The 226,579-nt window shown below is 70.8% G+C and carries 205 protein-coding genes, 6 tRNA genes, 1 other RNA gene and 1 riboswitch (1 of these 213 running past the window's edge); of the genes, 122 read left to right on the top strand and 90 right to left on the bottom strand.

Going from position 1 to position 226,579, the window contains the following annotated elements:
• The first annotated feature begins 91 nt into the window (after positions 1–91).
• From ftsE to ssrA, 5 genes are all read left to right on the top strand, one after another.
• The gene (gene ftsE, locus ACWCQK_RS10090) at positions 92–781 is read left to right on the top strand and encodes a cell division ATP-binding protein FtsE (RefSeq protein WP_451153833.1); all 690 of its coding nucleotides are present in this window, start codon (positions 92–94) and stop codon (positions 779–781) included.
• A gap of 34 nt (positions 782–815) precedes the next feature.
• Complete coding sequence (ftsX, locus tag ACWCQK_RS10085; RefSeq protein WP_451153831.1) at positions 816–1,736, top strand: permease-like cell division protein FtsX; 921 nt, start codon at positions 816–818, stop codon at positions 1,734–1,736.
• A 67-nt stretch (positions 1,737–1,803) separates the two neighbouring features.
• Entirely contained in the window at positions 1,804–2,982 is a 1,179-nt protein-coding gene (locus ACWCQK_RS10080) for a S41 family peptidase (protein ID WP_451153829.1), read from the top strand.
• Positions 2,983–3,050: 68 nt separating this feature from the next.
• A complete protein-coding gene (gene smpB / locus ACWCQK_RS10075) occupies positions 3,051–3,593 on the top strand; it encodes an SsrA-binding protein SmpB (RefSeq protein WP_451153827.1) in 543 nt (180 codons plus the stop codon).
• Between the two features lie 103 nt (positions 3,594–3,696).
• Positions 3,697–4,085, top strand: a transfer-messenger RNA (tmRNA) gene (ssrA, locus tag ACWCQK_RS10070).
• Between the two features lie 96 nt (positions 4,086–4,181).
• On the opposite strand, the gene ACWCQK_RS10065 is transcribed toward ssrA, so the two are convergent.
• Positions 4,182–4,643 carry an ATP-binding protein gene (locus ACWCQK_RS10065; RefSeq protein ID WP_451153825.1) on the bottom strand — a complete coding sequence of 154 codons (462 nt, stop codon included), beginning with the start codon at positions 4,641–4,643 and terminating at the stop codon, positions 4,182–4,184.
• A 145-nt stretch (positions 4,644–4,788) separates the two neighbouring features.
• Here ACWCQK_RS10065 and ACWCQK_RS10060 point away from each other — a divergent pair, with 145 nt between their 5' ends.
• The 5 genes from ACWCQK_RS10060 to ACWCQK_RS10040 all read left to right on the top strand — a co-directional run bounded on the left by ACWCQK_RS10060 (position 4,789) and on the right by ACWCQK_RS10040 (position 13,748).
• The gene (locus tag ACWCQK_RS10060; protein WP_451153823.1) at positions 4,789–5,520 is read left to right on the top strand and encodes a Scr1 family TA system antitoxin-like transcriptional regulator; all 732 of its coding nucleotides are present in this window, start codon (positions 4,789–4,791) and stop codon (positions 5,518–5,520) included.
• Positions 5,521–5,602: 82 nt separating this feature from the next.
• Positions 5,603–5,794 (top strand): DUF397 domain-containing protein, encoded by a 192-nt coding sequence (locus ACWCQK_RS10055; RefSeq protein ID WP_451153821.1) that lies wholly within the window; start codon positions 5,603–5,605, stop codon positions 5,792–5,794.
• 243 nt (positions 5,795–6,037) lie between these two features.
• A complete protein-coding gene (locus ACWCQK_RS10050) occupies positions 6,038–6,955 on the top strand; it encodes a hypothetical protein (protein WP_451153819.1) in 918 nt (305 codons plus the stop codon).
• A gap of 636 nt (positions 6,956–7,591) precedes the next feature.
• Positions 7,592–12,313, top strand: a complete 4,722-nt coding sequence (locus ACWCQK_RS10045; RefSeq protein WP_451153946.1) for a ricin-type beta-trefoil lectin domain protein — start codon at positions 7,592–7,594, stop codon at positions 12,311–12,313.
• A 202-nt stretch (positions 12,314–12,515) separates the two neighbouring features.
• The gene (locus ACWCQK_RS10040) at positions 12,516–13,748 is read left to right on the top strand and encodes a hypothetical protein (protein WP_451153817.1); all 1,233 of its coding nucleotides are present in this window, start codon (positions 12,516–12,518) and stop codon (positions 13,746–13,748) included.
• A gap of 323 nt (positions 13,749–14,071) precedes the next feature.
• On the opposite strand, the gene ACWCQK_RS10035 is transcribed toward ACWCQK_RS10040, so the two are convergent.
• From ACWCQK_RS10035 to ACWCQK_RS10010, 6 genes are all read right to left on the bottom strand, one after another.
• Complete coding sequence (locus ACWCQK_RS10035; protein ID WP_451153815.1) at positions 14,072–15,076, bottom strand: LacI family DNA-binding transcriptional regulator; 1,005 nt, start codon at positions 15,074–15,076, stop codon at positions 14,072–14,074.
• Positions 15,070–17,328 (bottom strand): alpha-xylosidase, encoded by a 2,259-nt coding sequence (gene yicI / locus ACWCQK_RS10030; RefSeq protein WP_451153813.1) that lies wholly within the window; start codon positions 17,326–17,328, stop codon positions 15,070–15,072. Before yicI ends, ACWCQK_RS10035 begins: the two co-directional genes overlap by 7 nt.
• Positions 17,329–17,339: 11 nt before the next feature.
• Positions 17,340–18,161 carry a carbohydrate ABC transporter permease gene (locus tag ACWCQK_RS10025; RefSeq protein WP_451153811.1) on the bottom strand — a complete coding sequence of 274 codons (822 nt, stop codon included), beginning with the start codon at positions 18,159–18,161 and terminating at the stop codon, positions 17,340–17,342.
• Positions 18,158–19,123, bottom strand: a complete 966-nt coding sequence (locus ACWCQK_RS10020; RefSeq protein WP_451153809.1) for a carbohydrate ABC transporter permease — start codon at positions 19,121–19,123, stop codon at positions 18,158–18,160. The genes ACWCQK_RS10025 and ACWCQK_RS10020 overlap by 4 nt, the downstream gene beginning before the upstream one ends.
• The gene (locus tag ACWCQK_RS10015; protein ID WP_451153807.1) at positions 19,120–20,412 is read right to left on the bottom strand and encodes an ABC transporter substrate-binding protein; all 1,293 of its coding nucleotides are present in this window, start codon (positions 20,410–20,412) and stop codon (positions 19,120–19,122) included. Before ACWCQK_RS10015 ends, ACWCQK_RS10020 begins: the two co-directional genes overlap by 4 nt.
• Before the next feature lie 120 nt (positions 20,413–20,532).
• Complete coding sequence (locus ACWCQK_RS10010; RefSeq protein ID WP_451153805.1) at positions 20,533–21,825, bottom strand: MFS transporter; 1,293 nt, start codon at positions 21,823–21,825, stop codon at positions 20,533–20,535.
• 83 nt (positions 21,826–21,908) lie between these two features.
• On the opposite strand from ACWCQK_RS10010, the gene ACWCQK_RS10005 reads away from it, so the two are divergent.
• From ACWCQK_RS10005 to ACWCQK_RS09945, 13 genes are all read left to right on the top strand, one after another.
• A complete protein-coding gene (locus tag ACWCQK_RS10005; protein ID WP_451153803.1) occupies positions 21,909–22,880 on the top strand; it encodes a LysR family transcriptional regulator in 972 nt (323 codons plus the stop codon).
• 289 nt (positions 22,881–23,169) lie between these two features.
• Positions 23,170–24,183, top strand: coding sequence for a hypothetical protein (locus tag ACWCQK_RS10000; RefSeq protein ID WP_451153801.1), 1,014 nt, complete (start codon positions 23,170–23,172; stop codon positions 24,181–24,183).
• Positions 24,183–26,369, top strand: coding sequence for a glycosyltransferase (locus tag ACWCQK_RS09995; protein WP_451153799.1), 2,187 nt, complete (start codon positions 24,183–24,185; stop codon positions 26,367–26,369). Before ACWCQK_RS10000 ends, ACWCQK_RS09995 begins: the two co-directional genes overlap by 1 nt.
• A complete protein-coding gene (locus ACWCQK_RS09990) occupies positions 26,366–27,616 on the top strand; it encodes an acyltransferase family protein (RefSeq protein ID WP_451153797.1) in 1,251 nt (416 codons plus the stop codon). Before ACWCQK_RS09995 ends, ACWCQK_RS09990 begins: the two co-directional genes overlap by 4 nt.
• Before the next feature lie 87 nt (positions 27,617–27,703).
• Positions 27,704–28,360: a hypothetical protein gene (locus ACWCQK_RS09985; protein WP_451153795.1), complete on the top strand. Its 657-nt coding sequence runs from the start codon at positions 27,704–27,706 to the stop codon at positions 28,358–28,360.
• Positions 28,348–29,394, top strand: a complete 1,047-nt coding sequence (locus tag ACWCQK_RS09980) for a hypothetical protein (RefSeq protein ID WP_451153793.1) — start codon at positions 28,348–28,350, stop codon at positions 29,392–29,394. Before ACWCQK_RS09985 ends, ACWCQK_RS09980 begins: the two co-directional genes overlap by 13 nt.
• Before the next feature lie 137 nt (positions 29,395–29,531).
• On the top strand, positions 29,532–30,683 hold the full coding sequence (locus ACWCQK_RS09975) for a uroporphyrinogen-III synthase (protein WP_451153791.1): 1,152 nt from the start codon (positions 29,532–29,534) through the stop codon (positions 30,681–30,683).
• A gap of 219 nt (positions 30,684–30,902) precedes the next feature.
• Positions 30,903–31,568 carry a CGNR zinc finger domain-containing protein gene (locus ACWCQK_RS09970; protein ID WP_451153789.1) on the top strand — a complete coding sequence of 222 codons (666 nt, stop codon included), beginning with the start codon at positions 30,903–30,905 and terminating at the stop codon, positions 31,566–31,568.
• 329 nt (positions 31,569–31,897) lie between these two features.
• Positions 31,898–32,419 carry a sigma-70 family RNA polymerase sigma factor gene (locus ACWCQK_RS09965; RefSeq protein WP_010039908.1) on the top strand — a complete coding sequence of 174 codons (522 nt, stop codon included), beginning with the start codon at positions 31,898–31,900 and terminating at the stop codon, positions 32,417–32,419.
• Positions 32,419–33,228 carry an anti-sigma factor family protein gene (locus tag ACWCQK_RS09960; protein WP_451153787.1) on the top strand — a complete coding sequence of 270 codons (810 nt, stop codon included), beginning with the start codon at positions 32,419–32,421 and terminating at the stop codon, positions 33,226–33,228. The genes ACWCQK_RS09965 and ACWCQK_RS09960 overlap by 1 nt, the downstream gene beginning before the upstream one ends.
• Positions 33,229–33,292: 64 nt before the next feature.
• Complete coding sequence (locus tag ACWCQK_RS09955; protein ID WP_451153785.1) at positions 33,293–35,611, top strand: HelD family protein; 2,319 nt, start codon at positions 33,293–33,295, stop codon at positions 35,609–35,611.
• A gap of 407 nt (positions 35,612–36,018) precedes the next feature.
• The gene (locus ACWCQK_RS09950) at positions 36,019–37,437 is read left to right on the top strand and encodes a malic enzyme-like NAD(P)-binding protein (RefSeq protein WP_451153783.1); all 1,419 of its coding nucleotides are present in this window, start codon (positions 36,019–36,021) and stop codon (positions 37,435–37,437) included.
• Positions 37,438–37,793: 356 nt separating this feature from the next.
• A complete protein-coding gene (locus ACWCQK_RS09945) occupies positions 37,794–38,075 on the top strand; it encodes an HU family DNA-binding protein (protein ID WP_004000874.1) in 282 nt (93 codons plus the stop codon).
• Between the two features lie 101 nt (positions 38,076–38,176).
• Here the strand turns inward: ACWCQK_RS09945 and murA are convergent, their stop codons facing one another.
• Positions 38,177–39,523, bottom strand: a complete 1,347-nt coding sequence (gene murA / locus ACWCQK_RS09940; RefSeq protein ID WP_451153781.1) for a UDP-N-acetylglucosamine 1-carboxyvinyltransferase — start codon at positions 39,521–39,523, stop codon at positions 38,177–38,179.
• A 251-nt stretch (positions 39,524–39,774) separates the two neighbouring features.
• On the opposite strand from murA, the gene ACWCQK_RS09935 reads away from it, so the two are divergent.
• The 15 genes from ACWCQK_RS09935 (at position 39,775) to ACWCQK_RS09865 (ending at position 57,889) form a co-directional block, all read left to right on the top strand.
• Entirely contained in the window at positions 39,775–40,347 is a 573-nt protein-coding gene (locus tag ACWCQK_RS09935) for a YqgE/AlgH family protein (protein WP_385785842.1), read from the top strand.
• A 29-nt stretch (positions 40,348–40,376) separates the two neighbouring features.
• Entirely contained in the window at positions 40,377–40,670 is a 294-nt protein-coding gene (locus ACWCQK_RS09930; protein WP_385785840.1) for a DUF3039 domain-containing protein, read from the top strand.
• Between the two features lie 214 nt (positions 40,671–40,884).
• Positions 40,885–42,192: an extracellular solute-binding protein gene (locus ACWCQK_RS09925; RefSeq protein WP_451153778.1), complete on the top strand. Its 1,308-nt coding sequence runs from the start codon at positions 40,885–40,887 to the stop codon at positions 42,190–42,192.
• Positions 42,189–43,079: a carbohydrate ABC transporter permease gene (locus ACWCQK_RS09920; protein WP_451153776.1), complete on the top strand. Its 891-nt coding sequence runs from the start codon at positions 42,189–42,191 to the stop codon at positions 43,077–43,079. Before ACWCQK_RS09925 ends, ACWCQK_RS09920 begins: the two co-directional genes overlap by 4 nt.
• Positions 43,076–43,924, top strand: coding sequence for a carbohydrate ABC transporter permease (locus ACWCQK_RS09915; protein ID WP_451153774.1), 849 nt, complete (start codon positions 43,076–43,078; stop codon positions 43,922–43,924). The genes ACWCQK_RS09920 and ACWCQK_RS09915 overlap by 4 nt, the downstream gene beginning before the upstream one ends.
• 1 nt (position 43,925) lies before the next feature.
• Entirely contained in the window at positions 43,926–45,557 is a 1,632-nt protein-coding gene (locus ACWCQK_RS09910; protein WP_451153772.1) for a beta-N-acetylhexosaminidase, read from the top strand.
• Between the two features lie 275 nt (positions 45,558–45,832).
• Positions 45,833–46,726 carry an FAD binding domain-containing protein gene (locus tag ACWCQK_RS09905; protein WP_451153770.1) on the top strand — a complete coding sequence of 298 codons (894 nt, stop codon included), beginning with the start codon at positions 45,833–45,835 and terminating at the stop codon, positions 46,724–46,726.
• A complete protein-coding gene (locus tag ACWCQK_RS09900; protein ID WP_451153768.1) occupies positions 46,723–48,228 on the top strand; it encodes a (2Fe-2S)-binding protein in 1,506 nt (501 codons plus the stop codon). Before ACWCQK_RS09905 ends, ACWCQK_RS09900 begins: the two co-directional genes overlap by 4 nt.
• Positions 48,225–50,534 (top strand): xanthine dehydrogenase family protein molybdopterin-binding subunit, encoded by a 2,310-nt coding sequence (locus ACWCQK_RS09895; RefSeq protein ID WP_451153766.1) that lies wholly within the window; start codon positions 48,225–48,227, stop codon positions 50,532–50,534. The genes ACWCQK_RS09900 and ACWCQK_RS09895 overlap by 4 nt, the downstream gene beginning before the upstream one ends.
• Positions 50,531–50,653 carry a hypothetical protein gene (locus ACWCQK_RS09890; protein WP_451153764.1) on the top strand — a complete coding sequence of 41 codons (123 nt, stop codon included), beginning with the start codon at positions 50,531–50,533 and terminating at the stop codon, positions 50,651–50,653. Before ACWCQK_RS09895 ends, ACWCQK_RS09890 begins: the two co-directional genes overlap by 4 nt.
• Positions 50,654–50,964: 311 nt before the next feature.
• A complete protein-coding gene (locus ACWCQK_RS09885; protein ID WP_451153762.1) occupies positions 50,965–52,164 on the top strand; it encodes an SUKH-4 family immunity protein in 1,200 nt (399 codons plus the stop codon).
• A gap of 1,033 nt (positions 52,165–53,197) precedes the next feature.
• Entirely contained in the window at positions 53,198–54,370 is a 1,173-nt protein-coding gene (locus tag ACWCQK_RS09880; RefSeq protein WP_451153760.1) for an HNH endonuclease, read from the top strand.
• Between the two features lie 339 nt (positions 54,371–54,709).
• On the top strand, positions 54,710–55,708 hold the full coding sequence (locus ACWCQK_RS09875) for a DUF4365 domain-containing protein (RefSeq protein ID WP_451153758.1): 999 nt from the start codon (positions 54,710–54,712) through the stop codon (positions 55,706–55,708).
• 829 nt (positions 55,709–56,537) lie between these two features.
• Positions 56,538–56,990 (top strand): GntR family transcriptional regulator, encoded by a 453-nt coding sequence (locus tag ACWCQK_RS09870; RefSeq protein ID WP_451153756.1) that lies wholly within the window; start codon positions 56,538–56,540, stop codon positions 56,988–56,990.
• Complete coding sequence (locus ACWCQK_RS09865; RefSeq protein ID WP_451153754.1) at positions 56,987–57,889, top strand: phosphotransferase enzyme family protein; 903 nt, start codon at positions 56,987–56,989, stop codon at positions 57,887–57,889. The genes ACWCQK_RS09870 and ACWCQK_RS09865 overlap by 4 nt, the downstream gene beginning before the upstream one ends.
• Here the strand turns inward: ACWCQK_RS09865 and ACWCQK_RS09860 are convergent, their stop codons facing one another.
• Both ACWCQK_RS09860 and ACWCQK_RS09855 read right to left on the bottom strand, forming a co-directional pair.
• Entirely contained in the window at positions 57,890–59,182 is a 1,293-nt protein-coding gene (locus tag ACWCQK_RS09860; protein WP_451153752.1) for a PaeR7I family type II restriction endonuclease, read from the bottom strand.
• 25 nt (positions 59,183–59,207) lie between these two features.
• On the bottom strand, positions 59,208–60,590 hold the full coding sequence (locus ACWCQK_RS09855) for a hypothetical protein (RefSeq protein WP_451153750.1): 1,383 nt from the start codon (positions 60,588–60,590) through the stop codon (positions 59,208–59,210).
• Positions 60,591–61,217: 627 nt separating this feature from the next.
• Here ACWCQK_RS09855 and ACWCQK_RS09850 point away from each other — a divergent pair.
• From ACWCQK_RS09850 to ACWCQK_RS09775, 16 genes are all read left to right on the top strand, one after another.
• A complete protein-coding gene (locus tag ACWCQK_RS09850) occupies positions 61,218–61,991 on the top strand; it encodes a DUF4097 family beta strand repeat-containing protein (RefSeq protein WP_451153748.1) in 774 nt (257 codons plus the stop codon).
• Between the two features lie 42 nt (positions 61,992–62,033).
• Positions 62,034–62,483 carry a DUF3307 domain-containing protein gene (locus ACWCQK_RS09845; RefSeq protein WP_451153746.1) on the top strand — a complete coding sequence of 150 codons (450 nt, stop codon included), beginning with the start codon at positions 62,034–62,036 and terminating at the stop codon, positions 62,481–62,483.
• A gap of 93 nt (positions 62,484–62,576) precedes the next feature.
• Entirely contained in the window at positions 62,577–62,867 is a 291-nt protein-coding gene (locus tag ACWCQK_RS09840) for a hypothetical protein (RefSeq protein ID WP_451153944.1), read from the top strand.
• On the top strand, positions 62,864–63,529 hold the full coding sequence (locus ACWCQK_RS09835; protein ID WP_451153744.1) for a GGDEF domain-containing protein: 666 nt from the start codon (positions 62,864–62,866) through the stop codon (positions 63,527–63,529). Before ACWCQK_RS09840 ends, ACWCQK_RS09835 begins: the two co-directional genes overlap by 4 nt.
• Positions 63,529–64,638, top strand: a complete 1,110-nt coding sequence (locus ACWCQK_RS09830) for a conjugal transfer protein (protein ID WP_451153742.1) — start codon at positions 63,529–63,531, stop codon at positions 64,636–64,638. Before ACWCQK_RS09835 ends, ACWCQK_RS09830 begins: the two co-directional genes overlap by 1 nt.
• 47 nt (positions 64,639–64,685) lie before the next feature.
• A complete protein-coding gene (locus ACWCQK_RS09825) occupies positions 64,686–65,711 on the top strand; it encodes a phosphoadenosine phosphosulfate reductase domain-containing protein (RefSeq protein ID WP_451153740.1) in 1,026 nt (341 codons plus the stop codon).
• A gap of 167 nt (positions 65,712–65,878) precedes the next feature.
• Complete coding sequence (locus ACWCQK_RS09820) at positions 65,879–68,068, top strand: cell division protein FtsK (RefSeq protein WP_451153738.1); 2,190 nt, start codon at positions 65,879–65,881, stop codon at positions 68,066–68,068.
• Between the two features lie 141 nt (positions 68,069–68,209).
• On the top strand, positions 68,210–68,467 hold the full coding sequence (locus ACWCQK_RS09815) for a hypothetical protein (protein ID WP_451153736.1): 258 nt from the start codon (positions 68,210–68,212) through the stop codon (positions 68,465–68,467).
• 23 nt (positions 68,468–68,490) lie between these two features.
• Positions 68,491–68,760 (top strand): hypothetical protein, encoded by a 270-nt coding sequence (locus ACWCQK_RS09810; RefSeq protein ID WP_451153734.1) that lies wholly within the window; start codon positions 68,491–68,493, stop codon positions 68,758–68,760.
• Entirely contained in the window at positions 68,757–68,951 is a 195-nt protein-coding gene (locus ACWCQK_RS09805) for a hypothetical protein (protein WP_020133974.1), read from the top strand. The genes ACWCQK_RS09810 and ACWCQK_RS09805 overlap by 4 nt, the downstream gene beginning before the upstream one ends.
• Positions 68,952–68,964: 13 nt before the next feature.
• Positions 68,965–69,468, top strand: coding sequence for a hypothetical protein (locus tag ACWCQK_RS09800; RefSeq protein ID WP_451153731.1), 504 nt, complete (start codon positions 68,965–68,967; stop codon positions 69,466–69,468).
• Positions 69,469–69,483: 15 nt separating this feature from the next.
• A complete protein-coding gene (locus tag ACWCQK_RS09795) occupies positions 69,484–69,804 on the top strand; it encodes a MazG-like family protein (RefSeq protein WP_451153729.1) in 321 nt (106 codons plus the stop codon).
• A gap of 88 nt (positions 69,805–69,892) precedes the next feature.
• On the top strand, positions 69,893–70,810 hold the full coding sequence (locus tag ACWCQK_RS09790) for a DNA primase (protein ID WP_451153727.1): 918 nt from the start codon (positions 69,893–69,895) through the stop codon (positions 70,808–70,810).
• 316 nt (positions 70,811–71,126) lie between these two features.
• Complete coding sequence (locus ACWCQK_RS09785) at positions 71,127–72,689, top strand: YfjI family protein (RefSeq protein ID WP_451153725.1); 1,563 nt, start codon at positions 71,127–71,129, stop codon at positions 72,687–72,689.
• Positions 72,690–72,989: 300 nt separating this feature from the next.
• On the top strand, positions 72,990–73,217 hold the full coding sequence (locus ACWCQK_RS09780; protein ID WP_451153723.1) for a helix-turn-helix domain-containing protein: 228 nt from the start codon (positions 72,990–72,992) through the stop codon (positions 73,215–73,217).
• Positions 73,218–73,301: 84 nt separating this feature from the next.
• Entirely contained in the window at positions 73,302–74,582 is a 1,281-nt protein-coding gene (locus ACWCQK_RS09775; RefSeq protein WP_451153721.1) for a tyrosine-type recombinase/integrase, read from the top strand.
• A 36-nt stretch (positions 74,583–74,618) separates the two neighbouring features.
• On the opposite strand, the gene ACWCQK_RS09770 is transcribed toward ACWCQK_RS09775, so the two are convergent.
• Entirely contained in the window at positions 74,619–75,365 is a 747-nt protein-coding gene (locus ACWCQK_RS09770) for a TIGR02391 family protein (protein ID WP_451153719.1), read from the bottom strand.
• Positions 75,366–75,513: 148 nt separating this feature from the next.
• A tRNA-Cys gene (locus ACWCQK_RS09765) sits at positions 75,514–75,585 on the bottom strand.
• Between the two features lie 215 nt (positions 75,586–75,800).
• Between ACWCQK_RS09765 and ACWCQK_RS09760 the strand changes: the two genes are divergently transcribed.
• The 4 genes from ACWCQK_RS09760 to ACWCQK_RS09745 all read left to right on the top strand — a co-directional run bounded on the left by ACWCQK_RS09760 (position 75,801) and on the right by ACWCQK_RS09745 (position 81,233).
• Positions 75,801–77,267, top strand: a complete 1,467-nt coding sequence (locus ACWCQK_RS09760; protein ID WP_451153715.1) for an MFS transporter — start codon at positions 75,801–75,803, stop codon at positions 77,265–77,267.
• 229 nt (positions 77,268–77,496) lie between these two features.
• Positions 77,497–79,299: a DEAD/DEAH box helicase gene (locus ACWCQK_RS09755; protein WP_451153713.1), complete on the top strand. Its 1,803-nt coding sequence runs from the start codon at positions 77,497–77,499 to the stop codon at positions 79,297–79,299.
• Positions 79,300–79,674: 375 nt separating this feature from the next.
• On the top strand, positions 79,675–80,316 hold the full coding sequence (locus tag ACWCQK_RS09750) for an IclR family transcriptional regulator (protein WP_451153711.1): 642 nt from the start codon (positions 79,675–79,677) through the stop codon (positions 80,314–80,316).
• Positions 80,317–80,441: 125 nt separating this feature from the next.
• Entirely contained in the window at positions 80,442–81,233 is a 792-nt protein-coding gene (locus tag ACWCQK_RS09745; protein WP_451153709.1) for a S16 family serine protease, read from the top strand.
• On the opposite strand, the gene ACWCQK_RS09740 is transcribed toward ACWCQK_RS09745, so the two are convergent.
• From ACWCQK_RS09740 to ACWCQK_RS09710, 7 genes are all read right to left on the bottom strand, one after another.
• Positions 81,230–81,421, bottom strand: coding sequence for a hypothetical protein (locus ACWCQK_RS09740; protein ID WP_451153707.1), 192 nt, complete (start codon positions 81,419–81,421; stop codon positions 81,230–81,232). The two genes, ACWCQK_RS09745 and ACWCQK_RS09740, sit on opposite strands and share 4 nt — an antisense overlap.
• Before the next feature lie 73 nt (positions 81,422–81,494).
• Positions 81,495–82,079 (bottom strand): ArsR/SmtB family transcription factor, encoded by a 585-nt coding sequence (locus ACWCQK_RS09735; RefSeq protein WP_451153705.1) that lies wholly within the window; start codon positions 82,077–82,079, stop codon positions 81,495–81,497.
• A gap of 108 nt (positions 82,080–82,187) precedes the next feature.
• Positions 82,188–83,069 carry a glycine betaine ABC transporter substrate-binding protein gene (locus tag ACWCQK_RS09730; RefSeq protein ID WP_451153942.1) on the bottom strand — a complete coding sequence of 294 codons (882 nt, stop codon included), beginning with the start codon at positions 83,067–83,069 and terminating at the stop codon, positions 82,188–82,190.
• Positions 83,070–83,140: 71 nt separating this feature from the next.
• The gene (locus ACWCQK_RS09725) at positions 83,141–84,016 is read right to left on the bottom strand and encodes an ABC transporter permease (protein ID WP_451153703.1); all 876 of its coding nucleotides are present in this window, start codon (positions 84,014–84,016) and stop codon (positions 83,141–83,143) included.
• Complete coding sequence (locus tag ACWCQK_RS09720) at positions 84,013–85,326, bottom strand: betaine/proline/choline family ABC transporter ATP-binding protein (protein WP_451153701.1); 1,314 nt, start codon at positions 85,324–85,326, stop codon at positions 84,013–84,015. Before ACWCQK_RS09720 ends, ACWCQK_RS09725 begins: the two co-directional genes overlap by 4 nt.
• Positions 85,319–85,966: an ABC transporter permease gene (locus tag ACWCQK_RS09715; RefSeq protein ID WP_451153699.1), complete on the bottom strand. Its 648-nt coding sequence runs from the start codon at positions 85,964–85,966 to the stop codon at positions 85,319–85,321. The genes ACWCQK_RS09720 and ACWCQK_RS09715 overlap by 8 nt, the downstream gene beginning before the upstream one ends.
• Positions 85,967–85,987: 21 nt before the next feature.
• Positions 85,988–86,467: an Lrp/AsnC family transcriptional regulator gene (locus tag ACWCQK_RS09710; protein ID WP_451153697.1), complete on the bottom strand. Its 480-nt coding sequence runs from the start codon at positions 86,465–86,467 to the stop codon at positions 85,988–85,990.
• Positions 86,468–86,592: 125 nt separating this feature from the next.
• Here ACWCQK_RS09710 and hppD point away from each other — a divergent pair, with 125 nt between their 5' ends.
• On the top strand, positions 86,593–87,741 hold the full coding sequence (hppD, locus tag ACWCQK_RS09705) for a 4-hydroxyphenylpyruvate dioxygenase (RefSeq protein WP_451153695.1): 1,149 nt from the start codon (positions 86,593–86,595) through the stop codon (positions 87,739–87,741).
• A 141-nt stretch (positions 87,742–87,882) separates the two neighbouring features.
• Here the strand turns inward: hppD and ACWCQK_RS09700 are convergent, their stop codons facing one another.
• Positions 87,883–89,361: a tetratricopeptide repeat protein gene (locus tag ACWCQK_RS09700; RefSeq protein WP_451153693.1), complete on the bottom strand. Its 1,479-nt coding sequence runs from the start codon at positions 89,359–89,361 to the stop codon at positions 87,883–87,885.
• A 92-nt stretch (positions 89,362–89,453) separates the two neighbouring features.
• Here ACWCQK_RS09700 and ACWCQK_RS09695 point away from each other — a divergent pair, with 92 nt between their 5' ends.
• Positions 89,454–90,860 carry an FAD-binding oxidoreductase gene (locus tag ACWCQK_RS09695; RefSeq protein ID WP_451153691.1) on the top strand — a complete coding sequence of 469 codons (1,407 nt, stop codon included), beginning with the start codon at positions 89,454–89,456 and terminating at the stop codon, positions 90,858–90,860.
• A gap of 14 nt (positions 90,861–90,874) precedes the next feature.
• Here the strand turns inward: ACWCQK_RS09695 and ACWCQK_RS09690 are convergent, their stop codons facing one another.
• Positions 90,875–91,360 (bottom strand): SsgA family sporulation/cell division regulator, encoded by a 486-nt coding sequence (locus tag ACWCQK_RS09690; protein ID WP_451153689.1) that lies wholly within the window; start codon positions 91,358–91,360, stop codon positions 90,875–90,877.
• Between the two features lie 253 nt (positions 91,361–91,613).
• On the opposite strand from ACWCQK_RS09690, the gene ACWCQK_RS09685 reads away from it, so the two are divergent.
• Together ACWCQK_RS09685 and ACWCQK_RS09680 are read left to right on the top strand one after the other, a co-directional pair.
• The gene (locus tag ACWCQK_RS09685) at positions 91,614–93,227 is read left to right on the top strand and encodes an RDD family protein (RefSeq protein WP_451153687.1); all 1,614 of its coding nucleotides are present in this window, start codon (positions 91,614–91,616) and stop codon (positions 93,225–93,227) included.
• Positions 93,228–93,315: 88 nt separating this feature from the next.
• The gene (locus ACWCQK_RS09680; protein WP_451153685.1) at positions 93,316–94,080 is read left to right on the top strand and encodes an RDD family protein; all 765 of its coding nucleotides are present in this window, start codon (positions 93,316–93,318) and stop codon (positions 94,078–94,080) included.
• A gap of 77 nt (positions 94,081–94,157) precedes the next feature.
• Here the strand turns inward: ACWCQK_RS09680 and ACWCQK_RS09675 are convergent, their stop codons facing one another.
• The gene (locus ACWCQK_RS09675) at positions 94,158–94,430 is read right to left on the bottom strand and encodes a hypothetical protein (protein ID WP_451153683.1); all 273 of its coding nucleotides are present in this window, start codon (positions 94,428–94,430) and stop codon (positions 94,158–94,160) included.
• A 403-nt stretch (positions 94,431–94,833) separates the two neighbouring features.
• On the opposite strand from ACWCQK_RS09675, the gene ACWCQK_RS09670 reads away from it, so the two are divergent.
• Positions 94,834–97,182: an immune inhibitor A domain-containing protein gene (locus ACWCQK_RS09670; protein WP_451153681.1), complete on the top strand. Its 2,349-nt coding sequence runs from the start codon at positions 94,834–94,836 to the stop codon at positions 97,180–97,182.
• 121 nt (positions 97,183–97,303) lie between these two features.
• Positions 97,304–97,636 carry a hypothetical protein gene (locus ACWCQK_RS09665; protein ID WP_451153679.1) on the top strand — a complete coding sequence of 111 codons (333 nt, stop codon included), beginning with the start codon at positions 97,304–97,306 and terminating at the stop codon, positions 97,634–97,636.
• 67 nt (positions 97,637–97,703) lie between these two features.
• On the opposite strand, the gene ACWCQK_RS09660 is transcribed toward ACWCQK_RS09665, so the two are convergent.
• Together ACWCQK_RS09660 and ACWCQK_RS09655 are read right to left on the bottom strand one after the other, a co-directional pair.
• Positions 97,704–98,288, bottom strand: coding sequence for a nicotinamidase (locus ACWCQK_RS09660; RefSeq protein ID WP_451153677.1), 585 nt, complete (start codon positions 98,286–98,288; stop codon positions 97,704–97,706).
• Between the two features lie 144 nt (positions 98,289–98,432).
• Positions 98,433–99,779, bottom strand: coding sequence for a nicotinate phosphoribosyltransferase (locus ACWCQK_RS09655; protein WP_451153675.1), 1,347 nt, complete (start codon positions 99,777–99,779; stop codon positions 98,433–98,435).
• A gap of 179 nt (positions 99,780–99,958) precedes the next feature.
• Between ACWCQK_RS09655 and clpS the strand changes: the two genes are divergently transcribed.
• The 7 genes from clpS (at position 99,959) to ACWCQK_RS09620 (ending at position 104,841) form a co-directional block, all read left to right on the top strand.
• The gene (gene clpS / locus ACWCQK_RS09650) at positions 99,959–100,276 is read left to right on the top strand and encodes an ATP-dependent Clp protease adapter ClpS (RefSeq protein ID WP_451153673.1); all 318 of its coding nucleotides are present in this window, start codon (positions 99,959–99,961) and stop codon (positions 100,274–100,276) included.
• 12 nt (positions 100,277–100,288) lie between these two features.
• Positions 100,289–100,894: a DUF2017 domain-containing protein gene (locus tag ACWCQK_RS09645; protein ID WP_451153671.1), complete on the top strand. Its 606-nt coding sequence runs from the start codon at positions 100,289–100,291 to the stop codon at positions 100,892–100,894.
• A gap of 318 nt (positions 100,895–101,212) precedes the next feature.
• Positions 101,213–102,637: an amino acid permease gene (locus ACWCQK_RS09640; RefSeq protein ID WP_451153669.1), complete on the top strand. Its 1,425-nt coding sequence runs from the start codon at positions 101,213–101,215 to the stop codon at positions 102,635–102,637.
• 136 nt (positions 102,638–102,773) lie between these two features.
• Positions 102,774–103,196 carry a Mov34/MPN/PAD-1 family protein gene (locus ACWCQK_RS09635; RefSeq protein WP_451153667.1) on the top strand — a complete coding sequence of 141 codons (423 nt, stop codon included), beginning with the start codon at positions 102,774–102,776 and terminating at the stop codon, positions 103,194–103,196.
• A gap of 179 nt (positions 103,197–103,375) precedes the next feature.
• Positions 103,376–103,471, top strand: coding sequence for a putative leader peptide (locus ACWCQK_RS09630; RefSeq protein WP_311315062.1), 96 nt, complete (start codon positions 103,376–103,378; stop codon positions 103,469–103,471).
• A gap of 123 nt (positions 103,472–103,594) precedes the next feature.
• Complete coding sequence (locus ACWCQK_RS09625) at positions 103,595–103,873, top strand: MoaD/ThiS family protein (RefSeq protein WP_451153665.1); 279 nt, start codon at positions 103,595–103,597, stop codon at positions 103,871–103,873.
• 17 nt (positions 103,874–103,890) lie between these two features.
• Complete coding sequence (locus ACWCQK_RS09620) at positions 103,891–104,841, top strand: PLP-dependent cysteine synthase family protein (RefSeq protein WP_451153663.1); 951 nt, start codon at positions 103,891–103,893, stop codon at positions 104,839–104,841.
• 42 nt (positions 104,842–104,883) lie between these two features.
• On the opposite strand, the gene ACWCQK_RS09615 is transcribed toward ACWCQK_RS09620, so the two are convergent.
• Positions 104,884–105,339, bottom strand: coding sequence for a type II toxin-antitoxin system PemK/MazF family toxin (locus ACWCQK_RS09615; RefSeq protein ID WP_451153661.1), 456 nt, complete (start codon positions 105,337–105,339; stop codon positions 104,884–104,886).
• 215 nt (positions 105,340–105,554) lie between these two features.
• Between ACWCQK_RS09615 and ACWCQK_RS09610 the strand changes: the two genes are divergently transcribed.
• Complete coding sequence (locus ACWCQK_RS09610; RefSeq protein WP_451153659.1) at positions 105,555–106,307, top strand: MBL fold metallo-hydrolase; 753 nt, start codon at positions 105,555–105,557, stop codon at positions 106,305–106,307.
• 76 nt (positions 106,308–106,383) lie between these two features.
• Here ACWCQK_RS09610 and ACWCQK_RS09605 read toward each other — a convergent pair whose 3' ends face one another.
• Both ACWCQK_RS09605 and ACWCQK_RS09600 read right to left on the bottom strand, forming a co-directional pair.
• Positions 106,384–107,634: a PTS transporter subunit EIIC gene (locus tag ACWCQK_RS09605; RefSeq protein WP_451153657.1), complete on the bottom strand. Its 1,251-nt coding sequence runs from the start codon at positions 107,632–107,634 to the stop codon at positions 106,384–106,386.
• 141 nt (positions 107,635–107,775) lie between these two features.
• Complete coding sequence (locus ACWCQK_RS09600) at positions 107,776–109,062, bottom strand: PTS transporter subunit EIIC (RefSeq protein WP_451153655.1); 1,287 nt, start codon at positions 109,060–109,062, stop codon at positions 107,776–107,778.
• 176 nt (positions 109,063–109,238) lie between these two features.
• Here ACWCQK_RS09600 and ACWCQK_RS09595 point away from each other — a divergent pair, with 176 nt between their 5' ends.
• From ACWCQK_RS09595 to rdgB, 4 genes are all read left to right on the top strand, one after another.
• Entirely contained in the window at positions 109,239–109,472 is a 234-nt protein-coding gene (locus tag ACWCQK_RS09595) for a glucose PTS transporter subunit EIIB (protein WP_043228148.1), read from the top strand.
• A 97-nt stretch (positions 109,473–109,569) separates the two neighbouring features.
• The gene (gene rph, locus ACWCQK_RS09590) at positions 109,570–110,307 is read left to right on the top strand and encodes a ribonuclease PH (RefSeq protein WP_451153653.1); all 738 of its coding nucleotides are present in this window, start codon (positions 109,570–109,572) and stop codon (positions 110,305–110,307) included.
• 140 nt (positions 110,308–110,447) lie between these two features.
• Positions 110,448–110,849, top strand: coding sequence for a hypothetical protein (locus ACWCQK_RS09585; protein WP_451153651.1), 402 nt, complete (start codon positions 110,448–110,450; stop codon positions 110,847–110,849).
• A 52-nt stretch (positions 110,850–110,901) separates the two neighbouring features.
• Entirely contained in the window at positions 110,902–111,504 is a 603-nt protein-coding gene (gene rdgB / locus ACWCQK_RS09580) for an RdgB/HAM1 family non-canonical purine NTP pyrophosphatase (protein ID WP_451153649.1), read from the top strand.
• A gap of 57 nt (positions 111,505–111,561) precedes the next feature.
• Here the strand turns inward: rdgB and ACWCQK_RS09575 are convergent.
• Positions 111,562–111,634, bottom strand: a tRNA-Leu gene (locus ACWCQK_RS09575).
• A gap of 189 nt (positions 111,635–111,823) precedes the next feature.
• A complete protein-coding gene (bcp, locus tag ACWCQK_RS09570; protein WP_451153647.1) occupies positions 111,824–112,291 on the bottom strand; it encodes a thioredoxin-dependent thiol peroxidase in 468 nt (155 codons plus the stop codon).
• Between the two features lie 95 nt (positions 112,292–112,386).
• On the opposite strand from bcp, the gene ACWCQK_RS09565 reads away from it, so the two are divergent.
• From ACWCQK_RS09565 to sugE, 3 genes are all read left to right on the top strand, one after another.
• Entirely contained in the window at positions 112,387–112,716 is a 330-nt protein-coding gene (locus ACWCQK_RS09565) for a DUF3618 domain-containing protein (RefSeq protein WP_451153645.1), read from the top strand.
• Between the two features lie 55 nt (positions 112,717–112,771).
• Positions 112,772–113,128: a GroES family chaperonin gene (locus ACWCQK_RS09560; RefSeq protein WP_451153643.1), complete on the top strand. Its 357-nt coding sequence runs from the start codon at positions 112,772–112,774 to the stop codon at positions 113,126–113,128.
• Between the two features lie 49 nt (positions 113,129–113,177).
• Positions 113,178–113,247, top strand: a riboswitch (guanidine-III (ykkC-III) riboswitch).
• Between the two features lie 34 nt (positions 113,248–113,281).
• Entirely contained in the window at positions 113,282–113,602 is a 321-nt protein-coding gene (gene sugE / locus ACWCQK_RS09555; protein WP_451153641.1) for a quaternary ammonium compound efflux SMR transporter SugE, read from the top strand.
• Between the two features lie 14 nt (positions 113,603–113,616).
• Here the strand turns inward: sugE and ACWCQK_RS09550 are convergent, their stop codons facing one another.
• Positions 113,617–116,061: a transglycosylase domain-containing protein gene (locus ACWCQK_RS09550; RefSeq protein WP_451153639.1), complete on the bottom strand. Its 2,445-nt coding sequence runs from the start codon at positions 116,059–116,061 to the stop codon at positions 113,617–113,619.
• Between the two features lie 203 nt (positions 116,062–116,264).
• Between ACWCQK_RS09550 and ACWCQK_RS09545 the strand changes: the two genes are divergently transcribed.
• The 4 genes from ACWCQK_RS09545 (at position 116,265) to ACWCQK_RS09530 (ending at position 119,976) form a co-directional block, all read left to right on the top strand.
• Positions 116,265–117,065: an ABC transporter permease gene (locus tag ACWCQK_RS09545; protein ID WP_451153637.1), complete on the top strand. Its 801-nt coding sequence runs from the start codon at positions 116,265–116,267 to the stop codon at positions 117,063–117,065.
• A 49-nt stretch (positions 117,066–117,114) separates the two neighbouring features.
• Positions 117,115–117,879 carry an ABC transporter permease gene (locus tag ACWCQK_RS09540; protein WP_451153940.1) on the top strand — a complete coding sequence of 255 codons (765 nt, stop codon included), beginning with the start codon at positions 117,115–117,117 and terminating at the stop codon, positions 117,877–117,879.
• A 149-nt stretch (positions 117,880–118,028) separates the two neighbouring features.
• Positions 118,029–119,102, top strand: a complete 1,074-nt coding sequence (locus tag ACWCQK_RS09535; protein WP_451153938.1) for an ABC transporter ATP-binding protein — start codon at positions 118,029–118,031, stop codon at positions 119,100–119,102.
• Positions 119,103–119,112: 10 nt separating this feature from the next.
• Positions 119,113–119,976: a DUF1707 SHOCT-like domain-containing protein gene (locus ACWCQK_RS09530; protein ID WP_451153635.1), complete on the top strand. Its 864-nt coding sequence runs from the start codon at positions 119,113–119,115 to the stop codon at positions 119,974–119,976.
• 177 nt (positions 119,977–120,153) lie between these two features.
• Here ACWCQK_RS09530 and ACWCQK_RS09525 read toward each other — a convergent pair whose 3' ends face one another.
• Positions 120,154–121,494, bottom strand: coding sequence for an SGNH/GDSL hydrolase family protein (locus ACWCQK_RS09525; protein WP_451153633.1), 1,341 nt, complete (start codon positions 121,492–121,494; stop codon positions 120,154–120,156).
• A gap of 194 nt (positions 121,495–121,688) precedes the next feature.
• Between ACWCQK_RS09525 and ACWCQK_RS09520 the strand changes: the two genes are divergently transcribed.
• Positions 121,689–123,014 carry a DUF445 domain-containing protein gene (locus tag ACWCQK_RS09520; protein WP_451153631.1) on the top strand — a complete coding sequence of 442 codons (1,326 nt, stop codon included), beginning with the start codon at positions 121,689–121,691 and terminating at the stop codon, positions 123,012–123,014.
• A gap of 167 nt (positions 123,015–123,181) precedes the next feature.
• Entirely contained in the window at positions 123,182–124,663 is a 1,482-nt protein-coding gene (locus ACWCQK_RS09515) for an MFS transporter (RefSeq protein WP_451153629.1), read from the top strand.
• A 49-nt stretch (positions 124,664–124,712) separates the two neighbouring features.
• Here ACWCQK_RS09515 and ACWCQK_RS09510 read toward each other — a convergent pair whose 3' ends face one another.
• Positions 124,713–125,162, bottom strand: a complete 450-nt coding sequence (locus ACWCQK_RS09510) for a hypothetical protein (RefSeq protein ID WP_451153627.1) — start codon at positions 125,160–125,162, stop codon at positions 124,713–124,715.
• 260 nt (positions 125,163–125,422) lie between these two features.
• Here ACWCQK_RS09510 and ACWCQK_RS09505 point away from each other — a divergent pair, with 260 nt between their 5' ends.
• Positions 125,423–126,406, top strand: coding sequence for a GlxA family transcriptional regulator (locus ACWCQK_RS09505; protein ID WP_451153625.1), 984 nt, complete (start codon positions 125,423–125,425; stop codon positions 126,404–126,406).
• A gap of 124 nt (positions 126,407–126,530) precedes the next feature.
• Here the strand turns inward: ACWCQK_RS09505 and ACWCQK_RS09500 are convergent, their stop codons facing one another.
• The 3 genes from ACWCQK_RS09500 to ACWCQK_RS09490 form a co-directional block, all read right to left on the bottom strand.
• Positions 126,531–126,833, bottom strand: coding sequence for a hypothetical protein (locus ACWCQK_RS09500; protein WP_451153623.1), 303 nt, complete (start codon positions 126,831–126,833; stop codon positions 126,531–126,533).
• 103 nt (positions 126,834–126,936) lie between these two features.
• Complete coding sequence (locus ACWCQK_RS09495) at positions 126,937–127,137, bottom strand: DUF397 domain-containing protein (RefSeq protein ID WP_451153621.1); 201 nt, start codon at positions 127,135–127,137, stop codon at positions 126,937–126,939.
• Entirely contained in the window at positions 127,137–127,982 is an 846-nt protein-coding gene (locus ACWCQK_RS09490; protein ID WP_451153619.1) for a helix-turn-helix domain-containing protein, read from the bottom strand. Before ACWCQK_RS09490 ends, ACWCQK_RS09495 begins: the two co-directional genes overlap by 1 nt.
• A 201-nt stretch (positions 127,983–128,183) precedes the next feature.
• Here ACWCQK_RS09490 and ACWCQK_RS09485 point away from each other — a divergent pair, with 201 nt between their 5' ends.
• The gene (locus ACWCQK_RS09485; protein WP_451153617.1) at positions 128,184–128,846 is read left to right on the top strand and encodes an ATP-binding protein; all 663 of its coding nucleotides are present in this window, start codon (positions 128,184–128,186) and stop codon (positions 128,844–128,846) included.
• A gap of 184 nt (positions 128,847–129,030) precedes the next feature.
• Here the strand turns inward: ACWCQK_RS09485 and ACWCQK_RS09480 are convergent, their stop codons facing one another.
• From ACWCQK_RS09480 to ACWCQK_RS09465, 4 genes are all read right to left on the bottom strand, one after another.
• Complete coding sequence (locus ACWCQK_RS09480; protein ID WP_451153615.1) at positions 129,031–132,198, bottom strand: DUF3427 domain-containing protein; 3,168 nt, start codon at positions 132,196–132,198, stop codon at positions 129,031–129,033.
• 263 nt (positions 132,199–132,461) lie between these two features.
• Positions 132,462–133,478, bottom strand: a complete 1,017-nt coding sequence (locus ACWCQK_RS09475) for an SEC-C domain-containing protein (RefSeq protein ID WP_451153613.1) — start codon at positions 133,476–133,478, stop codon at positions 132,462–132,464.
• 93 nt (positions 133,479–133,571) lie between these two features.
• Complete coding sequence (locus ACWCQK_RS09470) at positions 133,572–135,047, bottom strand: beta-1,6-galactanase (protein WP_451153611.1); 1,476 nt, start codon at positions 135,045–135,047, stop codon at positions 133,572–133,574.
• A gap of 170 nt (positions 135,048–135,217) precedes the next feature.
• A complete protein-coding gene (locus ACWCQK_RS09465; RefSeq protein WP_451153609.1) occupies positions 135,218–136,459 on the bottom strand; it encodes a cytochrome P450 in 1,242 nt (413 codons plus the stop codon).
• Positions 136,460–136,905: 446 nt separating this feature from the next.
• Between ACWCQK_RS09465 and ACWCQK_RS09460 the strand changes: the two genes are divergently transcribed.
• A complete protein-coding gene (locus tag ACWCQK_RS09460; protein ID WP_451153607.1) occupies positions 136,906–137,697 on the top strand; it encodes a class E sortase in 792 nt (263 codons plus the stop codon).
• Here the strand turns inward: ACWCQK_RS09460 and ACWCQK_RS09455 are convergent.
• Positions 137,675–139,057 carry an MFS transporter gene (locus tag ACWCQK_RS09455; protein WP_451153605.1) on the bottom strand — a complete coding sequence of 461 codons (1,383 nt, stop codon included), beginning with the start codon at positions 139,055–139,057 and terminating at the stop codon, positions 137,675–137,677. The two genes, ACWCQK_RS09460 and ACWCQK_RS09455, sit on opposite strands and share 23 nt — an antisense overlap.
• 159 nt (positions 139,058–139,216) lie before the next feature.
• Between ACWCQK_RS09455 and ACWCQK_RS09450 the strand changes: the two genes are divergently transcribed.
• The 4 genes from ACWCQK_RS09450 to ACWCQK_RS09435 all read left to right on the top strand — a co-directional run bounded on the left by ACWCQK_RS09450 (position 139,217) and on the right by ACWCQK_RS09435 (position 142,011).
• Positions 139,217–139,744 carry a winged helix-turn-helix transcriptional regulator gene (locus tag ACWCQK_RS09450; RefSeq protein WP_451153936.1) on the top strand — a complete coding sequence of 176 codons (528 nt, stop codon included), beginning with the start codon at positions 139,217–139,219 and terminating at the stop codon, positions 139,742–139,744.
• Positions 139,745–139,823: 79 nt separating this feature from the next.
• Entirely contained in the window at positions 139,824–140,135 is a 312-nt protein-coding gene (locus tag ACWCQK_RS09445; protein WP_451153603.1) for a DUF6412 domain-containing protein, read from the top strand.
• A 95-nt stretch (positions 140,136–140,230) separates the two neighbouring features.
• Positions 140,231–140,944, top strand: a complete 714-nt coding sequence (locus ACWCQK_RS09440; protein ID WP_451153601.1) for a YidC/Oxa1 family membrane protein insertase — start codon at positions 140,231–140,233, stop codon at positions 140,942–140,944.
• A gap of 164 nt (positions 140,945–141,108) precedes the next feature.
• Positions 141,109–142,011, top strand: a complete 903-nt coding sequence (locus tag ACWCQK_RS09435; RefSeq protein ID WP_451153599.1) for a fumarylacetoacetate hydrolase family protein — start codon at positions 141,109–141,111, stop codon at positions 142,009–142,011.
• Positions 142,012–142,129: 118 nt separating this feature from the next.
• Here the strand turns inward: ACWCQK_RS09435 and ACWCQK_RS09430 are convergent, their stop codons facing one another.
• From ACWCQK_RS09430 to ACWCQK_RS09420, 3 genes are all read right to left on the bottom strand, one after another.
• Positions 142,130–143,014 (bottom strand): LLM class F420-dependent oxidoreductase, encoded by an 885-nt coding sequence (locus ACWCQK_RS09430; RefSeq protein ID WP_451153597.1) that lies wholly within the window; start codon positions 143,012–143,014, stop codon positions 142,130–142,132.
• Between the two features lie 197 nt (positions 143,015–143,211).
• Positions 143,212–143,712 carry a heme-degrading domain-containing protein gene (locus tag ACWCQK_RS09425; protein WP_451153595.1) on the bottom strand — a complete coding sequence of 167 codons (501 nt, stop codon included), beginning with the start codon at positions 143,710–143,712 and terminating at the stop codon, positions 143,212–143,214.
• On the bottom strand, positions 143,712–144,788 hold the full coding sequence (locus ACWCQK_RS09420; protein ID WP_451153593.1) for a Gfo/Idh/MocA family protein: 1,077 nt from the start codon (positions 144,786–144,788) through the stop codon (positions 143,712–143,714). The genes ACWCQK_RS09425 and ACWCQK_RS09420 overlap by 1 nt, the downstream gene beginning before the upstream one ends.
• Positions 144,789–144,844: 56 nt before the next feature.
• On the opposite strand from ACWCQK_RS09420, the gene ACWCQK_RS09415 reads away from it, so the two are divergent.
• The 4 genes from ACWCQK_RS09415 (at position 144,845) to ACWCQK_RS09400 (ending at position 148,852) form a co-directional block, all read left to right on the top strand.
• Positions 144,845–146,008, top strand: a complete 1,164-nt coding sequence (locus ACWCQK_RS09415; RefSeq protein ID WP_451153591.1) for an ROK family transcriptional regulator — start codon at positions 144,845–144,847, stop codon at positions 146,006–146,008.
• Positions 146,009–146,312: 304 nt separating this feature from the next.
• Positions 146,313–147,353, top strand: a complete 1,041-nt coding sequence (locus ACWCQK_RS09410) for a hypothetical protein (RefSeq protein WP_451153589.1) — start codon at positions 146,313–146,315, stop codon at positions 147,351–147,353.
• Between the two features lie 87 nt (positions 147,354–147,440).
• Positions 147,441–148,220: an HAD-IIA family hydrolase gene (locus ACWCQK_RS09405; protein ID WP_451153587.1), complete on the top strand. Its 780-nt coding sequence runs from the start codon at positions 147,441–147,443 to the stop codon at positions 148,218–148,220.
• A 104-nt stretch (positions 148,221–148,324) separates the two neighbouring features.
• On the top strand, positions 148,325–148,852 hold the full coding sequence (locus ACWCQK_RS09400) for a hypothetical protein (RefSeq protein ID WP_451153585.1): 528 nt from the start codon (positions 148,325–148,327) through the stop codon (positions 148,850–148,852).
• 299 nt (positions 148,853–149,151) lie between these two features.
• Here ACWCQK_RS09400 and ACWCQK_RS09395 read toward each other — a convergent pair whose 3' ends face one another.
• Positions 149,152–149,889, bottom strand: coding sequence for an ANTAR domain-containing protein (locus ACWCQK_RS09395; RefSeq protein WP_451153583.1), 738 nt, complete (start codon positions 149,887–149,889; stop codon positions 149,152–149,154).
• Between the two features lie 188 nt (positions 149,890–150,077).
• On the opposite strand from ACWCQK_RS09395, the gene ACWCQK_RS09390 reads away from it, so the two are divergent.
• The gene (locus ACWCQK_RS09390) at positions 150,078–151,109 is read left to right on the top strand and encodes a glycoside hydrolase family 6 protein (protein ID WP_451153581.1); all 1,032 of its coding nucleotides are present in this window, start codon (positions 150,078–150,080) and stop codon (positions 151,107–151,109) included.
• Positions 151,110–151,271: 162 nt separating this feature from the next.
• Here the strand turns inward: ACWCQK_RS09390 and ACWCQK_RS09385 are convergent, their stop codons facing one another.
• From ACWCQK_RS09385 to ACWCQK_RS09370, 4 genes are all read right to left on the bottom strand, one after another.
• The gene (locus ACWCQK_RS09385) at positions 151,272–153,209 is read right to left on the bottom strand and encodes a galactose oxidase-like domain-containing protein (protein ID WP_451153579.1); all 1,938 of its coding nucleotides are present in this window, start codon (positions 153,207–153,209) and stop codon (positions 151,272–151,274) included.
• Positions 153,206–155,182, bottom strand: a complete 1,977-nt coding sequence (locus tag ACWCQK_RS09380; protein ID WP_451153577.1) for a glycosyltransferase family 2 protein — start codon at positions 155,180–155,182, stop codon at positions 153,206–153,208. The genes ACWCQK_RS09385 and ACWCQK_RS09380 overlap by 4 nt, the downstream gene beginning before the upstream one ends.
• A 306-nt stretch (positions 155,183–155,488) precedes the next feature.
• Entirely contained in the window at positions 155,489–156,202 is a 714-nt protein-coding gene (locus ACWCQK_RS09375) for a FadR/GntR family transcriptional regulator (RefSeq protein ID WP_451153575.1), read from the bottom strand.
• A gap of 66 nt (positions 156,203–156,268) precedes the next feature.
• A tRNA-Lys gene (locus tag ACWCQK_RS09370) sits at positions 156,269–156,342 on the bottom strand.
• Between the two features lie 218 nt (positions 156,343–156,560).
• Between ACWCQK_RS09370 and ACWCQK_RS09365 the strand changes: the two genes are divergently transcribed.
• The 5 genes from ACWCQK_RS09365 to ACWCQK_RS09345 all read left to right on the top strand — a co-directional run bounded on the left by ACWCQK_RS09365 (position 156,561) and on the right by ACWCQK_RS09345 (position 162,271).
• Positions 156,561–157,874 carry a peptidoglycan-binding protein gene (locus tag ACWCQK_RS09365; RefSeq protein WP_451153573.1) on the top strand — a complete coding sequence of 438 codons (1,314 nt, stop codon included), beginning with the start codon at positions 156,561–156,563 and terminating at the stop codon, positions 157,872–157,874.
• 146 nt (positions 157,875–158,020) lie between these two features.
• Positions 158,021–159,151, top strand: coding sequence for an SPFH domain-containing protein (locus tag ACWCQK_RS09360; RefSeq protein WP_451153571.1), 1,131 nt, complete (start codon positions 158,021–158,023; stop codon positions 159,149–159,151).
• Between the two features lie 97 nt (positions 159,152–159,248).
• Complete coding sequence (locus ACWCQK_RS09355; RefSeq protein ID WP_451153569.1) at positions 159,249–159,854, top strand: lytic polysaccharide monooxygenase auxiliary activity family 9 protein; 606 nt, start codon at positions 159,249–159,251, stop codon at positions 159,852–159,854.
• Between the two features lie 163 nt (positions 159,855–160,017).
• Positions 160,018–160,485, top strand: a complete 468-nt coding sequence (locus ACWCQK_RS09350) for a hypothetical protein (protein WP_451153567.1) — start codon at positions 160,018–160,020, stop codon at positions 160,483–160,485.
• A 70-nt stretch (positions 160,486–160,555) separates the two neighbouring features.
• Positions 160,556–162,271 (top strand): AMP-binding protein, encoded by a 1,716-nt coding sequence (locus ACWCQK_RS09345; protein WP_451153565.1) that lies wholly within the window; start codon positions 160,556–160,558, stop codon positions 162,269–162,271.
• Here the strand turns inward: ACWCQK_RS09345 and ACWCQK_RS09340 are convergent.
• From ACWCQK_RS09340 to ehuB, 6 genes are all read right to left on the bottom strand, one after another.
• Positions 162,237–162,310, bottom strand: a tRNA-Lys gene (locus ACWCQK_RS09340). The two genes, ACWCQK_RS09345 and ACWCQK_RS09340, sit on opposite strands and share 35 nt — an antisense overlap.
• Before the next feature lie 103 nt (positions 162,311–162,413).
• On the bottom strand, positions 162,414–163,172 hold the full coding sequence (locus ACWCQK_RS09335; protein ID WP_451153563.1) for an IclR family transcriptional regulator: 759 nt from the start codon (positions 163,170–163,172) through the stop codon (positions 162,414–162,416).
• A gap of 413 nt (positions 163,173–163,585) precedes the next feature.
• Positions 163,586–164,383 (bottom strand): amino acid ABC transporter ATP-binding protein, encoded by a 798-nt coding sequence (locus ACWCQK_RS09330; RefSeq protein WP_451153561.1) that lies wholly within the window; start codon positions 164,381–164,383, stop codon positions 163,586–163,588.
• Positions 164,373–165,023, bottom strand: a complete 651-nt coding sequence (gene ehuD / locus ACWCQK_RS09325; protein WP_451153559.1) for an ectoine/hydroxyectoine ABC transporter permease subunit EhuD — start codon at positions 165,021–165,023, stop codon at positions 164,373–164,375. Before ehuD ends, ACWCQK_RS09330 begins: the two co-directional genes overlap by 11 nt.
• Positions 165,020–165,739, bottom strand: coding sequence for an ectoine/hydroxyectoine ABC transporter permease subunit EhuC (gene ehuC, locus ACWCQK_RS09320; RefSeq protein WP_451153557.1), 720 nt, complete (start codon positions 165,737–165,739; stop codon positions 165,020–165,022). The genes ehuD and ehuC overlap by 4 nt, the downstream gene beginning before the upstream one ends.
• A complete protein-coding gene (gene ehuB / locus ACWCQK_RS09315; RefSeq protein WP_451153555.1) occupies positions 165,736–166,641 on the bottom strand; it encodes an ectoine/hydroxyectoine ABC transporter substrate-binding protein EhuB in 906 nt (301 codons plus the stop codon). The genes ehuC and ehuB overlap by 4 nt, the downstream gene beginning before the upstream one ends.
• Positions 166,642–166,738: 97 nt before the next feature.
• Here ehuB and ACWCQK_RS09310 point away from each other — a divergent pair, with 97 nt between their 5' ends.
• Positions 166,739–167,245, top strand: a complete 507-nt coding sequence (locus ACWCQK_RS09310; RefSeq protein WP_451153553.1) for a DUF3830 family protein — start codon at positions 166,739–166,741, stop codon at positions 167,243–167,245.
• Here ACWCQK_RS09310 and ACWCQK_RS09305 read toward each other — a convergent pair.
• Together ACWCQK_RS09305 and ACWCQK_RS09300 are read right to left on the bottom strand one after the other, a co-directional pair.
• Complete coding sequence (locus tag ACWCQK_RS09305) at positions 167,214–168,626, bottom strand: amidase (protein WP_451153551.1); 1,413 nt, start codon at positions 168,624–168,626, stop codon at positions 167,214–167,216. The two genes, ACWCQK_RS09310 and ACWCQK_RS09305, sit on opposite strands and share 32 nt — an antisense overlap.
• Positions 168,627–168,643: 17 nt before the next feature.
• A complete protein-coding gene (locus ACWCQK_RS09300) occupies positions 168,644–169,591 on the bottom strand; it encodes a D-2-hydroxyacid dehydrogenase (RefSeq protein ID WP_451153934.1) in 948 nt (315 codons plus the stop codon).
• Between the two features lie 137 nt (positions 169,592–169,728).
• Here ACWCQK_RS09300 and ACWCQK_RS09295 point away from each other — a divergent pair, with 137 nt between their 5' ends.
• The 3 genes from ACWCQK_RS09295 to ACWCQK_RS09285 all read left to right on the top strand — a co-directional run bounded on the left by ACWCQK_RS09295 (position 169,729) and on the right by ACWCQK_RS09285 (position 172,565).
• Positions 169,729–170,523: a maleate cis-trans isomerase family protein gene (locus ACWCQK_RS09295; RefSeq protein ID WP_451153549.1), complete on the top strand. Its 795-nt coding sequence runs from the start codon at positions 169,729–169,731 to the stop codon at positions 170,521–170,523.
• Complete coding sequence (locus ACWCQK_RS09290; protein ID WP_451153547.1) at positions 170,520–171,251, top strand: maleate cis-trans isomerase family protein; 732 nt, start codon at positions 170,520–170,522, stop codon at positions 171,249–171,251. The genes ACWCQK_RS09295 and ACWCQK_RS09290 overlap by 4 nt, the downstream gene beginning before the upstream one ends.
• Positions 171,252–171,455: 204 nt before the next feature.
• Positions 171,456–172,565 (top strand): LLM class flavin-dependent oxidoreductase, encoded by a 1,110-nt coding sequence (locus ACWCQK_RS09285; protein WP_451153545.1) that lies wholly within the window; start codon positions 171,456–171,458, stop codon positions 172,563–172,565.
• Here the strand turns inward: ACWCQK_RS09285 and ACWCQK_RS09280 are convergent.
• Positions 172,544–174,499, bottom strand: a complete 1,956-nt coding sequence (locus ACWCQK_RS09280) for a putative bifunctional diguanylate cyclase/phosphodiesterase (RefSeq protein WP_451153543.1) — start codon at positions 174,497–174,499, stop codon at positions 172,544–172,546. The two genes, ACWCQK_RS09285 and ACWCQK_RS09280, sit on opposite strands and share 22 nt — an antisense overlap.
• A gap of 317 nt (positions 174,500–174,816) precedes the next feature.
• On the opposite strand from ACWCQK_RS09280, the gene ACWCQK_RS09275 reads away from it, so the two are divergent.
• Positions 174,817–176,145: a M6 family metalloprotease domain-containing protein gene (locus tag ACWCQK_RS09275; protein WP_451153932.1), complete on the top strand. Its 1,329-nt coding sequence runs from the start codon at positions 174,817–174,819 to the stop codon at positions 176,143–176,145.
• Positions 176,146–176,247: 102 nt separating this feature from the next.
• On the opposite strand, the gene ACWCQK_RS09270 is transcribed toward ACWCQK_RS09275, so the two are convergent.
• The 7 genes from ACWCQK_RS09270 to ACWCQK_RS09240 all read right to left on the bottom strand — a co-directional run bounded on the left by ACWCQK_RS09270 (position 176,248) and on the right by ACWCQK_RS09240 (position 182,778).
• Positions 176,248–176,324: transfer RNA gene (locus ACWCQK_RS09270), tRNA-Lys, on the bottom strand.
• Positions 176,315–176,938, bottom strand: coding sequence for a bifunctional DNA primase/polymerase (locus tag ACWCQK_RS09265; protein WP_451153541.1), 624 nt, complete (start codon positions 176,936–176,938; stop codon positions 176,315–176,317). Before ACWCQK_RS09265 ends, ACWCQK_RS09270 begins: the two co-directional genes overlap by 10 nt.
• A 126-nt stretch (positions 176,939–177,064) precedes the next feature.
• A complete protein-coding gene (locus tag ACWCQK_RS09260) occupies positions 177,065–177,433 on the bottom strand; it encodes a hypothetical protein (RefSeq protein WP_451153539.1) in 369 nt (122 codons plus the stop codon).
• Positions 177,434–177,808: 375 nt separating this feature from the next.
• Positions 177,809–179,149 carry an AAA domain-containing protein gene (locus tag ACWCQK_RS09255; RefSeq protein WP_451153537.1) on the bottom strand — a complete coding sequence of 447 codons (1,341 nt, stop codon included), beginning with the start codon at positions 179,147–179,149 and terminating at the stop codon, positions 177,809–177,811.
• Positions 179,146–180,741, bottom strand: a complete 1,596-nt coding sequence (locus ACWCQK_RS09250; protein WP_451153535.1) for a hypothetical protein — start codon at positions 180,739–180,741, stop codon at positions 179,146–179,148. The genes ACWCQK_RS09255 and ACWCQK_RS09250 overlap by 4 nt, the downstream gene beginning before the upstream one ends.
• Positions 180,732–181,862: a hypothetical protein gene (locus ACWCQK_RS09245; RefSeq protein WP_451153930.1), complete on the bottom strand. Its 1,131-nt coding sequence runs from the start codon at positions 181,860–181,862 to the stop codon at positions 180,732–180,734. The genes ACWCQK_RS09250 and ACWCQK_RS09245 overlap by 10 nt, the downstream gene beginning before the upstream one ends.
• Entirely contained in the window at positions 181,813–182,778 is a 966-nt protein-coding gene (locus ACWCQK_RS09240) for a phosphatase PAP2 family protein (RefSeq protein ID WP_451153533.1), read from the bottom strand. Before ACWCQK_RS09240 ends, ACWCQK_RS09245 begins: the two co-directional genes overlap by 50 nt.
• Positions 182,779–182,971: 193 nt before the next feature.
• On the opposite strand from ACWCQK_RS09240, the gene ACWCQK_RS09235 reads away from it, so the two are divergent.
• A complete protein-coding gene (locus ACWCQK_RS09235) occupies positions 182,972–183,568 on the top strand; it encodes a histidine phosphatase family protein (protein ID WP_451153531.1) in 597 nt (198 codons plus the stop codon).
• A 166-nt stretch (positions 183,569–183,734) separates the two neighbouring features.
• Here the strand turns inward: ACWCQK_RS09235 and ACWCQK_RS09230 are convergent, their stop codons facing one another.
• Positions 183,735–185,213, bottom strand: a complete 1,479-nt coding sequence (locus ACWCQK_RS09230; RefSeq protein ID WP_451153529.1) for a hypothetical protein — start codon at positions 185,211–185,213, stop codon at positions 183,735–183,737.
• Between the two features lie 256 nt (positions 185,214–185,469).
• Here ACWCQK_RS09230 and ACWCQK_RS09225 point away from each other — a divergent pair, with 256 nt between their 5' ends.
• Together ACWCQK_RS09225 and ACWCQK_RS09220 are read left to right on the top strand one after the other, a co-directional pair.
• Positions 185,470–185,916 carry a hypothetical protein gene (locus ACWCQK_RS09225; RefSeq protein ID WP_451153527.1) on the top strand — a complete coding sequence of 149 codons (447 nt, stop codon included), beginning with the start codon at positions 185,470–185,472 and terminating at the stop codon, positions 185,914–185,916.
• Positions 185,917–185,952: 36 nt separating this feature from the next.
• Positions 185,953–186,822, top strand: coding sequence for a spermidine synthase (locus ACWCQK_RS09220; RefSeq protein ID WP_451153525.1), 870 nt, complete (start codon positions 185,953–185,955; stop codon positions 186,820–186,822).
• Positions 186,823–186,886: 64 nt separating this feature from the next.
• Here ACWCQK_RS09220 and ACWCQK_RS09215 read toward each other — a convergent pair whose 3' ends face one another.
• Positions 186,887–187,414, bottom strand: coding sequence for a hypothetical protein (locus tag ACWCQK_RS09215; RefSeq protein WP_451153523.1), 528 nt, complete (start codon positions 187,412–187,414; stop codon positions 186,887–186,889).
• 97 nt (positions 187,415–187,511) lie between these two features.
• On the opposite strand from ACWCQK_RS09215, the gene ACWCQK_RS09210 reads away from it, so the two are divergent.
• From ACWCQK_RS09210 to ACWCQK_RS09200, 3 genes are all read left to right on the top strand, one after another.
• Positions 187,512–188,222, top strand: a complete 711-nt coding sequence (locus ACWCQK_RS09210) for a response regulator transcription factor (RefSeq protein ID WP_451153521.1) — start codon at positions 187,512–187,514, stop codon at positions 188,220–188,222.
• A complete protein-coding gene (locus ACWCQK_RS09205) occupies positions 188,219–189,613 on the top strand; it encodes an ATP-binding protein (protein WP_451153519.1) in 1,395 nt (464 codons plus the stop codon). The genes ACWCQK_RS09210 and ACWCQK_RS09205 overlap by 4 nt, the downstream gene beginning before the upstream one ends.
• A 144-nt stretch (positions 189,614–189,757) precedes the next feature.
• Positions 189,758–191,230 (top strand): glycoside hydrolase family 18 protein, encoded by a 1,473-nt coding sequence (locus tag ACWCQK_RS09200; RefSeq protein WP_451153928.1) that lies wholly within the window; start codon positions 189,758–189,760, stop codon positions 191,228–191,230.
• Between the two features lie 169 nt (positions 191,231–191,399).
• Here ACWCQK_RS09200 and ACWCQK_RS09195 read toward each other — a convergent pair whose 3' ends face one another.
• From ACWCQK_RS09195 to ACWCQK_RS09180, 4 genes are all read right to left on the bottom strand, one after another.
• Entirely contained in the window at positions 191,400–192,830 is a 1,431-nt protein-coding gene (locus tag ACWCQK_RS09195) for a GH1 family beta-glucosidase (RefSeq protein ID WP_451153517.1), read from the bottom strand.
• A 138-nt stretch (positions 192,831–192,968) separates the two neighbouring features.
• The gene (locus ACWCQK_RS09190; RefSeq protein ID WP_451153515.1) at positions 192,969–193,880 is read right to left on the bottom strand and encodes a carbohydrate ABC transporter permease; all 912 of its coding nucleotides are present in this window, start codon (positions 193,878–193,880) and stop codon (positions 192,969–192,971) included.
• Positions 193,877–194,905 (bottom strand): carbohydrate ABC transporter permease, encoded by a 1,029-nt coding sequence (locus tag ACWCQK_RS09185; RefSeq protein WP_451153513.1) that lies wholly within the window; start codon positions 194,903–194,905, stop codon positions 193,877–193,879. The genes ACWCQK_RS09190 and ACWCQK_RS09185 overlap by 4 nt, the downstream gene beginning before the upstream one ends.
• Positions 194,902–196,230 (bottom strand): ABC transporter substrate-binding protein, encoded by a 1,329-nt coding sequence (locus ACWCQK_RS09180; RefSeq protein WP_451153511.1) that lies wholly within the window; start codon positions 196,228–196,230, stop codon positions 194,902–194,904. Before ACWCQK_RS09180 ends, ACWCQK_RS09185 begins: the two co-directional genes overlap by 4 nt.
• Positions 196,231–196,584: 354 nt before the next feature.
• Between ACWCQK_RS09180 and ACWCQK_RS09175 the strand changes: the two genes are divergently transcribed.
• Positions 196,585–197,640, top strand: a complete 1,056-nt coding sequence (locus ACWCQK_RS09175) for a LacI family DNA-binding transcriptional regulator (RefSeq protein ID WP_451153509.1) — start codon at positions 196,585–196,587, stop codon at positions 197,638–197,640.
• 275 nt (positions 197,641–197,915) lie between these two features.
• Here ACWCQK_RS09175 and ACWCQK_RS09170 read toward each other — a convergent pair whose 3' ends face one another.
• The 5 genes from ACWCQK_RS09170 to ACWCQK_RS09150 all read right to left on the bottom strand — a co-directional run bounded on the left by ACWCQK_RS09170 (position 197,916) and on the right by ACWCQK_RS09150 (position 201,486).
• The gene (locus ACWCQK_RS09170; protein ID WP_451153507.1) at positions 197,916–198,422 is read right to left on the bottom strand and encodes a GNAT family N-acetyltransferase; all 507 of its coding nucleotides are present in this window, start codon (positions 198,420–198,422) and stop codon (positions 197,916–197,918) included.
• A gap of 70 nt (positions 198,423–198,492) precedes the next feature.
• Positions 198,493–198,565, bottom strand: a tRNA-His gene (locus ACWCQK_RS09165).
• A gap of 110 nt (positions 198,566–198,675) precedes the next feature.
• Positions 198,676–199,284, bottom strand: coding sequence for an oligoribonuclease (orn, locus tag ACWCQK_RS09160; protein ID WP_451153505.1), 609 nt, complete (start codon positions 199,282–199,284; stop codon positions 198,676–198,678).
• 252 nt (positions 199,285–199,536) lie between these two features.
• Positions 199,537–200,766 (bottom strand): helix-turn-helix domain-containing protein, encoded by a 1,230-nt coding sequence (locus tag ACWCQK_RS09155; RefSeq protein WP_451153503.1) that lies wholly within the window; start codon positions 200,764–200,766, stop codon positions 199,537–199,539.
• 378 nt (positions 200,767–201,144) lie between these two features.
• Entirely contained in the window at positions 201,145–201,486 is a 342-nt protein-coding gene (locus ACWCQK_RS09150) for a hypothetical protein (RefSeq protein ID WP_451153501.1), read from the bottom strand.
• Positions 201,487–201,780: 294 nt separating this feature from the next.
• Between ACWCQK_RS09150 and ACWCQK_RS09145 the strand changes: the two genes are divergently transcribed.
• A complete protein-coding gene (locus tag ACWCQK_RS09145) occupies positions 201,781–202,308 on the top strand; it encodes a universal stress protein (RefSeq protein WP_069764167.1) in 528 nt (175 codons plus the stop codon).
• A 151-nt stretch (positions 202,309–202,459) separates the two neighbouring features.
• The gene (locus ACWCQK_RS09140; protein WP_451153499.1) at positions 202,460–203,026 is read left to right on the top strand and encodes a GPR1/FUN34/YaaH family transporter; all 567 of its coding nucleotides are present in this window, start codon (positions 202,460–202,462) and stop codon (positions 203,024–203,026) included.
• 145 nt (positions 203,027–203,171) lie between these two features.
• Here ACWCQK_RS09140 and glmS read toward each other — a convergent pair whose 3' ends face one another.
• Both glmS and ACWCQK_RS09130 read right to left on the bottom strand, forming a co-directional pair.
• A complete protein-coding gene (gene glmS, locus ACWCQK_RS09135) occupies positions 203,172–204,989 on the bottom strand; it encodes a glutamine--fructose-6-phosphate transaminase (isomerizing) (protein WP_451153497.1) in 1,818 nt (605 codons plus the stop codon).
• Positions 204,990–205,002: 13 nt separating this feature from the next.
• Positions 205,003–205,260 carry a hypothetical protein gene (locus tag ACWCQK_RS09130; RefSeq protein WP_451153926.1) on the bottom strand — a complete coding sequence of 86 codons (258 nt, stop codon included), beginning with the start codon at positions 205,258–205,260 and terminating at the stop codon, positions 205,003–205,005.
• 165 nt (positions 205,261–205,425) lie between these two features.
• Between ACWCQK_RS09130 and ACWCQK_RS09125 the strand changes: the two genes are divergently transcribed.
• A complete protein-coding gene (locus ACWCQK_RS09125; RefSeq protein ID WP_451153495.1) occupies positions 205,426–206,991 on the top strand; it encodes a fibronectin type III domain-containing protein in 1,566 nt (521 codons plus the stop codon).
• 17 nt (positions 206,992–207,008) lie between these two features.
• Here the strand turns inward: ACWCQK_RS09125 and ACWCQK_RS09120 are convergent, their stop codons facing one another.
• From ACWCQK_RS09120 to ACWCQK_RS09070, 11 genes are all read right to left on the bottom strand, one after another.
• On the bottom strand, positions 207,009–207,896 hold the full coding sequence (locus ACWCQK_RS09120) for a DUF4429 domain-containing protein (RefSeq protein WP_451153493.1): 888 nt from the start codon (positions 207,894–207,896) through the stop codon (positions 207,009–207,011).
• Positions 207,897–207,976: 80 nt separating this feature from the next.
• On the bottom strand, positions 207,977–209,746 hold the full coding sequence (locus ACWCQK_RS09115) for an IucA/IucC family protein (protein ID WP_451153491.1): 1,770 nt from the start codon (positions 209,744–209,746) through the stop codon (positions 207,977–207,979).
• Complete coding sequence (locus ACWCQK_RS09110; protein WP_451153489.1) at positions 209,743–210,294, bottom strand: GNAT family N-acetyltransferase; 552 nt, start codon at positions 210,292–210,294, stop codon at positions 209,743–209,745. The genes ACWCQK_RS09115 and ACWCQK_RS09110 overlap by 4 nt, the downstream gene beginning before the upstream one ends.
• Complete coding sequence (locus tag ACWCQK_RS09105) at positions 210,291–211,568, bottom strand: lysine N(6)-hydroxylase/L-ornithine N(5)-oxygenase family protein (RefSeq protein ID WP_451153487.1); 1,278 nt, start codon at positions 211,566–211,568, stop codon at positions 210,291–210,293. Before ACWCQK_RS09105 ends, ACWCQK_RS09110 begins: the two co-directional genes overlap by 4 nt.
• Positions 211,552–212,994: a lysine decarboxylase DesA gene (gene desA, locus ACWCQK_RS09100; protein WP_451153485.1), complete on the bottom strand. Its 1,443-nt coding sequence runs from the start codon at positions 212,992–212,994 to the stop codon at positions 211,552–211,554. Before desA ends, ACWCQK_RS09105 begins: the two co-directional genes overlap by 17 nt.
• A gap of 143 nt (positions 212,995–213,137) precedes the next feature.
• On the bottom strand, positions 213,138–214,004 hold the full coding sequence (locus ACWCQK_RS09095) for a siderophore-interacting protein (protein ID WP_451153483.1): 867 nt from the start codon (positions 214,002–214,004) through the stop codon (positions 213,138–213,140).
• A 34-nt stretch (positions 214,005–214,038) separates the two neighbouring features.
• Positions 214,039–215,088, bottom strand: coding sequence for an ABC transporter substrate-binding protein (locus ACWCQK_RS09090; RefSeq protein ID WP_451153481.1), 1,050 nt, complete (start codon positions 215,086–215,088; stop codon positions 214,039–214,041).
• Positions 215,089–215,230: 142 nt separating this feature from the next.
• On the bottom strand, positions 215,231–216,391 hold the full coding sequence (locus ACWCQK_RS09085) for an acyl-CoA dehydrogenase family protein (protein ID WP_451153479.1): 1,161 nt from the start codon (positions 216,389–216,391) through the stop codon (positions 215,231–215,233).
• A 5-nt stretch (positions 216,392–216,396) separates the two neighbouring features.
• A complete protein-coding gene (locus tag ACWCQK_RS09080; RefSeq protein ID WP_451153477.1) occupies positions 216,397–217,338 on the bottom strand; it encodes a hydroxymethylglutaryl-CoA lyase in 942 nt (313 codons plus the stop codon).
• Entirely contained in the window at positions 217,335–219,263 is a 1,929-nt protein-coding gene (locus tag ACWCQK_RS09075) for an acetyl/propionyl/methylcrotonyl-CoA carboxylase subunit alpha (RefSeq protein WP_451153475.1), read from the bottom strand. Before ACWCQK_RS09075 ends, ACWCQK_RS09080 begins: the two co-directional genes overlap by 4 nt.
• A gap of 26 nt (positions 219,264–219,289) precedes the next feature.
• The gene (locus tag ACWCQK_RS09070; RefSeq protein ID WP_451153473.1) at positions 219,290–220,906 is read right to left on the bottom strand and encodes a carboxyl transferase domain-containing protein; all 1,617 of its coding nucleotides are present in this window, start codon (positions 220,904–220,906) and stop codon (positions 219,290–219,292) included.
• Positions 220,907–221,001: 95 nt separating this feature from the next.
• On the opposite strand from ACWCQK_RS09070, the gene ACWCQK_RS09065 reads away from it, so the two are divergent.
• From ACWCQK_RS09065 to ACWCQK_RS09045, 5 genes are all read left to right on the top strand, one after another.
• Positions 221,002–221,616 (top strand): SACE_7040 family transcriptional regulator, encoded by a 615-nt coding sequence (locus ACWCQK_RS09065; protein ID WP_451153471.1) that lies wholly within the window; start codon positions 221,002–221,004, stop codon positions 221,614–221,616.
• Between the two features lie 106 nt (positions 221,617–221,722).
• On the top strand, positions 221,723–222,880 hold the full coding sequence (locus ACWCQK_RS09060) for an acyl-CoA dehydrogenase family protein (protein WP_451153469.1): 1,158 nt from the start codon (positions 221,723–221,725) through the stop codon (positions 222,878–222,880).
• Positions 222,881–222,927: 47 nt separating this feature from the next.
• The gene (locus ACWCQK_RS09055; protein ID WP_451153467.1) at positions 222,928–223,809 is read left to right on the top strand and encodes an acyl-CoA thioesterase; all 882 of its coding nucleotides are present in this window, start codon (positions 222,928–222,930) and stop codon (positions 223,807–223,809) included.
• Between the two features lie 5 nt (positions 223,810–223,814).
• Positions 223,815–224,807, top strand: coding sequence for a cation diffusion facilitator family transporter (locus ACWCQK_RS09050; RefSeq protein WP_451153465.1), 993 nt, complete (start codon positions 223,815–223,817; stop codon positions 224,805–224,807).
• A 287-nt stretch (positions 224,808–225,094) separates the two neighbouring features.
• Positions 225,095–225,532: a hypothetical protein gene (locus ACWCQK_RS09045; protein ID WP_451153463.1), complete on the top strand. Its 438-nt coding sequence runs from the start codon at positions 225,095–225,097 to the stop codon at positions 225,530–225,532.
• 93 nt (positions 225,533–225,625) lie between these two features.
• Here ACWCQK_RS09045 and ACWCQK_RS09040 read toward each other — a convergent pair whose 3' ends face one another.
• Both ACWCQK_RS09040 and ACWCQK_RS09035 read right to left on the bottom strand, forming a co-directional pair.
• Positions 225,626–226,414: a phosphatase gene (locus ACWCQK_RS09040; protein WP_451153461.1), complete on the bottom strand. Its 789-nt coding sequence runs from the start codon at positions 226,412–226,414 to the stop codon at positions 225,626–225,628.
• Between the two features lie 103 nt (positions 226,415–226,517).
• Positions 226,518–226,579 carry the 3' end of a helix-turn-helix domain-containing protein gene (locus ACWCQK_RS09035; protein ID WP_451153459.1) on the bottom strand. The gene runs 1,516 nt beyond the window's last position, so 62 of the gene's 1,578 nt are visible here — the last part of the coding sequence; its start codon lies beyond the right edge, outside the window; it ends in the stop codon at positions 226,518–226,520.

Genomic DNA, 226,579 nt, shown 5'->3' with positions numbered 1-226,579 from the left:
ACCCACGCGCATCCCTGGTCGGCGCCTGCGCTTGCGTACCCGGGTCGCGTATGGTCACGCTCATCTACCCCCGGCGACCCGTGGTGCATCCGTGATCCGATTCGACAACGTCTCCAAGGTCTACCCCAAGCAGACCCGCCCCGCGCTCAGGGATGTCTCCCTCGAAGTGGAGAAGGGTGAGTTCGTGTTCCTCGTGGGATCCTCCGGCTCCGGAAAGTCCACTTTCCTGCGCCTGGTCCTCCGCGAGGAGCGGTGCAGCCAAGGCCAGGTGCACGTCCTGGGCAAGGATCTCGCACGTCTTTCCAACTGGAAGGTGCCGCAGATGCGCCGCCAGCTGGGGACGGTGTTCCAGGACTTCCGGCTGCTGCCCAACAAGACGGTCGCCGAGAACGTGGCCTTCGCGCAGGAGGTCATCGGCAAGTCCCGCGGCGAGATCCGCAAGTCCGTGCCGCAGGTGCTCGACCTGGTCGGGCTCGGCGGCAAGGAGGAGCGCATGCCGGGCGAGCTGTCCGGCGGTGAGCAGCAGCGCGTCGCCATCGCGCGCGCCTTCGTGAACCGTCCCAAGCTGCTGATCGCCGACGAGCCCACCGGCAACCTCGACCCGCAGACCTCGGTCGGCATCATGAAACTGCTCGACCGGATCAACAGAACCGGGACGACCGTCGTGATGGCGACGCACGACCAGAACATCGTGGACCAGATGCGCAAGCGCGTCATCGAGCTGGAGAAGGGCCGCCTCGTCCGCGACCAGGCACGCGGCGTCTACGGCTACCAGCACTGACCGCACCGTCCACCGAAAGGCACAACCAGACGCCATGCGCGCCCAGTTCGTTCTGTCGGAGATCGGTGTCGGTCTCCGCCGCAATCTGACGATGACCTTCGCGGTGATCGTCTCCGTCGCCCTGTCACTCGCCCTGTTCGGCGGGTCGCTCCTCATGAGCGACCAGGTGACCACCATGAAGGGCTATTGGTACGACAAGGTCAACGTCTCGGTCTTCCTCTGCAACAAGAGCGACGCCGAGTCCGACCCCAACTGCGCCAAGGGTGCTATCACCTCGGACCAGAAGAAGCAGGTTCTCGCCGACCTGGACAAGATGACCTCGGTCGTCCAGAAGGTCACCTACGAGTCCCAGGACGAGGCGTACAAGCACTACAAGGAGCAGTTCGGCGACTCCCCGCTGGCCAGCTCCCTCACGCCGGACCAGATGCAGGAGTCGTACCGGATCAAGCTGAAGGACCCGGAGAAGTACAAGGTCATCGCGACCGCCTTCGACGGCCGGGACGGCGTGCAGTCCGTGCAGGACCAGAAGGGCATCCTGGACAACCTGTTCGGCCTGCTCAACGGCATGAACTGGGCCGCGCGGGCGGTGATGGCGCTGATGCTCGTCGTCGCGCTGATGCTGATCGTCAACACCGTGCGCGTCTCGGCGTTCAGCCGACGGCGTGAGACGGGGATCATGCGGCTCGTCGGCGCCTCCGGCTTCTACATCCAGGCGCCGTTCATCATGGAGGCCGCGGTCGCCGGACTCATCGGCGGCGGAGTCGCCTGCGCATTCCTGGTGGTCGCCCGCTACTTCATCATCGATCACGGTCTGGACCTGTCCCACAAGCTGAATCTGATCAACTTCATCGGCTGGGACGCGGTGCTGACCAAGCTGCCGCTCATCCTCGCGACGAGCCTGCTGATGCCCGCGCTGGCCGCGTTCTTCGCGCTGCGCAAGTACCTGAAGGTGTGACGCACGCCAAAAGGGCCGTACGGGCAACCGTCCGTACGGCCCTTCGCGTTGTCCTAGACTCACCGCCATGTCAGGTAGTGACCGGTTCTGTCAGCCCCGCCGCATCCGCCGCGGGGCCGCCCTGACATTGGTGTTCGCGAGCATCCTCGCCGCCGGTGCGGCCACGGGCTCCTTCCCCGACCCCGACGCCAAGGACGGCTCCGGTCCGTCCCGTTCGGCCGACCGGGCCGAGCCCGCCGGCCACCACGAGGACGTCGCCAGGGCGGCCGCCGAGGCGATGGCCGACGGCAAGTCCCCCATGGAGGCCGCAGAGCGCGCGGTCAGCCGCAGCGGGGACCGTTGGGCCGCGGTCTACTCGCAAGGGGAGTACGAGGAGTTCGAGGCGGCCCTCGACGGCCAGTACACCGGCGTCGGCCTGTGGGCGCGGCGCGAGCGGGACGGCCGTATCGAGGTGACCAAGGTGGCCTCCGGATCGCCCGCGGCCACCGCCGGGATCCGCGAGGGGGACCGGCTGCGCAGCGTCGACGGCGCGAAGGTCGACGGGCGGCCCGTCACCGAGGTCGTCTCCTTACTGCGCGGGGACGCCACCGAGGCGGCCGCCGGCACGGCGGTCACCCTCGGTCTGGAGCGCGGCACGCACGCGTGGACCCGGACCCTGCGCCGGGCGACGCTGTCCACCGACTCCGTGACCGTGCAGAAACTCGCCGGCGGGGTCACCGTCATCCGGGTCGCCGCGTTCACCAAGGGGGTCGGCGACGACGTGCGCACCGCCGTACGGCAGGCCCCGGCCGGCGCCGGGATCATCCTCGACCTGCGCGGCAACTCCGGCGGGCTGGTCGGCGAGGCCGTCACCGCCGCGTCCGCCTTCCTCGACGGCGGCCTGGTCGCCACGTACGACGTGGACGGCGCCCAGCGCGTCCTGCACGCCGATCCCGGCGGGGACACCTCCAGACCTCTGGTCACGCTCGTCGACGGCGGCACGATGAGCGCGGCCGAACTGCTCACCGGGGCGCTCAAGGACCGGGGCCGGGCGGTCGTGGTGGGGAGCAGGACCTTCGGCAAGGGCTCGGTCCAGATGCCGAGCAGGCTGCCCGACGGCTCCGTCGCGGAGCTGACCGTCGGGCACTACCGGACCCCGTCGGGCCGTGGCGTCGACGGGGCGGGGATCACCCCCGACCTGGAGGCGGACGACGCGGCGCTGGCGCGGGCGGTGACCGTGCTGAGCGGCCTGGGCGACACCTCCTGAGCCGGTCGGAATCGACTTTCCCTCACACCCCTGTGTGGTGCGAAAATGTCAGCACTATGTCCAAGGGAATGTACGTACCGAAAGAGTCCCAGCAGAAGCAGCAGGGGACGGCCGCCAAGTCCAGGGACGGCGAGAAGGGCGGCAAGCGCAAGATCGTCGCGCAGAACAAGAAGGCGCGCCACGACTACGCGATCATCGACACCTACGAGGCCGGCATCGTCCTGTCCGGCACCGAGGTGAAGTCGCTGCGTCAGGGGCGGGCCTCGCTCGTCGACGGCTTCGTGCAGATCGACGGGCACGAGGCGTGGCTGCACAACGCCCACATCCCCGAGTACAGCCAGGGGACGTGGACCAACCACTCCGTGCGCCGCAAGCGGAAGCTGCTGCTGCACCGCGAGGAGATCGACAAGCTGGAGTCGAAGTCGCAGGAGACGGGCCACACGATCGTGCCCCTCGCGCTGTACTTCAAGGACGGCCGGGCCAAGGCCGAGATCGCCCTCGCGCGCGGCAAGAAGGAGTACGACAAGCGGCAGACGCTGCGTGAGCAGCAGGACCGCCGGGAGTCGGACCGCGCGATCGCGTCCGCCAAGCGCAAGCAGCGGGGCGCGTAGCGGGCGGAATACGGTGGCATCCGCACGTGGTGTTCACGTAGGATGGCACTGCACCTCACAGCGGGTGCGCGCCCCCTCCCCGGAGGGATTGAAAAAACAACATGGGGATGATCGGTTTCGACAGCGGATGTTGAAGCAGGGGAAGCGTGTCGAGGAAGCGACAATGATCTCGTTAACCATATGTCGCAACCAATAATCGCCACTTCCAAGAGCGATTCCCAGTCCTTCGCCCTCGCTGCCTAATAAGCAGTGAGTGAAGGACCCTTAATGGGTGTCAGCCCGGGGGCGTTCCCGACCCGGACCCTGGCATAATCTAGGGAACTAAACCGTCCGGCCCGGTCACGGGGTCGGATGGGAAATCAAACAGTGGCTGGGCCCGTCGGCGACTTGTTCGCGTGATCACCGGGGCCGAGAAAATCACAGCGAACTGCACACGGAGAAGCCCTGTTTTTGCACCGTTGGACGCGGGTTCGATTCCCGCCATCTCCACTCATCCCATGTTTCGCACACAACAAAGGCCCGGCCGCTTTCGAGCGGCGGGGCCTTTGTCGTGTGGGCCCCTTTGCCACGCTGGGACGGGGGCGGCCGTCAGGGCACCCGCAACTCGAACCAGACCGTCTTGCCGACACCCCCGACACGGCTCTCCGCGCCCCAGCCGTCCGCCAGCGCGGCCACCAGACCGAGTCCCCGCCCGGACTCGTCCTCCGGCAGGGCTTCCCGGGGCGCCGGCAGCGTGTCGTTCGCGTCCGTCACCCAGACGCGGAGGCGGCCGGCGGTCAGGAGACGGCCGGTGTCCAGGAGACGGTCGATGTCCAGGAGACAGCCGGCCCGGATCTCGCGGCTCGGGGAGACGCGGGCGTGGCGGTACGCGTTCGTCATCAGCTCGCTGAGCAGGAGGACCGCCGTTTCGGTCACCTCCTCGGGGAGTTTCCAGGACACGGTCTGTTCACGGAGAAGACTTCGGCCCCTGCCCACGCTGCGGGCGTGCCGGGGGAAGTGCCACTCGATTTGCTGGGGGGCGGTGGCCGGACCGCCGTGGGATGTCGGCATACGTGCTTGATTCCTTTGTTTCCTTGCGTGTGGTTCTCCGTCGATCGGTGGGATCAGGCCGGCGGCCGGTGCGTAGCCTCGAAAGTGGCGGAGCGAGTACACCGCGCGGTTGTACACGGAGTGTCGACGGGAAGCGGGTGGACGCGTGGCTTCCGGGGAGTCCCAGCAGGCGCAGCAGAACTGGCGGTACTGCGGCGGCCAGGTCAGGTTGTGGCGGGAGGAGGCGGGGGTCGCCCGTCAGGCGCTGGCGGCCGAGGCGGGCTACGACATCGAGTACGTCAAGTCGATGGAGTGCGGGAGGCGACGGCCGACGCTGCGGTTGTTGCAGGTGGCGGATCAGTTGTGCGGGGCGCGGGGGAAGTTGGTGGCCGCGCATGAGTACCTGAAGCCGGAGCCGTATCCCGCACGGTCGCAGGAGTACATGGCTATCGAGGCCGAGGCGATCGCCGTGCACGACTACTCGCTCGCACTGATTCCCGGCCTGTTGCAGACCAAGGAGTACGCGCACGCGCTGATCGGCGAGAGCTGTCCGCCGTTGGACGACGAGACGGTGGAAGAGCGGGTCCGAGCGCGGCTGGCCAGGCAGGAGGCGCTGGCGAGGCGTACCAAGACGGTGTACGGCTTTGTCATCTACGAGGCCGCGTTGCGGACGGAGGTCGGCGGGCGGGCGGTCATGCGGCGGCAACTGCTCCATCTGCTGAAGGTCGGTGCGCGGCGCAACGTGTCCGTCCAGGTTCTGTGTTTCGGCAAGGGCGGTGGCCTCGCGCTCAACGGTTCCTTCATCCTGATGGAGACCGCGAGCACGAACCATTCGCCTATGTCGAGGGCCCGGAGACGAGCGTGCTCCATGCGGACGCGGACAGAGTCAGTGACTTGACACAAGTGCATGGCATGATCCGCACGCAGGCGCTCGGAGTTGAGGATTCGGCAGCGTTCATCGGGAAGAAGGCTGAGGAGCTATGAGTGAACCGTTGACCTGGTTCAAGTCGAGCTACAGCGACTCCCAGGGCGGAGCGTGCCTCGAAATCGCCCCCTCCCCCCACGCGATCCACGTCCGGGACTCGAAGCTCGGGGCTCGGGGTCCGCGCCTCGATCTTCCGGCGGATGTCTGGACCGTCTTCGTCGCGTACGCCGTCGCCCGCGAGGTCTGAGCCCCGGGCTTCGGGTCGCGGGATTCGAGCTTCTCTTTCAAGGAACGGGTGGGAAGAACCAACCCCCCTCCCGCCCCTCCCCGCGTCGCAACTGCCGCGCACACCTGCGGACATGACTATTTGTGATCGTGTTGCGACACACCGTCGCGACCCTCTAACGTTCGCGGCAACAAACAACCCCGGCCGGGTGTTAGCAGCACCCGCCGGGGTCTCGCCCCAAGATCAGAACCTTTGGAGTATCTCGTGGCGTACGAAAACTCTAGCGCTGCCCTGCTCGTACCCGCAGCGCATCCCATGGCCAAACCCGGCTACGGCAAGCGCTCCGTCCCGGACCAGCCGCCGCCTCGGCCCGCCGACTTCGGCCATCTCCCCGCCCGTGAGGCGTACCTCGCGAGCCTGCTCGACCGGCTCTGCGAGAACGCGGCCATGGACGCCAAGACCATCGCCAAGACGCAGCCCCTGTACGGCCAGCAGGCCGTGCGCTCCGCGTTCAACGAGCTCGGCAGGGCCGGGCACCTGCGTCGGGTGCGCCGTCGCGCGGAACCCGGGGACGGGCCCGCGACCGGTGCGCGGTGGGTCTTCCACACGTACTGGTCGCGTACCGCACGGGACAGCGAATGGTGGACCAGGTTCCTCGAAGGTGACGCCCGGCGCGCCGCCGCCCCGGAGACCGGCTCCGGTGACGTACCGCCGCGGCCGTCCGAGGACGCGCCGGGTCCCTCGGTCGCCTCCGTCACCCTCGCCCGACTCGGCCTGCGCGAACCGCGCTTGGCGCTGTCCGCCGCGGACTGCGCCGCGCTGGAGCAGTCGGCCGCCGAGTGGCTGGAGCGTGGGGTGACGCCCGAGCATCTGACACAGGTCCTCGTCGCCGCGCTCCCCGACCACGTGTACTCGCCCCGCGCCTTCGTCCGGCGCAGACTCGTCGACAAGATGCCTCCCGGGCGCGTCGCCGACGAGCCCCGCGCGCCTCGCCTGTTGATGGAGTGCACCGACTGTGGTGTGCCCGGCCGGCCGGAGGCCCTGCCGGAAGGCCTGTGCCGGGCCTGTCGCGTGGGTGGGGGAAACGGCGCGTCCCGAACACCGGCCCCGATGGGGCCAGGGACTGTGCACGCGCGGGCCGAGCGGGTGCGGGCCTCGATCCGATTGCCCCAACGGCTCTGAGGCTCCCCCCCAAAGTGACTGCTCCCCCCAGCACTTGATCTGAATCGGTCGGATTTGCTCCCGCATCGAAGTCGCAGCGGTCCCACTCTTCACAGGGAGCACACATATTGACTACTGTTCGGTAGCACCCTTGGTAACAGGTCATGGCCCGCGCGGACTTCGTCCCGTGCTCCCGTGCCGCGGCCGAGGGAGCCGCGCGCCTAACGGAAGCGACCACTTCCGCGGCCGCGTACGTCAATCAGCGACCGGGGGAACACCGTCGCTACGGGGAGAGGTACATCGTCATGCCGCGACTGCTGACGCATTCGTTCGCACCGACGCATCCGCATCCACGCCGTACGGAGTCCTGACCGTCTCCACGGCACTTCGCCTCGTCGACCGGGCTCCGGCCTGCCCTCTTCACGAAGAACGGATGCTTCCTTGCGTTCCAGTCCATGGTTCCGCGCGCCGTCGAGGCGAAAATCCCGGTTCCTCAACCGACTTGTGCCGCCCGTCCTGGCGCTCGCCGTGCTCGCCACGGTCGCCGCCCAGCCGGATCTGCCCACCCACCACGCCACCGACTTCAGCCCCGTGGCCGACAGCTACGACGGCTTCGACGCGAAGGCCGCCGAGCAGCTCCGCCAGGACCAGTGCCTGATGCACGACGTGCTGCGCATGGGCGGGCCGGCCATGTACAGCATCGCGCAAGGGGCTCTCGATCAGACCCCGGAGCAGCTCCGTACGGTCGCCAACCGGCAGTACTGGACCGACACTCCGCTGAGTGTCGCGTTCGAGAAGGACCGCGACGACATCGAGAAGATCGATCTGAGCGTTCGGCCCCACGAGTGGCGGAAGTCCCTGGAGCAGCTTTCCGCGCCGGGAAATTTCAAGTCCATCGCGGACTTCTTCGACCCTCCGGGCTACGGTAACGGTGGCCCGGACGTCTTCAACCAAGTTGGTATCAGCCCCTGGTTGGGCACGCAGTGGGGCCGGAGCGAGGGTGACTTCTACGAGGACCCCACCCCGCGGGCCGATGACGTCACGGTGAAGGCGGTCAGGGATCTCGGCACCCCGTTGTACGGCGCCGACCCGGACCCGGACCTGTCCGGCAAGGACTGGCAGCGGGATTACGCCGAACACCAGTCCTGGGACAGCCTGGTCAACTGGTCGATGGAGCCGACCGCTGCCGACAACGCCCGCATCTTCCTCTCCTCCGGCGGCTTCCCGCGCACCGCGCCCTCCCCGGGCAGTGTCGAGTACCGCATAGCCGTGGAGGACCTGAAGTCACGGTTCGCGTCCTGCGCGTGGCGTACCCCGGTCGACCCGAACAAGGTGCTCGGCCAAGAGGTCGCCGCAGCGTCCGCGGAGTGGCAGCAGGAGATCGCCGCGCAGGGCACCCAGCGCAACCAGATCCTCAACGCCAACCGTGACGCCGTCAAGGCGCTGGCCGCCGGTGCCACGGGGCTGGGCGAGATGCTGGGCCAGTCGTGGATCGCCGATCATCTGACCCGCTGGCAGGACTACTGGTCCGCGGGCGGCCCCGGCTGGATCGGCGACAGCCCCATGGTCGTGCACGCGCACGGCGCCACAGACAAGTGCCTCGAGGCGCAGGGCGCCAAGACGGCCAACGGCACGCCGGTGCAGATCTACACATGCAACGGTACGGTCGCCCAGCAGTGGCAGATCAGCGGCGATGCCCTGGTCAACGTCAATTCCGGCAAGTGCCTGGACGTGAAGGGCAACGGTGCCGCGAACGGGACCGTGCTGCAACTGCTGACGTGCAACAACCAGAGTGCCTCGCAGAAGTGGGAGTACAACACCCACGCCACGACGCGTCTGTACAACCCGGGCACGGCCAACTGCCTGGACCTGGCGACGTACGACAACGGCCGTGACGGGCGGATGTGGGACTGCAAGGGCACCGACCCGCAGAAGTTCGACTTCGCCCCGTCGGGTCACAACGGCACCGGGAAGCTCGACTACCCGACGAAGGCGCAGTTCGACAAGGCGAAGAAGGGCGTCGCCGACGCGCAGACGGCGGCGAAGAAGCAGCTGGATCTGATCAAGGCGCAGACCGTCGCGGCGCAGAAGTCGGCCACGGCCACGGACACCGCCACGAAGGCCGCCAACGCGATCGCCGACACGGCCGGTGCCCCGCGGGGGCGCGGTCTGCTGGTGGGGCAGCAGAAGGCGCAGGTCACGAAGGCGTCTGCGGCCGCGCTGGAGGCGCTGTCGAAGGCCGGTGACACCGCGTACGCGGCGACGAAGGCCGCGGCCGGGGACAGCGCGACCATCGCGGCGCGGGCGCTGACGCAGGCCGCGCAGTCGAAGGCGGCGTTCCGTACGGCCGCCGCGCAGGAGGCCAACGCGCAGGCGAAGGCCGCCGCGGACGCGGCCGCCGTACAGGCGCAGACCGCGAAGGCGGCGCGTGACACGGCGAAGGCCAAGCTCGCGGAGACGCAGAAGGCCGAGGCGGACGCCAAGGCGGCGGCCGCGACCGCGCACGCCAAGCGGCTGTCGGCGGAGGCCGAGGAGGCGACGGCGAAGGCGGAGAAGGAGACCGCCGCGGCCAAGCAGGCCGAGGCCGCCCAGCACCGGTCCAACGCCGAGGGCTACGCCAGGACCGCCACCGAGGCCAAGGGCCGGGCGGAGGGCGCCGAGTCGACCGCCCGCACCAAGCGCCAGGACGCCGAGGGCGCGCGCGATCGCGCGAAGGGCAAGCGGGACGACGCGTGGGACGCCGAGAGCAAGGCGAACGCGGCGCGCGCGAAGGCGGACGCGAAGGACGCCTACGCCGAGGCGCACGACGCGTCCGACGACGCGGTGGAGTCGCGGGCCGCCGCGGACGACGCGGACAAGGCCGCGGACGACGCGGAGGCGGCGGCGGGTTCGGCCCGCTCCGAGGCGAACGCGGCCACCCAGGCGGCGGCCGACGCCGACGCGGCGGCGACGCGCGCCGAGGCTGCGGCCGAGCGGGCCCGCTCCGACTCGGACGCGGCGCAGGCGGCCAAGCTGAAGGCGGACGCCGCCGTACGCACCGCGACCAGCGCGGCAGCGGACGCGATCAAGGCGTCCCAGGCCGCCGCGAGCGCGGCGCGGACCGCGGTGGAATTGGCGGACGAGGCGGAGAAGCATGCCGCCGACGCCAAGAAGCAGGCGGACGCGGCGAAGGCGGAGGCCGTGAAGGCGGTCGCCGGTGCGGCGGATGCGGCGGGGCACGCGTACACGACCGCGCAGGCGGCTGAGGACGCGGGTGCGTCGGCGAAGCAGGTGGCGGCGCCGGCGAACGACGCGATCCAGCTCGGTTCGCCCTATGTGGACACGGACTCGGCCGCCGGCCTCGTCGTGCTGACGGGCCAGTCCTCGAAGTCGATCGCCGAGCAGCAGCAGGCGGTCGCGGAGGCGCACGCGGCGAACGCGCAGAAGAACGCGGAGCAGGCGGCGAGCCTGGCGGCCGCGGCGACCGGTGACGCGAAGGCCGCGTACACCATCGCCGCCGAGGCGGCCGGTCACGCGGCGGACGCCCGCAAGTCGGCCAAGGAGGCGCTGGGTTACGCGGCCGAGGCCGCCAAGTACGCCTCCGACGCGCAGCTGTCGCTGGCCCGCACCATCGACTACGACCAGCAGGCCACCGAGGACGCGGCGGCGGCCGACCGGGCCGCGGGCCGTGCCGAGGGCTACGCGACGGACGCCCGTTCCTCCGCCGACCAGGCGGCCCTGGACGCCTCGGCCGCCCGCGCGGCGGCCGCCGAGGCCGAGCAGGCCGCCACCGACGCCCGCGCGGCGGCCACCCGCGCCGACGCGGAGGCCACCGCGGCGGAGGAAGCCGCGAAGGACGCCCAGAAATACGCGGACTCCGCCCAGCAGGCAGCCGACCAGGCCGAACGCAACGACGCCAACAAGCAGGTCCAGACGGGCGCCGGAACCGGCATCGGCGGTGTCTTCTACGTCATCGAGAAGATGACGGACGCGGCACCGGGCAAGCAGCTCAACCCGTGCGACTACACGTTGCAGGGCTGCACGGTGACGTACGAACTGCACCTCGACGTCACCGTCAGCTACTACTTCTGCGAGAACCCGGACGTCCCCGCCACCCAGTCCGGCTGCCCGCCGGAGGACACGGTCTTCCTCAAGACGGAGGTGCTGAAGAACCAGAAGCAGGAGTGGACCCACCACTTCACCGCAGGCGACATCACCCGGCTCGGCTGGCAGGCCCTCTTCGGTGACACGGTCGGCGCGGTCCTGTACGAGGTCGTGCTGGGCGACGCGGTCCGCTGCTACCACGGCGACGCGGCCGGCTGCGCCTGGTTCGCGTCCAACTTCATCCCGGGCAAGGTCTACGAGAAGGCCGCCGAGGCGCTCCGCGGGCTTGACGCCGCGATGAAGACCGGGGTCGGGGTCGCGGACGCGTTGAAGGCGCTGAAGGCGCTGGACGGCATCGACCCCCGCACGCTCGCCCAGATCGAGCGGAGTGTGAAGGTCTACGAGGACGCGGTGACGCTCTGTCGACGGAACAGCTTCCCCAGTGGTACCGAGGTGCTGTTGGCGGACGGCACCCGCAAGCCGATACGTGACATCCGTGAGGGCGACCTGCTCCTGGCCGCCGATCCGGACACCGGCCGGCTGCGTCCGGAACCGGTGACGGACACGTTCCGCCACGGCACGGAGCGCCTGACGGAGATCGGTGTGGCCGATGGCGTGGTCACCAGCACCCGCGGTCACCGCTTCTTCGTCGCCGACCGCGGCTGGACCACCGTCTCCGACCTCCGGTTGGGCGACAGGTTGCGCACTCCGGACGGGACGCTGAGCACCGTCACCGCGCTCACGGACCGTCCAGGCCGCGCGGAGGTCTACGACCTGACGGTCGACAACCTGCACACCTTCTTCGTGCGCACCCACGGGCGGGCGCCTCAGGACATCCTCGTCCACAACTGTTTGAAGATCATCGAGGATGAGGGCACGTCCGGAGCCCACACCCTGCGTGACCACGTCACGCCCGACGACGCAAGCATGGCCGCGAAGGCCGAGAGCACCACGGGCGGCATCGCCACCAGGTGGGCGAGCCAGGAGGTCGCAGCGAAGGCGGTCAACGATGCGTTCCAGCAGTGGATCGCGCGCAACCCCAGGGGACTGGACGGGTGGCTGAGCCGCATGCGGGACAAGTTCGGCAGGAACGGCGACCGCGGATTCTTCAACCCCCGGACCGATCTGAAGGAGATCACGTGGACTCTCAGGGACGCGAAGGATCTCGGATTCAAGTGGGTGAAAAACGGTCCGCAGAAGGTCGACGCCGGAAATAAGGTGGTCATCCAACTGAAGTACGTCGGTCGCGGCCATCCGCTGGGCTACGTCGTGTACACGACGTTCCTGGCTGGCTGAGCACACCCGCAACGTCTCTCCGACCGTGCCGGGGCCGATCTGCCTACCGTCCCCGGCGCGACGGGCGGGGCGAGAAGCGTCGTCTGCTTCCGCCCCGCCCGCCCCAACGCCCCACGAGGAACGCATGCCTGAACTGCGGGAAGTACGCTATTGGAGATTCGAGGAGGACTTCGGAATCAGTCTCCTGCTCACAACGCCCGGGGTGGATCCGGCATCGGTGGTGGCGGGCGGCGACGCCGACGACGCCCGTGCTCTCCGGGACGACGCCTGCCTGCTGCTGGACTCACGGCTTCCGGCCGAGGCCCTTCGCACGGTGTGGCTCGCCGCCACGGCCGGCCGCGAGGATCCTGGGGCGGACATCCGTGACCTTCTTCGTCGGATCGTCGAATTGTGCGAAGCCCGGATCGCGCGCGAAGCCTCCGAGTTCCTCGCCCGCGACTGGCTCCCCGACACCACGGCGGCCACGGTGACGGTGGACGAAGGAGCGATGCGGGACGCCGTGTGCGTCGAAGTCCGAGCTCTTGCGGCGCAGCTCACGGGGCCGGACGTCGTGTCCGCGTTGGAACACGTCGCCCTCGAGGTGGATGCCGATCTCGGGTTTCGGCTGTTCCTGCGCGTCGTGAAAGCGACAGCGGTGCGCATCGCCCTGGAGCAGTGCGACCGATATCAGAAGATCGGTGAGATGTTCGGATACCCGGGATGTCTGGTGTACGACGGACTCGACGTGTGCTGGCCCCGTTTCGACGACGTTACGCTGCGGCGACGCTTCGAGTGGGACTTCGGGTTCTCCTTCCTCGTCGGGCGGTTCCACGGCGATCTGTGGCAGCACTCCCACACGGTCGACGAAGGCATCCGCGGGGCAGCTGCCGACTACGCGGGTCTCGTACCGGGTACGACGGCGTACGCCCTGCTGGAGGACACGCTTCGGCTGTCCCGTTCGCCGATGTCCGACGACGCCCTCACCGCGCTGTGGCAGGGGGCTACGGCCTTTGGCTTCAATCCGCAGGACGAGGGCGCCGGACCGCGACAGTGGCTGGACCGGATCTCGGAGATGTGCGCCGAACGCCTGCGGGAGATCGACCCCGAATTCCTGATCGGCACCCCGGTCCCGACGGCCTCGGAGCGGCTGGAGCCCGTCCTGCGCGAACTGCGTGAGATCGCTCCGTCCCTGACCCGGGCGGTGCACGACAGCCCCTGGTTCGGTGCCGACGACAGTCCTTGGTTCTCATTCTCCGGCACGGTGGTCCCCTCGCTCACACAGGTTGTCACCGAGGTCGATCCCGACCTGGCTTTCCGCTTGTTGCTCAGGTTCGTCAGCGTCTACTCCGTACCGGTGAGCGATGAGCAGTACGCCCGTTACACGACACTCGGCGACCAGTTCGGATACGGCAGGAGCCACGTCGCCGAACTCGCCGATCCCCACGAAAGACAGTGACCCCTCTGCCGACGGCCTGGATCTGCGCCTTCTCCTTCCCGATGACTGACAGGCCAGGGCGCCACGCGCGGCGCCGTGCGGGCTTCGCCATGAGAAGTCGCACTGCCCGGACGTCCTGAAAGACCAGAAAGGCGGGGCACGCCGTGAGGGCGATCCCGCTGTCACGGTGTGGGCGGGGGCCGGCCCGGAGCGGCTGGAGCGGCTCCACGACACGCTCAGTGCCGATGAACACGTGGGCCTGGTGAGCGCCGTCCAGGAGGCTGCCTCGGGCACCTGAGCAGACGCCTGAGGGGCCCGCACTCACCCAGAGTGCGGGCCCCTTCTCACGCCGTCGTCCGTGCCGCCGTGCTCGCTCGCCCCGTGAGCCGGGGTGCCAGGAGGGTCGCTTCCGGGGTCGTCTCGCCTGCCAGCTTGGTCATCAGGAGGTTCACCGCCCGTTCGCCAAGCTCCGTCGACGGTAGTTCGACCGAGGTGATCTGGAGGGACTCGGCCAGTTCGGTCGGGCAGATCGCTGTGATCGACAGGTCGGTCGGGACGCGTAGGCCCAGGTGTTCGAAGGCGTCTATCAGGGGTTCGAGGATCGCCTCGTTGTGGACGACGAGCCCCGTCAGCGCGGGCTGTTCCCGCAGGAGTCGTTCCGCGGTCCGGCGGGCCGCCGTCGCCGTCGCCTCGCAGGGGTGGACGGCCGAGGCGAGGCCCGCCCGGTCGGCGGCCGCGGTGAAGCCCTGGACCACGCGCTGGGCGAAGGCCGTCCCCCGGACGTACACCTCCGGCGGCGAGCCGACCAGCGCCACGACCCGGTGGCCGAGCCCCGCCAGATGGTCCACGCAGGCCTCGCCCGCCGCCCGGAAGTCGAGGTCGACGCAGGTGATCCCGTCGGCCTCGGCGGGGAACCCGATCATCACCGAGGGCAGGCCCAGCGCGCGCAGCAACGGCAGCCGGCGGTCGTGGAGCTGGACGTCCATCAGGATCAGCGCGTCCACCAGGGCCGTGTCCGCGACCCGCCGCAGGCCCTCCTCGCCCTCCTCCTGCGTCAGCAGCAGCACGTCGTGGTCGTGCCGGCGGGCGGTGGTCACCACCGACACCGCGAACTGCATCACCACCGGCACGTGGATCCCGGTCCGCAGCGGGACGACCAGTGCCAGGACGTTCGATCTGCTGGTGGCCAGCGCGCGGGCGCCGGCGTGCGGCCGGTAGCCCAGCTCGCGGATGGACGCCCGCACCCGCTGCCGGGTCTCCTCGGAGATCGGCCGCTTGCCGCTGAGCGCGTACGAGACCGTGCTCGGGGAGACCCCGGCGTGCCGGGCCACGTCGGTGATCTTCACCATCGGTCCAGCTCCAGTGTCAGGAACCCGGCCCCGGCCCGCGCCCGTACCTCCCGCTCGCCCGCCGCCAGGCCCCACGGTGCCGAGGGGTCGGCGCACGACGCCCGCAAGGTGTCCCCCTCGCGTACGACGGTGAAGGTCACGTCCCCGGCCCGTACCGTCACCTGCGCGCCCCGCCCGGGACGGTACGCCCGCAGGGTGACGTCCTCGGCGAAGGCGTAGTCGGGCCGGTCGGTCACCGCGCCGACGGGGATCACCGCTCCCGGCCGCACCAGCAGCGGCACGCTGTCGAAGCCGTGCCGCTCACGCGTCCAGCGCGGCCCGGTCACCGTCCGGCCGGTGAGGTAGTGCGTCCAGACGCCCTCGGGGACGTAGTACGTCACCTCGCCCTCGTCGCTGAACACGGGCGCGACCAGCAGGTCGGGTCCGAGCATGTACTGCCGCTCCAGGTGCGCGCACCCGGGGTCGTCCGGGAACTCCAGCGCCATCGCCCGCATCACCGGCGTGCCCTCGGTGTGCGCGACGCGCGCGGCCTCGTACAGGTACGGCATGAGGCCGAGCTTGAGCCGGGTGAACAGCCGCAGCACGTCCACCGACTCCTCGTCGAACAGCCACGGCACCCGGTAGGAGGAACTGCCGTGCAGCCGGCTGTGCGAGGACAGCATCCCGAAGGCCAGCCAGCGCTTGAACAGCGCGGGCGTCGGCGTGCCCTCGAAGCCGCCGATGTCGTGGCTCCAGTAGCCGAACCCGGACAGCCCGAGGGACAGCCCGCCGCGCAGCGACTCCGCCATCGACTCGTAGGTCGCCTCGCAGTCACCGCCCCAGTGCACCGGGAACCGCTGGCTGCCCACCGTGGCCGACCGCGCGAAGACGACCGCCTCGCCGTCGCCGCGGTGCTTGCGCAGCACGTCGAAGACGGTCCGGTTGTAGAGGTACGGGTAGTAGTTGTGCATGCGTTCCGGGTCGGAGCCGTCGGCCCACGCCACGTCGACCGGCACCCGCTCGCCGAAGTCGGTCTTGAAGCAGTCGACGCCCTGGGCGAGCAGTGCCTCCAGCTTCCCGGCGTACCACTCACGGGCCGCCGGGCTGGTGAAGTCGACCAGTGCCATCCCCGGCTGCCACAGGTCCCACTGCCAGACGCCGCCGTCGGGCCGGCGCAGCAGGTGTCCGAGCTCCCTGCCCTCGGCGAACAGCGGGGAGCGCTGGGCGATGTACGGGTTGATCCAGACGCTGACGCGCAGCCCGCGCTCCTTCAGCCGGGCCAGCATGCCCTCCGGGTCCGGGAAGACCCGTGGATCCCAGCGGAAGTCGCACCAGTTGAACTCGCGCATCCAGAAGCAGTCGAAGTGGAAGACGGACAGGGCGAGTTCGCGCTCCCGCATGCCCTCGATGAACGACGTGACCGTCTCCTCGTCGTAGGAGGTGGTGAAGGACGTCGACAGCCACAGCCCGAACGACCACGCGGGCGGCAGGGCCGGGCGTCCGGTCAGGGCGGTGTACTTGCGCAGGATCTCCTTGGGGGTCGGACCATGGACGACGTAGTACGTCAGTTGCTGCGACTCGACGCTGAACTGGACCCGCGACACCGCCTCCGAGCCGACCTCGAAGGACACCCTGCCCGGGTGGTCGACGAAGACGCCGTAGCCCGCGTCGGTCAGATAGAAGGGGACGTTCTTGTAGGCCTGCTCGGTCGCGGTGCCGCCGTCGGCGTTCCAGACGTCGACGACCTGGCCGTTCTTGACGAGCGGGCCGAAGCGTTCACCGAGGCCGTAGACGCTGGTGCCCACGCTCAGTCCCAGCTGCTCCCGGAGATAGTGCGCGCCCGTCGCGTCCCGCATGATGCCCATGCCCTTGGGGCCGCTGCCGGTGAGGGCGCGTCCGTGGGCGAGGAAGTCGACGCGCCAGGGGCCCGTGCGGGCCACCCGTACCGACAGCGCCCCGGAGGTCAGGGTCGCGTGTTCGTCGTCGTACGAGGCCTGCGCGCGGAACTCCTCCTTCCTGACCTCGAACTCCGGTCCCCGCGGCCGCTCGCCCTCGAAGTGGGTGAAGGTGACGCCGATGACGTCGGGCAGCGGGGCGTGGGCGGTGATCGTCACGACCGGCCCCTTCAGCAGGTCGCCGCGGTGACGGATGGGCTGGGTCGGCGCGTGGATCTCCAGCGTGCCGTCGTCGGGGGCGGTGACGTCGAGGACCTCGACCGGGTGGGCCGCGGTGACGCCCTCGCGCAGCAGCCAGTAGCCATCGGTGAACTTCACGTGGGGGGTCCTTACTTGACCGCGCCGACGGCGATGCCGCGGGTGAGGGTCCGCTGGAAGACGAGGAAGAAGACGATCGCGGGGAGCACGCCCAGCAGGGCCGCCGCATTGGTCATCGTGGCGTCCATCAGGCGCTGGCCCTGGAGGACGCCGAGGGCCACCGACACGGTCTGGTTGTCGTTGGAGATCAGCATGACCAGGGGGAGCAGGAACTCGTTCCACGTCCAGATGAAGAAGAAGACCAGCAGCACGCCGAGGGTGGGGCGGCTGACCGGGACGACGATCCGCCACAGGACCTGCCACGTGTTCGCGCCGTCGATGCGGGCGGCCTCGATGATCTCCCGGGGGAAGCGGCCCAGCACCGAGGAGAGCAGGTACGTGCCGAACGCCGACTGGATCACCGTGAAGACGATGATCACGCTCAGTCTGGTGTCGTACAGGCCCGCCTCCTTGCTCAGGTGGTAGACGGGGTAGACCAGCGCCTCCTGCGGCAGCATGTTCGCGAGGACGAAGAAGGCCAGTACCCAGGTGCGGCCCCGGACGCGGCCGATGCCGATCGCGCACGCGTTCAGGACCGACAGGACGGCCGCTCCCAGAGCGACACACCCGCTGATCAGCACCGAGTTGGCCAGCTTGCGGCCGTAGTCGACGCGGTTCCAGAAGTCCTTCAGACCGTCCAGGTAGAAGCCGTCGGGAAGGCTGAGCGGGCCGTTGCGCGCGTACTCCGCGGGCGACTTGACCGCGTTGACCGTGACGATCACGAAGGGCACGACCATGAACAGGGCGGCCAGGCAGAGCGCCACGAGGACCGGGTAGCGGCGTACGGCGGTCATGTCCGGATCCCTTCCTCCGCGTCCTCCGCCCGGGTCTGGAGCTTCAGTCCGACCAGTGAGAGGGCGAGGATGACCACGGTGAGCACGGTGGAGATCGCGGCGCCGTAGCCGACCTGGGTCTTCTCGAAGAACGTGGTGAAGGAGAAGTAGGACGGGACGTCGGTCGCGCCGCCCGGCCCGCCCTTGGTGAGCACGTACACCGCGCCGAACACCTTGAGCGCGGCGATCGAGCACCAGGTCAGCACGACGTACGTCTCCGGCCGGATCTGCGCCAGCGTGATGTGCCGGAAGCGGCGCCACCAGCCGGCGCCGTCCAGTTCGGCGGCCTCGTACAGCTGGGGGTCGACGCGTTGCAGTCCCGCCATGAAGACGACGAGCGGGAAACCGAGCTGCACCCACACCATCACGCCCATCACGCTGTAGAGCGCGAGGTCGGGGTCGCCGAGCCAGTCCTGCTGCCAGGAGCCCAGGCCGGCGGCGCGCAGCAGCGCGTTGAGCGAGCCGTCCTCGGGGGCGAGGATCCAGCTCCAGACGATGCCCGCGACCGCGATCGGCAGCACCTGGGGGAGGTAGAAGCAGGCGCGCAGGACCGCGGCGATCCGGCCGCCGAAGTGCTTGCCCACGTAGTCGAACAGGGCCGCGGCCAGCACGAGGCCGAGCAGGGTCGGGATCACCGCCATGGCGACGACCATGAACAGGCTGTGCCGGAAGGACGCCCAGAACTCGGTGTCCTCCATCAGGTCACGGTAGTTGGCGAGCCCCGACCACGTCGGGCTGCCGACCCCCTGCCAGTCGGTGAAGCTCACGCCCGTGTTCATCAGGAACGGCACGACGACGACCACGAGGAAGGCGAGCGCGCCCGGCAGCAGGAACAGCGCGTAGGAGTCACGGGGACGGCGCGGGGGCCCGGAGCCGGGGCCCCCGCCGGACACCCGCGCGTCCCGTTCGGCGGTGACCGTCATCGCCGGGGTACGCCCTTGTCGTACGCCTTCTGCAGGGCGTCGAGGTAGGCGTCCGGCTGCTCGCCGCCCGTGATCAGCTTCTGGGTCTCGGAGACGAGGACGTCGTAGAAGCCGGCCACCGGCCAGTCCGGGTAGAAGGCGAGGCCGTCGCGTGCCGAGAGGGTGTTGAAGTCGGCGATGAGCTGCTGGGACTTCGGGTCGGTCACCGCGCCCGGGTCGGCGGCCACCGGGACGCCGCCCTCGTTGCCCAGCAGGTTCTGGATCTTCTTCGACATGGTGATGTCGATGAAGTCGTAGGCCAGCTCCTTGTTCTTCGCGTTCTCGGGGACGACCCACAGGTTGCCGCCGGAGCCGAGGGTCAGGTCGGAGCCGGGCCACAGGAAGCTGCCCCAGTCGAAGGCGGCCTCCTCCTGGAAGCGGCCGTACCACCAGCTGCCGGAGAACAGGATCGGCGCCTTGCCCTGGATGAAGGAGACCCCCGCCTCCTCGGCCTTGGTGCCGCTGGAGGTCTTGGCGATGTAGCCCTTGCGCACCCAGTCGGCGAAGGTGGTCGCGGCGTACGTCCAGGCCTGGTCGTGGAAGTCGGTCTTCCCCCGGTACAGCTCGTAGGAGTCGACCCAGGAGCGGTCGGCCCGGGAGAGGGCCAGCTGGTACAGGTACTGCTGGGCCATGTACTCGGCGCCGGCGTTCGCGAGCGGCGTGACCTCGTTCTCGACGAACACGTCCATGGCGGCGGTCAGTTCGTCGAGCGTCCGCGGCTCGGCGATCCTGTACTTGGCGAACAGGTCCTTGTTGTAGAACACCTTCGTGTACTCGGCGTAGTTGGGCACGCCGTACCACTTGCCGGAGCCCATGACGCCCCGGGCGTCGTATCGGCTGGTGGTCCTGACGCCCGCGCTCAGTTTCTTGTCCCAGCCGCGCTTCGTCGCCTCGGCGGTCAGGTCGGTGAGCAGTCCCTGCGTGGAGAGCAGGCCCGCCGTGGCGTTGCCCTTGTTGTACTCCATGACATCGGGCGCGTCGGAGGAGTTCAGGACCATCTGGGCGGTCTTCTGGATCTGTTCGAAGCTCTTCTCCTCGTAGGTGACCTTCACTCCCGGATGTGTGGCCTCGAACTCCTTCACGGCCTCCTTCCAGGCCACGCCCATGGCGCTGGTGGGGCCTTCGTAGTGCCAGAGTCTCAGGGTCCGGCCGTCGGAGGAGCCGCCGTCCGAGCCGCCGCAGGAGGTCAGGAGCAGGGATCCGGCCAGGATCACCGCGCCTGCCGCCACCCGCCTTCGTGCCGTCAACATCCCGTGCCTCCAGGGGAGTCGGATGGAACCGGGGCCGTCACGCGATGGGGCGTCGAACCGGTTCGACGCGTGACGTCGAAGCGCTTCGACGGGGGAAGGTAGGTGGTGGTCGTGGGCACGTCAATGGGGTGCGCGGGAATCGGCGGTACCGGTCCGCCGCCCGAGACCGATCAGCAGGGCCAGCGCCGCCGCCGTGACCGGCACGCCGAACCCGGCCGCCGGCGAGACGTGTTCGGCCACCCAGCCGCCGGTCGCGCTGCCGCAGGCGATGCCGCCGAGCAGGCCGGTCACGGCGAGGGTCATGCCCTCGTTGAGCCGGCCCTCGGGGGTGCGCTCCTGCACCAGGGTCATCGTCGTGATCATCGTGGGGGCCGTGGCCGTCCCGGCGACGAACAGCGCGACCGCCAGCAGCGGCAGCGACCCGGTCAGGGCCGCCGCGAGCAGCGGGAGCGTCAGCAGCGCCGCCATCGCGGCCAGGCACCAGGGATGGCGCCGCTCGGCGGGACCGGACGGCTTCAGCGCGCCGTAGGCCAGCCCCGCCGCGCAGGACCCGGCGGCCTGGAGGGCCAGCACCACGCCCGCCGCCGCGTGGTGCCCCCGCGCGTCCGCGAACGCGAGGGTGACGACCTCCGTCGCGCCGAACACCGCGCCCGTGGCCAGGCATCCCGCGAGCAGCGGGGGCATGCCGGCGGCGCGCAGCGGGGAGCGGGCCGTCGTACGGCGGTGCGGCGGCGGCTCCGTCGAGCGCTGCGCGGTGAAGACCAGCACGCCGGTCACCAGCAGCGCCACCGCGACCAGGGTGCCCGCCTCCGGGAAGAGGGCCGCGCACAGGAAGGCCGCGAGCACCGGGCCGAGCATGAAGCACAGTTCGTCCGCGGCCTGCTCGAAGGAGTTCGCGGTGTGCAGCGCCTCGGGGGCGTCCCGCAGCAGATGGGCCCAGCGGGCCCGGGACATGCCGCCGGTGTTGGGGTTCGTGGCGGTGGCCGCGTAGGCGGTGAACAGGGTCCAGTCCGGGGCGCCGCGGTGCACGCACAGCAGCAGGGCCAGCGAGCCGAGCGCCGCCGACAGCGCGGCGGGCACGGCGACGCGGGCCTGGCCGTACCGGTCGACGAGCCGGGCGACCCAGGGCGCGACCAGCGCGGTCGCGGCGAGCCCGGTCGCGGTGACGGCCCCGGCGAGGGCGTACGAGCCCCGGGCGCCGGCGATCATCACGACCGCGCTCACGCTGAACATGCCCATCGGCAGCCGGGCGAGCAGGTTCCCGGCCGTGAAGGCGCGGGTGCCGGGGCGGGCGAAGAGACGGCGGTAGGGGCCGGGCGGGCGGTCGCCGCGACGGGAGGCGAGGTCGACGGCGACGAGGGCGTCGGCGGTGACGGTGCGCAACGGCGCTGTCCGGGGCTGGGGTCGCGGCATGGGCCCACCGTGACGCGGGCCCGTGCCGGGGGTCCAACACCTTCCGCGTACCGATTCACGCACCCGCGTTGTAGGTTCGGCGGATGTCCGCTCCCCGCCACCTCGACCCCCGCCTGCTGCGCGCCTTCCTCGCCGTCGCCGAGGAACTGCACTTCACCCGCGCCGCGGCCCGCCTCTACGTCGCGCAGCAGGCGCTCAGCCGGGATGTGCGGCGGCTGGAGCGCGAGCTGGGGGCCGAGTTGTTCGTGCGGACCACCCGGCAGGTGACGCTGACCGCCGACGGCGAGCGGCTGGTGCCGTCGGCGCGCCGGGTGCTCCAGGCGCAGGACGACCTGCTGGCCGCGTTCGGGCAGGCCCGGCCGCTGCTGGTGGACCTCAACTTCCCCGACCAGGCCACCGCCCGCCGAGTGCTGCGCCGGGCCCGTGAACTCGCCCCCGAGCACGAACTGATGGCCCGCTACGAGAGTGGCCTCGCGGGTGCGGCGGGGGAGATGGTGGCGGGCCGGCTGGACGTGTCGTTCGGCCGGTTCGCCGGTCTGGACCCGGCGCTGCGGGCCCGCCTCGCCCATCAGCCGGTGCGGTACGAGCCGATGGCCGTGGTCCTGCCCGAGGACCACCGGCTGGCGGGGCTGGAGGTGGTGCCGCTCGCCGCGCTGAGCGGCGAGACGGTCTACGCGGGCGCGGGGAACCCGCGCACGACGGAGTGGACGGACCTGGCGCGCCGCCTGTTCGAATGCCGGGGGATCGGGCTCGCGGCCCCGCTGCCGCTGGCCGTCGGCGACGAGGAGTTCCAGCGGATCATGGCGAAGACGCGGAACCCGATCCTCGCCGTGGTGGGCTTTCCGGCCATGCGTGGAACGGTGCTGCGGCCCCTTGTCGATCCCGTCCCTCTGTCGCCTGTGTCACTGGTGTGGCGAAAGGGGCTGGTCCATCCGGGATTCGATGCTCTTCGGCAGGCTGCGGCCGAGATCTCCGCCGCTGAAGGGTGGCTGCACCGGCCTGCGGATGGATGGATTCCAGCCACTGACGTGAGCATGATGAATACCCACATTTAACCCGTAACCCACACGCATCGTCCGCGTGCGCTACATTCTTGGGCCTGAGCACGGTGTGGTAATGGGGGGCGTTCGAATCGGGTGGGGGCCCGGTTCGACGACGGGTGCTCGGCGTCGAACGCGCTTCCAGAACCGTCCCGTGGGGGGAAGTGCGCACGTGAAAGAGTGGCGGAAAGACGCCCAACCGGAATGGCCCGCTGCCGCGTCAGCGACCCAGGACCTTCCGTCGACGGGGGGAAAACCTCCGAGCCACCGGAGCCCTTCGGGAGCAGGACGAACCGGCTTTCCGGTGGCCGAAACAATCGAACGAGCCGAGCGGCCCGGGCGGCCCGAGCAGGCCGGGCGACCCGAACAGACCGGCCGGGGCGAACAGACCGGCCGGACCGGCCGCGCGGCGCGGGCCGGCCGGGGCGGACGGCGGCGCGACGGCAGAGGTGGCGGCCGGGCGCGTACCGCCGGGGTGCCCGAGCCCGGGGCCGAGATCCTCGGGTCGTTACCGGGCGATGCCCGAGCCGCCGCGCCGCGCGACCCCTGGGACGAGTCCGGGGCGACGGCACCGCACGACGGCAGCGCCCATGATCCGCACGAGGTGACGATCCAGCTCGACTCCGTCCCGTTCGGCGGGGCGCCCGCGCAGACCGCCAAGGACGGTGGCCAGGAGGCCTCCGACGCACCGGTGTTCGTGGACGAGTCGGGGCGGCGCAGCCGCACCTTCCGGCGGATAGGGATAGCCGTGGGGCTGTCCTGCGCGGCCTACGCGGCCGTCATCGTCGCCACCCTGCTGTCGGGCAACTCCACCGCCCCCTGGCTCCCGGTGCCGGTCCCGGGCCAGGACGACGACAAGCCGGCCGGACAGGTCGACACCTCCCCGACGCCGCGCGCCTCGTCGGACCCGGCCCGCCCGGGCGGCAACGGCGTCCCGGTGTCGGACCCCTCCGTCCCCGGCGGCCCGTCCGCCACCTCGGGGACCGGCCGGCCGCCCAGCGCGTCCGCCGCCAGCGGCCGACCCAGCACCTCCGCCGCTCCCGGAGCGTCGGCCGGCACCTCCGTGCGGCCCAGCCCGAGCGGCAGCACCAGGGACCCGGTGCAGGAGTCGCCTCCTCCGGCCGTCTCCACCCCGACGCAGAGCCCGTCCACGACGCCGTCCAGCGAGGCCCCGGCCCCGCCCTCGTCGCAGCCCCCGGCCGGCGGCACGGGCCCGGTCGCCAACGGGCCCGCGGACCCGGTCCCCGTCCAGTCGGGCCCGGCCGGCGCACCCGCGTCCTCCGCTCCCGTCACCTCGTCCACGGAGAACGTCCTCTGATGGCATCCCGCTCCAGCCGCCGCTCCACGGGGCACGCGGCCGTCCGGCGCCGTCGGCTGCCACTGCGCCAACTGCTGCCGCTCACCCTGCTGTTCGCGATGCTCGGCATGCTGATGCTGCGCGGCTACGTGCACAGCGAGATCCTCGCCGACTTCCGGGTGCGGCCCGAGGCGGCCACCGGCAAGGTCCCGCAGAAGATCCTCGACGGCGGACCCGTCATCGACACCCGCGGCGGCAAGGTCACCAGCCTGCGCGTGCCGGACCACCGCGTCGTCCTCACCTTCGACGACGGCCCCGACCCGAAGTGGACCCCGAGGGTCCTCGACATCCTCCAGAAGCACCACGCGCACGCCGTCTTCTTCGTCACCGGCACCATGGCCTCCCGCTACCCGGACCTGGTCAAACGCATGATCGCCGAGGGCCACGAGGTCGGCCTGCACACCTTCAACCACCCCGACCTCTCCTACCAGTCCACGGCGCGCATCGACTGGGAGCTGTCGCAGAACCAGCTCGCGCTCGCGGGCGCGGCCGGCATCCGCAGCTCCCTGTTCCGGCCGCCGTACTCCTCCTCCGCCGACGCCATGGACGACCGGTCCTGGCCGGTCACCGAGTACGTCGGCAGCCGCGGCTACCTCACCGTCGTCAACGACACCGACAGCGAGGACTGGCGCAGGCCCGGCGTCGACACCATCGTCCGCAACGCCACGCCCCACGGCGGCAAGGGCGCGATCGTCCTGATGCACGACTCCGGCGGCGACCGCCGGCAGACGGTGCAGGCACTCGACCGGCTCATCCCCGAACTCGGCGCCAAGGGCTACACGTTCACCAACCTCACCGAGGCCCTCGACGCCCCGAACGCGGACACCCCGGTCGCGGGCGCCGACCTGTGGAAGGGCAAGGCCTGGATCTTCCTGGTGCGGGCCTCCGACGACCTCACCGGCGTCCTGGTCGTCGGCCTCGCCGTCATCGGCGTGCTGGTCCTCGCCCGCTTCGGCCTGATGCTGCTGCTGTCCGTCCTGCACGCCCGGCGCACCCGCCGCCGCGGCTTTCGCTGGGGCCCGCGGCCGGTCACCGAACCGGCGTCGGTACTGGTGCCCGCCTACAACGAGGCCAAATGCATCGAGAACACGGTGCGTTCCCTGATGCGCAGCGAACACCCGATCGAGATCCTGGTCATCGACGACGGCTCCAGCGACGGCACGGCCCGGATCGTGGAGGACCTGGACCTGCCGAACGTCCGGGTGATCCGCCAGGAGAACGCGGGCAAGCCCGCCGCCCTCAACCGCGGCCTCGCCAACGCCCGGCACGAACTGATCGTGATGATGGACGGCGACACCGTCTTCGAACCGGCCACCGTCCGCGAACTGGTCCAGCCGTTCGCCGACTCGCGCGTCGGCGCCGTCGCGGGCAACGCCAAGGTCGGCAACAAGGACACCCTCATCGGCGCCTGGCAGCACATCGAGTACGTGATGGGCTTCAACCTCGACCGCCGGATGTACGACGTCCTCCAGTGCATGCCCACCATCCCCGGCGCGGTCGGCGCCTTCCGCCGCTCCGCCCTGGAACGCGTCGGCGGCATGAGCGACGACACCCTCGCCGAGGACACCGACATCACGATGGCCATCCACCGCGACGGCTGGCGGGTGGTCTACGCGGAGAAGGCCCGCGCCTGGACCGAGGCCCCGGAGTCGGTCCAGCAGCTGTGGTCCCAGCGCTACCGCTGGTCGTACGGCACCATGCAGGCGATCTGGAAGCACCGCCGCGCCGTCTTCGAACGGGGCCCCTCGGGCCGCTTCGGCCGCGTCGGGCTGCCGCTGGTCTCCCTCTTCATGGTGCTGGCCCCGCTGCTCGCCCCGCTGATCGACATGTTCCTCGTCTACGGCCTGCTCTTCGGCCCCACCGAGAAGACGATCGTGGCCTGGTTCGGCGTCCTCGCCGTCCAGGTGGTCTGCGCGACCTACGCCTTCTTCCTCGACCGCGAACGCCTGACCCCGCTCATCTCGCTGCCCCTGCAACAGATCCTCTACCGCCAGCTCATGTACGTCGTGCTGCTCCAGTCCTGGATCACCGCGCTCACCGGCGGCCGGCTGCGCTGGCAGAAACTGCGCCGCAAGGGCGGGGTGTCGGCACCGCCGGACGAGCCCGTGCCGGGCCGGCGCGTCATGGACGGGAGGCCGGTCGCATGAGCACCCAGGACCACGAGGCCGTCGCGCCCACCCGGACCCCGTCCCCGGAGGGCGCGGCGGTACGGATCCCGCGGCAGCCGTCGGCCCCGGCGCCCGCCGAGGCACCGCCCCGCGCCTCGGGACGCGACCGCTACTTCGACCTGCTCCGGGCGGTCGCGCTCTTCCGGGTCGTCTTCTACCACCTGTTCGGCTGGGCCTGGCTGCCGGTGGTGTTCCCCTCCATGGGCGTGATGTTCGCCCTGGCCGGCAATCTCATGGCCCGCTCCCTGACCAAACGCCCCGCCGTCGAGGTCGTCCGCGGCCGGATGCGGCGCCTGCTGCCACCGCTGTGGCTGCTGGGCGCGGTCGGCGTGAGCGGCATGCTGCTCGGCGGCTGGGGACCCGACTCCGAGGGACACCCGGGCTGGTGGTGGCTGCACCTCGCCTTCTGGATCCTGCCGCTGAGCGACCCGCCGTTCGCCGCGGACGTGCCCGGCGTCCATGGCCTGATCGGCGACGACTGGGCCGTGGAACTGGCCGTGCCGCTCTGGTACATCCGCGCCTACCTGTGGTTCGTCCTGCTCTCCCCGCTGCTGCTGCGCGCCCTGCGCAGGCTGCCCTGGACGACGATCCTCGCGCCGATCGTCCTGTCCGCGGTGCTCGAATTCGGCCGGATCTCCCTGCCCAGCCCGCGCCTCGACACCAACCTCAGCGACTTCGGCGCGTTCGGCGCGTGCTGGCTGCTGGGCATGGCCCACCAGCAGGGCGTCCTCAAGCGCCTGCCCCGCTACGTCGTGCCGTCCCTCGCGCCGGCGGTGGCCGCCGTCGGCCTCTGGTACGCGCTCACGCACGGCTTCGCACCAGGACACGACCTGGACGACATGCCGTTCGCCCAGTCGCTGTGGTCCTTCGCCACCGTGCTGCTGCTCCTGCACTTCAGCCCCTCGTGGTCCGAGTGGCCCCGCCCACTGCGCCGTTGGGACCGGCTGATCACCCTCTTCAACTCCCGCGCGGTGACCATCTATCTGTGGCACAACGTGTGCATCGTCGCCGCGGAGTCCCTGTGGGACCACCTGTGGGGCATCGCGCTCCTGGAGGAACACGCCCCCTGGTTCCTGGAGAGTTCCTGGCCCCAGCTGATCGTGGTCTGGGCCCTCACCGCCGGCTGCATCCTGTGTTTCGGCTGGATGGAGGATCTGGCGGCGAAGCGGAAGCCCCGGCTCTGGCCGGACAGGTCGTCGTCGCGCGCGGGAACCCATCGGGCCTGACGGCACGTCCTCTTGTTTGCACTGGTGTCACCATGCGAAGCCCCGCTACCGTAGCGGGGCTTCGCCACTACGACACAGGAGTCTCCCGTGACCCGCCGTCCTCGCCTGATCGCCACAGCCGCCGCCGGAGCAACGGCGCTGCTTCTCCTCACCGGTTGCGGTGGCGGAGACGAGGGAGCGAAGGACAACGACAAGATCGCGGGCGCGGACACGCAGACGTCGGCGTCGGCGTCCCCGAGCACGACGGCACCACAGACGGCGGACCGCCCGAAGATCGAGCTGCCGTCGGACGACATCCTCACGTTCACACCGGAACAGGCGGGCGACACGGTCAAGGACGCGATCCTCGGCGATAACGCGGAGTTCATCCGGGCCATGGACGCCGCCATCGTCGCGCAGAACCCGCGTCTTCCCGCCCTGGAGTACTACACGGAGGGCGAGGGGGCCGTCGCCGCCCAGAAGTGGGTCCAGGGATTCAAGGACGCCGGTCTGACGGTGACCGGGACCGTGCGCTACTTCGACCGCAAGGTGGACGTCGAGTCCAAGGACAAGGCGTCGCTCACCTACTGCGGTGACGAGAGCAAAGGCTTCAGCAAGGTCGTCAAGACCAAGGAGATCCAGAGGACGAAGCCGACCAAGAACAGCTACGTCCTCTACGGCGTTCAGGTCGAGAAGAACGACAAGGGGGTCTGGGAGCTCGTGAAGATCGTTTCTACCCGGGGGGCGGGCAGGTGCCAGCCGTGACACGTCTCGCTCGCGGTGCGGCGGCCACAGCGGTCGCGATGTCGATCTGTCTGCTCTCGGCGCCCTCCGCGATGGCGGACCGGACCAATCCGGGCGGCGGTTCGGTCGGCGGCGGTTCCGACACCAACACCTCCGGCAACATCGACGGGGACACCGTCTCCGCGTCGGCCGGTGGGGTCGAGTTCGACACCTCCAAGAACGGCAGCGGCGCGTCCGTGGGGCCCGTCGCGTCGGGCGACGCCTCCTGGAGCCCGCCCGCCTGCTGGTACGCGCCGAAGTACACGCCCGAGCAGCTCCAGAAGATGAAGGAGCCGATCTGGCAGGCGGGATCCACCGGGGACCAGTGGGATCGCGAACAGCGTGACACGTACGTCAACGGCAATCCGTACAAGGACTTCAACAAGGACAAGACCGGCAAGGGCTACTTCTGGGACTCGTTCGTCGACAGGAGCTACCCGCCCGGGTGGGACAAGTGCACCAAGCAGATCTTCTGGGTCGACACGGGCGCCCCGCCGCCCGCCGACGCGGTGAACGCCGTGACGCCCGAGGTGCTCGCCGCGCTCGCCTACGCACAGGTCCGCGTTCCCACCAAGCAGGTGACGCTGAAGCCCGCGGGCACCACCAAGGTCAACCTGCCGACCTGGACCTGGCTGGACGGCGCGGACTTCAGGCCCGTCTCCGTCACCGCCCGCGTCCCGGTGCTCGGCATCTTCGCGACCACCACCGCCGAACCGGTCTCGCTGCGGATCGAGCCCGGAACGCCGGACGCGGTGACCTATCCGGCGTCCGGGGTCTGCCGGATAGCCGACGGCCGGATCGGCGAGCCGTACGCCCCGGGCAAGGCGAACGCGACACCGCCGTGCGGGGTCAAGTACCTGCGGTCCTCCGGTGACGGCTCGTACCACCTCAAGGCCACCGTCACCTGGAAGATCCACTGGGAGGGCTCCGGCCCCACCGGCGGCGACCTGCCCGACGGCACCTTCGGCGCCGACCAGGACGTCGTCGTCCAGGAGATCCAGTCCGTCAACCGCTGAGCGCGTCCGCGGGCCGGACCGGCTCCCGGACGGCGGTGTAACACCGGCGTCATCCGGCCGGACCGAGCCTGTCACGCGTTGTTGGCAGGCTCGGTCGGCAGACAGGCGCCCTCCGCCGCGCCGTGGGACGGGAGTTCATGTACGACGAAGAGCGACGTCCGGTGACCGGAGCCCTCGCGGGGTTCACCGTCGGGGTGACGGCCGCGCGCCGGGCCGACGATCTGGGCGCGTCGCTCCGGCGTCGCGGGGCGGCCGTGCTGCACGGGCCGGCGCTGCGGATCGTGCCCCTCGCCGACGACGGGCAACTGCTGGCGGCGACGCGGCGGCTGATCGACCAGGCACCGGACTGTGTGGTGGCCACCACCGCCATCGGCTTCCGCGGCTGGATCGAGGCCGCCGACGGCTGGGGGCTCGGTGAGCCGCTGCTCGACCGGCTGCGCGGGGCGGCACTGCTGGCGCGCGGGCCCAAGGTCAAGGGCGCCGTACGGGCCGCCGGACTGACCGAGCGGTGGTCGCCGTCGGGCGAGTCGATGGCGGAGGTGCTGGACCGGCTCCTGGACGAGGGCGTCGACGGGCGCCGTATCGCCGTACAACTGCACGGTGAGCCGCTGCCGGGGTTCCTGGAGACACTGCGGGCGGCGGGTGCCGAGGTCGTGGCGGTGCCCGTGTACCGCTGGATGCCGCCCGCGGACATCGCACCCCTGGACCGGCTGCTGGACGCCACCGTCTCGCGCGGGCTGGACGCGGTCACCTTCACCAGCGCGCCGGCCGCCGCGTCCCTGCTGTCCCGGGCCGGAGAACGAGGACTGCTGCCCGAACTGCTCGCCGCCCTCCGGCACGGAGTGCTGCCCGCCTGCGTCGGACCGGTCACCGCGCTGCCCCTCCAGGCCCAGGGTGTCGACACCGTCCAGCCCGAACGCTTCCGGCTCGGCCCGCTCGTCCAGCTGCTCTGCCAGGAACTGCCCGGCCGGACGGAGTCGTTGCCGCTCGCCGGGCACCGGGTGGAGATCCGTGGGCACGCGGTGCTGGTGGACGGCGACCTCAAGCCGGTGCCACCGGCCGGTATGTCCCTGCTGCGCGCGCTGTCCCGGCGGCCCGGCTGGGTGGTCGCCCGCGCGGAACTCCTGCGGGCCTTGCCGGGCGCGGGCCGCGACGAGCACGCGGTGGAGTCGGCGATGACCCGGCTCCGAACCGCGCTCGGCACGCCGAAGTTGATCCAGACGGTGGTCAAGCGGGGGTATCGGCTGGCGCTGGATCCGGCGGCCGAGGCGACCTACGCGGACGGGTGAGAGAGCGACCGGCGCCGGTGCGGCCGTCGCGCCCCGGCCCTCGGGTGCCGGCCTGAACGGGCCCTGTCCTCGAACGCCGGACGGGCCGGGAGAAAGCGGACGGGCCGGATGCTCAAGGGTGTTACTGGGGGTTCCGGCCGCGCGGGCGGACGGGCACTGTGGGAGGGAACGGTTCTCGCAGCCCTCCCACCGGGGCAACCCCTAGGCGGTGACAGGCACATGGCACTGGGTACGGCCACGGCCCCGTACGAGATGCGGTTCGACTCCGGGCGGATCTGCCTGGATCTCCTCGCGACCACCCATCCCGAGGAACGGTTCGACGCGCTCGCCCCGTTGTGCGCGTGGATCACCCGGTCCGGGCTGGTGCCACCGGGCACCCCCCTCACGCACGCCGACGGGTCGTGGCTCACCGGGTTCCGTGAACTGCGGGGACAGACCGGACGATTGGTGCGCGGCTGCCTCGCCGCCCCGCGCCCGTACGACGCCACGGCGACGGTCCGTCCGTACGACCCCGCGCCGGTGCGTCCGCACGAGCTCGCCCCGGCCCGCCCGTACGGCCCCGCGCTGGCCCGCGTCAACGAGTTCGCCCGGCCCGCGCCGCCGGTCCCGCGCGCGGTCCGCGCCGAGGACGGCACCCTCGTCCGCGAGTTGGACGGCCCGCCGGACTGCGCCGCGCTGCTCGCGGCCGTCGCCAGGGACTGCGTGGAGCTGCTCACGGACCCCGTCGCGCGGGCGGGGCTGCGACAGTGCGAAGGGGACAACTGCCCCATCGTGTACCTCGACACGTCCCGGGGCCGCAGGCGGCGTTGGTGCTCCAGCGAGGTCTGCGGAAACCGCGAAAGAGTGGCTCGGCACCGTCGTCGCGCGGCCCTCACCCAAGCCTAGGTGTCGGCTTTGCGGCTTCTGTGAGGGGAGGGTCGGAGAATTGTCGAAGTGATTTCGACAACACTCCGTTTGCCCTCGGCGTGGCGCGGGCAGCCGGGGCGATCTTGACGGTGTGGGGGAAATGTAAAGATCACGCGGTGGGAATGTGCACCCATGTCCGTCACGTCATGCCACGCCGAAGAAATCTGTCGCCCAGGTTTGAACGCCACGCACGTCCCGTCCGTACCCGTGCACGAGCGACCGACTGGGGGAACCCCCGGACACCGGAGGTGGGCGTGCGCAAGGATTCCGCCGTGGCCAATGAACATGGATCGAGGGCCCGACATCGCATGTCCCAGCCCTCGGAACCCGACGAGGAGCTGATGCGTGCTCTTTATCGGGAACACGCCGGACCCCTCCTTGCGTATGTCTTGCGGCTGGTCGCCGGAGATCGGCAGCGTGCCGAGGACGTCGTGCAGGAGACGCTCATCCGTGCCTGGAAGAACGCCGGCCAGCTCAATCGAGCGACCGGATCGGTACGCCCCTGGCTGGTGACGGTCGCACGGCGCATCGTCATCGACGGCCACCGCAGCCGGCAGGCCCGGCCGCAGGAGGTCGATCCGTCGCCGCTGGAGGTCATCCCCGCGGAGGACGAGATCGACAAGGCGCTTTGGTTGATGACGCTGTCGGACGCGCTGGACGACCTGACCCCCGCCCACCGGGAGGTGCTCGTCGAGACGTACTTCAAGGGACGTACGGTCAACGAGGCGGCCGAGACGCTGGGTATACCGAGCGGCACGGTCCGTTCGCGGGTGTTCTATGCCCTGCGGTCGATGAAGCTGGCACTGGAGGAGCGGGGGGTGACAGCGTGATGAGCGTTTACGGGGGGTTCGGAACGGGTGGTTCGGGTATGTCTGGTGCCATGCAGGGATCTCCGGCACCGAACGAGCACGAGACCGTCGGCGCTTACGCCCTCGGGATTCTTGACGACGTAGAGGCAACCGCTTTCGAGTCCCATCTCGCGACCTGTGAATGGTGTGCCCAGCAGCTCGACGAGCTCGCCGGCATGGAGCCGATGCTGGCCGCGCTCGCGGACCTGCCGGGCGCCGGCACTCCCGCGATCGGTGAGTCCCTGTCCGCCAGGCCCAGCCCGCGGCTGGCGGAGAAGCTCGTCGACGAGGTCTCCGAGCGTCGCGCCCTCAAGCGCCGGCGCGGGTTCTTCCTGGTGGCGGCCGCGGCCGCGCTGATCATCGGCGGCCCGCTGACGGTGCTGGCGGCGACCGGCGGCTCGGACGGCGGCGGCGACAACGTGGCGGCCGGTCCCGCCCAGAGCGCCTTCCGGACCATGACCGACAAGAAGTCCGCCACGGACCCGACGACGCATGTCACCGCGACCGTGGCCCTGGAACAGAAGGCGTGGGGTACCCACGCCGTCCTCCAGCTCAAGAACGTCGCCGGACCCGAGAAGTGCTCCCTCATCGCCGTCGGAAAGAACGGCGAGCGGGAGACCGTCACCTCCTGGGCGGTGCCGAACTGGGGCTACGGACTGCCCGGCGCCAAGACCGACGAGGCGAAGAATCCGCTCTACGTCCACGGCGGCGCCGCCTTCACCCCCAACGAGATCGACCACTTCGAAGTGATGACCTTCGGTGGAAAGCGGTTGGTGGAGGTGGACGCGTAGCTTCCCGGGCGGGGCTCCCTTCGCGTACGGTTGACGGCTGCCCAGCACGTCAGAAGGGGGCCCGGTGGCCGCTCAGGCTCAACAGGAAACCGCGGTCGGTTCGGTTCACGACGAAGCACCAGACTCCGTACGGGACCGGGAGATCGGCATCGAGCAGGAACACCTGGACCGGGTGTACCGCAGGCTCGAGGAGAAGATCCATGAGGCCGAGTTCCTCATGAACGACGCGGCCCAGCGTGGCCAGGTCGGTACACCCGGCGCGCTCGCGGAGCGGGACGCGCAGGTTTTCCGGGCGGGGGTCCACCTCAACCGGCTGAACAACGAGTTCGAGGACTTCCTCTTCGGCCGTATCGACCTGCTTCCCGGCAAGGACGGCAAGAAGGGGCCCGACGGCGCGTACACCGCCGTCGAGCCCGCCGAGGGCTCCGTCCGCGACGACAACACCGCCGACATCGCCGAGACCCTCCACATCGGCCGTATCGGCGTCCTCGACCAGGACTACGCCCCCCTGGTCATCGACTGGCGGGCCCCCGCGGCCGCGCCCTTCTACCGCTCCACCCCGGTCGACCCCGGCCGGGTGGTGCGCCGCCGGGTCATCCGCTCCAAGGGCCGCCGTGTCCTCGGCGTCGAGGACGACCTGATGCGGCCCGAGCTGACGGCCCTGCTCGACGGCCGGCGGCTGCCCGTCATCGGCGACGGCGCCCTGATGGCCGCCCTCGGCCAGGCCCGCAGCCACACCATGCGGGACATCGTCGCCTCCATCCAGGCCGAGCAGGACCTGGTGATCCGCGCCCCCGCCGCCTCGGTGACGTACGTCGAGGGCGGCCCCGGCACCGGCAAGACGGCCGTCGCCCTGCACCGGGCGGCGTACCTCCTCTACCAGGACCGCCGCCGGTACGCGGGCGGCATCCTGATCGTCTCGCCCACCCCCCTGCTGGTGGCGTACACCGAGGGTGTCCTGCCGTCCCTCGGCGAGGAGGGCCAGGTCGCGATCCGGGCGATCGGCTCCCTCGCCGAGGACACGGGCGGCGCGGAGGCCACCCTGTACGACTCCCCGGCGGTGGCCCGCGCCAAGGGCTCGTACCGGATGCTGAAGGTGCTGCGCAAGGCCGCCCGGGGCGCCCTGGAGTCGCCCGACTCGCCCACCCGGCTGCGCGTCGTCGCCTTCGGCCGCCGGCTGGAGCTGGAGGCCGGGCAGCTGGAGCAGGTCCGGCACAACGCCCTCGGCGGCACCGCGCCCGTCAACCTGCTGCGTCCGCGGGCCCGCAAGCTGCTCCTGGACGCCCTGTGGGAGCAGTCCGGCGCGGGCGGCCGGCACACGGACCCCGAGCTCGCGGCCGAGCTGCGCTCCTCCTTCGACGAGGACGTCGCCTCCGAGGACAGTTTCATCGAGTTCCTGGACGCGTGGTGGCCCGAGCTGGCCCCGCGCGCCGTGCTGGCGGCGATGGCCGACGACCGGCGGCTCGGACGCTGGGCGCGGCGGATCCTCAACCCCGGCGAGGCGCGCCGGGTCGCCCGCTCGCTCAGACGGGACGGCCTGTCCGTGCACGACGTGGCCATGCTGGACGAGCTCGAAGCCGTCCTCGGTGCCCCGGCCCGCCCCCGCAAGCGGCGTGAGCTGGACCCGCTCGACCAGCTCACCGGTCTCGAGGAGCTGATGCCCGTACGCGAGGAGACGCAGCGCGAGCGGGCCGAGCGGCTGGCCCAGGAGCGCACCGAGTACGCGCACGTCATCGTCGACGAGGCGCAGGACCTCACGCCGATGCAGTGGCGGATGGTGGGCCGGCGGGGCCGGCACGCCACCTGGACGATCGTCGGCGACCCGGCCCAGTCGTCCTGGTCCGACCCCGACGAGGCGGCCCAGGCCCGCGACGAGGCCCTGGGCAGCCGCCCGCGCCGCCGCTTCCAGCTGACGGTGAATTACCGCAACCCGGCCGAGATCGCCGACCTCGCGGCCAAGGTGCTCGCGCTGGCCATGCCGGGCTCCACGTCCCCGTCCGCCGTCCGCTCCACGGGCGTCGAACCGCGCTTCGCGGTGGTCCGGGACACGCTCGCCGAGACGGTCCGCGAGGAGGCCGCCCGGCTGCTCGACCGGGTCGAGGGCACGGTCGGCGTGGTCGTCGCGATGAACCGCCGGGAGGAGGCCAGGCGCTGGCTCGCCGGGCTCGGCGACCGGGTGGTGGCCCTCGGCAGCCTGGAGGCCAAGGGCCTGGAGTACGACGCGACGGTCGTGGTGTCGCCCGCGGAGATCGCGGACGAGTCACCGGCGGGGCTGCGTGTGCTGTACGTCGCGCTGACCCGGGCCACCCAGCAGCTGACGGTCGTCTCGGCCGAGCGGGACGAACCGGACGCGACGGGGGTGCCGGACCTGCTGAGGGACTGATGCCGGTGAACCGGTGAACCTCAAGGCGGTTTCCTGTGAACTCTCCCGACGGGAATGGTCTTGCGCGATCCGTTTGTTAGCCTGGGTGTGACACCGGCTCGATCCAAGCCCCCGGGCCCAACCTTCGTCGCTACGAGCGACCACTTGCCGCGAGGCGAGCATGGCGGGTCGGTGTCATGAACGTCGAAGAGGCCCACGTCACGCTGTGACGTGGGCCTCTTCCTTTGCCCGATCGCTCTCGTATGGTGAAAGTCATTTTCCGAAATCGGCACGGACCTGCGAACAAACCGACACCTACCTGCGAACAATAGGTTCGCAATCCGGGGCGACTACCACGTACTCGGGGGTAGGTGCGACGATCGGACGGCACAGCTCAGCGACACGGTGAAAGCAGAAGGAAGTCGGCCATGGCAACGGCGCCCAGCGTCTCCTACTCGATGACGATCCGGCTGGAGGTGCCCGCGAGCGGAACCGCCGTCTCGCAGCTCACCAACGTCGTGGAGTCCTCCGGAGGCTCCGTGACCGGCCTCGACGTCACCGCGTCCGGCCACGAGAAGCTCCGGATCGACGTCACGATCGCGGCCACCTCGACCGGGCACGCCGACGAGATCGTCGAGAAGCTCCGCGGCATCGAGGGCGTCACCCTCGGCAAGGTCTCGGACCGTACGTTCCTCATGCACCTCGGCGGCAAGATCGAGATGCAGTCCAAGCACCCCATCCGCAACCGTGACGACCTGTCCATGATCTACACGCCCGGCGTGGCCCGGGTGTGCATGGCGATCGCGGAGAACCCCGAGGACGCGCGCCGCCTCACCATCAAGCGCAACTCCGTTGCGGTCGTGACGGACGGCTCGGCCGTGCTGGGCCTGGGCAACATCGGCCCGAAGGCCGCGCTGCCGGTCATGGAGGGCAAGGCGGCCCTGTTCAAGCGGTTCGCCGGCATCGACGCCTGGCCGCTCTGCCTGGACACCCAGGACACCGACGCGATCGTCGAGATCGTCAAGGCCATCGCGCCGGGCTTCGCGGGCATCAACCTGGAGGACATCTCCGCCCCCCGCTGCTTCGAGATCGAGGCCCGGCTGCGCGAGGCCCTCGACATCCCGGTCTTCCACGACGACCAGCACGGCACCGCCATCGTCGTCCTCGCCTCCCTGACGAACGCCCTGCGTGTGGTGGGCAAGGCGATCGAGAACGTGCGCGTGGTCATGTCGGGCGCCGGCGCGGCCGGTACCGCCATCCTGAAGCTGCTGCTCGCCGCGGGCGTGAAGAACGCGGTCGTCGCCGACATCCACGGCGTCGTGCACAGCGGCCGTGAGGACCTGGTCGGCGCCGCCGCCGACTCGCCGCTGCGCTGGATCGCCGAGAACACCAACCCCGAGGGCCTCACCGGCACGCTGAAGGAGGCCGTGCGCGGCGCGGACGTCTTCATCGGCGTCTCCGCCCCGAACGTCCTGGACGGCGACGACGTGGCCGCGATGGCCGAGGACGCGATCGTGTTCGCGCTCGCGAACCCGGACCCCGAGGTGGACCCGGCAATCGCGCGTCAGAGCGCGGCAGTTGTGGCCACCGGCCGCTCCGACTTCCCCAACCAGATCAACAACGTGCTGGTCTTCCCGGGCGTCTTCCGCGGCCTGCTGGACGCCCAGTCCCGGACCGTCAACACGGAGATGATGCTCGCGGCCGCGAAGGCTCTCGCCGACGTGGTGACCGAGGACGAGCTCAACCCGAACTACATCATCCCGAGCGTCTTCAACGACAAGGTCGCGGGCGCCGTCGCCGGAGCGGTGCGCGATGCCGCGAAGGCGGCGGGCGCGTCGGCCTCGTAGACGCCCGAACCGCGGGAAACCCGGCCGTCGCGCAGGCGCTGTGACGATTGCCACGGTCGGGTTCCGCCCCGGCGCGTCGCGGAACCGGGGCCCCCGGTGGGCCTCTATCGTGACGGCCGGACCCGGACCCCTCTTTTCGTGTGACTCCCAAGGGTGTTCTCACGACTCCTGCGGGTGCCGGATTGGCTTTCCCGCCGCAGGTGGGGGCAGGATGCGTCTCTGGGCGCGAGGGTCTGACGACGGACCCGGGTCCGGGGCCTGTCCGAAGACCCTGGCAGCATCGACTCCGCTGTGCCCAATATGCGGCTCCGCCGCGTGGCACGCCTCAACGGCAAGAAGAACACGGGAGTAACAACATGAACCGCAGTGAGCTGGTGGCCGCGCTGGCCGACCGCGCCGAGGTGACCCGCAAGGACGCCGACGCCGTGCTGGCCGCGTTCGCCGAGGTCGTCGGCGACATCGTCTCCAAGGGCGACGAGAAGGTCACCATCCCCGGCTTCCTGACCTTCGAGCGCACCCACCGTGCCGCTCGCACCGCGCGCAACCCGCAGACCGGCGACCCGATCCAGATCCCGGCCGGCTACAGCGTGAAGGTCTCCGCGGGCAGCAAGCTCAAGGAAGCCGCGAAGGGCAAGTAAGCCTCCGCCCGCGTCCCGGGACGACGTACGGGACGCAGTGACGCCAATGGGGCGGCCCCCCTCGCCGGGGGCCGCCCCATCGTCGTACCCACGCGCCGCCGCTACCCGAGCGCCTTGCCCGGCAGCTCCACCTTCGCGCCGAGCTCGACCAGCTTCTCCATGAAGTTCTCGTAGCCCCGGTTGATCAGGTCGATGCCGTGGACGCGGGACGTGCCCTGCGCCGCCAGGGCGGCGATGAGGTACGAGAAGCCGCCGCGCAGGTCGGGGATGACCAGGTCGGCGCCCTGGAGCTTGGTGGGCCCGGACACGACCGCGGAGTGCAGGAAGTTGCGCTGGCCGAAGCGGCAGTCGGAACCGCCCAGGCACTCGCGGTAGAGCTGGATGTGCGCGCCCATCTGGTTGAGGGCGGACGTGAAGCCCAGGCGGGACTCGTAGACCGTCTCGTGGATGATCGACAGGCCGGTGGCCTGGGTCAGCGCGACCACCAGGGGCTGCTGCCAGTCCGTCTGGAAGCCCGGGTGCACGTCCGTCTCCAGGGCGATGGACTTCAGCTGGCCGCCCGGGTGCCAGAAGCGGATGCCCTCGTCGTCGATCTCGAAGGCGCCACCCACCTTCCGGTAGGTGTTCAGGAAGGTCATCATCGAGCGCTGCTGGGCGCCGCGGACGTAGATGTTGCCCTCGGTCGCCAGCGCCGCGGACGCCCACGAGGCGGCCTCCAGGCGGTCCGGCAGGGCCGCGTGGGTGTAACCGCCGAGCGAGTCCACACCGGTGATGCGGATCGTGCGGTCGGTGTCCATCGCGATGATGGCGCCCATCTTCTGCAGCACGCAGATGAGGTCCTCGATCTCCGGCTCGACGGCCGCGTTCGAGAGCTCCGTGACGCCTTCCGCGAGGACCGCCGTCAGCAGCACCTGCTCGGTCGCGCCCACCGACGGGTACGGCAGCTGGATCTTGGTGCCGCGCAGCCGCTGCGGGGCCTCCAGGTACTGGCCGTCGGCCCGCTTCTCGATCCGCGCGCCGAACTGGCGCAGCACCTCGAAGTGGAAGTCGATGGGCCGGCCGCCGATGTCGCAGCCGCCGAGGCCCGGGATGAACGCGTGGCCCAGCCGGTGCAGCAGCGGGCCGCAGAACAGGATCGGGATGCGGCTCGAACCCGCGTGCGCGTCGATGTCGGCGACATTGGCGCTCTCCACGTGCGAGGGGTCCAGCACGAGCTCGCCCGGCTCCTCACCCGGACGGACCGTCACGCCGTGCAGCTGGAGCAGTCCGCGTACGACCCGCACGTCACGGATGTCGGGAACATTGCGCAGGCGACTCGGCGCGCTGCCCAGCAGGGCGGCGACCATGGCCTTCGGTACGAGGTTCTTCGCACCGCGGACACGGATCTCACCCTCCAGCGGGGTTCCGCCGTGGACAAGCAGTACGTCGTCATTGCCGTTGACGGTCATGTATCTCGCGTTCCGATGAGTTGGGCGTGTGGAGGAGTGACAGACTAATCGCCGCACACCCCTCTCCCATAAGCCCGAGTACCGCTCAGTGACGTCATAGCTGTGTCACAACACGAACGGTTCCGCGGCGGACACGCGGGGTCACGGGCGCGGGCGTGCGCGTCGGATGCGTCCGTGCGCCCTGAGCTGCCTTCACTCCCGTGCCCGCGTTGGCTCCCCACTCGACGGGCGGATGCGGGATCATGTCTGGCATGACCGAGGTGTCCTCGCTCACAGGGCGGCTGCTCGTGGCCACGCCCGCCCTGGCGGACCCGAACTTCGACCGCGCGGTGGTGCTGCTTCTCGACCACGACGAGGAGGGCTCCCTCGGCGTCGTCCTCAACCGTCCTACGCCGGTGGGGGTGCGCGACATCCTGGAGGGCTGGGCGGACCTGGCGGGCGAGCCGGGCGTGGTCTTCCAGGGCGGTCCGGTCTCCCTGGACTCCGCGCTGGGCGTCGCGGTGATCCCGGGCGGCGGTTCGGCCGAACGGGCGCCGCTCGGCTGGCGCAGGGTGCACGGCGCGATCGGGCTGGTGGACCTGGAGGCTCCGCCGGAACTGCTCGCCTCGGCCCTCGGTTCGCTGCGGATCTTCGCCGGCTACGCGGGCTGGGGCCCCGGCCAGTTGGAGGACGAACTGGTCGAGGGCGCCTGGTACGTCGTCGAGTCCGAGCCGGGCGACGTCTCCTCCCCGTCCCCCGAGCGGCTCTGGCGCGAGGTCCTGCGCCGCCAGCGGAACGAACTGGCGATGGTGGCCACGTATCCGGACGACCCGTCGCTCAACTGATGCGGGTGAGCTTCAGTACCCTTGGCCGTATGAGCACTCTCGAGCCCGAGCGCGGGACTGGTACGGGGACCCTCGTCGAGCCGACGCCGCAGGTGTCCCACGGCGACGGCGACCACGAGCGCTTCGCCCACTACGTCCAGAAGGACAAGATCATGGCGAGCGCCCTCGACGGGACTCCCGTCGTGGCGCTGTGCGGCAAGGTCTGGGTGCCGGGCCGTGATCCGAAGAAGTACCCGGTGTGCCCCATGTGCAAGGAGATCTACGACTCCATGGGCGCCGGTGGTGGCGACGGCAAGGGCGGCAAGGGCGGCGACGGCAAGTAACGGTCCCCGGCCTCGGACTTCCACAAGGCCCCCGGAGTGCGCTTTGGCGCCCTCCGGGGGCCTTCGCGTGTTTTGCCGTTGCAAGGAGTGCGTCGGCCGGTCACAGAGTGGTGGAGACCTCTTGTGGGCGTGTTCATGAAGTCCCTAGCCTCCGCAGTGTTGTGCACAGCGAAACCGTCATTGCGCATGTTGCAACGCATCGGAGGAGCACCTCATGAACTCGTCCGTCCGACGCGCCGCGCCAGCGGCGCTCCTGCTCGCCCTCGGCCTCGTCGGCGCCGCCTGCGCCCCCCAGACCTCCGCCGACTCCACCCCGGACAAGGACGACGAGACCGGCACGCTGCGTGTCTGGCTCTTCCAGGAGGTCGGCAACCAGCCGAAGGAGCGGGTCGTCGACTCCGTCGTCGCCGCCTTCGAGAAGGCCCACGACGGCACGAAGGTCGACGTCGAGTACATCCCCGTGGAGACCCGCGCCCAACGCGTCAAGGCGGCCCTCAACGACCCGAAGTCCGCCCCCGACGTCATGGAGTACGGCAACACCGACACCGCCGGCTACGTCCACGACGGCGGACTCCTCGACGTCACCGAGGAATTCGGCGCCTGGAGCGAGGCCAAGGACACCGACCCCACGGCCCGCCAGTCGGTCACCGTCGACGGCAAGGTCTACGGCGCGCCCTTCTACGTCGGCGTCCGCGCCCTGTACTACCGCACGGACGTCTTCGAGGAACTGGGCCTCGACGCGCCCGCCACGATGGCCGAACTCGCCTCGACGGCCCGTACGATCCGCGCGGCCAGGCCCGACCTCTACGGCCTGGTCGTGGGCGGCGCCTACACGTACGGCGCGATGCCGTTCATCTGGGCCAACGGCGGCGAACTGGCCGACGGCAAGAACGGCTCGTACGCCTCCGCCATCGACAGCGCGGCCGCCCAGAAGGGCATCAAGGCCTACACCGCGCTCTTCTCCGACGCCAACTGCCCGGCCGCCAAGTGCGCCGGCATGGGCGGCAACGACACGGTCACCGCGTTCGCCGCGGGCAAGGCGGGCATGGCGATCGGCGGCGACTTCAGCCACGCGGCCGTGGAGGCCGGGAAGGTGAAGGGCAAGTACGCGGTCGTCCCGCTGCCCGGTGTCACGTCCGGCTCGATCGCCCCGGCGTTCGCGGGCGGCAACAACATCGGCGTCCTGAAGAGCACCTCGCACCGCACCCTCGCCGTCGGCCTCATGGAACAGCTCGCGTCGAAGCGCGCCCAGACCGAACTCTTCGGCGCGATGGGCTTCCTGCCCACGTTCACGGACGTCCGCGAGCGGACGGCGGCCGAGAAGCCGTACGTGAAGCCGTTCGTCGAGACCCTCTCGGCCGGCACCAGGTTCGTCCCGGCCTCCGCCGCCTGGTCCCAGATCGACTCCTCCCTCGTCCTGCCGACCATGTTCCAGGAGGTCATCAGCGGCAAGAAGGACGCGGCGGCGGCCTCGAAGGACGCGGCCGCGAAGATGGACGACGCGTTCGGTTCCGCCGGGTGAGGCGCCCGGCCCGCCGCACCACCTGGACCCCCTGGCTCTATCTGGCCCCCGCCCTCGTCGTCCTCGGCGGGCTGCTGGCCTACCCGATCTACCAGCTCGGCCTGATCTCGTTCTTCCGGTACACCCAGGCCCAGGTCAGCGGCGGCGAACCGACCACCTTCGAGGGCTTCGGCAACTACACCGCCCTCTTCGGGGACCCGCGGTTCTGGCAGGTCCTGCTGGCGACCGTGCTGTTCGCGGCCGCCTGCGTCGGGTCGACCCTCGCCGTCGGGTGCGCGCTCGCCGTGCTGCTCACCCGCGTGCGGGCCGTACCCCGGCTCGCCCTGATGCTGGCCGCGCTCGGCGCCTGGGCGACCCCGGCCGTCACCGGCTCCACCGTCTGGCTGCTCCTGTTCGACCCGGACTTCGGACCGGTGAACCGGATCCTCGGACTCGGCGACCACTCCTGGACGTACGGGCGCTACAGCGCCTTCCTCCTGGTCCTGCTGGAAGTCGTCTGGTGCTCCTTCCCGTTCGTGATGGTGACGGTCTACGCCGGTATCCGCGCCGTACCGGGCGAGGTGCTGGAGGCGGCCGAACTGGACGGCGCCTCGCAGTGGCGCGTGTGGCGATCGGTGCTCGCGCCGATCCTGCGGCCGATCCTGACGGTGGTCACCATCCAGTCGGTCATCTGGGACTTCAAGGTCTTCACCCAGATCTACGTCATGACCAACGGCGGCGGCATCGCCGGGCAGAACCTCGTCCTGAACGTGTACGCCTACCAGCAGGCCTTCGCCTCCTCGCAGTACGGCCTCGGCTCGGCGATCGGCGTCGTGATGCTGCTGCTCCTGCTCGCCGTCGCGCTGGTCCACCTGCGGCTGCTGCGCGGGCAGAGGGAGGAACTGTGAGGGTCGTGAGGGGCCTGAGGATCACCCGGCCCGGGCGCGCGCTCGCCGAGACGGCCGCGCTGCTGATCGCGGTCGTGGTCGCGTTCCCCCTGTACTGGATGGTGCTGAGCGCCTTCAGACCGGCCGGGGAGATCGAGTCCGCCGAGCCGCGGCCCTGGACCCTGACGCCGTCCCTGGATTCCTTCCGACGGGTGTTCGGGCAACAGGAATTCGGCCGCTACTTCCTCAACAGTCTCGTCGTGGCGTGTTCCGTCGTGATCGCCTCCGCGCTGATCGCGTTTCTCGCCGCGACCGCCGTGGCGCGATTCCGCTTCCGCTTCCGGACCACCCTGCTGATCATGTTCCTGGTGGCCCAGATGGTGCCCGTGGAGGCGCTCACGATCCCGCTGTTCTTCGTCATGCGGGACATCGGCCTGCTCAACACTCTGGGGTCGCTGATCCTGCCCCACATCGCCTTCTCGCTGCCGTTCGCGATCTGGATGCTGCGGGGGTTCGTGAAAGCCGTACCGGAGGCACTGGAGGAGGCCGCGTACATCGACGGAGCGAGCCGCGCGCGATTCCTCTGGCAGATCCTTTTCCCGCTCGTCCTGCCGGGGCTCGTCGCCACGAGCGTGTTCTCCTTCATCTCCGCCTGGAACGACTTCCTGTTCGCCAAGTCCTTCATCATCAGCGACACTTCCCGCTCGACCCTGCCGATGGCCCTTCTCGTGTTCTACAAACCCGACGAGCCGGACTGGGGCGGCGTGATGGCCGCCTCGACGGTGATGACGATCCCGGTGCTGATCTTCTTCGTACTCGTACAGCGACGGCTGGTCTCCGGACTGGGCGGAGCGGTAAAGGACTGACGTGACTTCTTCGACGGACCTGATCCCGGCGCCGCGCGCCGTGGCGGGCGCCATGGACCGCGCTGTCGTGCTGGACGAGGGCACCACCGTGTGGGCCGCGCCCGGCACGGACGGCACGGCACGCTGGCTGCGTGCCACCCTCGGCCCGGCCCTGGGCCTGTCCCTGCCGCCGGGCCCCGAGGACGCCCCCGGCTCGCTGCGGCTGCGCCTCGACGACACCCTGGAGCCGGAGGCGTACCGGCTGAGCGCCGACGTCACCCGGGGCGTCGAGATCCGGGGCGGCGGCGCGGCCGGGGTGTTCTGGGGCGCCCAGACACTGCGTCAGCTGCTCGGGCCCGACGCCTTCCGCCGGGCCCCGGTCCGGCCGGGCGCGACGTACGCGATCCCGGACCTGACCGTCGAGGACGGGCCCCGCTTCCGCTGGCGCGGCCTGATGCTCGACGTGGCCCGGCACTTCATGCCCAAGGAAGGCGTGCTGCGCTATCTGGATCTGATGGCCGCGCACAAACTCAACGTCTTCCACTTTCATCTGACGGACGACCAGGGCTGGCGCGTCGAGATCGAGCGGTATCCGAAGCTGACGCGGAACGGCTCCTGGCGCGCGCGTACGAAATTCGGCCACCGGGCCTCCGCGCTGTGGGAGGAGAAGCCACACGGTGGCCACTACACGCAGGACGACATCCGCGAGATCGTCGCCTACGCGGCCGAGCGGCATATCACCGTCGTCCCGGAAATCGACATACCGGGGCACTCGCAGGCCGCGATCGCCGCGTATCCGGAACTCGGCAACACCGATGTCGTCGACACCGCCGCCCTGTCCGTATGGGACGACTGGGGGATCTCGCCGAACGTGCTCGCCCCCACCGACGCCACCGTGCGCTTCTACGAGGGCGTGTTCGAGGAACTGCTCGACCTGTTCCCCTCGGAGTTCGTCCACGTCGGCGGCGACGAATGCCTCAAGGACCAGTGGCGGCGCTCGCCCACCGCGCAGGCCCGCGTCAAGGAGCTCGGACTCGCCGACGAGGACGCCCTCCAGGCCTGGTTCATCGGGCACTTCGACAGCTGGCTGGCCGCGCGCGGGCGCCGCCTCATCGGCTGGGACGAGATCCTGGAGGGCGGCCTGGCCCAGGGCGCGGCCGTGTCGTCCTGGCGCGGCTACCAGGGCGGCATCGCCGCCGCGCGGGCCGGCCACGACGTCGTCATGTGCCCCGAGCAGCACGTGTACCTCGACTACCGGCAGGACCCCGGCGCGGACGAGCCCGTCCCGATCGGATACGTCCGCACCCTGGAGGACGTCTACCGGTTCGAGCCGGTCCCGGCGGAGCTGACGCGGGAACAGGCCCGGCACGTGCTGGGCGCGCAGGCCAACCTGTGGACCGAGGTGATGGAGGACCAGGCGCGCGTGGACTACCAGGCCTTCCCGAGGCTCGCGGCGTTCGCCGAGGTCGCCTGGGGGCACCTGCCCGCCCCGGCGGAACGGGACTTCGCCGACTTCGAACGGCGGATGGCCGTCCACTACCGGCGACTCGACGCCCTCGGGGTCGGCTACCGGCCGGCCGCCGGTCCGCACCCCTGGCAGCGGCGCCCCGGTGTGCCCGGCCGTCCCATCGACGGTCCGCCCCCGATCCGGTAGGCGCGGCGGGCGCCGCGCAGGCACGCCGCCGGGGCCGCCCCGAACAGGTCACGGAAAAGCCGCACAAGGGTCACCGAAGAGTGTCAATCGGCATGCACCGCCGATGCCGTGCGAAAACGGACCATCTCCGCAATGAGGTGGGCGAATGCCTCCTAGCGGACCCCCGCGTTCGGGTCCCGCGAAGATGTGCCAGAGTTGCCACGTCCGCCCTGTCAGCACGTACCGTACGGCAGCACAGGTGGGACCAGGTGGGGCAGCGGGAAGGGGCAGCCGGTTTGACCACGCACGCACCACAGGCGACGCAGGCCGTCACGCTGCCCACGACGCTGGACGAGGCCGTGGCGGCACTCGCCGCCATGCCCGCCGCCGTGCCCGTGGCCGGCGGCACCGACCTCATGGCCGCGGTCAACTCCGGCCAGCTCAGGCCGGCCGCCCTGGTCGGCCTCGGCCGGATCAGCGAGATCCGCGGCTGGCAGTACCAGGACGGTCACGCGCTGCTCGGCGCGGGCCTCACCCACGCGCGGATGGGCCGACCCGACTTCGCCGCCCTGATCCCCGCCCTCGCCGCCGCCGCGCGCGCCGCGGGCCCCCCGCACATCCGCAACGCGGGCACCCTGGGCGGCAACATCGCCTCGGCGTCGCCCACCGGGGACGCCCTGCCGGTGCTGGCCGCCCTGGAGGCGACGCTGATCATCGCGGGCCCCGGCGGCGCCCGCCGCGAGATGCCCGTCTCGCACCTGCTGGCGGGCATGGAGATGCTGCGCGCCGGCGAACTCATCGGCTACGTGCGCGTGCCGCTGCTGCACGCCCCGCAGGTCTTCCTGAAGGCGACCGGCCGCACCGGCCCCGGGCGCGCCACCGCGTCCGTGGCGCTCGTCCTCGACCCCGCCCGGCGCGGGGTCAGGTGCGCCGTCGGAGCCATAGCGCCGATGCCGCTGCGCCCCCTGGAGGCCGAGCAGTGGGTCGCCCGGCTCATCGACTGGGACAACGGCCGCGCGATCGTCCCGGAGGCGCTGAACGCCTTCGGCGAGTACGTCGCCGCGGCCTGCATCCCCGACCCGGTCCCGGAGGCGGACGGCTCGGTGCCGCAGCTTCCGCCGGCCGTACTGCACCTGCGGCGCACCGTCGCCGCGCTGGCCCGACGAGCACTGGGGAGGGCGCTGTCGTGACCGACGACCAGCACGGACAGGACGCGCCCCGGAGCGGGAGCCGCTGGGACCCGCTGCCCCAGGGCGACTACGACGACGGCGCCACCGCCTTCGTCAAGCTTCCCGAGGGCGGCATCGACGCCCTCCTCGCCGCGCGTGGCGACAGTCCGCTCGCCGCGCCCGGTCACGGTTACGTGCCGCCGCGGATAACCGCCACGTCCCACCCGGACGCGTCGACCGACCCGGCGGCCACCGGCACCTGGTCGGTGCCCGCGGGCGCCGCCCCGTGGCCCGACCCCGACGCCGTGCCCCGGGAGACGGGCGGCGGCGACCGGTTCACGTACCAGCCGGGGTCCACCGGCCAGTGGAACTTCGACGAGGCAGCGGCCGCCGAGTCCGCCCCGGCGCCCGGCCACGACGTGACCGGCCAGTGGTCGATCCCGGTGGCCGGAGGCGACCTTCCGGACGAATCGGGCGAGTTCACCACGTCGGCACTGGTCGAGCAGTGGGGCGGCACCCCGCCCGCCACCCTCCCCGGCGGCGCGTCCGCGCCGTGGGCGACCGGTGAGACCAGCGGGGCCGGACAGCCCTGGGCCGAGCAGGCGCTCGCGCGGCCCGCCGGACAGCCCGGACACGTCCAGCCCGAGCGCGAGACGCACGCCGAGCCGTACGCGCCCGCACAGCCCGCTCCCGCACCCCCGGACGCCCGGGAGGCCGACGGCGGGCGGGAGGACGCCCACGGGGCCGCTGGGGCCCCTGAGAGGGCACCTGAGCCCGCCGCCGAGGCCACCACCGCGCCCGCACAGGAGCACGAACCGGCGGATGAGCCGACGGCCGACCCGGACGCCGACCCCGCGCCCGACGCCGAACCTCCCCACGACGACCACCCCCTCGCCTCCTACGTCCTGCGCGTCAACGCCTCCGACCGTCCCGTCACCGGGGCCTGGATCGGCGAGTCGCTGCTGTACGTGCTGCGCGAACGGCTCGGCCTCGCGGGCGCCAAGGACGGCTGCTCGCAGGGCGAGTGCGGAGCCTGCAACGTCCAGGTCGACGGCCGGCTCGTCGCCTCCTGCCTGGTGCCCGCCGTCACCGCCGCCGGCAGCGAGGTCCGTACCGTCGAGGGCCTGGCCGTCGACGGACAGTCCTCGGACGTGCAGCGGGCGCTCGCCAAGTGCGGCGCCGTGCAGTGCGGTTTCTGCGTGCCCGGCATGGCGATGACCGTGCACGACCTCCTGGAGGGCAACCCGGCCCCGACCGAGCTGGAGACCCGCCAGGCCCTGTGCGGCAACCTCTGCCGATGCTCCGGCTACCGGGGCGTCCTGGACGCCGTACGCGAAGTGGTCGCCGAACGCGAGGCGCACGCCGCGGCCGAGGCCGAACCGGACGCGGACGAGCCGCGTATCCCGCACCAGGCGGGTCCGGGCGCGGGCGGCGTCAACCCGTCGGCGTTCGACATCCCAGGAGCCCCCGGAACGCCGGGACCGCACGACCGGACGTACGGCCAGGACGGAGGCCAGGCGTGAGCAACGAAGCCGCCACCGCGACCACCGCCGCGGAACCAGCCCCCGCCCCCGAACCGATCCCGCACGGTCTCGGCGCCTCGCTGCGCCCCGCCGACGCCCGCGCCAAGACGGAGGGCACGTTCCCGTACGCGGCCGACCTGTGGGCCGAGGGCCTGCTGTGGGCCGCCGTGCTGCGCTCCCCGCACCCGCACGCGCGCATCGTCTCCATCGACACCTCCCACGCGCGCGACATGCCCGGCGTACGGGCCGTCGTCACCCACGAGGACGTCCCCGGCAGCGCGCTGCACGGACGTGGCAGAGCCGACCGCCCGGTGTTCGCCTCCGAGGTCGTGCGCCACCACGGCGAGCCCATCGCCGCCGTCGCCGCCGACCACCCGGACACCGCGCGCATGGCCGCCGCGGCCGTCATCGTCGAGTACGAGGTGCACGAGCCGGTCATCGACCCCGAGCAGGCCTTCGAAGCCGAACCCCTGCACCCCGACGGCAACCTGATCCGCCACATCCCGCTGCGCCACGGCGACCCCGACGCGGTCGGCGAGATCGTCGTCGAGGGCCAGTACCGCATCGGCCGCCAGGACCCCGCCCCCATCGGCGCCGAGGCCGGTCTCGCCGTGCCCCGCCCCGACGGCGGCGTCGAGCTCTACCTGGCCTCCACCGACCCGCACACCGACCGTGACACCGCCGCCGCCTGCTTCGGCCTCGAACCGGAACGCGTCAAGATCGTCGTCACCGGTGTCCCCGGCGCCACCGCCGACCGCGAGGACCAGGGCTTCCAGCTCCCGCTCGGCCTGCTCGCGCTGAAGACCGGCTGCCCGGTGAAGCTGACCGCGACGCGCGAGGAGTCCTTCCTGGGGCACGTCCACCGGCACCCCACCCTGCTGCGCTACCGCCACCACGCCGACGCCGAGGGCCGGCTGGTGAAGGTCGAGGCGCAGATCCTGCTGGACGCCGGCCCGTACGCCGACACCTCCGCGGAGGCGCTGGCCGCCGCGGTCTCCTTCGCCTGCGGCCCGTACGTCGTCCCGAACGCCTTCATCGAGGGCTGGGCCGTGCGCACCAACAACCCGCCCTCCGGCCACGTCCGCGGCGAGGGCGCCATGCAGGTGTGCGCCGCCTACGAGGCGCAGATGGACAAGCTCGCCAAGAAGCTCGGCGTCGACCCCGCCGAACTGCGCCTGCGCAACGCCCTGGCCACCGGGGACGTCCTGCCCACCGGCCAGAGCGTGACCTGCCCGGCACCGGTCGCCGAACTCCTCCAGGCGGTACGGGACTTCCCGCTCCCGCCGCTGCCCAAGGACACCCCCGAGGACGAGTGGCTGCTGCCCGGCGGCCCCGAGGGAGCGGGCGAACCGGGCGCGGTGCGCCGGGGCGTCGGCTACGGCGTGGGCATGGTCCACATGCTCGGCGCGGAAGGCGCCGACGAGGTCTCCACGGCGACCGTGAAGGTCCACGACGGCGTGGCGACCGTGCTGTGCGCCGCGGTGGAGTCCGGCCAGGGTTTCACCACGCTGGCCCGCCAGATCGTCCAGGAGACGCTGGGCATCGACGAGGTGCACGTGGCGCCGGTGGACACCGACCAGCCGCCCGCGGGACCGGGCAGCCGCGGCCGCCACACCTGGGTGTCCGGCGGCGCGGTCGAACGCGCCGCCAAGATGGTCCGTACGCAGCTCCTCCAGCCCCTGGCGCACAAGTTCGGCATGTCCACCGAGCTGCTCCAGATCACGGACGGCAAGATCACGTCGTACGACGGCGTCCTGTCCACCACGGTCACGGAGGCCCTGGAGGGCAAGGAGCTGTGGGCCACGGCCCAGTGCCGCCCGCACCCCACCGAGCCGCTGAACGAGTCCGGCCAGGGCGACGCCTTCGTGGGGCTCGCCTTCTGCGCGATCCGCGCGGTCGTCGACGTCGACATCGAGCTGGGCTCGGTCCGGGTCGTGGAACTCGCCGTCGCGCAGGACGTCGGCCGGGTCCTGAACCCGAACCAGCTGGTCGCGCGCATCGAGGCGGGCGTCACCCAGGGCGTCGGTATCGCCCTCACGGAGAACCTGCGCACCCCGCGCGGGCTCGTCCGCCACCCCGACCTCACCGGGTACGCCCTGCCCACCGCCCTGGACACGCCCGACATCCGCATCGTCAAGCTGGTCGAGGAGCGGGACGTGGTCGCGCCCTTCGGCGCGAAGGCCGTCAGCGCGGTGCCGGTCGTGACCTCGCCCGCGGCGATCGCCTCCGCCGTACGGGCCGCCACCGGCCGTCCCGTGAACCGGCTGCCGATCCGCCCGCAGGCCGCGGTGGTGACGTCCCAGTGACCACGCCCGAGCCCCCGCGCTACGAACCGGCGCCGGGCGTCGGCAGGCTGCTGATGTGGGTCCTGCTGTTCGTCCTGGCGGCGCTGGCCGTGGTGCTGGGCGGCGTGTACCTCACCTGAGCCCCGCGCTCGCCGCTGTCCGCCGGGGCACCCGTCCGCCGGCCACCGGTCTTCCGGGCGCCGGGCTCTTGCCCTTCGGGCGGGCGAGGCGGGAACGGTTGAGGGCGTTGTGACGTCTGTTCAGTTCGGGGCCGTTGTCAGTGGTGCCGCGTAGTGTTCTGGGCAGTGGGACGAGGCGGTGGTCCCGACCGGCGCGACCCGCCGGGGACGGCCCGCCGCGGGGGCACCGGCTCCAGGGAGCACGTCTTTCGGAGGGCACCGGCTCCGGAGGGGACAGCGACTCGCACAGCGACTTCACGCACGGGGGAACGATGAGCACGACCGACGCCGCCGGCACCGCGGTGATCACACTCACCGAGGACGAACTGGATCCGTACGTCACGCACGCGCCGACCCGCCGCTGGCTGAGCGGTCCCGGCCTGCCCGCCGACGGCGACCTGCTGTCCTTCGACGCCCTGCGCACGGACGGACTGCGCACGGTCGCGGACGCCACCGGCGACCCCGACCGCCTGGCGGCCGAGCTGCGCGACCGGCTGGTGATAGGCGGGATCCTGGGCGCGGACGGCCGCGAGACCGAGTCGGTGCTGCTCGACGGCATGACCGGCGAGATCTCGACGACGTACTTCTTCCACGACCGCCCCGACCTGATGGACATCCGCCCGCTGGCGCCCTCGCTGGAGAAGCTGGTGCGGTTCGCGACGGCGGCGGACGAGCTGGCGGCCCTGCGCGGCCAGTTCGCCTCGTACGCGGGCCGGCTCGGACCGCAGGCGGTGACCGAGGCGTCCCGCCGGCTCCTCGCGCTGTTCGAGGAGGGCACGGACGGCGACCCGGGCCCCTTCTGGCGGATGACGGCGGTGATCCGCCCGCTGGCCCTGGTGGCCGGCCCGGGCACCGCGTCGGGGCTGGCGCTGGACCTGCCGCCCCGGCTGCTCGACGACGCCTTCGGCGCGGGCCGGATCGTCCGCTTCGAGGACGTCGACTTCCCGTCCGGGCTCACCCACGAGCCGACCCGCCGCTTCCTGCGCGAGGCGGGCCTGCCGGAGGACGGCTACTGGTTCTCGCTGGACACGGACGTGCCGCTGCCGTCCCTCACCGAGTACTACGCCACCGAGCGGGAGGGCGGCCAGGACGACGGCATCGCCTCCTACCTCCCGGCCGACGCGGACCGCCTGATCCGCCTCGGCCACCTCCTGGAGGACACCAGCCTGCTCGTCGACGGCACCACCGGCGCGGTCCTGTGCTGGAGCGAGGTCGACGTCACCCTGCGCCCCCTGAACGCCGACGTGTCCACGCTCGCGTTCACGCTGTGGCTGATCAACCGGGAGAAGTCCCTCGACACGGTGCACGACCTGACCGACGCCTACGACCAGCTGGCCGAGACGATGTCCCGCACCCTGGCCACGGCCGACCCGATCGCCTGCGACCCGACCCCGTCGACCCCCATGGACGACGGCTGGCGCTACTGGCCGGAGATGTTCGGCGACGAGGCGGGCGGCGGCCTGTACGCGTAGAACGCCCCGCCGACGGAAAGGGCGGCACCCCGGATGGGGTACCGCCCTTCTTGTTCAGCCTGGTCAGGCAGGCGGAGGCCGTGGCGGGAATCGAACCCACGTAACTCGCTTTGCAGGTTTGTCCGGGCTGGCCGGAGCATGATCCGGACTCGTTCGCCAGCGTTCATCCTCCTCCGGACGCTGTAGCCACTGAGACAGCGTGAACTCCCCTGGACGGCCGCGTACCGCAATGAATGAGACGGAAACTGAGACGGGCGCCCCTGGTCTCGCTTTGCTTGCCATCAAAGTTCTACTGTCTCGCCCATGGATGGCCAGTGGGCAGTAGTCATGGGCGCGGGACTGGGTGCTAGCGGGGCCGTCGTCGGTGCGCTGACCACATGGGCGAGCGCACGACTCCAAAGCCGTTCGCATTTCAACATAGCCCGGCTGCAACACGAGTCTGCGCAGTACGCGGAGACGATCGACCGCTAGCGGACGGCTTGTGCGGAACTGGTCCTGTCGGTGGACACCGTCCGCCGACAAATGCGCGTAGTGCGACAGCAGATCGAGGGTGCCTATGGCTCTGACGACGACTTCCGCATCAAGCGCGACGCTGTGCATGACCGGATGCGCGAGATGCAAGCAGCAGAGTGGGTCTTGAGGCTCATGCTCTCGGCCGATGAACAGGACTCCGTTACCAGGCTCTTGGATGCCGTCTACGCAGCACGCCATGCTCTGATCCAAGATTGCGATGAGTGGCTCACCCAGAGCCCTGATGGATCGGGACGCCCTCCAGGGCAGACGGTGCGCTTCGCCTCTACGACGGCCCCGCTGCAGACTCAAATGATGAAGTTTGCGCAACTCGTCCACTCGCGTCTGTACTCGCCAGCGCTCGCCGTGGGGGGCATCCCAGTTCAGAGAGGGCCCTCAGAGCCTCGCTGATGCTCGGGACATCGGGGGACGCGCCCCCACCCCCCAAGGTCGTGAGAGCAAACGCCGTTGTCAGTGGCATTGCCTACGCTCGTACTCAACACCAACAACACAGGGGTGCGGGTTGAAGATCCAAGACCTATCGGATGCCGGAGCCGTTGAGAAGGCCCTCGCCGAGTTCGACGATCTCGGCGGACTTGCGTTTCGCAAGCGGTACAACTTCGGTCCGTCCGCTCAGTATTACCTCAGCCACGCCGGCCGCCTCTACGACGCAAAGGCCATTGCCGGTGTGGCGTACGGCTACCAGCACCCCGCCACGGGAGCGCTCAGCAACAAGCAGTTCGACGGCGGCGAGGCGGCAACGAACAAGGTGCTACGCCGCCTTGGATTCACCATCGTCGACAGTCACTCCAAGTCCGTCGACGATGAGCGCAGTTGGCGACTCCTTGTCTGGGAGGACCTCGTCAACCGTCGGAACGAGGCCGGTCTAGTGCCTCCCGACGTCGTACGGTCCGTCGGAGCGTACGGAAACCAGCGCGGCATCTGGGTTGACTCCGCTCGCACGAAGAAGGTCCATCCGGCCGGCGTCGCGGTCGGCCTCAAACACACGGGGCAGCATTACCCGGACGATTTCAGCGATACGGGCGCGCTGTACCACTACCCCGTTACGGGACGCCCGGGGCACGACCTCGCAGAGGTCAACGCGACCAAGGTGGCCGCCGAACTCAAGCTTCCTGTCTTCGTCATCAGCGAGGTTGGCGACCAACGCGGCGTACAGCTCGCTTGGGTGGAGGGATGGGAAGACGAGAGTCACCTGTTCCTCGTCCGGTTCGGCGAGGCTCCGCCCGAGCGCATCATCGACCGGGACCGATCTGAAGAGGAGCCGTTCGTGTTGGAGGGCAACCGCAGGCGGAAGCGGCGAGGTGCAGTGACGGTCCGCCCGGACCAAGCGCGCTTCAAGATCGAGGTGTTCCGTCGGTACGGGCCTCGCTGCCCGTTGTCGGGCATCGCCGTTCCCGAGATGATCGAAGCTGCTCACCTGCGGGGGGATGCCGACGGTGGCAGTTCGGACGCTCGAAACGGTCTGCCCATGAACGCGGCCCTTCACCGCGCATTTGACGCTCACCTCTTCGCGATCAACCCAGACACGCTGACCGCGGAAGTTCGTCCGGAGGGCCCCACCTTGGATGAACTTGGGATCATTCACCCCAACCTTGTCTTGCCCTCCCTACCTCACAGGGACGCTCTGGCGTGGCGCTACACCGAGTGGTCGCGGCGAGTCAGTCGCACTGCCTGACGTCCAGGGACGGAGACGTGCCGAAGCCCCCGACCGCTGAAGCGGTCGAGGGCTGCAGGCGGCTTCGATGGACCTAGACCCGAACTCGTGAAGGTCGCCCCAACACGCTTTCTAACTGTCCGCGCGGCCGTACGGGGGCGTTCGCAGGGGGTCAAATAGCAGGTCAGAGACGGTAAGTGGACCGCAGTGAACGTTGGCGGCCGTCAGCGCACTGGACAAAGACCAGGACAACGAACGACCTTTGAGAAGGCCAGGTCAGCGCGTGGTTAGACGGACGTGACCAGCCCGGGTTGTCGGTGCCTGCCGATATCCTGGCGGTCGCTGACTTCAGGGGGGCCAGTGTCAACTGTCCGTGGCAGTCGCAAGATCGAGAGGGCGGGCGTCAACGCCCTTCGCACCCTTCTTGAGGAACACGATCACCTCGTTCAGGAGATCGACGGAGGGAACGATCACGGCGAGGACATGATCGTTAACTTCACGCGCGGCAGCAAGAGGACGCCTTACTGGATTGCCATTCAGGTGAAGAGTGGCAAGAAGTACAAAAGAGTCAACGGGTATGCGATCCCCATAGATGACCATTTCGACGACTGGCGGCAGAGTCGCATCCCCATCATCGGCGTCGTCTACGACATGAAAAAGAAAGAACTGTTCTGGGTAAACCTTACTGAACAGTTACGGTCCGTAGATGAGAGCCCCGGATGGGTTCAAGTAGCCAACACCTCGCGGCTCAACTCTGACACGATTGACACCTTCTATGCAGAAGTCGCGGCTTATGCTGGTGATGCCAGGATGCGGATTCGCGCGGCGAGCCAGGAGGATGCGCTAACCGAAGCCGTCCGAGCCAGGCATGGGCTAGATCCCGAGACGGCACCGAACCCGCTATTTGAGGAACTTGCTGACTTTGCGCTTCGGCATGAAGAACGTCTCCGTGTTTTTCGCAAGGATCTGATTCGATCCTTCCCCATCCAAGTTCTAATTCTCATCATGCTGTGGGAGTGGCCTCGCCAAATTCGCTTCGTTGAAGGGTCCGCAGACTGGGTGAACCCAGTCGTATGGGTGCTCACCCTTTACCACTTCATGCTGTTCATGGCGCTTACCATATTCTTCGAGTTCAGAGCGGGGCGAGTCCCTAAGGAGACGGGGAGGTGGCTCTCTATTATTGCAGGCAACTTTCTTTGGATTCCGATAATGGACCCTGACGGAGATGATGGGTGGTGGGGCACATTTTGGATTTATGCAGGATGGCTCGTGCCATCGTTCGGTGTCAAATTCCTGATCATTAGTTTCGTCGGGTTCGCTCGCGACCGCAAGAAAAAGCAGCTCAAACCCGAAATGTGAGCCAATTGTGTTTTAGCATGCGCGATGCGTACCCGGTGATTGCGGGCGGTCGCGACCGCCCCTCACAGCGCCGAACGGTCCCGAGAAAAGCGAAGGAGTAAGACTATGTATGACTGCGTGGGATGCGGGAGTCGCCGCCGGGATGGGCTGTTCTTCGGCTCCGGGAAAGAAGCGAAGTGGTGGTGCTCGCGGTGCCAGAGTGCCAGTCAGAAGAAGCTGATCAGCTCTCTCGATGACCGCTCCCGGGACGTCCTCACCCGTGATGCCGAAGGCGTGGACTGGCCCTACGGCCCGAACGTTTACGTCCGTATGCGCGTGGACCTGCTGGACTGGGCGGACCAGCACGACCTGAAGAGTGGCAGCACGGGGTGTTCATCTGGGCTCCACTGGCTCGACAAGGGCCGCTGCGCCAAGAGGGAGCGGGGTTCTACGACCACACGACCACATGGCTTTCCCGGACCACCGGCAGGCCCGCACTGGTCTTCAACCAGCCGTACGAACCGGTGGACCCGGCCGAGGTTCAGGAGCTCATCAGCGAGTACCCGTCTCTCACGGCCGAGGTTGGGCCGGAGAGTTGGTACGGCTCAGCAACCCTTGGCGTCTACATCTGGAATGACGGCAACCGCTCCTAGGCTGTTCGGGCGCCGCGATAACTTCGCGCTGAAGGGCCGCGAGGTTGGCCCTTCAGCATCGCGCCCGGGGGCACTGGAAGAGAGCACTGTAAGGCAGCAGGAGCGTAAGGCCTTCGGCCGGTCGCACGGGGCGTGGCAACCTTGTTTCCGTTAGGTGCCCACCGGGCCACCGCCGAGGTCGAGGAAGGGGAGGCCACGTGCCGCAGGGCAGTCCGCGAGGTACGTACCTGGAGGTCTCGGAATCTCTCCGCGAGAAGATCAGGGACGGCGAGATCACTGAAGTGCTGCCGTCGCAGTCGGCACTCGTGAGCAGGTACGGCGTGAGCCGCAGCACCATCGAGCGGGCGCTCGCTGCGCTCAAGGCCGATGGTGTGATCGAGTCGGTACAGGGCGCCGGATGGTACGTGGCCGGGACTGGCGACCGCCGGCCGTTGGTCGAGCGGGTCACCGACCTGTTGCGCGGGGAGGGGGCGAAGGTGGGCGACCGCTTCCCGACCGAAAAGGAGCTGTGCGAGCGGTTCGGTGCGTCCCGGACCGCCGTGCGCTCTGCTATCGCACAGATGGAAGGTCAAGGGCTGATCGGCAAGGGGGCAGGGCGAGGTCGGGAAGTCCTTAGGCTTCCGACCGAACGGGAGGCGCAGACGGCATGACGACGAGGGAACGCACGGAGTTCGACGCGGATGCGGCAGAGGCCATCCTGCGCCGGGCATGCGTGGTCGCCGACCTGGAGCCTGACGGCATCGAGATCCTTCGGCTAGGCGACCATGCCGTGTTCCGTGTCGACGGCGGACGGATCATCTCGCGAGTGGGAAGGGGCGCCGACCGCCTTACCGCGGTGCGGCGAGAGGTAGCCGTGGCCCGTTGGCTCGCGGACCAGGGGTATCCCGCCGCCCATCTCGTCACGGACGCCGAACAACCGATCGTGATCGAAGACCAACCGGTCACCTTCTGGGAAGGACTCGCAGACGGCGACACATACGCGAGTACAGCGGAAATGGGCGTGCTACTACGGCGGCTCCATGACCTAGAGCCGCCGCCTTTTTCACTGCCGCGACTCCAGCCGTTTGACAAGGTCGTCAGCCGCCTGGAGCGCGCTGTCATCCCGGAGAGCACTCGTGCATATCTGCGCTCGATGGCGAGAGATTTGGAGGCCGAGTATAGGCGCCTCGAATTCTCACTTCCGTCGGGTCACGTGCACGGTGACTTCAATGTGGGTAATGTCCTGCGTGACGCGGCCGGACATCCGCGCGTAATTGACCTGGACGGATTCGCCACGGGCCCCCGTGAGTGGGACCTGATGCAAACAGCCATGTACTATGACAGCTTTGGATGGCATACGGAAGCTGAGTATGCAGATTTCGTGGCTGGTTACGGATTCGACGTGCGCGAATGGGCCGGGTACGCAGTACTGCGGAGCGTGCGAGAACTTCTGATGGTTACGTGGCTCTCGCAGAACGCGGGCGCGAACCCTCGGGCCGCTGACGAGGTTGAGAAGCGGGTAGCGACTCTCCGGTCAGGCGGATCACGCCGAGACTGGGCTCCCTTCTAGCTAGGGTTCACGCGTGTCGAATTTGCGGACCAAATCGACGATGGCGTCCCCGCTTACCTCACGCACACCAGGGCCACTACGCACATAGAACCTTCCGTCATAGGTAACAGGAGTGTTCATAGCCCTGACGTCGATTCTCCAGAGCAGATACCCTTTATAGGTGAAGGGGGTCAACGATGAGGCCACTTCTTCGGCGAACCGAGGCGTCAGTTTAGCATTCCTTATCTTGCTAACGAGCCAGCGGAAATGCTCATCAATACTTCTTCCTAGGCGATCTATCTCGTGCCTCGTCCCGGTGATATAGAACCCCCCAACCTCAATGCTATTTACAGAAGAGAATCTTTTGATTGCGGCCGCATCTTGAGCATCATCTGCAACGCCTACAAGGATCACGCCCTCCGCGCCTGTTCCTGTATTAGCCATCGCTGACGCAATTTTTAGTATCTTGTCGAAATTTCTGTCATCGAATTTCGTCGGGTCGTTGACAGCGCAGAATCCTTGCTTGATCTCGAAAAGAGCGTCCTCCGTCAGCTTGCTCGACAACATCCCCTCAAGAGCGGCTTCGTCCCCCTGGGTGCTCAGGTGGCTGATGTCATTCTTTTTGGAGAGCAGTTCGAAGTATGCGTCGAGAGTTATTCCGTTTCTTTCATGGCGTGCTGCCAGAACGAGTACATCTTCCGCCAACTGCTCGATAAAACTGCCCAACTCCATCGATCGATGCGGTTGACTCAACGCGGACTTAGGGTCTCCATTCGAGACGATGTAGCAAGCATTATCGTAGAGGCGAGTTTCTAGGAGTCGTTCGTAGAAGTGGTCTGAAATACGGCTGAGGGTACTAGAACGCAACTCGACAGGCGCATTGGGCCTGACTCCGCGAGGAAGCGCAAAACGCTCTTGACGTTCTTCCTCGATGAATATGAAGCCAAGGTGCGGCCGGATGCGGTACAGGTCCGGATGTCCGTAACGCATCCTTACGTCGGCGGCAATGGTGCTCAATTCCTGCATATGATTCCGCATATTATTCCTGAAGGTGGCTGCGGAACCTGCCTTCCAAACTATTGCCGCGAGTGGAACACTGTCCTTGCTGATCACAATATCCCAGCTTCGATCAACACCTCGCACCATCGGAAGGGTTGCATCGCGCCCCCGCTTAATCCAATCCGGGTCCACACCGCGAGCGACGAGCTCGGCAATCAGGGCTTCTTCGAGGCGTTGCCCGGCTTGATCGTATGGATGGCCCGGGCCGCCTTCTCGGACCCAAAACTGCTTCGCTGCCTGACTTACTGATTCCAACTTTCCCTACCCTCATCGAATACATTTAGGGTGTCAAGCCGCATTGCTGCCAGAGGCGGAAGGTGCGTGCCTCTTCCACGAAAGTGCGGAATTCCGTAGCACCCCGCATTGCGGGTCCAACGCCTTCGCGAAATTCTCGAACGTACTGAACGCAGCGTGCTGACTTCAGTCCCTCGCCGAGTTGCAGTGCATTCTTGGCAATTTCGCAGCCGCGCTCGATTTCACCTTGGTTGATAAAGGCTTCGGCCTGCACCATGGTTGCGAAGAAATCGCTTCGATTGTTCAGGCCATCGCCGAAAATTGACCCCGCGCCGCGTTGCGCCGCTTCTGCGGACCGACCCAAATCGCGGAAGCAATGACCGATCTCGGCTGCAAGTTCCACTTCATCGAAATACGCGATGTAGGGCGGATCGCTGTCCGGGGTCTGCTGACTGAGCTTGCGCTCTGCCTCAACCAAGGCGAGGTCGCACCCTCGCTCGTCGCCGAGACGGGCTAGAGCTCGCGCCTCCATAGCCCGGAACTGTGCGGACATCGTGGGCCCTATTACGCCGGCCGGTCCTGTGTAAGCCGCCCGAGCAAGAGTGGCGGCGTCCTGATAGCGCCCGAGGAACGTGGCCTGGTGGCTCATTGCGGAAAGGATGCTGCCGCCAAGGAGCCGGTCCCCTGCTGCTTGTGTCATGCGCAGTGCTTGGATGAAGTACCGCTGAGCGATGCCGTGGAGGCCGCTGTCGTACGACATCCACCCCGCAAGCAACAGGGCTTCTGCCACGGCCGAGTAGAGCTGTTTGCCCACGGAGTCGGAGTACTTCCCGTCCAGCATCGGCCGGACGTCGGTGTGCAGGTACTGGATCAGCGCGCGTCGGGCGTGACCACCGCCGAACTTGCCATCGAGCATGCTGAACGCGTCAGCGGTGGAACGGATCATTTCCACGTCCACCGTGCCGATCGCACGGTTGCCGCCGCGCGTCAGCTCCCCGTCCGGCGGGGCGACGATCCAGCGTAGGGAAGCCGTGTTCCAGGCGGCTGAATCCGGCTGCGCTCTGACCAGCACCTCAGCCTCAGCAAGGTCGGCCCGCCAGAGGTCCGTGACGGTCTTGGCCGTCGCCTCAGGTCCGTCTGCGAACTCAAGTCCGAGGTCAGGCTGTACTGAGGACACGGCCGCGTCACCCATGCCGATGTCGTCCAGGGTGAGCCGGCGCCCCACCTTCTGCCCGACGGCATCCGCGAGGAACTGCGGCATGTTGCCGCGGGGCATCGCCCCCTTGAGCCATCGCGAGACGTACGTGTGATCGCAGGTGATGTCCTCACCTGACCGAGCGGCAGCGGCGACCACCGCGCGAGCAAGGGACTTGTGCGAGAAGTCGCCTTCCTGCATGAGCGCGGCCAGCCTGGCGTTCCGGTCTGCCATGGGACCCCCAGAGTGCGGCCGTAGTAGCAGCTTGACTCATCGTCACTCTACGCAGGTCAGGCCCGGGGTGCAGAGGGTTCGCACCTAGGAGTGCACGAGTGCACCCCCAAGTACTCGCTCCCGAACCGCGCCTTGGGTGGCGACAGTTGAATCACCACCGCACGGGGCAGGCCGGCGGTTCCGAGTCGAAAGCCACGGGTTGACGGCGCGGAATCCTTCTGCCAACGTGAGTGGTAGGTAATACACACCACGCATTGGGGTGTGTGGCGCCGAAGCACGACCAATGGGGGCCACGTCCACCGGACGCGGACTCAAGGGGCCCGGGACAGAGCGGGCCGAGGGCGCACCCGACCCTGGTCATTCGGGAGGGCTTAGACCGAAAGGTCACGTCTCCATACGCCTACAACGGGGTCATGCCGAGCTACCTGACACGGGCGCGGCACCCCCGAAGGAGACATCGTCACCGCCCCGGCATCACGCCGTGAGGGCGCCCGATCGGATCGGGCCCGGGCACTTGGCCCGTCGCTTCGTGCGGCGTTGGCCTGCTTACCGAGCGCGGCGGCTCCCGGACAAGGACATCCCGCCGCGCTCGGCCTCTTCATCCCGACACAGTCAAGGGGTTCTTCCATGACCGAGCGCGTTTTCGTCTCCGAGACCTCCGGCCCGATCGTGCTGGGCCTGTCGCTGCCGGTCGGCAGCGTCCGCGTTCAGGTGCTCGACAGCCTGACCACCGCCCGCGTGGTGCTGCGCACCGACGACCCCACCGGCCCGGCCGCGGACGCCGTCAACCGCGCCCGCGCTACGCAGAACGGGCAGGCGTTCGGTATCGAGGTGCCGGAGATCCCCGGCAACGTGATGGTGCAGAGCCGCCGCGGCAACCGCATCGTGCAGAACGTCAGCACGGTCTACGGCTCGGTGACCGGCGTGACCATCGTCAACGGCCGCGTCGTCTCCGGCGGCATGAACGGCATGCAGAGCGTGAGCCCCATCGAGGCCACGGTGTGCCTGCCCCCGCATTCCTCCCTCGCGGTCGTCTCGCAGTCCGCCGACGTCGAGGTCTTCGGCTACGTCGACCGGATCGAGTTCCGTTCCGTCTCTGGCGACCTGGTCGCCGACGGGGTGCGGGAGCTGCGGGCCAATACGACCTCCGGCGACATCCAGGTCGGTCGCGTCACCGAGCAGATCACTGCGCACTCGGTGTCCGGTGACATCGACATCAACTTGTACGACGGCCGCGCCGCCACCCTGGGAACCACCTCCGGTGAAATCGAGGTGCAGGCCACCAACGGCGCGTCCGGGCACGTCAGCGCCCACAGCGTCTCCGGTGACGTCCGCCTGTCCGGTGCCCGGCACCTGAGCGTGTCCGCCAACACCGTCTCCGGCCGCGTCCGCAACGGCTGAACCATCGCCCGGCCCTTCCACCCCTGATTAGGAGTCGCCCCGATGGCTGCTGCTGTCTTCGCCGCCGTGTTCATCGCCCTGTACGTCGCCCACAGCGTGGGGGATCACTGGGTGCAGACCTCTCACCAGTCCGCGCACAAGGGCCGCCCCGGCTGGGTCGGCCGTCTCGCGGACGCCCGGCACGTCGCCACCCTCACCCTCACCAAGCTCGCCGTGCTCATCCCGGCCGCCGTCCTGTTGGGACTGCACCTGTCGGTGGTCGGCGTCGTCGTCGGCCTCGCGGTCGACGCGGTCACGCACTGGTGGGCCGACCGGCGCAGCACCCTCGCGTGTCTCGCCCGGGTGACCGGCAAGGGCGAGTTCTACCGGCTCGGTGCCCCGCGCGCCGACCGCGACGACAACCCGCACATCGGCACCGGTGCCTACGCGCTTGACCAGTCCTTCCATCACCTGTGGCTGCTGGTTGCCGCGCTCATCATCGCCACCGTCTGACCCCCGTTCTTCGCGGGGCGGTCGCTCCCGGACAGGACAACCGACCGCCCCGCGCCCTTCCCGACGCTTTCAAGGAGAGACCTCACCATGCGTATGCGCACCTACGTCTCTGGCCAAGAAGCCCACGGCGACCTGGAGTTCGCGGAACTGGCGCTCGGTATCGACGTCGACCTGTTCCGGGGCCCGCTGGAGTTCGAGACGGACGACGAGCGCGCGGCCCGCGAAGACGTGGCCCGTGACGTGCTCGCCGACCTGAGGGCGGAGGCGGCGGCCGGTGACGACATCGCCGGTTGGGACGCCCTGTACGCCGACGCGCTGACCCGCACCGTGCCGTTCCTGCGCTCGGTTCGCGGCCACCGGCCGGGGACGGGGGAAGCGGCATGAGCGAGCTGGTGTTCGCCCTCGCCGGTGGTCTGCCGTTGGCGGCCGGGTGGTCGGTGCATGCGCTGCGGCTCGCGCGCCGGATCGAGGCCGCCCGCCGTGACCCGCTGACCGGTCTGTGGACGCGGGACGCGATCGAGGCCCGCGCCGTAAAGAGCCTGTCGAAGGGGCAGCAGCGCGCCGTGCTCGTCCTGGACCTGAACTGGTTCAAGGAGATCAACGACACCCACGGGCATGCGGCCGGAGACGCGGTGATCCGCGCGACCGGCATGCGGCTGGGAGCGTGGGCGGCCGGACACCACGGCGTGGCCGGACGGCTTGGCGGAGATGAGTTCGCCGCCGTGGTCGACGTGTGCGGCGAGGCCGACACCGTCACCGGCAACGTGAGCGCCAAGGTGCTGGAACTGATCGGCAGCCTTGAGCGGCCGGTGCCGTTCGAGGGCCGGGACATCGACGTGTTCGTCTCGGTCGGGGCGGCCCGCTACTGGCGCGGCACCGCCGACCTGTCCGGGTTGCTGCGGCAGGCGGATGAGCACATGTACCGGGCCAAGCGTGAGGGCGGGGGAGCCAGCATCGCCCCGCGGTACGAGACGACTCCCGCCCTGCCCACCGTCCACGGCCGCCGCTACGGCCGGCCGGGCACCACCGGCAAGGAGGTGGCGTGATGAACGCCCACAAGCCGCTGACGAACACTCAGATCGGTGTCCTAACCGCCGCGTTCGTGCCCATGCTCGCCACCGGCGTGTTCGGCGGGATCGGCACGTACAGCAACATCGGGCACGCCTACGGCAAGGGCACCGCGCTGGGGGCGCTCGCCGCCGGCGAGGGCGCCACGGCCGTGCTCGCCCTGGTCCTGCTGGGACTGACCATGCTGGGCCAGTCCTCGCCGCGCATCGTGCGCATGGGGCTGTGGGCGCTTCCGGCCGCCGCCGCCGTCATGGGCGCCATGGCCGCGCCCGACGGCGGCCGGACCGTGATCTACGCCCTGACCCCGATGGGCATGTCCGTGTCGGCGGAGGGCATGGCGTTTCTCGCCCGCCGGATCGTCGTGCACACCGACGGCCGCGACGCGGAGAACGAGCGGCGCACCGCCGACATCGTCCAGGCCCTCGCGTACCACCGCGCCCGCGCCGCCCAACACCCGACCGCTTGGGTCAGGAAGCTCTCGGAGCGTAAGTCGTGGCGTCTGGCCCGCAAGGTCGGAGTCGGGGACGCGGCGCTCGGATCGCGGCTGCTGGAAGTCCAGCGCGACCGGATCACGGCCGGTGCGGATGCCGCACTCGGGTCGATGTTCGGCGGCCTCACCCCCGCTCTCGCCCCGATTCCCGACACGGACGCGAATGAGGAGGAATCTATTGAGACCCTGAGGAATCGGTCTATGGCTGACCTGCGGGAATCGACCCCGGCCCCGGTGGTGACACTGGCCCGACTTTCGGTCCCCGATCCGGTCGCGGTCGACCTGGGCAAGTCGATTCTCCCGCTCAAGCCGGTCGCCCCCGTCCCGGCCCCGATCGCCCCGATTCCGCCGGTGGCGCCTGCGGCGGCGCGCCGACGGGTGACCGGTCGGGTCCCGGGGGCCGCGAAGTCGCCCCGACCGAAGCGCACCCCGGAGCAGTTGCTTGGCGAGACGCGCAAGGTCACGGCCGGGTGGCCGGACAGCCGGATCACGGCTGAGGGCATACGCCGCGAGGTCCGCACATCGCCGGCCAACGCGCGGATGCTGCGGGACACACTGCTTGCCGAACGGGCCCGCACGGCGGGAGTGGTTGCGTGACCTCCCGCAATCGGCGCAGGCAGGCGGCCGGGGACATGTTCCCGGGCATGGCCGACCGCATCACCGGCCGGCCACCGAAAGCGGAAGCGGAGCCCGAGGCTTTGACCTTGGATGAGGCGATCGCTCGTTCGTTCGCGATCCTCGATCGCGTCCTGGCTGCGTTCCCGGTCATGGCCACGGTCGGGTTGTTCTCCGGCGGCAACGACTCGGTGGTCGTCAACCACCTCTTCCGCCACCGTGTGGATGCGATTGCGCACGTCAACACTGGTACCGGCATCCCGGAAACCACCCAGCACGTACGCGACGTGGTCGCTGCCTGGGGCCTGCCGCTGCACGAGCTGCACCCGAAGAACTCCTATCAGGATCTCGTGCTGGGCAACGTGCTAGCCACCCGCGGCAAGAACATCGGCCGTCCGGTATGGAAGGGCTTCCCCGGTCCTGCCGGGCACTCGGTCATGTACCGCAGGTTGAAGGATGAGCCCCTGCAACGCCTGCGAGCGGAGATCATCGGCCGCCACGGCCGCACCCGCAACGTCGTCTACCTCGGCGGTATGCGCTGGGCCGAGACCGACCGCAGGTTCCGCAACGCCGAAGAGGTCGACCGCGAAGGCGCCCTGATCTGGGTCTCGCCGATCGTGCACTGGACCGACGCCCACATGCGCGAATACCGCGACCGCCACCGCTGCACCCTCCCGCACCAGCACGCCGAACACCTGGTGTGCACCCCGGACGCCCTCCCGCTCAACGAGGTCACCGTGCACCTGCACATGTCCGGGGAGTGCCTGTGCGGAGCGTTCGCCAAGCCCGGCGAGCTCGATGAGATCGAGTTCTTCTACCCCCACGCCACAAAGCCGCTACGGGAGTTGGAACGCGAGGCCGAAGCCGCGGGCCTGCCTGCGTGCAAGTGGGGCGAGCGTCCGCCCGGCTCCCGTCGCCGGCGTCGCCCGGCCGGGCGGCTATGCGGCAAGTGCGAGGCCATCGAGGGACAAGCCGATCTGCTCGCGGAATGGCGCGAGTCCGGCCTGATCACACCCAGTCAGTTCGACACCTTTACCCGCTCCGACGCTGCCTGATTGGACTCCGGCCAACGGCGACTGGGAAGGCCCGGTCATCGTCGGCGAGCGCGTTTCCAAAAGCCACCAGAACGTGACTCTGACAGCAGTCTCGGGCCCGGCCGCCCACCTCCTACAGCGTCGGCCGGGCCCGCTCTCCCTCACACCCGAAAGCGGAAGGAACCTCAGTGAAGCACCCCGATGACGACAACGAACTCTTCAACCGGCTGGAAGCCGAAATGGCCTCCGACACCACCCCCAGCGAGGGGGCGGACGTGGTCGACCTCGACAAGGCCCGCGCCGCACGCGAGTCGACCCCGACCGCCGACCCCGCGTCGACCGACCCGACCGCCCGACGGTTGGTCGACGACCCGGCCGTGAAGGCGGCCGGTCCCGGCTACCTGGGTCGACTGGCGGCCGCTAAGCGGCGGGACGTGGTCCCGCTGTGGCTGCGCTCGGTCGCCGAACTCAAGACCGCGTCCGCGTGGGTGGCCCGCCACTACGCCCACACCGCCGGATATCACGCGCTGCGCACTCCGGTGTATGCCGCCCGGCTGACCATGCAGGCCCCGTCCGGGCTGGCCCGGTTCGTGGGCGGCACCATGCGATGGGTCGCCGACCGCGAGGGCGAGCCCGTGCGTCTGGCGGCCGTGCGCCGCGAGGACGCGGCGGAGTACCTGAAGCTGTCGCGGCAGCGGGACGGACGGGTGCGTCTGCGCACGCTGGTCATGGTGCTGGGCATGTTCGTCGGTCTTGGTCTGGCGCTTGCCCTGTACGTGCTGGCCCCCGACTGGCTTCAGGCCGTCTCGGTCGGCGCCGTGCTGCTCGCGCTGGGAATGAACGGCCGCAAGGCCGACCAGCCGGTCATCTACCGGGCGGTGGAGATCCCCAAAGCGTCCAAGCTCACCAGTGACATCGTGCTGCGGGCCCTGGGAGCGCTGGGCATTCCGGCGATCAGCCAGGCGCAGGCCAAGGGCCGGGACGGGTTCGAGTTCACCGCCCCGATCACCCGCGACGGCCCCGGCTGGCGTGCCACGGGCGAGCTGCCCTACGGCGTGACGGTCACGGACATCATCGAGAAGCGCGAGCGCCTCGCCTCCGGTCTGCGCCGCCCGCTGGGCTGTGTGTGGCCGGAGGCCGCCCCGGAGCACCCGGGGCGGCTGGTGCTGTGGGTGGGCGACCAGGACATGAACACTGCAAAGAAGCCCGCGTGGCCGCTGGCCAAGTCGGGGACGGTCGACCTGTTCAAGCCGGTCGCGTTCGGCACCGACCAGCGCGGACGCTGGGTGGAGATCACCCTGATGTTCATCGCTGGAGTGATCGGCGCGATCCCCCGCATGGGTAAGACCTTCCTGCTCAGGCTGCTTCTGCTGATCGCGGCGCTGGATCCGCGGGCGGAGGTGCACAGCTTCGATATGAAGGGCACCGGCGACCTGGACCCGGTCGGCAACAACGTGTCCCACCGGCACGCCGCCGGTGACGATGACGAGGCGATCCTCTACGTGCTGGGTGACTTCCGCGCCCTGCGCGAGGAACTGCGCCGGCGGGTGAAGGTGATCCGCTCGCTGCCCCGGGACATCTGCCCCGAGAACAAGGTGACCAGCCAGCTTGCCGACAAGAGGTCGCTCGGTCTGCACCCGATCGTGGTCGGGGTGGATGAGTGCCAGGTGTTGTTCGAGCACCCCGAGCACGGCAAGGAGTTCGAGGAGATCGCCACTGACCTGGTCAAGCGGGGACCGGCCACCGGGATCGTGATGCTGCTGGCCACGCAGCGCCCGGATGCCAAGTCGCTGCCCACCGGGATCTCCGCGAACGCGTCCGCACGGTGGTGCCTGAAGGTCATGGGCCAGACGGAGAACGACATGGTGCTGGGCACCTCCGCCTACAAGCGCGGGGTGCGGGCGACCATGTTCGCCTGGGGTGACAAGGGCATTCACTACTTCGTCGGCGAGGGCGCCGACGCCCGCATCGTCTCCTCCGTCTACGTGGACGCCCCCGGCGCCGACGCGATCGCCGAACGCGCCCGCAGCATTCGCGAGAAGGCCGGACTGCTGTCCGGCTTCGCGCTCGGGGAAGCCCCCGAGGCGGTCACCGGCCCCGCCTACGACCTGCTCGCCGACGTCGTCGCGGTGGTGCCGGAGGCGGAAGAGCGGGTGTGGAACGAGCGGATCGCCGCTCGCCTCGCCGAACTCCGCCCCGAGGTCTACGGCGGCTGGAAGGGCGAGAACGTCACCTCCGCGCTCAAGCCGCACGGCATCCGCACCCGCGACGTGGCCGGGACGACCGAGGACGGCGCCCGCACCACCCGGCGCGGCATCGTCCGCGCCGACCTCCTCAAGGTGATTGCGGAGCGTAACGAAAAGCCGGGTGCCGCATAGCCCCGACAGGGTGCTACCGGTAGCAGGTCCGCCTGCTACCGGTAGCACCCCCGCTAGCACCTCAAAACGCATCCCATCTGCGATCTAGCGGATAGCACCCCACCTGCGGAAACCCCTGGAAACCCGCCCGGAGGGCCCCTGATGACCCCCATCCTCGCTGCTATCGCCTGCCTGCTCATAGTCACGCTCGGTTACGGCGGTCTGTGTGCGGCCTCGCCGTTCGGCGACTGCCGTCGCTGCCGTGGCATGGGCCACGCGATGAAGACGGACCGCAAGGGACGGCTCAAGCGCGGCAAGGACTGCCGCCGCTGCCACGCGACCGGCAAGCGCATACGCGTCGGCCGCTGGCTCTACAACCGCTGGGCCCGCATCTACCGCTCCGGCACCAACACCCCCTGACCGCCCGCCGAAGGAGTCCCGTCATGCGCAAGGCCCTCGCGTCCGCCACGGCGGTCATCGCCGCCGTCCTCGCCCTGACCGCATGCAGCCCCGACTACGCCCCCGGCCCGGCCGGGACCGTGAGCGACCGCAGCGCCGCCTATCGCAAGGCCGACGGCTGGCACTACCGGCTCGCCGTCACCACCACCGACGGCAGCCGCCACGACTTCCGGGTCACGCGCGACGACTACCGGCGCTGCTTCCACGGCTCCGCCTATCCCACCTGCACCCACCGCACGGAAGGCTCCCGGTGATTTTCGACATCTCCGCTGTGTTGCTGTTCGGCGCCGCGTCCGCCCTCGCCGTCAAGACCAAGTCGGCCGGCGGCGGCGCGGCCATCGTCCTGTTCCTGTTCGGCTTCTTCACCGCCGGGACTGGCGCGTACGACCCCATCGTCAGCGTCGTCAAGGCGACCGCCGATGCCCTGTCCGCCCTCGGCAACTGAAACGGAGATCTCAGTGAACGAGTCCAGCCCTGCTCAGGTCCGGACCGGCGTCCCGCTGACGGACGACCAGGCCGCTACTGAGGCCGCGCGGATCATCGCCGACGCCTACCGTCCTGCCCCCGTCATCCCCAAGTCCTACCGCGACACGAGTCCGCTGCCCGCGCACGGCGACATGCCGCCGGTCGTGCAGCCGGGGGTGCCGCCGATGTCCCAGCGGGCCGTGGACGCGAGCCGTCTCATGCTCACCGCCGGACTGGCCACCGTCCCGCCCGGCCTGATCACGATCGGGGTACTGATCGCCTCCCGGGAGGCGGACCCGACGGTCATCGGGATGATCTGCGCCGCCCCGGCCGCCGTCGCCGTGCCCGTGCTCGCCCTCGCCCGCCTGTTCCGGCGGATCGGCGAGGCCGCCCCGGACGAGCACCACCACCACTACACCGGGCCGGTCCATCAGGACCACACCACCACCCACACGCGAGGCGTCTTCGCGCGCACTCACAACGACCACCGCCGCTAACCCCAGGGAGACCCAATGAGCGCCATCTTGCTGCCCGTCGCGGCCCGCATCGCCGCTGCACTCAACACCGCCAACGGCGTGAGTGAACACGAGATCGCCATGCGCCTGATGAAGGTCACCGAAGAGGCTGGCGAGGCATCCGCCACCTACATCGGCATGACCGGACAGAACCCCCGCAAGAACATCACCCACACCACAGCCGATGTCGTCGACGAACTGTGTGACGTCATCATCGCGGCCGCCGTCGCCCTGCACGCCTTCACCGGCACTCCGGGCCCGGACCTCACCGCCAAGCTCGACACCGTCGCCCGCCGCCTGACCGCCACCCAGCACTAGCTCTGCCGAGGGCGGCGGCTCCCGGACAAGGACAACCCGCCGCCCCCGGTCTCCAGTCCCGACGACACAGAAACAGGAGACCTCCAGCATGACAGCTGACGGCACGACCCGGCTCCCCGCCGGCGGGAATCACCCGGACGGGAGCCACCTGCACACCGCCCTCGCCCTCGCAGCGGCCGGCGTCCCGGTCCTGGCCCTGCGCGCAGGGAAGGTCCCGTTCGGCAACTGCCGCACCTGCAAGCACAACGCCTGCGGCGGACGCCCCCACATGAAGGCGGCCGGTCCCTGCCAGTGCCCCGCACCGTGCCACGCGTGGGCCGCCGCCACCACCGACCCGCACGTGATCACCTCGCCCGCGTGGGCGGCCGTGTGGCGCGAGGCCGTGGCGATCGCCTACCACCCCGGCGGGGCCGGACTGACCGTCGTCGACCTGGACAACGCGGCGGCCGTCGACTGGTCCCGCAAAACCCTGCCCGCCACCCGGATCGTGCCGACCACGCGCGGCGAACACTGGCTCTACCTCGGTGCCATGCCGTCCGCGAACGCGGTACGGCCGGGTGTCGACGTCAAATCATGGGCGCAGTACGCCCGTTGGCTCGGCCCCGGGACCGGCCGCATGGTGCCCCTCCCGGCGGCCGTGCGCACCCTGGTCGTGAAGGAAGACACCACCCCCGCCCGGCGCGGGGTGGCCTCTTCTCTCCCCGCCCGCGCTCCGTGGGACCGGTCGGTGGCCACCGGGTGCCGCCACACCGAGCGCTACGTCCGCACCGGACTGGAACGCGGCCTCGCCCTCGTATGCGCCCGTACTGAATCCGGCGCCGGATCACAGGCGTTCGGCGTCGCCCGGTTCCTCGCCGCCCAGCACACTGCCTGCCCGGGACCGTGCGGCCTCGCCGCGATCGGCGACGAGATCGTGACCGCCGCCGTCTCCGTCGGGGTCCCGGAGGCGTACGCGCGGCGCGCGGTCGCCAACGGCCTTGAGACGGCTGTGGAGCGTGCGGCATGACCAAACCGTCCCGAAACCCCGCGAACGACCCTCAGGACGCCGTACAGCCCCCGCCACGGGCGACCGTGTGCGAACCGAAGGGCGCCGCCCGCAAGGGCGTCCATTCTGCTGTTGGTCCTGACCCGCAGACGGTTACCGTCACCGGCATCACGCTGGGACTCCAAGTCCACTGCGAGGGCATCCCCGTTGCGGACTGGCTCTGTGCCTGCGGGGAGCACGAACGCGCCCGGGGCCGTGCCGCCGTCATCAGGCTGACCGCTCGCGTCATCGTCGGCATCTGCCCCCACACCACCACCGCCGAAGGGAGGGCCGTCTCATGACTCCACAGCCTGTGGACAGCCCCGACCTGTGGGCCGGACTGCCCGCCCTGGAAGACCCGCCCGGCGAGGACGACACGACGCCGGAGGTGTGGGAGGACCCCATTCCCCTCACCGGCCGCCGCGAGCGTCCCCCGTTCCCCGCCCACGTCCTCCCCGCGTGGCTAGGGGAGTTCGTGACGGCCGTGGCGCAGGAGACGCAGACCCCGGTGGACCTCGCCGGATCGATCGCGCTGGCCGTGCTCGCCACGGCGGCCGGCGGCCGGTCCGTGGTCCACGTGCGCGGCAACTGGCGGGAACCGACCAACCTCTACACGGTGGTGGCGCTCCCGCCCGCCAACCGCAAGTCCGCCGTCTTCGCACTGCTGACCAACCCCCTGTATGAGGCGGAGAAGCAGCTCAAGACCGCGATGAAGCCGGTCATCGTGGAAGCGGAGCTGACGGCACGCCTGGCCAAGGAAGCGGCGGACAAGGCCGCTGCCAAGGCTGCGTCTGCCGACGTGGACAAGCGGGATGAGATTGTGGCGACCGCCGTGGGCCTCGCGCAGACGGCCGACACGCTCACCGTGCCGGCCGAACCGGTGCTGCTGGCCGATGACTCGACACCCGAGACGGTCACCTCGCTCATGGCGGAGCAGGGCGGGCGGCTGTCGGTGATGAGCGCTGAGGGCGGCATTTTCGACATCATCGCCGGGCGGTACTCCGGGGCCCCCAACATGGAGGTCTTCCTCAAGGGGCATGCCGGCGACCGCCTCAGGGTCAACCGGCAGACCCGCCGCGAGTACATCGACGCCCCCGCCCTGACCATCGGCCTCGCCGTACAGCCGGACGTCCTCAAGGACATCGGGAAGGTGAAGGGGTTCGAGGGACGCGGACTGCTGGCCCGCTTCCTGTACTCCCTGCCCGAGTCCACGGTCGGCGAACGCGAGATCATCACCGACCCGGTCCCGGAAGAGACGGCCGCCGCTTACACGGCGAAAGTCATTGATCTGACGATGTCGTTGGCGGAGTGGACCGACCCGGCGGTTATCCAGCTCTCTCCCGAGGCGGATGCGGCCCTGATTGCCTATCAGAAGCGCATCGAACCGCAGCTCAAGGCGCGCGGCGGCATGCTGGGTCACATCTCCAACTGGGCCGGAAAGCTGGCCGGGGCGACCGCCCGCATGGCCGCGCTGCTGCACCTCGCCGAACACGGCGGAGGCGGCTACGCCCACCCCGTCACCGCCGACACCATGAACGCGGCCATCGAGCTGGGGCAGTACTACACCGCCCACGCGCTTGCCGCGTTCGACGCCATGGGAGCCGACCACACAACCGCCCGCGCGCACAGCGTCCTGGAAACGCTGCGCACGCACCGGTGGACCGAGGTCAGCAAGCGCGACCTGATGGTCAAGCTCTCCCGCTCGGAGTTCCCCACCGCCGCGGACCTGGACCCGACGCTGAACCTGCTGGAAGACCACGGCTACGTGCGCGCCCAACCCCTCGTGCGTACCGGCGGACGCGGACGGCCGCCCTCGCCGCGCTACCTGGTCCACCCCCGGCTGACCGATCCGACCACCTGAAGCCGCCCACAGAAACCACAAAATCACAGAAATGCCCGCTGCGATCCCCTGACCTGCACAGACAGTCAGTTCCCAGGGGTCGCGGCACGCCGCCACAGAATCTCGCAGAGAAGCCACAGAAATAAGCCCGGCCCGCCCCGCCGGACTGGCCCCCTTATTTCTGTGGAACCTTCGTCGATTTTTGTGGCGGCCAGCACCGCCCCGCATCAGTGCAGGTCAATCCCGTGATCGCGGGTTTCAGTGTATTTCGTGGTTTCTGTGGCGGCACCCTCCCGTGAACCCTCTCCGCTGGAGTGAGCCTTGGACGAACACGACACCCTCGCTGCCCCCACCGACGACGACCCGACCCTCGTACTCCTCAAAGTTGAAGAGGCTGCTCGCCGACTCCGCATCGGCCGGACGACGTGCTACGCGCTGATTCGCTCCGGAGAGCTGGAGTCCGTACCCGTCGGGCGCCTCCGACGCGTCCCCGCTGACGCCCCCGCCGCGTACGTCGCCCGTCTCCGGGCCACCCAACGCGCCGCTTGACCAAGCCCGGGGCGGCGGTCCTCCCGGACAGGACAACCCGCCGCCCCGGTCCCCATCCCGACACCAAGAAACAGGAGCCTGCCTGTGGCAGAGGACGAGAAGAAGCGCACCCGGCAACCGAACGGCCGTAGCTCGATCTACTTCGGCAAGGACGGCAAATGGCACGGCCGAGTAACCGTCGGTGTCCGCGACGATGGCACGCCGGACCGCCGGCACGTCGAACGCAAGACCAGGACCGAGGTAGCGGAGGCTGTCCGCGAACTGGAGAAGCAGCGCGATGCCAAGACCGTGCGGAAGCCCGGCAAGGCGTGGACGGTCAAGGCATGGCTGACCCACTGGATTGAGAATGTCGCGCCCCTCGCCGTGAACGACAACACGATGGTCGGGTACGGCGTGGCCGTGCGGAAGCACCTCATTCCCGGCTTGGGCGCTCACCGTCTCGACAGGCTGGGGCCTGAGCACATTGAGGTGTTCTACGCCAAGATGCAGGCCAACGGCAGCAAGCCCGCGACCGCTCACCAGGTGCACCGGACGTTCCGGGCCGCGCTCAACGAGGCCGTGCGGCGGGGCCACCTCGGCAAGAACCCGGTGTTGTTGGCCAAGGCGCCGAAGACCGGGGATCACGAGGTAGAGCCCTATACCGTCCTAGAGGTGCAGCGGCTGTTGAAGGCCGCTGGCCAGCACCGTAACTCCGCACGGTGGGCCGTTGCCCTCGCGCTCGGCCTGCGTCAGGGGGAGGTGCTGGGGTTGCAGTGGGTGGACGTTGACCTTGATGGTGGGTTCCTCATGGTCCGCCGTAGCCGCCACCGGCCGCAGTACGCCCACGGGTGCACTGAGCCGTGTGGGCGCAGGGCCGCCGGGTACTGCCCGCAGAGGCGACGGACCAACCCGGAGTTGACCGTCACCAAGTCGCGCGCTGGCCGCCGTGCGGTCGGTCTTCCCGAACAGCTCGTTGACCTGCTCCGGGCTCACCTCGCGGCGCAGGAGGTGGAGAAGGAGACGGCCGGGAAGCGCTGGGAGGAGAACGGTTTGGTCTTCCCAGACGAGCACGGCCGTAGCCCCTCCCATCGTCGGGACTGGGCCGAGTGGAAGGCCCTACTCACCGAAGCGAAGGTCCGAGACGGGCGTTTGCACGACGCACGTCACACGGCCGCGACGGTGCTGCTGATCCTTGGCGTCCCCGAGCGAGCGGTCATGGGTCTCATGGGGTGGTCGACCACCGCCATGGCTGCCCGCTATCAGCACATGGTGGACACTGTGCGAGCCGATGTCGCCCGACAGGTCGACGGTCTGATCTGGAAGCCCGAGACGGACAGCCCCGACGATGACGATGGCGGCACCGGCGTGCTCGTACCGGCCAGGTGAACGATGGGGGCGGACCGGGGACCCGCCCTCATCCTCCTAGGTCACAACCTGACACTGATCTATTAGCCGCGCGAGCACGCTGAACGTGGCCAACTGCTCAAGCGCCTCCTGCTCAAGCAAATCGCTCACCCCGTGTGCCGCAGGGTTGCGTAGTGCGGAGTATGCGCCTTGCCCGAGGAGCAGAGCGCCACGCTGAAGGCTTTTGACGTCTGGGCTCTTCTGATCGCCGGGGATTCGGAGACGTGGCCTTCCCGGCTCTGGGGGGTTGGGGCTCAGTGCCTCCTGCACCAGAGCGGCATCGGTGACGTCTCGTCGGCCAAGCTTGTCCTGGACATGAGCGCTGATCGCGCTGGCAGCCGCGTGGACTGCCGCACGAAAGTGCTTTGACTCCCAGAACGTACGAGCGGCATCCCACACCCACGGATGGAACTGGGTAGCTGGAAGGGACGGGCCGTCCGGTGCAAGCCGAGTGGCCCACTCATCCATATCTCTTAGGACGCCGAGGCCGCGCCGGACTTGGTTCCTGGCGGCACTCTCCCCGCCCAGACGCTCAAGAGAGAAGTCCTTCGTCAGTTCGGGGTCGAGACGTTTCAAGATCTTCTTGACCGTGGGTTCGGCCGCGAATAGCTCAGCCCGGAGAATCCTCATCCTCGGCTTGATCTTGGGTGCATACCCGGGGAACGTGCTTTGCGCAACGGTCGGCCTCTGCCCCTTGAGCTCCAAGTACTCGGTAGTCATGGTCTCGAACGTTTCGAGCCGCTGTCGCATCCAGTCACGATCCACGCGAAACAGCGTAGGGATGGACCGATCGTCATGCAGTCCATTTTCCCGACCTGGCGACCAACCGAGACGGGAACTGAGACGGACGGCAGAGAGGGCAGCGCTCCCGGAGGAGTGCCGCCCTCTCGTTCTCCCTGTTCAAGATAGGTAGAGGCCGTGGCGGGAATCGAACCCGCGTAACTCGCTTTGCAGGCGAGCCCCTCAACCACTCGGGCACACGGCCGGGTCGGCGGGGAGTGTGCGCTCCCTTCCGGACTCGGTGACATGACCGTAGGGCGGGGTGGGGGAGGGGCTCAAGGGGAACGCGGGGGCCGCAACGGGACTGCCATACGCCGTTCACGATGGGCGTGAACGGGACGGTCCTACGACCAAGGTCCCGGATGCGGCCCCGCCTCTCGACAGGGGTCAAAGCCGGTCGCGCACCTTACGCTGGCGGGCATGACCGTCCTGGAACCACGCGACACCGGCGTCGCAGAACCCGCTCGCACCGCATCGGCCGCCGAGCCCGTCGATCTCGTCGAACCCGACGAGGCCACCGTGCTGGGGCGGGCCTACCGGGCGCTCAGCATCGGCGTCGTGTCGGTCGTGCTGCTGATCGCGTTCGAGGCGACGGCGGTGGGGACGGCGATGCCGGTCGCGGCGCGGGAACTGGACGGAGTGTCGCTGTACGCGTTCGCCTTCTCCGGGTACTTCACGACCAGCCTGTTCGGGATGGTGTTCGCCGGGCAGTGGTCCGACCGTCGAGGGCCGCTGGGGTCGCTGACCACCGGCATCGCCGCCTTCGCCGCGGGGCTGGTGCTGTCCGGCACGGCGGGCACCATGTGGCTGTTCATCGCCGGGCGGGCCGTGCAGGGGCTCGGCGGCGGGCTGGTGATCGTCGCGCTGTACGTCGTCGTAGGCAGGGCCTATCCGGAGCGGCTGCGGCCGGCGATCATGGCGGCGTTCGCGGCGAGCTGGGTCGTGCCGTCGGTGGTCGGGCCGCTCGCCGCCGGAGCGGTGACCGAGCAGCTCGGCTGGCGGTGGGTGTTCCTCGGGATACCCGTCCTGGTCGTGTTCCCGTTGGCGCTCGCGCTGCCGCAGATACGGCGGCGGGCGGCCGGTGCCGTGGACGGGAAGCCGGCGGCCGCCTTCGACCGGCGCCGGATCCGGCTCGCGCTCGGCATCTCCCTCGGTGCCGGACTGTTCCAGTACGCGGCCCAGGATCTGCGCCCGCTGTCCCTTCTCCCGGCCGCCGCGGGCGCGGCGCTGCTCGTGCCCGCGGCGCTCGGACTGCTGCCCGACGGCACCTGGCGGGCGGCCAGAGGACTGCCCTCGGTCGTGCTGCTGCGCGGGCTGGCGGCCGGGTCCTTCGTCGCCGCCGAGTCCTTCGTGCCGCTGATGCTCGTCACCCAGCGGGGCCTGTCGCCGACGCTGGCCGGGTTCTCGCTCGCGGCGGGCGGCGGGACGTGGGCGCTGGGCTCGTGGGTGCAGTCCCGCCCGCGTGTCGAGCCGTACCGGGAGCGGCTCACGACCCTGGGCATGGTGCTCGTCGCGGCCGCCGTCGCCGCCGCGCCGAGCGTGCTGATCCCCTCCGTGCCCGCCTGGACCGTGGCCGTCGCCTGGGCGTTCGGCTGCTTCGGGATGGGCCTGGTGATCTCCTCCACCAGCGTGCTGCTGCTCCATCTCTCCGCCCCGCAGGAGGCCGGCGCCAACTCCGCCGCCCTCCAGATCTCCGACGGTCTCTCCAACGCCCTGCTGCTCGCGGCGGGCGGCGCCGCCTTCGCCGCGCTCGGCGGCGGCACCGTCGCCCACACCGCCACCACGGCCTCCGCCTCCCATCCGGCGGCCTTCGTCGTGGTCTTCCTGCCGATGGCGGGGGTGGCGCTGGCCGGAGCCTGGGTGACCACCCGACTGCGGGAGCGGTGAGCGGCGAGAACGCTGTGGGACGAGGAAGCGGCGTACGCCCTGGTCATCGGTGTGGCCTCGGACGGGGAGAGCGAGGTGGCGGTGATCGCGGGGCGGCCGCGGGCGCTGTGATGTGAGTCCCACCCGCCGGTCGTCCGGCCTCGTCCGCGCGTCGGCACCGCCGGGCCGCCGGTAGGGTGGCCCGGTTGTCATACGTAGCCGAGCCGCCCCTACCCCCACCACGGAGACCGTGACTACCACCGCCGCCGCCAGCTCCAGTTCGTCGCACCACCTCTCACCCGCCTTCCCGGGCCGTGCCCCCTGGGGCACCGCAAGCAAGCTGCGTGCCTGGCAGCAGGGGGCCATGGAGAAGTACGTCCAGGAGCAGCCGCGTGACTTCCTCGCCGTCGCCACCCCCGGCGCCGGCAAGACGACCTTCGCGCTGACGCTCGCCTCCTGGCTGCTGCATCACCATGTCGTGCAGCAGGTGACGGTGGTCGCGCCGACCGAGCACCTGAAGAAGCAGTGGGCCGAGGCGGCCGCGCGGATAGGGATCAAGCTGGACCCGGAGTACAGCGCGGGTCCGCTGAGCAGGGAGTACCACGGCGTCGCCGTCACCTACGCGGGCGTCGGGGTGCGGCCCATGCTGCACCGCAACCGGGTCGAGCAGCGCAAGACGCTCGTCATCCTCGACGAGATCCACCACGCCGGTGACTCCAAGTCCTGGGGTGAGGCCTGCCTGGAGGCGTTCGAGCCCGCCACCCGGCGGCTCGCGCTCACCGGTACGCCGTTCCGCTCCGACACCAACCCCATCCCCTTCGTGACGTACGAGGAGGGCAACGACGGCATCCGGCGCTCCTCCGCCGACTACACCTACGGCTACGGCAACGCGCTCGCCGACCACGTCGTCCGCCCGGTCATCTTCCTCTCCTACAGCGGCAACATGCGCTGGCGCACGAAGGCGGGCGACGAGATCGCCGCCCGGCTCGGCGAGCCGATGACCAAGGACGCCGTCAGCCAGGCCTGGCGCACCGCGCTCGATCCGCGCGGCGAGTGGATGCCGAGCGTGCTGCGCGCCGCCGACCAGCGGCTCACCGAGGTACGCAAGGGCATCCCGGACGCCGGCGCTCTCGTCATCGCCTCCGACCAGGACTCGGCGCGCGCCTACGCCAAGCTGATCCGCGAGATCACCGGGACCAAGGCCACCGTCGTCCTGTCCGACGACACCGGCGCCTCGAAGCGCATCGACGACTTCGCGGCGAGCGAGGACCGCTGGATGGTCGCCGTCCGCATGGTGTCCGAGGGCGTCGACGTGCCGCGGCTCGCGGTCGGGGTGTACGCCACCACCATCTCCACGCCCCTGTTCTTCGCCCAGGCCGTCGGGCGTTTCGTGCGCTCCAGGCGGCGCGGCGAGACCGCGTCCGTCTTCCTTCCGACCGTCCCCGACCTGCTCACCTTCGCCAACGAGATGGAGGTGGAGCGGGACCACGCCCTCGACAAGCCGAAGAAGGAGGGCGAGGAGGACCCGTACGCCGAGTCCGAGAAGGAGATGGAGGAGGCGAACAAGGAGCAGGACGAGGACACCGGGGAGCAGGAGCAGTTCTCCTTCGAGGCCCTGGAGTCGGAGGCCGTCTTCGACCGCGTCCTCTACGACGGCGCGGAGTTCGGGATGCAGGCCCACCCGGGCAGCGAGGAGGAGCGGGACTACCTCGGCATCCCGGGACTGCTGGAGCCGGACCAGGTGCAGCTGCTGCTCCAGAAGCGGCAGGCCCGGCAGATCGCGCACAGCCGCAAGAAGCCGGACGGCGAGGCCGACCTGCTCGAACTGCCCGCCGAGCGGCGGCCGGTCGTCTCCCACAAGGAGATGATGGAACTCCGCAAGCAGCTCAACACGATGGTCGGCGCGTACGTCCATCAGAGCGGCAAGCCGCACGGGGTCATCCACACCGAGCTGCGGCGGGTGTGCGGCGGGCCGCCCAGCGCCGAGGCGACGGCCGGGCAGCTGCGGCAGCGGATCGCCAAGGTGCAGGAGTGGGCCACCCGGATGCGCTGACGGCGGCGGCACGACTCCGAGGTGCGCCGGTGGCGGGACTTCGAGGTGTGCGCCGGTGGAGCGACTCCGAGGTGCGCCGGTGGCGCGCGCGGCGCGGTGTGCGCTGTACGTACCGGGACAAACGCAGGTAGTCCATACCGGCCACTGACCGGATTCTGGACGGAGCCTTCCGCTGAGCGAACCGGCTTCGCTACTGTCCCGCTACGCACACGCCCCGTGGCAGCGCCGCCGCGGAGCGCAGCCGTGAAGCGACCGCGCCCGGGGCATCCGGGCCGTCCTGCCGATCGGCGGCCTCTGACGCGCGTCACGTACGGGACTCCGGGACGCAACCGCCGCGAAGGGGTCGCCGGCCTCACCACCTAAGGAGTGGGCGTCGTGACCGCGGAGACCTCCCAGACGCTCGACCGGGGACTGAAGGTCCTCAAGCTGCTGGCCGACACGGACCACGGACTGACGGTCACCGAACTGTCGAACAAACTGGGCGTGAACCGGACCGTCGTGTACCGGCTGCTGGCCACGCTGGAGCAGCACGCGCTCGTACGACGTGATCTGGGCGGGCGGGCCCGGGTGGGGCTGGGTGTGCTGCGGCTGGGCCGGCAGGTGCATCCGCTGGTCCGGGAGGCCGCGTTGCCGGCGCTGCGGTCGCTGGCCGAGGACATCGGGGCGACGGCGCACCTGACGCTGGTGGACGGCGCGGAGGCGCTGGCCGTGGCGGTGGTCGAGCCGACGTGGACGGACTATCACGTGGCCTACCGGGCCGGGTTCCGGCACGCGCTGGAGCGGGGGGCCGCGGGCAAGGCGATCCTGTCGGCCCGGCAGCAGCCGGCGAGGGAACCGGGGTACACCCTGACGCAGGGCGAGCTAGAGGCGGGAGCGTGCGGGGCGGCCGCGCCGCTGCTGGGGGTGACCGGTGTCGAGGGCAGCGTGGGCGTGGTGATGCTCGCGGACGCGGTGCCGGAGCGGGTGGGCCCGCGGGTGGTGGACGCCGCCCGCGAGGTCGCCGAAGCCCTGCGCTGAAACCGGCGTCCGGGATCCGTACCGGGGGCACGGTCCGCTGCGGCGGCCCGGTGGGAGACGGATGTCGCACGGTGAGCGGCCTACCGGCGCCGGGGCGGCCGCCCCCGCCGCGTTAGATTGACTCCGTGCTCTCTCGTCTCACACGCCTCCAGGCCATCGCCGTCTGCGCCCTGCCCGTCGTGGCCCTGGTCGCCACGGCGGCCCTCGCGCCGCTGCCGTTCTCCGTCACGCAGCCGGGATTGACGGCCAATGTGCTCGGCGAGAACCAGGGCACCCCGGTGATCACCGTCTCCGGTGCGCGGACCCGCGAGACGAGCGGACAGCTGCGGATGACGACCATCGAGGCGACCGGCCCGGACGCGCACGTCTCGCTGGGGGACGTGATCGACGGCTGGTTCGCCAAGAACCGGGCGATCATGCCGCGGGACTCGGTCTACCCGAGCGGTGAGAGCACCAAGGAGATCGAGCGGCACAACACCGAGCAGATGGAGGAGTCCCAGGACGCGGCGGCCGAGGCGGCGCTGAACTACCTCCACCTCAGCGACAAGAACGTCAAGGTCACCCTGAAGCTCGCCGACGTCGGCGGGCCCAGCGCGGGCCTGCTGTTCTCCCTGGGGATCGTCGACAAGCTCGACGGCGACGGCAGCGGCGGCGACCTCACGGGCGGCCGGACCGTGGCCGGTACGGGCACGATCACCACCGACGGCAAGGTGGGCGCGGTCGGTGGCGTGTCCCTGAAGACGCAGGCCGCGCGACGGGACGGGGCGACGGTGTTCCTGGTGCCGAAGGACGAGTGCGCCGACGCCAAGTCCGAGCTGCCCGAGGGACTGCGGCTGGTCCCGGTGACCACGCTGAAGGGCGCGATCGGCGCGCTGGTCGCCCTGGAGAAGGGCAAGGGCTCCGTCCCGAGCTGCTAGGACAGACCCCGGTGCGCGAGCGCGGGCCGGGGCGGGGTGGCCAGGCGCAGACCGAGCTCGACGAGGGTCCAGCCCACACGGGTGCGGAGTTCGCCGGGGCGTTGGGCCTGGACGGCGAGACGGTAGGCGTCGGCCTGGTCGCGGAGGTCCGCGGTGTGATGTGCGCAGAGCTGGGTCGCGAGATACATCCCGATGTGGCCTTTCGTCCGTGGTGGCTGAACGCGTGGCGGCTGAGCGAGTGCTGCCTCGGCCCGTGCTGTCTCAGTCCGTGGCGATGGGGAAGACGTGCGTGTGGATCCGTACCGTCTCGGCGTCCTGGCTGTCCGGGTCGTGGGCCAGGGGCCGGTAGTCGTCGATCAGTCGGTGCATCTTGGCGACGAGCTCCGCGGCCAGCTCCGGCGTCAGCCGTAGCGTCGCGTCGCTCATGTCGGAGCCCTGGGACCAGTCCTGCGACCACTCGGCGCGGGTACCGAGCCAGGAGGTCAGCTCGCGGGCGTGGGTGCTCGCGACCTCATGCAGGAACACCTCCGCCGCTCCCCGGACTTCGGGACCGGCATCGTCGAACTCGGCGCTGTTGAAGGACAGTCCCTGGTCCACCGCCCGCCACCAGCGCTCCCGGCCCTTGCCGTGCTCCGGCGCGTCCTCGACGAAGCCGTGGGCGGCGAGCTGACGCAGGTGGTAGCTGGTCGACCCGCTCGACTCGCCGAGCCGCGCGGCCAGTTGGGAGGCGGTCGCCGGACCCCGTTGGCGCAGCGCGTCCAGCAGCTGCATCCGCAGCGGGTGGGCCAGGCCGCGCAGCGAGCGGGCGTCGAGCGGCCTGCGCTTCTGTTCCTCGTGCTCCTGCATGCGTACAAAGGTAGCGTTGCAAAGAACCCTTTGCAACGACTTCTTTGTATCCCGACTCGACGTGCTCCACGCCGACTTCGGGACCCTCCCGCCTGCCTCGTGAAGGGCCTACTTCACGAACCCCTCCGCCTTCATCCAGTCCAGCGCCACCGCGTGCGGGTCCTCGCCGTCCACGTCCACCCGGGCGTTCAGCGTCTGCGCCACGGAGTTGTCCAGCTTCTCGGTGATCGGGTCGAGGATCCGGGCGATCGCCGGCCACTTCTTCAGGGCCTTGGAGTTGATCACGGGGGCCGCGTTGTAGTTGGGGAAGAACTTCTTGTCGTCCCGCATCACCACCAGGTTCATGGACTTGATCCGCCCGTCGGTGGTGAACACCTCTCCGTACGTGCAACTCCCCTTCGCCACCTGGGTGTAGATGATCCCGGTGTCCATCTGGGTGATGTTCCGCGCCGGCACGCTCATGCCGTACGCCTTCTCCATGCCCGGCAGTCCGTCCGCGCGGTTGGCGAACTCGCCCTCCACGCAGAGCGTCACGGCCGACGGGTCCCTCTCGGACAGCGCCGCCACCTCGGACAGCGTCGTCGTGCCGTACTTCTTGAAGTTGGCCTGGTTCATCGCCAGCGCGTACGTGTTGTTCAGCCGGGACGGGGGCAGCCAGGTCAGCCCGTTCTTCAGGTCGGCCGCGCGCACCGCCTCCCACTGCTTCAGCGGATCGGCGATGGGTTTGCTGTTGCCCAGGTAGGTGATCCAGGCGGTGCCCGTGTACTCGTACGCGCCGTCCGCGTCGCCGCCCTTGACGGCCTCGCGGGCGCCGACGGAGCCCTGGATGCCGGTCCGGTCCAGAACGTCCGCGCCGGCCGCCTCGAACGCGATGCCCATGATCGCGCCCAGGATGAGCTGCTCGGTGAACTCCTTCGACGTGACGGTCAGATGCGCGCCCCTGAGCGGCTCGCCCTGTCCGACGGAACCCGGCGACACATCGTCGACCATGGGGGAGCCGGAGGTCAGACCACAGCCGGACACCAGCACCAGCGCCCCGGCGACCGCCGCACGGGCGCCTCTCACGTCTCCACCTCCAGGCCTCGCGGCCGCAGCAGCAGCTCGGCCAGTGACGCCAGCCAGTCCACGAGCAGGGCCAGGGAGATGGTGAGGATCGCGCCGAGGACCAGCACCGGCATGCGCTGGGTGGTGATGCCGGTCGTGATCAGCGTGCCCAGGCCGCCGCCGCCGCCGAAGGTGGCGAGCGTCGCCGTGCCGACGTTCAGGACCAGGGCGGTCCTGACCCCCGCCAGGATCAGCGGGACCGCCAGCGGCAGTTCCACCCGCGTCAGCACGCCCAGGCCGGACATGCCGATACCGCGCGCCGCCTCCAGCAGCGTGGGATCGTTCGCGCGCAGGCCCGCGATGGTGTTGGACAGCACCGGCAGGATGGCGTAGACGGTGATGCCGATCAGAGCGGCCTTGATGCCGGTGCCGAGCCAGATCACCAGCAGGGCGAGCAGACCGATCGCCGGGGTCGCCTGGCCCATGTTGGCGAACGTCATCGCCACCGGGGCCGCCTTCCGGAACGCCTTGCGGGTCAGCAGGACACCCAGCGGAATCGCGATGATCAGCACGAAGAAGGTCGAGATCGCGGTCAGTTCGATCTGCTGCCACAGCGCCTTGGACACCTGGCCGTTCGACAGCGCGTTCTCGGAGATCGTGTCCAGGTCGGCCTGCCGGAACCACAGCCAGGTCGCCAGCAGCAGCAGGACGAGGAAGGCGGGCAGGAAGGTCAGCTTGCGCCAGGTGAGGTGCCCGCGCGGGCGGCGCGCCGGTGGTGGCGCCTGGGCCCCGAACCCCTGAGCCCCGGTCCCGGCCCCGTGCGCTTCGGCCTCGGTGCCGCCCGTGCCGGCCGCCTGGGTCGCCCCGGTCTCGTCCGTCTCGGGAGTGTTCACGCCTTCGTCTCCCCTTCCTCGCCGCCCTCCTGCTCGGCGTGCGTCTGTGCGGCCCGCGCCTCCTCCAGTTCGTGCTGCGCCTCCAGAGCCTCCAGCCGGTCGGCCTCCAGCAGTTCGTGCACGGAGTTCATGAGCGTCTCCATGTCGACGACACCGATGTACTCGCCGCGCCGTCCGGTCACCGCGACCCGCCCCGAGCTGTCCGTCAGCACAGCCTCCAGCGCGTCGCGCAGGGTGGCGTCCCGGGTCACCGTGTCGTGCACCAGCGTGCCGGCGCGGGCCAGCGAGCCCCTGGCGCGCATCATGTCGCCGCGCCGCAGCCACTTGTACGGCCGCCCGCGCCTGTCGAGCAGCAGGACCTCGTTGGTGCCGCTGTCGCGGAGCCGGTGGAAGATGTCCTGGAGCGGGTCGTCGACGGTCGCCGTCGGATAGCCGGTGACTTCCACGTCCCGTACGCGGGTGAGGTTGAGCCGCTTCAGCGCGGCGCCCGCCCCGACGAACCCGGACACGAAGTCGTCCGCCGGGTTGGTGAGGATCGCCTCCGGGGTGTCGAACTGGGCGATGTGCGAGCGTTCGCGCAGGACGGCGATCCGGTCGCCGAGCTTGATGGCCTCGTCGAAGTCGTGGGTGACGAAGACGATCGTCTTGTGCAGTTCGCGCTGGAGCCGGATCAGCTCGTCCTGGAGGTGGTCACGGGTGATCGGGTCCACCGCGCCGAACGGCTCGTCCATCAGCAGGACGGGCGGGTCGGCCGCCAGTGCCCGCGCCACGCCGACGCGCTGCTGCTGGCCGCCGGAGAGCTGGCGCGGATAGCGGCCGTGGAACTCGCCCGGGTCGAGCCCCACCAGGTCGAGCATCTCCTCCACCCGCGCTCTGGTCCGCGCCTTGGACCAGCCGAGCATTCTCGGCACGAGGGCGATGTTCTGGGCGACCGTCATGTGCGGGAACAGTCCCGAGGACTGGATGGCGTAGCCGACCTTCCGGCGCAGTCGCACCGGGTCGATGTCGGTGACGTCCTCGCCGTTGATGCGGATGCGGCCGCCGGTCGGCTCGATCAGCCGGTTGATCATCTTCAGGGTGGTCGACTTCCCGCACCCCGACGGGCCGACGAAGATGACCGTCTCGCCCGCCTTGATCTCCATGGTGACGTTGTCGACGGCGGGGTGGGGGTTGCCCGGGTAGCGCTTGGTGAGGTTCTCCAGCTCGATCGAGGCCCCGGCGTTGCTCTTCCCGGACGCCTCGGACGCCTCGGACGCCTCGGGCGGCGCGGGCGTCTCGGACACCTCAGGGGTCCCGGGCGTCTCAGGCACGGATCCCCCTGGGGATGGTCAGCCGTCCGAGCAGGACGTACGCCGCGTCGAACAGCAGCGCGAGGATGATGATCCCGAGCGTGCCGGCGAGCACCTGGTTCAGCGCGTTCTTGCTGCCCAGGGAGCCGATACCGCGGAAGATCTCGTTGCCGAGGCCCGGCCCGGAGGCGTACGCGGCGATGGCGGCGATACCCATCAGCATCTGCGTCGAGACCCGGATGCCGGTGAGGATCGGCGGCCAGGCGAGCGGGAGCTCCACCCGCAGCAGGCAGGCCGGCCGCGACATGCCGATGCCGCGTGCCGCGTCCACCAGGGAGGGGTCGACGCCCCGCAGGCCCACGATGGCGTTGCGCACGATCGGCAGCAGCCCGTACAGGGTCAGCGCGATGACGGTGGGCGGCACGCCCAGCCCCACGATCGGGATCAGCAGACCGATCATGGCGAGCGAGGGGATGGTCAGTACGGTCGAGGCGGCCGTGGTGGCGAGGTTGCCGCCCCAGTCGCTGCGGTACGTGACGACGCCGACCAGCACTCCGATCAGGGTCGCCGCCACCATGCACTGGAAGACGGCGCTGGCGTGCTGGTAGGCGTCGGTGAGCAGCTGCTGGTGCCGGGTGGCCAGGTACTCCCAGAAGTTCACGCTCGGTCACCCCCTCGCAGGTCAGGTCGTGTCGTCGTGCTCCGCCGCCTGTTCCACCAGCGGGATGATCCGCAGCGGAACGGGGTTCTCCATCACGATCGCGGTGGACGCGCGGACGATCCCATCAAAACCGACAACCAGGTCGATGACGCGCTGGAGATCGGCGTTGGAACGGGCCACCAGCCGGCACAGCATGTCCCCGCTGCCGGTGGTCGTGTGCAGTTCCAGCACCTCCGGGACGGTCGTCAAGTGCGCCCGTACGTCGGCCCCTTGACCCTGCCGGATCTGGAGGGTGGCGAAGGCGGTGACGGGGTAGCCGAGGGCCGCCGGATCGACCTGGGGTCCGAAGCCGCGGATGACTCCGTTCGACTGAAGCCGGTCCAGCCGCGCCTGCACGGTGCCCCGGGCGACCCCGAGCCGCCGGGACATCTCCAGCACGCCGATCCGCGGCTCACGCGCCAGCAGCACGATGATCCGGCCGTCGAGTCGGTCGATCGTCATACCGAAGCCTCCCGGGATGGTCATCATGTACAGAAAGTCCGCTGAAGCGGGTCCCTTGCTGCACAGATTGTCCAGTGGATACGCGAACTATTGCGCACCTTGCAGGGCGGGGCCAGGCTGCCGCCATGACGCAGACCACAGACCGGACCCCCGACACGACCGCCCGGCAGGACGACCCCTTCCCGGTCAAGGGAATGGACGCGGTCGTCTTCGCCGTGGGCAACGCCAAGCAGGCCGCGCACTACTACTCCACCGCCTTCGGCATGCGCCGGGTGGCCTACTCCGGACCGGAGAACGGCAACCGCGAGACCGCGAGCTACGTCCTGGAGAACGGCTCGGCCCGCTTCGTCCTCACCTCCGTGATCAAGCCCGTCACCGCCTGGGGTCACTTCCTCGCCCAGCACGTGGCCGACCACGGCGACGGGGTCGTCGACCTCGCCATCGAGGTCCCGGACGCCCGACGCGCGTACGACTACGCCATCGAGCACGGCGCCCGCTCGGTCACCGAGCCCTACGAGCTGAAGGACGAGCACGGCACGGTGGTCCTGGCCGCGATCGCGACCTACGGCGAGACCCGGCACACCCTCGTCGACCGCTCCGGCTACGACGGCCCGTACCTCCCCGGCTACGTCGCCGCCGCCCCGATCGTCGAGCCGCCCGCCCAGCGCACCTTCCAGGCCGTCGACCACTGTGTCGGCAACGTCGAGCTCGGCCGGATGAACGAGTGGGTCGGCTTCTACAACACGGTCATGGGCTTCACGAACATGAAGGAGTTCGTGGGCGACGACATCGCCACCGAGTACAGCGCGCTGATGTCGAAGGTCGTGGCCGACGGCACGCTCAAGGTCAAGTTCCCGATCAACGAGCCCGCCGTCGCCAAGAAGAAGTCCCAGATCGACGAGTACCTGGAGTTCTACGGCGGCGCGGGCGTCCAGCACATCGCGCTCAACACCAACGACATCGTGCGGACGGTACGGACGATGCGCGCGGCCGGCGTCGAGTTCCTCGACACGCCGGACAGCTACTACGACACCCTCGGCGAGTGGGTCGGTGACACCCGGGTCCCCGTCGACACCCTGCGCGAGCTGAAGATCCTGGCCGACCGCGACGAGGACGGCTATCTGCTGCAGATCTTCACCAAGCCGGTCCAGGACCGCCCGACCGTCTTCTTCGAGATCATCGAACGGCACGGCTCGATGGGCTTCGGCAAGGGCAACTTCAAGGCCCTGTTCGAGGCGATCGAGCGGGAGCAGGAGAAGCGCGGAAACCTGTAGTCCCGGCCCGGCCCCGGCCTGTCCGGCACACCACGCCGGACAGGCCCCGGACCCGGCCTCACGCCCGGGCCGAGCCCCAGCCCAAGCCCCGGGCCGAACCCAAGCGCAGCCCCGGGCCGATCCCCAAGCCGAGTCCCGGCCCTAGCTCCAGCCCGGCTCCACGTCCGCGGGCAGGTCGTCGGCCGCCGGCTCGCCCAGCTGTGTCAGCGCCTCCCGCGCGGCGGGCGCCGCCAGCGGCGAGAAGTTCGGGTTGATCCGCAGCGCGTCCTGGAGATGCCGGCGCGCGGAACCGGTCAGGTCCAGCCGCTGTTCGATGATCCCCACGTGGTACGCGTACAGCGCGCTGCGCACCCCGCCGCCCGCCGTCTTGTCCGTCGCGATCTTGGCGAACTCCAGCGCCTCCTCGTCCTCCCCGGTCCGGTGCAGCGCCCACCCCAGCGCGTCGGCCACCGCGATCCCCGGCTGCCTGCTCCACTCCTCCCGCAGCCGCTCCACCGCCGCCACCGGATCACCGTGGTCCGCCTCGAACTGGCCGAGCACCAGCTCCTCGTCCGCCCCGCCCGCGGCCGCCTCGCCCACCCGCGCCCGCACCCGGTCGTACTCGTCCCGCGCCTCCCGTTCGAGCCCCAGCGACTGGTACAGCTCGCCCAGCTCCAGCGCGTACTGCGGCAACGGCTGCTCGGCCAGCGCCGCCCGGTACGCGGTCAGTGCCTCCCGCGACCGCCCCAGCGCGGCCAGCACCCGGCCCTGCCCGGCCTGCGCGGCCCGCTGGTCGGGGTCCAGCCGCACCGCGTCCCGGAAGCGCCGCAGCGCCTCCTGAAGGTCCCCGCGCTCCCACGCCAGCTGCCCGGCCCGCTCCTGGTACACCGCCCGCTCCGCCGGGGTCGGCGCACCCGCCGCCGCGTCGGCGATGGTGGCCGCCGCGTCCTCCCGCCAGCCCCGGTCCCGGTAGACGGCCGAGGACCGCGCCTGCACGGCCGGCCCCTTGCGCAGCGCCGTCAGCGCGTCGAGCGTGCTCCGGGCCTTCTTGTAGTCGCCCAGGCCCGTGTACGCGTCGATCAGCAGCGGATACGTCGTCCACTGCTTCGGCGCCTGCTTCAGCGCCTGCTCGCCCCACTCCCGCGCGGCCGGGAAGTCACGGCGCGCGTTCGCCAGCCCGGCCAGCCCGGCCAGGGCCTGCGTGTTGTCCTTCGGGCGGGTCCGCAGCGAGGTGCGCAGCGCCTCCTCGGCCCGGGGGTAGTAGTAGGCCACCTCCGCCGTCCGCCGCCCCTGCTCCGCGTACGCCGCCCCGAGCGCCGCCCACGTCAGGGCGTCCTTGGGGTGGACCCGCAGATACGTCTCGCGCTGTCCGATCAGCGCCGTCAGCTCGGGCAGTGTCACCGGCACCCCGCCCAGCACCGCGGTCTGCGTCCGCGCCAGCGCCTGGGCCCTGGCCTGGGCCAGCGCTCCGGGGGCCGGCGCCGGGGGCGCCTCGACCGGCCGCTCCGACGGCAGCAGCATCAGCGTCCCGCCCAGGGCGACACAGGCCATGCCCGAGGTGATCAGCAGCGCCCGGACGACCCGTCTGCCGGTACCCGGCCGACCGGTCGAGGCCACAGAGGTCATCGGTTGTCCGTCCATGGCGCTCACTGTGCGCCAGTACGACGACCACATCGCGGCAGCCGAAGGGTGCCGCCGACGGGGTTCACACCGATGGCCCCGGGTGCGAACCTGTGATCATGAGCCGTATCGAAGCGCCTCGTGACGAACAGACCGGCATCCTCGTCGACCGTCTCCGGGACGGACTGCCCGCCGAGGCGGTCCTCACCGACCTCGACGTCACGGCCTCGTACGCCAACGACATGGCCAGTTTCTGCCCGGCCGGCGCCCCGGCCGTGGTCGTGCTCCCGCGTACGGTCGAACAGGTCCAGCACGTCATGCGCACCGCGACCGAACTGCGCGTCCCGGTCGTCCCGCAGGGCGCCCGCACCGGTCTGTCCGGCGGCGCCAACACCTCGGCCGGCTGTATCGCGCTGTCCCTGACGAGGATGGACCGGATCCTGGAGATCAGCCCGGTCGACCGCATCGCCGTGGTCGAACCCGGCGTCGTCAACGCCACGCTCTCCCGGGCCGTCGGCGAACACGGCCTCTCCTACCCTCCCGACCCCTCCAGCTGGGAGACCTGCACGATCGGCGGCAACATCGGCACCGCCTCCGGCGGCCTGTGCTGCGTGAAGTACGGGGTGACCGCCGAGTACGTCCTCGGTCTGGACGTCGTGCTGGCCGACGGCCGTCTGCTGTCCACCGGCCGCCGCACCGCGAAGGGCGTCGCGGGGTACGACCTGACCCGGCTGTTCGTCGGATCCGAGGGCTCGCTCGGTGTCGTCGTACGCGCCGTCCTGGCCCTGCGGCCGCGGCCCCCGGAGCAGTTGGTGCTGGCCGCCGAGTTCGCGTCCGCGGCCGACGCCTGCGACGCGGTGTGCGCGATCATGGCGGGCGGACACGTGCCGTCGCTCCTCGAACTCATGGACCGTACGACGGTGCGGGCCGTCAACGCTCTCGCCCACATGGGGCTCCCGGAGACCACGCAGGCCCTGCTCCTCGCCGCCTTCGACACCCCCGACCCGGGCGCCGACCTGGCCGCCGTCGGCGCGCTGTGCGAGGCGGCCGGCGCCACCCAGGTCGTCCCGGCCGACGACGCCGCCGAGTCCGAACTCCTGCTCCAGGCGCGCCGGCTGGCGCTGACCGCGCTGGAGGCGGTCAAGGGCACCACGATGATCGACGACGTGTGCGTGCCCCGCTCGAAGCTGGGCGAGATGCTGGCGGGGGTGGAGCGGATCGCCGAGAAGTACCGGCTGACCATCGGGGTCTGCGCCCACGCGGGCGACGGCAACACGCACCCGACGGTCTGCTTCGACGCGCGCGACCCCGACGAGTCCCGGCGCGCCCGTGAGTCCTTCGACGAGATCATGGCGCTCGGCCTGGAACTGGGCGGCACGATCACCGGCGAGCACGGTGTGGGCGTACTGAAGAAGGAGTGGCTGGCGCGCGAGCTGGGGCCGGTGGGCCTCGAGATGCAGCGGGCGGTCAAACAGGTCTTCGACCCGTTGGGCCTGCTGAACCCGGGCAAGCTGTTCTGACCCGTCCCGGCGGTTCACTCACCGCCCTTGGAGTCCTGGGACTCGTCCGACGGCCAGGGATCCCACAGCCACAGGTCGTCGGCGGGCGTCGCCGCGAGCAGCTCGGCCAGACCGTCGTCCAGGTCGAGACGCGCGCCCTCGGCCCCCGGCGGCACCAGCCGCAGCGTGCGCTCCAGCCAGGCCGACACCTGCGCGGCCGGGGCCTCCAGCAGGGCGTCCCCGCCGGGTGAGGTGAGCGCCATCAGCACCACGCTGCGGCCGCCCACCTTCGTCGGCCACACCCGCACGTCCCCGTGCCCGCAGGCCCGGAACACCCCCTCCACCAGCAGCTCACGGGCGAAGGTCCACCGCACGGGCTGCTCGGAGTTGATGTGGAAGGCGACATGGACGGCGTACGGATCGTCGCTGTGATAGCAGAGGCGGGCCGGGACGGGGATGCTGCGCTCCGGCGACAGGATGAGCCGGAGCTCCAGTTCGCGCTCCACCACGGTGTGCTGCATGGCTGCGGTCCTCTCTCGTGCGGGTCTCCCGCGGGGGCCTCGGTGTGGGCCCGTACGGGTGAGAGAGAGGGGAGCCGGAAGCATTACGCGGGTTCGCGGAACTTTTTTCCGGCCTTCCTTCCGAGCGTGTGACGTACGTGCACGAGGTTGCCCGGAAAGGGGCGGGTCCGGCGGGACTGGCGGTGCGCGTTGCGCTCGTCTGATAGATGTGGAGGCCCCCATTTGACCTCCGAGCAGATACGGGACGACGGACATGAGCGCCCCAACCCCGGCACCCGGTGACGACAGGCCCCGCGAGGGGTATTACCCGGACCCGTCCATTCCTGGATATGTCCGGTACTGGAACGGTGCCTCCTGGGTACCGGGCACCAGCCGTCCGGCCCCGTCCGGCGGAGCGTCGCTCACGCCGCCGTCCGGCGGGGCGCAGGCGTCCGCGCCCGCGCCGGTCGAGGAGACCGGCCCGCACTTCTTCGACGAGGACCCCGGGCAGCAGCGGCCGGTCACCCCGGCCGAGGCTCAGCACGGCAGCCGTCCCGAGCCCGCGTCCGCCTGGGGCGCCGACCGGTCCCGGCAGTCCGGCTTCGGCGGCGACCAGGACCGCAGGGTCTCCTGGGGCGCGCCGCAGGGCGCCGACCCCCGGGTCGCCGCGGAGCGGCCCGAACCGGGCGCGCCGGGGACGCCCGCGGACTCGGGCGATGTCCCGGCCGACGGGACGTTCATGTTCCGCCGGCCGACCGCCGGATCCGGCGCGGCGGTGGCCTCCGGCGCCCCCGCCGACCCGGCGGCTCCCGGCGTCTCCCGCCCCGGCGCTCCCGCCGGGGACGAGGGCACCATGACCTTCCGCCCGGCACCCCCGCGCACGGCGCGGCAGGACGGGGCGCCCGGAGCGCAGTCCGGGGGCGCGTCCGCGCACGCGAGCGGCGTACCGGGCCCGGCCGGGGGCCCCGGGGCCGCCGGATTCGGGCCGCAGGGGCCGATGGGACCTGGGGGACCCGCGGGTGCCGCCGGAACGCCGGCGGCCGGTCCGCGGGCTCCGGGCGCCGGGCCTGCCGAGGAGTTCGGGGCCGACGGCTACGGCCCCCAGGGCCCCGTCGCGACGCCCGCGTCCGGCGCCGGTACCGGACGCCCCGGTTTCGGTGCCGGGAAGGCCGCCGCGGCCCGTGCGGCGTCGCAGGCGTCGGCACAGTCGCCGGTGGAGGCCGCCGCCGGCGTCCCCCCGCAGGGCGCCGCGCCGATGACGCCGATGAGCGGCGGGTCGGGCGGCGGCCAGCCCTCCTGGGCGCAGCAGGTGCACCGGCTGGCGGGCGCGGACGAGGGCGGCCCCGTGGCGCCCTGGAAGCCGCCGGTCGAGGACGTGTTCCAGGCCGCCGCCCGGCGCCGGGCGGCCGCCCGCCCCGCGGGGGTCGGCAAGCGCCTCGCCGCCCGGCTCGTCGACACGCTGGTCCTCGCGGCCGTCACCTCCGCGGCCGCCGTCCCGCTCGGCACGAAGGCGCTCGACCACGTCAACGAGAAGATCGACACCGCCAAGCTGTCCGGCCGGACCGTCACGGTCTGGCTGCTCGACGGTACGACGGCGGTCTACCTCGGCATCGTCCTGGCCGTGCTGCTCGGCTTCGGCATCCTCTACGAGGCGCTGCCCACCGCCAGATGGGGCCGCACGCTGGGCAAGAGACTGTTCGGTCTGGAGGTGCGGGACATCGAGGGCCACGAGCCCCCGGCCTTCGGCGCCTCCCTGCGCCGCTGGCTCGTCTACAGCGTCCCGGGACTGCTGGGCATCGGTGTCGTGGGCGTCCTGTGGTGCCTGTTCGACCGGCCGTGGCACCAGTGCTGGCACGACAAGGCCGCGCACACGTTCGTGGCGGACTGACCGTATACGGGGACGAGCGGCCGAAATCAGTACTCCGGACGGCCGCTCGCCGGATGCGGAGCCGTGGGGTTCGCGGTCGACTCGGGCCATGAGCAGCGAACCGCCCCCCGGCTCCGGTCAGCAGCCACCGGACGACGATCCGTTCAGGAAGCAGCCCCCGCCCGGGCAGGGCGCGGGCTCGCCGTACGACACCCCGCAGGGCGGCCAGGAACCCACGCCCCCGGGCGGCCAGCCGCCGCCCCCGGGTGGTCAGCCGCCGTACGGCGGCGGCTCCCCGTACGGCAGCCAGCCGCCGCCCTACGGCGGCGACCCGTACGGCGGGGCGGGCCCCTACGGCGCGGGCGGCCCCCAGGGCGGCGGCGGTCCCTACGGCGGCGGCCAGTACCCCGCCGATCCGCTCGCGGGGATGCCCCCGCTCGCGGAGAGCGGCAGGCGCACCCTCGCCCGGATCATCGACCTCATCCTCGTGGGCATCGTCGTCTGGCTGGTCACCTGGCCGTTCGGGGTCCACGAGTACGACGTGAACGCCGACAAGATCTCCTACGGCAAGTCCTTCGTGCAGTCCCTCGTCGCCGCCGTGCTCTACATCGGTTACGACACCTTCCTGATCGCCAGGTCGGGACAGACCCTCGGCATGAAGTGGCTCGGCATGCGGGTGGCCAACCTCGACAACGGCGGGACGCCCTCGACCCAGACCTCGCTGGTGCGCGCGGCGGTGTTGTGGATCCCGTTCGCGTTCTGCTGCGCCTGCGTCTGGACCATCATTGCGGGCGGCTGGAGCTACTTCGACAAGCCCTACAAGCAGGGTCTGCACGACAAGGCGGCCAAGACGGTGGTGGTCAGCACCCGTTGACGCCCCACGCGCAGCGGAAACGGCGGGCCCGTGGTCACACGGGCCCGCCGACTGTGTGTGCGGGGTGCAGGACGGGGTCAGGGAGCCGTCGGCACCCGCTCCTCGACGGCCTCGGGCACCCGGACGCTCTCGGGTGCCGCGACGGCCTCGGGCCCCTCGGCCGCGGCACCGGCGCGCGGCTTCGGCAACGGGACCGTCATCGCCACCAGGAGTCCCAGCGCGAGTGCCGCGAGGGCGATGACCGCGATCCCCACGCCCGAACTCGTCTGTGACAGCAGCAGCATGGCGAGCGTCGAGAAGATCACGGTGGATGAACCGTAGGCGAGCTGTGCGGCAGTCGGACGAGGCATGGCAATCGTGTCCTCGGATGAGAAAGGGGGGTGAGAGGGGCTATCGGCCTGGCTTTCCGCCGGCTTCCGGGTCTTCCGCCGGTCGACTCTAATCGGCTGCATGCCCGAGTGGAACGAACGGTAAGCGTGACCTGACGAACAGTGCCGGTGCACGGGGGGCGCACGGAGTCATGACGTCCAGGAAGTGGACAGCCGTACGCGCCTGTTGTGTTACGACCTCGTGTCCGCAATGCGAACGCCCGCTTCACATAATGCAGTTGTCCTGCTCAAGTCAAGGTCTGTCTTTTCTTCTAAACCAGTAGTCAAATGTCGTCACTTGACTACACGCGTATAACCCCGCGCGGACCTTCCATGAACAGGACCCCCCTCCGCGCGCCCGGTTTGCGTCAGGGGAGGACATCAAGTGAGCAGCAGACCATGGACGTTCAGAGCGGCCGCCACGGTCGTCGCCCTCGCGGCGGCCTCGGCGACGTTCTCGACCTTCGCGGTGGCGCAGGCCGCGGAGAACACCCCCGCGGGAGCTCCCGCGGTGGACCGGCACGACCCGCAGCCGGTGAAGGGCAAGGAGCACGACCTCGACGGCCCCCTGAGCAGGACCCAGGAGGCACAGCGCGAGGAGGCTCTCCAGCAGGTCATCTCCGGCGAGGCGTCGGTGAAGAACCGGGACGGCTCGAAGGTCGTCCAGCTGAAGGGCCGCAAGGGCGCCGGCAAGTACGTCGAGCTCGGCCGTGAGAAGACCGACAAGATCTTCACGATTCTCGTCGAGTTCGGCGACCAGGTCGACAGCCGCTACGGCGGCACCCCCGGCCCGCTGCACAACAAGATAGCCGCGCCGGACCGTGCCAAGGACAACAGCACGGCCTGGCAGGCGGACTACAACCAGAAGCACTTCCAGGACCTGTACTTTGGCGCCGGCAAGAACACCGAGTCGCTGAAGAAGTACTACGAGAAGCAGTCCTCGGGCCGCTACTCGGTCGACGGCGAGGTCACCGACTGGGTCAAGGTGCCCTACAACGAGGCCCGTTACGGCTCCAACAAGGCCTCCACCGGCGCCTGGTACGCGGTGCAGGACGGCGTCAACGCCTGGGTCGCCGAGCGCGAGGCCGCCGGTGACACGGCCGCCGAGATCAAGACGGAGCTGGCCCGGTTCGACCAGTGGGACCGCTACGACTACGACGGCGACGGCGACTTCAACGAGCCGGACGGCTACATCGACCACTTCCAGATCGTGCACGCCGGTGAGGACGAGTCCGCGGGCGGCGGCGCCCAGGGCGAGGACGCGATCTGGGCGCACCGCTGGTACGCCTTCGGCACCGACGCCGGTTCCACCGGTCCGGACACCAACAGGCTCGGCGGCACGCAGATCGGCGACACCGGCATCTGGGTCGGCGACTACACCATCCAGCCGGAGAACGGCGGCCTGGGCGTCTACGCCCACGAGTACGGCCACGACCTCGGCCTGCCCGACGAGTACGACACCGCGGGCGGCGAGAACTCCACCGGTTTCTGGACCCTGATGTCGTCCGGTTCCTGGCTCGGCACCGGCAAGGACGCCATCGGCGACCTCCCCGGCGACATGAACGCCTGGGACAAGCTCCAGCTCGGCTGGCTCGACTACGACGTGGCGAAGGCCGGCAAGCGGTCCTCGCACACGCTGGGCGTCGCGGAGTACAACACCAAGAACCCGCAGGCCCTCGTGGTCACGCTGCCGAAGAAGACGGTCACCACCGACGTCGTCGCCCCGGCGCAGGGCGCCACGCAGTGGTGGAGCGGCAGCGGTGACGACCTGCGCAACACTCTGACGCGCTCGGTCGACCTGACCGGCAAGTCCGCCGCGAGCCTCAGCCTCGACGGCTGGTGGGACATCGAGCAGGACTACGACTACCTCTACACCGAGGTCTCCGCCGACGGCGGCGCCAACTGGACGCCGGTCGACGGCACTCTGGCCGACGGCAGCGCCATCCCGCGCGACGGCAGCGGCAAGCCCGCCCTCACCGGCTCGGTGGACGCCTACCAGAAGCTGACGTTCCCGCTCGACGCCTACGCGGGCAAGAAGGTCGACCTGCGCTTCCGCTACCAGACCGACGGCGGCGTGGCGCAGAAGGGCTTCGCGGCCGACGAGATCACGGTGACCGCCGACGGCGCGACCCTGTTCTCCGACAACGCCGAGTCCGCGGACGCGGCCTGGACGGCGGCGGGCTTCTCCCGCATCGGCGCGTCCATCACGGACGACTACGCGCAGTACTACATCGCCGAGAACCGCCAGTACGTCTCGTACGACAAGCAGTTGAAGACCGGCCCGTACAACTTCGGCTTCTCGAAGACCCGTCCGGACTGGGTGGAGCACTACGCCTACCAGAACGGTCTGCTGATCTGGAAGTGGGACACCTCCCAGGCGGACGACAACACCAGCGCGCACCCGGGCGAGGGCCTGATCCTGCCGATCGACTCCCACCCGACGCCGCTGAAGTGGTCCGACGGCACGCTGATGCGCAACCGCGTCCAGGCCTACGACTCGCCGTTCAGCTGGTACCCGACGGACGCCGTCACGCTGCACAGCGCGGACGTCGCCACCAAGATCAAGTCGAAGCTCGGCGTCCCGCTCTTCGACGACCGCCGCTCGACGTACTACGACGCGTCGAACCCGTACGCCGGTGTCAAGGTCACTGACACCAACACCCGGATCCTGATCGTCGACGAGCCGCTGAACGGCTCGACGATCAAGCTCCAGGTTGGACCTTCCTCCAAGTAAGCGGAGTTTTCGCAGGTCAGAAGCGTATCGGCGGCAACCCCTTGGCGGGTTGCCGCCGGTCGTGTTTAGGTGCGTCCTGTGGATTTCTTATTGACACCGACGCTCACGGGGGTGTGACCGCATGGCCGCAGGAGGTTTCTGCAAGCTGCCGAACGGCATGGTGGTGGTGGCGCTGAACCTGCCCAGCCCCGCCGTCGACGGCTCGACGGGCGTCCGTGTCCTGGTCCACGCCCAGAACCGGGCGCGGGCCCTGACCAGGCTCCGCAACCTGGGCATGCGCGCCGTCTACCTGCGCGGCAACGCGGCGCCGCCGACCCCCGACGAGATCACCGCGGTCCTGCACCATCCCGACGGCCTGATATGGCGTACCTCGCCCGACAGCGCCGTCACCATGGTCCCGGAGCTGTGGCACCCCATCAGAGCCCTCCTCAGACGCCCACCGGCCCCCGCGTAGCCCTTCACGCGGGTCTCAGGTAGCCCTTCACCCGGGCCTCGCGTAGCGCTTCGCCGCCCCCGGCGGGCTAGACGACCGGCTTTCCGGTCAGTTCGACGCCCGCCGTGCGCAGTTCCTCCAGTGCCCGTTCGGTGGAGTCCTCGGCCACCCCCGCGGTCAGGTCGAGGAGCACCTGGGTGCGGAAACCCTCCCGTACCGCGTCCAGGGCGGTGGCCCGCACACAGTGGTCCGTGGCGATGCCCACCACGTCCACCTCGTCGATCTGCCGCGCCCTGAGCCAGTCGCCCAGGGAGACGCCGTTCTCGTCGGCGCCCTCGAAACCGCTGTACGCCGCCGCGTACGCCCCCTTGTCGAACACGGCGTCGATCGCCCCGGAGGCGACCACGGGCGCGAAGTTCGGGTGGAAACCCACCCCCTCCGTGCCGGCCACACAGTGCGCCGGCCAGGAGCGGACGAAGTCGGGGTTGTCGGCGAAGTGGCCGCCGGGTGCGATGTGCAGGTCACGGGTGGCCACCACGTGCCGGTAGCCGGCGGGCGCCTGCCCGATCAGCTCGGTGATCGCGGCGGCGACATCGGCACCTCCGGCCACCGCGAGGCTGCCTCCCTCGCAGAAGTCGTTCTGCACGTCTACGACGATCAAGGCGCGGCGCATGGTCGGTGTCCTTCGGCTATGGGGTCTTCGTGGGGAAGGGAAGAGGTGCTGGGCCCGGCCGTGAAACTCCGAGCCTAGAGACTTCGGCGGCGATGCGGGAGGGGGCGGTCGTGGGCGGGAACGAGGGCGGCGAGGGCACTCGCTCTAGCTACCCGACCGCCCGTGGACGTACTCCGTAGGAAGGACGGGTTCCCCGCGTGAGAGCTGGGTCGCCGACAGCGGCAGCCGGGACCGGACCGCGGTGTGGCGGTCCCGTACGACGTCCAGGGGCTCGCGGGCGACCACCTCGCCGCCCTTGACCAGCTCGACCAGCAGCTGCCGGTCCGCCAGCTCGCCGGGCACCGCGCCCGTGCCGACGACCTCGGCCTCGGCGACCCCGTGCTCGTCCAGCCGCCGCGCGGCCCACTTGCGGCCGCCGACGGAGGTCTTGCCACCGGTGGACCTCTTCGCCACCGGCAGCAGCGGCGCCTTCGGGTCGGCGGACTCGGCGCGGGCCACCAGCTTGTAGACCATCGCGCAGGTCGGGTGCCCGGAGCCGGTCACCAGCTGCGTACCGACGCCGTACGCGTCCACGGGGGCGGCGGCCAGTGAGGCGATCGCGTACTCGTCCAGGTCGGAGGTCACGATGATCTTCGTGTCGGTCGCGCCCAGCTCGTCCAGCTGGTGGCGCACCCGGTGCGCCACCAGCAGCAGGTCGCCGGAGTCGATGCGTACCGCGCCCAGCTCGGGTCCGGCGACCTCCACCGCCGTACGGACCGCCTCGGCGACGTCGTAGGTGTCCACCAGCAGGGTCGTGCCCCGGCCCAGCGAGACCACCTGCGCCCGGAACGCGTCCCGCTCGTGGTCGTGCAGCAGGGTGAAGGCGTGCGCGGAGGTGCCGACCGTGGGGATGTGGTAGCGGAAGCCGGCGGCCAGGTCGGAGGTGGAGGAGAAGCCGCCGAGGTACGCGGCGCGGGAGGCGGCGACGGCGGCCAGCTCATGGGTGCGCCGGGCGCCCATCTCGATCAGCGGCCGGTTCCCGGCGGCGGAGGACATCCGGGAGGCGGCGGCCGCGATCGCCGAGTCGTGGTTGAGGATGGAGAGGATCACCGTCTCCAGCAGCACGCACTCGGCGAAGGAACCCTCCACCCGCATGATCGGGGAGCCCGGGAAGTACACCTCGCCCTCGGGGTAGCCCCAGACGTCACCGGAGAAACGGTAGGCGGCGAGCCACTCCAGGGTCGCCTCGTCGACGACGGCCCGTTCGCGCAGGAAGCCCAGGACGTCCGGGTCGAAGCGGAAGTTCTCGATCGCGTCCAGGACCCGCCCGGTGCCCGCGACCACGCCGTAGCGCCGGCCTTCCGGCAGCCGCCGGGTGAAGACCTCGAAGACGCTGCGCCGCTCGGCGGTGCCCGCTTTCAGGGCCGCTTGGAGCATCGTCAGCTCGTACTGGTCGGTGAAGAGCGCCGTCGAGGGAACGTCCACCGGCAGCCCAAGGTCCGCTACGTCCACCAAAGCTCTCCTAGCCGTGACTCCTCGGACACCCCCGGACACCGCCGGGGGCCCGGGGGCGGTCCCCCGGGTGTGCAGCATGACGACGGATCGTACTCCCATTTCGTCAGTCTGACGATTTAAGGTCCGGGGCCGCCCCGGGCAGGGCGTTTGTGCGGCTGCCCCCCTTGGGTGGCAGCATGGGCCCTGTGACGTCACCCGCACCCCTGGAGATCGAACGCACCGAGTCGGCGGAGGAGGTTTTCGCCGTACCCGAGCCCGACGTCCCCTGGGTCACGATCGTCCACAACGACCCGGTCAACCTCATGAGCTATGTGACGTACGTCTTCCAGTCGTACTTCGGCTACTCCAAGGACAAGGCCACCAAGCTCATGCTCGACGTCCACCACAAGGGCCGGGCGGTCGTCTCCAGCGGCAGTCGCGAGGAGATGGAACGCGACGTGCAGGCCATGCACGGCTACGGTCTGTGGGCCACCCTCCAGCAGGACCGGAAGTAGCGAATCGCCTTCATGCCCGGACACTTCGAACCGCTTCCCGGCGGCGGCGCGGCCGTCGCCCTCGACGACGTCGAGATCTCCATCATCCGGTCGCTGACCGTGCAGCTCCTGGAGCTCATCGGTCCCGGCCCCGCCGAGGACGCCGCGGACGACCCGCTCGCCGAGCTGTTCGCCGAGGGTCCGAGCGAACCGCCCGCCGACCCGGTCCTCAGAAGGCTCTTCCCGGACGCCTACGGCGACCCGGAGGGCGCCGCGGGTCCGCAGGAGGCCGAGAAGCAGCGGGCCCACTCCGCCGAGTTCCGCCGCTTCACCGAGAACGACCTGCGGGCCGGCAAGCGGGACAACGCCCTCACGGTGATCCGCACCCTGGACGCGCTGGCCCCCGTCGCCGGTGACAGCGGCGCGGTGCTGAAGCTGTCGCCCGGCGAGTCCCGTCAGTGGCTGAACTCCCTCAACGACCTGCGGCTGGCGATCGGCTCCCGGCTGGAGATCAGCGACGAGGACGACACCGACGTCCTCTACCGCCTGCCGGACGAGGACCCGCGCAAGCCGATGGTGATGGCCTATCTCTGGCTGGGCGGGCTCCAGGAGACGCTCGTTTCCACCCTTATGCCCTGACAAATCCGGCAAAGCGTTCGCTCAGAGGACGCTCAAATCCGGATAACGATCCCGTCACCGGGGCGGCCGACTGTGTCCACTTTGTGCACCCTTTGGCCGTCTCTCCTTGTGTGGTGCGCCACAAACCGCCCAGGTGATCAGTGTCGTGGGCGTGATAGATCTTCACGACCGCCCGGCGAACACCACCCATGTTCCGCCGGGTGCGCCACCGAGCCGACGACCGTCGGCCAGGCACAGCTCCATACATCCGGGGGGATCGCAACCCGATCCGAGGTCGACGAGAGGCCCGGGTCGGCATGGAGAAAGGGCGCACCACACATGACCTCTGTGCAGGTCGAGAAGGACAACACCCCCGAAGAGGGATACGAGCGCGGGCTCGGCAGCCGCCAGGTCCAGATGATCGCGATCGGCGGAGCCGTCGGCGTCGGCCTCTTCCTCGGCGCAGGGGCGAACATCGCCAAGGCGGGCCCCAGCCTCATCCTCATGTACGCCCTCGCGGGCGTGATCATCTTCTTCATCATGCGGGCGCTCGGCGAGCTGCTGCTCTACCGCCCGGTCTCGGGCTCGTTCGCGGAGTACTCACGCGAGTTCCTCGGCCCGTTCTTCGGCTACTTCACCGGCTGGACGTACTGGCTGATGTGGGTCGTCACCGGCATGGCGGAACTCACCGCCGCCGCGATCTACGTCAACTACTGGTTCCCGTCCGTCCCCCAATGGGTGACGGCGCTGGTCTTCCTGGTCGTGCTGTTCGTGGCCAACCTGATCTCGGTCAAGCTCTTCGGCGAGATCGAGTTCTGGTTCTCGATGGTCAAGGTCACCGCGCTCATCGGCATGATCGTGATCGGCCTGGGCGTCCTCACCTTCGGCTTCAGCTCCGCCGGTGACACCGCCTCGGTCGCCAACCTCTGGCAGTTCGACGGCTTCTTCCCCAAGGGCATCGGCTCGTCCCTGATGACCCTCCAGGGCGTCATGTTCGCCTACCTCGCGGTCGAGCTCGTCGGCGTCACGGCGGGCGAGTCCGAGGACCCGGAGAAGACCCTCCCCAAGGCGATCAACACCCTGCCCTGGCGCATCGCGCTGTTCTACGTCGGCGCCCTCACCGTCATCCTGTGCGTGGTGAAGTGGACCGAGTTCGCCCCCGGCGTCAGCCCCTTCGTCGAGGCCTTCGCGAAGATCGGCATCCCGGCCGGCGCGGGCATCGTCAACTTCGTCGTGCTGACCGCCGCCCTGTCCTCCTGCAACTCCGGCATGTACTCCACGGGCCGCATGCTGCGCACCCTCGCGGACAGCGGCGAGGCCCCGAGGGTCTTCAACCGGCTCTCCTCGACGAAGACCCCCGCGCTCGGCATCACCGTCTCCATGCTGTTCATGGGCATCGGCGTGGTCCTGAACTACGTCGTCCCGGACAAGGCCTTCAGCTACGTCACCTCCGTCGCCACCGCGGCCGGCATCTGGACCTGGCTGATGATCCTGATCTGCCACGTCCGCTACCGCCGCGCGGTCGTGGCGGGCCGCCTGCCCGCCTCCTCCTTCCCGGCGCCGGGCGGCGCGGTGTGCTCCTACATCGCCATCGCGTTCCTCCTCTTCGTCACCGGCCTCATCGCCTACGACGCCGAATCCCGGGTCTGTCTCTACGTGATGGCGGGCTGGGCCGCCGCCCTGGCCATCGGCTGGTCGGTGCTCAAGACCCGCAACCCGCGGGTCGCCGAGCGCCGCGAACCGGCACTGGAGAACGCCGGCTGATCACCTCCCCCGAGGACGTCCGGCCGCGGGGAGCACTCGTGGTGTCCCCTCCGGCAGCCGCTCAGGACGTCCGGCATACGGGCCGTGCCGTACCGACCCTCGGTACGGCACGGCCCGTCTGTTTATCCTGACCGGCATGCTGACCATCACCCAGGACCTGTACGACCGGATCGTCGAACACGCCCGCCAGGACCACCCCGACGAGGCGTGCGGCGTGGTCGCGGGCCCGGCGGGCGAGGGCCGGCCCGAGCGCTTCGTCCCCATGCTGAACGCGGCCCGCTCGCCCACGTTCTACGAGTTCGACTCGCAGGACCTGCTCAGGCTCTACCGCGACCTGGACGACCGCGACGAGGAGCCGGTGATCATCTACCACTCCCACACCGCGACCGAGGCCTACCCCTCCCGCACCGACATCTCCTACGCCAACGAGCCCGGCGCGCACTACGTCCTCGTCTCGACCGCGGACACCGACGACGCGGGCGACTTCCAGTTCCGTTCCTTCCGGATCGTCGAGGGCGAGGTCACGGAGGAGGAGGTCAAGGTCGTGACGGCGTACTGACACCGGGACCGGCACCGGGATTGGGACCGGCACTCGGGCCGTCACCGATGCCGTCGTCGGGGCCCGCAGCACCGCGAGCGGGCCGCCCCGGACCGCTCCGTCTCACTCCCCGGCCGGAACCCGTCCGGTATGTGGGATCACCTTCCGGGACCCGGACCGGGAATCGATACGATGAGCCCATGGTTTTCCACGACGTGAGTGACAGGACGCCGGGCACGCTGCTCGTGGCGCGGCTGCACGTCGACCTGTGCAGGCTCGCCAGCGCCATCTGTTGACGCAGATCCCTGCCGCCGTACGGCCCGTGGGCCCTCGGCGCCCGACCCGCGTACGGACACCGAGCACGCCCCGCGCCGCCGCGCGCCCACCGACCTGAACACTCCCGACAGGAGCCCTGAGCCATGGCCATCGAGGTCCGCATCCCCACCATCCTCCGCACCTACACCGACGGCGCGAAGGCGGTCGACGCCACCGGGGACACCCTCGCCGAGCTGTTCGCCGACCTCGACACCCGGCACCCGGGGGTCCAGGCCCGCATCGTCGACGGCGGCGAACTGCGCCGCTTCGTCAACGTCTACCTCAACGACGAGGACGTCCGCTTCCTCGACGGCATCAACACCAAACTGTCCGACGGCGACAACGTGACGATCCTGCCGGCCGTGGCCGGCGGCATGGCCTGATCGGCTCCCGGTCACCCATGCGCTACGACTCCCCGCTGGCCGCGGTGGGCAACACCCCTCTGGTGCGCCTGCCGCGGCTGTCGCCGTCCCCCGAGGTCCGCATCTGGGCCAAGCTGGAGGACCGCAACCCCACCGGCTCCGTCAAGGACCGCCCGGCCCTGCACATGATCGAGCAGGCGGAGAAGGACGGCCGCCTCACCCCGGGCTGCACCATCCTCGAACCCACCTCCGGCAACACCGGCATCTCCCTCGCCATGGCGGCCAGGCTCAAGGGCTACCACATGGTGTGCGTGATGCCCGAGAACACCTCGCAGGAACGCCGGGACCTGCTCGGCATGTGGGGCGCGCGGATCGTCCCCTCCCCGGCCGCCGGCGGCTCCAACACCGCCGTAAGGGTCGCCAAGGAACTGGCCGCCGAACACCCGGACTGGGTGATGCTCTACCAGTACGGCAACCCCGACAACGCCGGCGCCCACTACGCCACCACCGGCCCGGAGATCCTCGCCGACCTCCCCTCCGTCACCCACTTCGTGGCCGGCCTCGGCACCACGGGCACGCTGATGGGAGTCGGCCGCTACCTCCGCGAGCACAAGCCGGACGTACGGATCGTCGCCGCCGAACCGCGCTACGACGACCTGGTCTACGGCCTGCGCAACCTCGACGAGGGCTTCGTCCCCGAGCTCTACGACGCCTCCGTGCTGACCAGCCGCTTCTCCGTCGGCTCGGCGGACGCGGTCACCCGCACCCGTGAGCTGCTCCAGCAGGAGGGCATCTTCGCCGGCGTCTCCACCGGCGCCGCCCTGCACGCCGCGATCGGCGTCGGCACCAAGGCCGTCAAGGCGGGCGAGAGCGCCGACATCGTGTTCGTCGTGGCCGACGGCGGCTGGAAGTACCTCTCCACCGGCGTCTACACCGCGGCCACCACCGAGGAGGCCATCGCGACCCTCCAGGGCCAGCTCTGGGCCTGACCGGGACCGGTCACGGGCCTGACGGCCCGAGGACCGGCCGCGCTACGTCGTGAGGTGGCGGACCTGGTCCCACAGGACCGGGTCCACCACCCCCACCCGCCGCCGGAAGTCGACCAGCGGCACCTGGCGCAGCTCGTCCGTCTCCAGGAAACTCGTCCGCCCGTGCGCGTCCCCGACCGCACCCGGCGGCAGCGGGATCACCCCGGCCCGCTCGTCGTGGTACCTGCTCGTGATCTTCGCGACCGTCGCCCGCCGCCCGCGCACCGACAGCACCAGACACGGCCGGTCCTTGCCCCCCGGCCCGTCCTCGTAGGGCACGCTCGCCCACCAGATCTCCGCCGGCCGCGGCCGCCCCGAGCCCCCGCGCCGCCCGGGCCGCCCGGGGGGCCGGGTCCGGCGCCGGGGCGGCCGGCCGCTGCGGCCCCAGCCGTCGACGAGCACGGCGACCAGCGCGAGCAGCACCACCGCCGCCAGTGCCAGCCACCATGACGTGTCCATACGACGACGTTACCGGCGCGCATTCACCATTGCGCGCCCTATCCCGCGCCCCTTGCACCGCACTTCCAGCCGAACCGGTGACACCACAGGTGAGTTCGCCCACAACGGCCCCTGGCGGAGGAGCGACCGGGGGTTTTGCGCCTTACGCTCGACGGATCGCACGACCCCCGTCTCCCTGTTTCCCAGCTGTTCCCGCCCGCGGAGGTTTCTGCTTTATGAAGCTCACCGTCGTCGGCTGCTCGGGGTCGTTCCCGTCCGCGGAATCGGCCTGCTCGAGCTACCTCGTAGAGGCCGACGGCTTCAGGCTGCTGCTCGACATGGGCAATGGTGCCCTGGGCGAGTTGCAGCGCCACTGCGGTCTCTACGACCTCGACGCGATCTTCCTGAGCCATCTGCACGCCGACCACTGCATCGACATGTGCGCCTACTTCGTCGCGCGCTACTACCGCCACGACGGCGGCCGCTGCGACCCGCTCCCGGTCTACGGACCCGAGGGCACCGAGCACCGCCTCACCACGGCCTACGCCGACACCCCCACCGCCTCGTCCATGAGCGAGGTCTTCGACTTCCACACCGTGAAGCCGTCCACCTTCGAGGTCGGGCCCTTCACCGTGCACACCGAACGCGTCGCCCACCCCGTGGAGGCGTACGCCATCCGGATCGAGCACGGCGGCCGCTCGCTGACGTACTCCGGTGACACGGGTGCCACCGCGGCGCTGGAGGAACTCGCCCGGGACACCGACCTGTTCCTGTGCGAGGCCGCCTTCACACACGGCAAGGAAGACATCCCCGACCTGCACCTCAACGGCCGCGAGGCGGGTGAGACGGCGGCCCGGGCCGGTGCCCGCCGCCTCGTCCTGACCCACATCCCGCCGTGGACGGACCCCCGCATCAACCTGGCGGACGCGCGCGCGGTCTACGACGGGCCGGTGGAGCTGGCGGCGCCGAGGGTGTCGTACGAGATATAGCGGACCCCGACGGACAGACGAAAGGCCCCGGAACCGTGACGGTTCCGGGGCCTTCGTCATGCCTTGCGCAGGGGGCTCACGCCTTCGTGAGGTCCTCGATCTCCTCCTCGGGCTCACGGCCCGGGGTGGGGAGGTTGAACTTGGTGATCGCGAAGCGGAAGACGCTGTAGTAGATCGCGGCGAACACCAGGCCGATGGGGATGATCAGCCAGGGCTTGGTGGCCAGGTTCCAGTTGAGCGCGTAGTCGATGAAGCCCGCGGAGAAGTTGAAGCCCGCGTGTACGCCCAGTGCCCAGGTGACCGCCATGGAGACGGCCGTCAGGACCGCGTGGATCAGGTACAGCACCGGGGCGATGAACATGAACGAGAACTCGATGGGCTCGGTCACACCGGTCACGAAGGACGTCAGGGCGAGCGAGATCATCATGCCCATCACGGCCTTGCGGCGCTCGGGGCGGGCACAGTGCGCGATGGCGATCGCGGCGGCCGGCAGACCGAACATCATGATCGGGAAGAAGCCGGACATGAACATTCCGGCCGTCGGGTCGCCGTGGAGGAAGCGGTTGTAGTCACCGGTGAAGACGGTGCCCGCCGAGTCCTTGAACTCACCGAGCTGGAACCATGCGACGGTGTTCACGAACTGGTGCATACCGATGGGGATCAGGCCACGGTTGATCAGACCGAAGAGTGCGGCGCCGCCCGAGCCCAGACCGGTCATCCACTCGCCGAAGTTGCCGATGACCTCGCCGACCGGCTCCCAGACGAGACCGAAGAAGACACCGACGAGGATGCCGACGAAGGCCATGATGATCGGCACCAGGCGGCGGCCGTTGAAGAAGCCGAGCCAGTCGACCAGCTTCGTGCGGTGGTAGCGCTGCCAGATCACTGCGGACAACAGGCCCATGATGATGCCGCCCAGGACACCGGGGTTGTTGTAGGTGGCTGCTATGTCCGCACCTGCCTGGACCTTGGCCTCGGTCACCGGGAAGGATTCCAGGACCTTGCTGTAGACCAGGAAGCCCACCAGCGCGGCGAGCGCGGTGGAGCCGTCCGACTTCTTGGCGAAGCCGATGGCGACGCCGATACAGAAGAGGAGCGGCAGGTTGCCCGTGATGGCACCGCCTGCGTTGTTGAAGACCGAGGCGACCTTGTCCCATCCGAGACCGTCGGCACCGAACACATCGGGCTGGCCAAGTCGGACGATCAGGCCCGCCGCCGGCAGCACGGCGATCGGGAGCTGCAAGCTCCGGCCGACCTTCTGCAGGCCCTGGAACAGGCCGGATCCCCGCTTCTTTGCGGGAGCCGCCGTGGCGCTGGCGGTGCTCATAGACTTCCTCCATCGGGTGGTGGTCTACACCACTCAGTGGTGTAGACCTGTTGTACACGATGAAGGCGGTATAAGGAACCCGTCAAATTCGCAACCGGAGCGCTACGCGCAGTACCCCTCGCGCGACCCCCGCCGGCCCCGTCAGACCTTCGTGACGTCCTCGACCTCGTCCTCCGGCTCCCGGCCGGGCGTGCGCAGGTCGAACCGGGTGATGGCGAAGCGGAATACGGCGTAGTAGACCGCCGCGAAGCACAGCCCGACCGGAATGATCGCCCACGGTCTCGTCGCCAGCTGCCAGTTGATGACGTAGTCGATCAAGCCCGCCGAGAACGCGAACCCGTCGTGCACCCCCAGCGCCCACGTCACCGCCATCGACACACCCGTCAACAGCGCGTGGAACACGTACAGCAACGGCGCGACGAACAGGAACGAGTACTCCAGTGGCTCGGTGATCCCGGTGACGAACGACGTCAGCGCCACCGAGAGCATCAGCCCCCCCACCTCCTTGCGCCGGTGCGGCTTCGCGCAGTGCGTGATCGCCAGCGCCGCCGCCGGCAGCGCGAACATCATGATCGGGAAGAAGCCCGAGGTGAACTGCCCCGCGTGCGGATCACCCGCCAGGAACATGTTGATGTCACCGTGCACCACCGTGCCGTCGGGCTCGGTGTAGCTGCCGAACTGGAACCAGAGCGGCACGTTCAGGAACTGGTGCAGCCCGATCACCAGCAGCGCCCGGTTCGCGACCCCGAAGATGCCGGCGCCCCAGGCGCCCAGATCACTCAGCCAGTCGCTGAAGCTCTCCAGCGCGCCACCGATCGGCGGCCAGATCCACAGACACAACGCCGCGAACACGATCGCCGTGAACGCCATGATGATCGGCACCAGCCGGCGGCCGTTGAAGAAGCCCAGCCAGTCCACCAGCCTCGTACGGTGATAGCGCGCCCAGAAGAAGGCCGCCAGCAGCCCCATCACGATCCCGCCGAACACCCCCGGGTTCTGGTACGTGAACGCCGTGACCGACCCGTCCGTCACCTGGCATCCCGTGGCGACCGGCCGCGACCCCGGCGCGCAGTCCTGCGGGAACTGGCGCAGCACATTGAAGTAGACAAGGAAGCCCGCCACCGCCGCCAGCGCGGTGGACCCGTCGGACTTCTTGGCCATCCCGATCGCCACGCCCACGCAGAACAGCAGCGGCAACCCCAGGGAGCCGTCCAGCAGCGCGCCGCCCGCGCCCTTCATCACCTGCGAGACATCGGTCCAGCCCAGCCCGTCGGCCCCGAACATGTCCGGCTGCCCGAGCCGGTTGAGAATGCCGGCGGCCGGCAGCACGGCGATGGGGAGCTGAAGACTGCGGCCCATCTTCTGCAGGCCCTGGAACAGGCTGTTCCAGCGTCGGCGTGCCGGGCCGGCCATGGCGTCGGCGCTCATCGGGCTCCTCCAGCGGGGACCGGGTTTGGCGACCGTCCGCGGGGTGGTGTAGACCAGTTGGCGCACGGTTCCGTTGTCGTGAAGGCCATCCTTCGGTACCCACGGCACGACCGCTCGCGAAGATGGGCCAACTGTGGGTTACTGCGACAAAGCGGTTCGGATCAGGGAGAAGGAACATGGCCACCAAGGCTGAGAAGATCGTTGCCGGGCTCGGCGGCATCGACAACATCGAAGAGGTCGAAGGCTGCATCACCCGGCTCCGTACCGAGGTCGCCGACGCGAGTCTGGTCGACGACGCCGCACTCAAGGCCGCCGGAGCCCACGGCGTCGTCAAGATGGGCACCGCGATCCAGGTCGTCATCGGCACCGACGCCGACCCCATCGCCGCGGAGATCGAAGACATGATGTGAGGCACCCCCTCACCACCTGAGGCACCGCCTCACCCGGACAGGGGCCCTTCCCGGCACGGGACGGGCCCCCTCCCTCTGTACGGCTAGGCTCAGCGCCATGTCTCGAATCGACGGCCGCACCCCCGAACAGCTCCGCCCCGTCACCATCGAACGTGGCTGGAGCAAGCACGCCGAGGGCTCCGTCCTCGTCTCCTTCGGCGACACGAAGGTCTTCTGCACCGCCTCCGTCACCGAAGGCGTCCCCCGCTGGCGCAAGGGCAGCGGCGAGGGATGGGTCACCGCCGAGTACTCCATGCTGCCCCGCGCCACCAACACCCGCGGCGACCGCGAATCCGTCCGCGGCAAGATCGGCGGCCGCACCCACGAGATCAGCCGCCTCATCGGCCGCTCCCTGCGCGCGGTCATCGACTACAAGGCACTCGGCGAGAACACCATCGTCCTCGACTGCGACGTCCTCCAGGCCGACGGCGGCACCCGCACCGCCGCCATCACCGGCGCCTACGTCGCCCTCGCGGACGCCATCACCTGGGCCCAGGGCCGCAAACTCGTCAAGGCCGGACGGCAGCCACTCACCGGAACCGTCTCCGCCGTCTCCGTCGGCATCGTCGGCGGCGTACCCCTCCTCGACCTCTGCTACGAGGAAGACGTCCGCGCCGAGACCGACATGAACGTCGTCTGCACCGGCGACGGCCGCTTCGTCGAGGTCCAGGGCACCGCCGAAGCCGAGCCCTTCGCCCGCGACGAGCTCAACTCCCTTCTGGACCTGGCGGTTTCCGGCTGCGTCGAACTCGCCGCCGCACAGCGCGCGGCACTTGATACCGTCCTCGAAAAGTAAAGGGGACACCAAGCAGGCCGGCCCGGACGGGCAACCACACCTCCGACCTCGGCGTCCCTACGAGTACGGGCGCACGGCACACCGCCGCGCGCCCGTACCGCAACGGGGGCCCTCAGGGCCCGACAGGGAGGGAACCACCCATGGGCGCGAGCCGACGCCGAGGTCGCCGTACCGCCATAGCCGCCGTCGTGGCGGCCGTCGCACTCACCACCGGCCTGACCACCGGTTGCGACGCAGTCAACAAGGCGCTCGACTGCGTCCAGACCGCGGACGCCATCGCCGACAGCGTGACCAACCTCCAGCAGGCCGTCGAGAACACGTCGAACGACCCGACACAGCTCGGTGAATCCCTCACCTCCATCGAGAACGACCTCGACCGGATCGGCGACAAGACCGACAACACCGACGTCAACAAGGCGGTCGACGACCTGCGCGAGGCCGTGGGCAACGTCCGCACCGCCGTGGACAACGGCGACAACACCCCCGACCTCAGCCCCGTCACCGACGCCGCCGGCGAACTGACGAAGGTCTGCACCCCGTAGGAAGTCCGCGGGCGAGGCGGCGGGCCGGACCGGTCCCGGGATACTGGACCCCATGACCCGCCTGATCCTCGCCACCCGCAACGCCGGAAAGATCACCGAACTCAGGTCGATCCTCGCCGACGCAGGACTGCCCCACACCCTCGTCGGCGCGGACGCCTACCCCGACATCCCCGACGTCAAGGAAACCGGCGTCACCTTCGCCGAGAACGCCCTCCTCAAGGCCCACGCGCTGGCCCGGGCGACGGGCCTCCCGGCGGTCGCCGACGACTCGGGCCTGTGCGTCGACGTCCTCAACGGCGCACCCGGCATCTTCTCCGCCCGCTGGGCCGGCCGCCACGGCGACGACCAGGCCAACCTGGACCTCCTCCTCGCCCAGCTCTCCGACATCGCCGACGAGCACCGCGCCGCGCACTTCTTCTGCGCGGCGGCACTGGCCCTGCCCGACGGCACGGAACGCGTGGTCGAGGGCCGGCTCCCCGGCCTCCTGCGCCACACCCCGTCCGGCACGAACGGTTTCGGCTACGACCCGATCCTCCAGCCCGACGGCGATTCCCGCACCTGCGCGGAACTGACCCCCGCCGAGAAGAACGAGATCAGCCACCGAGGCAAGGCGTTCCGGGGACTGGTACCAGCGGTACGGGAACTGCTGGGCTGAACACGCACAAAGAGCCCCTCGCTTCTGAGACGAAGACGAGGGGCTCTTCCTGTGTCGTGCGCCCGGTCGGATTCGAACCGACAGACACGACCACCTAAAGATCGCCGCTCAGCCCTTGGCGTACGGGCGCTTGTGCCGGGGCCTACCTTACTGGGCCATGCGCGCCGCTGTATGCCTCCTCCGCACCAGGTACTCGTGACCACGTGGCAGTCCGGGCACAGCGACCGCGGGCTTTCCCGCCGGTCATCGCTCCGGAACGTGAAGCGGCCCGCGTCGGGGTCATCCGGCGCGGGCCGTTCGCAGGCAGGGGGAGGGGGGCTCAGATGCCGAGGTCCTTGATGATTTTGGCTACGTGGCCCGTCGCGCGGACGTTGTACAGGGCGTGTTCGACCTTGCCCTGTTCGTCGACCACGATCGTGGAGCGGATGACGCCCATGTACGTCTTGCCGTAGTTCTTCTTCTCGCCGAAGGCGCCGTACGCGTCGAGGGCCTGCCTGTCCGGGTCCGCCAGGAGCGTGACCTTGAGGGACTCCTTCTCGCGGAACTTGGCCAGCTTCTCCGGCTGGTCGGGGGAGATGCCGATGACGTCGTACCCGGCGCCGGCCAGCAGGTCGAGGTTGTCCGTGAAGTCGCAGGCCTGCTTGGTGCAACCGGGAGTCAGGGCCGACGGGTAGAAGTAGACGATCACCTTGCGGCCCTGGTGGTCGGCCAGTGACACCTCGTTGCCGTCGGCGTCGGGCAGGGTGAAGGCGGGGGCGGTGTCCCCGGGCTGGAGTCGCTCGCTCATCGGGCTAGCGTAACCGGGGGTCCTGACAGTGCGGCGCGGTGCGAAGCTGACAGACTGTCCGGAACAACGCATCAGCAGACTTCGGAGGCCGTACGGTGGCGGACACGTCGGACACCAGAACCCCGGCGCAGATCGAGGCGGACATCAAGAGCCGCCGCGAGGTGCTGGCCGAGACCCTCGACGAGATCGGTGTGCGAGTGCACCCGAAGACGGTCGTCGGTGACGCCAAGGCCAAGGTCGCCTCCCACATCGATCACACGCTCGGGCGCGCCTACGTCGGTGTCAACCGGGCCGTGACCGACGTGCGGGCGCGCTTCGTCGACGAGGAGGGCGCGCCGCGCCTGGAGCGGATCGTGCCGGTCGCGCTCGTCGCCGTCGGGCTGGTGGGGCTGCTCGCCGTGGGGGCGAAGCGCCGCAAGGGCTGAGTGGCGGGCGACCCACCCGCGTACGGATCGGCTTCGGCCAGGTAGGTTCAGTGGTGTGAGCGCCAACAGAAACGAGCACAACCCCCGTCACGACAAGCTGCCCATCCGGATGCTGCACGACCGCGTACTCGTGCGGCAGGACACCTCCGAGGGTGAGCGGCGTTCCGGTGGCGGCATCCTGATCCCCGCCACGGCCGCCGTGGGGCGTCGCCTGGCCTGGGCCGAGGTCGTCGCGGTGGGCCAGAACGTACGGACCGTGGAGCCGGGCGACCGGGTGCTGTACGACCCGGAGGACCGTGCCGAGGTCGAGGTGCGGGGTGTGGCGTATGTGCTCATGCGTGAGCGCGACCTGCATGCCGTGGCGGCGGACCGTTTCGAGGGGTCGGAGGACTCGACCGGGCTGTACCTCTGAATCCACGGTGGGAGAGGGCTGGTGACCGTTGTCACCGGCCCTTTTTCTGTTCTTTTGCTACGTTGGAGAGGAACCCGACGAGACGCGCCGTACCGGGACGCAGGCAAAGACGACGCAGCCGTATTCGCCCGGTATGTCTCGGAGGTGCCTGTCATGGCCTGGGTTCTGCTCGTCGTCGCCGGTCTGCTCGAGGTCGGCTGGTCGGTCGGGATGAAGTACACCGACGGATTCACCCGGCTGGTCCCGAGTCTGCTCACCGGCTCGGGCATCGTCGCGAGCATGGTGCTGCTGTCGTACGCCGCGAAGTCGCTGCCCATCGGTACCGCGTACGGGGTGTGGGTGGGGATCGGTGCGGCCGGTGCGGCGGTGGTCGGCATGGTGGTGCTGGGTGAGCCGGCGACCGCCGCCCGGATCTTCTTCGTGGTGCTGCTGCTGGTCGCCGTGGTGGGGCTGAAGGCGACCTCCGGTCACTGACCGGGGGCGGGCGGTCACTCCCTGCGGGTGCCGAAGACGCCTGTGCCCAGGGTGGTGCCGTTGGTCGCGCCGCCGTCGTTCGTGCCGCCGGTGGCGGTGCCGTCGTCCGGTCCGCCGTCGGTGGTGCCGCCGTCCGTGGAGCCGCCCTCGTCGGTGTTGCCGCCGTCCGTCGTCCCGCCGTCCGTGGAGCCGCCCTCGTCGGTGCCGCCGTCGGTGGTCCCGCCCTCGTCGGTGCCGCCGTCGTCCGTGGAGCCGTCGGTGGTCTCGTCCTCGTCGGTGTCGCCGCCGTCGGTGTCGCCGTCGGTGGTGGCGCCGCCGTTGTCCTGGCCCGCGCTGTCGTGCCGCTCGTGGAAGGGGTCGGTGTCGGGGGCCTGTTGCCGGTCGGCGCCGGGCTGGAGCCGGAGGTCGAAGTCGGTCACGGGCTTGCCCTTGAGGGCGGCCCTGGTGAACTGCGCCCAGATCTCGGTGGGCGCGCCGCCGCCGTTGACGCGCTGCAGGCCCATGGCGCCGTAGAGCGGTTTGTGGGCGGCGGTGACGGGGTCCTGGCCCATGACGGAGACGACGGTGGCCAGTTCGGGGGTGTAGCCGGCGAACCAGGCGGCCGTGTCGTTCTCGGCGGTTCCGGTCTTGCCGGCCGTGGGGCGGCCCGCGGCCTGGGCGGCGGTGGCGGTGCCGTTCTCGACGACGCTGCGCAGGATGGAGGTGGTGGTGTCGGCGGCCTCGCGGCTGACGGCCTGGCGGGCCTTCACCTTGGGCATCTCCATGACGTCCTGGCCGTCCTTGGTGACCTTGTCGATCATCGTGTACGTGCCGATCCTGCCGTGGTTGGCCAGGGTGGCGTACGCCTCCGCCATGTCGAGGACGCTGGCGGTGGCGGTGCCCAGCGCGATCGAGGGGTAGGGGTTGAGGTCCTGGGTGTCGGCGGGGATGCCGAGGGCGACGGCGGTGTCCTCGACCTTCTGGGGGCCCACGTCGACGGCCATCTGCGCGTACACCGCGTTGACGGACTTGTCGGTGGCGGTGCGCACGGTGATGTTGCCGTACGAGGTGTGGTCCTCGTTCTCGGGCGCGTAGGCGGGGCCGCTCCAGCCCTGGACGGGGCGTTCGTTGGTGCCGTCGTAGTAGGTGTTGGGGGTGATGGTGCGGCCGTCCTGGGTGACGGAGCCGTTCTGGACGGCGGAGGTGAACACGAACGGCTTGAAGGTGGAGCCGACCTGGAAGTCGCCGCGGGTGGCGTTGTTCGTGTACTGCTTGGTGTAGTCGATGCCGCCGTACATGGCGACGACCTTGCCGGTCTTGGGGTCGACGGCGGCGCCGCCCGCGCGGACGTACGTGTCGACCTTGCGGTTCTTCTTGTCCAGTTTGGACATGAGCTTGTCGTCGACGGCTTTGACGAAGGCGTCCTGTCGGCTCTTCTGGAGCGTGGTGGTGACGCGGTAGCCGCCGGCCTCGAGCTGGTCCGCGGTGACGATCTTGTTGTCCTTCAGGTAGTCCTTGATCGCGTCGACGATGTAGCCGCGCTGTCCGGACATGCCCGCGGCGGCGGCGCTGGCTTCCTTCGGTGTCGGGAACTTCATCCCGGCGCGGTCGCCCGCGCTGATCCAGCCCTTGGTGACCATGCCGTCGAGGACGTAGTTCCAGCGGGCCTCGGCGGCGGCCTTGTTCTCGGGGTGGGCGATGACGTCGTACTCGCTGGGCGCGTTGAGCAGTGCGGCGAGGTAGGCGCCCTTGGCGGGGTCGAGGTCCACGGCGTCGACGCCGTAGTAGGCCTGGGCGGCGGCCTGGATGCCGTAGGCGTTGCGGCCGAAGTAGCTGGTGTTGAGGTAGCCCTCGAGGATCTGGTCCTTGCTCTGTGTGCGGTCGAGCTTGATGGAGATGAAGAACTCCTTCACCTTGCGCGTGACGGTCTGCTCCTGCGCGAGGTAGTAGTTCTTGACGTACTGCTGGGTGATGGTGGAGCCGGACTGCCTGCCCTTGCCGGTGGCGGTGTTCCAGCCGGCCCGGACCATCGCCTTGGGGTCGACGGCGGACTCGGTGTAGAAGTCGCGGTCCTCGGCGGCGAGGACGGCGTGCTGGGCGTCCTTGGAGACCTGGGCGAGGGTGACGTTCTCCCGGTTGATCGCGCCGTCGCGGGCGATCTCGGTGCCGTCGGCGTAGAGGTAGACGTTGCTCTGTTTGGTGGCGAGCGCGTTGGCCGGCGGGATCTTGACCAGGGAGTAGCCGAGGAAGAACAGGCCGATCAGCAGCAGTATGCCGAGGACGAAGGTGCCCAGCACCATGCGCCAGGTCGGGAAGATGCGGCGCCAGCCGGTGCGTTTGGCCTTCTTCGGCTTCTTTTCCTGCATATCGACTGCTTCGCCCCCTTCATCCGCCTTGTTCCCAGGCGCGTCGGCCGGCTGCGGCTCTCTCGACACCACCGTGCCCCGGGTCGGCTGCTGCGGCTGCGGCTCGTCACTCATGTCGTGCACGGACTCCCGTTTCGCGTCGTACGTTCCCGTACGCCCTCGTACGCCTTCTGCGCCCCCTGTTGAAGACTGTCGCACCATGCGTTCCGTTCCCGACAATCGGCACGCGTTGCACCCGGAAAATGCGTAGAGGTCCGGGTCGGCCGCGCAGTAGGCTCCGGCGCTTCGGTGTCGGGCGGTCCTGGAGGGCGGTGGGTGTGGGCGCGGGACGGGTGTACGTGGCCGTCGCGGCGGGCGGATTCAGACGGTACGCGACGTATCGGGTGGCCACGGCCGCCGGAGTGTTCACGAACACGGTTTTCGGCCTGATCCTCGTCTACACGTACCTGGCGCTGTGGGACGAGAAGCCGCACCTCGGCGGCTATGACCAGGCGCAGGCGGTGACGTATGTGTGGCTGGGGCAGGCGCTGTTGTCGACGCTCGCCCTGGGGGGTGGCGGGGTCGAGACCGAGTTGATGGAGCGCATCCGCACGGGTGACATCGCGATCGACCTGTACCGGCCGGTCGATCTTCAACTGTGGTGGCTGTCGGCGGACTTGGGGCGGGCGTTGTTCCAGCTCGTGGGGCGGGGCCTGGTGCCGTTCGTGTTCGGCGCCCTGTTCTTCCCGACCGCGTTGCCGCGGGACATGGCGGCCTGGGCGGCGTTCCTGGTCGCCGTGGCACTGGCGATGGTGGTCGGTTTCGGGTTGCGGTTCCTGGTGGCGTTGAGCGCGTTCTGGCTGATGGACGGCACGGGGGCGCAGCAGATGTCGTGGATCGTGGGGTTCTTCTGCTCGGGGATGATCGTGCCGCTGAACGTGTTTCCGGGTGAGCTCGGCGAGGTCGTACGGCTCCTGCCGTGGTCGTCGCTGCTCCAGGCGCCGGCCGATGTGCTGATGGGCGAGGCCGACCCGTGGTCCACCTTCGCCTTCCAGGCGGTGTGGGCGGTGGCGCTGCTGGGTGCGGGGCGCCTGGTGCAGGCGGCCGCGACGCGTCGGGTGGTGGTGCAGGGTGGCTGAGCCGGGGCGGCTGGCGGAGGGGGTGCGGACGTACCGGCTGATCGCCGGGATGTGGATCCGCTCCACGATGGCCTACCGGGCCTCCTTCGTCATGACGACGGTGGGGAACTTCGCGGCGACCGGGCTGGACTTCGTCGCGATCCTGCTGATGTTCTCGCGGGTGGACGCGCTCGGCGGTTACTCGCTGCCAGAGGTCGCGTTCCTCTACGGCCTGTCCGGGATGGCGTTCGGGCTGGCTGACCTGGCGATCGGGTCGATGGACCGGCTGGGCAGCCGGGTGCGGGACGGCACGCTGGACACGCTGCTGGTGCGGCCGGCGCCGGTGCTCGCGCAGGTGGCCGCCGACCGGTTCGGGCTGCGCAGGCTCGGCCGGGTGATCCAGGGGGCGCTGGTGCTCGGGTACGCGCTGGGGTCGCTGGACATCGACTGGAGCGTGCCGAAGCTGCTGCTGATGCCGGTGATGGTGGTCAGCGGCAGTGGGATCTTCTGCGCGGTGTTCGTCGCGGGGGCGGCCTTCCAGTTCGTGGCGCAGGACGCGTCCGAGGTGCAGAACGCGTTCACGTACGGCGGTACGACGCTGCTCCAGTATCCGCCGACCGTCTTCGCCCAGGAGCTGGTGCGCGGGGTGACCTTCGTGCTGCCGCTGGCCTTCGTCAACTGGCTGCCGGCGAGCTATGTGCTGGGGCGGCCCATGCCGCTCGGGCTGCCGAGCTGGATCGGGTTCGCGGGGCCGCTGGTGGCGGTGGGCTGCTGCGCGCTGGCCGGCCTGGCCTGGCGGGCGGGGCTGCGGGCCTATCGGAGTACGGGAAGTTAGGGGTGGTTCGGGGCATGGGCGGCTTGGACGGTGTGGACGGGTTGGAAGGCTTGGGCGGCTCGGAGGGGTTGGACGGCTCGGACGGCTCGGACGGCTCGGACGGTATGGACGGCGTGGCCCGTGGACGCGGCGTCGGCGGTGGGGGCGCGATGGGCGGCTCGGCCGGGACCCTCCGTGCGGTGGGCGCGGTCGGCTCGGTCCGCCCGGAGGACGGTTTCATCGAGCTCGACCGGGTCGAGAAGGTCTTCGACGTGCGCAGGCGGACCGGCTTCCTGCGGCGGGAGCTGCGCCAGGTGCGGGCGGTCGACTCGATCTCCTTCACGGTGGCCCGCGGCGAGATGGTCGGCTACATCGGCCCGAACGGCGCCGGGAAGTCGACCACCATCAAGATGCTGACCGGCATCCTGACGCCCAGCGGGGGCCGGCTGCGGGTCGCCGGCATCGACCCGTCCCGTGAGCGCGCCCGCCTGGCGCACCGCATCGGGGTCGTGTTCGGGCAGCGTACGACGCTGTGGTGGGACCTGCCGCTGATCGACTCGTACCGGCTGATGCACCGCATGTACCGCATCCCGGACGCCCGTTACCGGCAGAACCTCGACCGCTGCGTCGAACTCCTGGAACTGCAAGAGCTGTTGGACGTGCCGGTGCGCCAGCTGTCGCTGGGCCAGCGGATGCGCGGCGACATCGCGGCCGCGCTGCTCCACGATCCCGAGGTGCTGTACCTGGACGAGCCGACGATCGGTCTCGACGTCATCTCCAAGGCCAGGGTGCGGGAGTTCCTGCGGGAGCTGAACGCCGAACGGAGCACGACGGTGCTGCTGACCACGCACGACCTCCAGGACATCGAGCAACTGTGCTCGCGGGTGATGGTCATCGACCACGGGCGGCTGATGTACGACGGTCCCCTGGCGGGGCTGCACGAGGTGGGGGAGAGCGAGCGGACGCTGGTGGTGGACCTGGAGCGGGAGCTGCCGCCGATCGAGGCGGCCGGGGCGCGGGTGGTGAAGGTGGAGGGGCCGCGGCAGTGGCTGGCCTTTCCGGCGGCGCAGTCGGCGGCCCCGCTGGTGGCGCGGATCGCGCAGGCCTATCCCCTCGTCGACCTGTCGGTGCGGGAGCCGGACATCGAGGCGGTGATCGCCAAGATGTTGCGATCGCTCACGGATACCACCGAATCTCCCGCCGGGCAGGGGCCGCGCGTAGTGCCGGGCGCCGGGAACTCGTAGGCTGGCGGGTATGACCGACGATGCCCCGGAGCTGCGTGCCTCCGACGCCGATCGTGAGCGAGTCGCCGAGGTTCTGCGCGACGCCGTCGCCGAAGGCCGCCTCGACATGGAGGAGTTCGAGGAGCGGCTGGAGGCGACCTACACGGCGCGGACCTACGGCGAACTCGCCCCGATCACCCGGGATCTGCCGGCCGCGGGTGTCACTCCGCCGTCCGTCTCCCTGCGCAAGGAGCCTGTGGGCGACGGGAGTTGGGAGCGGCGGATCGTCGGCGGCGAGGGTTCGTCGGCGTGGGCCGTGGCCGTGATGTCCGGATTCCAGCGCAAGGGGCGCTGGACGGCGCCGAAGCGGTTCAACTGCTTCGCCTTCTGGGGCGGCGGGGAGATCGACCTGCGCGAGGCGGACTTCGCCGACCGCGAGGTGGAGATCAACTGTGTCGCGATCATGGGCGGGATGAACGTCGTCGTGCCGCCGGGTGTCGAGGTCGTCGTGCGCGGCATCGGCATCATGGGCGGCTTCGACCACAGCGAGGCCGGGGTGCGGGGCGATCCGGGGGCGCCGCGGGTGATCGTGACGGGCTTCGCGTTCTGGGGCGGGGTCGGCGTCGAACGCAAGGTGACCCGGGCCGAGCGGCTGCGGCTGAAGGAGGAGCGGCGCCAGGAGAAGCTGGACCGCAGGGCCGCCGCGAAGGAGCTGCGCTCGTCGTTCCGCGACGACGTGGAGAGCGCGCACCGCCAGATGCTCGACGGGCACCGCGAACTGATGAGGGAGCGGCACGAGGAGCGCCGGCACCTGCACCGGGAACGGCGGGACGACCGCCAGGACCGGCGTGACGCCCGCCGCGAGGAGCGGGACAGAAGGCGCTACGACGAGTAGGGGACGCTCCGACGTGCAGGGGAGCGGGACGGGCGACGCTCCGACGTGCAGGGGAGCGGGACAGAAGGCGCCGCGACGAGCAGGGGCCCGGCGGGCCCGCGACGAGTGGGGTCCGGCGGCCCGCGACGGCCAGTGGCCCGGTCGGTCCACGACGACCAGTGACCCGGCGGGGCCCGTTCACAGCCGGGCCGGTGCCGAGCCCTTCAGGTCCGCCAGGTCGAAGGCGTCCGCCATCGCCCGGTAGCCCTGGTCGCTGGGGTGGAGATGGTCCCCGGAGTCGTAGTTCGGGCGCAGCGCGCGCGGGTCGTAGGGGTCGCGCAGCGCCTTGTCGAAGTCGACGACCGCGTCGTACACCTTCCCCGCCCGGATCTCGGCGTTGACCTCCTGACGGACCTCCTCGCGGGTGTCCGTGTAGCGGGCGTGCCCGTGGAACGGCATCAGGGTCGCGCCGACGACCTTGATGCCCCGGGCGTGGGCCCGGCCCACCAGGGTGCGCAGCCCGTCGAGGACGGTCTCGAGGTCGGCGCGCCGCTCGCTGCGCAGGATGTCGTTGACGCCGAGGTCGATGACCACGACCTTGACGTTCGGGCGCTCCAGCACGTCCCGCCCGAAGCGGTTCGGGCCGCTGGTGTTGTCGGCGGGGCGGCCCGGCCCGTCGGCGAGAACGCGGTTGCCGCTGATGCCCTCGTTGACGACGCTGTAGCGGGGCACGTCCGCGCCGGACGCGGCGGCCGCGCGCAGCCGGTCCGAAAGGACGTCCGTCCAGCGGCGGTTGGCGCCCTCGGTGGAGGTGACGCCGTCGGTGAGCGAGTCGCCCAGCGCGACGACCGTGCCGTGGGACCCGTCGCTCAGCACGTCCACGGCGGTCAGGTAGCGCCAGTGGTCGGTCTGTTCGCCGTACGCCGTGGCCGTCACGTCCTCGGTGCGGTCGCCCTCGGCGAGGTAACTGGTCTGGCGCGCGTGCTCGTGGAAGGTGACCGGGCCGGCCGAGGTGGGGGAGTAGGTGGTGACCAGGAGGTCAGCGCCCTGGGGGACGGGCAGGAGCACGGCGTCGCTGACCGTGCGCCCGCCCGGGGGTATGACGACCGAGAGGGCGCCCGCGAAGGTGAGCCGCCGCATGGTGCCGGGGACCGCGGCGGCGGTGTCGGCGACGGCGACGGCGATCGAGCCGTGCGTGACGGTCAGTGGCCGGGTGCCGTAGTAGTTGGACAGCGTGATCCGGGCGCGGGTGCCACCGACGTCCGTGTGCACGACGTTGCGCACCGAGCGGCCCGCCATGCCGTTCGCCTCGGTGTTCGGTTCGGCTCCCGACGGGGCGGTCGACCAGGCGCCCACCCAGACACCGGCCGAGGCGGGGGCGGCGGAGTCGTACGGGGCGCCGGCGGGGGCGGCGGCCAGGCCGTTCCTCGCGCTCGCGGCGCCGCCGTCGGCCGCCACGGCGGCGTATATGGCGGCGGACAGGGCCACGACCAGGGCGATGATCGCGGACAGCAGGGCACAACCGTGACGCCTGGTCATGCGGTGCGGGTCTCCTCGGGCGTGGGGAGCCCGAGGCTCCGCTGTGATCACCTCATGATGTGTCATGAGGCCGAGCCCGTACCCGGGCCCCCCTTCGATACAGACGACGGGAACTCTTGTTCCGTTCCGGGAGTCGGTCACTGAGGGGCGAGAAAGGGACAATGGGTCCGAGGGGCCGCGAACGGGTGGAGTGGATGAGTGTGACGAATCCGGACGAACCGATCGACGAGGGGTCGCGTGCCGCGGGCCGGCGCACGATGACCACCTTCAGCGCCGCCGACGAGGAGAAGCAGCGCGGGGTGCGCAGGATGAAAATCACCGCCACCGGCCTGCTGCTCCTCGTGGCCCTCGTCTACGTCCTCGCCACCTGGGCCCGCCACGCCGGCGCCGGCACCTGGACGTCGTACGTCGCCGCGGCCGCCGAGGCCGGCATGGTGGGCGCGCTCGCCGACTGGTTCGCGGTCACCGCCCTCTTCCGGCATCCGCTCGGTCTGCCCATCCCGCACACCGCGATCATCCCCAACAAGAAGGACCAGCTGGGCGTCTCCCTGGGCGAGTTCGTCGGCGAGAACTTCCTCTCCGAGGACGTCGTACGGCAGCGGCTGCGCGCCGTCGGCATCGGCAGCCGTCTCGGCACCTGGCTGGCCGAGCCCGAGCACGCCGACCGGGTCACGGCGGAGCTGGCCACGGCCCTGCGCGGCGCGCTGACCGTGCTGCGCGACTCCGACGTCCAGGCCGTGGTCGGCGAGGCGATCACCCGGCGGGCCGACGCGCAGGAGATCGCGCCCGGCATAGGGAAGATGCTGGAGAAGGTCGTCGCCGACGGCGGTCACCGGCGGGCGGTCGACCTGGTGGTGTCGCGGGCGCACGACTGGCTGGTGCTGCACAGCGACTCCGTGATGGACGCCGTCCAGGGCGGCGCCCCCGGCTGGACCCCGCGGTTCGTCGACAAGAAGGTCGGCGAGCGCGTCTACAAGGAGCTGCTGCGGTTCTGCGCGGAGATGCGCGACATGCCCTCCCACCCGGCCCGCGGCGCCCTCGACCGCTTCCTCACCGACTTCGCCTCCGACCTCCAGTCCGACACCGACACCCGCGCCCGGATCGAGCGGCTCAAGGGCGAGGTGCTGGGGCGCGGCGAGGTCCAGGACCTGATCGCGTCCGCCTGGACGGCCGTACGGTCCATGATCGTGTCGGCCGCGGAGGACGAGCGCAGCGAGCTGCGACTGCGGGTACGGGCCTCGCTGCTGTCCCTGGGGGCCCGGATGGCCACCGAGCCGAAGGTCCAGGACAAGGTCGACCGCTGGGTGGAGGGCGCGGCGGTGCACGTCGTGACGACGTACCGGGGGGAGATCACCTCCCTGATCACGGACACCGTGGCGAGCTGGGACGCCGGCCACACCACCCGGAAGATCGAGGCCCATATCGGCCGTGACCTGCAATTCATCCGTATCAACGGCACGGTGGTGGGTTCGCTGGCGGGGCTGCTGATCTATGTGGTGTCACGGGCGCTGGGGGCGTGAGAGAACCGACCGGCCGGGTGTCGGAGGCGTGAGGGGGCCGACCGGCCGGGTGTCGGGGGCGTGAGGGAACCGATCGACCGTGTACTGGTGGATCAGGTGTTCGAATCGGCTTGAGTCCGCCGGTCCGGGGCACCCGGTCCGGGTTCCGCTCGACGAGGAGGAGGCCCATGGCCATCGCGCAGCCGGCAGCCGGTCGTACCTTCACCACCGACATCCCCGCCCGCCTGGACCGCCTCCCGTGGTCACGCTGGCACTGGAGCATCGTCATCGGCCTGGGCACCGTATGGATCCTCGACGGTCTCGAGGTCACGGTCGTCGGCAACATCGCCAGCCGCCTGTCGGAACCCGGCAGCGGACTGCCGGTCTCCTCCGCACAGGTCACGGGCACCGCGGCCGCGCTCTATGTGGCCGGAGCCTGCGTCGGAGCCCTGTTCTGGGGCCGCCTGACCGACCGCTACGGCCGCAAGAAACTCTTCATGATCACGCTCGTGGTCTATCTGGCGGCCACCGCGCTGACCGCGGTCTCCTTCAGCGCCTGGTGGTTCTTCCTCTTCCGCTTCCTCACCGGCTTCGGCATCGGCGGCGAGTACGCGGCCATCAACTCGGCGATCGACGAGCTGATCCCGGCCTTCTATCGGGGCCGCGTCGACCTCATCATCAACGGCAGCTTCTGGATCGGCGCGGTCGGCGGCTCGCTGCTGTCGATCGTCGCCCTGAACACGGACCTGCTGCCGGAGAACGTCGGCTGGCGGCTGACCTTCGCGCTCGGCGTCGTCCTCGGCCTCGTCATCCTCCTGGTCCGGCGCAGCGTTCCGGAGAGCCCACGCTGGCTGCTGATCCGCGGCCGCGAGCGCGAGGCGGAGGAGATCGTCGCCTCCATCGAACAGAAGATCGAGGCGGAGAAGGGTGAGCCGCTCCCCGAACCCGCCGGCGAACTGGTCATCCGCGAGCGGGAGAGCACGAGCTTCGCCGAGATCGCCCGCACGGTGTTCTCCTCCTACCGCCGACGGGCCGTGCTCGGCTTCTCCCTCTTCGTCGGGCAGGCCTTCCTCTACAACGCGATCACCTTCGGCTTCGGCGCGATCCTGATCAAGTTCTACGACGTCCCCGTCGCCGACACCGGCTACTACTTCGCCGTCATCGCGGCCGGCAACTTCGTCGGACCGCTGCTGCTCGGCAAGCTCTTCGACACCGTGGGCCGCCGGGTGATGATCTCGTCGACGTACCTGCTCTCCGGTGTGCTGCTGTTCGGCACGGCCTGGCTGTTCTCCCGCGGCTCGCTCAGCGCGGTGACCCTCACGGCGTGCTGGTGCGTGGTGCTGTTCTTCGCCTCGGCGGGCGCGTCCAGCGCCTATCTCACGGTCTCCGAGATCTTCCCGATGGAGACCCGGGCGATGTCCATCGCCTTCTTCTACGCCCTCGGCACCGCGGCCGGCGGCATCAGCGGCCCGCTGGTCTTCGCCGACCTCACCAGCTCCGGCGTGGTCGGCGACACCGTCCTCGCCTTCCAGATCGGCGCGGGCCTGATGTGCGCGGCCGGCCTGGTCGCCGCGTTCCTCGCGGTGAAGGCGGAACGCCGCTCGCTGGAGGACATCGCCACGCCGCTGTCGGTGACGAAGCCGTCTACGGCGGAGACGGTCGCGGACTAGGGCGTGTTTCGAGAGGGCTCCTCGCGCCGCCACGGCCGGCCGGCGTGCCTCACGCCCCGGTCGTGGACCCCGGCCGGACGATCATCAGGACGGTCACCGCGGCCCACAGCAGGTTGAACACCCCGGTGAACATCGCCAGCCGTACGGTCGCCTCCCGCGTCCCGCGCCCCTCGGCGAGCGCCTCCTGCCGGGGCAGCACCAGCGCGGCGAGCACCAGTGCCGCGAGCGCGGTCAGCGCGATGGACGAGATCAGCCAGGCATCACCCAGCACACCCATATTGCTCGCCGTACCGAACCCGAAGACGGGAACGACGACGCCGACCAGGGCGTACACGCGGCAGATCCGGTACAGCAGCCGTACGGTCTCCACCGCCCGCGGATCGTCCGGCGCGGCCAGGGCCCGCCGCGCGGCGGGCGGGAACATGCTGGCGGCGACGGTGACGGGCCCGATCGCGACGATCGCGGCGAGGACATGGACGGCGAGAAGGAACTTGGTCACGGGCCGACGCTAGGCGGCGCCCGGAGGGCACGGAAGTGGCGGTGGTGCCACGGTCCGACGGATTCTCGCCAACGGCTGTGACGCGGTGCCGGAGGCGACCGGTGCGGGTGGGGACGGGTGCGGGTGGGCGGGGCGGAGGCGATCGGTGCCGTCGGCGACCGGTGCCGGTGGTGCCGGGGTTGGAGGTTGCTGGATCTTGGTGGCGACGGATGCCGGTGGGCGGTGTCGGCGGGAATCCGTCGCAGGCCTAGGCTTTTGCCATGCACACCGTGGCCGTACTGGCACTGGACGGGGTCATCCCGTTCGACCTCTCCGCCCCGATCGACGCCTTCGGCTGGGCCCGGCTGCCGGACGGCCGGGAGGCGTACCGGGTACGGGTCTGCTCGGCGTCCGGGTCCGGGGAGGTGGACGCGGGGGCGTTCTCGCTCCGGGCGCCCTACGGCCTGGAGGCGCTCGCGGAAGCGGACACGATCGTCCTGCCGGGCGTGCAGAAGCCGCCGGACGAGTTGCCGCCGGGCGTCGCGGAGGCCCTGCGCGCGGCCGCGGCGAACGGTACGCGGATCGCCTCGATCTGTGTCGGCGCCTTCCTCCTCGCGGCCACGGGCCTGCTGGACGGCCTGCGCGCGACGACCCACTGGCTCGCGGCGGCCGATCTGGCCGAGCGGTACCCGAAGGTGACGGTCGACCCCAACGTCCTCTACGTCGACAACGGCCAGTTCCTCACCTCGGCGGGCGCGGCCGCGGCGATGGACATGTGCCTGCACATGATCCGCCGGGACCATGGCTCGGCCGTCGCCGCGCAGGCGGCCCGGATGTCGGTCATGCCGCTGGAACGGGAGGGCGGCCAGGCCCAGTTCATCGTCCAGGACCAGCCGCCGGCCCCGGCGGGCGCGACTCTGGAGCCGCTGCTGCGCTGGCTGTCCGACCACTGCGGGCGCGACCTCACCCTCGACGACATCGCGGCCCACGCCGGCATGAGCACCCGCACCCTCAACCGCCGCTTCCGCGAACAGACCGGCACGACGCCCTTGCAGTGGCTGCACCGGGCGCGGGTCCGGCGCGCCCAGCACCTGCTGGAGACGACCGCCCACCCGGTCGAACGCATCGCCACCCAGTGCGGCTTCGGCTCCCCGACAGCCTTCCGGGAACGCTTCCGCCGCGTGGTGGGGACGAGTCCGGTGGGCTACCGGAGGGCGTTCAGATCGAGGCAGGAACCGACGGCACCGGCGCAGGGCGGGCTGTAGCCGGGTCATGAGCGGCTCGTACTCACCGTGGAGGGCTGTAGCCCAGACCCGAGCCGCTCGTACTCGCCACGGAGGCGTTGCAGCCGAGCCCCGAGCTGCTTTTGCTCGCTCAGGGGGCCGTAGCTCAGGCCCGTCGGTCGGCGACGGCCCAGGACGCCAGGGCGACGGCTCCCGCCACCCCGAACACGGCGGGCCAGGCGCCCACCTTCTTGGCCAGCGGGTGGGACCCGGCGAAGGCGGCGACGTACGCGACGCTCAGCGCGCCCGCGGCCTTCCCGCCCGCCCGCGCCCGCCACTGGAGGGCCGCCGCGCCCCCGGCGACGGCCAGCACGGCACCGCCGAGCGGCCGCTTCTTCGACCACCGCGCCACGCCGTACCCACCGACCAGCCCACTCGCGGCGACCACGGAACTGGGAACCTTCGCCATGCCTACCTCCTCGTACGTCCCCCGAGGCTAACGCTCGGCCCGAGCCCGGCGGGCCTGCCCCCTGGCCCTGAGTCCGGCCCTGTATCTGGGCGAGACGACGCCTTCAGCATGCCGAATGCAGCTGCGCCAGCCCGGCCACGAAGGAGCGCCAAGCCGTGCCGCGTACGGCAACCACTGGTCCTCCCGAGCTCTTGGAGTCGCGCACGAGAGCACGGTCCTCGATCAGTGCGCACTCAACGCACTCGGTCCCACTGCCGCCGCTGTAGGAGGACTTGAACCACTGGTGCGTCGAGGGCGCCGTCATCAGAGCTCCTTGCTTATGCGGTCGACAGTCTGGGCCGAGGACTCGAGATCAAGCGCCTGCGCGCTGAGGTACTCGAACGCCAACCTATAGCGCTCCAGTTCCTGCCGCTTCTCCATGAAGAGCCCGCCGCCGATCAAGTCCACGTAGATAACGTCTAGTTCCGGGGTGGGCCCCCGGAGAACGGCAAAGCTTCCGACTGCCGCTGCATGGGCCCCTGCCGAGAAGGGCAAGACCTGCACGGTCACGTGCGGGCGCTGCGAGCTGGCGAGTAGGTGCCGGAGTTGCCCCTGCATGACGTCGCGGCCTCCCACTTGACGTCGAAGGGCGGCCTCATCGATGACGCACCACAGGTGTGGTGGGTCATCACGGTCGAGGAGCTCCTGCCGCTTCATGCGAATGTCGACCATGTGCTGAACTTCCTGTTCCGGGCATTGCACCTCAGAGGCGCGGTGTACTGCCTCGGCGTAGGCGCGAGTCTGGAGCAGCCCGGGGATGTACATACATGCGTAGTGGTCTTCGCGCACAACCTCGTCTTCAAGCGTGAGCATGAGGTTCATGGACTCGGGGATGGGATCGGCGAGCGAGCGCCACCAGCCCTGGATTTTGGCTCCCTTGGCCAACTCGACCAGGGCCTGCCGCTCCTCATCGGAGGCTCCGTATTCGCGGCACAGAGCATCCACCGCTGGCCATTTGACGGACCCCTCTTTGGTCTCGTAGCGGCTTAGCGTCGCCTTTGAGATGCCAACGCGGGCGCCAGCCTCCTCGAGGGTGAGGCGCTTGAGCTCGCGGAGGCGACGCAGATCGACGCCTAGTTGGCGCCGTCGCGTCGTAGGTCCAACTGCCATTCCTGACGCCCTTCGTATCGATCCAGTAGATCGTCCTGGTTGCCCCAGGAGACAGCAAGGTCGCGTGCGCGGGGGCGCGCGCAAGGGGGTCGCGCCACCAGAGATGCAACTTGAGAGTTCCATTTTGAGAGTTCCAGTGCAACTCTCTGTGTGTGAGCAACTGCCCACCGCAATACAGGTCACGGGTGAAGAGGTTGATCGATGGACTGCATCGCGCGCGTATCAAGGAAGCCTTGGAGCCTTCGCTTCACGGCAGAGCTGGAGGAGGTGGCTGTGCTGCGGCGGTTCATCCGGTTTCACCTAGGGCTCTGGGGGCTCCATGACGTCATCGACGATGCCCAGCTGTGTGTGAGTGAGTTGGTGTCCAACGTCATCGATCACGTAGGCGCTGGCACGCCCACCAAGCTCGCCGTTTCCATGAGCGGAACCCGCCTACGGATCGAAGTCCACGATCCCGACACACGCGCCCTCCCCACTCTCCTCGACGCTGCCGCGGAGGCGGAGTCCGGCAGAGGGATGGCGCTGGTCAGCGGTGTTACCGACCGCTGGGGCGTCCTGCTTCAGGCTGAACGAAAAGTGACATGGTGCGAGCTGGCGACAAGGCTGCCTTCATCTGGTGGCCACTCCGGAGGCGTGCGCATCAATCGAGTCGAGGCCTTGCTGAGCGTCTATGGGCGCGAGGAGGCGCCGCTGCGGCACATCAGGGCCGGCGGGCTGAGGGTGGCAGAGGAAGGGGCGATTGAACTCATTGCTGACGTACTTCATTGGATGAGAGCTCATGGACGTGACACCGATGAGGCTCTCGATCGTGCGCAGGCCCACTTCGAGGCAGAGGTCTCGGGGGCCGAAGCCTTGTCAGGCTGAACCACTCGAGTGCTACGCCGTGCTGAGTCGACGGCCGCTAGACGCCTCGTGACGTTGAGATGCGGCCGTCGGCTGCGGTTTCCTCACTGCTACTCCGTGACGCCTTGGAGAGCTGGATCGCTGCCAAGGATTTCCTTCGGAGCTAGGAAGTCCTCCTGGATTATTCTCTGGTAAGGGCTGTTGATCAGTTTGCCGCGATAGCCGCGTACGTCCAGACGTCAGCTGGAAGTTCGTGCTTCAAGCGCCATGTGATCGCCATCGGCTTGCTGCCGGTGTGCTTCTCATAGGTGGCCGGACCGAGGAGCATCCAGGGTTGCGACTTGCCGATGTCGGAGTTCTTGTAGCGGCGCACGAACAGCAAAACGTGGCTGCCCTGTTGTGCATGGTTCTGATATCTCAGGCCTGTGGCGGAATTCCCGCTGATCGCGTTCTGAGACTCCCAGTGGAAGAGCGTGGGGCTCAGAGCGAAGTCTTTATAGCGAATCGTAGGGGAGAAGTCCTTCTCGTTTTTCTCCAACGTGATCAGCAGAGCGTCGGTCTGGAGATCTTCGACCCACTGCACCCCTTGTGCGAAAGACCTGGGCATCTGGCCGCCAAAGCGTGCCACGCCGAGCGCGGCCAGTATCTCTGACCGGTTGTATGCACTGTGGACCTTCAGGGGAATGTGGCCATGCGGGCCCGACAGAGGGATCGGAAAGTGATCTGACCGCTCGATGACGTACGACAGCACTTGCCGCAACTCGTCTCGGAAAACGGGCTGTGAGCGCAGAGAATCGAGACCCTCTTGGAAGGTGGTGAATCCACCCGCGTTGTCCCACAGGTTGAAGAAGAGCATTCGAGCGTATGCCTGGTCTGCCGGCGGCAGGGAGTCATAGGCGGGGGCTTCATCAGCAAGGAGGCGAAGGTAAGCCTGGGCTCGCTCAGGATCGTCCACGTGGAGGAAGGCGTGGACACGCTTGAGCAGTGCGGATTCTTCGGACGGCGGCGGCTCTTCTATGAGGTCCGCCTTGCGGAGGACCGTCGTCCAGGAGTTGTCGCTCCTGTACAGCTCCTTGATCTCCCGGCGGCTTTCTCGTAGGTAATCGGCGATGCGAGGAGTGTCGAAGTCCTTGACTTCCCTCACCAACACCTTGACCGTGGCGCTCAGTTGGGCGCGGATGTTGTCGAGGACGAGATCCTTGGACTTGCCCTCCAGGATGATCTGGCAGCCGGAGGGAAGCTGTGGGAAGTCATGCTCGATGTGATCGACGAGTCGGTTGCGGGAGAGGTTCGTCAAGGCGCGGAACTGCTCCTCGAAACGGAACTCTGCTCGGTGCTGGCCGATGAAGTCGAGCACGGTGAGGACCGGTTTCGCCTCCGTGCGACGCAAGCCTCGCCCCAACTGCTGAAGGAAGATCGTAGCGCTGTTCGTGGGGCGCAGGAGTAGCAGAGTGTCGACGTCGGGGATGTCGAGACCTTCGTTGAACAGGTCAACCGAGAAAATCACTTGAAGCTTGCGGTCTCGGAGGTCGGTCAATGCCTGCGCTCGAACCCCTGCTGGCGAATCGCTGTCTAGTGCCATCGCCTGGAAACCGGCCGCGCGAAAAAATTCTGCCATGAAGTGTGCATGGGCTTTGGTTACGCAGAAGCCGAGCGCGCGCATGCCTCCCGGGTTGGAGACCTTGTCGCGGATTTGTTTAACGACGATTCGGGCGCGGGCATGGTTCCCGGTGTACAGGTTGTCGAGATCGCGGTCTGCGTATGCGCCCTTCTGCCAGCCGACGTTGGTCAGGTCGGTGCCATCGGGGATGCCGAAGTAGTGGAAGGGGCACAGGAGGTCGTTCTCCAGGGCTTCCCAAAGTCGCATCTCGGCTGCAATGCGGCCGTCGAAGAACTCATCCTGCACATTCAGGCCGTCCATCCGCTCGGGAGTGGCGGTGAGTCCCAAGAGCTCTTTCGGCTCGAAGTGGTCGATCACTCGACGGTAGGTGGCTGCTGTAGCGTGGTGGAACTCGTCAATGACGATGATGTCGAAATGATCGGAAGCGAGCTGCTCCAGCCGCCGGACGTTTAGCGACTGGACGCTCGCGAACACATGATCCCACTTATTCGGGTCTTCTCCGCCGTAAAGGAGCTCCCCAAACGAAGCGTCGTCAAGCACCTCGCGGTACGTACGCAAGGACTGCTTGAGGATCTCCTTACGGTGGGCAACAAACAGCAACCTTGGATTTCCCTCACCCAGCGTCTTGCGCAGGCTTCGGTAGTCGAGAGCTGCCATGACCGTCTTGCCGGTCCCCGTTGCCGCGACGAGAAGGTTACGGTTCCGGCCACGGATCTCGCGCTCGATGTGCAGGCGTTCGAGCATGTCCTGTTGATGTGGAAACGGGCGGACCTCCAGACCGGACAGATTGATCTTGAGGTCGGTTATTGGGCCGGACCCGCTCGCCTGAGCCAGAGCCTGGTCGAGCCGCTTGCCGTCGGTGTCCGGGTCGTACAGCTCGAAGGCGCTGTCGTTCCAATAGGCGTCAAAAGTGGCCTCGAACTTGTTGAGCACCGCCGGAGTGGCCACTGAGGACAGCCGCACGTTCCACTCCAGGCCGTCGAGCAGCGCAGCTTTCGAGAGGTTGGAGCTACCGACGTACGCTGTGTCGAAGCCGCTCTCCCGCCGAAACAGCCAAGCCTTCGCGTGGAGTCGTGTTGAGCGGATCTCGTAGTTGACCTTCACCTTGGCGCCGAAGTCTCGGACGAGACGGTCAAGCGCATGACGGTCGGTAGCGCCGATGTAGGTGGTCGTGATGACGCGGATCGGCACGCCGCGTTCCTTGGCAGCACGAAGCGAGTCCTCGAGCACGCGCAAGCCATACCACTTCACGAAGGCACAGATCAGGTCAATGCTGTCGGCTGTGGCCAGTTCAGCGCGCAGTTCGCTCCCGAGGCTCGGATCCTCGGGAGAGTTGGTGATGAGGGCCGTCTCGGAGAGTGGCGTGAGCGGGCGAACCGCGTAGACGCCAGGGGCTTCCATCTCGGCCAGTGCCAGGAGTTGCCGAGGTCCTTCCGCGATGAGTTCAGCGGTGTCACTGGTCCCGAGGCCAGAGGAGGCGGACGCGAGCGACTCGATGACCTGATTGGCTACTGCGACGCGTTTGTCGGGTGGCAGCTGACTGAGTCGTTGCTGTACCGCCCGGCTGATATGGCGGGCGAGCACGTGAGGTGACGATTCCTCGGTGACCTCGTCGTCGATGGCCCTCCAGCCAGCGGTGCCCAACTGTCCCATCTGCGCCTGCATGCGCAGGGTGATGAGTTCCTCGTACACACCCGCGACAGGCTGTGACAGATCCCCTGGCTGGGCCACGTTGACTTCCCTATCCCTCATACAGCGACTGCTCTGTTGTAGCGGGCGGCATTGAATCCGAGTCGAATCCGACGTGCCGCCGGGTAGGCGTGATCGTGCCACTCCGGGGTGGACAGACCGAGAGGCGGTGGTCACGTAGCCGCTGCCGCCTATATCGAGTACTGCAAAGGGCGCTCCAGGAGATGTGGGCGCCCTTGGTAGTCCGCAGGCCGTGAAGATCTGGCGCGAAGGTTAGCCAGGGGTGCGCCACCACGGCCTTACCGATCCGGCGCCAGGGGCACGTCCTACGCCCCCACCCCGTGACACCCCTCGTACCCCCGTCCCGACCCGCACCAGCACAACGCCCCCCGCTCCGGTGGCCAGGTCTGCGCTCGTCCGCGGGCCGCCAGGGTCGTCGCGTACTGGGGGAGGAGGTCGGAGTCGGAGGGGGAGGCTCCCTCGGAGGCCGCGAAGGCCTCGTAGGACGGGACCGTGCCGGTGACGATGCCCAGGTTGGGGGTGCCGGAGGCGGACAGCTCCCGCAAGGACGCCTCTATCGTCGCGAGGTGGGTCTCGTGGGAGGGGTACTCCTGCGCCAACGCGGGGTACGCGGCGACCAGTTCCGTCAGCTCGCCCGTCGGCCAGTGCAGTACCGCCACCGGGAAGGGGCGGGACAGCGCCTCGCGGTAGGTGCCCAGTTCGGCGCGGAGGCGGGAGATCTCGGCGGCCAGTTCCGCCGGGTCGTCCGAGCCCAGGGACCAGACGCGCTTGGGGTCGTGGAGTTCGTCCAGGGAGACCGGGGAGGAGTGGAGCGTGTCCGCCAGGGCGTCCCAGTCGTCGTGCGGCAGGCCCAGCATGCGGCGCACCCGGTGGCGGCCGAAGAGGAGGGGATGGGTGGCGTACGGCGGTTCGGACGCGTCGGCGAGGAGGAGTCCCGCGCCCTCCGTGAACGTCTCCTGCGCCGCCTCCAGCTCGTCGTGGGACTCCAGGGACTCCGCGACGATCACCCAGGGGGCCGGGTCGCGCGGGGCCGCGGTGCGGATGCCGGCGATGATCGCCCGCGCCTCCGCCTCGTGGCCGTACTCCCAGAGGTTCGAGGCCTTCAGGGCCCGGACCAGGAGGGGGCTCTCCAGGGTCTCGGGGGAGTTCAGCAGGCGGTCGTAGAGGGTGGACGCGGCGGGGCGGTCGCCGGCCAGTTCCAGGTGGGCCGCGGCCTGCAACAGCAGGGCCTCCGCGTCCTCGGGATACAGGCCGGCGGTCCGCTCCAGGCGAGCCGCTTCGGCGGTGTGGTCGACGTTCTCGGCAGGCGTGTCGGGGCGCATGGTTGACACCGTACTGCCGGGCCGGGCAAAAAGTGAGATATCTGCAGGCCAGAGACCCGGGGAGCCGGAGAATCGGAGATGAACGGGTCCGGGCTACGCCGTCACTCCGTCCACCTGGATCGTCTGTACCGATTTCGCCGCGAACGGCACGCTCACCGTCCTCGCGCTCAGATAGGTGTCCGAGTGGGGCGTGTAGAGGTCGCCGCCGCCGGTCGTCAGGGTGTTCCAGCGGGGGACCAGGCCGCCCGAGCCGCCCGTCACGCTCGTGAAGCGGGACAGATCGAAGGTCAGGGTCTGGGCGGAGGCGCCGGTGTTCGCGGCGACGATCACCAGGCGCCGCGCGGTCGCGTCGTAGGCCGCCACCGCGTTGCTCGCGCCCGTGTCGATGATCTTCATCCCGGGGCGGATGTGGCGGCTGAACTGGGCCATCACGTAGTACTTCGTCGTCACGGCGCCGGGTGCCAGCGTGTTCGCGTCGTACGCGATCATCGCCCAGTTCGTGGACGGGTCCATCACCTGCCAGTAGACCCAGGCGGTCGGGTGCAGCCAGCGGAAGTCGTAGAGCAGGTTGCTCGCCATGGTCAGGCCCGTGCCGTCGTCGTCGCCCGTCTCCGAGTTCCACAGGGCCTTGCCCGACGTCGTCACCACGTCCGTGTACAGCAGGTCCCTACGGCCGCCCGAGCCCTGGTAGCCATGGACGTTGACCCGGTTCACATACCCCTTCGTCGTCGCGCTGAAGGAGTTCCAGGTGGTGCGGGCCAGGTCGTAGCTCGTCTCGTCGGAGGCCGAGATCTTGGTGGCGGTCAGACCCCGCTTGTCCAACTCGCCGCGGAGGTGGGGGAGTACGGCCGCCTGGACCGTGGCGTCCATATGGCAGCCCTCCTGGGTGCCGGTGGCCGTCCACCAACCGGAGCTGGGCTCGTTGAAGGGGTCCACCGTCGCGAAGTCGACGCCCCAGTGCGACTTCGCGTACGCCGCCACCGCGGCCAGGTGGGAGGCGTGCCGGCGGTAGTTCCAGGACTGGAGGTTGTTGCCGCCGCCCGCCGCGCCCGACGGGTTGTGGTTGAGGCACATCCACCACATTGGGGAGTTCGCGAACAGTTCGGTCACGGCGCCGCGTTGCGTCGCCTTCACCAGCATCGCGCGCTGGGTGGCGTCAGCCGTCCAGTCCCAGGCCGAGGACGTCGGGTCCTCGTTGTTCCAGTCCTGCCAGTAGCCCTCGATCTGCTTGAAGGCGGGGATGTTCGCGGAGGCCGCCATGCTCTCGCCGTTGACGGAGTTCCAGCTGCACGCCCCCAGGTTGTAGCGGGCGATGTTGAGGCCCAGGCCGGGCAGTGTCGTGCCGTTGTAGGTCACCGGCCTGGTGGTGAAGAAGGCGTCGGCGAAGTCGTCCCGGGCGCCGAAGACGTTGGCCCACCAGGCGAGCGAGGTGCCCCAGCCCTCCCAAGTGCCGTAGCCCACGGCGGGATTGACGGCGATCGTCGCGTCCGCTCGGGCGGTACCCGTCGCCAGGGCGCCGCCGAGGACTCCGGCCCCGGCCGCGGCCAGCAGGGTTCTGCGTCGGATCATGGCTGCTCCGCTTCCCGCAACGCCGGACGTCGTCGAACCGGCGTTGACGCCTGTCCTGTGCATGGCAACTTCATGGCAACAGGAAGCATCGGGTGCGGCGCGTGGGTTGTCGAGGGTTTCGACAGCCCTTTCGTCAACCTGTGGAGGAAGTGGCGCCGGCTGCCGGCCGGCTACCAGGCGACCGGCAGCGTCCTCGGGCCGCGGATCAGTCCCTGGAACTGGAACTCCACCTCCGCCGCCGGTACGGCGAGCCGGATCCCGGGGAAGCGGGCCAGCACCGAGCCGATGATCACCTCGGCCTCCATCCGGGCCATGATGGCCGCCAGGCAGTGGTGCGGGCCGTGGCCGAAGGCGACATGACCGGCGCCGGTGCGGTCGAAGTCGAGGGCGTCCGGGTCGGGGAAGACGGCGGGGTCGCGGTTGGCGGCGACGTAGGCGTTGTAGACCACCTCGCCGGCGCGGATCAGATGACCGCCGACCGCCACGTCCTCGGTGGCGACGCGGGGGATGCCGACGCCGTTGCGGTGGGGGACGTAGCGGAAGAGCTCGTCCACGGCCTTCGGCAGCAGCTCGGGTTCGCGGCGCAGCCGGTCGAGCTGCTCGGGGTGGGTGAGCAGCGCGTACATCATGGAGCCGCTGTTGTTGCGTACGGCGTGGCCCCCGCTGACCTGGATGGCCATGGCGAGGGAGACCGCCTCGGCGTCCGAGATCTCACCGGTCGAGGCGGCCTGCGCCAGGACGCCGGCGAGGTCGTCGCGGGGGTCCTCGCGGCGGCGCGCGAGGAGGTCGACGACGCGGGCCCGGGTCGACTCCCGGGCCGTGGCCGCGCGTTCCTCGGAGTCCGCTCCCGCGGACAGCAGGTCCTCGCCGGTCTGGGCCCACAGATGCCAGTCGCTCTCCTCCACCCCCAGGAAGTCCCGGATCACCGCGATCGGAAAAGGGCCGTGCAGGTGCTGCATGAGGTCGGCCGGGGCCCCGGCCCGCTCCATCCCGTCGAGCAGTTCCGCGGCCGTGCGCTCCGCCATCGGGCGCAGCCGCATCATGCTCCTGCCGGTGAACGCCCGGGCGACGACCCGGCGCAGCTGGGCGTGCCGGGGCGCGTCGATGTACTGGAGTCCGGCCGTCTGGGACGCCACCGGCGTCGGCCGCATGGTGGTCACGGACCGGCCGACGAGTTCGGCGCGCGAGAAGCGCGGGTCGGAGGTGACGAAGCGGACGTCCTCGTAGCGGGTGACCAGCCAGGCGTGTCCCTCGCCGTGCGGCAGCCTGATCCGGGTGACCGGTTCGTCGCGCAGGATCTCGTCCAGGAACGGATCGGGGTCGAGGGCGGGCAGGTCGTCCACGGACCAGGACCGCACGGCGGGGGGTGGTTCGGCGGAGGCCGCGGCGGCGGGCTCGGGGTCGAAGGGCATGGCACACCACTCCCGTGCGTCCTGAGGTTCGGGATGTTCCGGGAGCCGTCTCCGCTGTCCGTCCGGCCTCCGGCCCGGACTCTCCGTCCGGCTTCCGTCCCGCCCAGCCTGCATCGGCCCGTGGCCGTCCGCGCGCCCGGCGCCGCCATTCGCGTGGCGCGCCGCCCGCGCCCTCGGCCGCGGTACATGTCGCCTGGCGCCTTCGCCCGCCGCGTGGGCCTGGCGACTTCGCCCTCCGCCGCTTATCTTGCGGGCGGCCCCCGGCGGCGCTCCACCACGGGCCCGCGACCACGGGTGTTCCACCACGGGCCCGCGACCACAGGCGTTCCACCACGGGCCCTCCGGTGGGCGAAGGAGGCGGTATGCGGATACGGCCCCCTGACCGGGCGCGGAACCGGGCGCGGAACCGGGCAGGGACAGGGATACGGATACGAACGCGCCCCCGCGTGGTCGAGCACCGCACCCGCCGACGACGTGCCCGGCGCCGGCGCGCGCTGTGGGGGCTGGGCGAGATCCTCGTGACCGCCGGGCTCGTGCTCCTGCTCCTCGTCGTCCACCAGCTGTGGTGGACCAACCGGGAGGCCCGGCAGGGCGCCGACCGGAAGGTGGAGGCGCTGGAACGCGAGTGGGCGACGCGGGACCCCACGTCCGGCGGCGACGGCGTCGGCGGCGAGGAGAGCGGCACCGGCGGTGGTACGGCCGCCTCGCCCGCACCGTCGAGCGGTACCGGCCGCCACTCCGCCACCCGCCGACAGCGCGCCCCGGCCCACGCGTCGGCCCCCGACCGGTCCCAGGCCTACGCCGTCCTCGCCATCCCCCGCCTGCGTCTGCGCGTTCCCGTCGCCGAGGGCACCAGCAAGCGCGATGTCCTGAACAAGGGGTACGTCGGTCATTACGCGGGCACCCAACAGCCGGGCCAGGCGGGCAACTTCGCCGTCGCGGGGCACCGCAACACCCACGGTGAGCCGTTCCGGTACCTCGACCGGCTGCGGAAGGGCGACGAGGTCCGGGTGGAGACCGGCGGCGCGGTCTACACGTACACCGTCGACCGGACGCTCCCGCAGACCTCGCCCCGCGACTCGGGGGTCATCCGGGCCGTACCCCGGAGCCTGGCCCGGCCCGCCTACGGCTACCGCGGCCCCGGCTACTACCTCACCCTCACGACGTGCACCCCGGAGTACACCTCCCGGTACCGGCTGGTGGTGTGGGGCACGCTCACTTCCATGCGGCCACGCTGACCGCGCCCAGCACCGCGAGCCCCGCCGAGACCGCGAGGGCGATGTCCGCGCCCTGGGCCAGGTTTTGCGAGGACGTGGCGATGGCGATGGTCAGGGCCACGCCCGCGCAGGAGCCGATGTAGCGGAACGTCTGCTGCGCGCCGGAACCCATCGCGGCCCGCTCCGGCGGTACGGACTCGACCGAGAGCAGCGGCAGGGCGGCGTTGAGCAGGCCGCTGCCGACGCCCGCGACCACCAGGCCGGGCAGCATGCGGTGCCAGGAGCCCGCGCCGATCGAGCCGAGCAGCGCCAGCACACCGACCGCGTGCAGGAGGAAGCCGAGGGCGAGTTGGTGGCGCGGCGCGATCCGTCCCGCGAGCCGCCGGGCCTGCAACGCGACCGCGAAGGAGAGGCCGGACCAGAGCAGGAACAGCCACGCCGTGTCCAACGCCGAGAGCCCCAGGGTGCGTTGCAGCAGCGTCGGCAGGAAGCTGAACACGCCGATCACGGCGAGGCCGGTGAACAGACCGCCGGCCGAGGAGGCGAGGAAGCGCGGGCGGCGCAGCAGACCGAGGTCGATCATCGGGGTGGCGGCGCGGCGCTCGACCAGCGCGAAGACGCCTGTCAGCACGAGGAACGCGGCCAGCAACAGGCCGACCGGCGGGCGCAGCCAGCCGTCCCGGCCCAGGGTCAGGGCCGCGACCAGGGCGACCAGGGCCAGTCCGAAGGTCACCGCGCCGAGCAGATCGGGGCGGCCGCCGCGCGGGGCGCGCGACTCGGACAGCGTGCGCGCCGACAGGGCGGCCACGACCAGGGCGGCGGCGCCGAGGATCCCGTACCCCAGCCGCCAGTCGGGCAGCGCCCCGGTCAGCAGGGGGCCCACCGCGATGCCGCCGCTCACGAACGCGCCCCAGACACCGGTCGCGTGCAGTCGGCCGCGCGGGGTGGGGAAGGCGTGCACGAGCAGGCCGAGGCTGCTGGCGAGGAGCGCCGCGCTGGCCCCGCCCTGGGCGACACGGGCGAGTGTGAACAGCCAGGTGGAGGTGGCGAACCCGCCGAGCACGGTGGTGACGCCGAGCGCGAGCGTGCCGGCGACGAAGATCCGGCGGCGGCCGTAGTCGTCGGCGAGGCTGCCGGCGACCAGGAGCAGGGCGGCCAGACCGAGCGGGGTGCCGTTGAGCAGCCAGGCCTGCGCGGAGACCGCGGTGTGCAGGTCGGCGGCCATGTCGGGGAGCGTGACCATCGGCGCGGTGTACGTCATGAGGGCCACCGCGGTCGCGGCGCTGGTCAGGGCCAGGGTCGCGGAGGCGCGCGGCGGCGCGTCGGGATGCTGCTCGGGTTCCGCCCCGTCGGTCGTGGCGGTGGCGTCGAGCCGGGTCATGACAGTCCTTCCGTGGGCTGCGGCCTTCAAGGCCGGCGGGGTCGGACTCGGCGGGAGGGCTTGTGAGTTCGGCCATTGAACTGACCCACGCCTCGGTACCGTAACACCGTAGGTTCGGTCATTGAACCGACAGGAGGTGAAGTGGCTACAGTGGACGCCATGGCACTGGGCAAGGACTACGTGACGCAGGAGTGCTCGATCGCCCGAGCGCTGGAGATCGTCGGCGAACGATGGACGCTGCTCGTCGTCCGTGACGCGCTCTACGGCGTCCGGCGCTACAACGACTTTCTCGTCCACCTCGGCATCCCGCGCGCCGTCCTGGCCGCCCGTCTCCAGTCGCTCACCGCCGAGGGCATCCTCGAGAAGCGCCGCTACCAGGAGTCGCCGCCGCGCGACGAGTACGTCGTCACCGAGCGCGGGGCGGCCCTGTGGCCGACACTGCGCTCGCTCGGCCGGTGGGGGCGCGAGCACGTCGACGGTGCCCGGCTGCGCGAGTTCCGGCACGCCGAGTGCGGCACGGAACTCGGCGCGTACGGAGAATGCGCCGCCTGCGCAACCGTCGTACCGCTCGCCGACGTCCTCATGGTGCCGGGACCCGATCTCGACCCCGACCCGACGGACCCGGTCAGCCGCGCGCTGCTGAAGCCCCGACGGCTGCTGGAACCCGTCGTCATCGACCCCGTATGACGGCCGGGAACGGCGATCAGGGGCAACGACCGACGGCGACGGACGAGAACGACACTCGCGTACGGGAGGAGAGGCGGCGATGATCCGCAGCTGGGCCGCCATGCGCCCCGCCGCCGTGCTGCTGCTCCTGGTCCTGGAGGTCGCGCTGCTGGACGGCGGCAACCTCTCGGTCACCGTCGCGCTCGCCGCGACCGCCGCGGCCGGATCCGCCCTCTCCGTCTGCTGTCTCCTCGCCTCGCGCAGCGCGCCCGCCGTGCCGCCCACCCGGGTGCGCACGGCCATTCGCGACCGGGCCCGCCGTACGGCGTTCCTGCCCCAGCGCGACCCCGACGCCCGTGGCCGGCGCAGGCCCCGGGCACCCGGGCACGCCCTTCCGGCGATCTCCGCGTAGGGCGAATCCCGCTGTCGTAGGTGACCCCGCGCGGGTCGTCATGCCGTCGCACCCTCATCACACCCGGCACGACGAGACCCCCGGAGGGCTCACCCATGTCCGTATGCGCGCGCCTTGTCGAGCAGTTGGCCGATCTGCTCGCACCCCTCTTCCACGCCTCGGCGGCCGCCGCCGCGATCGTCCTGTTCACCGCCCTCGTGCGGCTCCTGGTGCATCCCCTGTCCCGGGCCGCGGCCCGGGGCCAGCGGGCCCGCGCCGCGCTCCAGCCACGGATCGCCGAACTGCGCGAGAAGCACGCGAAGAACCCCGACAAGCTCCAGCGGGCGGTGCTGGAACTGCACGCCGAGGAGAAGGTGTCACCGCTGTCGGGCTGCCTGCCGAGCCTGCTCCAACTGCCCGCCTTCTTCCTGCTGTACCACCTGTTCTCCAGCCGGACGATCGGCGACGCCCCCAACGGCCTGCTCACCCACAAGCTGTTCGCCGCGCCGCTGGGGGACCGCTGGGCCGACGCCCTGGCGGACGGCGGGGTGTTCGGGGCGCCGGGACTCGTCTACCTCGGACTGTTCGCGCTCGTCGCGGCCGTCGCCACCTTCAACTACCGGCGTACCAAGCGGATGACGGCGGACGGTCCGCTCGCGGCGGTGGGCGGTGGCGAGCAGGTGCCCGGACTCGGCGCGGTCGGCAAGATCATGCCGTTCATGTCCTTCTTCACGCTCGTCACCGTGGCCGTGATGCCGCTGGCGGCCGCGTTGTACGTGGTGACCAGCACGACGTGGAGCACCCTGGAACGGGCGGCGCTGTACCGCTGAGACGCCCCGCGCGCCAGAGGGCGGGAGCGGGTCCGACCGGGGGATGATCGGGTCCAGTCCGTGAACACGGTATTGCGGACTGGACGGGGAACTTGGAGGATCGACCAGTCCTCCGATGGCTGCACCCGTCGGCCGGACGCCCGCGATCGAGGGAGAGGGTGACCATGAAGTTGCTGCGAGTCGGTACGCCGGGGGCGGAGCGCCCCGCGCTGCTCGACGGCCGTGGGGTCCTGCGGGATCTGTCGGGCATCGTGAGCGACGTCGACGGGGCGCTGCTCGCCGACGAGGCCACCCTCGGGCGCATCCGCGCCGCGGCCGCGGCGGGTGAGGGCGATGGCGCCGACGGGTCCGGTGACGCCGATGGCGCCGGTGTGCTGCCCGTGCTCGACGCGGCCGGGCTGCGGGTCGGCCCGCCGCTCGCGCGGATCGGCAAGGTCGTGTGCATCGGGCTGAACTACCACGACCACGCCCGCGAGACGGGCGCCGAGCCGCCCGCCGAACCCGTCATCTTCTTCAAGGCGGCCGACACCGTCGTCGGGCCGAACGACACGGTGCTCGTGCCGCGCGGCTCCACGAAGACCGACTGGGAGGTGGAGCTGGCCGTCGTCATCGGGCGGACCGCCCGCTATCTGGAGTCGGCGCGGGACGGGCTCGCGCATGTCGCGGGCTACGCGGTGGCGCACGACGTGTCCGAGCGCGCCTTCCAGATCGAGCGGGGCGGGACCTGGGACAAGGGGAAGAACTGCGAGACGTTCAACCCGCTGGGACCGTGGCTGGTGACCGCCGACGAGGTGCCGGACCCCCAGTCCCTCGCGCTGCGGCTGTGGGTCAACGGCGAGCTGAGGCAGAACGGCACGACCGCCGAGCAGATCTTCCCCGTGGGTGAAGTGGTGCGGTACGTCAGTCAGTTCATGACCCTGTACCCCGGTGACGTCATCAACACCGGGACTCCGGCCGGGGTCGCCCTGGGGCAGCCCGAGCCGAAGCCGTACCTGCGGGCCGGTGACGTGGTGGAGCTGGAGATCGAGGGACTCGGCCGGCAGCGCCAGGAACTGAAGGACGCCTAGCCCGTTTCTGATGGCTAGCCCCACCGGTCACGCCGGGCCGGCCGGTCACGCTCACCCGGCCGGTCACACGGCCTGTTCCGGTCGCGGCTGCCCGGCCGGTCGGAACGGGCCCGCCCGGTCAGAGCAGCACGGCCGCGAGCCTCCGCCACGCCTCGCGCGGCAGGTCGTCTCCCGGGGTTCCGTCCACCACCTGGATCGCCACATGGTCGGCGCCCGCCCGGTGGAAGGCGTCGGCGCGGTCCCGGATCCGGTCCTCGTCGCCCCACGCGTACAACGTGTCGACCAGGCGGTCGCTGCCGCCGCCGGTCAGATCGTCCTCGGTGAACCCGAGGCGCAGGAAGTTGCCGGTGTAGTTGGGGAGCGTGAGATACAGCGCGAGGTGCGCGCGGGCCAGGGCGCGGGCGCGGGACGGGTCGGTCTCCGGGACGACCGCGAACTCCGGTGCCAGCAACGGCCCGTCGCCGAGGAGCGCGCGGGCCTGGGCGGTGTGCTCGGGCGTGACGAGGTACGGGATCGCGCCGGCCGCGCGTTCGCGGGACAGCTCCAGGGTCTTCGGGCCGAGGGCCGCCAGCACGCGGCGCCCGGCGGGCACTCCGGCGGCGTCCAGCGCGTTCAGATACGTGACCAGCGCCGAGTGCGGGCGGCGGTACTGCTCGGCGAGCCTGGCGTGGCTCACGCCCAGGCCGAGCAGGAAGCGGCCGGGGTGGGCCGAGTCCACCTCGGCGAACCCGGCCGCGCTCACGTCGGCCTCGTACTGCCAGATGCTCTGGATGCTCGTGCCGACGACAAGGCGGGACGTCGCTCCGAGGAGCGGGACGGCGTGCCGGGCGGCGCTGTTGCCACCCAGCCAGGCGGCCCCGTAGCCGAGTTGTTCCAGTTCCGCGGCCGCCTCGGTGATGTCGCCGCGCCGGGCCGGATCCTCCGAGCGGAGCCCCGCGCTCCAGACGCCGTACCGGCCGATCGTCTCCTTGACGGTGCGCGCGCTGCTCGTCGACTCGGTCATCGGGTCGGCTCCCTCCGGGTGGGTGTCGTGCCGTGATCGTCGTGCACGTCGGTCTCAACCGGAGGGAGCCGCGCGGTAATCCCGCGGACGGGCTGCGCGCGCGGGAGCGGCGACCATTCGCCCGGGAGCAGCCACCGCTCACTCGGCGGCAGTGGCTGCCCGCTCAGGAGCGGCGACTGCTCACGCGGCGGCAGTCACTACTCGCTCAGGAACTGCTCCAGCGCCTCCACCACGAGCCGGTGGTCCTCCAGCTGCGGCAGCCCGGACACCGTCACCGAGCCGACCACGCCGGCCCCCTCGACGTTGATCGGGAAGGAACCGCCGTGTGCCGCGTAGGCGTCGGGGTCGAGGCGGGAGGAGTCCTCGAACGTCGTGCCCTTCGCCCGGAACCGGGCGCCGACGAGGTAGGACGCCGCGCCGTAGCGTTCGACGACCCGGCGCTTGCGGGCGATCCACGCGTCGTTGTCCGGGGTGGAGCCCGGCAGTGCCGCGTGGAAGAGCTGCTGCCCCGCGCGGTGGATGTCGACGGCGACCGGGGCCTGACGCTCCCGGGCCAGTTCCACCAGCAGCGAGCCGAGGGCCCAGGCGTCGTCGTGGGTGAACCGGGGGAAGACCAGCCGCCGTTCCTGGGCCTCCAGTTCCGCCACGCTCGGGGTGATCTCGGGGGTGGACCTCGGGGTGATCTCGCGTCCGCTCATCACAGGCTCACCGTCACACCGTCGCGGGCCGAGAGGCGGGCCGCCTCCAGGACGTCCAGGGCGGCGGCCGCCTCCAGGGCGGTCACCGGGTTCGGGCCGCCCTCGGCGAGGGCCTTCGCCACCGCCGCGTAGTAGGCGGGGTAGTCGCCGGGCAGGGTCGGTACGGGGCTGCCGCCGCCGGTCAGCGGGGACTCCCCGGAACCGACACGGCCCCACAGCGCCTCGGGCTCCGTGCCCCAGCCGGCGCCCGGCCGCTTCCCGTCGCGCAGCTCCGCCTCCTGCGGGTCCAGGCCGTACTTGACGTAGCCCGCCCGCGAGCCCAGGGCCCGGAAGCGCGGGCCGAGCTGGGCGGTCGTGGCGGAGACGTAGAGGTGGGAGCGGACGCCGCCGGCGTGGGTGAGGGCGATGAAGGTGTCGTCGTCCGTCTCGGCGCCCGGCCGGCGGATGTCCGCCTCCGCGTACACCTGGGTGACGGGACCGAACAGGACCAGCGCCTGGTCGACGACATGGCTGCCGAGGTCGTACAGGAGACCTCCGATCTCTGCGGGGTCGCCGGACTCGCGCCAGCCGCCCTTGGGCTGCGGACGCCAGCGCTCGAATCGCGATTCGAAGCGCTGTACGTCGCCGAGTTCGCCGTCGGCGACCAGCTTGCGCAGGGTCAGGAAGTCGTTGTCCCAGCGGCGGTTCTGGAAGACGGAGAGGAGCAGCCCGCGCTCCTCGGCGAGGGCCGCCAGCTCGCGCGCCTCGGCCGCCGTGCCGGCGACCGGCTTGTCGACCACGACCGGCAGACCGGCCTTCAGCGCGGTCGCGGCGAGCGGGACGTGCGTCTTGTTCGGGGAGGCGATGACGACCAGGTCGAGGTCGTCGGCGCGATCGAACAGCTCGTCCGGCGTGGCGGCGACCCGGACGTCCGGGAACTCCGCGCGGGCCTGCTCCCGCCGCTCGGGGTTCGAGGTGACCACGGTGTCGAGGACCAGGCCCTCGGTGGCGCCGATCAGGGGGGCGTGGAAGACGGAGCCGGCCAGGCCGTAGCCGATCAGGCCCACACGGAGGGGAGTACCAGTCGTACCAGTCATGGCCCCCACTTTCGCAACGCTGTTGCCAAAGTGCAAGCGCGGGGGAGAATGGCCGGGTGAACAGGACGAGGAGCGGCAACGGCGGCGGTGCCCGCGGCGACGGCAGGGCGACCGGTACGGGCGCGGTGGCCGGGGCCAACCTGCTCGCCGTGCGCAGCCACAACACCGCGCTGGTCCTCGACCTGTTGCGCACGGCGGGCACCGCGGGCGCGGACGGCATCAGCCGGCTCGAACTCGCCGAGCGGACCGGGCTGACCCCGCAGGCCGTCAGCAAGATCACCGCCCGGCTGCGGGCGGAGGGCCTGCTGACCGAGGCGGGCCGGCGCGCGTCGACCGGTGGCAAGCCGCGCACGGTCCTGCGGCTGGTGCCCGAGGCCGGGTACGCGGTGGGCGTGCATCTGGACCGGGACGAGCTGCGGGCCGTCCTGGTCGATCTCGCCGGGAGCGTGGTGGGGGAGCGGGGCGGGCCGCTGGACCTGGGCGCGGGAGCCGATGCCGTGGTCGCGGCGGTGGCGCGGGAGACGGAACTGCTGGCCGGGCACCGGGGTTCCGGGTCCCTGCTCGGGGTCGGCGTGGCCCTGCCGGGGCCCCTCGACCACACCCACGGCGTGCTGCACCGCGTCACCGGCTTCCCCGAGTGGGACGGCTTCCCGCTGCGCGACGCGCTCGCCGGGCGGCTCGGGGGCGTACCGGTGGTGGTCGACAAGGACACCAACGCGGCGGCGCTCGGACTGGCCGTCGGCGGTGAGGACGGCTCCTTCGCCTATCTGCATCTCGGTACGGGACTCGGCGCCGGGCTGGTGGTCGGCGGTGGTGTGCACCGGGGTGCGCGGACCGGGGCGGGGGAGTTCGGGCACCAGGTCATCCAGCTCGACGGGCCGCCGTGCACCTGCGGCGACCGCGGCTGCGTCGAGGCGCTGTGCCTCGGCGCCGTGGCGCGGGGTGATGTCGAGGAGGCGGCCCGGGTGCTGGGCGCGGGCGCGGCGAACCTGGTGGGGCTGCTCGACATCGACCTGGTGCTGCTCGGCGGGCGTACGGTCGCCGCGGCGCCGGAGCGGTTCGTGCGCGGGGTGGCGGAGGTGCTCGACGCGCGCGCCCGGCGCGAGGGCGCGGCCGAGGGCGCGGTGCCGGTACGGCTGGCGCCGGGCGGGGCGCGGGCGGTCGCGGAGGGCGCGGCGCAGCTGCTGCTGGGGCCGCTGTTCGGACGGGACGACATTTGAGGGGCGGTGCCTGCGGGGCGGTGCCTGAGGGGCGACACGCCTGAAGGGGCGCCTTCCGAGCCGGACGGTTTCCGCGACGGACGGTTTCCGAGACGGACGGTTCCCAGAGGGACGATTCCCGAGCCGAACGGTTCCGAGGGGGGGACGTTTCCCGAGCCGGGCGTGTCCCGGGACAGACGTTTCCCAGGGTGGCAACCGGGGTGCGCCGATCGGACGGAATTGCACACTCGTTCGAGTTCTCTCGCCCTCGGCGTCGGCGAGGCGCCGCTTCTCGGCGGTCTTCTCCCGGCAGGGTCACTTGACCATGCGACCGTGCACGCCCGCCTCCCTCTGCCTGGCGGCAGCCGCCGCCCTCCTTCCCGGGTCCGCGGCGACCGCCTTAGCGGCCCCCGTAGACACCGGCCCGGCCTGTGCCGCCGCCGGTGACAGCGCCTTCCCCCTCACCACCCGCATCCACGGCGGCCCCGCCTCCTACGAGGCCGGCGGTGGCTACGGCATCTGGTACCTGGACCTCACCAACACCACCGACCGCTCCTGCTCGGGCATCCATCCGGTCGTCGTGCTGGTCGACCAGCAGCACGCCCTGAAGCCGACGCAGCCGCGCCTGGAGTTCTACGACGGTGTGCGCCCCCTTCCCGTCCCCTTCGAGACGACCGACGAGGCCGAACTCGTCGGTGCCTTCGGTGCGGAGAACAACGGAGCCGACACCTTCCCCGGCTTCACGGTGGGCCCCCGCGCGACCGTCACCGTGAAGATCCGGCTCGCCCTCACCTCGGACGCCGCGCCCAACCAGGTCACCGTCAACGCCGCCGTGGTCCAGCGCCACGAGGACGACGGCGACTGGGTCGGCGAGTCGAACGCCTACAGCTTCCGCATCGAGGCCGAGACCGACTCCGACTCCGATGCGGAGTCCGATTCCGATTCCGATTCCGATTCCGACTCCGACTCCGACTCGGACTCGGATACGGATACGGACGCGGGTACGGACGCGGGTACGGACTCAGGCACGGGCACGGGCAGGGACCCCGGCACCCACACCGCTCCCACCACCGGCCCCACGCCCGCCGCCCCCACCTCCCGCCGCACACCCGCCCCCGACTCCCCTTCCGCACCCTCGACCCCCCGCGGCCCCGATGCCTCCCCGCACGCCACCCCCACGCCCACCGGCACCGCCCTCACCGTCCCCGGCACCGCCCCCACCGGCTCCCCCACCCCCGAGGAAGATGTCCCCTTCGCCGACCAGCTCGCCGGTACCGGGCTCGGCGTCCAGGGCGCCGTCCTCGCCGCCACCCTCGCCCTGCTGGCGGCCGGTGGCGTGCTGATGCTGGTGCGCAGGCGGCGCTGAACGCGGGGGTGAGACGGCCGTTCCCCGAAGATCGGGCCTGTGTCTAGGCTGGGGCTCACGTACCGCGTACGGCAGGAGATCCCGCACATGGCAGACCGCAGGCCCATCGAGTCGTGGCTCACCGACATGGACGGTGTGCTCATCCACGAGGGCGTCCCGATCCCCGGCGCCGACGCCTTCCTCAAGAAGCTCCGCGAGTCCGGCAAGCCGTTCCTCGTCCTCACCAACAACTCGATCTACACCCCGCGCGACCTGCACGCCCGGCTGCGGCGCATGGGCCTGGACGTGCCGGTCGAGTCCATCTGGACCTCGGCGCTGGCCACCGCCCAGTTCCTGGACGACCAGCGGCCGGGCGGCACGGCGTACGTGATCGGTGAGGCCGGCCTCACCACCGCGCTGCACGACATCGGCTACATCCTCACCGACCACGAGCCGGACTACGTCGTCCTCGGCGAGACCCGGACGTATTCGTTCGAGGCGATGACGAAGGCCGTGCGACTGATCCTCGGCGGCGCCCGCTTCATCGGCACCAACCCGGACGAGACCGGCCCCTCCACCGAGGGCCCGCTGCCCGCCACCGGCGCCGTGGCCGCGCTGATCACCAAGGCGACCGGCCGGAAGCCGTACTTCGCGGGCAAGCCCAACCCGCTGATGATGCGCACCGGGCTCAACGCGATCGGCGCCCACTCCGAGACCAGCGCGATGATCGGCGACCGCATGGACACCGACGTACTGGCCGGCATGGAGGCCGGCATGCAGACGTTCCTGGTGCTCACCGGCCTGACCCGGCCGGAACAGGTCGAGGACTTCCCGTACCGGCCGTCCGAGATCGTGGATTCCATCGCGGATCTCGTCGAGCGGATCTGAAACCCCCGGGGCCGGGCGAACAACCCGTACGGAGCAACGCGGCCCCGCAGCGGATGCGGGGCCGCGTCGCCGGGGGGAGCCTCCAGGTACCAGGAGGTTTCACGATGGGTTCATGGAAAGTCACTCTCTGCGCCGGATTCGCGGTCGCGGCAGCGGCACTGACCCCGGCGGCGTACGCGGCGGACGGAGGGGGTGTCTCCGTGGCCCCCTCGTCCCCCGCGCCCGGCGCCGAAGTGGCGCTGCGGGTCAGCGGCTGCGAAGGGACGACGGCCACCGCCGTCTCGCGGGTGTTCGTCGCGGACGCCCGGCTGGCCGGCGCCGACGGCGCGATGGCCGGAGAGGCCCGGATCCGCACCTCGGCCGAGCCCGGCTCGTACGACGTGCGGATCACCTGTGCCGACTTCCAGGCGCAGGGCACGGTCACCGTCTCCGGCGATGGCGCGACGGCACCGTCCGCCGCCTCCCCGGCCGCTCCGGCCGTCGCGGGCACCGCCCACTTCGCCTCGGTCGACACCTACACGTACGCGGACGGCCCGGGTACCGCCGACACGGTCACCGGACTGGTCCTGGCGGGCGTCGCCGCCACCGCCGTGACGCTCCGCAGCGCCTGCCGGAGCCGCCGAACGGGCTGAGCCGCGCGCCGTCTTCCACGAGCCGAGCGCGGCGGACCATGAGGTCACCTGGCCCGGTCGGCGGCCCGCTCCCCCTTGGGACCGCCGACCGGGCCTGTCCTCGACCGCGTGCGCACGGGCTGCGGGAGTAACCCGGCGACCGACGCGGGAGGTTGCGGAGGCCCCGGTGGGGCACGGCCGGCCACGGCTCGGGCCGTCCGGGACGACTGTAGAACGGATGTGCTCCGGGGCCTAGGGGGCGTATGACACCAAGTCCCTCACTTGTGGCTCTCCGTCATCCCCGCAGGTGGCCCGCGCCGCTACGACGGGTCGCGCAACTCGGCGTCGTCCAGGCGCCCTTCGGTGACCGCCCGGGCCACCTCGTCCAGGGGCAGCCGGTGCCGGCGCGCGTACCGCCGCAACGCCACGAACACGGCGTCCGCGGAGGTGCCCCAGCGCTCGGCGAGCATCCCCTTGGCCCGCTCGACCCGGCCCCGGCCGGACGCGGCCGCCTGCAACTGCGAGGACAACGACCGGTATTGCGCGTACATACGCTGGTTCTGCACGCCGACGGCGGCCGCGTCGGCGAGGCACTGGGCGACCGGGAGGTGCCCGGCGCCGTCCGCCGCCACGGAGCCGAACACGTTGAGCGCGCCGAGCGGTGTGCCGCGGCGGCGCAGCGGGACCGCGAAGGTCACGGCGATGTCGTGGCCGAGGGCGGCGGCGGTGAAGTCCGGCCAGCGCGCGTCCGCGTGGGCGTCCCGGACGCGCAGGGGCGGTACCGGCCGCCCGGTGCCGTAGCTCTCCAGGCAGGGGCCGCCGCCGTGTTGGGCCCGCAGCAGGTCGACAGCCACCTCCTGGCGGCGGCTGCTGCCGGCCAGCGACACCGCTCCGCCGCCGTCGATCAGCATGATCCCGGCGGCCCGCGCCTCCAGCAGCTCCGCGCAGTGGTCGCAGACCCGTTGGAGATAGTGCGCGGTGTCGAAGCCGTCGGTGAGCGTGTCCGCCGCCTCCACCAGCGCCGCCGCCAGCCGGATCTCCCTGGTGGTGTCACGCATGGCGGCGCACTCCCTCCCGCTGGGCAGGCCTCCTCGCCGAAGCCTCCCGATGGCGCGCGCCTACCCAGCCGCCGCGCCCTGTAACAGCTGTCGGACAAGCTCGCGTGATCTCGTGGGCGTACGGGGACGTATGTCAGGATTGAGACCGGGAAAAACCGCGCAGAACAGTGCACCCGAGGGGGAGTTGGATGTACGGCACGAGGGGGGCGCGGTCTCCGGTACGGGGTGGGATCTTCGCGGTGGCGCTGGGGGCGGCGCTGGCCATCGCGGGATGCTCCTCCGGAGACGGGGACGACGGCGGACCCGGTGGCACGAGCGCCGGAGTCACGCAACAGCCCGAGCGGACCGACCCGTTCTGGGTGAACCCGGACGGCAACGCGGCACAGCAGCTCGCGGCCTACGCGAAGGCCGGGAAGGACGACGAGGCCGAGCAGATCCGCAAGATAGCCGAGCAGCCGACCGGCGAGTGGATCGGCCCGGAGAACCCGGAACAGGAGGCGCGCGGCTTCACCGAGGCCGCCGGCCGGGCGGGCCGCACGGCGCTCCTGGTCCTCTACAACATCCCGCACCGCGACTGCGGGCAGTACTCACAGGGCGGCGCCCCCGACGGCGACGCCTACCGGGCCTGGATCGACGGCGTGGCCAAGGGCATCGGGGACCGTCCCGCCACGGTGGTCCTGGAGCCGGACGCCCTCCTGCACCTGGTGGACGGCTGCACCCCGGACGAGTTCCACGAGGAGCGCTACGACCTCCTCAAGGGCGCGGTCGGCGCTCTGACGTCCCTGAAGCAGACCAAGGTCTACCTCGACGCGGGCAACGCCGGCTGGGGCCACCCCGGCCAGGTGGTCGAGCCGTTGCGGTCGGCGGGCGTCGACGGGGCCGACGGCTTCGCCGTGAACGTCTCCAACTTCTACTCCACCCAGGAGTCCCTCGCCTACGGCAAGGAGCTGTCGGCGAAGGTCGGTGACAAGCACTTCGTCATCGACACCAGCCGCAACGGCAACGGGCCGTACACGGGCGGCGATCCGGACGAGCGCTGGTGCAACCCGCCGGGCCGGGCACTGGGCGAAACCCCGACGACCCGTACGGCGGACCCGTTGGTCGACGCCTACCTCTGGGTCAAACGGCCGGGAGAGTCGGACGGCGAGTGCAAGGGCGGCCCGAAGGCCGGCCAGTGGTGGCCGTCCTACGCCCTGAACCTGGCCAAAGCCTCCAGGTAACCCACCCCCGCGTCCCACCCCAGGGGTGCGGGGACCTGCACGTCTTTGAGGGGCGCGGGGAACTGCGCGACAAGCCACGACGCACCCGCACCCAACAACACCCCGCCAGCGCACCCCAATACGCCCCGCCGGCCCACCCGACAACGCCCCGCCGGCGCAGCGCTACCGCACGTTGACCCACTGCGCCTCGCTGGGCGTCCCCTGGTCGTCGTCCACGAACAGCATGTACCACCCCGGCTGGACGAGGTTCCCGTTCTTCGGCACGGTCACCGTGATCCCGTCCCCGGACGTCGTGAAGTCCAGCGCGATCGACCGCTGGTCGACGTCCGTGACGTGCGTCGACGCGCTCGGCCGGATCAGCCGTACCTTCCTGATCGACGCGGCGTGCTGCGAGGTGAACGCGGCCGTGCCGCCGCGCGCGACGGTCCGCGGGCCCCCGGACAGCGACGGCCGCGAGTCCCGGTAGAGGTACGGCGGCGTGTAGATCTCGATGCGCTGCTCGAACGTCCCCGGCTTGGTGTTGGCCCGGTCGCCGTACAGCGGGTCCGAGCCGAAGAACATCACCCGCCCGTCGGGCAGCAGGATCGACCCCGAGTGGTAGTTGCGGCCCACCAGCGGGTCGGCGACCCGGGTGAAGGTGTTGCTGTCCGGGTGGTAGATCCGCGCCTGGAGGATGTCGGAGTCACCGCGGCCCCGGTAGTCCTGCGAGCCGCCCGACACCAGCACGGTGTCGTCGGGCAGGACGGAGGCCTGCGCGTACCGGGTGCCCTTCTCCAGCGTCGGCCCGTCCACGAACGCGGGGGCCGCGTCCTTCAGGTCGATCAGCCGCGTCCTGTTGCTGGACAGCTTGGACTCGCCGACCCCGCCGCCGCCGATCACCATGTACGTCTCGTTCTGCGCGGGCGGCAGCAGCACCGTCCCGGACGTCTCCAGCCGGTCGGCGTCGCTCAGTCCGGGCAGCTTGACGAACGCGTTGGTGGCCACGTCCCAGATGCCCGGGTCACGGCCCACGTTGTCCGGTCCGTAGCCCGCGTTGGACCCCGAGTAGAAGATCTTGCCGTTCTGCATCAGGAACAGTGCGGGATACGTGGGGAACTGACGGATCGTCGACGTGTAGGTCCACTTCTTGGTCTTCGGGTCGAAGGTCTCGTTCTTGCCCGGGACCAGCTGACCGATGTCGTCGAGACCGGAGACGCTGAGGATCCTGCCGTCGCTCAGGGTGGTGAGCGTCGGGTACCAGCGGGCCTCGTTCATCGGGTCGACCTTGATGTACCTCTCGGCGACCGGGTCGAACTCGTAGGCGTCCCTGATCCCCTGGAAGTCCTTCTTGTCGAGGGCGAGCTTCTGCGCGATGCCGTAGGTGTTGCGCGCGTCGACCCCCGCCAGCCCCTCGATGCCGTAATTGTCCTGGGTGCCCGTCTGGTACCGGGCCCCGCTCTTCTGCGCCTCCACGTAGATCCGGCCCAGGCCGGGGTCGTTGCGCAGGAACTTCCCGGTCCCCGGGTCGAAGACCTTCTTGGCGCGCGGCACGAGCACCGGGTCCTTGGAGACGAAGGTCCTGCCGTTCTCCTTGCCGGTGAACTTCGTGCCCGCGGGCAGCGTGATCGGCCGGTCGGGGTTCTCGTTGTGGACGATCATCAGGCCGCCGGCCTTGGTGACGTCACCCTTCAGCTTCTCGTAGCGCTTGGTGCCGCCCGCGATGAGGATGTTGCCGTCGGCGAGCTGGGTGTGGCCCGTGCAGAAGAGGTCGCTCGGAGTGGGCACCTTCTTGACGGTGCCCTTGACCGGGTCCCAGATCCGGCTGTCGAACCTCTTGGCGTCGAAGTTGTCCTGGTTGTTGCCCGATCCCGCCACGAGCAGGACCTTTCCGGTGTGCAGGAGGACCGCGTGGATGGTGTTCTGGCGGTACTCCTCGGGGAACTCCACGATCTGCCAGCGGCCGTGGTCGGCCTTGTACTCCGGTCTGTTGATCGCGTACTCGTGATATTTCTCGGTTCCGACGCGGTACACCCAGGGGCCGTTCATCCCGGCCAGGGCGAGGACCACCGCCGTACCTATCGCGAGTCGGCGTGCGCGCCGGCGGCCGGCTCCCTCGCTCATTCCTTACGTCCCCCCAGCCCGCCCAGGGCGATCTGCATGGTCTGGTCGCCGCTCGTGTTCGAGGCGGCCCAGGTCGGCCGGGGCGCCGGACCGTGTGCCGCGTACGGCGCGGGCACCGGCGCGACGGCCGGGGCCGGCGCCGGCGCCGGGACCGCGTCCCGCGGCTCCGGGGCCGCCCCGGCGGTCCGCTTCCGCGTCTGCCGGAGCGTGTAGCGCCAGGCGAAGATCGGCGATGCGGTGATCAGCAGGGCGAACGACGCCCAGACGAGCATCGCGGGGTGGGAGTGCCCCTGGAGGAAACCGGCGGTGATCGACCCGGCGAAGACCAGGATGAAGAACAGGTGGATGCGGAACGTGCCGAACAGGGTGTCCGGGCTGGCCGAGTCGCCCTTGGGCGTCACCACGAACCTGCTGCGGCGGCGCAGCACCGTGTCCATCAGCGAGCGGGCGTAGACCGGCGCGGACAGCGCCGACATCACCATGCCGGCGACTCCGCCCGAACCCTCCGGCTCGTGCGGGGAGACGTTGTGCCGCCGGTTCCAGATGTACAGGCCGATCTGGAGCGCGGAGGCGTTGCCGTAGAGCATGAGCCACACGGTGGGGTCGATGTTCACGCCCGAGGCGCCCAGGCCCAGGAAGAGCGCGCAGCTCAGGGCCGCGAGGATCCAGTTGAGGGCCGACATCGGATAGAAGATGATCATCATCGTGTAGTTGAAGAGCTTGCCCGGCGGCAGCGAGAAGAAGCCCTTCCAGTACTGCTTGAGGATGGTCTCGTAGGTGCCCCGGGACCAGCGCAGCTGCTGGGTGAAGAAGTCCGTCCAGGCGTTCGGGCCCTCGCCGACCGCGAGCACGTCGGGCGTGTAGACCGACCGCCACTTGTGGCCGGTGGCCGGGTTGCGGTGCCGGTGGATCTCGAAGCCGGTCGCCATGTCCTCGGTGATCGAGTCGTACAGGCCGCCGATCTGCTTCAGCGCCTTGATGCGTACGGCGTTGGAGGTGCCGACGAACATCGGCGCGCCGTAGAAGTTGCCGGCGCGCTGGATCAGCGCGTGGAAGAGGAACTGCTGGGACTCGGCGGCCTTGGTGACGAACGTGTCGTAGTTGCCGTACACCTGTGGGCCGATGACGAAGCCGACGTCCGGGTCGCGGAAGAAGCCGAGCATGCGCTCCAGGTAGTTCGGCAGCGGCACGTGGTCGGTGTCGACGGAGGCGAAGAACTCGTACGCGTCGCCGTGCGCCTCCAGCCAGGCGTTGTAGTTGCCGTGCTTGGTCCTGGCCCGGTGCGCGCCCTTGGGCCGGTTCCACTTCTCGACGCCCTTGCGGGAGAAGTGGTGCACGCCGAGCCGGGCGCAGACCGCCTTGACCTCGGGGTCGTCGCCCTCGTCGAGGAGCCAGACATGCAGCAGACCCCGGTGGCGCAGCCGGACGGCGGCCTCCAGGGTCCTGGTCACCATCTCCAGCGGCTCCTTGCCGGGGACGAAGGAGGTCAGGAAGGCGACTCTGGTGCCGGTCTCGGGCACGACCGGGATCGGGTCGCGGGCGACCAGTGTGGCGTGCGCGTTCGACAGCACGTTCATGCAGCGGAAGAACTCGATCAGACCGATCGAGACGAGCATGACGATGTCGAGCGCGGGCAGCCAGGAGAAGGCGGGGTAGTCGCGCGAGGTCCAGTGCTCCGGCCGCAGCAGCCAGGCCAGCAGGATCAGCGACAGCAGTGGGGCGGCGCCCAGCATGAGGGCGGCCCGGATCCGGTGCGGCTCCTGCGAGAGCAGCGAGCGGTACTGCACCTTGTACGGCCGGTTCGGGTCGGGCTGCGTGAGGGGCCCCGCCAGTCGGCTGTAGTGCTCGTAGTCGTATCTCGGAAGTGTCTTCTTTATCCGGCGGAACTGGCCGGTCGAGTGCGAAGGTGTTCGGAGCTGCGTGGTCTGTGACGGGTCGAAGTGCTGCCGGGCGCCCATCGGCGTCGACGTCATGAGTCATCCCCCCACACGCGGGCGACCGCGTGTCTGTCGGTTCCCTGCGCCCGCGCGACCCCCCTCGGCCTGCACAGGCGCTTCAGTGACGGGGCACAGCTACCGCACAACTCATGAACAGGGAACTGCGCCCTTCCGGTCGCAGGCTTGCCCCCCTCGGCACGCCTCCAGGAACGGGGCCCCTCTCCCCGCATCGGCCGCAACCGGCTTCTTGCCCCCCAAGTGCCGCCAATGGGCAGCATCTTGGGAAACAGGGTTCTACGGTGCTCGGCATGATCGCAAGATGCGAAACGCGGTGTTTACCGGTCATACGCGTTCATTGTGGCGGCTGTGGGGGAGTTGTGGGTCAGTTGTGGACAGTCGTGCGCGAATATTGCCGAAGTGATCTCTTATGGACTCTTCCGCTCGAACAGCGTCACCGGAACGCACCGCCCGCACGATGTCCCGGTGCTGACGGCAGGTGACCAGCGGATCCTGCGGAACGTCCGCCAGATCGGTGCGGACCCGGTGGAAGGCGTCCCAGAAGGCCTCCAGCACCTCGCGCAACAGCGCGTTCCCGAGTCCCCGGTAGAGGGTGGCGTGAAAGGCCCGGTCGGTCTCGGCGAGGCCGGCGCCCCGTTCGGCCTCCGCTTCCATGCGGTCGACGAGGGCGTCCAGTTCGGCGAGGTCGGACTCGGGGATCCGGCCCGCGAGCCGGGAGACCAGTCCCGTCTCCACCGCCTCGCGCAGCTCCAGCAGCTGGAGCAGGCTGTCCTCGCCCCGGTAGTGTCCGGCGACCGTGCGGAAGGCGAGGCCTTCGATCATGGGCGCGAGGGACATGGGTCCGACGTACGTGCCGAAGCCGTGCCGGATCTCGACGATGCCCATCGCCTGGAGCGCCTTCAGCGCCTCGCGCACCGAGTTCCGGCTCGCGCCGAGGAACTCCATCAGCTCGGGCTCGGTCGGCAGCGGCGCCCCGGAGGGCAGCCGACCGTCGATGATGAGCTTCTTGATCCGCTCCTGTAGGTCTCGGGCTGCCATGGCCAGAGGGTATCCGGCCAAACAACGAAAAAGCCCCTCGCTGCTGCGAGGGGCTTCCTCCGTCTGTGCGCCGCCAGGGACTCGAACCCCGGACCCGCTGATTAAGAGTCAGCTGCTCTAACCAACTGAGCTAGCGGCGCGTGCTGACGTCGTTAACTCTACATGACCTGCGGAGGTGCTCCGGACCGCCGCGCGACCACCTCCCGGCCCCCTCGTGGCCGCTTTCCGCTCCGTCCGGTCCCGTCGCCCGGTCGCCGTACATCATTCGGACCGTCAACATGCGCACCCGGAAGACAGTTGGGAAACTGGCGACGTGATCACGCGCGGGCATTTCCATCTGGAGTGTGAGGGGAATCGCATGGAGACTCCGGTATTCGAGGAATTCGATCCCGCGAGCGACTGCGACTGCCCGGGATGCGTCCACTGGCGCCGTGTCCTGCCGCACTCCGCCGGCCGCACCACCGGCCACCCGGCCGCCCACCGGGCCCTGGTCGTGGCCGCCGCCGCGTCCGCCGCGCTCGGTGCGGCGGCCACCACACCCGCTCTCGCCGCCCCGTACGCGCCCGAACGCCCGGGTGTTCCCGCAGGTGACGAGCCCGACACCCCCCAGGGAGGCAAGGCCCCGCTGCACGGCCCGGGCGGGCGGCCGGCCAAGCCGACCGGCTCGGTCAAGACCCCCGCGACCACCCGCACGGAGATCATCAACCGGGCGAAGAAATGGATCGACGCGGCCGTGCCGTACAGCATGGTGGCCTACTGGTCCGACGGATACCGGCAGGACTGCTCGGGCTTCGTCTCCATGGCCTGGAAGCTGCCGGGGAACGAATGGACGGGCAGCCTCAACCAGTACGGGGAACGCATCACCAAGGAGGAGATCCAGCCCGGGGACATTCTGCTGTTCCACAATCCGGCGGACCCGCAGAAAGGCTCGCACGTCGTCATCTTCGGCGGCTGGACGGACTACACGCACACCTACTACAGCGCCTATGAACAGACGCCCCCGCACGCCCGCCGCCAGTCCACCCCGTACGCCTACTGGAGCCACTCGGAGAAGTACCTCGCCTACCGGTACAAGGGGCTCGCGGCGGACACGGCGGGCGCGAAGCCGGACACGGGTGGCGTAAAACCGGCCGGGACCGCGACCCCGTACCCGGGAGCGGCGTACTTCGGGCCGGGCGCGGACAACAAGTACGTCACCCTGTTGGGCCAGATGCTGGTCAGCCGGGGCGCCGGCGCCTACTACACCTCGGGTCCCGGTCCCCGCTGGTCCGACGCGGACCGCAAGGCCACCGAGGCGTTCCAGCGGGCCCAGGGCTGGACCGGCGCGGCGGCGGACGGACTGCCGGGCCCGCGCACCTGGGAACTGCTGGCCACCGGCGCGGGCCGGGACATCGGGGGCAAGACGGCGGACCCGGCCGCGCCGTCCGCCCAGCCCCCGGCCTACCCGGGCCGGGACAAGTTCCGGCCCGGCGCGGACAACTCGTATGTCACCCTGCTCGGCCGGCAGCTGGTGAAGAAGGGGTTCGGCAGCTCCTACACGACCGGGCCGGGGCCGCGCTGGGGCGAGGCGGACCGGCGCGCCGTCGAGGCGTTCCAGCGCTCCCAGGGCTGGCGGGGCGGCGCGGCGGACGGCTACCCGGGGCCGGAGACCTGGCGCCGGCTCTTCTCGTAGACCACCGGCGGACGTCATCCGGCGGGCGGCATCCGGCCGATGGCGTCCGGCGGACCGGTTTCCCCTCGCCGCGGACCGGCAACCACTCGCAGACCCACTACTCGCCCACTGTTGTGACGCATCTGGCGCGGAGGCTGGAGGCACGCATGAGCAGTACGACCACGTCACAGACGCCCGAGTCCGAAGGACCTGGGCCGGCCGAGGGACAGGCCCGGCCGACCCGGCTCATCCAGAACGAGGTGACCACCGAGATCCCCATTCATCTGTTGTTCCGGGACGAGGCCGACCCGGTGTCCGTGCCGCTCGCACCCGCGGTCGTGGGGCGCAGGCAGGGCACCGGCGAACAGCCGCGGTTCCGGCGCCCGGGGCCGGTGAAGGCACGCCCGGTGCCCCAGGTCGACCCCGATCTGGTGGAGCGGTCCGGCAGGGTGCTGCCCGGCGCGGTGGGCCTGCTCGCCGGGGCCTGCGGGCTGGCCGGGTGCGCGGCCACCTCCTGGTGGGCGGGTCTGCTGCCACCACTGGCGGCGCAGGCGCTGCGGCTGCCGGCGTCGGCGGCGGCCGGGCTCGGCCCGGTGCAGTGGGCGGCCTACGCCGGGGCCGGGGCGCTCGGGCTGTTCGGGTTCGGCGGCCTGGCCCGGGGCCGGACCGGCCGGGCCTGGGTGCTCGACCTGTTCGGCCGCTACCGGGGCACCGTCCGGCGTACCGGCCTGCTGTGGGTCAACCCGCTGCTGCTGCGCCGCCGGGTCGACGTGCGGCTGCGGCACTGGCGCAGCGAGCCGATGCCGGCCGCCGACGGCAACGGGGTAGCGCTGCGGGCGGTGGTGCTGGTGGTGTGGCGGGTGCGGGACACCGCGCGGGCCACGCTCGCGGTCGAGGACCACGAGACCTATCTGCGCGAGTGCGTGGAGGCGGCGCTGGCCCGGGTGGCGGTGGAGACGCCGGGCGCGGCGCGGGGCTCGATGGAGGCGGCCACCGACGCGCTGACCCGCCGGGTGGCGCAGGACGCGGGGCCGGTCGGGCTGGAGGTGTTCTCGGTCCAGCCGGTGCGGGTGGAGTACGCGCCGGAGGTCGCCGCCGCGATGCACCGCCGCCGGATCGCCGCCCTGGACGCGCAGCACCGGGCGAGTGTGCTCACCTCGGTCGTCGACTCGGTGGAGGACACGGTGACCCGGCTCACCATGCGCGGACTGGTCGAACTGGACGACTACGAGCGCAAGGCGTTGGTGAAGGACCTGACGGTGGCGTTCTGCGCGGGCCGAGGGGAAGCGGCCCCGTGATTGGTATGGACATGTTCAAGAAGCCGCAATAATCTGGGACTTGGTCTAGACCTGCACGGCTCAGTGAACTTCCCCCACGTTCTCCAGGAGCGGCAGCATGCGCAGAAAGACCAAGTGGTATGCCGCCGTGGTGGGCCTCGCCACCACCGGAGCCATCGTGCTCTCGTCCGGTGGTGCCAGCAGCCACGGCTACACCGACCTGCCCATCAGCAGGCAGAAGCTGTGCCAGAACGGCACGGTGACCAACTGCGGCGACATCCAGTGGGAGCCGCAGAGCGTCGAAGGCCTCAAGGGCTTCCCGGCCGCGGGCCCGGCCGACGGCCGGATCTGCTCCGGCAACAACACGCGGTTCGCCCAGCTCGACAGCCCGAAGACCCCGTCGGGCGGAGCCTGGCCGACCACCCGGGTGACGGGCGGACAGAGCTACACCTTCCGCTGGCAGTTCACCGCCATGCACGCCACGACCGACTTCAAGTACTACGTCACCAAGGCGGGCTGGAACCAGAACCACAACCTGGCCCGCTCCGACCTCAACACCACACCGTTCCTGACGGTGCCCTACAACGGCCAGCGTCCGCCGTCCACGCTCTCCCACAGCGGCACGCTGCCGTCCGGGCTGAGCGGTCACCACGTCATCGTCGCGGTGTGGACGATAGCGGACACGACCAACGCGTTCTACGCCTGCTCCGACGTCACCTTCTGATCCCCCCACGGGCAGGGTCCGGGTGCGACGGAGTCATGGTTCCGGCGCACCCGGGTTCCCTCGACGAGTTCTGAGCGTCCCTTGAGGCGCACCGGCGTGGGCCGGGGGTAGGTTCCTGGCACGCCCCGCCGAGGGCAGGGCGTTCCGGAGATCGGGGGATCCCATGGACGTGATGTTCTACGCCGTACCCGGCCTGATCATGGCTGTGACCTTCTTCGCCGCGTACCGCGTGCTGCGCCGCACGTTCCGGCTGCGCGCGGCCTGGAACGGCGGACTGACCGCGGAGGCGCGCTGCCTGCGAGCCTTCACCACGGTGCGCGGCGGAGGCAACGACAGCCCCGTGCGCACGATCCTGCATCACGTGTACGAGTTCACCGCGCGCGACGGCCGCACCGTCCGCTTCGAGGAGGAGGACGGGCCGGTCACCGTCGTCGAGGGCGACTTCATCACCGTGCACTACAAGGAGGGGCGTCGCGAGGTGATCGCCACGGCCCTCGCTCCGCGCCGGGCCAAGCAGGCGGCGTCCACCCTCAGCACGCTCGTGCTCCTCGGCGTGGTCGTCGGGTTCTGCATCGCCTTCATGGTGACGTACACCCACGCCGCCGCCTCGGTGGGCGACGTCGGCTTCTAGGGCGGGCCTCGGGAGCTTCCCGCCGCACGGCACTCCCTTTCTGACGACACGTCAACTACTGTGCGCGGCCATGGAGTCCGCTAAGGGCACGGTCGCCGAACTCGTAGCGGCGCGGTGGGGCGACCACCGGCCGGGGCTGTGGTTCGAGGAGCGGGTGCTGACCCACCACGAGGTGGCGGCCGGGGCGGCGGCCCGTGCGGCGCTGCTGGCCGAGCTGCTCCCGCCGGGCGCCGCGCCGCACGTGGGCGTCCTGCTCGACAACACCCCGGAGTTCCCGCTGTGGCTGGGCGCGGCCGCCCTGGCCGGAGCGGCCGTCGCCGGCGTCAACCCCACCCGCCGGGGGCCCGAACTGGCCCGCGACATCCGGCACACCGAGTGCCCGGTCCTGGTCACCGAGCGGGCCCACCTGCCTCTCCTCGACGGTCTCGAACTCCCCGGTGTGCGCCTGCTGGTGACCGACGGCGAGGCCTACGCCGACCTGCTCGCCCCCTACGCGGACGCCCGGCCCGACGCCTCCCGGGCCACCCCGGCCGACCGGGTGCTGCTCTGCTTCACCTCCGGCTCGACCGGCGCGCCCAAGGCCGCGATCCGCTCCCAGGGGCGGCTGGCCGCCGCCGGGCGCTCGCTGGCGGACCACTTCCACGTCCGCCCGGACGACGTGCACTACGTCTGCATGCCGATGTTCCACGGCAACGCGGTGATCGCCGACTGGGCGCCCGCGCTGGCGGCCGGGGCGGGGGTCGCGCTGCGGCGGCGCTTCTCGGCGTCGGGGTTCCTGACGGACGTCCGGCGCTACCGGGCGACGTACTTCACGTACGTGGGACGAGCCGTGCAGTACCTTCTCGCCACCGAGGCGCGCCCCGACGACCGGGACCACCCGCTGCGGCTGGGCTTCGGCACCGAGGCGGGGGCGGTGGACGCGGCGGCCTTCGAGCGCCGGTTCGGGGTGCCGCTGGTGGAGGGGTACGGCTCGTCGGAGGGCGGGGCGGCGGTCCAGTGGACGCCGGGCACCCCGACGGGGGCGGTGGGCCGCGCCGCGCGCGGGGGCGATCTCGTCGTCCTCGACCCGGCGACGCGCGCGCAGTGCCCGCCGGCCGTCTTCGGCCCGGGCGGCCGGCTGCTCAACGGGGACGAGGCGATCGGGGAGCTGGTCAACCGCGGGCCGAACCCCTTCGAGGGCTACTGGCGCAACCCCGAGGCGGACCGCGAGCGGCGCCGAGGGGGCGGCTGGTACTGGACCGGCGACCTCTTCTACCGGGACCGGGACGGCTTCCTCTACTTCGCCGGGCGGGCCGACGACCGGCTGCGCGTCGACAGCGAGAACCTCGCCGCCGCCCTGATCGAGAACATCCTCGCCCGCTACGAGGGTGCCGCGGCCGTCGCGGTCTACGCGGTCCCGGATCCGGTCGCCGGGGACCAGGTGATGGCGGCCCTCGCCGGTGACTTCGACCCGCTGGGCTTCGCGGAGTTCCTGCTGGACCAGCCGGACCTGGGGACGAAGATGGCGCCGCGGTTCGTCCGGGTGGTGGAGCGGATGCCGGTGACCGCCACGAACAAGATCCATCGGGTGGGGCTGCGACGGGAGGGGTTCCGGTGCGCCGACCCGGTGTGGTGGCGTCCGCCCGGGGCGGCCGCGTACCGCAGGCTGGACGCCGCGGACCTGGCCGATCTGGTGGCGCAGTACCGGGCGCGGGGGCGGGAGGAGCTGATCGCGAAGGAGCCCCCCGCTGTCGCGAGGGGCTCCTCATCTGTGCGCCGCCAGGGACTCGAACCCCGGACCCGCTGATTAAGAGTCAGCTGCTCTAACCAACTGAGCTAGCGGCGCATGACTCCCGTCGTCCGCGCTCGGCGGGCGACGACGAGGAAAATATTACATGGTCCGCGGCATGCCCGTGACCACGGACGGGCCGCCCCGCCCGGGCCCCGGCTCAGATCGCCAGCGACAGCAGCACGGGCGCCGCGTTCCGGTTCAGCGCGTCGGCCGCCTGCCGGAGCCGGTGCGCGTGCTCCAGCGGGAGGGAGACCGCGAGGCAGCCCACCGACGAACCGGCCGTGATCGGGACGGCCGCGCAGACCGTGCCGATCGCGTACTCCTGGAGGTCGAGGACCGGCACCGTGGGCGGCTGCGCCTCCAGGCGGGAGAGCAGGAGCTTGTCGCTGGTGATGGTGCGCGAGGTGAGGCGGGCCATCTTGTGCCGGGAGAGGTGGTCGCGCCGGCCGTTGTGGTCGAGCTGACCGAGCAGGCTCTTGCCGACCGCGGTGGCGTGCGCGGAGAAGCGGAAGTCGACCCATTCGTTGACCGCGGGGGTCGTGGGGCCGTCCGCGTACTGGGTGACCTTGACCTCGCCGTCGACGTACCGGCTGATGTAGACGGCGGCGCCGACGGAGTCGCGCAGCCGGTTCAGGGTGTGCTGGAGCTTGTCGCGCAGGGCCTGCTCGCGGTCGTGGGCGGAGCCCAGCCGGGCCAGGGCGTGGCCGGTGACGTACGCCCCGTCGGAGATCTGCTCGACGTACCCCTCGCGGCGCAGCATGAGCAGGAGCGCGGTCAGTCGCTCCGTGCCCAGGCCGGTCTCGCGGGCGAGCAGGGTGTCGGTGACACCGCTGGAATGCCGTGCCACCGTCTCCAGGACGCGCAGGGCGTCCTGAGCCGAGTGGTACGGCGCGGTCGGCTCGTGCTTCAGCGCCACGGTGTTTCCCCCCGGTCGCTTCCTGGGCCGTGATCCGGACAACGGATCCCCTCCACGATAGCCGCCAGAAGACTGATCGGGAGGGGGTGTTGGAGCGAACGCGCCCCTCCCAACTGCGACTCTGGCTCCCTGGCATATGCCAGGGTCAGGTCACGGCGTCGAGACCTGGGGTGATGGCGTGTTCACTTCGTGTAATTGCACGCCGGGATTTCCACGATCTCGGCGCCACGCCCCCCGCGGCGCGTTCACGGCACCCCGTGCACGGCGCCGCGCGCACGACGCCGCGCTCGTGGCACCCCGTGCACGGCGCCGCGCGCACGACGCCGCGCTCGTGGCACCCCGTGCACGGCACCGCGACCACGGCACCGCGACCAAGGCGCCGCGCTCACGGCGCCGTGCTCACGACACCGTGCTCACAGCACCGCGCCGAGGAACTCCCGTGTCCGTTCGTGGTCGGGGTCGCCGAAGAGCTTCTCGGGCGGCCCGGACTCGATGACGCGACCGGCGTCGAACATCAGTACCTGGTCCGAGATGTCCCGGGCGAAGTTCATCTCGTGGGTCACGCAGAGCATCGTGATGTCCGTGCTGCCGGCGATGTCCCTGAGCAGGTCGAGGACGCCCGCCACCAGTTCCGGGTCCAGCGCCGAGGTCACCTCGTCGAGCAGCAGCACCTGCGGCCGCATCGCGAGGGCGCGGGCGATCGCCACCCGCTGCTGCTGCCCGCCGGACAGCTGCGTCGGCCGCATGTCGCACTTGTCGGCGAGCCCCACCAGGTCGAGCAGCTCGCGGGCGCGCGCCTCCGACTCGTCCCGGGACAGCCCGAGGACGGTGACGGGCGCCTCCGTGAGGTTCCTGAGCACACTCATGTTCGGGAAGAGGTTGAACTGCTGGAAGACCATCCCGATCTTCTTGCGGACCTCGCGGAGCTGCTTCTCCGGGGCCGGGTGCAGGCGTTCCCCGGCCACCGTGATCGTGCCCTCGTCGGGCTTGGTCAGCGTCATCAGCAGCCGCAGGATCGTCGTCTTGCCGGAGCCGGACGGACCGATCAGCGTCACGTGCTTGCCGGAGTCGACGGAGAAGTCGAGCCGGTCGAGGACGGTGTTGTCGCCGAACCGCTTGGTGACCTGGTCGAAGCGGATCAGTTCGCTGCCGTCCACCGGCGGATTGGTGTGGGTGTCGGGATCGTTCAGCAGGGAGGTGTCAGCGGACAAGACGTCGCTCCAGGGCTCGCAGAAGAAGGGAGGCCAGGTAGGAGATGAGGATGAAGGCCACGCCGATCACCGTGAGGGGCTCGGTGAACTGGAAGTGCTGCTGGGAGAAGAGCCGGGCCCGGCCGAGCATCTCCAGCACGGTGATCACCATCAGCAGCGGCGTGTCCTTGAGCATGGCGATGACGTAGTTGCCGAGGGCCGGCACCACCCGCCGGATCGCCTGCGGAAGGATCACCGCCCGCCAGGTCCGGGTGGCCGGCAGGCTGAGCGCCGTCGCCGCCTCCCACTGACCGGCCGGCACGGCCTCGATGCCGGCCCGGTAGACCTGCATCGTGTACGTCGAGTAGTGCAGGCCGATGCCGATCACACCGGTGGCCATCGCGGAGAGGGTCAGGCCCCACTCGGGCAGTACGTAGAAGAGGAAGAACAGCTGCACCAGCAGCGGGGTGTCACGCACGAACTCCGTGACGACCCCCACCGGCCAGCGCACCCAGCGCGTCGGCGTCCGCATCAGCAGCGCCCACACCAGCCCGAGCGCGAACGAGATCAGCGAGCCGAGCGCCAGCGCTTCCAGGGTGACCACCAGGCCGTCCCGGAAGAGCGGCATGAAGTCCTGTACGGCGTTCCAGTCCCAGGTCACGCGGCGACACCTCCGGCCCCGGCCGTCTCGGCCCGCTTCGGCTCACGCGCGGCCACCCCGCGTCGCGGCTCCTTGCCGACCCCCGCTTTCAGCCGCTTCTCCAGCCCGCGCATGAGGCGCGTGAGCAGGAAGGCGATCACGAAGTAGATCAGCAGCACATAGGCGTAGATCTCCGCGCTCTCCTGGAGCGCCAGCCGCACCAGGTTGGCGCTGAACGTCAGGTCGCCCATGCCCATCACCGACACCAGCGCGGTGCCCTTGAGCAGTTCGATCAGCAGGTTGCAGAACGGCGGGATCATCTCCGGCACCGCCTGCGGCAGCAGGATCAGCCGCATCCGCTGCCAGGGCGTGAAGCCGAGCGCGACGCCGCCCTCCTTCTGGGCCGGGTCGACCGCGTTCAGCGCGCCGCGCACGATCTCCGAGCCGTAGGCGCCGTAGGTCAGTCCCAGCGCCAGCGTGCCCGCCCACATCGGGACGAGCTGCCAGCCGAAGGCGACCGGCAGCACGAAGAACACCCAGAAGATCATGACGAGGGCCGAGGTGCCGCGGAATATCTCGGTGTAGAGGCCCGCGAGGAAGCGGACGATCCGCAGCCGGTGGGTGCGGGCGACGCCGACGGCGAAGGAGACGGCCGCGGCCAGCAGGGCGCCGTAGACCAGCAGTTGGAGTGTGGTGCCGATGCCCTTGAGTACGAGTTCCCAGAGTCCCGGAGTCATCCGCCGCAGAGCTCCTTCGCGGTCAGATCGGTCATCTCCGCCTCGGTGAAGCCGAACGGCCGCAGGATGCGGAACAACTCACCGCTCTTCTTCAGCTTGTGCAGTTCCCCGTTGAAGGCGTCCCGCAGCCTCGTCTCCGTCGGCCGGAACGCGAAGGCGCCCCCGTCCACGTGCGGCTTGCCGTCGACGACCGGCGCGAACGCCTTCGTCGCCTCGGCCTTGCCCGACTTCTTGACGACCTCGCGGGCGGTGAGCGCCGTACCGGCGAAGACGTCGGCCCGCCCCGCCTCGACCGCGTTCAGCCCGGCGACCTGGTCCGGCACGACGAGGATGTCGCTCTCCCGGTAACCGGCCTCGACCGCGTACTGGATCTCGGCGTAACCGGTCCCGGTCGCGAACCTCGCCTTCTTCTCGACGACGTCCCGGTAGGTGTGCAGGCCCTTCGGATTGCCCTTGCGCACGATGAACGAGTCCAGCATCTGGTAGTCCGGGTCCGCGAAGATGACCTGCTTGCAGCGGTCCGCGTTGACGTACATCCCGGCCGCCACGACATCGAACTGCTGCGAGTTCAGGCCCGGGATGAGTGAGCCGAACTCCGTCGGGACGGGCTGGACCCGGTCGATGCCGAGCCTCTTGAACACGGTTCTCGCCAATTCCGGCGCCTCGCCGGTCAGATCACCATTCCTGTCGATGTAGCCGAAGGGGATCTCGCCCGCGATACCGAGCCGTACGACACCCTGTGCCCTGAGCCGGTCGAGCAGATCACCCCCCGCGGTGCTGGACGCCGTGGCCACGCGGCTACAGCCGGCGGCGCCCAGCGCGCCGAGCGCCGCGACCCCCGCGAGCAGCGATCTGCGGGTGGGCGCGGCCTTGCGTTCGTCGTTCCCGTGAGGTGGAGCCATGGCGGCGCGGCTACCCGAGACCATGCGACCTATGCGGGCGGGTTTCGGTCGCGATCGCGAACGAGGCGCTCTTGACCGGCGCGGGACCATGGAACGCATGGCTGATCGCTTCATCGAGGTCTCGCTGGTCAAGCGGGGGATCCACTGCACGGCGAAGCTGCTGGACGACCGTGCGCCGATCACCTGCGCGGCCGTGTGGAATTCCCTTCCGCTGTCCGCCGACGTCTACCACGCGAAGTACGCACGCAATGAGATCTACGCCCTTTTCCCGCCTTTCGCGAAAAGGGAGCCACCTCTGGAGAATCCGACGGTCACTCCCATTCCGGGAGATCTCTGCTATTTCTCCTTCGCGGGCGCGGAACTGGGCACCAAGGCGTACGGCTACGACGCCGAGGTGCGCCCCGGCGCCACGGTCGTCGACCTCGCCCTCTTCTACGAGCGCAACAACCTGCTCCTCAACGGCGACGTGGGCTGGGTGCCCGGCATCGTCTGGGGACAGGTGGTGGACGGCCTGGAGGCCATGGCCCGGGCGTGCAACGACCTGTGGCGGTCGGGGGCGGCGGGGGAGACGCTCAGCTTCCGGCGGAGCGGAACGACGCCGTGAACCCGGCCTCGTACAGGGCGTGGGCCGCGCGCAGCACCAGGTCGTCGCGGTGCCGGGCGGCCACGATCTGCATTCCCACCGGCAGACCGGCACCGTCCGCCCCCACCGGGACGGTCGCCGCGGGCTGCTGCGTCAGGTTGAACGGGTAGGTGAACGGCGTCCACCCCGTCCAGCGGCGGTAGCCGGAGCCGTTCGGCACCTCGACTCCCGCCTCGAACGCGGTGATCGGCAGAGTCGGCGTGACCAGCAGGTCGTACGACGTGTGGAAGCGGCCCATGCGGCGCCCGAGTTCCATCCGGACGTCCACCGCGGCGAGGTAGTCCAGCGCCGACCGGCGGGCCCCCGCGGCGCAGATCTCGCGCAGCCCCGGATCCAGCGCCTGCCGCTGCCCCGGCCCGAGTCGCTCGGCGACCCGGGCCGCCCCGGTGAACCACAGGGTGTGGAAGGCGTCCACCGGGTCGGTGAAGTCGGGGTCGCGCTCCTCGACGTACGCGCCGAGCGCCGCCAGCCCCTCCACCGCCCGCCGGACCGCCGCCGCGACCGCCGGGGCCACCGCCACCTGGCCGCCCAGACACGGTGAGTACGCCACCCGCAGTCCGCGCACACCCCCGGTCAGCGCGTCGCTGAAGGACACCCCGGCCGGCCCGAGCGCCGACCAGTCGCGCGCGTCCGGCGCGGCGATCACGTCCAGCAGCACCGCCGCGTCCGCCGCGTCCCGGGTCATCGGCCCGACGTGCGACAGCGTGCCGAACGCGCTCGCCGGGTACAGCGGCACCCGCCCGTACGTCGGCTTCAGCGCGAAGATCCCGCAGAAGGCGGCCGGGATACGCACGCTGCCCCCGCCGTCCGTGCCCAGCGACAGCGGGCCCACGCCCAGGGCCACGGCGGCCGCGCTGCCGCCGCTGGAGCCGCCCGCGGTGCGCGAGGTGTCGTGCGGATTGCGGGTCGTCCCGCTCAGCGGCGAGTCGGTGACGCCCTTCCAGCCGAACTCGGGTGTCGTGGTCTTGCCGACGAAGACCGCGCCCTGTTCCCGCAGCCGGGCCACGGAGGGCGCGTCCTCGTCCCAACTGCCTTCCTCCGCGACGCTCTTCGAACCGCGCAGGGTCGGATGGCCGCGCAGCAGCAGGATGTCCTTCACCGTGACCGGCACGCCGTCCACCGGGCCGAGCGGTTCGCCGCGCCGCCAGCGGTCGGCCGACTCCCGGGCCCGCGCGAGCGCCTCGTCCGCGAGCAGCCGCACGAACGCGTTCACCTCCGGCTGGACGCGTTCGGCCCGCTCCAGCACCGCCCGCGTCGCCTCCACGGGGCTGAACTCGCCCTTGCGGAAACCCTCGACGAGTCGTACGGCGGTCAGTTCGGTGAGGTCGGTCGGCTCCGTCATGCACCCTCCTGGCGGCGTCAGTGTCCGGGTACGTATCCGCGTTTCTTGTCGACCACGTTCGACAGGCTCCGGCCCGCCGCCCAGCGCTCGTACAACTCGACGAACTGGGCGCCGAGGTCGTCCCGCCAGCCGACCGTGTCCCCGCTCATGTGCGGGGACACGATCAGACCCGGCACCTGCCACAACGGGCTGTCGGGGGTGAGGGGTTCGGCCTCGAAGACGTCCAGCGCCGCCCCGGCGATCCAGCGCTTGGCGAGCGCCTGGGCGAGCGCGTCCTCGACGACCAGCGGCCCCCGCCCGACGTTCACGAACCGGGCCGAGGGCTGCATCACGCCGAACCGGCGGGTGTCGAACATGCCGCGCGTCGCCTCGGTGAGCGGCGCGGCCGAGATCACCCAGTCGGCGCGGGCCAGCAGCCGGTCCAGATCCTGGGGGCCGTGGATCCCGGTGCGCGGCACCCGGCCGACGACCGCCGCCGTGACGCCGAGTGCCTTCAGCGTGCGGGCGATCGCCCGGCCGATGGGGCCCGACCCGACGACACAGGCGCGGGTGCCGGCCAGCCGCTGGCCCTCCCGGTGACGCCACTCGCGCCGGCCCTGCAACTCCAGGGTGCGCGGCAGGTCCTTGGCCATCGCCAGGACCAGCGCGGCGACGTACTCGGCGATGGGCTGCTCGAAGATGCCGCGCGCGTTCGTCACCACCGTGTCGGACGCGGCCAGTTCCGGGCACAGCAGATGGTCCACGCCCGCGCTCGCCGTGTGCACCCAGCGCGGCCGGGGGCCCTCGCCCGGCCACGCGTCACGCACCGCCGTGGAGGTGAAGTCCCAGACGAGCAGGACGTCGGCGTCCGGGAGGCGCCGGGCGAGCGAGTCCTCGTCGGCGTGCACGATCCGGGCACGGCCGGTGAGGCGGCCCAGCCGGGGCCGGGGGTCGGCGTCGAGGACAAGGAGCGTGGGGGCGGTCATGGGCAGCCGTTCTTCGCCGGTGCGAGCGTCTGACATGCGCGGATTGACCACGCTCGCACCCGAACCTACCTTCGTCAACACGGGCGTGCCTACGGTCCGTTGTCCCCTCCTTCCGCACGGTGAGGCAGGTGCCTGCCATGGAGTCCCCGGACATCACCTTTCTCGGTGGCCCGCGTCCGCAGCGAGGCGTCGGCGTGGTGGCCCCCTTCGACTTCGCGCTCGACCGCGAACTGTGGCGCTGGGTGCCCGACGACGTCTCGCTGCATCTGACCCGGACCCCGTTCGTGCCGGTCGAGGTCAGCCTCGACCTGGCGCGCCGGGTCAGCGAACACGAGACGCTGGGCGAGGCGGTGCGCACGCTCAACGCCGTCGCCCCCGAGGTCGTCGCCTACGCGTGCACCTCGGGCAGCTTCGTCGGCGGGATCGCCGGTGAGCGCGCGATGTGCGAGGCGATGACCCGGGCGGGCGCGGTCCCCTCCGTGACCACGTCCGGGGCGCTCCTGGAGGCCCTCGCGGAGCTCGGCGCCGGACGGGCGGCGCTGGTCACCCCGTACACCGAGTCCGTGACACGGGCCCTCCAGGAGTACGTCGCCCAGGCGGGTGTCGCGGTGACGGGCTGTGCCTACATGGGGCTGACCCGGCACATCTGGAAGGTCGGGTACCGGGAGGTGGCCGACATGGCGCGGCGCGCGGCCCGGGGGCGGGCCGCGGACGTACTGTTCATCTCCTGCACGAACCTGCCGACGTACGACGTCATCCCCCAGTTGGAGGCGGAACTGCGCATACCGGTCCTGTCGGCCAACCAGGTAACGATGTGGGCGGCGCTGCGCAGGCTGGGTACCCGAGCCGTGGGGCCGTATCAGGCGCTGCTCGAAGAGCCGGCGCGTGCGTGGCCCGTACTGCCGGAAGAACAGCAGGAAGGCTGGACATGACCGCACTCGGATTCCTCTACCCGGGCCACTCGGCCGAGGACGACTATCCGCGCATCGAGCAGCTCCTCGGCAGCGACATCCGGGTGGACCTCGTCCACACGGACATCGGCGAGGACGCGCACCGGGTGGACGCGCTGCGCGAGATGGGCGCACCGGGGCGGCTCGCGGCGGGCGTCGAGGAGCTGCGGCTGGCGGGGGTCGAGGCGATCGTGTGGGCCTGCACCAGCGGCAGCTTCGTGCACGGCTGGGAGGGCGCCCAGGAGCAGGTGCGCGGCCTCGCCAGGGCGGCCGGGATGCCGGCCTCCTCGACCTCCTTCGGCTTCGTCCACGCGGTACGGGAGCTGGGGGTGCGGCGGGTCGCGGTCGGGGCGACCTATCCGGACGACGTGGCCGAGCTGTTCGCGGACTTCCTGCGCGCCGCCGGCGTGGAGGTGGCCGGGGTCCGCGGCGCCGGGATCGTCACCGCGACCGAGGTCGGGGCGTGGGGCGAGGAGGAGCTGTTCGCCCTGGCCAGGGCGGCCGACGAGGCGTCCGCCGAGGCGCTGCTCCTGCCGGACACCGCCCTGCACACGGCCGCGCACCTCCCCGCCCTGGAGAAGGAGCTCGGCAAGCCGGTCCTCACCGCCAACCAGGTCACCGTCTGGGAGGCCCTGCGCCTGACCGACCGACGGGTGAACGCGCCGATGCTCGGAGCGCTGTTCACCCGGGAGCCGATCGTGCAGGTGTGAGGCGGCGGGGCTCGGGACCGGGCCCCCGCGCGGGCCTCCGGTGGCGCGCCCCGCCCCGCCCCACCCCGCCTCGGCCTGACTCCGCCGCGCCTCGCCGCGCCTCGAACCGTGCCCGCCCCCGCCGCCCCCCGCGGGAATAAACGGGGACACCCTCCTGTTAGTGGGGCCAGGACAGCGCTGGCCGGACAACAGGAGGCACCCACCGTGACGGCAGACGAGACCCGGGGCAACGTACGGGGCATCCGGGGCGAGGCCCGGGGCACCGCTCCCGTACCGCTCTCCGTACTGGACCTGGTCACCGTGGGCGCGGGCAGCACCGCCACGGACGCCCTTCGCACCAGTGTGGAGCTGGCCCGGCTCGCGGAGGCGCGCGGTTTCCACCGCTACTGGGTCGCCGAGCACCACTCCATGCCCGGCGTCGCCTCCTCCTCGCCCGCGGTGATCCTCGCCCACCTCGCCGCCCACACCGACCGCATCCGGCTCGGCTCGGGCGGCGTCATGCTGCCCAACCACGCGCCGCTGGTGATCGCCGAGCAGTTCGGCACGCTGGAGGCGATGGCCCCCGGGCGCGTCGACCTCGGCCTCGGCCGCGCCCCCGGCACGGACGGCGCCACCGCCGCCGCCCTGCGCCGCAGCGACCGGCTCGACGAGAGCGCCGACGACTTCCCCCAGCAACTCGCCGAACTGCTGCGCTTCCTGGACGACGACTTCCCCGACGGCCACCCCTACGCCCGGATCCACGCCATCCCGGGGCCGATCCAGGGCAGCTCACCCGGCGGTGTCCAGTCCCCGAACCGCCCGCCGGTCTGGCTGCTGGGCTCCTCCGGCTTCAGCGCCCGGCTGGCCGCCATGCTCGGCCTGCCCTTCGCCTTCGCGCACCACTTCTCCGCCCAGAACACCGTCCCGGCGCTCGATCTGTACCGGGAGCAGTTCCGCCCGTCCGCCGTCCTCGACGAGCCCTACGCCCTCATCGGGGTCTCCGCGCTCGCCGCCGACGACGAGAGGGAGGCCCGCCGCCAGGTGCGCGCCACCGCCCTGAACATGATCCGGCTGCGCTCGGGCCGGCCCGGGCTCTTCCCCAGCCCGGAGGACGCCGAGGCGTACGAGTTCAGCCCGCTGGAGCAGGAGTTCACCGACTCCTGGGCCGCCAACATCGTGCACGGCACGGTCGACGAGGTCCGCTCCGGCCTGGACGACCTCCAGAAGCGCACCGGCGCGGACGAGTTGATGCTCACGTCCCACGCCCACCGCGGCGAGCTGCGCCTGCGCTCCTACGAACTGATCGCGGACGCCTACGGGTTGCCGACGGCGTAGGACGTCGTCCCCAGCAACTCGTCGATACGGTCCGGCGGCACCGGCCGGGAGTACAGCCACCCCTGGCCGGTGTCGCACCCGATGTGCCGTAGCCGGGAGGCCTGGGTGAGGGTCTCCACGCACTCGGCGGTGACGGTCAGCCCGAGGCGGTGGGCGAGCTGGATCATCGCCTCGACCACGACCTCGTCGGCAGGGTTGGGACGTTCGCCCGCCTCGTCGTACTGGAAGCCCCGGACGAAGGAGCCGTCCAGTTTCAGCACGGAGACGGGCAGCCGGCTGAGGTAGGCGAGGTTCGAGTAGCCGGTGCCGAAGTCGTCGATGGCGATCCGCACGCCCATGTCGCTCAACGCCTGGAGGGTCTGCAGGGGGCGCCCGGCGGACCCCATCACCGCGGACTCGGTGAGCTCCAACTGAAGCAGACTCGGCGCGAGTTCCGTCTCGGCGAGCACCTTCGCCACGTCCGCGACCAGGTCGGAGTCCCAGATCTGGCGGACGGCCACGTTGACGCTCACGAAGATCGGCGGCTCGTCCGGGTGGTCCAGCTGCCAGCGGCGGGCCTGCCGGCAGGAGGTGGTCAGCGCCCAGCGGCCGAGCTGCACGATCGAGCCGTCCTCCTCGGCCAGTGCGATGAACCGATTCGGCGTCAGCAGGCCGAACTGGGGATGGTTCCAGCGGGCGAGGGCCTCGACCCCGCGCAGTCGGCCGTCCTCCATGCCGACCAGCGGCTGGTACTCCAGGACGAACTCGCCGCGCTCGATGGCGGGCCGCAGCGCGGAGGCCAGGGCCTGCCGGGTCATGCGGTGGGCGTTGCGCTCCGGGTCGAACAGCGTCCAGCGCGACTTGCCGTCGGCCTTCGCCCAGTACAGCGTGGTGTCGGCGGCCTGCATCAGGCCGGTGGCCGTGGTCCCGGCCGCGTGCCGCTCCACGACCCCGATCGACGCGGACAGCGACAGCCGCCGGCCGGCCAGGTCGAAGGGGGCCTGGAGGGCGGTCAGCACGGACTCGGCGAGCTCGGCCACCTGGTCGGTGCCGGTGGAGTCCTCGACCAGCAGGGCGAACTCGTCGCCGCCGAGCCGGGCCACCAGCGGGGTGCCGGTCCGGGCCAGTCCGGCCGCCTCGGCGACGTGGGTCAGTCGTTCGGCCACGGCGGCCAGCAACCGGTCGCCGACGCGATGCCCGAGCGTGTCGTTGACCGCCTTGAAGCCGTCCAGGTCCAGATAGCACAGGCCGATCCGTCCGGTGCCACGCTGCTCGTACGACCCCGCCTCCAGCGCGGCCGTCAGACGCTCGAAGAACAGGGTGCGGTTGGGCAGCCGGGTCACCGGATCGTGCATCTGCAAGTGCCGCAGCCGGGCCTGGAGTTCACGGCGGGCGCTGATGTCGGCGACGGACAGCAGGACGCCGCCTTCGTCGCCGCTCAGGGGCGCGACGGTGACCTGCACCCACACCGACTGGCCGTCGGGGTGCTTGAGCCGCCGGGTGCAGCGCAGTTTCGCCTGCCGGCCGCGCAGCACCTCGCGGTAGGCGTGCCAGGTACGGGTGTCCGAGGTCAGGTCGACCAGGTCGGCGGCCTGGCGTCCGGCGAGCGCCGCCGGATCGCCGCCGAGCAGGACGCCCAGCATGTCGTTGGCGCTGACGACGAGGCCGTCGCGGTCGACGACGGCCATCGCGAGCGGCGCCGTCGTGAAGACGGAGCGATACGGCGACTCGCCGCGCGGCGATCCACCACGCGGCGCCCCTTCGTGAGGCGCCCCGTCGCGAGGCGATCCCTCACGAGGGGATCCCCCCTGGGGCGACCCGTCGCGAGGGGATCCCTCACGGGTCGCCGTGTCGCGAGCCGACCCGCCACGAGGGGGCGCGTCAAGATCACTGTCTGTGACGGCCGACCGGTCGAGGTCTGCCGCGGGCGTCGGCCCTTCGGACGTTCCGCTCACCGCTCGCTCCCGCAGTGCACTCGATCTCTGTCCGCGCAGCAAAGTGTGCCGATCATAGAGGGTGGTCCCAAGGCCTTCCAGCCACTGTCCAGTGTCCCCGACGGGGTGCCCTTTCTGACAGATCGTTTCTGCCCGCACCTGGGCGGGTTCTTCAAGTGGCGGACCGCTTGTGACGTTCCGTGAGTACTTCGGGGGTGTCGTTCTTTACCCAGATTCGGGGCCGCTCACTCATCTGGGTCAGATAAACAGGACATAGGACAGCAAAACTACACAGTCTGGATGCGGTGTCGTCCCGTGAACCGCATCCGGAGGTCCTGTTGCCGCGTCAGCTGCTCCGCGAGGGACTCGGGCGTCGGACCCTCCGGGGTCTCGGCCGGGTGGCGGCCCGCCCCCGACTGCGCACCACCGCCGCCGTCTTCACCACGATGTCCGCGCTCGCCGCGACCTCCCTGTTCGGCGGTCCGTCCGTGGCCGAGCCCTTCTCGGTCGAGCCCTGCGAGCTGCAGCGCACCGACGCCCACCACTCGGAGGGACTGGACACCTGGAACGCGGCCTATCCGCGTCCGACCCACGCGCTGGACGCGGTGATGATCTTCCTGTCCTTCCCGGACTCGGACCCGCGGACCACGCCCGCGCAGCTCGCCGCCGACCACTTCCCGGCCACCAGCCGCTTCTTCGAGCGCGCCTCCTACGGCAAGTTCGCCCTCCGCCCGCACCCGCTCCAGCGCTGGATCCGGATGCCGAAGCCATCCACCGCGTACGCCATACGGCGTGACTGGAACGCCACGGACCGGGCCGCCTACCTGCGCGACGCGCTCGCCGGCGCCGACCCGCAGGTCGACTTCTCGCGCTACGACATCGTCTACCTCGTCGCCGACCCCGACGCGCCCGGCGTCGACTCGGACGCCACGAAGGTCGTCAATCTGGACACGCCCCTGCGGGCGGACGGCACGGACCTGCGCCGGGTGGTGACCGTCTTCGAGCAGCACCCGCCGGACCGTCTGGTGCTCGCGCACGAGACGGGCCACGTCTTCGACCTGCCGGACCTCTACCACCGGCCGGTGGACGGCAAGGGCGACTGGGACACCTACGTCGGCGACTGGGACCTGATGGGCAGCCAGTTCGGACTGGCCCCCGATCTCTTCGCCTGGCACAAGTGGAAGCTGGGATGGCTGGAACCCCGCCAGGTGATGTGTGTACGGGGTGCCCGTCCGACCCGGCTGACCCTCGAACCCCTCGGCGCGGGCCCCGGCGTCCCGGTCACCGGCGCCGCCGGAGCCCCCGCGTTCGGCCTCGGCGACGGGACCAAACTCGCGGTGGTGCGCACCGGCCCCGACAGCGTCCTCGCCTTCGAGGCGCGCGGCCCGATCGGCAACGACCACGCGGTCTGCGACTCGGGTGTCCTCGTCTACCGGGTGAACGGCGGAGCGCAGTCCGGCCGCGGCCCCATCGAGGTGGTCGACGCCCACCCGCGCGGCGAGGCCTGCTGGGAGGACTCGGTCTATCCGCCCCTCGCGGACGCCCTGGTGGGCCTGGGGGAGAGCTTCACGGTGCCGGGTGACAACGTCCGGGTGGACGTGGAGGGACGCACACCGTCCGGTGCGTGGACCGTGAAGATCACGACGGGTGTCACGGCGGCACGGTGACGTGCCGGCGTCGGGCGCCCCGCGCTCACGCCGTGTGCACACGGGCGGGCGGACATACGACGATGGGGTTCACGGAAACCGTGAACCCCATCGCCTTCATCATGGTGCGCCGCCAGGGACTCGAACCCCGGACCCGCTGATTAAGAGTCAGCTGCTCTAACCAACTGAGCTAGCGGCGCCTGCTGACGTCGTAGACCTTAGCATCCTGATCGGCGGGAGGAAAAATCGATATCCGCACCGCCGAACGGGCCGCGCGGACGGCCGCCCAGAGCAGGATCTCGGGGCCCGGCAGCCAGGGGTGCCGGGTGTCGGGGGCGACGAGCCAGCGGGCGGCGGACGTGTGCGTGGCACCCGTCACGGGGGTGAGCGCGGGCACGGTCACCGCGTCGCCGCCGCCGTGGCACAACAACGGCGGCACGGACCCCGTACGGCCGTCCGGGCGGCCGTGGGCCGCCCACTCCTCCCACTCCAGCAGGGAGGGCAGCCGCTGGGCCGTACCGGGCGCCGCGAACAGCAGCATCCGCCCCCGGAACGCGGCCACCGGCCCCGAGCCCGGCCCCTCGTCCCAGAGCCGGTCGAGCATCCGGCGGCCGAAGATCGCGGGGGCGCTGACCACGTCGAAGACGGAGCCGCAGGGCAGGATGAGCGGGGCGTCCGGCCGCTCGTGCCACAGGGCGAGGGTGCTGCGCGGATACGTTCCGGCGGAGGCCAGCCAGTCGGCGCCGTCCGCGGTGACTCCCGAGACGTCGGAGCGGTCGCGGCCGGGGAACGGCTCATCCAGTGTGCTGCTCATACCCCCTACGTCTACCGGGCGTGAGCGAGTGATTCCCGAGGGTTGTGGGAAACCGGGACAGGAACGGACGGGAGCGGGTATCTTGCCCGCCTGGCATATGCCGTGGACGTGGTCCGCGAGCGCCGGTCAGACCGGGTCGATGTGGCCCCGGCCCTCGGTCCCGCCCCGCATCAGATCCCGGCCGAACTCGACCATCTTCTTCGCGTAGTCCTCGGTCCACTCGGCCCGCTCGGCGATGTCCGCGTCCGTGAGCCGGTCGAACCGGCGCGGATCGGCGAGCTGAGCCGCGGCGATCGCCTGGAACTCCACCGCCCGGTCGGTGGCCGCCCGGAACGCGAGGGTCAGCTCCGTGGCCCGCGCCAGCAGCGCCGCCGGATCGTCGATCGACTCCAGGTCGAAGAAGTGTTCCGGGTCGGCCGCCACCTCCGTGGGCTCGAAGAGCAGGGGCGCGGGGCGAAGCCGCGGTTCGGCGCGACGCGGCGTGGGCTCCGCCATGTCTTCTCCTCCTCGTACGGTTGTCGGTGGCACCCCCCGCAGGTGGTCCACCCTCCATTCTCTCCCCGGGGCGCAAGGGCACCCCGGGACAGGCGTCACCGCCCCGCACTCTCAAGCCCGCGGGACCGCACGATGTTCCCGCAGTCCGCTCACGGCCGCCAGGTGACCCGGTGCTCCCGGCCGCTCCGCGCGCCCGGGGCGCGCTCACGGCCGCCAGCTCACCCGGTGTTCGCTCAGGCGGGCCAGGATCGCGTGATTCGCCTCCCAGCCGTCCGGGCTGTTTTCATCGGCCGCCTGTGGCGGCGTGCCGGACTCCGTCCGGCGGATGGGGCGGCGCTGCTCTGATCGCCTGGCGGGCGGGTGCCGTAGGGGCGGTCAGGGGCGCCAGGTGACCCGGTGTTCGCTCAGGCGGGCCAGGATCGCGTGATTCGCCTCCCAGCCGTCCGGGAACTTCACCAGCGTGCCCAGCTGGACCGGCTCCGTCGACGGGTAGTCGTCCAGGAGGTCGCTCACTCCCGCCCGGCACACCACGATGCACGCGTGCCGGTGGCGCGAGGCGAGGACGCACAGGCGGCCCGTCTCCAGGTGGAAGGCGGTGGCGTCCGGGCGGCCGGACAGCGGGTGCAGGACCACCGTGACGTCGAATTCCCTGCCCTGGAGCCGGTTCGCCGTGTCCACGGTGACGTCCGTGACACCCAGGTCGGCCAGCGCGGCCCGGACCGCCGCGGCCTGGTCCCGGTGCGCCGTGCCGACGGCGATGCGGTCGGCGGTGAGGGGAGCGGCGTCCGCCGAGCGCTCCGACGTGGCCGCGCCCCCGCGGTCCAGCAGCCGCCGGACGACCGTGGCCAGCGCGCGCACCGCCTCCGGGTCCGTGCGGGGTGTGTGCCGGGCGGGCAGTTCGAGCAGTCCCCAGCCCGAGAGCGCGGCCTCGTCGATCACCCGGTCCGGGCCCGAGCCGTCCGACGGGACGGCGAACGCGAGCCGGCGGTCGCCGTGGCCCGTGCCGCTGCGGAAGGGGGTGTACGGGTAGAACGCGTCCGAGACCAGGGGCGCCGCCGAGGCCGGCAGCCGCCACGACACCGGCAGGCGGTGCTGCGGCAGCTCCGGGTTGTGTGCCAGCAACGTCGTCACGGCGGAGGCCGAGGGGTCGTACGACAGCCCCGCCCACTGCTCGCTGCCGACCATCGCGAAGGGGTCCAGCTGTCCGGGGTCGCCCACGAACAGCGCCCGTTCGAACAGTCCGGCCACGGCGAGCAGCGCGTCGGAGCGCATCTGGTAGGCCTCGTCGACGATCGCGTGCCGCCACGGCTCGTCGACCTTGACATGGGCCCACTTGGCCGCGGTGGAGACGACCACCGGGAGGCCGGCCAGATCCGCCGCCTTCGCCGACTTGCGGACGTTCGTCAGGTCGTCCAGCGCCTTGTCGTACGGGTCGGCGTCGCTGCTGTGCAGCCGGCCGACCGGCAGCTCCGCGTTCTTCTCGGCGAGCCGCACGACAAGGTCGTCGACCTGCGCGTTGGTCTGCGCGACGACCATCAACGGGCGCCCGGCCTCGGCGAGTTCCAGCGCGGCGCGCACGACGAGCGTGGACTTCCCGGCGCCGGGCGGGGAGTCCACGACGACCCCGCGGTGGGTGCCGAGCACGGTGTCGCGCAGGATCGCGTCGGTGGCCCGCGCCGCCGCGGCACCGGGATCGAAGACGGCCTCGACGGTCACAGCACGTCCTCCTCGGTGACGGGGTCGGCGGCCTCCGGCACGGCGGCCGTCTCGCCGGGCGGTCCGCCGTGCGTCCACGGCGTGTTCTCCGGGTCGGGCAGCTTCGCGCCGCCGCGCTGCTCGTGCTCGAAGAGCGTGAAGCAGACCAGGTCGCCCTTCTCGGGCACGGATCCGGCCTCGGGCTCCTTGCCGCGGCCCATCTTGTCGACCACCCGCAGCACGAGCAGTCCCTCGCCCTCGTACCCCACGAACTCCGCCGCCTGCGGCTTCCCACCCAGTGAGCGGTGGACCTTGGCCCGTTCGCCCAGGTGCGGGCGGTCGTCGGTGCGGACGGTGACCAGGGGGCGCGGACTGGGCCGCTTGCCCTCGCTGTACGCCATGACGACGTCCGTGACCTCGCCCGCGAACGCCTCCCCGGCCAGCCGCCTGCCCGCCATCACCAGCGGATCGTCCAGCGCCTCCTGGGCCTCCAGCCGGGCCTGTTCCCGCTCGCGCGAGGCCAGCTTGGTGGCCGCGGTCACCGCGTCGTCGCGGCGCGGCTGCGGGGGCTCACCGGCCAGGACGCGGTCGCGGTGGGCGGTGAACGACCAGCGGTCGCGCGTCCACCGCTCCTCGACGTGCGCGCCCTCGGGCAGTGTGCGCAGCAGCTCCAGGCCGTCCCACACCTTCTCCCAGGTGGGCCGGGTGCGGCTGTCGACCAGGGCGCGGATCTCCCGCTCGGCGGTGCTCAGGTCGCCGAGGCGGTCGTCCGCCTCCAGCCCGTCCTCGGCCGCCGCGAGGGCGGTACGCGCCCGGTCGTAGCGCTCGATCGCCGGCGCGAGGAGCTTGTTGTCGAACGCCGGGTCGGTCGCCGGGCCCGCGGGCGGGCACAGCAACTGCCCGCCGCTGCCCCGGGCGAGCTCGGCGCGCAGCGCGGCCTCGGCGCCGGAGACACCCTCCGGCGGGTCGAGCCAGGCGAGCAGCGCGCCCAGGTGCTGGTCCTCCAGGCTGGACTGGCCGGTCGCCCAGTGCCGGCCCAGGACCTCGGTCAGGGCCAGCAGCAGCGCGGAGCCGGGCACCCGGGCCCGCTCCCCGAAGTGGGTCAGCCAGCGCCCCAGCAGCGGGACCCGCGGCGGCGCCGGATGCGGGGTCTCCGGGTCCTGCTCGGCGGTGCGGCGGAAGCGCGTCGAGCGCCCCAGCAGCCGGACGAGGTCGATACCCGCGCGGCTGGGCACGATCAGCTGGGGCGCGTCCGCGCACAGCTCGACCTCGACCTTGACCCGCTTGCCGGTCTCCGGGTCGGTCTCGTTGCGCTCGGCGGCCTCGACGACGTCCGCGTACGCGTCGACGTAGGGCAGGACGACGTCGGCCAGTTCGGCCAGGAACGCGAACCGCAGGTCGCGGTCGCGCGGCTGCGCCACCACGAGCAGCCGCGGCGCGTCCCGGTCGGTGCCGACCAGCGCGCCGAGCGGGGCACCGGCCTCACCCGCGGTGACGAGCGGCACGAGGACCAGCGGCCGGTGCGACAGATGCCGGTGCAGGACGGTGGCGGTGGGCTGGGCGCGGCCGGTGGAGACGGCCTCCAGCCGGGCCAGGGTGGAGATCAGCGACACGGAGCCGCCTCCCGGCCGAGGGCCTCGGCGCGCAGCCGGGCCGCCCTGCGCAGCGCCGCCACCGCCGGATCCCGCGGGTCACCGGCCTCGCCGCGGGCCGCCGCCAGGACGTCCTCGACGGTGGACAGACCGCCCAGGTCGGCCCGCACCGAGCGGCCCAGCGCGGTCACCGCGCCGTCCGCGCGCGAGCGGTCACGGCAGTGGAACGCCAGCTCGCAGGCGGCCAGGCACTCCGGCGCGTACACGGCGGGTACCGACTCGACGGCGGCCGTGAGTTCCTCGGCGGGCAGCTCGGGGGAGAAGCAGGTGCCCTCGGGGAGGGCGTCGGCGATGTCCTGGACGCGGGTGAGCCGGGCCAGCTGGCGGCTGGTGACCGCGCGCTGCTTGCGCACGTCGACCGCCGAGGCGGTGGGCAGGTTCGAGAAGTCCTTCGGGCACACCAGCAGGACGCGATGGCGCACGCGTGGCGCCGGGTCGAGCCGCGCGGCCACCTCCTCCAGCGCCAGCACGTACACCGCGGCCTGCCGCGCGGCCGCGCCGACCTTCGCCGGGTCCGCCGAGCCGTCCAGCATCGGGAAGGACTTGATCTCCACGACCGTCCAGCCGCCGTCCGGGTGCACGACCACCGCGTCCGGTTCCAGGAAGGCCGGGGAGCCCGCCACGTCCAGCGCCAGCATCGGGTGGTCGAGCAGCGTCCAGGTGCCGGGAGCCTCGGCGGCCTCGCGCAGCGCCAGCGCCGTACGCGCCGTGCGGCCTTCCGGTCCGCTCGCCGCGAGGTCGGGGGTGTGGGCCCGCCCGGGCGGCTCGGCCGACGGGTCCAGCCGCTCGTGCGCCAGTCGCAGCAGCTCCGCGCCGCCGTCCGCCTTGACCCGTGCCTCGAACGCGTTGCCGCGGGTGAAGGCGAACTGCGACTGCCCGAAGACGGAGGGCGAACCCAGCGCGCCCGCCAGCGCGGCCTTGTCCACCCCGGCTCCGTCGAGGATCGCGCGCCGCTTGCACCCGGGGTTGGCGGCGAGCGCCGCGAGGGCGCGCGCGTCCAGCGCCTTGGCCGGTACGTCCGGACCGCGCAGCTCAGCGAGCCGCTGCCGGAGTGCCCTCTCCGGCGTCCGAGGGGGAGGCACCCGGCTCGGCTCCGGGCCCGAACCGCGCATCGCGCTGCCGTGGAAATCGCTCACCCGTGGAAGTCTGGCATCCGGCACTGACAATCGAGGAACCCGCGTCGGCGGAGGCCGTCGAGCCGGACGGGACAGGTGTTCCGCGCTGTGCCTGGAAGCGGTCCCGGGCCCGGTCCGCGGCCCGTGTCACCAGCGGTGCCAGCAGCAGTCCGGCGCCCATCACGGCGGCGCCCGCGACCGCGTCGAGGAAGTAGTGGTTGGCGGTGCCCATCACGACGATCGTGGTGAGCAGCGGGTAGACGATCCCGGCGGCCTTCATCGCGCGCGTACCGCCGAACCGCCAGAGCATGACCCCGCACCACAGCGCCCAGCCCACGTGCAGGCTCGGCATCGCCGCGTACTGGTTCGTCATGCCGCCCAGGCCGCGCGGCGCGCTCGCGTCGCCGCCCCACCAGCCGTACGAGCTGTACTGGGCCATCGTGTCCACGAAGCCGTGGCCCGCCGACAGCAGGCGGGGCGGGCAGGTGGGCAGCAGGGTGAAGCCGATCAGACCGATGAAGGTGGAGGTCATCAGCCAGGTGCGGGCCGCCCGGTAGTGCACCGCGCGGGAGCGGAACAGCCAGACCAGGAGCACGGGTGTGACCAGGTAGTGCAGCGAGGCGTACCAGAAGTCCGCCGGCACCCCGAGCCACGCCTCACGGGTGAACAGCCGGTTGAGCGGGTGCTCGGCGTTGAGGTGCAGGAACTTCTCGACGCGCAGGATCGTCACACCGTGGTCGACGGCGCTGGAGACGTCGCCGCGCGCGAGGAGGCGGCCGGCCGAGTAGCAGGCGTACACCAGCAGGATCAGCGGCAGCTCGGTCCACCAGCGCAGCCGGGTCCGAGGGGCCGTCTCGACGCGAGGTGTCCCGGTCAGCGACATCCGGTCGTCCTCCCCCTTCTTCGTCCCTGCGACGCCTGCCGGCGCGGACGTGACACTTTACGGCGTATGTGCGCACCCGTTCCGGGCGCCCCCGGACCTCAAAGACGCAGAGATCGCCCCTCGGGTTGCCCCTCACAGGGGTGAGCGATGATGGAGGAGTCCCGTTCGAAGATTTCTCCCGGAAAGGCCCCTCATGGCACCGCGCATCCTGCTGGCCCGGCACGGACAGACGCAGTGGTCGCTGTCCGGCAAGCACACCGGCAGGACCGACGTCCCCCTCCTCGAAGAGGGCCGGCGCGGCGCGAAGCTGCTGGGCGAGCGGCTGCACCGGGCGCCGTTCGACGGGCTGCCGGGTGTCGAGGTGCGCACCAGTCCGCTCGTACGCGCGCGTGAGACGTGCGAACTGGCCGGCTTCGGCGAGCGCGCGCGTGACTGGGACACGCTCATGGAGTGGGACTACGGCGCGTACGAGGGCATGACCCCGGCCGAGATCCAGGCGGTGCGGCCAGGCTGGCTGATCTGGCGGGACGGTGTGCCCGAGGGCGAGAGCCTCGCCGAGGTCAGCGCGCGGGCGGACGAGGTGGTCGCCTGGGCGCGGGCCGAGGACCGGGACGTGCTGGTCTTCGCCCACGGGCACGTGCTGCGGTCGATCGGGGCGCGGTGGCTGGGGCTGCCGATCGGGTTCGCGGCGCGGATACGGCTGAACCCGACGTCGCTGTCGGTGCTGGGGTGGGCCTACGGCGAGCCGGCGATCGAGGCCTGGAACGACCTGGGGCATCTGGCGTCCTAGCGCGGACCCGGTGCCGTGGCGGGGGCGAACGGCCCGGTGCCGCGGGGTGGGTTCCATGACGCTCCGGCGCGCCGGTCGGGCGTGGGCCGTGTGGCCCGGGGCTCGCGGGGCGCCGTCGCGCCCGCCCGTGCCGGCCCCGCGGGACGACCGCCCGCCGTGTCGGCGCTCACGCCTTGCGGGGCAGTGACGCGTGCCTGTCCAGGAAGGCCGAGACTCCCGAGGCCCGCCGGTGCGGGAGCAGCACCCGGGCCGTGCCCGCCAGCATCGTCTGGATCCGTGACGACTGCACCTCGTCCAGGAGGTCCAGCACCCGCATCCCCGCCGTCGCCGCCTCGTCGGGGCGGCCGACGCGGGCCAGGTCGTCCGCGAGCTCGGCCGTGTAGAGGGCGATGTTCCGGGTGAAGTGCGGGTCCTGGAGGTGCGCCGCCCGCGCCGCGTGCCGCGCCGCCCGCTGCCAGTCGCCCAGGGTGGACCAGCACTGTGCCTCCAGGCCCTCCAGCTCGGCCTCACCGTAGAAGCTCATCCACTCGGGGTCGGCTTCGCAGGGGCCCCGGTCGTAGAGGGCCTGGGCCCGTACCAGCGCCTGCTCGCAGCCGGTGCGGTCGGCGAGGCCCGCCCAGCCGCCCGCCTCGCGCAGCGCGAGCAGCGACATCAGGCGGGCGGAGCCCAGCGGGCGCGCCACGCGCTGCGCCGCCTGGGCGGCCCTGACCGCCTCCCGGGGGCGGCCGGCGTCACGGGCGAGGAAGGCCGTGTTGCAGAAGGCGTGGGCCTCCAGAGCGGGGTCGCCGGTCACCCGGGCGGTGGCGAGCGCCTCCGCGTAGTGCGAGCGGGCGTCGTCGTAGCGGCCCGAGTCATGGGCCAGCCAGCCCACGGAGATGGCCAGTTCACCGGCGCCCGAGTGCAGCCGCTCGGCGGTCGTCTGCCGGGTGGTGTTGGCGTCCAGCAGCGCGTACGCGGTGCGCAGCGGGGCCGCCGCGCGCCGGTAGAGGCCGTCGGCGCCGTGCCGGTCGTCCAGCAGCCGGATGCGGCGGACCGCCTCTTCCAGGGCGCTCGCCTCGCGCACGCCGACGCGGGCGGACGGGCGGTCCGCCGCCACGGCGTCGTGGGGGAGGCCCAGGGGGGCCAGCGAGACGGCGGCCATGGTGGCGCCCCCGCCGGTCATGAATGCGCGACGCAGCACGTCGCTCTCCTCGTGGTCGTGGTGCGTTTCGTACGGGTCCTGCGGATCGTGCGTGTCCTGCGTCTCATACGGCTCGTACGCCCCGTCCGTCTCACCAGCCCCGTGCGTCGCACTCATGGCACGCGCCGGGCTCATGGAGTGAGCCGGGGGCGCTTCCTCGTCCGGGCGCGCGCCTCGTCCGCGCACGGACGAGCGGGGCGCGAAGCCGAGATCGGTGAGTGTGCGGCCGGGGTACATGTGCAGGAACACCCGTTCGTACGCGTAGTTGGGGCAGCGGATCTCGCCCGCCTCCACCCGGCCGATGTAGCGCGCGTCGCAGCTGACCCGCTCGCCGATCTCGCGAGCGGCCCGCCGTACCAGCGCGGCGAACTCGGCGGGCGAGCGCTGTCCGCGCAGCCGCCGGAAGGGGAGGTTGGGCCGGGTGGGCCGGCTGGGCTGGGGCAAGGGCACCGTTGACGACGCCATGGCCGGGTCCTCTCGTGCGAACCGTCGAACCATGCCGGAATCGGGGTGAGTTGTCCGTGTGCCACCCTGTTTCCGGCGGGCAAGAACGTACCTGCTGTGGTCGGGCCACCACGCAGGGTTTGGCTACAAACCGGATATCTCATCCACGATCTGCCATGAACTGCCATCCTTTGCGGCGTACTTCCGCCGTAGCCCTTGACGCCGTGACGCGTTGAACCGGCCGGACTGCCAAGTGGGTTCTGTGGTGGAGGCCGGGATGGAGACCAGCCGGAGCGTCGATCCTCGTACGCCGCCGACGACGGTGGGGCGCCTGTCGCCCCCGGAGTGTTCGGAGTGCGTGGTGCCGCCGACGGGGGACGAGATGTGCGACCTCGTCACGGTGCCGACCCGGCAGGGGCTGGAGGCGGTCGACATCCTGCGCCGAGGGGCCGCGGACGCGGTGGGGCCCGTACTGCACGACGACGGGTGCGACACCCTCGGATTCCTCGTGCCGTCGGGGACCGCGGCCGCGTGGGACGTCCCCGGCAGCACGTGCACGGAGACCGACGGGCGAGGGCTCAGGCTCCACCCCGAGCCGCCGGGCGAGGGCTCGGACTGGCTGCTGCCGCCCGGCGAGACGGACCTCGCGACCGACCCGGCGGTGCTGCGCCGGGCCCTGGGCGAGGCGGCCCGGCTCATCGAGGCGGCGGACAGCTGCCGCTGAGCGGCACGAGTACCAGGGGCTTGCGACAATGACCCCATGGGAAAGTCCAGGAACCCGCGGCGCCGGCCGGACGCCGACGACGCCGTCGTCGAGGCCGTCGACGGCGGACTCGCCGAGCTGATCCCCGACCGGGACCGGGCGCGGGCCTGGACGCTGCTGATCGACGGCGCCCCGCAGTCGCACGTCGACCTCGACGACCCCTCGTACCTCTCCTTCGAGTACCAGCGCCGTCTCGGCCACGTCATCGACCTGGCCGCGCCGCCCGGCAAGCCCGTCCACGCCGTGCATCTAGGCGGCGGCGCCCTCACGCTCGCCCGCTATGTCGCCGCCACCCGCCCCCGTTCCACCCAGCAGGTCGTCGAACGGGACGCGGCGCTCGTCCAACTCGTGCGCCGAAAGCTGCCGTTGGAGCAGAACGCGCGGATACGGGTCCGGTCCACGGACGCCCGGGACGGGCTCGCCAAGGTGCCGGACGGCTGGGCCGACCTCGTCATCGCCGATGTGTTCAGCGGGGCCCGCACCCCCGCCCATCTGACCTCGACCGAGTTCCTCGACGAGGTGCGCCGGGCGCTGAAGCCCGGCGGGATCTACGCCGCCAACCTCGCCGACGGCCCGCCGCTCGCCCATCTGCGCGGCCAGATCGCCACCGTCGCCGCCCGGTTCGCCGAACTCGCCCTCGTCGCCGATCCGACGGTGCTGCGCGGCAAACGCTTCGGCAACGCGGTGCTCGTCGCCTGCGACCTCCCGTTGCCGGTCATCGAACTGACCCGCCGGGCGGCCTCGGACCCGCACCCCGGACGGGTCGAACACGGCCGGACGCTCGCCGACTTCACCGGCGGGGCGGTCCCGGTAACGGACGCGGCGGCGGTCGCCTCACCGGCCCCACCGCCGTCCGTCTTCCGCTAGGACCCGTCCCGATACCGGTCCCGCACATCCGTCCCGATCCCCGTCCAGGACTCATCCCGGTGGGTCAGTACGTGCCGACCTCCACCCGGGGCGGCCCGTCGTGCCAGGTGCAGAACACCGACACCCGGTCCGCGCCCGAGCTGAACTCCACCCGGATCCAGCTCTCCGTCGTCCACACCTGCATCGACCAGCCGGAGCCGGGCGTCGCCGACACGAGCGTCGCGGAGGCATCGCCGATGTCGAAGACCGCGCGGCCCCCGTCGGTGTCGTAGCTCTTGACCCGGCCCGTGGCCGTGGCCGGGGCCGAGGGGGTGGGGGACGCGCTGGGGCTCGCGGGCGGTGCCGACTTCGAGGGGGTCGGCGTGGGAGTCGTCGGCTCGGCCGGCGGCGTCTTCGAGGGGGTGGCGCGACGGGTCGGGGAGGCCAGCGGCTTCGACTCCTGCGTGGTCGCGTCGCCCGCCGTGATCGGCAGCGCGCGCGGCGGGTCGTAGGCCGTCCCCGTCATCACCGTGTGGACGCCCCACCACGACAGCGTGACCGCCGCGCCCGTGGCGAGCGACCATGCCAGTACGTGTACGAGTCCTCTGCGCATCGCGGCCATACTGCCCCACGCGTCCCACGGTTCGCACATGCTCGGAGTTATCCACAGGCGCCGGACGGTGTGGCGCGCATGGCGTACGGTGCGGCGCATGGCAAGTGTGCTCGTCGTCGAGGACGACCAGTTCGTACGCTCGGCACTCATCCGGCATCTGACCGACGCCGCACACCTCGTGCGCAGCGTCGGCACCGCGCTGGAGGCGCTGCGCGAGGTCGCCCATTTCCGCTTCGACGTCGTTATCCTGGACCTCGGCCTGCCCGATCTCGACGGCTCCGAGGCCCTGAAGATGCTCCGCGGGATCACGGACGTCCCCGTGATCATCGCCACCGCCCGGGACGACGAGACCGAGATCGTCCGGCTGTTGAACGCCGGAGCGGACGACTACCTCACCAAGCCGTTCTCGGTCGAGCACCTCTCGGCGCGGATGGCCGCGGTCCTGCGCCGGTCCCGGGCCGCGGGCGGCGAGCCCCCGCCCTCCACCGTGCTGCGCGTCGGCGGCCTGACCGTCGACCCGTTGCGCCGCCAGGCCGAACTGGACGGCGTACGGCTCGACCTCACCCGCCGTGAGTTCGACCTGCTCGCCTTCCTGGCCGGGCGGCCCGGAGTCGTCGTCCCCCGCAGGGAACTGCTCGCCGAGGTCTGGCAGCAGTCGTACGGCGACGACCAGACCATCGACGTCCATCTCTCCTGGCTGCGGCGGAAACTGGGCGAGACGGCGGCGCGGCCGCGCTATCTGCACACCCTGCGGGGCGTCGGCGTGAAGCTGGAGCCACCCGGCGCGGACGTGGAGCGGGTCCGATGAGGTGGGCGCTGGTCAGGGTGTGCCTGGCGGTCACCGCGATGGTCGTGGTCGCCTTCGCGGTGCCGCTCGGGCTCGTCATCAAGGAGATGGCCCGGGACCGCGCCTTCTCCAACGCGGAGCGGGAGGCCGCGGCGATCGTCCCGGCCCTGTCCATCACCACCGACCGCGACCAGTTGGAGCGTGTCGTCGCCTCCGCGGGCTCCGACGCCGGAATGGCCGTGCACATACCCGCGGCCGACGGCAAGGCCGCCGTCGACCTGGGCCGGCAGCGCGCCGCCGACGCGGACATCACGACGGTACGGAAACTGGGGCGCGCCTCCACCACCGAGGTGCCCGGCGGTTCCACCCTGCTCCAGCCGGTGGCGCTCAGCTCCGGCGCGATGGCCGTCGTCGAGGTGTACGTCCCCGAGTCCGAGGTCAGCAACGGGGTCGGTACCGCCTGGGCGGTGCTCGCCGCGGTCGGCGCCGCTCTGGTCGTCGGCTCGGTCGCGGTCGCCGACCGGCTGGGGGTGCGGATGGTGCAGCCCGCGCAGCGGCTCGTGGAGAGCGCGCACGAACTGGGCGAGGGACAGCTCGGCGTGCGGGTGCCGGAGGAGGGGCCGACCGAACTGCGCCTTGCGGCAGTCGCGTTCAACTCCATGGCCGACCAGGTCGTGCAACTGCTCGCCAACGAACGGGAGCTGGCCGCCGATCTGTCCCACCGGCTGCGCACGCCCCTGACGGTGCTGCGGCTCAACGCCGCCTCGCTCGGGGACGGGCCGGCCGCCGAGCAGACCCGGGCCGCGGTCGCCCAGCTGGAGCGTGAGGTCGACACCATCATCCGCACGGCCCGCGAGGCCAAGCCGCAGACCGCGGCGGCCGGGCCGGGGGCCGGGTGCGACGCGGGCGAGGTGGTGCGGGAGCGGATGGCGTTCTGGTCGGCGCTCGCGGAGGACGAGGGCCGCAAGGTGCGGGTGGCCGGCGTGGACCGCCCGGTGCGCATCCCGGTGGCCCGTTCCGACCTGGCCGCCGCGCTCGACGCCCTGCTCGGCAACGTCTTCCGGCACACCCCCGAGGGCACGGCCTTCGCGGTCGACGTGCACAACGGCGAGGACGCGGTGATCGTGCTGGTGTCGGACGCGGGCCCGGGGATACCGGACCCCGCGGCGGCGATGGCACGCGGGCGTGGCTCGGGGAGCGACGGCTCGACCGGGCTCGGCCTGGACATCGTGCGGCGGCTCGCGGAGTCGACGGGCGGGGACGTACGCATCGGCTCGTCCGTGCTCGGTGGCACGGAGGTGCGGATCTGGATCCAGCTGGACGGGCGCGAGCCGGTGCGCAGGGGGCACCGCGGCACGGTGCGGCGGCGGAGACGAGGAGCCGGGGCGCGCTCGATCGGCCGCTCCCTTTAACCGTCCCCGATCCCTTCCTTAAGCGCACCCTAAGATCGTCGCCAGCCGTCCGGATCAACCGGCTTGTCCGATTCCGGATCGCTAGCGTGCTGCCGCGTCCCAGGTCTGGGAGCCCCCCCCGTGAGCAGTGAAGGCAGGCACGTGATGCGTACGCACCGGCGCAGGATCAGTGGCAGGAACAAGGCGATCGGCGGACTGGTCGCCGCGGCCGTGGTCGGCGGCAGCGCACTCGTCCTCACCGGCACCGCTCAGGCGGCCGGTGTCGGCGCCGCGTACACCAGGACCAGTGACTGGTCGACGGGCTACACCGCGCAGTACGTCGTCACGAACAACAGCGGGCAGGCGGAGCGGGACTGGACCCTGGAGTTCGACCTGCCCTCCGGTGCCCGGTTCGGCTCGCTCTGGAACGGTGAGTCGAGCGTCCACGGCATACACGTCACCGTGAAGCCGCCGAAGTGGGACACGGACGGCCTGGCGGTCGGCGAGTCGACCACCGTCGGCTTCGTCGTCAGCGGCGCGGCCGACCCGACCGGCTGTGTCGTGGACGGCGCGAAGTGCTCCACGGACGACGGCGCGACCCCGGAGCCGAGCGGCCGTCCGACGCGGCCGGCGACCCCCACCCCCTCGGCCACCCCCACTCCGACCCGGACGGCCACGGCGACCCCGACGCCGACGCCGAGCACGGGCACCGGAACGGGCACGGGCACAGGCACCGGCACGACGGCGGCCGCCGGCTTCGCCCCGTACGTCGACACCTCCCTCTACCCGGCCTTCGACCTGCTCGCGAGCGCCACGGCGACCGGCGTCAAGAACTACAACCTCGCCTTCGTCACCGACGGCGGCGGCTGCACCCCGAAGTGGGGCGGTGTCACGGACCTGGCGAGCGACGCGGTCGCCGCGCAGATCGGCGCGCTGCGCGCCGCGGGCGGCGATGTCCGCGTCTCCTTCGGCGGCGCCTCCGGCTCCGAACTGGCCACCACCTGCTCCTCCGCGGACGCGCTGGCGGCGGCGTACGGCAAGGCGGTGGACGCCTACAAGCTCACCAAGGTCGACTTCGACGTCGAGGGCGGCGCGCTGCCCGACACGGCGGCCAACACCCGCCGTGCCCGGGCCGTCGCCAAGCTCCAGGCCCAGCACCCGGGCCTGGACGTCTCCTTCACCCTGCCGGTGATGCCCGAGGGCCTGACCCAGGACGGCGTGAACCTCGTGTCCGACGCCAGGTCCAACGGCGTCAGGATCACCACCGTGAACATCATGGCGATGGACTACGGCCCCGCGTACAGCGGCGACATGGGCACCTACGCCGAGCAGGCCGCCACCGCCACCCAGGCCCAGATCAAGAGCGTGCTGGGCCTGTCCGACAGCGCGGCCTGGAAGGCGGTCGCCGTCACCCCGATGATCGGCGTCAACGACGTCGCGTCCGAGATCTTCAAGGTCGACGACGCCGCCCAGCTGGTGAACTTCGCCAAGTCCAAGGGCCTGGGCGGGCTGTCCATGTGGTCCGCCACCCGTGACAGGCAGTGCGACGGCGGCACCAAGCCCACCGCGGACGCCACCTGCAGCTCGATCACCCAGGACCGGTTCGCGTTCTCCAAGACACTCGGGACGTACAACTAGTCACGCTCCCGCAACCCGCAACCCGCAACCCGCAACCCGCAACCCGCAACCCGCAACCCGCAACCTGCAACCCGCAACCCGTAGGTCGCCGGGCGCGGTCCGCCCCCACGGCGGACCGCGCCCTTCGGCCGGACGTCGGCCGCCCCCACGACAGGCCGCGTCCGGCCGGTCAGGAAGCGGACTCGACGGTGGGCAGGGCCCCGGTCCGGGCCGCCTCGCCGTACCAGCGGGCGCTCGACTTCGGCGTACGGGCCAGGGTCGAGTAGTCCACGTAGACCGCGCCGAACCGCTTGTCGTAGCCGTACGCCCACTCGAAGTTGTCCAGCAGGGACCACAGGTAGTAGCCGCGGACGTCCGCGCCGTCGGTGATGGCCCGGCGGACGGCCGACAGGTGGCCGTGCAGGTACGCGACGCGCTCGGGGTCGTGGACGCGGCCGTCCGGGTCGGGCTTGTCGTCGTAGGCCGCGCCGTTCTCCGTCACGTACAGGGGCAGGCCCGGGGCCTCCCGCGTATAGCGCATGATCAGGTCGTGCAGGCCCGTCGGGTCGATCGTCCAGCCCATCTCGGTGCGCTCGCCCGGGGTCTGGTGGAAGTCGACGTCCTCGGCGCCCGGCCACGGGGAGTGGTCGCTCGCGCCGTGGCCGTCCGCCCGCGCGCCCCGGCGCGTCGGCTGGGCCGCCGACACCAGCGTGGGCGTGTAGTAGTTGAGGCCCAGCGCGTCCAGGGGCTGGTGGATCGCGCGCAGGTCACCGTCGAGGACGTACGACCAGTCCGTGACCGACGAGGTCGCCGTCAGGAGGGTCTGCGGGTACGCGCCGTGCAGGATCGGCCCGTGGAAGACGCCGTTGGCGAGGTCGTCGATGCGGCGGGCCGCGGCCAGGTCCGCCGGGTCCTCGGTGAGGGGCCGTACCACCGAGGAGTTGAGGCTGATCGCGACCGAGTTGCGGGCCGGCATCACCGAACGGAGTGCCGTCGCGCCCAGGCCGTGCGCCAGGTTGAGGTGGTGAGCGGCTCGCAGCGACGCCTCGGGGTCCGTGCGGCCGGGGGCGTGCACGCCGGAGCCGTAGCCGAGGAAGGCGCTGCACCAGGGCTCGTTGAGGGTGATCCACTGCTCCACGCGGTCGCCGAGCGCCTCGCCGACGATCCGCGCGTACTCGGCGAAACGCAGCGCCGTGTCACGCTCCGGCCAGCCGCCCGCGTCCTCCAGCTCCTGCGGCAGGTCCCAGTGGTAGAGGGTGATGGCCGGCTTGATGCCGTGGGCGAGCAGGTCGTCGACCAGCCGGCGGTAGAAGTCCAGGCCGACCTGGACCGCGGGACCCCGGCCGGTCGGCTGCACCCGTGACCAGGAGATCGAGAAGCGGTAGGCGTTCAGACCGAGGTCGGCCATGATCGCCACGTCCTCGGGGAAGCGGTGGTAGTGGTCGACAGCGATGTCACCGGTCTCACCGCCGGCCGTCCTGCCGGGCGTATGACTGAAGGTGTCCCAGATCGAGGGGGTGCGGCCGCCCTCCCGCACCGCCCCCTCGATCTGGTACGCGGAGGTCGCGGCACCCCAGAGGAAGGCGGACGGGAAGGTCTCGGGCGTAACGGGCTCAGACATGGAAGCGCTCCCATGGGAGGTCGGGGCAACCGACGGAAGGAAAGAAGGGGGAAGGGAGGGGGGACAGGGGAGACAAAGGAGGGGCGGAGGAGGGGCCGGGGCGGCGGTGGCCCGGCCCCCCGGAGGAGGGCGGGGGCGTCAGCCCTTGATCGCGCCCTGCATGATCCCGCCCACGATCTGCTTCCCGAACAGCAGGAAGGCGATGAGCAGCGGCAGCGTGCCGAGCAGCGCGCCCGCCATGATGACGGCCTGGTCGGGGACGTAACCGGTGCCCAGGGAGTTCAGGGCGACCTGCACGGTGGGGTTCTGCTGGTTGAGGGCGATGATCGGCCACAGGAAGTCGTTCCAGGCCATCACGAAGGTCAGCAGACCGAGGACCGCCATCGCCGGCCGCGCCGCCGGAAAGACGACGTGCCACACGACGCGCAGGCTGCTCGCGCCGTCCACCCGCGCCGCCTCGATCAGTTCGGTGGGCAGCGCCTGTACCAGGTACTGCCGCATGAAGAACGTACCGAAGGCGGTGACCAGGGTGGGCAGGATGACCGTCTGGAGCTGGTTGGACCAGCCCAGGTCGCTCATCCACAGATACAGCGGTACGACGGCGAGCTGCGGCGGGATCATCATCGTGCCGATGGTCAGCAGCAGCAGGAGCCCGGAGAACTTGAACCGCAGCTTGGCGAAGGCGAAGCCGGCGAGCGTGGAGAACACGACCGTACCGACGGTGATGGTCCCGGCGACGATCGTGGAGTTGACCATCGCGGTGCCGAGCCCGGCCTGCTCCCACGCGGCCTCGAGGTTCTTGAACAGGTTCCCGCCGAACCACAGCGGCGGCGGTGTCTGCGCCAGCCTCTGGTTGTTGCGGGATGCCGCGACGGCCGTCCAGACCAGCGGAGCCAGCGAGACCAGCGCGAAGACGGTCAGGACGGCATAGGTGACCGGACCCGCGTGCAGCTGCTTGCCCGCGCCGAGCACCCGGCGGCGTCCGCCGCCCCGGCCGTCCCGGGTTCCCTTCGCCCCTGTCCGAGGGGCGGTCAGTTCGGTGGTGGTCATAGGGATTTCCTCAGCCGTCGGGTGACCAGCAGGTTGATCGCGGCGACGAGCAGCAGGATCAGGAACATCGTCCACGCGATCGCCGACGCCTTGCCGAGATTGCCGATGCCCCAGCCCTGGTCGTACATGTAGAGGCCGAGCGTCTGGTACTGGTGCGCGGAGCCGCCCTTCGAGCCGCTGACCCCGCCGAACAGGAGCGGTTCACCGAAGAGCTGCGTCGCGCCGATGGTGGAGACCACCACGGTGAACAGGATCGTCGGCCGCAGCATGGGCACGGTCACATGGCGGAACTGCTGCCAGCGGCCCGCGCCGTCGAGAGCCGCCGACTCGTACAGGTCGGTGGGGATGGCCTGCATCGCCGCGAGGTAGATCAGCGCGTTGTAGCCGGTCCAGCGCCAGATCACGATCGAGGAGACGGCGAACTGGCCGCCCCAGTCGGACTCGCGCCAGTTGATCGGGTCGACCCCGACGAAGTGCAGCAGCCAGTTGATCATGCCGCCGTCCCACGAGTACAGCAGCGTGAAGACCAGCGTCGCGGCCGCCACGGAGGTGGCGTACGGGGTGAGCATCACGACCCGCCACACGGTCGAGCCGCGCAGCCGGTAGTTGAGCAGGTGGGCGATCCCGAGCGCCATGACCAGCTGAGGCACCGTGGAGATCACGCCGATGGTGAAGGTGTTCTGCAGGGCGTTCCAGAAGAACTCCGAGGACAGCAGGTTCTTGTAGTTGTCGAGGCCCGCCCAGGTCTGGTGGTCCAGGCCGGACAACTGCACGTTGTGCAGCGAGTACCAGGCCGTGTAGAGCAGCGGCACGAGCCCGAAGGCCCCGAAGATGATGAAGAAGGGGGCGATGAACGCGTACGGCGACGCCTTCATGTCCCAGCGGTACAGCCGGCTGCGCCAGGAGTCCGGGCCCGGCGGGGGCGTACCGCGACCCTGAGCGCCCCGGGCCGCGCCCGGCTGGGAGCCGGGCGCGGCGTCGGCGCTCGTCGCGGAATGCGCGAGAGCCTGCTTGGAGCTGGTCACTGGCCGAGCACGTCCTTGATCTCGGCCTTGGCCGCGTTCCAGCCCTGCTCGGGGGACTTGCCCTTCTGCTCGACCTGGAGGATGCCGATGTCGGTGATCGCGGTGCCGATCGGCTGGTCCTTGGTGCCGAAGTTCTGGACGGGGATGGTCTTCGCCGAGTCGGCGAAGATCTGCGTGATCGGCGCGTCCGAGAAGTACGACGTCGTCGCGTCCGCCGGCTTCAGGCTGTCGTACGCCGCCGGGGTCGACGGGAAGCTCGCCTGCTTGGCGAAGACCTTCGCCTGCTGCTCGGGCGCGGTCAGCCACTTCGCGAGCTCGACGGCCTCCTTCTGGTGCTTGCCGGCCGTCGGCACGCCGATGAACGAACCGCCCCAGTTGGCCGCGGTCGGCGCGGCCGCCACGTCCCACTTGCCCTTGCCGGAGTCACCGGACTTCTCCTGGATGTAGCCCATCATCCAGGCGGGGCAGGCCACCGTCGCGAACGAACCCTTGGCGAAGCCCTGGTCCCACGTCGGGTCGAACTGCTTCAGCTTCGCCGACATGTCGCTGGTCGCGACCGTCATCGCGGCGTCCCAGGACTTCTTCACGCCCGTGGACTTGTCCCAGATGACGTTCCCGTCCTTGTCGTAGTACCGCTCGCTCTCGCCGCCGAGCGCCGCGTTGTAGACCGAGGAGGCGGAGTCCACGAACTTGGTGCCGCTCGGCGCCTTCTTCATGTACTGCTTGCCCAGGTCGACGTACTTGGCCCAGTCGCCCTTCCACTGCGCGGCGAGCTTGGTGCGGTCGGTCTCGAGGCCGGCCTGCTTGAACAGGTCCTTGCGGTAGCAGATCGCCATCGGGCCGATGTCGGTGCCGAGGCCGATCGTCTTGCCGTCCTTGGTGGTGGCCTGGGCGGTCTTCCAGTCCAGCCACTGCGACTTGTCGACGTCCTTGCCGAGGTCGACGAACTTGTCGGCCTGGGTCTGGACGGCCTCGGTGACGTTGCCGACCTCGATCGCCTGGATGTCGTCGGTGCCGGAGCCGGCCTGGAGGCGGGTGAGCGTCTTGGGCCAGTACACGTCGGTACGGGTGGTGACGTTCTCCTTGATGGAGATGTCCGGGTGCAGCTTCATGTACTCGTCGTAGAGGCCGGCCTGCTTGTAGCCGAAGACGCCGAAGGTGCCTATGGTCAGGGTGGTCTTGCCCTTGGCGTCTCCACCACCGTTGTTCGAGTCCGACGAGCCGTCGTCCGAGTCACTGGCACAACCGGCCAGCAGCCCCGTAGTCAGCGCGGCGACGGCGGCGAGGGCCATCAGCCGGCGGGACCGGCGGGTACTCGTGCGCATTGCGTCCTCCTGTTGCCTGACGTGCCGACCCCCCGGCCAACTGCATTGGTGGCGCCCGTGGTTCTCGCTGCGGCTCGGGCGGGGAACGTGCGGGATGTGTATGTGTCAGGTACCGTGGGAGCGCTCCCACAGGTGATGTGTTGAAGAGTCGTCGGTCCGCGCGGGGGTGTCAAGGGAGCGGACACGGAGAGATGCGTTCAGTTATCGGCCTGTTAGCTAACCGGAGTTGGCGGAGCGCAAAATGAACAGGTCGGTAGATTTCGGTCCGGCTCGGGGCGAAGGCTGAGATCATCGACGCCGGAGCAGGACTGTTAGATTCCAGGCCAACGTAAGGTCGACGGGGAGGCGGAGCCCATGGCAGGCCACGGAGCGCGGAACCGGAGCGGCGGCCGGCCGACCCTCGAAGAGGTCGCCGCGCGCGCCGGGGTCGGCCGTGGCACGGTCTCCCGGGTGATCAACGGTTCGCCCCGGGTCAGCGACGCCACCCGGGCCGCCGTCGAGGCCGCCGTCGAGGAACTCGGCTACGTTCCCAACACCGCGGCCCGCGCCCTCGCCGCCAACCGCACGGACGCGATCGCCCTGGTCGTCCCCGAGCCGGAGACCCGGTTCTTCGCGGAGCCGTACTTCTCGGACATGCTGCGGGGCGTCGGGGCCGCGCTGTCGGACACCGAGATGCAGCTGCTGCTGATCTTCGCGGGCAACGACCGGGAGCGGCGCCGGCTCGCCGAGTACCTGGCCGCGCACCGGGTGGACGGCGTCCTGCTGGTCTCCGTGCACGCCGACGACCCGCTGCCCGACCTGCTCGCCCAGCTGGAGATCCCGGCGGTGATCAGCGGCCCGCGCTCGGCGGCGGAGACGCTGACGTCGGTCGACTCCGACAACTACGGCGGCGCCCGCTCGGCGGTGGAGCATCTGCTGTCCCGGGGGCGCGGCCGCATCGCCCACATCACCGGCCGGCTCGACGTGTACGGCGCCCAACGCCGTATCGACGGTTACTGCGACGCCCTGCGTGACGCGGGCCACGCGCCGGACGAAGGCCTCATCGAGGCGGGTGACTTCACCGAGGAGGGCGGCAGCCGGGCGATGGCGGCGCTGCTCGCCCGCCGCCCCGATCTGGACGCGGTGTTCGCCGCCTCGGACGTGACGGCGGCGGGCGCCCGGCAGGCGCTGCGCGAGGCGGGCCGTCGCATCCCGGACGACGTGGCGCTCGTCGGCTACGACGATTCGGCCATCGCCCGGCACATGGAGCCGCCCCTCACCAGCGTCCGCCAGCCGATACAGGAGATGGGCCGTTCCATGATCGACCTGCTCCTCAACGAGATCGCCGACCGCCGCCCGTCGGTCTCCCGGGGCCTGGAGCGACACCAGGTGGTCCTGGCGACGGAACTGGTGGCCCGGGCGTCCTCGTGACGGCCCCGCGCGGGAGAGGTCCGCGCCGGGACCCGGAGGATCTGCCAGGGTGAGCCGGCCCGTCGCGCCTGGGCCGGGGCTGCCAACTCCCCCTCCGCGCAGGGAATCTCCGCGCAGGGGATCTCCACGCAGGGGATCTCCGGGCGGGGGAGAGGGAGTGAGGGCGGGGGCGAGGGCCAGGGAAAGGGCGCGGGCCAAGTCGTCGGGTCGCGAGGAACGGGCGGAATCCCGGCGCCGACCGCTCCCCGTGGTGGCCGGACGGTCCGTCGGTGGGGCTACGGGCGGTCCGGGGTGGTCAGGCGCCAGCGGATCTCGCCGTCGTGCGTCTCGTCCGTCGGGGCGAGTCCGGCCGCCGACGCGACGGCGGCGGAGGCCCGGTGGTCGGGGTGGACGTGGGCGACGACCGTGCGGACGGACTGTGCGCGCAGCCAGGCGACGAGTCCCCGCGCGGCTTCGGAGGCGTATCCGCGGCCCTGCCAGGGCGTGCCCACGACCCAGGCGATCTCCGCGTGGTGTGCGGCGGTGACCGTGGCCTGGACGGTGCCGACGAGACACGGGTCGTCGCGCCGGCGCAGCACCCAGTTGCACCAGGTGACGGCCGGGTCGGGGGAGCCGGTGACGAGACGTGCGTAGCGGGACCGCAGGGCTTCGGCGGTGTAGGGGGTGCCGCCGATGAAGGTGTGCAGGGCGGGATCGGACAGGACGTCGGCCATCTCCCGGGCGTGCTCGACACCCAGGGGGACGAGGTCGAGGCGGGCGGTGCGCAACGGCTCGGTATGCACGATGAGGCGGATCTCCCGGAAATACGTCAGCGGGTGACCTCCGTGAGGAGGTCACCCGCTGAACCATCAGGGTGAGTGACGGGACTTGAACCCGCGGCCACCTGGACCACAACCAGGTGCTCTACCAACTGAGCTACACCCACCATGGGCCGAAGGCTGACTTTTTGGTCTTCCTGACCGGCCGAGAAAAAGTGTACAGGGTCCGAAGGGGTGCTCGCGCACGCTTTTCGCGGCGCCCCTTACGGGGACCCTCCTAGACCTGCTGAGCAGGCAGAACGTGCTTCGCCGCGATCGTCTTCGCGGTGTCCGAGTCGGGGCCGGGCTGGGGGACGAAGATGGCCTCGCGGTAGTAGCGGAGTTCCGCGATGGACTCGCGGATGTCGGCGAGGGCGCGGTGGTTGCCGTTCTTCTCGGGGCTGTTGAAGTACGCCCGCGGGTACCAGCGCCGGGCCAGCTCCTTCACCGAGCTGACGTCCACGATCCGGTAGTGGAGGTAGTCCTCCAGCGTCGGCATGTCGCGGAGCAGGAAGCCGCGGTCGGTGCCGACCGAGTTGCCGCACAGCGGGGCCTTGCCGGGTTCCTTGACGTGCTCGCGCACGTACGCCAGGACCTGCGCCTCGGCGTCGGCCAGCGTCGTGCCGCCGGCCAGCTCGTCGAGGAGTCCGGACGCGGTGTGCATCTGGCGCACCACGTCGGGCATCGTCTCCAGCGCGGAGTCCGGCGGACGGATGACGATGTCCACCCCTTCACCGAGCACGTTGAGCTCGGAGTCCGTGACGAGGGCGGCCACCTCGATGAGAGCGTCGTCCGACAGCGAGAGGCCGGTCATCTCGCAGTCGATCCACACCATGCGATCGTTCATGTGTCTAACCTTACGGCGCGCTGCCCCGGGTCGAACCGATCGTGCGGTGAGCTTGTGGTGGGGAGGGTGGGGAGGACGGGACGAGCAGCCCGCGCTCCGGAACCGGCCGGCCCACGCGGTGCGGGGCGGCCGGGACCGGAAATCCCCGGTCCTGACCGCCCCGCACCCCGTTCGACCGCTCATTTCACGCCCACGACCGGTCATCACGCCCGGTCACCTCACGTCACCGCGCGGCGGCGCGCGTTCCCTGTGTCACATCCCGCTCCGCTGTCCGGGCAGGCTGGCCCGGCCCGACAGGTACGGGTCCCGGCCGTTGTCGCCGGGCCCGGACGCCGAAGCGGCCAGCGCCGCGGGTGTGCGCCGGGTCTGGGGCGGGACCGGTCCGCTCTCCGGATGCAGCGTGGGCGGCGGACCCGCCTGGACGGACGCCATCGGGCCCTCGCTCTCCAGCTGCTTCTCGCTCTGCGGCCGGCGTGCCCGGTACGCGGCCCGGTACGCGGCCGGCGACGAGCCCAGCTGGCGGCGGAAGTGCCCGCGCAGCGCCACCGGCGAACGGAACCCGCAGCGGCCCGCGACCTCGTCCACCGAGTAGTCCGACGTCTCCAGCAGGCGCTGCGCCTGAAGCACCCGCTGGGTGATCAGCCACTGCAGGGGAGCGCTTCCGGTGAGCGAGCGGAACCGGCGGTCGAAGGTGCGCCGGCTCATGTAGGCACGCGCGGCCAGGGTCTCCACGTCGAACTGTTCGTGGAGGTGCTCCAGCGCCCAGGCGACGACCTCGGCGAGCGGGTCGGCGCCGATCTCCTCGGGTAAAGACCGGTCGAGGTAGCGCTCCTGACCGCCACTTCGGCGCGGCGGGACCACCAGACGACGGGCCAGCGCACCGGCCGCCTCGTTGCCGTGGTCCGTCCGCACGATGTGCAGACAGAGATCGATTCCGGCCGCGGTGCCCGCCGACGTCAGCACATCGCCGTCGTCGACGAACAGTTCGCGTGGATCGACGTGCACCGACGGATAGCGCTTGGCCAGCGTCGGCGCGTACATCCAGTGGGTGGTCGCCGGACGGCCGTCCAGCAGACCGGCGGCCGCCAGGACGAAGGCACCGGTGCACAGCCCGACTATGCGGGCGCCTTCCTCGTGCGCCCGGCGCAGTGCGTCGAGCGCGTCCTCCGGCGGCGGCGAGGTGATCGAACGCCAGGCAGGCACGACGACCGTGCCTGCTCGCGAGATCGCCTCCAGGCCGTGTGGCGCGGTGAGTTCGAGGCCCCCTGTGGTCCGCAGCGGGCCGTCCTCACCGGCGCACACCAGCAGTCGGTAGCGCGGTACGCCGGCGTCCTGGCGGTCGATCCCGAACACCGACAGCGGTATGGAACTCTCGAAGATGGGGCCGCCGCTGAACAGCAGCACCGCAACGATCTCCTTGCGGCGTCGCCCGGAAAGCTTCCGGGCCGCGGCTTCCGGCGCGGCAGCGGAGTCGTGGCTCATACTGCTAAGCCCCCCTCGGTGGTCGCGGCTCCTCGGTTGTGTCGCTCCTGCACGTTTCCCCTCGGTCCTGCACGAGTCCCCCGCCGTAAGACAGTCAAGATCGAATCTACTGTGTCGCACGGTGCCGGCGTGACCAGTTCACGATCCGGCACATTGTCGACATGGCAACTTGGCGTGAAGCATTCGATCACGAAGCGTTGCACTCGTGGGGCGTGCAGGGAAGTGCGCCTCGTCGCGGTGGCCAATCCCCGTAGGGTGCGCAGTCCCCCTGAGGCCCTTTCCGTGCAGGTGGAACGGGGGGTAGGGGGTGGTTCCGGTACGGGACGCACAGTCTCGAGAAGTTGGCTGAAAACAGGCGGGCGCGTGCATAAAAACCGGTCAGCCGACCGGTGTACTCCCGCCCGAGTGGCGCCCGCCTCTGCGCGCCCCCGTTCCGGCCCGGTGATGGCGCCGGCGCGAGGGCGCCGACGGTACGCCCTCCTCGGCGCGCAGCCGGGCCGCGCCACGCTCGGACCGGCGCAGCAGGATCCGGCAGGCGGCCGTGACGGCGGCGAGGCCGAGGGCCGTACCGGTGGCACCCGCGAGCGAGGAGCCGTACCAGAGGAGTACCACCGGGACCAGCACACAGCTGAAGGCCGCCCACCGGACCACGTCGGTCGCGGTGTCCGGCGTCGGCGGGGTGGCGCGTTGTGCCTCGGGGCCGGAGCGAGGTGAGGGCATGGCGTGCTCCCTGTGACGGTCGTTCACGGGGGTTCAACGCCTGTTCGAGCGCGGGGTCACCGCGGGCGGCCGGGTGAATGCCGTGCAAACCTCCTGTACGGCGCAGCGACCATTGCGTTACGGGCGCCCCCTCGTGCATGCTCCGGGGAATCCCGCGGCGCCCGCACGGGATCTGGGCGAAGGAGGCGTGCCGCCGTACCCTTGGGGGTATGGGGTTGGGAAGATGATTCCCGGACACGCCGCCCGCCGCCCTCCGCCGTCCCCCTCCACGAGGATCAAAACGCCGAGACACTCATGGCCGGTCACGAATTCTTCGAACCAGCGGACCGCAAGCGGCCCGTCGCCGATCCCACGGCGGCCGAGCCCCTGGCGGCGGAAGAGCCACGCCACTCGTGCGACCCCGCCTTCAAGCACGGCGTGGTCGTCGGCTTCGACGGCTCCACGTCCAGCGAGCGTGCCCTCGCGTACGCCATCGGCATGGCCCACCGCTCAGGGTCGGGCCTGATCATCGTCCATGTGGCCAACCGGCTGCCCACCACGGTGTGGGCCGGCTGTGAGCCACCCGTCTTCGTGGACGTGCCGGACCACCGGACCGAGGTGCTCGGACTCGAACTCGCCTGCGCGGAGTACCTCGCGGAGGTGCCCTGGATCCTGGTCGAGCGTGGCGGCGACATCTGCCACGAACTCGAAGAGGTGGGGCGGGAGTACGAGGCCGACGCGATCGTCGTCGGGTCCACGCACGGCATCGTCGGACGGATCTTCGGGTCCGTCGCCGGGCGGCTCGCCAAGCGGGCCAAGCGGCCCGTCATCGTCATCCCGTAACGCGCCCCCGGGCTCGGCGAGATGACGGCCGGACGGTGTCAACTCCCTTTGTGCGCAGCATAAATCTACTCGCGCGTAGAAAGTGTTTGTGTCCTTGTGAAGGGCATATATCGCTCACCGCGCACCTGCACATGCATGAAGGGAGCCCGCCGTGGACAACGACGTCTCTGCGGGAAGCACCACCACCATCGTCGGCCGACTCGCCCTGGGAATCACCCTGTTGGCGGTCGGAATCGGCTACACGGACCTCATCGACGGCGTGACGACGGCGGACGCCGTCTCCCTCGCCCACTACGTCGGCGGCGTCGCGCTGTTCGTCGCCGGGCTGTTCGCCCTGCGCGAGCGCGACACCGCCGCCGGCACGGCGTACGTGGTCATCGGCGCGCTCTGGTTCACCTGGGCCGTCTCGGCCGGCGCCCAGGTCACCGACAACGCCGCGGGACTCTTCCTGCTGCTGTTCGCCCTGGTGGCGCTCAGCCTCACCCTGGCCGGCGGCGACCGGCTCGGCCAGGGCACCTACGGCCTGTTCACCGTCTCGCTCCTGCTGCTGGCCGTCGCCCGCTTCGCGGACAGCGGCGGCCTGGCCAAGGCCGGCGGCTGGTTCGCCGTGGCCGCCGGAGCGGTCGCCTGGTACGCGGCGACCGCGGCGCTGGCCCACTGGCCCACCGCACTTCCGCGACGTGCTGCCCCCGGCCGGGGGGTGACGGCCACCGGCTGACCGGCAGCCGCCGCCGGGGCGACGGGCGGCCCCGGCGACAGAACGGACCCTCACGTGCGGGTGGCACACGTGAGGGTCCGTTCGCTCTGCCGTCCGCCCTGCCGCGACGGCCCCGCGGGCCGTGAGGGCCGTGAGGGCGAGGGTGCTACTCCACCGTCACCGACTTGGCGAGGTTGCGCGGCTTGTCGATGTCCCGGCCCAGGGCCTTCGCCGTGTGGTAGGCGAGGAGTTGGAGCGGGATGCCCATCAGGATCGGGTCCAGCTCGTCCTCGTTCTTCGGTACGACGATCGTCTGGTCGGCCTTCTCCTGCTCGCGGTGCGCGACCGCGAGGATCCGGCCACTGCGGGCCTTGATCTCCTCCAGGGCCGCGCGGTTCTTCTCCAGCAGGTCGTCGTCCGGCACGATCGCGACCGTCGGGAGGGCGGGCTCGATCAGCGCCAGCGGACCGTGCTTGAGCTCCGAGGCCGGGTAGGCCTCCGCGTGGATGTAGGAGACCTCCTTGAGCTTCAGCGAGGCCTCGCGCGCCACCGGGTAGCCCCGGACCCGGCCGATGAAGAGCATCGAGCGGGCCTCGGCGTACTCCTCGGCCAGCTTCCTGATCTCGTCCTCCCGCTCCAGGATCTCGGAGATCTGGGCCGGCAGCCTGCGCAGCCCCTCGATGATCCGCTTGCCGTCGCGCACCGACAGGTCGCGGGTGCGGCCCAGGTGCAGCGCGAGCAGCGCGAAGGCCACCGTGGTGTTGGTGAAGCACTTGGTGGAGACGACGCAGACCTCGGGACCGGCGTGGACGTAGACGCCGCCGTTCGCCTCGCGGGCGATCGCCGAACCCACGACGTTGACGACGCCCAGCACCCGCGCGCCCTTGCGCTTCAGCTCCTGCACGGCTGCCAGCACGTCGTACGTCTCACCGGACTGCGAGACCGCGATGTACAGCGTGTCGGGGTCGACGACGGCGTTGCGGTAACGGAATTCCGAGGCCGGCTCGGCGTCCGCGGGGATGCGGGCCAGCTCCTCGATCATCTGGGCGCCGATCATGCCCGCGTGGTACGAGGTGCCGCAGCCGAGGATCTTCACCCGGCGCACGGCACGTGCCTCGCGGGCGTCCAGGTTCAGGCCGCCGAGGTGGACCGTCGAGAACCGGTCGTCGATGCGGCCGCGCAGCACGCGGTCCACGGCGTCCGGCTGCTCGAAGATCTCCTTGTGCATGTACGTGTCGTGGCCGCCCATGTCGTACGACTCGGCCTCCCACTCCACGGTGGTCGGCTCGGCCGTCGTGCGGGTGCCCTCGGTGGTGTACGTACGGAAGTCGTCCGCCTTGAGGGTGGCCATCTCGCCGTCGTCCAGCGTGACTATCTGCCGGGTGTGGGCGACCAGCGCGGCCACGTCGGAGGCGACGAACATCTCCTTCTCGCCGATGCCGAGGACGACCGGGGAGCCGTTGCGGGCCACCACGATGCGGTCGTTGAAGTCGGCGTGCATCACGGCGATGCCGTACGTGCCCTCGACGACCCGCAGCGCCTCGCGGACCTTGTCCTCCAGCTTCTCCTGCTGGGAGCGCGCGATGAGGTGGACGAGCACCTCGGTGTCGGTCTCGGAGAGGAACTCGACGCCGTCGGCCTCGAGCTTGCGGCGCAGGTCGGAGGCGTTGTCGATGATGCCGTTGTGGACGACGGCGACCTTGCTGTCGGCCGACATGTGCGGATGCGCGTTGACGTCGGAGGGGGCGCCGTGGGTGGCCCAGCGGGTGTGGGCGATACCCGTGGTGCCCTTGAAGCGTGCCGGGACCTTGGCCTCCAGGTCGCGGACCCGGCCCTTGGCCTTGACCATCTTCAGGCCGGCCGTCTTCGGCGAGGTGACGACTATGCCCGCGGAGTCGTAGCCGCGGTACTCCAGGCGCTGGAGGCCCTCCAGGAGGAGAGGGGCGACATCACGCTTACCGATGTATCCGACAATTCCGCACATATATAGGTATTCCTCAGCCGTAGACCATGCGGCGCAGCTGCCTGAGCGAGAGCTCCGGCGGCGCCACCGCCCGGTATTTCAGGTCCGCCTCGATCCGTTCGAAGATCGTCGCGTTCACCAGGCCCTGGGCCTGGAGCTCGCGGTGGCGGCGACGGACGAACTCCTCGGTCGTCTCGTCGAAGTAGGCGAGCACGTCCTGGATCACCCGCAGCGCCTCGCCCCGGTTGAGAGGCGTGGACCGCGTCAGATGATCAACGAGTTCGTCGTGCACCCGGTAGATCCTGGGGTACCGGAGACGGTTTCGCAAGAATCCTGCCCGATTCCGGGCAACCCCTTGTTGAAACTCTTATGAGGCGCTGTTCGTGAGCTGTCCATCCGGCGTCTTGCGGTCGGTCGCCTTGGGAGACGAGTTTCACTGGCCATGGACATTCCTCGCATGGGAGTACCTGACCGGCTCGCCGAGCGTATGAGCATGGCCGAGCAGCACGAGTACCTGCGCGCCAGATTCTCGCGGCGCACGATGATCAGAGGCGGCGCGGTCACGCTGGGCGCCGTCGCGGGCGGCGCGTTCGTGCCGGGCGCCACCGCCCAGGCCGCCGTGCCGACCCAGTCCTCCGCCCCCGCGACCGAGACGGTCGACGGCGCCCTCGTCGCCCCCTTCGGCCGCCACCTCGCCTTCGGCAACGACCCGCGCACCGAGATCAGCGTCTCCTGGCAGGTCCCGACCGCCGTCCGCAAGCCCTACATCCGCATCGGCGCCCACCCCTGGGACCTCTCCCACAAGATCGAGGCCGAGGTCCGCACCCTCTACACCCCGGCCGGCGTCGGCGTGAGCGGCGACCACACCCAGTACTACGTGCACGCCGAGCTCACCCACCTGCGTCCGGGCCGGACCTACTACTACGGTGTGGGCCACGCCGGCTTCGACCCCGCCGCGCCGCACCTGCTCGGCACCCTGGGCACCTTCACCACCGCGCCCGCGCACGCCGAGCCGTTCACCTTCACGGCCTTCGGCGACGAGGGCGTCGGCTACCACGGCCTCGCCAACGACAGCCTGCTGCTGGGCCAGAACCCGGCCTTCCACCTGCACGCCGGCGACATCGCCTACGCGGACCCGGCCGGCGCGGGCAAGACCGCCGACACCGGCTTCGACTCGCGCATCTGGGACCAGTTCCTCGCCCAGACCGAGTCCGTCGCCAAGTCCGTCCCGTGGATGCCCGCCTACGGCAACCACGACATGGAGGCCTGGTACTCGCCCAACGGCTACGGCGGCGAGGACGCCCGCTGGAACCTCCCGGACAACGGACCCGACAAGACGAACCTGCCCGGCGTCTACTCCTTCGTCTACGGCAACACGGCGGTCATCTCGCTCGACGCCAACGACGTGTCCTTCGAGATCCCGGCCAACCTCGGCGTCTCCGGCGGCACCCAGACCAAGTGGCTGGAGGCCCAGCTCAAGAAGTACCGGGCGAGCAAGGACGTCGACTTCGTCGTCGTCTTCTTCCACCACTGCGCCTACTGCACCTCCACCGCGCACTCCTCCGAGGGCGGCGTACGCACCGAGTGGGTGCCGCTGTTCGAGAAGTACACCGTCGACCTGGTGATCAACGGCCACAACCACCAGTACGAGCGCACGGACGTCATCAAGGGCAACACGGTCGCCAAGAAGCTGCCCATCGGCGGCACCGCGTACCCCGAGACGGAGGGCGTGGTCTACGTGACGGCGGGAGCGGCCGGCCGCAGCCTGTACGCCTTCAGCGCCCCGGACTCGTACGAGGGCCACGTCAACGACGTCGACTCGGTGGCCGCGTTCATCAACACCAAGGACGGCAAGGTCAACGAGACCGTCGCCTGGTCCCGGGTGCGCTACCTCAACTACTCGTTCCTGCGCGTGGACGTCACCCCCGCCTCGCGGGGCCGGCTGGCCACGCTGACGGTGCGGGGCATCGCCGAGACCGGCGCCGAGGTCGACCGTTTCACGGTGGCCCGCCGGGCGAAGTAGCACCGGCCGGGCGGTCCTCACATGCCCTTGAGGACCGCCCGCTTGGCCAGCGTGAACTCCTCGTCCGTCAGGACCCCCGTGCGGTGCAGCTCACCGAGCTCGCGCAGCCGCCGCAGCAGCGCGTCGTGCCCGTCCTCGGCGGAGGCGGGCACCGGCGACCGGGACGTCTCGGGCGCGGACCGCCGTACGTCCGCGGTGGGGGCCGTGGCCGGATGCGGCAGCCGCGCCTGCACGGCCGCCGCGACCAGCGCCATCAGCGGGTCCTTCTTGAAGCCCCACAGCTCCACGGCGTTCGGGTCGTACTTCGGCGGGGCCTTGGTCGGGGCGTTGCGCACGGTGAAGCGCAGATACCCGTTCTCCAGGCCCGCCGCCGGATGCCACTCCACGGCCACGAGGTCGGCGACGGCGAGCGTGCGGGCGCCGGCCGCGGCCTTGGCGTCCTCCGTCTTCCAGTTCCACTCCAGGCGCACCTGGTCGCCGTCGAAGCTCGCGGTGCCGTCCCCGGCGGACACCGACACCGGCACGGACGGGCCGGGCAGCAGGAACCGGGTCACGGGCTCGGAGGGCACCTGGTCCAGCAGCAGCGCGTTGCGGACCTCGTCCGTGAAGTACTCGGCGACGCCGTAGCGGTCGGACTCCACGAGCAGCTGATACGGGTCGTGCGGCTCGGTGAGCCGGCCGCCGGTGGCGTGCAGCAGGGGGTCGGCGCCGTCCCGCAGCCGCAGCCGCAACCGCCCCGACCTGCGGCCCTGTTCGAACGACACGCCCGCCAACGCGGCGAGCGGCACGGTCAGTTCACCCAGGGTTCTGCGCAACAGGCCGACGTTCTTGTCCCGTCCCGGGGTCAGCCGCAGGGCGTCGCCGTCGAAGGCCCAGGTGCCGTCCTTCTGGATGATTTCCGCCATGAGGAGAAGTGTTCCACCGCATGGCGACGGGCACCCCGCAGGACCGTACTCCGGGGTGCCCGTCCGTCCGTGCGGGGCCGTTACCGGCCCGCGAGGGGGTTGTCCAAGCTGCCGACCAGCTGAAGCGCGCCGGACGGGTCGGCCAGGTCCACCATCTGCCTGTTGTCCCGCAGTTGGAGCCGGTTGAGGCAGGAGAGGGCGAACTCGGGGGCGAACATGTCGTACTGGCGGAACTTGTCGGCCAGCGCGGGGTTCGCCTCCTGGTACTCACGGGTCACCTCGGCGACCGTGCCCCAGAAGTCGTCCTCCGTCAGGATCCCCTCCGTGGCGAGGCCGGCGGCGAGGAAGCGGAAGAAGCAGTCGAAGACGTCCGTGAAGATGGACAGCAGCTTCATGTCCTCGGGGACCTCGACGCGGATCCGCCGGACCTCGGGCGGCAGCACCGCGTGCGGGTCCATGACCGCGATCTCCTCGGCGATGTCCTTGTAGACCGCCCGCTGCACGACGCCGTCCCTCAGCACCAGGATCGTGTTCTCGCCGTGCGGCATGAAGACCAGGTCGTAGGCGTAGAAGCTGTGCAGCAGCGGGGTGTAGTACGCCTGGAGGTAGGCGCGCAGCCACTGCGTCGGGGCCAGGCCGGACTGCTCGACGAGCGCCCCGGCGACCGACCTGCCCTCGTGGTCCACGTGGACCAGCGCGGCCATGGTGGCCAGCGACTCGCCCTCCTGGAGCGAGGACACCGGGCTCTCCCGCCACAGCGCGGCGAGCATCTTGCGGTACGCCGAGTAGCGGTCGGTGGCCGCCTCGTACTCCAGGTGCCGGTAGCCCACGGCCGCCCGCTCGCGGATGATCGACAGGCCGGTCGACTTCAGCACCGGGTCGTTGTCGATGAGCTGCGCGAGCCAGTCGTTGATCGCCGGGGTGGCCTCCATGTACGCGGCCGAGAGCCCGCGCATGAAGCCCATGTTGAGGACCGACAGGGCCGTCTTCACATAGTGCTTCTCGGGGTGCGAGGAGTTGAAGAAGGTCCGGATGGACTGCTGGGCCAGGTACTCGTCGTCGCCCTCGCCCAGGCAGACCAGGTGCCGGCGGGCCACCTCGGCGGCGAAGGTCACGGTGAGCTTGTTCCACCACTGCCAGGGGTGGACCGGGATGAGGAGGTAGTCGGCCGGGTCGAGTCCCTGGCCGGTGAGCTGCCCGTGGAAGCGCTCGACGGTCGCCTCGCCCAGCTCCTGCCGGACGAACGACTCGTACTCGATCCCGACGCCCGCCGTGAACGCGGCCCGCGAGCGGTGCGCGGCCAGCCACACCAGCCGGACCGGGCTCGCCGTCTCGGGGGCGTACGACAGGTACTCGTGGACCCCGAAGCCCAGCCGCCCGTTGTTGGCGACGAAGCAGGGGTGCCCCTCGGTCATGCCGGTCTCGATCGCCTGGAAGCCGCCGCGCGCGAGCTCGGCGGCCGGGATCTGCGGCTTGGTGAGCTTGTAGCAGGTGCCGGAGAGGGTGGAGGAGATCTCCTCCAGGTACACCGGGAGGATCTCGTCGCTCAGCCCCAGGGAGGCCTTCAGCTCGATGAAGAAGTCCAGTGCGGCCAGCGGCAGTTCGGCGCCCTCGCGTCGGCGGGTGATCGAGCCGGCGTCCACCTGCCAGTGGTCGAGAGCGTGCCGGGTGGCGGCGAACCGGTAGCTGGTCAGACCGTCGTCGCTGCAGACGACGTACCGGTCGCCGTCCGGCTCGGGGCTGATCAGCCGCTCGTGCGTGAACTCGGCGAGGGCCTTGCGGATCAGCAGGCGGTTGGCCTGCTCCCAGCGCTCGGGGGAGAGGTGGGCCACGGCGTCGGCGAGGGTCATGCGGTCACCGCCTTCTCGAACTGCGCGCGGGTGCAGAAGCTCAGCAACGCCTTTTTCTCCGGCTTCCGGATCTCGTGATGCGGCACGAAGCCGACGGCTTCGTTGAGGGCGTGCACGGCCTTGTTGCCGACGTCGGGCTCGACGACGATCCGGGCGGTCGCCGGGTCCTCGAAGAGGTGCGCCATCACCGCCGTGATCACCGCGCGGGTGAAGCCGTGCACGGGCGTGTCCGAGGGGGCGACGAGGAAGTGCATGCCGACGTCACCGGGCTCCGGCTCGTACAGGCCGACCAGCTCGCGGTGGGCCGGGTCGTACCGCTCCATCAGGAAGGCCGGTACGCCGTCGTGCAGACCGAGGAAGGCGTGGTGGTGCTCGTCGGCCGCGATCTCCATGTAGGCCCGCTCGACGTCCTCCAGCCGGACGTCCTGCATCATCCAGAAGGCCGCCTTGGGATGGGTGACCCAGGTGTACAGCAGCTCGGCGTCCTTCAGGGGGTCGAGGGGGCGGACGGTGAAGGTGCCGACGCGGCGGGTGCTGAGGGTGTTCATACGGCGAACTCCTGGAACGCGATCTTCTTCTCGACCGGGTAGTACTCGGTGCCGAGCAGCTCACGGATGATGTACGCGTTGCGGTACGCGCCCATGCCCAGGTCGGGTGAGGTGATGCTGTGCGTGTGGACGCCGGCGTTCTGGAGGAAGACGTCCCGGCCCGTCACGTCGATCGCGTAGTTGCGGCCGACGTCGAATCCGCCGTGTTCGTCGTAGCGCAGCCGGTCGCGGACCGGGGCGAGGAACTCCGGCTCGGCGTACTTGTAGCCGGTGGCCAGGATCAGGCCGTCGGTGTACAGCTCGTAGTCCTTCTCCTGCTCCTCCTGGCGGAGGGAGAGGGTGTACGTGCCGTTGTCGTACCGCGCGCCGTGCAGGGCCGAGTTGGTGAGCAGACGGGTGGGGACCGGACCGCCGAGGTTCTTCTGGTAGAGCAGGTCGAAGATCTCGTTGATCAGGTCGCCGTCGATGCCCTTGAACAGGCCCTTCTGTTCGGCGGTGAGGCGGTATCGGGTGTGCTCCGGCAGCTCGCGGAAGTAGTCGATGTACTCCGGCGAGGTCATCTCCAGCGTGAGCTTGGTGTACTCCAGCGGGAAGAAGCGCGGCGAGCGGGTGACCCAGTTCAGCCGGTAGCCGTGGACGTCGATCTCGCTGAGCAGGTCGTAGTAGATCTCGGCGGCGGACTGGCCGCTGCCGACCAGCGTGATCGACTCCTTGCGCTGCAGCTCCGCCTTGTGCCCCATGTAGCGGGAGTTGTGGATGAGGTCGCCGTCCAGGCCCCGGCAGGCCTCGGGGACGTAGGGCGAGGTGCCGGTGCCGAGGACCAGGCGGCGGGCGCGGTAGGTGTCACCGGCCGTGGTCCGTACGACGTAGTGCTCGTCCTCGTACGTCACCTCGGTGACCGTCGTGCCGAAGCGGACGCTGGTCAGTTTGTTCGCGGCCCAGCGGCAGTAGTCGTCGTACTCGACCCGCAAGGGATAGAAGTTCTCGCGGATGTAGAACGAGTAGAGCCGGCCCCGCTCCTTGAGGTAGTTCAGGAAGGAGTAGGGGGAGGTCGGGTCGGCGAGGGTGACCAGGTCCGACATGAACGGGGTCTGGAGGTGGGCGCCGTCGAGGAACATGCCCGCGTGCCACTCGAAGTCCGGCTTCGACTCCAGGAAGACGCCGTCGAGTTCGGAGATCGGCTCGGTGAGGCAGGCGAGACCCAGGTTGAAGGGGCCGAGCCCGATCCCCACGAAGTCGTGCGTCGTCACTCGGGACTCAGGAAGCGCGGTCAAGGGACTCTCCCAGGTACTGCTCGGCGTGGCCGGCGATCAGGTCGAGGACGGCGGCGATGTCGGCCGCCGTGGTCTCGGGGTTGAGCAGGGTGAACTTCAGGTAGTGGCGACCGGCCACCTTGGTGCCCGCGACCACCGCGTCGCCGGAGGCGAACAGGGCCTTGCGGGCGTAGAGGTTGGCACGGTCGATCTCGGCCGGGTCGGTGACGGCGGCCGGTATGTAGCGGAAGACCAGGGTGGACAGGGACGGCCGGACGACCACGTCGAAGCGCGGGTCGGCGGCCAGCAGCTCCCAGCCCTCGGCGGCGAGGTCGCAGACCTCGTCGAAGAGGCCGCCGATGCCGTCGGCGCCCATCACCCGCAGCGTCATCCACAGCTTGAGCGCGTCGAAGCGGCGGGTGGTCTGGAGGGACTTGTCCACCTGGTTGGGGATACGTTCGTGCACCATGCGGCGCGGGTTGAGGTACTCCGCGTGGTAGGTGGCGTGCCGCAGGGTGGCGGCGTCGCGGACCAGGACGGCGGAGGAACTCACCGGCTGGAAGAAGGACTTGTGGTAGTCGACCGTGACGGAGTCGGCGCGCTCGATGCCGTCGATGCGGCCCCGGTACTTCACCGAGGCGAGCAGGCCGCAGCCGTAGGCGGCGTCGACGTGCATCCACACGCCGTACTGCTCGCACAGCTCGGCGATCTCGGGCAGCGGGTCGATGGAGCCGAAGTCGGTGGTGCCGCCGGTGGCGACGACGGCCATGGGGACGAGGCCGTCCCGCACGCAGCGCTCCAGTTCCCGGGCGAGCGCGACGGTCTGCATGCGCTGGTCGTGGTCGACGGGGATCGAGACCACGGCGTCCTGGCCCAGACCGAGCAGTTTCGCGGACTTCTTGACGCTGAAGTGGCCGGCCTCCGAGGCGAAGACGCGGAGTCTGCCGAGCTCGTCGGTCTTGGCCTCCTCGCGCGCCAGCAGCAGCGCCTGGAGGTTGGACTGGGTGCCGCCGGAGGTGAACACGCCGTCGGCGGCCGGGCCGAGGCCGATGCGGGCGGTCGTCCAGTCGATGAGCTTGCGCTCGATGAGGGTGCCGCCGGCCGACTGGTCCCAGGTGTCCAGGGAGGAGTTGACGGCGGAGAGCACCGCCTCGCCGAGCACCGCCGGGATGACGACGGGGCAGTTGAGGTGGGCGAGGTAGCGCGGGTGGTGGAAGTAGATCGCGTCGCGGAGGTAGACCTCTTCGAGCTCGTCCAGGGCGGCCGAGGTGTCGTGCAGCGGCCGGTCCAGGTCGATCCCCTCGATGCGGGGGGTGAGGGCGTCGACCGTGATGCCGGTGAACGGCCGGTCGGTGGTGGCGAGTTTGGCCGCCACCCGCTCGACTCCTTCGGTCACGGAGCGACGGTAGTCCTCCGCGGTGAGGTCATTGAGCAGGTGCGAGCGCATGTGGGGGTCCTCCGGATGGGGAGAGTTCCGTGTGGGACGGGGGAGAGGAGCGGCGAAGTTCCTTCATCAACTTAGGTAAGCCTAACCTAATGAATGTGATGGGAGGGTCGCCTCTTCCGTGACCGTGATCACTTGCCGCCCGGTCAGCCCTCCTCGCGCAACTGCTCCTCGCTGAGGCCTTGGCGCCAGTAGCCGACGAAGGTGACCCGGCTCCGGTCGACGCCGCGCTCACCGACGAAGTGGCGGCGCAGCTGCTTCACGCGGCCCGACTCGCCCGCGATCCAGACGTACGGATGCCGGGCGGGCGGGAGTTGGGCCGCACGCAGGGCGCCGAGGGTCATGGGGGACGCCTCGGCGCGGCTCTCGTCCTGGACGAGCCAGGTGATCTCGGCGTCCGCCCGCGTCGCCAGGTCCTGGACGGTGTCCGCGTGGCGCACCTCCAGCCAGACCCGGGCAGGGGTGCCGGCCGGCAGAGACTCCAGGATCGCGGCGACGGCCGGCAGGGCGGTCTCGTCGCCCCAGAGCAGCACCAGGTCGCAGTCCTCGGGCGGGCGGAAGCGGATCGCGCGGTTGTCCGCGACCGCCGGGCCGAGCAGCCGGACCCGGTCGCCCGCGCTCGCCCGGGAGGCCCAGCGCGAGGCGGGGCCCGCGGGGGCGGTCGCGCCCGGTTCCATGCCGTGCAGCACGAAGTCGATGTCGATCTCCGTCGTCCCGCCGTGCGCGTCCCGCCGCAGCGAGCGCAGGGTGTACGAGCGCATCACGGCCCGTACGTCCTCGGGCGGTCGGCGATAGTTCCGCCACCAGTCGTCGTCGTACTCCATCGGCACGACGGGCTCGCTCTGGCCGGGGTGCGGCAGGAACAGCGACAGGCTCTGGTCGCGTCCGTGCGAGTGGAAGAACGCGAGGTCGGGCCCTCCGAAGGTGACCCGGACCAGAGACGGGCCGAGCCGCCTCGTCCGTACGACCTCAAGGGCGAAGAAACGGAACGGGGCGGCCGCGGCCGTGGTCATCGGTGGTGCTCCTGCAGCGTGGGGAGAGCGGAGGTCAGCTGACCTTCTTCGCCTTCTCGAGGGCCTCGGCGAGGGTGTCGAGCAGCGGCACGCACTTGTCGTAGGACAGGATCGGCTCGGGCGAACGCGCGATGACCTGGCCCGCCTTGACCGCGGGCAGCTTCTTCCAGGTGGCCTCGGCGATGTCGGCCGGCTGGATCGTCGCGGAGCGGTCGTCCATCATGATGATGTCGGCCTTGTACTTGTCGACGTTCTCCCAGCTGAGGCTCTCGTACCAGCCGCCGCCCAGCTTCTTGGCGCTCTCCGGGGGCTCGACGAAGTTCACGCCGAGGGACTTGAAGTACTCCAGGTCGATGGAGAGGTTGGTGCCGGAGACGTAGAACAGCTCCGTGCTCGCGGAACCCGCCATGACCTTGATCTCGGGCTTGGCCTTGGCGGCCGCGCGCAGCCGGGCGGCGGCCGCCTCGAAGCGCTTCTTGGCGTCGGTGACCTTGGCGGCCTTCATGTCCGCGCCGAGCGACTCGGCCAGCTCCCACATGCGCTGGAGCGGCTCGGTGAGCTGGCGGTCGTAGACCGAGACGCCGACGCTCGGGGCGAGCTTGGCGATCTTGTCCTTGGAGGTCTCCGGGACGTACCAGAGGGTGCCGGCGCCGTCGAACATCGTGGAGATCAGCACGTCCGGCGCCAGGGCCGCGTACTTCTCCACGTTGAACTGGTCCCAGACGTTGCCGAGGACCGTGAGCTTGCTGACGTCCATGTCGCCGGCCTGGACGTCGGGCTTGCCGTCCGTGGTCGTGGTCGGGCCGAAGACGCCCTTGACCGAGATGCCGTAGTCGTGGAGCGCGGCACCGACGCCGGTGAAGGCGACGATGTTCGCGGGGATCTTGTCGAGCTTCACCGTGGTGCCGCGGTCGTCCTTGAACGTCCAGGGGCCGGACTTGGCGGCAGCGGCCGTCTCCTTGGCCGAGCCACCGCTTTTGGCGTCGTCGTCCCCGCAGGCCGCGAGCACGGCACCGAGGCCGAGGGCGCCGCCCGCGGCGAGGATGCCGCGACGGGTGAGGTGGGTGGCTCTGGCGTTGGGCATGGCTACGCTGCTTTCGAACGGGGCGGATCACCGCCGGACAATTCGAAGGTAGGTTAGCCTAACCTCAGCTCGGGTCCAGGGGCGGGGGTGCGCGCAGCCGCCCCGGACGGCGGCGGGCGGCGGTCGCCGCCCGCCCGACGGCTCAGCCCGCCAGCCCCAACTCCCGTGCGATCAGCATCCGCTGGACCTCGCTCGTGCCCTCGCCGATCTCCAGGATCTTGGAGTCGCGCCACATCCGGGCCACCGGGTACTCGTTCATGAAGCCGTAGCCGCCGTGGATCTGGGTGGCGTCACGGGCGTTGTCCACGGCGATCGTGGAGGAGTACAGCTTGGCGAGGGCCGCCTCCTTCTTGAAGGGGTCCCCGGACACCAGCCGGGAGGCCGCGTCACGCCAGGCGAGACGGGCCGTGTGGGCCTTCATCTCCATGTCCGCGATCTTGAACTGGATCGCCTGGTTGGCGCCGATCGGGCGGCCGAAGGCGTGCCGTTCCTTCGCGTACTTCACCGACTCGTCCACACAGCCCTGCGCCAGCCCGGTCGCCAGGGCCGCGATGGCGATCCGGCCCTCGTCGAGGATGCGCAGGAACTGCGCGTACCCGCGGCCCTGTTCGCCCAGCAGGTTCGCGGCCGGGACCCGCACGTCCGAGAAGGACAGCTCGCGGGTGTCCGAGGCGTTCCAGCCGACCTTCGAGTAGGGGGCCGCGACCGTGAAGCCGGGGGTGCCGGACGGGACGATGATCGAGGAGATCAGGGGCTTTCCGTCCGGCTTGCGGCCGGTGACCGCGGTGACCGTCACCAGACCCGTGATGTCCGTACCCGAGTTGGTGATGAAGCACTTGCTGCCGTTGATCACCCACTCGTCCGTGTCCGGGTCCAGCCGCGCCGTCGTCCGGGTCGAGCCCGCGTCCGAGCCGCCGTCCGGCTCGGTGAGACCGAACGCGCCGAGGATCTCGCCCGAGCACAGCCGGGGCAGCCACTCCCGCTTCTGGTCCTCCGTGCCGAAGAGGTGGATCGGCATCGCGCCCAGGGAGACCCCGGCCTCCAGGGTGATGGCCACGGACGAGTCGACCCGGGCCAGTTCCTCCAGCACGATGCCCAGGGCGAGGTAGTCGCCGCCCATGCCGCCGTACTCCTCCGGGAAGGGCAGCCCGAACAGGCCCATGCGGCCCATCTCGCGGACGATCTCATACGGGAACTCGTGCCGTTCGTAGAAGTCGCCGATCTTGGGAGCCACGACGTCATGGGCGAACTCCTCGACCGTGCGGCGGAGTTCGTCGAGTTCGGGGGAGAGCTTGTGGTCCATCGTGTTCACTGCTCCTGGTGGGAGAGGGCTCGTACGGTGCGGGACGGGCTGGGTCGGCCCAGTCGGTCGGCCATCCACACGCTGGTGGCGACGAGACGGCCGAGGTCGACGCCGGTGTCGATGCCGAGGCCCCGCAGCATCCACACGAGGTCTTCGGTGGCGAGGTTGCCGGTCGCGGACTTGGCGTAGGGGCAGCCGCCGAGGCCGCCGGCGGAGGCGTCGACGGTGGTGACGCCGTGCTGGAGCGCGGCCAGGGCGTTGGCGAGGGCCTGGCCGTAGGTGTCGTGGAAGTGCACGCCCAGCACGTCGGCGGGGACCCCCCGGGCGTCGAGCGCGGCGAGCAGCCCGCGCACCTGGCCGGGGGTCGCGACCCCGATGGTGTCGCCGAGGCTCAGCTCGTCGCAGCCCATGTCCAGAAGTGCCGTGCAGACCCGGACGACCTGGTGCGCGGGCACCGCGCCCTCCCACGGGTCGCCGAAGCACATGGAGAGATAGCCGCGGACATGGCCGCCCTCGGCCTTCGCCCGTGCCACCACCGGCGCGAACATGGCCAGTGCCTCGTCCACCGTCCGGTTGAGGTTGGCCTTGGCGAAGGACTCGGTGGCGCTGGCGAAGACGGCGACCCGGCGGGCGCCGAGCGCCAGCGCCCGCTCCAGTCCGCGTGCGTTGGGCACGAGCACCGGCAGTTCCACCGGCAGGCCGGCCACCAGCGGGAACAACTGCTCGGCGTCGGCGAGCTGGGGCACCCACTCGGGGTGCACGAAGCTGGTCGCCTCGATCGTGCCCAGGCCGGCGTCGGCCAGCCGGCGCACGAACTCGGCCTTCACCTCGGTCGGCACGGTCGACTTCTCGTTCTGCAGCCCGTCGCGGGCGCCGACCTCGTGGATCCGCACGCGCGCGGGCAGACCCGGGGCCGGTACGACCATGGGCAGTGCCTCGACGGTCATTCCGCCTCCTCGTGCGGTGCGACGACGGCGAGCACCTGGTCCATCGCGACCGTCGTGCCCGGCCGGACGTCCAGCTCGGCGACCGTGCCGGCGTGCGGGGCGGAGATGACGTGCTCCATCTTCATCGCCTCGACGACCAGCAGGCTCTGACCGGCGCCCACCTCGTCGCCGACGGCGACCTTCACCACGGTGACCGTGCCCGGCATGGGCGCGGTGAGCGAGTCGGCGCCGGAGTGGGCGGCCCGGTCGAGGGACGCGGCGACCGGGTCGTGGTCGCGCACGTGCCAGGCGTCGCCGTCCCGGCCCAGCCAGTCGGCGGCGCGGTGGAAGGTGTGGCGGACGCCGTCCAGGGTCACGTGGACCCGGTCCTCGGTGACGGTGTGGGTGCCGCGCGGCACGTACTCCACCGGGTCCTGCACCCGCAGCGGGAAGCCGACCGGCCGGGGTGTGCCGCCCAGCCGCCATCCGCTCGGCACCGAGAACGGGTCGGTCCAGCCCTCGCCCCTCGGCCGCAGCGCGTCCAGGCGCACCGCGGCGGCGGCCTCGTAGACCTCCTCGGGCACGTCCGTGGTGACGAGGTCGGCCGCCACCCGCTCGACCAGGCCGGTGTCCAGCTCGCCCGCGACGACCGCCGGATGGGCCAGCAGCCGGCGCAGGAACCCCGCGTTGGTCGGCACGCCCAGCGTGACCGTCTCCGCCAGGGCCGCGCGCAGGCGGCGCAGCGCGGTCGCGCGGTCCGGCCCGTACGCGATCACCTTGGCCAGCATCGGGTCGTAGAGGCTGCCGACCTCGGTGCCCTCGCTGAGCCCGGAGTCGGTGCGCACGCCGTCGCCCTGCGGCTCGGCGAGCCGCAGCACCGTGCCGCCCGACGGGAGGAACCCGCGGGCGGGGTCCTCGGCGCAGATGCGGGCCTCGACCGCGTGCCCGGTCAGCCGGACGTCGTCCTGGCCGAACGGCAGCGGCTCGCCCGCCGCCACCCGCAGCTGCCACTCCACCAGGTCCAGGCCGGTGACGAGTTCGGTGACCGGGTGCTCCACCTGGAGGCGGGTGTTCATCTCCATGAAGTAGTACGCGGACGGGTCGCCGCCGGGGACGATGAACTCCACCGTGCCCGCGCCCCGGTACCCGCAGGAGCGGGCCGCCTGGACCGCCGCCTCGCCCATCGCCGCCCGGGTCCTCTCGTCCAGGAGCACGCTGGGCGCCTCCTCGACGATCTTCTGGTGCCGTCGCTGGAGCGAGCACTCGCGCTCGCCGAGGTGCACCACGTTGCCGTGGGCGTCGGCGAGGACCTGGATCTCGATGTGCCGGGGCCGGTCGATCCACCGCTCGACGAGCAGGGTGTCGTCGCCGAAGGAGGCGCGGGCCTCGCGGCGGGCGGCGGCGATCTCGTCGGCCAGCAGTGAGGCGTCCCGCACCAGCCGCATGCCCTTGCCGCCGCCGCCGGCCGACGGCTTCAGCAGCACCGGCATACCGATCTCGCGGGCCGCGTCCGCCAGTTCGGCGTCGGTGAGACCGCTGCCGCTCGATCCGGGCACGACCGGGACACCGGCCTTCTGCACCGTCTCCTTGGCGCGGATCTTGTCGCCCATGAGGGAGATCGCGTCCGCCGGGGGCCCGATGAAGGCCAGTCCCGCGTCGGCGCACGCGCGCGCGAACGCGGCGTTCTCCGCGAGGAAGCCGTACCCGGGGTGCACCGCCCGCGCGCCCGTGCGGGCGGCCGCCTCCAGCAGCCGCTCCACCGACAGATAGCTCTCGGCGGCCGGCGCCGGACCGATCCGTACCGCCGTGTCGGCCTCCCGGACGTGCCGGGCGTCCGCGTCGGCGTCCGAGAAGACGGCCACCGAGCGCACGCCCAGCGCGCGCAGCGTGCGCACCACGCGTACGGCGATCTCGCCCCGGTTGGCCACAAGGACTGTGTCGAACATGGTCTGTGGTCCCCTCACGAATCCGCTCACATCCGGAAGACGCCGAAGGCGGGCTCGCCCAGCGGCGCGTTGGCACACGCCGTCAGGGCCAGGCCCAGCACCTGCCGGGTCTCCAACGGGTCGATCACGCCGTCGTCCCAGAGCCGGGCCGTGGCGTAGTAGGCGTTGCCCTGGTGCTCGTACTGGGCGCGGATCGGGTCCTTGAAGGACTCCTCCGCCTCCAGGGGCCAGGCCTCCCCGCGCGCCTCCAGCTGGTCCCGCTTGACGGTCGCGAGCACGGAGGCGGCCTGCTCGCCGCCCATGACGGAGATCTTGGCGTTGGGCCACATCCACAGGAAGCGGGGTGAGTACGCCCGCCCGCACATGGAGTAGTTGCCCGCGCCGTACGACCCGCCGACCACGACCGTCAGCTTCGGGACCCTGGTGCAGGCCACCGCCGTGACCATCTTGGCGCCGTGCTTGGCGATGCCACCCGCCTCGTAGTCCCTGCCCACCATGAAGCCCGAGATGTTCTGGAGGAACACCAGCGGGATGCCGCGCTGGTCGCACAGCTCGATGAAGTGGGCGCCCTTCTGGGCGGACTCGGAGAACAGGATGCCGTTGTTGGCGACGATCCCGACCGGGTGGCCGTGGATCCGGGCGAAGCCGGTGACCAGGGTCTGCCCGAACTCGGACTTGAACTCGGCGAACCGCGAACCGTCGACCACGCGCGCGATGATCTCGCGCGCGTCGTAGGGGGTGCGGGAGTCGACGGGGACGGCGCCATAGAGCCCGAAGGGGTCCACCTTCGGCTCGACGGCCGCGGTGACCTCCCAGGGCAGCGCCCCGCGCGCCGGGAGGGTGGCGACGATGTTCCGCACGATCCGCAGCGCGTGGGCGTCGTCCTCGGCGAGGTGGTCGGTCACGCCGGACACCCGCGCGTGCACCTCGCCGCCGCCGAGTTCCTCGGCGGTGACGACCTCGCCGGTGGCCGCCTTCACCAGCGGCGGGCCGCCCAGGAAGATCGTGCCCTGGTTCCGGACGATCACGGCCTCGTCGCTCATCGCCGGGACGTACGCCCCGCCGGCCGTGCACGATCCGAGCACGGCCGCGATCTGCGGGATCCCGGCGCCGGACATCCGCGCCTGGTTGTAGAAGATCCGCCCGAAGTGCTCGCGGTCGGGGAAGACCTCGTCCTGCATCGGCAGGAAGGCGCCGCCGGAGTCCACGAGATAGACGCAGGGCAGACGGTTCTCCAGCGCCACCTCCTGGGCGCGCAGGTGCTTCTTCACCGTCATCGGGTAGTACGTGCCGCCCTTGACGGTGGCGTCGTTGGCGACGATCACGCAGGCGCGGCCGCTGACCCGCCCGACGCCGGCGATGACACCCGCCGCCGGGGCCTGTCCGTCGTACATCCCGTCGGCGGCGAGCGGGGCCAGCTCCAGGAAGGGCGAGCCGGGGTCCAGCAGCGTGTCCACACGGTCCCGCGGCAGCAGCTTGCCGCGCGCGGTGTGCCGGGCCCGCGCCTTCTCACCGCCGCCCAGCCGGGCCGCGGCCAGCTTCGCGCGCAGTTCCTCCACGAGGGCGCGGTGCGCCTCCTCGTTGGCTTGCCAGGCCTCCGACGCGGGGTCGGCCGCGCTCGTCAGCTCCGGTGCCTCTTGCATCCTGCGGTCCCCTCACCCAGCGATCGACTGTTAATGAGCGTTAACCATTTCCTTTAGGTTAACGACCGCTAACCTCCCTGTCTAGAATCGATTGCATGGCCACGAGAACCGACGCCCCCACCCGGCGTGAACAGATCCTCAAGGAGGCCGCGCGGCTGTTCGCCGAGCGCGGGTTCCACGGTGTCGGAGTCGACGAGATAGGCGCCGCGGTCGGTATCAGCGGCCCCGGTCTCTACCGGCACTTCGCGGGCAAGGACGCGATGCTCGCCGAACTGCTGGTCGGCATCAGCGGCCAGCTGCTGACCGGTGCCAGGCAGCGCCTGAAGGAGGCCGGCGAGATCCCCCCCGAGGCGGTCCTCGACTCGCTCATCGAGGGGCACATCGACTTCGCGCTCGACGACCGCCCCCTCATCACGCTGCACGACCGCGAGCTGGACCGGCTGCGGGACAGCGACCGCAAGCTGGTGCGGCAGCTCCAGCGGCAGTACGTCGAACTGTGGGTCGAGCTCGTCCGCGAGGTGTACCCGGCGCTGGCCGAGCCGGCCGCCCGCTCGGCGGTGCACTCGGTCTTCGGCCTGCTGAACTCGACGCCCCACCTCGGCCGCCCGGGCGCCCTGCCGGGGCGCGCGGTGACGGCGGAACTGCTGCACCGGATGGCGCGCGGCGCCCTGGCGGCGGCGGCCGGGCCGGAGCGGTCCGGACAGGCGTGACGAGCGTTACGGTCCAGCCCCTCGACGCCCCTCCCTACCGGCCGGTACGGTTGATCTGAGCAAGCGCTTAGACAGCTGACGACGGCCGAGACGTGGAGGTGGCGGCGTGCGCCGTACGGTGTTCAACGAGGATCACGAGGCGTTCCGGGAGACCCTGCGCGCCTTCATCGAGGCAGAGGTCGTCCCGGAGTACGACGCGTGGTTCGCCGCGGGCCAGGCGCCGCGCGACTTCTACTACAAGCTCGCCGAGCTGGGCGTCTTCGGCATCAAGGTCGACGAGGAGTACGGCGGCGCCGGCATCGACTCGTACAAGTTCGAGGCCGTCCTCTACGAGGAGACCGCCCGCGCGGGTGTCTCCTTCGGCGGCTCCGGCGTGCACGTGCTGCTCGGCCTGCCCTACATCAAGCTGCTCGCCACCGACGAGCAGAAGAAGCGCTTTCTGCCGAAGTTCGTCTCCGCCGAGGAGATGTGGGCCATCGCGATGACCGAGCCGGGCACCGGCTCCGACCTCGCGGGCATGAAGACCACGGCCAAGCTCTCCGAGGACGGCACGCACTACGTCCTCAACGGCGCCAAGACCTTCATCACCGGCGGTGTGCACGCCGACCGCATGATCGTCTGCGCCCGTACCTCCGCGCCCACCGCCGAGGACCGCCGGCACGGCATCTCCCTCTTCGTGGTGGACACCAAGGCCGAGGGCTACTCGGTCGGGCGCAAGCTCGACAAGCTGGGCCTGAAGACCTCCGACACCGCCGAGCTGGCGTTCGTCGACGTGAAGGTGCCCGTCGAGGACCTCCTCGGCGAGGAGAACAAGGGCTTCTACTACCTCGGCCACAACCTGGCCTCCGAGCGCTGGGGCATCGCCTTCGGCGCCTACGCGCAGGCCAAGGCCGCCGTCCGGTTCGCCAAGGAGTACGTCCAGCAGCGCACCGTCTTCGGCCAGACCGTCGCGTCCTTCCAGAACACCAAGTTCGAGCTGGCCGCCTGCCAGGCCGAGGTGGACGCGGCCGAGGCCGTCGCCGACCGCGCCACGGAGGCCCTCGACGCGGGCGAGCTGACCCCGGCCGAGGCCGCCAGCGCCAAGCTGTTCTGCACCGAGGTCGCGCACCGCGTGATCGACCGCTGCCTCCAGCTGCACGGCGGCTACGGTTTCATGAACGAGTACCCGATCGCGCGCCTGTACGCCGACAACCGCGTCAACCGCATCTACGGCGGCACCAGCGAGATCATGAAGTCGATCATCGCCAAGAACATGGGCCTGTGACCCGGCTCCGTAAGCGCGGCGAAATCACTGCACGGTACAACTGACATATGAGTCAGGCACTGCAATCCTTGCTCGAGCTGCTCGATCTGGAGCAGCTCGAGCAGGACATGTTCCGAGGTCAGTCCCGGTCCGCCGTCGTCCCCAGGGTGTTCGGCGGCCAGGTCGCGGCCCAGGCGCTGGTCGCCGCGGGGCGTACGGTCCCGGCGGACCGCCACGCCCACTCCCTGCACGCCTACTTCCTGCGCCCCGGAGACCCGGGCGCGCCGATCGTCTACACCGTCGACCGCATCCGCGACGGCCGCTCCTTCACCACCCGCCGGGTGGTCGCGGTCCAGCACGGACAGCCGATCTTCCACCTCTCCGCGTCCTTCCAGACGTACGAGGAGGGACTCGACCACCAGGCCCCCATGCCGCCCGCGCCGGACCCGGAGACCCTGCCCACCGCCCACGACCGGATGCGCGGCTACGGCCATCTCGGGTCCCAGGTCGTGGAGAAGTTCCTGGAGGCGCGGGAGGCGGTCGACCTGCGGTATGTGGACGAACCGCCCTTCGGCAGATTCGGCGAGCCGCGCGAGCCGCACTCCCAGGTGTGGTTCCGCACCAGCGGCAAACTCGACGGTGCCGTCGACGAACCCCTCCTGCACGTCGTCCTCGCCACCTACGTCTCCGACATGACGCTCCTGGACTCGGTCCTGCTCGCGCACGGCCGGGGCGGCTGGGCGGTCGGCGACGTCGTCGGGGCCTCGCTGGACCACGCGATGTGGTTCCACCGTCCGTTCCGGGCCGACGAATGGCTTCTGTACGACCAGGAGTCGCCGTCGGCGTACGGCGGCCGCGGTCTGGGCCAGGCCCGGATCTACACCCAGGACGGGCGGCTGGCCATCTCGGTGATTCAGGAGGGCGTGGTGCGCGTGCCTCGGCAAGACTGAGGGGCATGGCGGCGCAGGCACCACAGCGGGACGACGACGACGGCGGCGGCGAGAGCACCTTCACGGTGATCGTCGCCGCCCTCGCCAATCTGGGCATCGCGCTCGCCAAGGCGGTCGCGGGCGTGATCAGCGGCTCCAGCGCGATGTTGTCCGAGGCCGCGCACTCCGTCGCCGACACGGTCACCGAGGTGCTGCTGCTGACCGCGCTCAAGCGCAGTGGGAAACCGGCCGACGAGGACCATCCCCTCGGCTACGGCCCCGAGCGCTACATCTGGGCGATGCTGGCCGCCGTCGCCACCTTCGTCGGCGGCGCGGTCTTCTCGATCTACGACGGCGTGCACACCCTGGTCGCCGGCGAGGAACTGGGCAACCCCCTCGTCTCGTACGTCGTTCTCGGTGTCGCCTTCCTCCTGGAGGGCTTCTCCCTGCGCACCGGCATGCGCCAGGCCCGCGGGGAGGCGGCCCGCACGGGGGTGTCCTTCGGCCGCTACCTGAGGCGCACCGCCGACACCGCCGTGAAGGCCGTCGTCATGGAGGACTCGGCCGCGCTCGTGGGTCTCGTCCTCGCGGCGGGCGGGCTGCTCGGCGGTCAGCTCACCGGCTCGGGCGTCTGGGACGGCGTCGCGTCCCTGCTCATCGGCCTGCTCCTGCTGTGGGTCGCCTGGGTCCTGGGCCGCTCCAACGCCGAGCTCCTGATCGGCCGACCGCTGCCGCGGCCGGTGCGGCGGGGTATCCGCGAGGAGCTGCTGAAGGACGAGCACATCGAGGCCGTCCTGGAGCTGACGACCCTGGTGCAGGGGCCGCGGGAGGCGCTGGTCGCCGCCAAGGTCGACTTCCGGGACGCGTCGACCGCGGCCGAGGTCGAGTGGGCCTGCGAGCGGGCCGAGCAGCGGTTGCGGACGGCGTTCCCCGTGGTCGGCCGGGTGTACCTGGATCCGACGCCGGGCCCCGCGCGGCGGGCGGCCGCACGAGGTGACGAGTCGCGGGTCGAGGATTAGGCTCGATGGGTGAAAGGCGCCGCATCGCACGGCGTGCCCGGCCGACGTGGTCTCCGGTAGCGCGGGACCACCGCCGCAGCTTCCGCCCGTATGACCTCGCGCGGGTGGCCTGAAGGCGTCGGGGGGCGTGTCCGTGCCTCGCGTCCGAGCGCGGTGACAACAAGACCGTGCCGCATCCCGGTGATCGCGGCGGCGGCCATCAGAACCCGTACGTCCCTCCGGGAGCCGCGCGGGAATCGATGGAACGAGGTTCTTCCATGCAAGCCCAACGGATCAGGCGCCTTCTCGTGGCGTCGGCTGCCGGCCTGATGCTGGCCGGTGGTGCCGCGATCGGAGCGGCGGGTACCGCTTCGGCCGCGCCGAGCCATGAGGTGAGTTCCCTCGGACTCTATTGCAGTGATGGTTACAACTGGTGGAACTGCAACTACCGCGGCACCGGTTACTACAGCGGCTGGGGCGGCTACGGCAACGGCTACGGCAACGGGTGGGGTTACGGCAACGGTTACGGCAACGGCTGGGTGGTGTACGCCAACAACGGCTGGGGCGGTTACGGGAACAACGGATGGGGCGGTTACGGCGGTTACGGCGGTTACGGGAACAACTGGGGCGGTTACGGCAACGGGTGGGGCGGCGGCGGCGGTGGTTGGGGCGGCGGCCACGGCGGCTGGGGTGGCGGCGGCCACGGCGGTGGTGGCCACGGCGGCGGAGGCCACGGCGGGCGCTGACCCGACCGGCGGGCGCTGACGCCAGGTACGCGGCCATGCGGTGCCTGCGCCGAGGTGCGGCTCCGGGACCCGGAGCCGCACCTCGGCGGCAGGTCACGCCAGGCCCGCCTCCGCCAGCAGATACGCCGTCATCGGGTCGTAGTGCCTCGGGCTGAGGACGTGGTCGTCCAGGGGCACCGCCACCTGGAGCGTGCCCTCCGACTCGGCGAGGAACAGCGCCGGGTCGTTGCAGTCCGCGTAACCGATGGAGTCGATGCCGTGCTGACCGGCGCAGCCGGCCCAGCCGTGGTCCGCGACGACCAGGTCGGGCAGGGCGCGGCCCTCGCGCTCCAGACCCTTGAGGATCGCGCGCATCGGCTCGCCGGAATGGGTGTGCCACAGGGTCGCGCCGTGCTCCAGCACCGCCACGTCCGCGAACTGCATGACATAGCCCTCGTCGGTCTGCAACAGCTCCGGGATGACGACGATCTCGCAGCCCGCGGCGCGCAGCGCGGCGGCCGTGGCACGGTGCACGTCGAGAAGACCGCCCGGGTGGCCGGTGGCGAGCAGCACCCGCTGCCGGCCCTCGGCCGCCTTGCGCAGCCGGCCCGCCATCCGGTCCAGCGCGGCCACCGTCAACTCGGGGTCGATGGTGTCCTGGCCGTACCGGTACTCGGCGTCGTCGTTGACGCCGACCCGCTCCGCCATGACCGCGAGCACGTCCTGCTCGTCGGTCCAGCGGTCGCCGAGTTCCAGCCCGAGCCAGAAGTTGCGGTCGCCGTTGGCCAGCTTGCGGTAGTGGGAGAGGTTGTTCTCGCGGGGCGTGGCGACGTCGCCCGCGATGCGCGTCCGTACGAGATGGTCGACGAGTTCGGCGCGGCTGGGTGTCCCGGATATCGGCATGGTTCCCATTGTGAGGCAGGCGGACGTGCGAGCACCCGACGTCCCGCACGCTGGGACACGCGTCACTCACCCGCTTCACTGCCGGTCCGTCACCCCCCGCGCGTCACCGCTGTCTCAGCGCGAACCACAGCTCCATCCGTACGTCCGGGTCGTCCAGGTCCGCCG

It is taken from the genome of Streptomyces sp. NPDC002306 (assembly GCF_053593435.1).
The sequence above is the reverse complement of the archived record's forward strand: the minus strand, read 5'-3'. Positions and strand labels throughout refer to the sequence as shown.

Excerpts from the sequence above, each read along its gene's own strand:
- ACWCQK_RS09050 (WP_451153465.1), top strand. The coding sequence starts at position 223,815 with ATGGCGGCGCAGGCACCACAGCGGGACGACGACGACGGCGGCGGCGAG.
- ACWCQK_RS09145 (WP_069764167.1), top strand. The coding sequence starts at position 201,781 with ATGGCCGGTCACGAATTCTTCGAACCAGCGGACCGCAAGCGGCCCGTC.
- ACWCQK_RS09400 (WP_451153585.1), top strand. The coding sequence starts at position 148,325 with ATGGGTTCATGGAAAGTCACTCTCTGCGCCGGATTCGCGGTCGCGGCA.
- ACWCQK_RS09300 (WP_451153934.1), bottom strand. The coding sequence starts at position 169,591 with ATGACCGCCCCCACGCTCCTTGTCCTCGACGCCGACCCCCGGCCCCGG.
- glmS (WP_451153497.1), bottom strand. The coding sequence starts at position 204,989 with ATGTGCGGAATTGTCGGATACATCGGTAAGCGTGATGTCGCCCCTCTC.
- ACWCQK_RS09295 (WP_451153549.1), top strand. The coding sequence starts at position 169,729 with ATGGAGTCCCCGGACATCACCTTTCTCGGTGGCCCGCGTCCGCAGCGA.
- ACWCQK_RS09625 (WP_451153665.1), top strand. The coding sequence starts at position 103,595 with ATGGCCATCGAGGTCCGCATCCCCACCATCCTCCGCACCTACACCGAC.
- ACWCQK_RS09200 (WP_451153928.1), top strand. The coding sequence starts at position 189,758 with ATGCGTACGCACCGGCGCAGGATCAGTGGCAGGAACAAGGCGATCGGC.
- ACWCQK_RS09935 (WP_385785842.1), top strand. The coding sequence starts at position 39,775 with ATGACCGAGGTGTCCTCGCTCACAGGGCGGCTGCTCGTGGCCACGCCC.
- ACWCQK_RS09790 (WP_451153727.1), top strand. The coding sequence starts at position 69,893 with ATGACAGCTGACGGCACGACCCGGCTCCCCGCCGGCGGGAATCACCCG.
- ACWCQK_RS09645 (WP_451153671.1), top strand. The coding sequence starts at position 100,289 with ATGCCCGGACACTTCGAACCGCTTCCCGGCGGCGGCGCGGCCGTCGCC.
- ACWCQK_RS09990 (WP_451153797.1), top strand. The coding sequence starts at position 26,366 with ATGAGCACCCAGGACCACGAGGCCGTCGCGCCCACCCGGACCCCGTCC.
- ACWCQK_RS09495 (WP_451153621.1), bottom strand. The coding sequence starts at position 127,137 with ATGACGGCGCCCTCGACGCACCAGTGGTTCAAGTCCTCCTACAGCGGC.
- ACWCQK_RS09665 (WP_451153679.1), top strand. The coding sequence starts at position 97,304 with ATGGCCGCAGGAGGTTTCTGCAAGCTGCCGAACGGCATGGTGGTGGTG.
- ACWCQK_RS09215 (WP_451153523.1), bottom strand. The coding sequence starts at position 187,414 with ATGCGCAGAGGACTCGTACACGTACTGGCATGGTCGCTCGCCACGGGC.
- ACWCQK_RS09305 (WP_451153551.1), bottom strand. The coding sequence starts at position 168,626 with ATGACGGAGCCGACCGACCTCACCGAACTGACCGCCGTACGACTCGTC.
- ACWCQK_RS09075 (WP_451153475.1), bottom strand. The coding sequence starts at position 219,263 with ATGTTCGACACAGTCCTTGTGGCCAACCGGGGCGAGATCGCCGTACGC.
- ACWCQK_RS09730 (WP_451153942.1), bottom strand. The coding sequence starts at position 83,069 with ATGGTCGACGATGTGTCGCCGGGTTCCGTCGGACAGGGCGAGCCGCTC.
- ACWCQK_RS09380 (WP_451153577.1), bottom strand. The coding sequence starts at position 155,182 with ATGACGTCGACGCCGATGGGCGCCCGGCAGCACTTCGACCCGTCACAG.
- ACWCQK_RS10055 (WP_451153821.1), top strand. The coding sequence starts at position 5,603 with ATGAGTGAACCGTTGACCTGGTTCAAGTCGAGCTACAGCGACTCCCAG.
- ACWCQK_RS09810 (WP_451153734.1), top strand. The coding sequence starts at position 68,491 with ATGCGCAAGGCCCTCGCGTCCGCCACGGCGGTCATCGCCGCCGTCCTC.
- ACWCQK_RS09530 (WP_451153635.1), top strand. The coding sequence starts at position 119,113 with ATGACCGACGATGCCCCGGAGCTGCGTGCCTCCGACGCCGATCGTGAG.
- ACWCQK_RS09065 (WP_451153471.1), top strand. The coding sequence starts at position 221,002 with ATGGCCACGAGAACCGACGCCCCCACCCGGCGTGAACAGATCCTCAAG.
- ACWCQK_RS09615 (WP_451153661.1), bottom strand. The coding sequence starts at position 105,339 with ATGGACACGTCATGGTGGCTGGCACTGGCGGCGGTGGTGCTGCTCGCG.
- ACWCQK_RS10045 (WP_451153946.1), top strand. The coding sequence starts at position 7,592 with ATGCACGACGTGCTGCGCATGGGCGGGCCGGCCATGTACAGCATCGCG.
- ACWCQK_RS09585 (WP_451153651.1), top strand. The coding sequence starts at position 110,448 with ATGGGCGCGAGCCGACGCCGAGGTCGCCGTACCGCCATAGCCGCCGTC.
- ACWCQK_RS09220 (WP_451153525.1), top strand. The coding sequence starts at position 185,953 with ATGGGAAAGTCCAGGAACCCGCGGCGCCGGCCGGACGCCGACGACGCC.
- ACWCQK_RS09540 (WP_451153940.1), top strand. The coding sequence starts at position 117,115 with ATGTGGATCCGCTCCACGATGGCCTACCGGGCCTCCTTCGTCATGACG.
- ACWCQK_RS10065 (WP_451153825.1), bottom strand. The coding sequence starts at position 4,643 with ATGCCGACATCCCACGGCGGTCCGGCCACCGCCCCCCAGCAAATCGAG.
- ACWCQK_RS09450 (WP_451153936.1), top strand. The coding sequence starts at position 139,217 with ATGGCACTGGGCAAGGACTACGTGACGCAGGAGTGCTCGATCGCCCGA.
- ACWCQK_RS09480 (WP_451153615.1), bottom strand. The coding sequence starts at position 132,198 with ATGAGGGATAGGGAAGTCAACGTGGCCCAGCCAGGGGATCTGTCACAG.
- ACWCQK_RS09150 (WP_451153501.1), bottom strand. The coding sequence starts at position 201,486 with ATGCCCTCACCTCGCTCCGGCCCCGAGGCACAACGCGCCACCCCGCCG.
- ACWCQK_RS09840 (WP_451153944.1), top strand. The coding sequence starts at position 62,577 with ATGCGCACCTACGTCTCTGGCCAAGAAGCCCACGGCGACCTGGAGTTC.
- sugE (WP_451153641.1), top strand. The coding sequence starts at position 113,282 with ATGGCCTGGGTTCTGCTCGTCGTCGCCGGTCTGCTCGAGGTCGGCTGG.
- ACWCQK_RS09550 (WP_451153639.1), bottom strand. The coding sequence starts at position 116,061 with ATGAGTGACGAGCCGCAGCCGCAGCAGCCGACCCGGGGCACGGTGGTG.
- ACWCQK_RS09865 (WP_451153754.1), top strand. The coding sequence starts at position 56,987 with ATGACGACGAGGGAACGCACGGAGTTCGACGCGGATGCGGCAGAGGCC.
- ACWCQK_RS09610 (WP_451153659.1), top strand. The coding sequence starts at position 105,555 with ATGAAGCTCACCGTCGTCGGCTGCTCGGGGTCGTTCCCGTCCGCGGAA.
- ACWCQK_RS09070 (WP_451153473.1), bottom strand. The coding sequence starts at position 220,906 with ATGCAAGAGGCACCGGAGCTGACGAGCGCGGCCGACCCCGCGTCGGAG.
- ACWCQK_RS09175 (WP_451153509.1), top strand. The coding sequence starts at position 196,585 with ATGGCAGGCCACGGAGCGCGGAACCGGAGCGGCGGCCGGCCGACCCTC.
- ACWCQK_RS09195 (WP_451153517.1), bottom strand. The coding sequence starts at position 192,830 with ATGTCTGAGCCCGTTACGCCCGAGACCTTCCCGTCCGCCTTCCTCTGG.
- ACWCQK_RS10010 (WP_451153805.1), bottom strand. The coding sequence starts at position 21,825 with ATGCCGCGACCCCAGCCCCGGACAGCGCCGTTGCGCACCGTCACCGCC.
- ACWCQK_RS09365 (WP_451153573.1), top strand. The coding sequence starts at position 156,561 with ATGGAGACTCCGGTATTCGAGGAATTCGATCCCGCGAGCGACTGCGAC.
- ACWCQK_RS09700 (WP_451153693.1), bottom strand. The coding sequence starts at position 89,361 with ATGGACGGACAACCGATGACCTCTGTGGCCTCGACCGGTCGGCCGGGT.
- ACWCQK_RS09515 (WP_451153629.1), top strand. The coding sequence starts at position 123,182 with ATGGCCATCGCGCAGCCGGCAGCCGGTCGTACCTTCACCACCGACATC.
- ACWCQK_RS09235 (WP_451153531.1), top strand. The coding sequence starts at position 182,972 with ATGGCACCGCGCATCCTGCTGGCCCGGCACGGACAGACGCAGTGGTCG.
- ACWCQK_RS09760 (WP_451153715.1), top strand. The coding sequence starts at position 75,801 with ATGACCGTCCTGGAACCACGCGACACCGGCGTCGCAGAACCCGCTCGC.
- ACWCQK_RS09855 (WP_451153750.1), bottom strand. The coding sequence starts at position 60,590 with ATGGCAGACCGGAACGCCAGGCTGGCCGCGCTCATGCAGGAAGGCGAC.
- rph (WP_451153653.1), top strand. The coding sequence starts at position 109,570 with ATGTCTCGAATCGACGGCCGCACCCCCGAACAGCTCCGCCCCGTCACC.
- ACWCQK_RS09490 (WP_451153619.1), bottom strand. The coding sequence starts at position 127,982 with ATGGCAGTTGGACCTACGACGCGACGGCGCCAACTAGGCGTCGATCTG.
- ACWCQK_RS09970 (WP_451153789.1), top strand. The coding sequence starts at position 30,903 with ATGGCACTGGGTACGGCCACGGCCCCGTACGAGATGCGGTTCGACTCC.
- ACWCQK_RS09600 (WP_451153655.1), bottom strand. The coding sequence starts at position 109,062 with ATGAGCGCCGACGCCATGGCCGGCCCGGCACGCCGACGCTGGAACAGC.
- clpS (WP_451153673.1), top strand. The coding sequence starts at position 99,959 with ATGGGCCCTGTGACGTCACCCGCACCCCTGGAGATCGAACGCACCGAG.
- ACWCQK_RS09110 (WP_451153489.1), bottom strand. The coding sequence starts at position 210,294 with ATGAACACCCTCAGCACCCGCCGCGTCGGCACCTTCACCGTCCGCCCC.
- ACWCQK_RS09815 (WP_451153736.1), top strand. The coding sequence starts at position 68,210 with ATGACCCCCATCCTCGCTGCTATCGCCTGCCTGCTCATAGTCACGCTC.
- ACWCQK_RS09595 (WP_043228148.1), top strand. The coding sequence starts at position 109,239 with ATGGCCACCAAGGCTGAGAAGATCGTTGCCGGGCTCGGCGGCATCGAC.
- ACWCQK_RS09155 (WP_451153503.1), bottom strand. The coding sequence starts at position 200,766 with ATGAGCCACGACTCCGCTGCCGCGCCGGAAGCCGCGGCCCGGAAGCTT.
- ACWCQK_RS09260 (WP_451153539.1), bottom strand. The coding sequence starts at position 177,433 with ATGGCGGAGCCCACGCCGCGTCGCGCCGAACCGCGGCTTCGCCCCGCG.
- ACWCQK_RS09090 (WP_451153481.1), bottom strand. The coding sequence starts at position 215,088 with ATGCCCAACGCCAGAGCCACCCACCTCACCCGTCGCGGCATCCTCGCC.
- ACWCQK_RS09825 (WP_451153740.1), top strand. The coding sequence starts at position 64,686 with ATGGCCGACCGCATCACCGGCCGGCCACCGAAAGCGGAAGCGGAGCCC.
- ACWCQK_RS09405 (WP_451153587.1), top strand. The coding sequence starts at position 147,441 with ATGGCAGACCGCAGGCCCATCGAGTCGTGGCTCACCGACATGGACGGT.
- ACWCQK_RS10020 (WP_451153809.1), bottom strand. The coding sequence starts at position 19,123 with ATGACGGTCACCGCCGAACGGGACGCGCGGGTGTCCGGCGGGGGCCCC.
- ACWCQK_RS09390 (WP_451153581.1), top strand. The coding sequence starts at position 150,078 with ATGTACGGCACGAGGGGGGCGCGGTCTCCGGTACGGGGTGGGATCTTC.
- ftsX (WP_451153831.1), top strand. The coding sequence starts at position 816 with ATGCGCGCCCAGTTCGTTCTGTCGGAGATCGGTGTCGGTCTCCGCCGC.
- ACWCQK_RS09125 (WP_451153495.1), top strand. The coding sequence starts at position 205,426 with ATGGGAGTACCTGACCGGCTCGCCGAGCGTATGAGCATGGCCGAGCAG.
- ACWCQK_RS09205 (WP_451153519.1), top strand. The coding sequence starts at position 188,219 with ATGAGGTGGGCGCTGGTCAGGGTGTGCCTGGCGGTCACCGCGATGGTC.
- ACWCQK_RS09470 (WP_451153611.1), bottom strand. The coding sequence starts at position 135,047 with ATGATCCGACGCAGAACCCTGCTGGCCGCGGCCGGGGCCGGAGTCCTC.
- ACWCQK_RS09290 (WP_451153547.1), top strand. The coding sequence starts at position 170,520 with ATGACCGCACTCGGATTCCTCTACCCGGGCCACTCGGCCGAGGACGAC.
- ACWCQK_RS09630 (WP_311315062.1), top strand. The coding sequence starts at position 103,376 with ATGGTTTTCCACGACGTGAGTGACAGGACGCCGGGCACGCTGCTCGTG.
- ACWCQK_RS09440 (WP_451153601.1), top strand. The coding sequence starts at position 140,231 with ATGTCCGTATGCGCGCGCCTTGTCGAGCAGTTGGCCGATCTGCTCGCA.
- ACWCQK_RS09660 (WP_451153677.1), bottom strand. The coding sequence starts at position 98,288 with ATGCGCCGCGCCTTGATCGTCGTAGACGTGCAGAACGACTTCTGCGAG.
- ACWCQK_RS09180 (WP_451153511.1), bottom strand. The coding sequence starts at position 196,230 with ATGCGCACGAGTACCCGCCGGTCCCGCCGGCTGATGGCCCTCGCCGCC.
- ACWCQK_RS09445 (WP_451153603.1), top strand. The coding sequence starts at position 139,824 with ATGATCCGCAGCTGGGCCGCCATGCGCCCCGCCGCCGTGCTGCTGCTC.
- ACWCQK_RS09965 (WP_010039908.1), top strand. The coding sequence starts at position 31,898 with ATGTCCCAGCCCTCGGAACCCGACGAGGAGCTGATGCGTGCTCTTTAT.
- ACWCQK_RS09925 (WP_451153778.1), top strand. The coding sequence starts at position 40,885 with ATGAACTCGTCCGTCCGACGCGCCGCGCCAGCGGCGCTCCTGCTCGCC.
- ACWCQK_RS10080 (WP_451153829.1), top strand. The coding sequence starts at position 1,804 with ATGTCAGGTAGTGACCGGTTCTGTCAGCCCCGCCGCATCCGCCGCGGG.
- ACWCQK_RS09455 (WP_451153605.1), bottom strand. The coding sequence starts at position 139,057 with ATGACCCGGCTCGACGCCACCGCCACGACCGACGGGGCGGAACCCGAG.
- bcp (WP_451153647.1), bottom strand. The coding sequence starts at position 112,291 with ATGAGCGAGCGACTCCAGCCCGGGGACACCGCCCCCGCCTTCACCCTG.
- ACWCQK_RS09360 (WP_451153571.1), top strand. The coding sequence starts at position 158,021 with ATGAGCAGTACGACCACGTCACAGACGCCCGAGTCCGAAGGACCTGGG.
- ACWCQK_RS09680 (WP_451153685.1), top strand. The coding sequence starts at position 93,316 with ATGAGCAGCGAACCGCCCCCCGGCTCCGGTCAGCAGCCACCGGACGAC.
- ACWCQK_RS09850 (WP_451153748.1), top strand. The coding sequence starts at position 61,218 with ATGACCGAGCGCGTTTTCGTCTCCGAGACCTCCGGCCCGATCGTGCTG.
- ACWCQK_RS09080 (WP_451153477.1), bottom strand. The coding sequence starts at position 217,338 with ATGACCGTCGAGGCACTGCCCATGGTCGTACCGGCCCCGGGTCTGCCC.
- ACWCQK_RS09430 (WP_451153597.1), bottom strand. The coding sequence starts at position 143,014 with ATGACCGAGTCGACGAGCAGCGCGCGCACCGTCAAGGAGACGATCGGC.
- ACWCQK_RS09375 (WP_451153575.1), bottom strand. The coding sequence starts at position 156,202 with ATGGCAGCCCGAGACCTACAGGAGCGGATCAAGAAGCTCATCATCGAC.
- ACWCQK_RS09350 (WP_451153567.1), top strand. The coding sequence starts at position 160,018 with ATGGACGTGATGTTCTACGCCGTACCCGGCCTGATCATGGCTGTGACC.
- ACWCQK_RS09945 (WP_004000874.1), top strand. The coding sequence starts at position 37,794 with ATGAACCGCAGTGAGCTGGTGGCCGCGCTGGCCGACCGCGCCGAGGTG.
- ACWCQK_RS09395 (WP_451153583.1), bottom strand. The coding sequence starts at position 149,889 with ATGCGTGACACCACCAGGGAGATCCGGCTGGCGGCGGCGCTGGTGGAG.
- ACWCQK_RS09230 (WP_451153529.1), bottom strand. The coding sequence starts at position 185,213 with ATGGCGTCGTCAACGGTGCCCTTGCCCCAGCCCAGCCGGCCCACCCGG.
- ACWCQK_RS10035 (WP_451153815.1), bottom strand. The coding sequence starts at position 15,076 with ATGGTGAAGATCACCGACGTGGCCCGGCACGCCGGGGTCTCCCCGAGC.
- ACWCQK_RS09795 (WP_451153729.1), top strand. The coding sequence starts at position 69,484 with ATGAGCGCCATCTTGCTGCCCGTCGCGGCCCGCATCGCCGCTGCACTC.
- smpB (WP_451153827.1), top strand. The coding sequence starts at position 3,051 with ATGTACGTACCGAAAGAGTCCCAGCAGAAGCAGCAGGGGACGGCCGCC.
- ACWCQK_RS09085 (WP_451153479.1), bottom strand. The coding sequence starts at position 216,391 with ATGGACCACAAGCTCTCCCCCGAACTCGACGAACTCCGCCGCACGGTC.
- hppD (WP_451153695.1), top strand. The coding sequence starts at position 86,593 with ATGACGCAGACCACAGACCGGACCCCCGACACGACCGCCCGGCAGGAC.
- ACWCQK_RS09520 (WP_451153631.1), top strand. The coding sequence starts at position 121,689 with ATGAGTGTGACGAATCCGGACGAACCGATCGACGAGGGGTCGCGTGCC.
- ACWCQK_RS09975 (WP_451153791.1), top strand. The coding sequence starts at position 29,532 with ATGTACGACGAAGAGCGACGTCCGGTGACCGGAGCCCTCGCGGGGTTC.
- ACWCQK_RS10005 (WP_451153803.1), top strand. The coding sequence starts at position 21,909 with ATGTCCGCTCCCCGCCACCTCGACCCCCGCCTGCTGCGCGCCTTCCTC.
- murA (WP_451153781.1), bottom strand. The coding sequence starts at position 39,523 with ATGACCGTCAACGGCAATGACGACGTACTGCTTGTCCACGGCGGAACC.
- ACWCQK_RS09115 (WP_451153491.1), bottom strand. The coding sequence starts at position 209,746 with ATGACCCTCGCCGACGCCGTGGCCCACCTCTCCCCCGAGCGCTGGGAG.
- ACWCQK_RS09640 (WP_451153669.1), top strand. The coding sequence starts at position 101,213 with ATGACCTCTGTGCAGGTCGAGAAGGACAACACCCCCGAAGAGGGATAC.
- desA (WP_451153485.1), bottom strand. The coding sequence starts at position 212,994 with ATGCGCTCGCACCTGCTCAATGACCTCACCGCGGAGGACTACCGTCGC.
- ACWCQK_RS09685 (WP_451153687.1), top strand. The coding sequence starts at position 91,614 with ATGAGCGCCCCAACCCCGGCACCCGGTGACGACAGGCCCCGCGAGGGG.
- ACWCQK_RS09435 (WP_451153599.1), top strand. The coding sequence starts at position 141,109 with ATGAAGTTGCTGCGAGTCGGTACGCCGGGGGCGGAGCGCCCCGCGCTG.
- ACWCQK_RS09620 (WP_451153663.1), top strand. The coding sequence starts at position 103,891 with ATGCGCTACGACTCCCCGCTGGCCGCGGTGGGCAACACCCCTCTGGTG.
- rdgB (WP_451153649.1), top strand. The coding sequence starts at position 110,902 with ATGACCCGCCTGATCCTCGCCACCCGCAACGCCGGAAAGATCACCGAA.
- ACWCQK_RS09505 (WP_451153625.1), top strand. The coding sequence starts at position 125,423 with ATGCACACCGTGGCCGTACTGGCACTGGACGGGGTCATCCCGTTCGAC.
- ACWCQK_RS09605 (WP_451153657.1), bottom strand. The coding sequence starts at position 107,634 with ATGAGCACCGCCAGCGCCACGGCGGCTCCCGCAAAGAAGCGGGGATCC.
- ACWCQK_RS09095 (WP_451153483.1), bottom strand. The coding sequence starts at position 214,004 with ATGACCACGGCCGCGGCCGCCCCGTTCCGTTTCTTCGCCCTTGAGGTC.
- ACWCQK_RS10015 (WP_451153807.1), bottom strand. The coding sequence starts at position 20,412 with ATGTTGACGGCACGAAGGCGGGTGGCGGCAGGCGCGGTGATCCTGGCC.
- ACWCQK_RS09525 (WP_451153633.1), bottom strand. The coding sequence starts at position 121,494 with ATGACCAGGCGTCACGGTTGTGCCCTGCTGTCCGCGATCATCGCCCTG.
- ACWCQK_RS09225 (WP_451153527.1), top strand. The coding sequence starts at position 185,470 with ATGGAGACCAGCCGGAGCGTCGATCCTCGTACGCCGCCGACGACGGTG.
- ACWCQK_RS09425 (WP_451153595.1), bottom strand. The coding sequence starts at position 143,712 with ATGAGCGGACGCGAGATCACCCCGAGGTCCACCCCCGAGATCACCCCG.
- ACWCQK_RS09345 (WP_451153565.1), top strand. The coding sequence starts at position 160,556 with ATGGAGTCCGCTAAGGGCACGGTCGCCGAACTCGTAGCGGCGCGGTGG.
- ACWCQK_RS09535 (WP_451153938.1), top strand. The coding sequence starts at position 118,029 with ATGGGCGGCTCGGCCGGGACCCTCCGTGCGGTGGGCGCGGTCGGCTCG.
- ACWCQK_RS09675 (WP_451153683.1), bottom strand. The coding sequence starts at position 94,430 with ATGCCTCGTCCGACTGCCGCACAGCTCGCCTACGGTTCATCCACCGTG.
- ACWCQK_RS09420 (WP_451153593.1), bottom strand. The coding sequence starts at position 144,788 with ATGACTGGTACGACTGGTACTCCCCTCCGTGTGGGCCTGATCGGCTAC.
- ACWCQK_RS09845 (WP_451153746.1), top strand. The coding sequence starts at position 62,034 with ATGGCTGCTGCTGTCTTCGCCGCCGTGTTCATCGCCCTGTACGTCGCC.
- ACWCQK_RS09740 (WP_451153707.1), bottom strand. The coding sequence starts at position 81,421 with ATGTATCTCGCGACCCAGCTCTGCGCACATCACACCGCGGACCTCCGC.
- ACWCQK_RS09950 (WP_451153783.1), top strand. The coding sequence starts at position 36,019 with ATGGCAACGGCGCCCAGCGTCTCCTACTCGATGACGATCCGGCTGGAG.
- ACWCQK_RS09190 (WP_451153515.1), bottom strand. The coding sequence starts at position 193,880 with ATGACCACCACCGAACTGACCGCCCCTCGGACAGGGGCGAAGGGAACC.
- ACWCQK_RS09830 (WP_451153742.1), top strand. The coding sequence starts at position 63,529 with ATGAACGCCCACAAGCCGCTGACGAACACTCAGATCGGTGTCCTAACC.
- ACWCQK_RS09835 (WP_451153744.1), top strand. The coding sequence starts at position 62,864 with ATGAGCGAGCTGGTGTTCGCCCTCGCCGGTGGTCTGCCGTTGGCGGCC.
- ACWCQK_RS09735 (WP_451153705.1), bottom strand. The coding sequence starts at position 82,079 with ATGCAGGAGCACGAGGAACAGAAGCGCAGGCCGCTCGACGCCCGCTCG.
- ACWCQK_RS09885 (WP_451153762.1), top strand. The coding sequence starts at position 50,965 with ATGAGCACGACCGACGCCGCCGGCACCGCGGTGATCACACTCACCGAG.
- ACWCQK_RS09465 (WP_451153609.1), bottom strand. The coding sequence starts at position 136,459 with ATGCCCTTCGACCCCGAGCCCGCCGCCGCGGCCTCCGCCGAACCACCC.
- ehuC (WP_451153557.1), bottom strand. The coding sequence starts at position 165,739 with ATGACTCCGGGACTCTGGGAACTCGTACTCAAGGGCATCGGCACCACA.
- ACWCQK_RS09475 (WP_451153613.1), bottom strand. The coding sequence starts at position 133,478 with ATGCGCCCCGACACGCCTGCCGAGAACGTCGACCACACCGCCGAAGCG.
- ACWCQK_RS09960 (WP_451153787.1), top strand. The coding sequence starts at position 32,419 with ATGAGCGTTTACGGGGGGTTCGGAACGGGTGGTTCGGGTATGTCTGGT.
- ACWCQK_RS10025 (WP_451153811.1), bottom strand. The coding sequence starts at position 18,161 with ATGACCGCCGTACGCCGCTACCCGGTCCTCGTGGCGCTCTGCCTGGCC.
- ACWCQK_RS09120 (WP_451153493.1), bottom strand. The coding sequence starts at position 207,896 with ATGGCGGAAATCATCCAGAAGGACGGCACCTGGGCCTTCGACGGCGAC.
- ACWCQK_RS09265 (WP_451153541.1), bottom strand. The coding sequence starts at position 176,938 with ATGAGCAGCACACTGGATGAGCCGTTCCCCGGCCGCGACCGCTCCGAC.
- ehuB (WP_451153555.1), bottom strand. The coding sequence starts at position 166,641 with ATGGCTCCACCTCACGGGAACGACGAACGCAAGGCCGCGCCCACCCGC.
- ACWCQK_RS09240 (WP_451153533.1), bottom strand. The coding sequence starts at position 182,778 with ATGTCGCTGACCGGGACACCTCGCGTCGAGACGGCCCCTCGGACCCGG.
- ACWCQK_RS09355 (WP_451153569.1), top strand. The coding sequence starts at position 159,249 with ATGCGCAGAAAGACCAAGTGGTATGCCGCCGTGGTGGGCCTCGCCACC.
- ACWCQK_RS09930 (WP_385785840.1), top strand. The coding sequence starts at position 40,377 with ATGAGCACTCTCGAGCCCGAGCGCGGGACTGGTACGGGGACCCTCGTC.
- ACWCQK_RS09310 (WP_451153553.1), top strand. The coding sequence starts at position 166,739 with ATGGCTGATCGCTTCATCGAGGTCTCGCTGGTCAAGCGGGGGATCCAC.
- ACWCQK_RS09485 (WP_451153617.1), top strand. The coding sequence starts at position 128,184 with ATGGACTGCATCGCGCGCGTATCAAGGAAGCCTTGGAGCCTTCGCTTC.
- ACWCQK_RS09055 (WP_451153467.1), top strand. The coding sequence starts at position 222,928 with ATGAGTCAGGCACTGCAATCCTTGCTCGAGCTGCTCGATCTGGAGCAG.
- ACWCQK_RS09995 (WP_451153799.1), top strand. The coding sequence starts at position 24,183 with ATGGCATCCCGCTCCAGCCGCCGCTCCACGGGGCACGCGGCCGTCCGG.
- ACWCQK_RS09385 (WP_451153579.1), bottom strand. The coding sequence starts at position 153,209 with ATGAGCGAGGGAGCCGGCCGCCGGCGCGCACGCCGACTCGCGATAGGT.
- ACWCQK_RS09635 (WP_451153667.1), top strand. The coding sequence starts at position 102,774 with ATGCTGACCATCACCCAGGACCTGTACGACCGGATCGTCGAACACGCC.
- ACWCQK_RS09500 (WP_451153623.1), bottom strand. The coding sequence starts at position 126,833 with ATGGCGAAGGTTCCCAGTTCCGTGGTCGCCGCGAGTGGGCTGGTCGGT.
- ACWCQK_RS09785 (WP_451153725.1), top strand. The coding sequence starts at position 71,127 with ATGACTCCACAGCCTGTGGACAGCCCCGACCTGTGGGCCGGACTGCCC.
- ACWCQK_RS09210 (WP_451153521.1), top strand. The coding sequence starts at position 187,512 with ATGGCAAGTGTGCTCGTCGTCGAGGACGACCAGTTCGTACGCTCGGCA.
- ACWCQK_RS09040 (WP_451153461.1), bottom strand. The coding sequence starts at position 226,414 with ATGCCGATATCCGGGACACCCAGCCGCGCCGAACTCGTCGACCATCTC.
- ACWCQK_RS09710 (WP_451153697.1), bottom strand. The coding sequence starts at position 86,467 with ATGACGATCGACCGACTCGACGGCCGGATCATCGTGCTGCTGGCGCGT.
- ACWCQK_RS09410 (WP_451153589.1), top strand. The coding sequence starts at position 146,313 with ATGCGACCGTGCACGCCCGCCTCCCTCTGCCTGGCGGCAGCCGCCGCC.
- orn (WP_451153505.1), bottom strand. The coding sequence starts at position 199,284 with ATGAACGATCGCATGGTGTGGATCGACTGCGAGATGACCGGCCTCTCG.
- ACWCQK_RS09690 (WP_451153689.1), bottom strand. The coding sequence starts at position 91,360 with ATGCAGCACACCGTGGTGGAGCGCGAACTGGAGCTCCGGCTCATCCTG.